216 protein-coding genes, 2 tRNA genes and 4 pseudogenes (2 of these 222 cut by a window edge) are annotated in these 223,227 nt (G+C 63.3%); 110 read left to right on the top strand and 112 right to left on the bottom strand.

Annotation, left to right across the window (positions count from 1 at the left end; translation table 11 throughout):
- A protein-coding gene (locus NKH70_RS01960; RefSeq protein ID WP_352716177.1) for an ABC transporter substrate-binding protein crosses the window boundary here: on the bottom strand, positions 1 to 242 show its 5' portion. 1,018 nt of this gene lie to the left of the window's left edge; 242 of the gene's 1,260 nt are visible here — the first part of the coding sequence; its start codon is at positions 240 to 242; its stop codon lies off the left edge, out of view.
- A 2-nt stretch (positions 243 to 244) separates the two neighbouring features.
- On the bottom strand, positions 245 to 1,204 hold the full coding sequence (locus tag NKH70_RS01965) for an N-acetylmuramic acid 6-phosphate etherase (protein WP_352716175.1): 960 nt from the start codon (positions 1,202 to 1,204) through the stop codon (positions 245 to 247).
- 199 nt (positions 1,205 to 1,403) lie between these two features.
- Here NKH70_RS01965 and NKH70_RS01970 point away from each other — a divergent pair, with 199 nt between their 5' ends.
- From NKH70_RS01970 to nagA, 4 genes are read left to right on the top strand one after another with little or no spacing between them, the layout of a single operon-like run.
- On the top strand, positions 1,404 to 2,285 hold the full coding sequence (locus tag NKH70_RS01970) for a glucosamine kinase nucleotide-binding domain-containing protein (protein ID WP_352912095.1): 882 nt from the start codon (positions 1,404 to 1,406) through the stop codon (positions 2,283 to 2,285).
- Positions 2,282 to 3,064, top strand: a complete 783-nt coding sequence (locus tag NKH70_RS01975; protein WP_352912097.1) for a GntR family transcriptional regulator — start codon at positions 2,282 to 2,284, stop codon at positions 3,062 to 3,064. The genes NKH70_RS01970 and NKH70_RS01975 overlap by 4 nt, the downstream gene beginning before the upstream one ends.
- Positions 3,061 to 4,092: an SIS domain-containing protein gene (locus NKH70_RS01980; protein ID WP_352912099.1), complete on the top strand. Its 1,032-nt coding sequence runs from the start codon at positions 3,061 to 3,063 to the stop codon at positions 4,090 to 4,092. The genes NKH70_RS01975 and NKH70_RS01980 overlap by 4 nt, the downstream gene beginning before the upstream one ends.
- On the top strand, positions 4,089 to 5,267 hold the full coding sequence (gene nagA, locus NKH70_RS01985) for an N-acetylglucosamine-6-phosphate deacetylase (protein WP_352979114.1): 1,179 nt from the start codon (positions 4,089 to 4,091) through the stop codon (positions 5,265 to 5,267). Before NKH70_RS01980 ends, nagA begins: the two co-directional genes overlap by 4 nt.
- Here the strand turns inward: nagA and NKH70_RS01990 are convergent.
- From NKH70_RS01990 to NKH70_RS02005, 4 genes are all read right to left on the bottom strand, one after another.
- The gene (locus NKH70_RS01990) at positions 5,264 to 6,787 is read right to left on the bottom strand and encodes a malonate--CoA ligase (protein ID WP_352979116.1); all 1,524 of its coding nucleotides are present in this window, start codon (positions 6,785 to 6,787) and stop codon (positions 5,264 to 5,266) included. The two genes, nagA and NKH70_RS01990, sit on opposite strands and share 4 nt — an antisense overlap.
- 39 nt (positions 6,788 to 6,826) lie before the next feature.
- Complete coding sequence (gene rpe / locus NKH70_RS01995; RefSeq protein ID WP_352912103.1) at positions 6,827 to 7,504, bottom strand: ribulose-phosphate 3-epimerase; 678 nt, start codon at positions 7,502 to 7,504, stop codon at positions 6,827 to 6,829.
- Positions 7,505 to 7,721: 217 nt separating this feature from the next.
- Positions 7,722 to 11,501: a DUF7929 domain-containing protein gene (locus NKH70_RS02000; RefSeq protein ID WP_353024782.1), complete on the bottom strand. Its 3,780-nt coding sequence runs from the start codon at positions 11,499 to 11,501 to the stop codon at positions 7,722 to 7,724.
- A 10-nt stretch (positions 11,502 to 11,511) separates the two neighbouring features.
- The gene (locus tag NKH70_RS02005; RefSeq protein ID WP_352716163.1) at positions 11,512 to 13,473 is read right to left on the bottom strand and encodes a hypothetical protein; all 1,962 of its coding nucleotides are present in this window, start codon (positions 13,471 to 13,473) and stop codon (positions 11,512 to 11,514) included.
- Positions 13,474 to 14,042: 569 nt separating this feature from the next.
- Here NKH70_RS02005 and dnaK point away from each other — a divergent pair.
- The 6 genes from dnaK (at position 14,043) to NKH70_RS02035 (ending at position 19,710) form a co-directional block, all read left to right on the top strand.
- Positions 14,043 to 15,959, top strand: a complete 1,917-nt coding sequence (dnaK, locus tag NKH70_RS02010; protein ID WP_352716162.1) for a molecular chaperone DnaK — start codon at positions 14,043 to 14,045, stop codon at positions 15,957 to 15,959.
- A gap of 213 nt (positions 15,960 to 16,172) precedes the next feature.
- Complete coding sequence (dnaJ, locus tag NKH70_RS02015; protein ID WP_023679852.1) at positions 16,173 to 17,303, top strand: molecular chaperone DnaJ; 1,131 nt, start codon at positions 16,173 to 16,175, stop codon at positions 17,301 to 17,303.
- A gap of 118 nt (positions 17,304 to 17,421) precedes the next feature.
- Positions 17,422 to 18,027 (top strand): phospholipid N-methyltransferase PmtA, encoded by a 606-nt coding sequence (pmtA, locus tag NKH70_RS02020; protein ID WP_352716159.1) that lies wholly within the window; start codon positions 17,422 to 17,424, stop codon positions 18,025 to 18,027.
- A 61-nt stretch (positions 18,028 to 18,088) separates the two neighbouring features.
- Positions 18,089 to 18,685 (top strand): NADPH-dependent FMN reductase, encoded by a 597-nt coding sequence (locus tag NKH70_RS02025; RefSeq protein WP_353024783.1) that lies wholly within the window; start codon positions 18,089 to 18,091, stop codon positions 18,683 to 18,685.
- Positions 18,682 to 19,395, top strand: coding sequence for an orotidine-5'-phosphate decarboxylase (gene pyrF / locus NKH70_RS02030; RefSeq protein ID WP_352716155.1), 714 nt, complete (start codon positions 18,682 to 18,684; stop codon positions 19,393 to 19,395). The genes NKH70_RS02025 and pyrF overlap by 4 nt, the downstream gene beginning before the upstream one ends.
- Before the next feature lie 27 nt (positions 19,396 to 19,422).
- Positions 19,423 to 19,710, top strand: a complete 288-nt coding sequence (locus tag NKH70_RS02035) for a DUF1330 domain-containing protein (protein ID WP_023718908.1) — start codon at positions 19,423 to 19,425, stop codon at positions 19,708 to 19,710.
- On the opposite strand, the gene NKH70_RS02040 is transcribed toward NKH70_RS02035, so the two are convergent.
- From NKH70_RS02040 to NKH70_RS02065, 6 genes are all read right to left on the bottom strand, one after another.
- Positions 19,707 to 20,765: a D-alanine--D-alanine ligase family protein gene (locus NKH70_RS02040; RefSeq protein WP_352979120.1), complete on the bottom strand. Its 1,059-nt coding sequence runs from the start codon at positions 20,763 to 20,765 to the stop codon at positions 19,707 to 19,709. The two genes, NKH70_RS02035 and NKH70_RS02040, sit on opposite strands and share 4 nt — an antisense overlap.
- Before the next feature lie 213 nt (positions 20,766 to 20,978).
- Entirely contained in the window at positions 20,979 to 21,860 is an 882-nt protein-coding gene (locus tag NKH70_RS02045; RefSeq protein ID WP_352912114.1) for an SMP-30/gluconolactonase/LRE family protein, read from the bottom strand.
- The gene (locus tag NKH70_RS02050) at positions 21,860 to 22,498 is read right to left on the bottom strand and encodes a 2-dehydro-3-deoxy-6-phosphogalactonate aldolase (RefSeq protein WP_352912116.1); all 639 of its coding nucleotides are present in this window, start codon (positions 22,496 to 22,498) and stop codon (positions 21,860 to 21,862) included. The genes NKH70_RS02045 and NKH70_RS02050 overlap by 1 nt, the downstream gene beginning before the upstream one ends.
- Positions 22,495 to 23,445: a 2-dehydro-3-deoxygalactonokinase gene (locus NKH70_RS02055; protein ID WP_352716399.1), complete on the bottom strand. Its 951-nt coding sequence runs from the start codon at positions 23,443 to 23,445 to the stop codon at positions 22,495 to 22,497. The genes NKH70_RS02050 and NKH70_RS02055 overlap by 4 nt, the downstream gene beginning before the upstream one ends.
- Entirely contained in the window at positions 23,445 to 24,212 is a 768-nt protein-coding gene (locus NKH70_RS02060) for an SDR family NAD(P)-dependent oxidoreductase (protein WP_352912118.1), read from the bottom strand. The genes NKH70_RS02055 and NKH70_RS02060 overlap by 1 nt, the downstream gene beginning before the upstream one ends.
- A gap of 131 nt (positions 24,213 to 24,343) precedes the next feature.
- A complete protein-coding gene (locus NKH70_RS02065; protein ID WP_352912120.1) occupies positions 24,344 to 26,143 on the bottom strand; it encodes a GtrA family protein in 1,800 nt (599 codons plus the stop codon).
- 129 nt (positions 26,144 to 26,272) lie between these two features.
- Between NKH70_RS02065 and NKH70_RS02070 the strand changes: the two genes are divergently transcribed.
- From NKH70_RS02070 to gshB, 3 genes are all read left to right on the top strand, one after another.
- Positions 26,273 to 27,280, top strand: coding sequence for a glycosyltransferase (locus NKH70_RS02070; RefSeq protein ID WP_352571550.1), 1,008 nt, complete (start codon positions 26,273 to 26,275; stop codon positions 27,278 to 27,280).
- Positions 27,281 to 27,287: 7 nt separating this feature from the next.
- Positions 27,288 to 27,662, top strand: coding sequence for a GtrA family protein (locus NKH70_RS02075; protein ID WP_353024784.1), 375 nt, complete (start codon positions 27,288 to 27,290; stop codon positions 27,660 to 27,662).
- Between the two features lie 218 nt (positions 27,663 to 27,880).
- Positions 27,881 to 28,822: a glutathione synthase gene (gshB, locus tag NKH70_RS02080; protein WP_352912124.1), complete on the top strand. Its 942-nt coding sequence runs from the start codon at positions 27,881 to 27,883 to the stop codon at positions 28,820 to 28,822.
- 223 nt (positions 28,823 to 29,045) lie between these two features.
- On the opposite strand, the gene NKH70_RS02085 is transcribed toward gshB, so the two are convergent.
- Together NKH70_RS02085 and NKH70_RS02090 are read right to left on the bottom strand one after the other, a co-directional pair.
- Positions 29,046 to 29,333: a hypothetical protein gene (locus NKH70_RS02085; protein ID WP_353024785.1), complete on the bottom strand. Its 288-nt coding sequence runs from the start codon at positions 29,331 to 29,333 to the stop codon at positions 29,046 to 29,048.
- Between the two features lie 248 nt (positions 29,334 to 29,581).
- Positions 29,582 to 29,737 carry a hypothetical protein gene (locus NKH70_RS02090; protein WP_353024786.1) on the bottom strand — a complete coding sequence of 52 codons (156 nt, stop codon included), beginning with the start codon at positions 29,735 to 29,737 and terminating at the stop codon, positions 29,582 to 29,584.
- Positions 29,738 to 29,751: 14 nt separating this feature from the next.
- On the opposite strand from NKH70_RS02090, the gene NKH70_RS02095 reads away from it, so the two are divergent.
- On the top strand, positions 29,752 to 30,498 hold the full coding sequence (locus tag NKH70_RS02095; RefSeq protein ID WP_353024787.1) for a DUF3800 domain-containing protein: 747 nt from the start codon (positions 29,752 to 29,754) through the stop codon (positions 30,496 to 30,498).
- A gap of 176 nt (positions 30,499 to 30,674) precedes the next feature.
- Here NKH70_RS02095 and NKH70_RS02100 read toward each other — a convergent pair whose 3' ends face one another.
- Positions 30,675 to 31,616 carry an IS1595 family transposase gene (locus NKH70_RS02100; RefSeq protein WP_353024788.1) on the bottom strand — a complete coding sequence of 314 codons (942 nt, stop codon included), beginning with the start codon at positions 31,614 to 31,616 and terminating at the stop codon, positions 30,675 to 30,677.
- A 152-nt stretch (positions 31,617 to 31,768) separates the two neighbouring features.
- Here NKH70_RS02100 and NKH70_RS02105 point away from each other — a divergent pair, with 152 nt between their 5' ends.
- A complete protein-coding gene (locus tag NKH70_RS02105) occupies positions 31,769 to 33,301 on the top strand; it encodes a YifB family Mg chelatase-like AAA ATPase (RefSeq protein ID WP_352468148.1) in 1,533 nt (510 codons plus the stop codon).
- 224 nt (positions 33,302 to 33,525) lie between these two features.
- Here NKH70_RS02105 and NKH70_RS02110 read toward each other — a convergent pair whose 3' ends face one another.
- The 6 genes from NKH70_RS02110 to NKH70_RS02135 all read right to left on the bottom strand — a co-directional run bounded on the left by NKH70_RS02110 (position 33,526) and on the right by NKH70_RS02135 (position 41,231).
- Positions 33,526 to 35,700, bottom strand: coding sequence for a malate synthase G (locus NKH70_RS02110; RefSeq protein ID WP_352976993.1), 2,175 nt, complete (start codon positions 35,698 to 35,700; stop codon positions 33,526 to 33,528).
- A 257-nt stretch (positions 35,701 to 35,957) separates the two neighbouring features.
- Positions 35,958 to 37,985, bottom strand: a complete 2,028-nt coding sequence (locus tag NKH70_RS02115) for a hydantoinase/oxoprolinase N-terminal domain-containing protein (protein ID WP_352976994.1) — start codon at positions 37,983 to 37,985, stop codon at positions 35,958 to 35,960.
- Positions 37,986 to 38,278: 293 nt separating this feature from the next.
- Positions 38,279 to 38,995, bottom strand: coding sequence for a hypothetical protein (locus tag NKH70_RS02120; protein ID WP_352912129.1), 717 nt, complete (start codon positions 38,993 to 38,995; stop codon positions 38,279 to 38,281).
- 121 nt (positions 38,996 to 39,116) lie between these two features.
- A complete protein-coding gene (locus tag NKH70_RS02125; protein WP_352976995.1) occupies positions 39,117 to 39,743 on the bottom strand; it encodes a CDGSH iron-sulfur domain-containing protein in 627 nt (208 codons plus the stop codon).
- Positions 39,744 to 40,062: 319 nt separating this feature from the next.
- The gene (locus NKH70_RS02130; protein WP_352977072.1) at positions 40,063 to 40,434 is read right to left on the bottom strand and encodes a hypothetical protein; all 372 of its coding nucleotides are present in this window, start codon (positions 40,432 to 40,434) and stop codon (positions 40,063 to 40,065) included.
- Positions 40,435 to 40,718: 284 nt separating this feature from the next.
- Positions 40,719 to 41,231, bottom strand: a complete 513-nt coding sequence (locus NKH70_RS02135) for a hypothetical protein (RefSeq protein ID WP_352976996.1) — start codon at positions 41,229 to 41,231, stop codon at positions 40,719 to 40,721.
- Between the two features lie 207 nt (positions 41,232 to 41,438).
- Between NKH70_RS02135 and NKH70_RS02140 the strand changes: the two genes are divergently transcribed.
- Positions 41,439 to 43,955, top strand: coding sequence for a DEAD/DEAH box helicase family protein (locus NKH70_RS02140; protein ID WP_353024789.1), 2,517 nt, complete (start codon positions 41,439 to 41,441; stop codon positions 43,953 to 43,955).
- A 102-nt stretch (positions 43,956 to 44,057) separates the two neighbouring features.
- On the opposite strand, the gene lepA is transcribed toward NKH70_RS02140, so the two are convergent.
- Complete coding sequence (lepA, locus tag NKH70_RS02145; RefSeq protein ID WP_352976998.1) at positions 44,058 to 45,863, bottom strand: translation elongation factor 4; 1,806 nt, start codon at positions 45,861 to 45,863, stop codon at positions 44,058 to 44,060.
- 159 nt (positions 45,864 to 46,022) lie between these two features.
- Between lepA and NKH70_RS02150 the strand changes: the two genes are divergently transcribed.
- The 4 genes from NKH70_RS02150 (at position 46,023) to msrA (ending at position 49,291) form a co-directional block, all read left to right on the top strand.
- The gene (locus NKH70_RS02150) at positions 46,023 to 47,075 is read left to right on the top strand and encodes a TadE/TadG family type IV pilus assembly protein (RefSeq protein ID WP_352976999.1); all 1,053 of its coding nucleotides are present in this window, start codon (positions 46,023 to 46,025) and stop codon (positions 47,073 to 47,075) included.
- Between the two features lie 336 nt (positions 47,076 to 47,411).
- Positions 47,412 to 48,122: a DUF1223 domain-containing protein gene (locus NKH70_RS02155; protein ID WP_352912145.1), complete on the top strand. Its 711-nt coding sequence runs from the start codon at positions 47,412 to 47,414 to the stop codon at positions 48,120 to 48,122.
- Positions 48,123 to 48,200: 78 nt separating this feature from the next.
- Entirely contained in the window at positions 48,201 to 48,485 is a 285-nt protein-coding gene (locus NKH70_RS02160; protein ID WP_352912147.1) for a hypothetical protein, read from the top strand.
- Between the two features lie 77 nt (positions 48,486 to 48,562).
- Positions 48,563 to 49,291 (top strand): peptide-methionine (S)-S-oxide reductase MsrA, encoded by a 729-nt coding sequence (gene msrA, locus NKH70_RS02165; RefSeq protein ID WP_352977000.1) that lies wholly within the window; start codon positions 48,563 to 48,565, stop codon positions 49,289 to 49,291.
- A gap of 152 nt (positions 49,292 to 49,443) precedes the next feature.
- On the opposite strand, the gene NKH70_RS02170 is transcribed toward msrA, so the two are convergent.
- The 3 genes from NKH70_RS02170 to NKH70_RS02180 form a co-directional block, all read right to left on the bottom strand.
- Positions 49,444 to 51,993 (bottom strand): mechanosensitive ion channel family protein, encoded by a 2,550-nt coding sequence (locus NKH70_RS02170; protein ID WP_352912151.1) that lies wholly within the window; start codon positions 51,991 to 51,993, stop codon positions 49,444 to 49,446.
- A gap of 101 nt (positions 51,994 to 52,094) precedes the next feature.
- Positions 52,095 to 53,099, bottom strand: coding sequence for a cytochrome d ubiquinol oxidase subunit II (locus NKH70_RS02175; protein ID WP_352716098.1), 1,005 nt, complete (start codon positions 53,097 to 53,099; stop codon positions 52,095 to 52,097).
- Positions 53,096 to 54,469: a cytochrome ubiquinol oxidase subunit I gene (locus tag NKH70_RS02180; RefSeq protein WP_352912153.1), complete on the bottom strand. Its 1,374-nt coding sequence runs from the start codon at positions 54,467 to 54,469 to the stop codon at positions 53,096 to 53,098. The genes NKH70_RS02175 and NKH70_RS02180 overlap by 4 nt, the downstream gene beginning before the upstream one ends.
- Positions 54,470 to 54,732: 263 nt before the next feature.
- Between NKH70_RS02180 and NKH70_RS02185 the strand changes: the two genes are divergently transcribed.
- The 4 genes from NKH70_RS02185 to NKH70_RS02200 all read left to right on the top strand — a co-directional run bounded on the left by NKH70_RS02185 (position 54,733) and on the right by NKH70_RS02200 (position 57,769).
- A complete protein-coding gene (locus NKH70_RS02185; RefSeq protein ID WP_352716093.1) occupies positions 54,733 to 55,659 on the top strand; it encodes an ABC transporter ATP-binding protein in 927 nt (308 codons plus the stop codon).
- 14 nt (positions 55,660 to 55,673) lie between these two features.
- A complete protein-coding gene (locus tag NKH70_RS02190; RefSeq protein WP_352912216.1) occupies positions 55,674 to 56,435 on the top strand; it encodes an ABC transporter permease in 762 nt (253 codons plus the stop codon).
- A gap of 165 nt (positions 56,436 to 56,600) precedes the next feature.
- A complete protein-coding gene (locus NKH70_RS02195; protein WP_352912154.1) occupies positions 56,601 to 57,092 on the top strand; it encodes a MarR family winged helix-turn-helix transcriptional regulator in 492 nt (163 codons plus the stop codon).
- The gene (locus NKH70_RS02200; protein WP_352912156.1) at positions 57,089 to 57,769 is read left to right on the top strand and encodes a GNAT family N-acetyltransferase; all 681 of its coding nucleotides are present in this window, start codon (positions 57,089 to 57,091) and stop codon (positions 57,767 to 57,769) included. Before NKH70_RS02195 ends, NKH70_RS02200 begins: the two co-directional genes overlap by 4 nt.
- 100 nt (positions 57,770 to 57,869) lie before the next feature.
- Here NKH70_RS02200 and NKH70_RS02205 read toward each other — a convergent pair whose 3' ends face one another.
- Positions 57,870 to 59,861, bottom strand: coding sequence for a PhoX family protein (locus NKH70_RS02205; protein WP_352912158.1), 1,992 nt, complete (start codon positions 59,859 to 59,861; stop codon positions 57,870 to 57,872).
- A 199-nt stretch (positions 59,862 to 60,060) separates the two neighbouring features.
- On the opposite strand from NKH70_RS02205, the gene NKH70_RS02210 reads away from it, so the two are divergent.
- The 4 genes from NKH70_RS02210 to NKH70_RS02225 all read left to right on the top strand — a co-directional run bounded on the left by NKH70_RS02210 (position 60,061) and on the right by NKH70_RS02225 (position 63,591).
- Positions 60,061 to 60,399, top strand: a complete 339-nt coding sequence (locus NKH70_RS02210; RefSeq protein ID WP_023679017.1) for a hypothetical protein — start codon at positions 60,061 to 60,063, stop codon at positions 60,397 to 60,399.
- A 14-nt stretch (positions 60,400 to 60,413) separates the two neighbouring features.
- Positions 60,414 to 61,115: a phosphatase PAP2 family protein gene (locus NKH70_RS02215; protein ID WP_352716085.1), complete on the top strand. Its 702-nt coding sequence runs from the start codon at positions 60,414 to 60,416 to the stop codon at positions 61,113 to 61,115.
- Between the two features lie 312 nt (positions 61,116 to 61,427).
- The gene (locus NKH70_RS02220; protein ID WP_353024790.1) at positions 61,428 to 61,697 is read left to right on the top strand and encodes a helix-turn-helix domain-containing protein; all 270 of its coding nucleotides are present in this window, start codon (positions 61,428 to 61,430) and stop codon (positions 61,695 to 61,697) included.
- A 181-nt stretch (positions 61,698 to 61,878) separates the two neighbouring features.
- On the top strand, positions 61,879 to 63,591 hold the full coding sequence (locus tag NKH70_RS02225; RefSeq protein ID WP_352716082.1) for a SulP family inorganic anion transporter: 1,713 nt from the start codon (positions 61,879 to 61,881) through the stop codon (positions 63,589 to 63,591).
- A 16-nt stretch (positions 63,592 to 63,607) separates the two neighbouring features.
- Here the strand turns inward: NKH70_RS02225 and NKH70_RS02230 are convergent, their stop codons facing one another.
- Positions 63,608 to 64,468 (bottom strand): SMP-30/gluconolactonase/LRE family protein, encoded by an 861-nt coding sequence (locus NKH70_RS02230; RefSeq protein ID WP_353024791.1) that lies wholly within the window; start codon positions 64,466 to 64,468, stop codon positions 63,608 to 63,610.
- A 115-nt stretch (positions 64,469 to 64,583) separates the two neighbouring features.
- Between NKH70_RS02230 and NKH70_RS02235 the strand changes: the two genes are divergently transcribed.
- Positions 64,584 to 65,387, top strand: a complete 804-nt coding sequence (locus tag NKH70_RS02235) for a helix-turn-helix domain-containing protein (protein WP_352977005.1) — start codon at positions 64,584 to 64,586, stop codon at positions 65,385 to 65,387.
- A gap of 132 nt (positions 65,388 to 65,519) precedes the next feature.
- On the opposite strand, the gene NKH70_RS02240 is transcribed toward NKH70_RS02235, so the two are convergent.
- From NKH70_RS02240 to NKH70_RS02250, 3 genes are read right to left on the bottom strand one after another with little or no spacing between them, the layout of a single operon-like run.
- Positions 65,520 to 66,320: a C40 family peptidase gene (locus tag NKH70_RS02240; protein WP_352912164.1), complete on the bottom strand. Its 801-nt coding sequence runs from the start codon at positions 66,318 to 66,320 to the stop codon at positions 65,520 to 65,522.
- A gap of 41 nt (positions 66,321 to 66,361) precedes the next feature.
- Positions 66,362 to 67,309, bottom strand: coding sequence for a CHAD domain-containing protein (locus NKH70_RS02245; protein WP_352912166.1), 948 nt, complete (start codon positions 67,307 to 67,309; stop codon positions 66,362 to 66,364).
- Positions 67,306 to 67,779: a CYTH domain-containing protein gene (locus NKH70_RS02250; RefSeq protein ID WP_352716072.1), complete on the bottom strand. Its 474-nt coding sequence runs from the start codon at positions 67,777 to 67,779 to the stop codon at positions 67,306 to 67,308. The genes NKH70_RS02245 and NKH70_RS02250 overlap by 4 nt, the downstream gene beginning before the upstream one ends.
- 88 nt (positions 67,780 to 67,867) lie before the next feature.
- Here NKH70_RS02250 and NKH70_RS02255 point away from each other — a divergent pair, with 88 nt between their 5' ends.
- The 4 genes from NKH70_RS02255 to NKH70_RS02270 are packed head-to-tail and all read left to right on the top strand — an operon-like array spanning position 67,868 to position 71,596.
- Positions 67,868 to 68,584, top strand: a complete 717-nt coding sequence (locus tag NKH70_RS02255) for a CerR family C-terminal domain-containing protein (protein WP_352716070.1) — start codon at positions 67,868 to 67,870, stop codon at positions 68,582 to 68,584.
- The gene (locus NKH70_RS02260; RefSeq protein ID WP_292656945.1) at positions 68,581 to 69,534 is read left to right on the top strand and encodes an HlyD family secretion protein; all 954 of its coding nucleotides are present in this window, start codon (positions 68,581 to 68,583) and stop codon (positions 69,532 to 69,534) included. The genes NKH70_RS02255 and NKH70_RS02260 overlap by 4 nt, the downstream gene beginning before the upstream one ends.
- Positions 69,531 to 70,451, top strand: coding sequence for an ABC transporter ATP-binding protein (locus tag NKH70_RS02265; RefSeq protein ID WP_352912169.1), 921 nt, complete (start codon positions 69,531 to 69,533; stop codon positions 70,449 to 70,451). The genes NKH70_RS02260 and NKH70_RS02265 overlap by 4 nt, the downstream gene beginning before the upstream one ends.
- 8 nt (positions 70,452 to 70,459) lie before the next feature.
- Positions 70,460 to 71,596, top strand: coding sequence for an ABC transporter permease (locus tag NKH70_RS02270; protein ID WP_292656995.1), 1,137 nt, complete (start codon positions 70,460 to 70,462; stop codon positions 71,594 to 71,596).
- A gap of 32 nt (positions 71,597 to 71,628) precedes the next feature.
- Here NKH70_RS02270 and NKH70_RS02275 read toward each other — a convergent pair whose 3' ends face one another.
- From NKH70_RS02275 to NKH70_RS02285, 3 genes are all read right to left on the bottom strand, one after another.
- Positions 71,629 to 72,267, bottom strand: a complete 639-nt coding sequence (locus tag NKH70_RS02275) for a glutathione S-transferase family protein (protein ID WP_352977006.1) — start codon at positions 72,265 to 72,267, stop codon at positions 71,629 to 71,631.
- Between the two features lie 92 nt (positions 72,268 to 72,359).
- Positions 72,360 to 73,337: a threonine/serine dehydratase family protein gene (locus tag NKH70_RS02280; RefSeq protein ID WP_352977007.1), complete on the bottom strand. Its 978-nt coding sequence runs from the start codon at positions 73,335 to 73,337 to the stop codon at positions 72,360 to 72,362.
- 204 nt (positions 73,338 to 73,541) lie between these two features.
- Positions 73,542 to 73,859, bottom strand: coding sequence for a hypothetical protein (locus tag NKH70_RS02285; protein WP_023718860.1), 318 nt, complete (start codon positions 73,857 to 73,859; stop codon positions 73,542 to 73,544).
- A 181-nt stretch (positions 73,860 to 74,040) separates the two neighbouring features.
- Here NKH70_RS02285 and mbfA point away from each other — a divergent pair, with 181 nt between their 5' ends.
- Positions 74,041 to 75,024: an iron exporter MbfA gene (gene mbfA, locus NKH70_RS02290; RefSeq protein ID WP_352468633.1), complete on the top strand. Its 984-nt coding sequence runs from the start codon at positions 74,041 to 74,043 to the stop codon at positions 75,022 to 75,024.
- 17 nt (positions 75,025 to 75,041) lie between these two features.
- Here mbfA and NKH70_RS02295 read toward each other — a convergent pair whose 3' ends face one another.
- The 3 genes from NKH70_RS02295 to NKH70_RS02305 form a co-directional block, all read right to left on the bottom strand.
- Positions 75,042 to 75,374, bottom strand: a complete 333-nt coding sequence (locus tag NKH70_RS02295) for an antibiotic biosynthesis monooxygenase family protein (protein WP_353024792.1) — start codon at positions 75,372 to 75,374, stop codon at positions 75,042 to 75,044.
- The gene (locus NKH70_RS02300) at positions 75,371 to 75,703 is read right to left on the bottom strand and encodes an NIPSNAP family protein (protein ID WP_023679000.1); all 333 of its coding nucleotides are present in this window, start codon (positions 75,701 to 75,703) and stop codon (positions 75,371 to 75,373) included. The genes NKH70_RS02295 and NKH70_RS02300 overlap by 4 nt, the downstream gene beginning before the upstream one ends.
- 97 nt (positions 75,704 to 75,800) lie before the next feature.
- Entirely contained in the window at positions 75,801 to 76,016 is a 216-nt protein-coding gene (locus tag NKH70_RS02305; protein ID WP_352977008.1) for a DUF1127 domain-containing protein, read from the bottom strand.
- Positions 76,017 to 76,084: 68 nt separating this feature from the next.
- On the opposite strand from NKH70_RS02305, the gene NKH70_RS02310 reads away from it, so the two are divergent.
- Complete coding sequence (locus NKH70_RS02310; protein WP_353024793.1) at positions 76,085 to 76,759, top strand: ArsR/SmtB family transcription factor; 675 nt, start codon at positions 76,085 to 76,087, stop codon at positions 76,757 to 76,759.
- A 225-nt stretch (positions 76,760 to 76,984) separates the two neighbouring features.
- Here the strand turns inward: NKH70_RS02310 and ligD are convergent.
- The 3 genes and pseudogenes from ligD to NKH70_RS02325 form a co-directional block, all read right to left on the bottom strand.
- A pseudogene (ligD, locus tag NKH70_RS02315) lies at positions 76,985 to 79,482 on the bottom strand (DNA ligase D).
- A 9-nt stretch (positions 79,483 to 79,491) separates the two neighbouring features.
- Positions 79,492 to 80,343, bottom strand: coding sequence for a non-homologous end joining protein Ku (gene ku, locus NKH70_RS02320; RefSeq protein WP_352716044.1), 852 nt, complete (start codon positions 80,341 to 80,343; stop codon positions 79,492 to 79,494).
- A gap of 126 nt (positions 80,344 to 80,469) precedes the next feature.
- Positions 80,470 to 80,976: a YciE/YciF ferroxidase family protein gene (locus NKH70_RS02325; RefSeq protein WP_352469066.1), complete on the bottom strand. Its 507-nt coding sequence runs from the start codon at positions 80,974 to 80,976 to the stop codon at positions 80,470 to 80,472.
- Positions 80,977 to 81,384: 408 nt separating this feature from the next.
- Between NKH70_RS02325 and NKH70_RS02330 the strand changes: the two genes are divergently transcribed.
- The 3 genes from NKH70_RS02330 (at position 81,385) to NKH70_RS02340 (ending at position 83,970) form a co-directional block, all read left to right on the top strand.
- Entirely contained in the window at positions 81,385 to 81,531 is a 147-nt protein-coding gene (locus NKH70_RS02330; protein ID WP_023718851.1) for a hypothetical protein, read from the top strand.
- A gap of 257 nt (positions 81,532 to 81,788) precedes the next feature.
- Positions 81,789 to 82,169: a thiol-disulfide oxidoreductase DCC family protein gene (locus NKH70_RS02335; RefSeq protein WP_352912221.1), complete on the top strand. Its 381-nt coding sequence runs from the start codon at positions 81,789 to 81,791 to the stop codon at positions 82,167 to 82,169.
- Positions 82,170 to 82,218: 49 nt separating this feature from the next.
- On the top strand, positions 82,219 to 83,970 hold the full coding sequence (locus tag NKH70_RS02340) for a saccharopine dehydrogenase family protein (protein WP_353016111.1): 1,752 nt from the start codon (positions 82,219 to 82,221) through the stop codon (positions 83,968 to 83,970).
- Here the strand turns inward: NKH70_RS02340 and NKH70_RS02345 are convergent.
- From NKH70_RS02345 to NKH70_RS02355, 3 genes are all read right to left on the bottom strand, one after another.
- Positions 83,859 to 84,242, bottom strand: a complete 384-nt coding sequence (locus tag NKH70_RS02345) for a DUF1850 domain-containing protein (RefSeq protein ID WP_352912179.1) — start codon at positions 84,240 to 84,242, stop codon at positions 83,859 to 83,861. The genes NKH70_RS02340 and NKH70_RS02345 overlap by 112 nt on opposite strands.
- Positions 84,239 to 86,335 carry a TRAP transporter permease gene (locus NKH70_RS02350; RefSeq protein WP_352977012.1) on the bottom strand — a complete coding sequence of 699 codons (2,097 nt, stop codon included), beginning with the start codon at positions 86,333 to 86,335 and terminating at the stop codon, positions 84,239 to 84,241. The genes NKH70_RS02345 and NKH70_RS02350 overlap by 4 nt, the downstream gene beginning before the upstream one ends.
- A 181-nt stretch (positions 86,336 to 86,516) precedes the next feature.
- Positions 86,517 to 87,476, bottom strand: coding sequence for a TAXI family TRAP transporter solute-binding subunit (locus NKH70_RS02355; RefSeq protein WP_352912183.1), 960 nt, complete (start codon positions 87,474 to 87,476; stop codon positions 86,517 to 86,519).
- Between the two features lie 255 nt (positions 87,477 to 87,731).
- Between NKH70_RS02355 and NKH70_RS02360 the strand changes: the two genes are divergently transcribed.
- Positions 87,732 to 88,085, top strand: a complete 354-nt coding sequence (locus NKH70_RS02360; RefSeq protein WP_023718846.1) for a YciI family protein — start codon at positions 87,732 to 87,734, stop codon at positions 88,083 to 88,085.
- Positions 88,085 to 89,341 carry an RNA polymerase sigma factor gene (locus tag NKH70_RS02365; RefSeq protein ID WP_352912185.1) on the top strand — a complete coding sequence of 419 codons (1,257 nt, stop codon included), beginning with the start codon at positions 88,085 to 88,087 and terminating at the stop codon, positions 89,339 to 89,341. The genes NKH70_RS02360 and NKH70_RS02365 overlap by 1 nt, the downstream gene beginning before the upstream one ends.
- Before the next feature lie 15 nt (positions 89,342 to 89,356).
- Here NKH70_RS02365 and NKH70_RS02370 read toward each other — a convergent pair whose 3' ends face one another.
- The 6 genes from NKH70_RS02370 to hrcA all read right to left on the bottom strand — a co-directional run bounded on the left by NKH70_RS02370 (position 89,357) and on the right by hrcA (position 95,062).
- The gene (locus tag NKH70_RS02370) at positions 89,357 to 89,980 is read right to left on the bottom strand and encodes a glutathione S-transferase family protein (RefSeq protein WP_352912187.1); all 624 of its coding nucleotides are present in this window, start codon (positions 89,978 to 89,980) and stop codon (positions 89,357 to 89,359) included.
- Between the two features lie 446 nt (positions 89,981 to 90,426).
- Entirely contained in the window at positions 90,427 to 91,407 is a 981-nt protein-coding gene (gene cysK, locus NKH70_RS02375; protein ID WP_023718844.1) for a cysteine synthase A, read from the bottom strand.
- Positions 91,408 to 91,558: 151 nt separating this feature from the next.
- Complete coding sequence (locus tag NKH70_RS02380; protein WP_352912189.1) at positions 91,559 to 92,176, bottom strand: LysE family translocator; 618 nt, start codon at positions 92,174 to 92,176, stop codon at positions 91,559 to 91,561.
- Between the two features lie 87 nt (positions 92,177 to 92,263).
- The gene (locus NKH70_RS02385; protein ID WP_352912190.1) at positions 92,264 to 93,619 is read right to left on the bottom strand and encodes a PQQ-dependent sugar dehydrogenase; all 1,356 of its coding nucleotides are present in this window, start codon (positions 93,617 to 93,619) and stop codon (positions 92,264 to 92,266) included.
- 99 nt (positions 93,620 to 93,718) lie between these two features.
- Entirely contained in the window at positions 93,719 to 93,916 is a 198-nt protein-coding gene (locus tag NKH70_RS02390; RefSeq protein WP_254818005.1) for a hypothetical protein, read from the bottom strand.
- Positions 93,917 to 93,949: 33 nt separating this feature from the next.
- On the bottom strand, positions 93,950 to 95,062 hold the full coding sequence (gene hrcA, locus NKH70_RS02395; RefSeq protein ID WP_352469078.1) for a heat-inducible transcriptional repressor HrcA: 1,113 nt from the start codon (positions 95,060 to 95,062) through the stop codon (positions 93,950 to 93,952).
- A gap of 132 nt (positions 95,063 to 95,194) precedes the next feature.
- Here hrcA and rph point away from each other — a divergent pair, with 132 nt between their 5' ends.
- From rph to NKH70_RS02420, 5 genes are read left to right on the top strand one after another with little or no spacing between them, the layout of a single operon-like run.
- Positions 95,195 to 95,911, top strand: a complete 717-nt coding sequence (gene rph / locus NKH70_RS02400; protein ID WP_292658263.1) for a ribonuclease PH — start codon at positions 95,195 to 95,197, stop codon at positions 95,909 to 95,911.
- 33 nt (positions 95,912 to 95,944) lie between these two features.
- A complete protein-coding gene (locus tag NKH70_RS02405) occupies positions 95,945 to 96,355 on the top strand; it encodes a VOC family protein (RefSeq protein WP_352469079.1) in 411 nt (136 codons plus the stop codon).
- Positions 96,355 to 97,017 (top strand): RdgB/HAM1 family non-canonical purine NTP pyrophosphatase, encoded by a 663-nt coding sequence (rdgB, locus tag NKH70_RS02410; RefSeq protein ID WP_352912192.1) that lies wholly within the window; start codon positions 96,355 to 96,357, stop codon positions 97,015 to 97,017. The genes NKH70_RS02405 and rdgB overlap by 1 nt, the downstream gene beginning before the upstream one ends.
- Positions 97,014 to 98,177, top strand: coding sequence for a radical SAM family heme chaperone HemW (gene hemW, locus NKH70_RS02415; protein ID WP_352912194.1), 1,164 nt, complete (start codon positions 97,014 to 97,016; stop codon positions 98,175 to 98,177). Before rdgB ends, hemW begins: the two co-directional genes overlap by 4 nt.
- Positions 98,178 to 98,181: 4 nt before the next feature.
- Complete coding sequence (locus tag NKH70_RS02420) at positions 98,182 to 98,505, top strand: low molecular weight protein tyrosine phosphatase family protein (RefSeq protein ID WP_352912196.1); 324 nt, start codon at positions 98,182 to 98,184, stop codon at positions 98,503 to 98,505.
- 72 nt (positions 98,506 to 98,577) lie between these two features.
- On the opposite strand, the gene NKH70_RS02425 is transcribed toward NKH70_RS02420, so the two are convergent.
- Both NKH70_RS02425 and NKH70_RS02430 read right to left on the bottom strand, forming a co-directional pair.
- Complete coding sequence (locus tag NKH70_RS02425) at positions 98,578 to 98,763, bottom strand: hypothetical protein (protein WP_352469082.1); 186 nt, start codon at positions 98,761 to 98,763, stop codon at positions 98,578 to 98,580.
- Between the two features lie 7 nt (positions 98,764 to 98,770).
- Positions 98,771 to 98,956: a hypothetical protein gene (locus NKH70_RS02430; protein ID WP_352912197.1), complete on the bottom strand. Its 186-nt coding sequence runs from the start codon at positions 98,954 to 98,956 to the stop codon at positions 98,771 to 98,773.
- Positions 98,957 to 99,132: 176 nt separating this feature from the next.
- On the opposite strand from NKH70_RS02430, the gene rsmI reads away from it, so the two are divergent.
- From rsmI to NKH70_RS35765, 5 genes and pseudogenes are all read left to right on the top strand, one after another.
- A complete protein-coding gene (rsmI, locus tag NKH70_RS02435; protein ID WP_352977014.1) occupies positions 99,133 to 100,041 on the top strand; it encodes a 16S rRNA (cytidine(1402)-2'-O)-methyltransferase in 909 nt (302 codons plus the stop codon).
- Positions 100,034 to 100,411 (top strand): YraN family protein, encoded by a 378-nt coding sequence (locus NKH70_RS02440; RefSeq protein WP_352469370.1) that lies wholly within the window; start codon positions 100,034 to 100,036, stop codon positions 100,409 to 100,411. The genes rsmI and NKH70_RS02440 overlap by 8 nt, the downstream gene beginning before the upstream one ends.
- Positions 100,363 to 101,712, top strand: a complete 1,350-nt coding sequence (locus tag NKH70_RS02445) for a complex I NDUFA9 subunit family protein (protein ID WP_353024794.1) — start codon at positions 100,363 to 100,365, stop codon at positions 101,710 to 101,712. The genes NKH70_RS02440 and NKH70_RS02445 overlap by 49 nt, the downstream gene beginning before the upstream one ends.
- An 83-nt stretch (positions 101,713 to 101,795) precedes the next feature.
- Positions 101,796 to 102,032: a metallothionein gene (locus tag NKH70_RS02450; protein WP_352913167.1), complete on the top strand. Its 237-nt coding sequence runs from the start codon at positions 101,796 to 101,798 to the stop codon at positions 102,030 to 102,032.
- 94 nt (positions 102,033 to 102,126) lie between these two features.
- Positions 102,127 to 102,273: pseudogene (locus tag NKH70_RS35765) on the top strand (PDDEXK family nuclease); the annotation flags it as partial.
- Between the two features lie 67 nt (positions 102,274 to 102,340).
- Here NKH70_RS35765 and NKH70_RS02455 read toward each other — a convergent pair.
- Complete coding sequence (locus NKH70_RS02455; protein ID WP_352977016.1) at positions 102,341 to 103,591, bottom strand: flavin-containing monooxygenase; 1,251 nt, start codon at positions 103,589 to 103,591, stop codon at positions 102,341 to 102,343.
- 94 nt (positions 103,592 to 103,685) lie between these two features.
- Entirely contained in the window at positions 103,686 to 104,492 is an 807-nt protein-coding gene (locus NKH70_RS02460) for an undecaprenyl-diphosphate phosphatase (RefSeq protein ID WP_352716003.1), read from the bottom strand.
- A gap of 160 nt (positions 104,493 to 104,652) precedes the next feature.
- Between NKH70_RS02460 and NKH70_RS02465 the strand changes: the two genes are divergently transcribed.
- The 9 genes from NKH70_RS02465 (at position 104,653) to NKH70_RS02505 (ending at position 113,336) form a co-directional block, all read left to right on the top strand.
- On the top strand, positions 104,653 to 105,345 hold the full coding sequence (locus NKH70_RS02465) for a glutathione S-transferase family protein (protein WP_352476844.1): 693 nt from the start codon (positions 104,653 to 104,655) through the stop codon (positions 105,343 to 105,345).
- Positions 105,326 to 106,486 carry a tRNA epoxyqueuosine(34) reductase QueG gene (gene queG / locus NKH70_RS02470; protein ID WP_352977017.1) on the top strand — a complete coding sequence of 387 codons (1,161 nt, stop codon included), beginning with the start codon at positions 105,326 to 105,328 and terminating at the stop codon, positions 106,484 to 106,486. Before NKH70_RS02465 ends, queG begins: the two co-directional genes overlap by 20 nt.
- Positions 106,483 to 107,391 carry an SDR family oxidoreductase gene (locus NKH70_RS02475; protein ID WP_352715997.1) on the top strand — a complete coding sequence of 303 codons (909 nt, stop codon included), beginning with the start codon at positions 106,483 to 106,485 and terminating at the stop codon, positions 107,389 to 107,391. The genes queG and NKH70_RS02475 overlap by 4 nt, the downstream gene beginning before the upstream one ends.
- A gap of 56 nt (positions 107,392 to 107,447) precedes the next feature.
- Positions 107,448 to 108,542 carry a penicillin-insensitive murein endopeptidase gene (gene mepA, locus NKH70_RS02480; RefSeq protein ID WP_352715994.1) on the top strand — a complete coding sequence of 365 codons (1,095 nt, stop codon included), beginning with the start codon at positions 107,448 to 107,450 and terminating at the stop codon, positions 108,540 to 108,542.
- Positions 108,543 to 108,663: 121 nt separating this feature from the next.
- The gene (locus tag NKH70_RS02485) at positions 108,664 to 109,689 is read left to right on the top strand and encodes a glucokinase (RefSeq protein WP_352466604.1); all 1,026 of its coding nucleotides are present in this window, start codon (positions 108,664 to 108,666) and stop codon (positions 109,687 to 109,689) included.
- Between the two features lie 119 nt (positions 109,690 to 109,808).
- Positions 109,809 to 111,668, top strand: coding sequence for an ABC transporter ATP-binding protein (locus NKH70_RS02490; protein ID WP_352913161.1), 1,860 nt, complete (start codon positions 109,809 to 109,811; stop codon positions 111,666 to 111,668).
- Positions 111,665 to 112,498, top strand: a complete 834-nt coding sequence (gene dapB / locus NKH70_RS02495; RefSeq protein WP_352913159.1) for a 4-hydroxy-tetrahydrodipicolinate reductase — start codon at positions 111,665 to 111,667, stop codon at positions 112,496 to 112,498. Before NKH70_RS02490 ends, dapB begins: the two co-directional genes overlap by 4 nt.
- A gap of 59 nt (positions 112,499 to 112,557) precedes the next feature.
- A complete protein-coding gene (locus tag NKH70_RS02500) occupies positions 112,558 to 113,178 on the top strand; it encodes a 2,3-bisphosphoglycerate-dependent phosphoglycerate mutase (RefSeq protein ID WP_352913157.1) in 621 nt (206 codons plus the stop codon).
- A 73-nt stretch (positions 113,179 to 113,251) separates the two neighbouring features.
- Positions 113,252 to 113,336, top strand: a tRNA-Leu gene (locus tag NKH70_RS02505).
- Positions 113,337 to 113,466: 130 nt separating this feature from the next.
- Here the strand turns inward: NKH70_RS02505 and NKH70_RS02510 are convergent.
- The 7 genes from NKH70_RS02510 to NKH70_RS02540 form a co-directional block, all read right to left on the bottom strand.
- A complete protein-coding gene (locus NKH70_RS02510; RefSeq protein ID WP_352913155.1) occupies positions 113,467 to 113,838 on the bottom strand; it encodes a DUF4087 domain-containing protein in 372 nt (123 codons plus the stop codon).
- Between the two features lie 90 nt (positions 113,839 to 113,928).
- Complete coding sequence (locus tag NKH70_RS02515; RefSeq protein WP_352913153.1) at positions 113,929 to 114,342, bottom strand: hypothetical protein; 414 nt, start codon at positions 114,340 to 114,342, stop codon at positions 113,929 to 113,931.
- Between the two features lie 174 nt (positions 114,343 to 114,516).
- The gene (locus tag NKH70_RS02520) at positions 114,517 to 116,388 is read right to left on the bottom strand and encodes a M60 family metallopeptidase (RefSeq protein ID WP_352913151.1); all 1,872 of its coding nucleotides are present in this window, start codon (positions 116,386 to 116,388) and stop codon (positions 114,517 to 114,519) included.
- 15 nt (positions 116,389 to 116,403) lie between these two features.
- Positions 116,404 to 116,817 (bottom strand): lysozyme inhibitor LprI family protein, encoded by a 414-nt coding sequence (locus tag NKH70_RS02525; RefSeq protein ID WP_352913150.1) that lies wholly within the window; start codon positions 116,815 to 116,817, stop codon positions 116,404 to 116,406.
- Positions 116,818 to 116,907: 90 nt separating this feature from the next.
- Complete coding sequence (locus NKH70_RS02530) at positions 116,908 to 117,789, bottom strand: PDZ domain-containing protein (RefSeq protein ID WP_353024795.1); 882 nt, start codon at positions 117,787 to 117,789, stop codon at positions 116,908 to 116,910.
- Positions 117,790 to 117,907: 118 nt separating this feature from the next.
- Positions 117,908 to 118,411 carry a hypothetical protein gene (locus tag NKH70_RS02535; RefSeq protein ID WP_353024796.1) on the bottom strand — a complete coding sequence of 168 codons (504 nt, stop codon included), beginning with the start codon at positions 118,409 to 118,411 and terminating at the stop codon, positions 117,908 to 117,910.
- On the bottom strand, positions 118,377 to 118,766 hold the full coding sequence (locus tag NKH70_RS02540; RefSeq protein ID WP_352913144.1) for a hypothetical protein: 390 nt from the start codon (positions 118,764 to 118,766) through the stop codon (positions 118,377 to 118,379). The genes NKH70_RS02535 and NKH70_RS02540 overlap by 35 nt, the downstream gene beginning before the upstream one ends.
- Positions 118,767 to 119,624: 858 nt before the next feature.
- Between NKH70_RS02540 and NKH70_RS02545 the strand changes: the two are divergent.
- A pseudogene (locus NKH70_RS02545) lies at positions 119,625 to 120,263 on the top strand (L,D-transpeptidase).
- A 135-nt stretch (positions 120,264 to 120,398) separates the two neighbouring features.
- Positions 120,399 to 120,617 carry a hypothetical protein gene (locus tag NKH70_RS02550; protein ID WP_352913142.1) on the top strand — a complete coding sequence of 73 codons (219 nt, stop codon included), beginning with the start codon at positions 120,399 to 120,401 and terminating at the stop codon, positions 120,615 to 120,617.
- Positions 120,618 to 120,736: 119 nt separating this feature from the next.
- Here the strand turns inward: NKH70_RS02550 and NKH70_RS02555 are convergent, their stop codons facing one another.
- Positions 120,737 to 122,734, bottom strand: a complete 1,998-nt coding sequence (locus NKH70_RS02555; RefSeq protein WP_352913191.1) for a transcriptional regulator — start codon at positions 122,732 to 122,734, stop codon at positions 120,737 to 120,739.
- A 247-nt stretch (positions 122,735 to 122,981) separates the two neighbouring features.
- On the opposite strand from NKH70_RS02555, the gene NKH70_RS02560 reads away from it, so the two are divergent.
- Positions 122,982 to 124,067, top strand: coding sequence for a PLP-dependent cysteine synthase family protein (locus NKH70_RS02560; protein ID WP_352913140.1), 1,086 nt, complete (start codon positions 122,982 to 122,984; stop codon positions 124,065 to 124,067).
- Positions 124,068 to 124,092: 25 nt separating this feature from the next.
- On the top strand, positions 124,093 to 125,580 hold the full coding sequence (locus tag NKH70_RS02565; protein ID WP_352977020.1) for a pyridoxal phosphate-dependent decarboxylase family protein: 1,488 nt from the start codon (positions 124,093 to 124,095) through the stop codon (positions 125,578 to 125,580).
- 87 nt (positions 125,581 to 125,667) lie between these two features.
- On the opposite strand, the gene NKH70_RS02570 is transcribed toward NKH70_RS02565, so the two are convergent.
- From NKH70_RS02570 to NKH70_RS02605, 8 genes and pseudogenes are all read right to left on the bottom strand, one after another.
- Positions 125,668 to 127,308 (bottom strand): ABC transporter substrate-binding protein, encoded by a 1,641-nt coding sequence (locus NKH70_RS02570; protein WP_352977021.1) that lies wholly within the window; start codon positions 127,306 to 127,308, stop codon positions 125,668 to 125,670.
- 148 nt (positions 127,309 to 127,456) lie between these two features.
- Positions 127,457 to 128,457: pseudogene (locus tag NKH70_RS02575) on the bottom strand (alpha/beta hydrolase).
- 16 nt (positions 128,458 to 128,473) lie between these two features.
- Positions 128,474 to 129,151, bottom strand: a complete 678-nt coding sequence (locus NKH70_RS02580) for an isochorismatase family protein (protein ID WP_352913134.1) — start codon at positions 129,149 to 129,151, stop codon at positions 128,474 to 128,476.
- A gap of 307 nt (positions 129,152 to 129,458) precedes the next feature.
- Positions 129,459 to 130,763, bottom strand: coding sequence for a M24 family metallopeptidase (locus NKH70_RS02585; protein ID WP_352466585.1), 1,305 nt, complete (start codon positions 130,761 to 130,763; stop codon positions 129,459 to 129,461).
- Positions 130,764 to 131,297: 534 nt separating this feature from the next.
- Entirely contained in the window at positions 131,298 to 132,275 is a 978-nt protein-coding gene (locus NKH70_RS02590; protein ID WP_352913190.1) for a GlxA family transcriptional regulator, read from the bottom strand.
- 291 nt (positions 132,276 to 132,566) lie between these two features.
- On the bottom strand, positions 132,567 to 133,748 hold the full coding sequence (locus tag NKH70_RS02595) for a cystathionine gamma-synthase (protein ID WP_352913133.1): 1,182 nt from the start codon (positions 133,746 to 133,748) through the stop codon (positions 132,567 to 132,569).
- The gene (locus NKH70_RS02600) at positions 133,745 to 135,169 is read right to left on the bottom strand and encodes a pyridoxal-phosphate dependent enzyme (protein WP_352715942.1); all 1,425 of its coding nucleotides are present in this window, start codon (positions 135,167 to 135,169) and stop codon (positions 133,745 to 133,747) included. Before NKH70_RS02600 ends, NKH70_RS02595 begins: the two co-directional genes overlap by 4 nt.
- Before the next feature lie 186 nt (positions 135,170 to 135,355).
- Positions 135,356 to 135,754 (bottom strand): RidA family protein, encoded by a 399-nt coding sequence (locus NKH70_RS02605; protein ID WP_352913131.1) that lies wholly within the window; start codon positions 135,752 to 135,754, stop codon positions 135,356 to 135,358.
- Positions 135,755 to 135,930: 176 nt separating this feature from the next.
- On the opposite strand from NKH70_RS02605, the gene NKH70_RS02610 reads away from it, so the two are divergent.
- Entirely contained in the window at positions 135,931 to 136,260 is a 330-nt protein-coding gene (locus tag NKH70_RS02610; protein WP_023675896.1) for a hypothetical protein, read from the top strand.
- The gene (locus NKH70_RS02615; RefSeq protein WP_352977022.1) at positions 136,257 to 136,904 is read left to right on the top strand and encodes a cysteine hydrolase family protein; all 648 of its coding nucleotides are present in this window, start codon (positions 136,257 to 136,259) and stop codon (positions 136,902 to 136,904) included. The genes NKH70_RS02610 and NKH70_RS02615 overlap by 4 nt, the downstream gene beginning before the upstream one ends.
- Positions 136,905 to 137,026: 122 nt before the next feature.
- On the opposite strand, the gene NKH70_RS02620 is transcribed toward NKH70_RS02615, so the two are convergent.
- The 4 genes from NKH70_RS02620 to NKH70_RS02635 form a co-directional block, all read right to left on the bottom strand.
- On the bottom strand, positions 137,027 to 137,380 hold the full coding sequence (locus tag NKH70_RS02620; protein WP_352869700.1) for a winged helix-turn-helix transcriptional regulator: 354 nt from the start codon (positions 137,378 to 137,380) through the stop codon (positions 137,027 to 137,029).
- A 339-nt stretch (positions 137,381 to 137,719) separates the two neighbouring features.
- Entirely contained in the window at positions 137,720 to 139,066 is a 1,347-nt protein-coding gene (locus NKH70_RS02625) for an FAD/NAD(P)-binding protein (RefSeq protein WP_352913126.1), read from the bottom strand.
- A 49-nt stretch (positions 139,067 to 139,115) separates the two neighbouring features.
- Positions 139,116 to 139,568 (bottom strand): RrF2 family transcriptional regulator, encoded by a 453-nt coding sequence (locus tag NKH70_RS02630; protein ID WP_352665233.1) that lies wholly within the window; start codon positions 139,566 to 139,568, stop codon positions 139,116 to 139,118.
- Positions 139,569 to 139,715: 147 nt separating this feature from the next.
- Positions 139,716 to 139,907: a hypothetical protein gene (locus NKH70_RS02635; RefSeq protein WP_352913124.1), complete on the bottom strand. Its 192-nt coding sequence runs from the start codon at positions 139,905 to 139,907 to the stop codon at positions 139,716 to 139,718.
- A gap of 339 nt (positions 139,908 to 140,246) precedes the next feature.
- Between NKH70_RS02635 and tauA the strand changes: the two genes are divergently transcribed.
- The 4 genes from tauA (at position 140,247) to NKH70_RS02655 (ending at position 143,204) form a co-directional block, all read left to right on the top strand.
- Positions 140,247 to 141,260, top strand: a complete 1,014-nt coding sequence (gene tauA / locus NKH70_RS02640) for a taurine ABC transporter substrate-binding protein (protein ID WP_352913122.1) — start codon at positions 140,247 to 140,249, stop codon at positions 141,258 to 141,260.
- A gap of 112 nt (positions 141,261 to 141,372) precedes the next feature.
- Positions 141,373 to 142,146: a taurine ABC transporter ATP-binding protein gene (locus NKH70_RS02645; RefSeq protein ID WP_353024797.1), complete on the top strand. Its 774-nt coding sequence runs from the start codon at positions 141,373 to 141,375 to the stop codon at positions 142,144 to 142,146.
- A complete protein-coding gene (locus NKH70_RS02650; RefSeq protein WP_353024798.1) occupies positions 142,143 to 143,009 on the top strand; it encodes an ABC transporter permease subunit in 867 nt (288 codons plus the stop codon). The genes NKH70_RS02645 and NKH70_RS02650 overlap by 4 nt, the downstream gene beginning before the upstream one ends.
- A 6-nt stretch (positions 143,010 to 143,015) precedes the next feature.
- Positions 143,016 to 143,204, top strand: coding sequence for a hypothetical protein (locus NKH70_RS02655; protein WP_352715916.1), 189 nt, complete (start codon positions 143,016 to 143,018; stop codon positions 143,202 to 143,204).
- A 58-nt stretch (positions 143,205 to 143,262) separates the two neighbouring features.
- On the opposite strand, the gene NKH70_RS02660 is transcribed toward NKH70_RS02655, so the two are convergent.
- The gene (locus NKH70_RS02660; protein ID WP_352715913.1) at positions 143,263 to 143,448 is read right to left on the bottom strand and encodes a hypothetical protein; all 186 of its coding nucleotides are present in this window, start codon (positions 143,446 to 143,448) and stop codon (positions 143,263 to 143,265) included.
- Positions 143,449 to 143,753: 305 nt separating this feature from the next.
- Here NKH70_RS02660 and NKH70_RS02665 point away from each other — a divergent pair, with 305 nt between their 5' ends.
- The 3 genes from NKH70_RS02665 (at position 143,754) to NKH70_RS02675 (ending at position 146,464) form a co-directional block, all read left to right on the top strand.
- Positions 143,754 to 144,113, top strand: coding sequence for a septal ring lytic transglycosylase RlpA family protein (locus tag NKH70_RS02665; protein ID WP_352529976.1), 360 nt, complete (start codon positions 143,754 to 143,756; stop codon positions 144,111 to 144,113).
- 245 nt (positions 144,114 to 144,358) lie between these two features.
- Complete coding sequence (locus NKH70_RS02670) at positions 144,359 to 145,636, top strand: polyhydroxyalkanoate depolymerase (RefSeq protein WP_352913116.1); 1,278 nt, start codon at positions 144,359 to 144,361, stop codon at positions 145,634 to 145,636.
- Between the two features lie 210 nt (positions 145,637 to 145,846).
- On the top strand, positions 145,847 to 146,464 hold the full coding sequence (locus NKH70_RS02675; protein WP_292659644.1) for a transglutaminase-like cysteine peptidase: 618 nt from the start codon (positions 145,847 to 145,849) through the stop codon (positions 146,462 to 146,464).
- Between the two features lie 9 nt (positions 146,465 to 146,473).
- On the opposite strand, the gene NKH70_RS02680 is transcribed toward NKH70_RS02675, so the two are convergent.
- From NKH70_RS02680 to NKH70_RS02695, 4 genes are read right to left on the bottom strand one after another with little or no spacing between them, the layout of a single operon-like run.
- Positions 146,474 to 146,842 carry a helix-turn-helix domain-containing protein gene (locus NKH70_RS02680; protein WP_292659646.1) on the bottom strand — a complete coding sequence of 123 codons (369 nt, stop codon included), beginning with the start codon at positions 146,840 to 146,842 and terminating at the stop codon, positions 146,474 to 146,476.
- A 24-nt stretch (positions 146,843 to 146,866) separates the two neighbouring features.
- Positions 146,867 to 147,400, bottom strand: coding sequence for a Smr/MutS family protein (locus NKH70_RS02685; RefSeq protein ID WP_352466565.1), 534 nt, complete (start codon positions 147,398 to 147,400; stop codon positions 146,867 to 146,869).
- Complete coding sequence (mltA, locus tag NKH70_RS02690) at positions 147,397 to 148,503, bottom strand: murein transglycosylase A (RefSeq protein WP_352913114.1); 1,107 nt, start codon at positions 148,501 to 148,503, stop codon at positions 147,397 to 147,399. Before mltA ends, NKH70_RS02685 begins: the two co-directional genes overlap by 4 nt.
- A 23-nt stretch (positions 148,504 to 148,526) precedes the next feature.
- Positions 148,527 to 149,234: a Tim44/TimA family putative adaptor protein gene (locus NKH70_RS02695; protein ID WP_292659652.1), complete on the bottom strand. Its 708-nt coding sequence runs from the start codon at positions 149,232 to 149,234 to the stop codon at positions 148,527 to 148,529.
- A 197-nt stretch (positions 149,235 to 149,431) separates the two neighbouring features.
- Between NKH70_RS02695 and NKH70_RS02700 the strand changes: the two genes are divergently transcribed.
- Both NKH70_RS02700 and secB read left to right on the top strand, forming a co-directional pair.
- The gene (locus tag NKH70_RS02700) at positions 149,432 to 149,923 is read left to right on the top strand and encodes an FxsA family protein (RefSeq protein ID WP_352913112.1); all 492 of its coding nucleotides are present in this window, start codon (positions 149,432 to 149,434) and stop codon (positions 149,921 to 149,923) included.
- 113 nt (positions 149,924 to 150,036) lie between these two features.
- The gene (gene secB, locus NKH70_RS02705) at positions 150,037 to 150,540 is read left to right on the top strand and encodes a protein-export chaperone SecB (protein WP_292659655.1); all 504 of its coding nucleotides are present in this window, start codon (positions 150,037 to 150,039) and stop codon (positions 150,538 to 150,540) included.
- Between the two features lie 258 nt (positions 150,541 to 150,798).
- Here secB and dnaQ read toward each other — a convergent pair whose 3' ends face one another.
- The 5 genes from dnaQ to NKH70_RS02730 all read right to left on the bottom strand — a co-directional run bounded on the left by dnaQ (position 150,799) and on the right by NKH70_RS02730 (position 154,627).
- A complete protein-coding gene (gene dnaQ / locus NKH70_RS02710) occupies positions 150,799 to 151,518 on the bottom strand; it encodes a DNA polymerase III subunit epsilon (RefSeq protein ID WP_352977025.1) in 720 nt (239 codons plus the stop codon).
- Between the two features lie 85 nt (positions 151,519 to 151,603).
- Positions 151,604 to 152,206 (bottom strand): dephospho-CoA kinase, encoded by a 603-nt coding sequence (coaE, locus tag NKH70_RS02715; protein WP_352715893.1) that lies wholly within the window; start codon positions 152,204 to 152,206, stop codon positions 151,604 to 151,606.
- Positions 152,203 to 153,045 (bottom strand): shikimate dehydrogenase, encoded by an 843-nt coding sequence (locus tag NKH70_RS02720; RefSeq protein WP_352977026.1) that lies wholly within the window; start codon positions 153,043 to 153,045, stop codon positions 152,203 to 152,205. Before NKH70_RS02720 ends, coaE begins: the two co-directional genes overlap by 4 nt.
- Positions 153,038 to 153,637, bottom strand: a complete 600-nt coding sequence (locus NKH70_RS02725; protein WP_352715887.1) for a Maf-like protein — start codon at positions 153,635 to 153,637, stop codon at positions 153,038 to 153,040. Before NKH70_RS02725 ends, NKH70_RS02720 begins: the two co-directional genes overlap by 8 nt.
- 171 nt (positions 153,638 to 153,808) lie before the next feature.
- A complete protein-coding gene (locus NKH70_RS02730) occupies positions 153,809 to 154,627 on the bottom strand; it encodes a pyruvate, water dikinase regulatory protein (protein ID WP_292659665.1) in 819 nt (272 codons plus the stop codon).
- Positions 154,628 to 155,028: 401 nt separating this feature from the next.
- Between NKH70_RS02730 and hemE the strand changes: the two genes are divergently transcribed.
- From hemE to rho, 3 genes are all read left to right on the top strand, one after another.
- Positions 155,029 to 156,057: a uroporphyrinogen decarboxylase gene (hemE, locus tag NKH70_RS02735; RefSeq protein WP_352913105.1), complete on the top strand. Its 1,029-nt coding sequence runs from the start codon at positions 155,029 to 155,031 to the stop codon at positions 156,055 to 156,057.
- 2 nt (positions 156,058 to 156,059) lie between these two features.
- Positions 156,060 to 156,605 (top strand): protoporphyrinogen oxidase HemJ, encoded by a 546-nt coding sequence (gene hemJ / locus NKH70_RS02740; protein WP_502908313.1) that lies wholly within the window; start codon positions 156,060 to 156,062, stop codon positions 156,603 to 156,605.
- A 166-nt stretch (positions 156,606 to 156,771) separates the two neighbouring features.
- Complete coding sequence (rho, locus tag NKH70_RS02745) at positions 156,772 to 158,037, top strand: transcription termination factor Rho (RefSeq protein WP_023675925.1); 1,266 nt, start codon at positions 156,772 to 156,774, stop codon at positions 158,035 to 158,037.
- Positions 158,038 to 158,220: 183 nt separating this feature from the next.
- Here rho and NKH70_RS02750 read toward each other — a convergent pair whose 3' ends face one another.
- The gene (locus NKH70_RS02750) at positions 158,221 to 160,239 is read right to left on the bottom strand and encodes a thioredoxin domain-containing protein (RefSeq protein ID WP_352913103.1); all 2,019 of its coding nucleotides are present in this window, start codon (positions 160,237 to 160,239) and stop codon (positions 158,221 to 158,223) included.
- Between the two features lie 60 nt (positions 160,240 to 160,299).
- Here NKH70_RS02750 and mnmE point away from each other — a divergent pair, with 60 nt between their 5' ends.
- From mnmE to NKH70_RS02775, 5 genes are all read left to right on the top strand, one after another.
- Positions 160,300 to 161,628 carry a tRNA uridine-5-carboxymethylaminomethyl(34) synthesis GTPase MnmE gene (gene mnmE, locus NKH70_RS02755; RefSeq protein WP_352977028.1) on the top strand — a complete coding sequence of 443 codons (1,329 nt, stop codon included), beginning with the start codon at positions 160,300 to 160,302 and terminating at the stop codon, positions 161,626 to 161,628.
- Between the two features lie 339 nt (positions 161,629 to 161,967).
- The gene (gene mnmG / locus NKH70_RS02760) at positions 161,968 to 163,857 is read left to right on the top strand and encodes a tRNA uridine-5-carboxymethylaminomethyl(34) synthesis enzyme MnmG (protein ID WP_352913100.1); all 1,890 of its coding nucleotides are present in this window, start codon (positions 161,968 to 161,970) and stop codon (positions 163,855 to 163,857) included.
- Positions 163,854 to 164,495 carry a 16S rRNA (guanine(527)-N(7))-methyltransferase RsmG gene (rsmG, locus tag NKH70_RS02765; RefSeq protein WP_352913098.1) on the top strand — a complete coding sequence of 214 codons (642 nt, stop codon included), beginning with the start codon at positions 163,854 to 163,856 and terminating at the stop codon, positions 164,493 to 164,495. The genes mnmG and rsmG overlap by 4 nt, the downstream gene beginning before the upstream one ends.
- A 33-nt stretch (positions 164,496 to 164,528) precedes the next feature.
- The gene (locus tag NKH70_RS02770; RefSeq protein ID WP_352913096.1) at positions 164,529 to 165,329 is read left to right on the top strand and encodes a ParA family protein; all 801 of its coding nucleotides are present in this window, start codon (positions 164,529 to 164,531) and stop codon (positions 165,327 to 165,329) included.
- A 41-nt stretch (positions 165,330 to 165,370) separates the two neighbouring features.
- Positions 165,371 to 166,252, top strand: coding sequence for a ParB/RepB/Spo0J family partition protein (locus NKH70_RS02775; RefSeq protein ID WP_352913094.1), 882 nt, complete (start codon positions 165,371 to 165,373; stop codon positions 166,250 to 166,252).
- 238 nt (positions 166,253 to 166,490) lie between these two features.
- Here NKH70_RS02775 and holA read toward each other — a convergent pair whose 3' ends face one another.
- Positions 166,491 to 167,537 carry a DNA polymerase III subunit delta gene (holA, locus tag NKH70_RS02780; protein WP_352913093.1) on the bottom strand — a complete coding sequence of 349 codons (1,047 nt, stop codon included), beginning with the start codon at positions 167,535 to 167,537 and terminating at the stop codon, positions 166,491 to 166,493.
- A gap of 52 nt (positions 167,538 to 167,589) precedes the next feature.
- The gene (locus NKH70_RS02785) at positions 167,590 to 168,684 is read right to left on the bottom strand and encodes a hypothetical protein (RefSeq protein WP_352977029.1); all 1,095 of its coding nucleotides are present in this window, start codon (positions 168,682 to 168,684) and stop codon (positions 167,590 to 167,592) included.
- Between the two features lie 149 nt (positions 168,685 to 168,833).
- Here NKH70_RS02785 and NKH70_RS02790 point away from each other — a divergent pair, with 149 nt between their 5' ends.
- From NKH70_RS02790 to lpdA, 4 genes are all read left to right on the top strand, one after another.
- Positions 168,834 to 170,066 (top strand): 3-methyl-2-oxobutanoate dehydrogenase (2-methylpropanoyl-transferring) subunit alpha, encoded by a 1,233-nt coding sequence (locus tag NKH70_RS02790; RefSeq protein WP_352466549.1) that lies wholly within the window; start codon positions 168,834 to 168,836, stop codon positions 170,064 to 170,066.
- Between the two features lie 2 nt (positions 170,067 to 170,068).
- Positions 170,069 to 171,082, top strand: coding sequence for an alpha-ketoacid dehydrogenase subunit beta (locus tag NKH70_RS02795; protein WP_292665092.1), 1,014 nt, complete (start codon positions 170,069 to 170,071; stop codon positions 171,080 to 171,082).
- 11 nt (positions 171,083 to 171,093) lie between these two features.
- Positions 171,094 to 172,461: a dihydrolipoamide acetyltransferase family protein gene (locus tag NKH70_RS02800; RefSeq protein WP_352977030.1), complete on the top strand. Its 1,368-nt coding sequence runs from the start codon at positions 171,094 to 171,096 to the stop codon at positions 172,459 to 172,461.
- Positions 172,462 to 172,700: 239 nt separating this feature from the next.
- Entirely contained in the window at positions 172,701 to 174,095 is a 1,395-nt protein-coding gene (gene lpdA / locus NKH70_RS02805) for a dihydrolipoyl dehydrogenase (protein ID WP_352977075.1), read from the top strand.
- 166 nt (positions 174,096 to 174,261) lie between these two features.
- On the opposite strand, the gene NKH70_RS02810 is transcribed toward lpdA, so the two are convergent.
- Positions 174,262 to 175,365, bottom strand: a complete 1,104-nt coding sequence (locus NKH70_RS02810; RefSeq protein ID WP_352913088.1) for a saccharopine dehydrogenase family protein — start codon at positions 175,363 to 175,365, stop codon at positions 174,262 to 174,264.
- A gap of 123 nt (positions 175,366 to 175,488) precedes the next feature.
- Between NKH70_RS02810 and NKH70_RS02815 the strand changes: the two genes are divergently transcribed.
- The 3 genes from NKH70_RS02815 (at position 175,489) to NKH70_RS02825 (ending at position 177,728) form a co-directional block, all read left to right on the top strand.
- On the top strand, positions 175,489 to 175,917 hold the full coding sequence (locus NKH70_RS02815) for an Lrp/AsnC family transcriptional regulator (RefSeq protein ID WP_352913086.1): 429 nt from the start codon (positions 175,489 to 175,491) through the stop codon (positions 175,915 to 175,917).
- Positions 175,918 to 176,110: 193 nt separating this feature from the next.
- Positions 176,111 to 176,476, top strand: a complete 366-nt coding sequence (locus NKH70_RS02820; protein ID WP_353024799.1) for a RidA family protein — start codon at positions 176,111 to 176,113, stop codon at positions 176,474 to 176,476.
- Between the two features lie 22 nt (positions 176,477 to 176,498).
- The gene (locus NKH70_RS02825; protein WP_352913084.1) at positions 176,499 to 177,728 is read left to right on the top strand and encodes an amidohydrolase/deacetylase family metallohydrolase; all 1,230 of its coding nucleotides are present in this window, start codon (positions 176,499 to 176,501) and stop codon (positions 177,726 to 177,728) included.
- A 134-nt stretch (positions 177,729 to 177,862) separates the two neighbouring features.
- Here the strand turns inward: NKH70_RS02825 and NKH70_RS02830 are convergent, their stop codons facing one another.
- From NKH70_RS02830 to NKH70_RS02855, 6 genes are all read right to left on the bottom strand, one after another.
- Complete coding sequence (locus NKH70_RS02830; RefSeq protein WP_352977032.1) at positions 177,863 to 179,662, bottom strand: NAD(P)-binding domain-containing protein; 1,800 nt, start codon at positions 179,660 to 179,662, stop codon at positions 177,863 to 177,865.
- Positions 179,663 to 179,799: 137 nt separating this feature from the next.
- Positions 179,800 to 181,833 carry an aldo/keto reductase gene (locus NKH70_RS02835; RefSeq protein WP_352977033.1) on the bottom strand — a complete coding sequence of 678 codons (2,034 nt, stop codon included), beginning with the start codon at positions 181,831 to 181,833 and terminating at the stop codon, positions 179,800 to 179,802.
- A 56-nt stretch (positions 181,834 to 181,889) separates the two neighbouring features.
- Positions 181,890 to 182,987: an ABC transporter ATP-binding protein gene (locus tag NKH70_RS02840; RefSeq protein ID WP_352913081.1), complete on the bottom strand. Its 1,098-nt coding sequence runs from the start codon at positions 182,985 to 182,987 to the stop codon at positions 181,890 to 181,892.
- 8 nt (positions 182,988 to 182,995) lie between these two features.
- Positions 182,996 to 183,862 (bottom strand): carbohydrate ABC transporter permease, encoded by an 867-nt coding sequence (locus NKH70_RS02845; RefSeq protein WP_353024800.1) that lies wholly within the window; start codon positions 183,860 to 183,862, stop codon positions 182,996 to 182,998.
- On the bottom strand, positions 183,859 to 184,719 hold the full coding sequence (locus NKH70_RS02850; protein WP_353024801.1) for a carbohydrate ABC transporter permease: 861 nt from the start codon (positions 184,717 to 184,719) through the stop codon (positions 183,859 to 183,861). The genes NKH70_RS02845 and NKH70_RS02850 overlap by 4 nt, the downstream gene beginning before the upstream one ends.
- Positions 184,720 to 184,926: 207 nt before the next feature.
- Positions 184,927 to 186,198: an extracellular solute-binding protein gene (locus NKH70_RS02855; RefSeq protein ID WP_023675947.1), complete on the bottom strand. Its 1,272-nt coding sequence runs from the start codon at positions 186,196 to 186,198 to the stop codon at positions 184,927 to 184,929.
- Positions 186,199 to 186,304: 106 nt separating this feature from the next.
- On the opposite strand from NKH70_RS02855, the gene NKH70_RS02860 reads away from it, so the two are divergent.
- Entirely contained in the window at positions 186,305 to 187,177 is an 873-nt protein-coding gene (locus NKH70_RS02860; protein WP_352913077.1) for a helix-turn-helix domain-containing protein, read from the top strand.
- A 9-nt stretch (positions 187,178 to 187,186) separates the two neighbouring features.
- On the opposite strand, the gene NKH70_RS02865 is transcribed toward NKH70_RS02860, so the two are convergent.
- The 3 genes from NKH70_RS02865 to NKH70_RS02875 all read right to left on the bottom strand — a co-directional run bounded on the left by NKH70_RS02865 (position 187,187) and on the right by NKH70_RS02875 (position 189,414).
- Positions 187,187 to 188,425, bottom strand: coding sequence for a M24 family metallopeptidase (locus tag NKH70_RS02865; protein ID WP_352977034.1), 1,239 nt, complete (start codon positions 188,423 to 188,425; stop codon positions 187,187 to 187,189).
- Positions 188,426 to 188,616: 191 nt separating this feature from the next.
- Entirely contained in the window at positions 188,617 to 188,955 is a 339-nt protein-coding gene (locus NKH70_RS02870; RefSeq protein WP_292665306.1) for a hypothetical protein, read from the bottom strand.
- A gap of 384 nt (positions 188,956 to 189,339) precedes the next feature.
- Positions 189,340 to 189,414, bottom strand: a tRNA-Gly gene (locus NKH70_RS02875).
- A 232-nt stretch (positions 189,415 to 189,646) separates the two neighbouring features.
- On the opposite strand from NKH70_RS02875, the gene NKH70_RS02880 reads away from it, so the two are divergent.
- The 4 genes from NKH70_RS02880 to NKH70_RS02895 all read left to right on the top strand — a co-directional run bounded on the left by NKH70_RS02880 (position 189,647) and on the right by NKH70_RS02895 (position 192,379).
- Positions 189,647 to 190,144, top strand: coding sequence for a prolyl-tRNA synthetase associated domain-containing protein (locus tag NKH70_RS02880; protein ID WP_352913075.1), 498 nt, complete (start codon positions 189,647 to 189,649; stop codon positions 190,142 to 190,144).
- A gap of 85 nt (positions 190,145 to 190,229) precedes the next feature.
- The gene (trxA, locus tag NKH70_RS02885; protein ID WP_352913073.1) at positions 190,230 to 191,222 is read left to right on the top strand and encodes a thioredoxin; all 993 of its coding nucleotides are present in this window, start codon (positions 190,230 to 190,232) and stop codon (positions 191,220 to 191,222) included.
- A gap of 163 nt (positions 191,223 to 191,385) precedes the next feature.
- Complete coding sequence (locus NKH70_RS02890; protein WP_352913071.1) at positions 191,386 to 192,057, top strand: LON peptidase substrate-binding domain-containing protein; 672 nt, start codon at positions 191,386 to 191,388, stop codon at positions 192,055 to 192,057.
- Between the two features lie 82 nt (positions 192,058 to 192,139).
- A complete protein-coding gene (locus NKH70_RS02895) occupies positions 192,140 to 192,379 on the top strand; it encodes a Trm112 family protein (protein WP_292665009.1) in 240 nt (79 codons plus the stop codon).
- Positions 192,380 to 192,468: 89 nt separating this feature from the next.
- Here the strand turns inward: NKH70_RS02895 and NKH70_RS02900 are convergent, their stop codons facing one another.
- Genes NKH70_RS02900 through NKH70_RS02910 form a run of 3 tightly spaced genes read right to left on the bottom strand, consistent with a single transcriptional unit; the run spans position 192,469 to position 198,267 of the window.
- Positions 192,469 to 195,777, bottom strand: coding sequence for an error-prone DNA polymerase (locus tag NKH70_RS02900; protein WP_352913070.1), 3,309 nt, complete (start codon positions 195,775 to 195,777; stop codon positions 192,469 to 192,471).
- Positions 195,774 to 197,252 carry a DUF6504 family protein gene (locus NKH70_RS02905; RefSeq protein ID WP_352913068.1) on the bottom strand — a complete coding sequence of 493 codons (1,479 nt, stop codon included), beginning with the start codon at positions 197,250 to 197,252 and terminating at the stop codon, positions 195,774 to 195,776. The genes NKH70_RS02900 and NKH70_RS02905 overlap by 4 nt, the downstream gene beginning before the upstream one ends.
- The gene (locus NKH70_RS02910; RefSeq protein ID WP_352913067.1) at positions 197,194 to 198,267 is read right to left on the bottom strand and encodes an ImuA family protein; all 1,074 of its coding nucleotides are present in this window, start codon (positions 198,265 to 198,267) and stop codon (positions 197,194 to 197,196) included. Before NKH70_RS02910 ends, NKH70_RS02905 begins: the two co-directional genes overlap by 59 nt.
- A gap of 184 nt (positions 198,268 to 198,451) precedes the next feature.
- On the opposite strand from NKH70_RS02910, the gene NKH70_RS02915 reads away from it, so the two are divergent.
- Entirely contained in the window at positions 198,452 to 198,874 is a 423-nt protein-coding gene (locus tag NKH70_RS02915) for a metallopeptidase family protein (protein ID WP_023721935.1), read from the top strand.
- A 263-nt stretch (positions 198,875 to 199,137) separates the two neighbouring features.
- Here NKH70_RS02915 and NKH70_RS02920 read toward each other — a convergent pair whose 3' ends face one another.
- Together NKH70_RS02920 and NKH70_RS02925 are read right to left on the bottom strand one after the other, a co-directional pair.
- Positions 199,138 to 199,344 (bottom strand): DUF1737 domain-containing protein, encoded by a 207-nt coding sequence (locus NKH70_RS02920; protein WP_352913065.1) that lies wholly within the window; start codon positions 199,342 to 199,344, stop codon positions 199,138 to 199,140.
- 27 nt (positions 199,345 to 199,371) lie between these two features.
- Positions 199,372 to 200,253 (bottom strand): HpcH/HpaI aldolase/citrate lyase family protein, encoded by an 882-nt coding sequence (locus tag NKH70_RS02925; RefSeq protein WP_352913063.1) that lies wholly within the window; start codon positions 200,251 to 200,253, stop codon positions 199,372 to 199,374.
- A 278-nt stretch (positions 200,254 to 200,531) separates the two neighbouring features.
- Here NKH70_RS02925 and NKH70_RS02930 point away from each other — a divergent pair, with 278 nt between their 5' ends.
- The 4 genes from NKH70_RS02930 to NKH70_RS02945 are packed head-to-tail and all read left to right on the top strand — an operon-like array spanning position 200,532 to position 205,530.
- Complete coding sequence (locus NKH70_RS02930; protein WP_352719405.1) at positions 200,532 to 202,076, top strand: DUF4153 domain-containing protein; 1,545 nt, start codon at positions 200,532 to 200,534, stop codon at positions 202,074 to 202,076.
- 4 nt (positions 202,077 to 202,080) lie between these two features.
- Entirely contained in the window at positions 202,081 to 202,773 is a 693-nt protein-coding gene (locus NKH70_RS02935) for a response regulator (RefSeq protein WP_352913059.1), read from the top strand.
- Positions 202,761 to 204,332 (top strand): ATP-binding protein, encoded by a 1,572-nt coding sequence (locus tag NKH70_RS02940; RefSeq protein ID WP_352913057.1) that lies wholly within the window; start codon positions 202,761 to 202,763, stop codon positions 204,330 to 204,332. The genes NKH70_RS02935 and NKH70_RS02940 overlap by 13 nt, the downstream gene beginning before the upstream one ends.
- A gap of 31 nt (positions 204,333 to 204,363) precedes the next feature.
- Positions 204,364 to 205,530, top strand: a complete 1,167-nt coding sequence (locus tag NKH70_RS02945) for an NAD(P)/FAD-dependent oxidoreductase (RefSeq protein ID WP_352913056.1) — start codon at positions 204,364 to 204,366, stop codon at positions 205,528 to 205,530.
- Between the two features lie 23 nt (positions 205,531 to 205,553).
- On the opposite strand, the gene NKH70_RS02950 is transcribed toward NKH70_RS02945, so the two are convergent.
- The 4 genes from NKH70_RS02950 to NKH70_RS02965 form a co-directional block, all read right to left on the bottom strand.
- The gene (locus NKH70_RS02950) at positions 205,554 to 206,042 is read right to left on the bottom strand and encodes an SRPBCC family protein (protein WP_352913054.1); all 489 of its coding nucleotides are present in this window, start codon (positions 206,040 to 206,042) and stop codon (positions 205,554 to 205,556) included.
- A gap of 38 nt (positions 206,043 to 206,080) precedes the next feature.
- A complete protein-coding gene (locus tag NKH70_RS02955) occupies positions 206,081 to 206,527 on the bottom strand; it encodes an SRPBCC family protein (protein WP_352470856.1) in 447 nt (148 codons plus the stop codon).
- Entirely contained in the window at positions 206,527 to 206,838 is a 312-nt protein-coding gene (locus NKH70_RS02960; protein ID WP_352491684.1) for an ArsR/SmtB family transcription factor, read from the bottom strand. Before NKH70_RS02960 ends, NKH70_RS02955 begins: the two co-directional genes overlap by 1 nt.
- Before the next feature lie 92 nt (positions 206,839 to 206,930).
- Positions 206,931 to 207,356, bottom strand: a complete 426-nt coding sequence (locus tag NKH70_RS02965) for a GNAT family N-acetyltransferase (RefSeq protein ID WP_352466522.1) — start codon at positions 207,354 to 207,356, stop codon at positions 206,931 to 206,933.
- Positions 207,357 to 207,523: 167 nt separating this feature from the next.
- On the opposite strand from NKH70_RS02965, the gene leuD reads away from it, so the two are divergent.
- The 6 genes from leuD to NKH70_RS02995 all read left to right on the top strand — a co-directional run bounded on the left by leuD (position 207,524) and on the right by NKH70_RS02995 (position 211,737).
- Entirely contained in the window at positions 207,524 to 208,129 is a 606-nt protein-coding gene (leuD, locus tag NKH70_RS02970) for a 3-isopropylmalate dehydratase small subunit (RefSeq protein WP_292663076.1), read from the top strand.
- 55 nt (positions 208,130 to 208,184) lie between these two features.
- On the top strand, positions 208,185 to 209,096 hold the full coding sequence (locus tag NKH70_RS02975; RefSeq protein ID WP_352719401.1) for an Ivy family c-type lysozyme inhibitor: 912 nt from the start codon (positions 208,185 to 208,187) through the stop codon (positions 209,094 to 209,096).
- Between the two features lie 124 nt (positions 209,097 to 209,220).
- The gene (locus NKH70_RS02980; protein ID WP_352719400.1) at positions 209,221 to 209,604 is read left to right on the top strand and encodes a RidA family protein; all 384 of its coding nucleotides are present in this window, start codon (positions 209,221 to 209,223) and stop codon (positions 209,602 to 209,604) included.
- Positions 209,605 to 209,655: 51 nt separating this feature from the next.
- Positions 209,656 to 210,006: a VOC family protein gene (locus NKH70_RS02985; RefSeq protein WP_352719430.1), complete on the top strand. Its 351-nt coding sequence runs from the start codon at positions 209,656 to 209,658 to the stop codon at positions 210,004 to 210,006.
- 137 nt (positions 210,007 to 210,143) lie between these two features.
- On the top strand, positions 210,144 to 211,247 hold the full coding sequence (gene leuB / locus NKH70_RS02990; RefSeq protein WP_352719399.1) for a 3-isopropylmalate dehydrogenase: 1,104 nt from the start codon (positions 210,144 to 210,146) through the stop codon (positions 211,245 to 211,247).
- Between the two features lie 4 nt (positions 211,248 to 211,251).
- Positions 211,252 to 211,737, top strand: coding sequence for a GNAT family N-acetyltransferase (locus tag NKH70_RS02995; RefSeq protein WP_352719398.1), 486 nt, complete (start codon positions 211,252 to 211,254; stop codon positions 211,735 to 211,737).
- Here the strand turns inward: NKH70_RS02995 and NKH70_RS03000 are convergent.
- From NKH70_RS03000 to NKH70_RS03010, 3 genes are all read right to left on the bottom strand, one after another.
- Positions 211,727 to 212,389, bottom strand: a complete 663-nt coding sequence (locus NKH70_RS03000; protein WP_352913049.1) for a DUF805 domain-containing protein — start codon at positions 212,387 to 212,389, stop codon at positions 211,727 to 211,729. The two genes, NKH70_RS02995 and NKH70_RS03000, sit on opposite strands and share 11 nt — an antisense overlap.
- 70 nt (positions 212,390 to 212,459) lie before the next feature.
- Entirely contained in the window at positions 212,460 to 213,173 is a 714-nt protein-coding gene (locus NKH70_RS03005) for a DUF805 domain-containing protein (protein ID WP_352719396.1), read from the bottom strand.
- Positions 213,174 to 213,256: 83 nt separating this feature from the next.
- Positions 213,257 to 215,089 carry a DEAD/DEAH box helicase gene (locus NKH70_RS03010; protein ID WP_352719395.1) on the bottom strand — a complete coding sequence of 611 codons (1,833 nt, stop codon included), beginning with the start codon at positions 215,087 to 215,089 and terminating at the stop codon, positions 213,257 to 213,259.
- A gap of 201 nt (positions 215,090 to 215,290) precedes the next feature.
- On the opposite strand from NKH70_RS03010, the gene NKH70_RS03015 reads away from it, so the two are divergent.
- The 3 genes from NKH70_RS03015 (at position 215,291) to NKH70_RS03025 (ending at position 217,769) form a co-directional block, all read left to right on the top strand.
- The gene (locus NKH70_RS03015) at positions 215,291 to 215,434 is read left to right on the top strand and encodes a hypothetical protein (protein WP_352719394.1); all 144 of its coding nucleotides are present in this window, start codon (positions 215,291 to 215,293) and stop codon (positions 215,432 to 215,434) included.
- Positions 215,435 to 215,540: 106 nt separating this feature from the next.
- A complete protein-coding gene (locus NKH70_RS03020; RefSeq protein WP_023680535.1) occupies positions 215,541 to 216,575 on the top strand; it encodes an aspartate-semialdehyde dehydrogenase in 1,035 nt (344 codons plus the stop codon).
- 516 nt (positions 216,576 to 217,091) lie between these two features.
- Positions 217,092 to 217,769, top strand: a complete 678-nt coding sequence (locus NKH70_RS03025) for a hypothetical protein (RefSeq protein WP_352913046.1) — start codon at positions 217,092 to 217,094, stop codon at positions 217,767 to 217,769.
- A 134-nt stretch (positions 217,770 to 217,903) separates the two neighbouring features.
- On the opposite strand, the gene NKH70_RS03030 is transcribed toward NKH70_RS03025, so the two are convergent.
- A complete protein-coding gene (locus tag NKH70_RS03030; protein WP_352913044.1) occupies positions 217,904 to 218,314 on the bottom strand; it encodes an ACT domain-containing protein in 411 nt (136 codons plus the stop codon).
- Between the two features lie 257 nt (positions 218,315 to 218,571).
- Between NKH70_RS03030 and NKH70_RS03035 the strand changes: the two genes are divergently transcribed.
- Together NKH70_RS03035 and NKH70_RS03040 are read left to right on the top strand one after the other, a co-directional pair.
- On the top strand, positions 218,572 to 218,982 hold the full coding sequence (locus tag NKH70_RS03035) for a DoxX family protein (RefSeq protein WP_352913042.1): 411 nt from the start codon (positions 218,572 to 218,574) through the stop codon (positions 218,980 to 218,982).
- 184 nt (positions 218,983 to 219,166) lie between these two features.
- The gene (locus NKH70_RS03040) at positions 219,167 to 219,430 is read left to right on the top strand and encodes a YMGG-like glycine zipper-containing protein (protein ID WP_352466510.1); all 264 of its coding nucleotides are present in this window, start codon (positions 219,167 to 219,169) and stop codon (positions 219,428 to 219,430) included.
- A gap of 72 nt (positions 219,431 to 219,502) precedes the next feature.
- On the opposite strand, the gene rpsP is transcribed toward NKH70_RS03040, so the two are convergent.
- From rpsP to NKH70_RS03060, 4 genes are all read right to left on the bottom strand, one after another.
- Complete coding sequence (gene rpsP / locus NKH70_RS03045; protein WP_352913040.1) at positions 219,503 to 219,904, bottom strand: 30S ribosomal protein S16; 402 nt, start codon at positions 219,902 to 219,904, stop codon at positions 219,503 to 219,505.
- A 50-nt stretch (positions 219,905 to 219,954) separates the two neighbouring features.
- Positions 219,955 to 220,281, bottom strand: a complete 327-nt coding sequence (locus NKH70_RS03050; protein ID WP_352913038.1) for a chorismate mutase — start codon at positions 220,279 to 220,281, stop codon at positions 219,955 to 219,957.
- 7 nt (positions 220,282 to 220,288) lie between these two features.
- A complete protein-coding gene (ffh, locus tag NKH70_RS03055; RefSeq protein ID WP_352719391.1) occupies positions 220,289 to 221,890 on the bottom strand; it encodes a signal recognition particle protein in 1,602 nt (533 codons plus the stop codon).
- 410 nt (positions 221,891 to 222,300) lie between these two features.
- Positions 222,301 to 223,227, bottom strand: partial view of a CPBP family intramembrane glutamic endopeptidase gene (locus tag NKH70_RS03060; protein WP_352913036.1) — the 3' portion only. It continues 36 nt past the right edge of the window; the window shows 927 of its 963 coding nt (coding positions 37-963); the start codon falls outside the window, past its right edge; its stop codon occupies positions 222,301 to 222,303.

A 223,227-nucleotide genomic window follows, 5' to 3' on the forward strand; every position in this document is an offset into this window, starting at 1 on the left:
GAGCCGGCGGCGAGCTTGGCGCCGAGGGCGGCGTCATACTCGGTTGGCGCCGACGGCGCGAACACCACCTTGATGCCCGGGTTCTTGGCTTCGAAGGCCGGGATCAGCTTGTCCTTCCAGATGGCAAGGTCGTCGCCGCGCCAGCTTTCGATGTTGAGCGTTACGTCGTCGGCATAAGCCACCCCGGCGGAGCCGAGAATGCTGGTGCCGAGAAGAAGTGCCGTCAGTAGCTTCGTTGTCATGCTCAGTCTCCCTGTTGACCTTTTTCAGGTTCGGTTTTGATGAGAACAGAGGCATTGCGCCCCTTGCTCCCCTCGATCGCGGAAAGGGCTGGCCGCAGCTTGTGGCCGGTCCCTTCCAATATCTTCTCGGCCGCATCGGCGCTGGCGGCGCCGGCGGCGAGCAGAATGGCGGTCTTGACGACGCCGCCGCTCCTTTCGAGCAGGCGCGCCGCCTCGTTCTTGTCGCGCCCGCTGATGGCGGCGACGATGCGAGCGGCGCGGTCGCGCAGCTTGATGTTGTCGGCCATGAGGTTGACCATGTAGCCGTCATGGACATGGCCGAGATGGATCGCGGCCAGCGTCGACAGCATGTTGAGCGCGATCTTCTGGGCGGTGCCGGCGCCCATGCGCGTCGAGCCGGCAATCAGCTCCGGCGGCGTTTCGAGCAGGATTGCGATGTCGGCCAGCCGCAGCAGCGGCGCATCCCGGTTGTTGGCGATGGCAATGGTCGCCGCGCCGCGGCGCCTGGCGTCCTCGATCGCCCTGACAGCATAAGGTGTCGAGCCACTGGCCGAGACGGCGATCAGGCAGTCGCCCTTGCCGATGCGGGCGGCAGCAACCGCTGCCGAAGCTTCCTCAGTGTCGTCCTCCGGCCCGCCGGCCAGTGTCTTGAAGGCCTCGTCGCCGCCGGCGATCAGGATGGCGATGCGATCGCGCTGGATGCCGAACGTGCCCGGCAACTCCAGCGCATCGGCCAGTGCCATCAGGCCCGAACTGCCGGCAGCCGCATAGGCGAGCTTGCCGCCGCTTTTCAGTCTGCTTGCGATGATTTCGGCTGCCGCGGCAATGGCAGGAATGGCGCCGTGCACGGCCTTGGCGGCCTCGATCTGTGCGTTGGCCAAACAGGAAAGGACGGCTTCCGGGGCCTGGATATCCAGTCCCTCGGCATTGTGGTGAAGCGCTTCGGTGCGCGTTTCGGCCATCCGCTTTCCTCCAATCGAGAAAACCATACCAAAAAAATACCACTTGTCCACACGCATTAATGAAATCGTTGCGCCGGCGCAGGCCTACGGACCAAATTGGCTTATTTTCTAGGTAGGTAGGGCTTAGCTTTTTTGAAACGGAAATTAACCCTTGGCTATTGGTATTTTATTGGTATTATCCGCCCGGAGGAGAAATCGCGTGAAATTCGTGCTCGGCATCGATGGCGGCGGCACCAGCTGCAGGGCGGCCCTTGCAACGGCCGACGGCATCGTCCTCGGCCGCGCCAAAAGCGGCGCCGCCAACATCCGAACCGATCTCACCGGCGCCAGGACAAACATCGTCGACGCAGCGCAGCAGGCCTTTGTCGCCGCGGGCAGAGATCCCGCACTGATCCCGCAAACTCCGGCCGTTCTCGGCCTTGCCGGCGCCAATGTCGGCACCTACAGGCAGCAGCTTGAAGCGATCCTGCCGTTCCGCATCAGCCGTGTCGAAACCGACGCGGAGATCGCGCTGGAAGGCGCGGTCGGCTCCGGCGACGGCGCCATGGCCATCCTCGGCACCGGCACCGCCTATATGGCACGCAAACAAGGCAAGTCGCGCGCCATCGGCGGCTGGGGTTTCCAGGTCGGCGACCAGGGCAGCGGCGCCCGCATCGGCCGCGACCTGCTCGAGCAAACGCTGCTCGCCTATGACGGCATCCGCCAGGGATCACCGCTGACAGAGGCCATGCTCGCCATCTTCCGCAACAATCCCGAGGATGTGGTCGAATTCACCACCAATGCCAAGCCCGGAGACTTCGGCGGCTTCGCGCCCAAGGTGTTCGAACATGCCGAAAAAGGCGACGTCGTCGCTATCTGGATCCTCGACAAGGCGGTCGCCGATGTCGAGGCAGCACTTGGCGTGCTCGACCTCGGTGACGACGATCCGCTCTGCCTGCTGGGCGGCCTGGCGCCGCTTTATGCGCCGCGCCTGTCGGCCCGCTACCGGGCGCTGCTGAACCCGCCGCTCGACGACGCGCTGGGCGGCGCGGTTCAGATGGCGGTTCGGATTTTCGCAAACACGGCGGAGGCAGCGCGATGAGCGAGGCGGCCGACCAGATATTCGCGGCGCTGAGACAATCGTCGCAGAGTGGCGCGCCACTCTATCTGCAGCTGAGGAAGAGCATCGAGGACGCCGTCAAACGCGGACTGATCGGACCGGGCGATGCGCTGCCTTCCGAGCGCGACATCGCCAGCAAGGCCGACATTTCGCGCGTCACCGTCCGCAAGGCGGTGCAGGACCTGGTCAAGGGCGGCATCCTCGTCCAGCGCCATGGTTCCGGCACCTTCGTTGCGCCGCGCATGGAGCGTGTCGAGCAGTCGCTGTCGATGCTGACCTCGTTTACCGAGGACATGGCGCGGCGCGGCATGGCGGTGCGTTCGGCCTGGCTCGACCGCGGCCTCTATCCGCCGTCGCCCGACGAGATGATGGTGCTCGGCCTGGCGTCGAACGAATTGGTGGCGCGCGTCGCGCGCCTTCGCATCGCCAACGACACGCCGCTGGCGATCGAGCGCGCCTCGCTATCGACAAGCGTGCTGCCCAATCCGGCGGCGATCGGTTCGTCGCTCTACGCGGCGCTGGAAAAGACCGGCAACAGGCCGGTTCGGGCGGTGCAGCGCATTTCCGCCACCAATCTCGGCGAAGGCGACGCACATCTGCTGGAAGTGCCGCCGGGCATTGCCGGCCTGCATATCGAGCGTATCTCCTATCTGGCGAGCGGCAAGGTGATCGAGTTCACCCGCTCCATCTACAGAGGCGACGCCTATGATTTTGTCGCCGAACTCCGGCTGAGCGGGCCGGGCGAAGAGGGCCGGCCATGACCGCAACAACGACCCATATGCGGCGCGAGATCGAGGAGATCCCGGAGGCCACCGCCCGCCTGCTCGACGGCTCGGCCGCGGTGCTGACGGAAGCCGGACGCGGCATTCGCGAGCGCGATCCGAATTTCATCGTCACAGTGGCGCGCGGCTCGTCCGATCATGCCGCGACCTTCATGAAATATGCCGTGGAGCTGACCGCCGGGCTGGCGGTCGCATCGGTCGGCCCGTCGATCGCCTCGATCTATGGCGCCAAGCTGAAGCTGGGCGGCTCGGCCTGCCTGGCTATCTCGCAATCCGGCAAGAGCCCGGACATAGTTGCCATGGCGCAAGCGGCGCGGGCCGGCGGTTCGCTTACCGTCGCCATCACCAACACCGCCGATTCGCCGCTGGCGCGCGCCTGCGACTACGCGATCGACATCCTGGCCGGACCGGAGCGCAGCGTCGCGGCGACGAAGACTTTCGTCAATTCGGCCGTCGCCGGGCTCGCCTTGATGGCGCATTGCACCGGCGACGACAAACTCCTGGCAGCACTCGCCAGCTTGCCGGAGCATTTTCGCAAGGCGATCGCCTGCGACTGGATGGCGCTGGCAGGGGCACTCGAGACGCAAAAATCGCTGTTCATCCTTGGCCGTGGCCCGTCGGCGGCGATCGCCAACGAGGCGGCGCTGAAATTCAAGGAAACCTGCGCCATGCATGCGGAAGCCTATAGTGCCGCCGAGGTCATGCACGGCCCGCTGGCGCTGGTCGGTCCCGGCTTCCCGGTGCTGGCTCTGGCTGCTCGCGATGCGTCCGAGCCGTCGGTGGCCGATGCCGCCGACAGCCTGGCCGGCAAGGGCGCTGCCGTCTTCGTGACGTCGGACAAGGCAAAGAGCGCTCAGCGCCTGCCGCATGTCGCCACCGGTCATCCGCTGACCGATCCACTGACGCTGATCGTGTCGTTCTATGGTTTCGTCGAGGCCTTTGCCCGCCATCGCGGCCTCGACCCTGACACGCCGCCCAATCTGCGCAAGGTGACGGAAACCCTATGACCGATCGCTTTGCCCTGACTGGCGCCCGGATATTCGATGGCGACGACTGGCACGACAATGCGGCGCTTGTCGTGCGCGACGGCCTCGTTGAGGCCATCGTTGCCGCCGGGGCCGTTCCACCCGGTGTTGCGCGTATCGAGACCGGCGGCGGCATGCTGGCGCCTGGCTTCGTCGATCTGCAGGTCAATGGCGGCGGCGGCGTCATGCTCAACGACCATCCCGACGTCGCCTCGATCGAGACCATCTGCCGGGCGCACGCGCCCTTCGGCACGGCGGCGCTGTTGCCGACGCTGATCACCGACACGTCCGAGATCACCGCCGCGGCGGTTGCGGCCGGAGCCGAGGCGGCACGGAGGAAGGTGCCGGGGTTCCTGGGCCTGCATCTCGAAGGGCCGCATCTGTCGATCGCCCGCAAGGGCGCGCATGACCCGGCGTTGATCCGGCCGATGCTAGACCCCGACCAGGCGATGCTGATCGCCGCACGGAAAAACCTGCCGGTACTGCTGACGACGGTGGCGCCCGAATCCGTCGAGCCCGGCCAGGTGTCGGCACTTAGCAAGGCCGGTATTGTCGTCAGCATCGGCCATTCCGATACCGGCTATGCCACGGCTCGCGCCTTTGCCGAGGCCGGCGCAACGGTGGTCACCCATCTGTTCAACGCAATGAGCCAGATCGGCAATCGCGAGCCGGGGCTGGCGGGCGCGGCAATCGATACAGCCACATTCCATGCCGGCATCATCGCCGACGGCATCCATGTCGATCCGGCCACCATGGCCATCGCCTTGCGCGCCAAGCAGGGGCCGGGCAAGATCCTGCTCGTCACCGACGCCATGGCGACGATCGGCACAGACATGACCTCGTTTACGCTGAACGGCCGCACCATCCACCGCAAGGATGGCAGGCTGACGCTTGCCGACGGCACGCTGGCGGGCGCGGATCTCGACATGATTTCCGCGGTGCGCTTCGTGCACCGCGTCGTCGGCCTCAGCCTCGACGAAGCCTTGCGCATGGCCTCGCTCTATCCGGCGCAAGCGATCGGCCAGTCGCACCGGCTCGGGCGCTTCGCCAAGGGAACTGCTGCCAACATCGTTTCGCTGTCGGACGATCTGGACATTAAAAGCGTCTGGATCGACGGTGCCAGGGTTTTTGCAGCCAACGCCATCCCTCCGGCTTAGCCGGCTTTGGACGTATAGAGGTCCTTGTAGGTTTCGCGCAGCAGGTTCTTCTGCACCTTGCCCATTGTGTTGCGCGGCAGTTCGTCCACGAAGATCACCCGTTTCGGATGCTTGTACCTGGCGAGGCGCCCGGCGATGGCCTCGACGATCCCTGCGGCGCTGATGGCCGAGCCCGGCGTCCTCACCACGATAGCGGTGACGCCTTCGCCGAAATCCGGATGGGCAACGCCGATGACAGCGCTTTCGGCGACGCCAGCCAGCGCGTCGATCTCGCTCTCGACTTCCTTTGGATAGATATTGTAGCCGCCGGAAATGATCAGGTCCTTGCCGCGGCCGACGATGTGGACATAGCCGTCGGGATCGATCAGCCCGAGATCGCCGGTGATGAAGAAACCGTCGTCACGGAATTCGGCCCTGGTCTTTTCCGGCATATGCCAGTAGCCGCAAAAGACGTTCGGGCCCTTGACCTCGATCATGCCGACCTCGCCCCGGGCAAGTGTTTCGCCGCCATCGGGATCGGCGATGCGCAGGGAAACGCCGGGCAGGGGAAACCCGACCGTGCCGGCACGCCGCTCGCCATCATAAGGGTTCGACGTGTTCATGTTGGTCTCGGTCATGCCGTAGCGCTCGAGGATGGCGTGGCCGGTGCGCTCTCGCCAGGCTCTGTGCGTCTCGGCCAAAAGCGGCGCCGAGCCGGAAATGAACAGGCGGATGTTTTTCGCCGCTTGCCGGTTCAAACCGTCCTGCTGCAGCAGGCGGACGTAGAATGTCGGCACGCCCATCAGGGCGGTGGCGCGCGGCAGCAGCGAGACGATGCGGGCCGGGTCGAATTTGGTTACGAACAGCATCGAGGCGCCGGCCATCAGGACGACATTGGTGGCGACGAAAAGGCCATGTGTGTGGAAAACCGGCAGCGCGTGAACCAGCACGTCTGCGGCAGTGAAGCGCCAGAGGTCGACCAGCACCCGCGCATTCGAGGCAAGGTTCTCGTGGCTGAGCATGGCGCCTTTCGAACGGCCGGTGGTGCCGGACGTGTAGAGGATTGCGGCAAGGTCGTCCGGTCCGCGCGCCACATCGTGGAAGTCCACGGCCGCCTCAGAGGCGCGGTCGGTCAACGAACCCTCACCCTTGCTGCCGAGTGTCGCGACCGCAGCGCCCGAGGCCTGCGCCAAAGCGCCGATCTCGGTCACTCGCGCCGGGTCGCAGACGACCAGTCGCGGCTCGGCATCCCTGAAGAAATAGTCGAGCTCGGTCAGCGTATAGGCGGTGTTGAGCGGCAGGAAGATCGCCCCGGCACGCAGGCAGGCGAGATAAAGGAAAATGGCCTCGGGGCTCTTCTCGACCTGAACGGCGACGCGGTCGCCGGCTTCGACGCCTAGCTGCGACAGCGCATGTGCCAGTTGAGCGGAGCGCGCCAGCATTTCGCCATAGCTGATCGAGCGCCCGTCCTCTGCCTCCATCAAAAGGCGTCCGGGCGCGGGCATCCGGGCACGGAAAGCATCGAACAGATGGTTGCTCATAAGTCCCCCGAGCAGCTGTCTCCGGCCGGACGGCGGCGGTCAGCCGGCCGCCTTGTCCGCCGCCGCCCTGATTGCCTCGATGTTTGCCCGGTAGGCCTCGACGCTGCCGCCCTTGAAGATGGCCGCGCCGGCGACCAGCACGCTGGCGCCGGCCGCGGTGACCAAGGGCGCAGTTTCAGGCGAAATGCCGCCGTCGATCTCGATCCGGATCGGCCTGTCACCGATCAGCGCCTTCACCCGCTTCACCTTGTCGACGATCGCTGGAATGAAGGCTTGGCCGCCGAAGCCTGGATTGACCGTCATGATCAGGACCAGATCAAGCCGGTCGAGCACGTATTCGATCATCGTCTCCGGTGTCGCCGGGTTGAGCGACACGCCGGCCTTCTTGCCAAGGTTTTTGATCGTCTGCAGCGAACGGTCGAGATGCGGCCCGGCTTCGGCGTGCACCGTGATGCCGTCGCAGCCGGCCTCGGCGAAGGCGGCCAGATAGGGATCGGCCGGGGCGATCATCAGATGGCAGTCGAAGAAAGCCTTGGTGCGGTTGCGGATCGCCTTGATCACCGGCGGCCCGAAGGTGATGTTGGGGACGAAATGCCCGTCCATGACGTCAAGGTGAATCCAGTCGGCGCCCGCGGCCGCCACGGCCTCGACCTCGTCGCCGAGCTTCGAGAAATCGGACGCCAGCACCGATGGCGCGATCAGGGTTTTTTTGCTCATGATGCGGCCTTCTCGAACGCCCCGGTTTATGCCCTATGTCTGCATCGACTGCCTAGACCATGAGTCCGGAAAGTGGAAGCTGGTTTGTCCTTCCGCCGACGCAGCGGCTTCAGGTTTGCGCTGCCTTCTCATCTGCCGCCGAAGAAAACCCCGCCGGATCGCTCCGGCGGGTTTTGGGTGACGCGAACCATCACCGTTTGAAGTTCCGCGCGCGATCCTATTGCTCGAGCTGCGGCTTGCGCCTTGGCACGACCTGCTGAAGAACCTTTGGATTCAGCAGCAGGGTCGGTTTGCGGATCGGCTGGCACTGGCCATTGATCGGCCGCGCGCCCGGTGCGCATTCCAGCCGTGGTTTGCGGCAGGCGCCGTCGCGCAGCTCTGTCCCACGCGGGCAGACGCAGACGCCGCGCTTGTTGTGGATCTGGCCTGGTATCGGGCACTCCACCACAACAGGCTTCTTGCGCCTGCAGGCATTGCCTTGCACTTCCGTGCCCCTCGGGCAGACGCAATCGCCGTCGGCGTCGTGGATCTGGCCACGGATGGTGCACTGCTCGGGCTTTGGCCGGATTGGCCGGCAGGCATTGGCTCTGACTTCCGTACCCCGCGGGCAGACGCAATCGCCAGCGGCGTCGTGGATCTGGCCACGGATGGTGCACTGCTCGGGCCTTGGCTGGATTGGCCGGCAGGCATTGCCTCTGACTTCGGTGCCCCGCGGGCAGACACAATCACCAACAGCGTCGTGGATCTGGCCACGAATGGTGCACTGCTCGGGTTCCGGCTGGATCGGCCTGCAGGCATTGCCTCTGACTTCGGTGCCCCGCGGGCAGACGCAATCGCCGGCAGCGTCGTGGATCTGGCCACGGATCGTGCACTGCTCGGGCTTCGGCTCTTTCCCCACGCAAGCGCCGTTCTCCAGCTCGGTTCCGCGCGGACAGACGCAACGTCCGTCTTCGGTGCGGATCTGGCCTTTGAGCAGAACGCAAGGTCTTGGCTTCGGCACGATGACCGTGCCGCCGCCGGACGAGCATTGGCCGTTACGGAAGGTCGTGCCTGGCGGGCAGACGCAGTTGCCGGCGTCGTTCATGACGAAGCCTTGCGAGCATTCCTTCTTCACCTCATTCCTGATGGTGAAGGGATGGCAGGCATAGGCTTTGCCGCGATCACCCTGCACGTTGGCCGCACCGCGGGACAACACGTCGCCACCGCCTTGCACCGGCGTGTTCGGAGACAGCACGCCGACGCAGTTCTGGCCGTTGACGGTGCCCTGCAGATTGGCCAGACGGCCATCGTCGGGAATGATCACGGTCACATTGTGCACGTGGCTTTCCCCGGCGCCGATCGTCAAATTGGCGACGCAGGACAGAGGCAAGGTTGCCGGCTCCGGCGAGCAGCCGAAGGGCGGATCGATCGAGGTGATCGCAACGCCTTCCAGCCGGCCGAGGCCTTCGACGCCGATGGCATCGCCGATGCGAACCGGACCGGAGAAGGCGCTCGTCCCATCGTTCGTGATGGTGATCTCGAACGAGCAGGGCTGGCCGGGCTTGCACTCGGCGTCGCCGGTCTTCTCGACGCGGATGGTCGAGGCGCCGCCCTTGGCGCAGGCCTGGCCGATCGGATAGACGATGTCGTCTCCCGGAGCCGGGCCGTAGGAGCCGCGTGCGCAGTTCTCGAATTCGCCATTCGTGGCAACCGTCACGTCGAAATGGCGACTGGTTCCGGGCGTCATAACGGCGCCGGGAATCTGGCAGGACAGTGTGTTGGCCGGAACCGGTCCGCAAGCCCATTCCGCGCCGTCTGGGGTGACGGTCTGGATCTGGACCGGCGCTCCGCCGGTTATCAGCGTCGCGGCATCGTTGACCCGCACCGGACCGGTCGGGGCAGCGGCGCCGAGGCTGATGACGGTGATGCGGCAGGAAACGATCGCAGCACCGGCCAGCGAGCCATTGCACACCTTGGTGATGCGCAGGGCCGGCTCGCCGCCATTGGGATGACGGATGCGTTCCTTGGCGCAGGCTCTGTTGTTGGTGATGTCGTTCTCACCGGGAATAGCCTTCACCTCGGCGCAGTTCTCGACGGTATCGGGCCGGTAGTTGGCCGGCATCACCGCCCTGACGAAGATCGGCGTCGAGGCGCCAGGCAACAGCACGATGCCGGCATTGTCGCAACGGAACTTGCCGGGACCGTTCGGCCCGCAGATCCATGGCGGCGTCGGGCCGAAGGTCGAGGATGCCGGCGCGCCGCCCGGATAGGTGTCGACGACCGTCAGCGGCCCGTTATAGGGGACGCTGCCATTGTTGATGATGTCGATCACGAAGGTGCAGACGCCATCGGCCGAACAGAATTCGGTTCGGGCGCGCTTCTTCAGGATCAGATCGAACTTCTTCTCCACCGGCGGCCGGCAGTCACGGTCACGATCGCCACGCCGGCAGATTGGGATCGAAGCACAGCCGCGATCGTTTTGCTGGCTGCCGAAAAGCAGCTTGCCGCTGGCGCCATAATTGTAGGTGGCGCAGTTGCGCAAGACGCTGCCTCGCCAGCCTGCGGCCGGCTTGAAGCCGAGCTTGAGGTCGACAGAGGCACCCGGACTGAGCGTGGTCACCGGATGGGTGCATGTCATCGGGGTGATTCCAGGCGCGCAGATCCAAGGCGGGTTCGGCCCTGAATCGAGGGTGGAGCTGGCCGGCAGGGTGACTTCGTCGAGCACGATCTTGCCGTGGTAGGGTGCATCGCCGACATTGGTGACCCTGATGGTGAAGTCGCAGCCGCCGCCCATCGTGCAACGTTGCACGTCGGCGCGCTTTTCGACTTTCAGATCCGGTTCCTTGTCCTTCGGCGGGCAGCGCTGATCACGCGGGATGACGATGTCGATGGTCTGCGTGCAGCACAGGCCCCAGCCCTCCTTCGGGCCGGCATAGGTTTCGATACCGGTGACGATGAGGTGGATGACTTCGCCAGGTGAAGCGCCGACGATCTTCCAATTGAGCACACCGCCGCCCGCCGGCACCAATTGCGTGTCGGGAATGATGGTGATGCCGGGTGTCGTCGTCGAAAGCTGCACCCATTTGCCAGCCATCTCTGGACCGACCGGCATGTGGTAGATGAAGGCGCCGCCGCCAGGCACGCAATCGACCGTGCCGCGCTCCACCTTGAAGCATTCCTTGCCGGGAGGTGGCGGTGGCGGATTACACTTGATGACGTCGATCCTGATTGAGGTCTTTTCGCCGGTCAGGAAATTACCGTCGTCCGGCTTGCCCGGATCCTGCGACGGGATTTCGACGCCAGCACCGCGTTCGCGGCTCACCTTGACTACGCCCTGGTTGTGAACGATCGTCGGTGACGGAAACGCCGAATGGTCGATCTTGGCGATGATCTGGAACGTAATGACGCGCTCGTTCCCAGCGCCGATGCCGTCGAGATCGCTGGCGGAAAGCCGGAAATCGGACACCGTCGCGGTATCGTCCGGGCCAGCCGAACTGCTGATCGTAGCGCCGGGCAGCGGTCCGCCGGACGCATCGGTGCCGTCGCCGGTCACATGCACGCCCACAATGCGCAGGCCGTGCGGGAGCTGGTCCCTGAAATCGAGCCGGACCTTTTTCAGCATGGCCGCGAGGCCGGGGCTGGCAAAACCCTGCGGATTGCCGCGCAAGCCAAAGCTCAGCGAATATACGACATAGTCGCAGCCTCTCTGGGTGCCTTTCTTGGTGAAGAAGGGCACGATCCGGCCCGGCTCCGGATTGACGATGCGAGGATTGTCGAAATCGAGCTTGGTATCTGGAATGACAGTGCCCGTATCGGCAGGCTTGGTCTTGGCCGGAGCAAGGTCTTCAGCGAAGCCTTGCAGCGGACTCAGCATGGCGACCGCGATACCGGCCGCCATCAGCCAGCGCGCGCCGCGCCTGGCGAGTGACAGGGGTTTCATGATGGTCTCCATGACAAATGATTGTTTGCCGGTTGATTGGCTGCTCGCCGCAGGCGGGAAAAGTGCAAGATTGCTCATCTTCCCCTCCTCACGGTTCGCAGCTGACGGCTGGGGTTCTGAGCGGCAAGGTCATCTTGCAGCAAGGGTAGTAGCCACCCTTGTCGCGGTCGGACTGCCGGTAGAAGCAGAGCCCGACATCGACCCTATCGCCAGGATAATGGCCGGTGATGCCGATCGTGAATGGCGCGCCGGGCGCATGCGACAGGGGTGAAGTCACCCCGACGCCAGGCGTCCTGGACAGAGCCTTGATCGAATCGCCGCCAAAGCCGGCATGGTCGCGGAGATAGAGATCGGCCTCGAGGCCGGAGGGCGTGCAGAAATACCTGACATCGTCGACATCGAGGCAAGGAGGCAGATTGCCGGGAGGCGGGAAGTCCGGCGGATAGAACGGTGGCAGATAGCCGCCCGGCACTTGTTCGTAATAGCCGGCGCGGCCTTCGCAGGGGCGCCAGACCTCGACGTCGCCGACATGGCCCTCGACTTCCGGGTCTTCGAAATAGGTGTCGAAGTCGACGAACCACGAGCCGAAAGGCGGCACGTTGGCCGGCTTGACCAGCGCCGTCGGCGTGATCTGCACGCCGTGCACGGCAAGCGGCCCGCCGGCTGCGAGTTGTTCAGCAAGCTCCGGGTTGTCGCGCAACTTGTCACCGGTATCGACCAGCGTGTCGGTGCAGACGCCGGTATCGAGATTGCCTTCGGCATCGTAGCCATATTGCAGGTCGAGGCCGCCGGCCGACTGCCGGTTGTCTTGCGGGAAGCCGACCGCATATGCCTGCGGCACTTCCACCCAGGCCGATTCCGTCGCCGGATCGTCCGGATTTTCGCGCCAGTAGCGGATGACCTCACCCTTGCCGGAATCGGCGAACTGGCTGTAGTCGTAGCGGTTCTCCACCGGGCCGCGCTGGGCCAGGTACATGAAGCCCTTGTTATCGAAGGCGATGTCGGTGACGGCGTAATCCTTGTCGGCCTTGACCGTCAGTTCCCAGCGCGGGTCGCCGGCGAAACTGCCGTCGCCGGCAATGCCCACCGACCAGATCTCCGCCTCATCACCGACCGAATAATAGAGCCGGCCGCCACGATAGGCGACCGACCAGACGCGGCGCTCGTCCTGCGTGTAGCCCCAGCTGTCGGGTTCCTCGCTGTCGAAGGCAGCACCCTGGATGTCCATCACCGACCCGTCGTCTGCAAGGGCGGCAAGCCCGTGCGCCGGGCGGCCGGCTATGCCGTGGTCGAACGTGTCGAGCAGCGCGCCATTGGCGTCGATGCGGTGGATGAGGCCGGTGTCGAGATCGCTGGCGAAGAACTGGCGGTGGATATTGTCGAAAGTGACGTCGCCGATGCCGGGACCACTATTGGCGTCGATATCGGCGAATTTCGAGACGGCGCCGGTGATGCCGTCGATCTTCCAGATCGTTCCGGGGCCGCCGCCGTTTTCGGTGCCGAACTGGCCATCCATGAAGACCGCGTCAGCCGTGCCGCGGCGCTGCCGCTCCGGCCGGCCGTCGGCGTCGCCGTCTGGTGTGACGATACGGATGCCGTGCAGCGACGTGGCGCCGGCATAGAGGTTTGGAATGGCCGAGGGAACACCGTCGCGCACGCCGTCGTCATAGGCGATGCCGAACACCTGGCCGATTTGCCCGGCCGTGACCTCGAACGGTGGCGGGGTGAAGACCAATTGGCCAGACGCCGGCCCGCCCAGCCTTGAGACGTCGAAGATGCGTAAGGTCGCGCGCGCCGTGTCGATGAAGGTTTCGTCGACGGGATCGACGCCCGGCGGCAGGCCTTCCTCGAAATTGGGGATGATGGTGCCGGAGAATCCGGTCACTGCCATCGAGCCGGGATAGATGATCTGGGTTTCCTGAGCCTGGGCCGAGCCACCGAGCCAGAGCCCAGCGGCGAGCGCCAAGATCGACAATCCGCTGGCAGCCTGGATGGCGCGGCGCAAACGGCCGGCACGAGAGCGCACCAACGCGCCGTGGTCGCAAGACATGGATCTCCCCCCACAGGTCATGGGAGAAACATCCGGTCCCGGCGCGCAAATCAGGGCAAGGCGCGGCGTTCCGGCACGTTCATCCCTGATCGAATTGTCTGCTTTCCTCGACGTCACGATACGCCTGCGTCCGCGCAGGGTCAACGGAACCAGCGAAAAGCCCAGCGCATCGACCCGGTCCCGAAGGCGATGGTCGCGCTGAGCTCCTGCTGTTCCCGGAGACCATGGAGCCTCTGGATCTGTGGTCATGGGGCTTTCCTTTCCGGGGCCGCACCACGCGGCACCTGAGCGTCAGTCGCGGGGTGAGGCGGAAAGGTTCAAGGGCCGGGCCGGGCCGGCTGGGTCATCGCCGGAAAATACGGGCCTGCCGGTCCCGAATCGGATCAACCGCGATGAATGGTGAACGCCTTGCGCAGAATGCTTGCGCGCCACGCAGCGTGTTCTTATATACGCGCCAAGCCGTCCAGCGCCGAATGCCGGTTGCCGGAGCGGAATTTCTTGTGAACAGGGGCTTTCGTCGGAACGCCTGTACGGGTCCTGAGAGCCTGCTTAGCGGAGAGATTAGAACAATGGCAAAAGTAATCGGTATCGATCTGGGAACAACCAACTCCTGTGTCGCCATCATGGATGGCAAGGAATCCAAGGTCATTGAGAATGCGGAAGGCGCGCGCACGACCCCTTCCATCGTCGCCATCAACAGCGACGGCGAGCGCCTCGTCGGCCAGCCGGCCAAGCGCCAGGCGGTTACCAATCCTGAAAACACCATTTTCGCGGTCAAGCGCCTGATCGGCCGCCGCTACGACGATCCGGTGACGGAGAAGGACAAGAAGCTTGTCCCCTACAAGATCGTCAAGGGCGACAATGGCGACGCCTGGGTCGAGGCCGGCGGCAAGAAGCAGTCGCCCAGCCAGATCTCGGCGATGATCCTGCAGAAGATGAAGGAAACGGCGGAGGCCTATCTCGGCGAGAAGGTCGAGAAGGCGGTCATCACCGTTCCCGCCTATTTCAACGACGCCCAGCGCCAGGCGACCAAGGATGCCGGCAAGATCGCCGGCCTCGAAGTGCTGCGCATCATCAACGAGCCGACGGCGGCCGCACTTGCCTATGGACTGGACAAGAAGGAAGGCAAGACGATTGCCGTCTATGACCTTGGCGGCGGCACGTTCGACATTTCAGTACTCGAAATCGGCGACGGCGTGTTCGAAGTGAAGTCGACCAATGGCGACACCTTCCTCGGCGGCGAGGATTTCGACATGCGTCTGGTCGAATATCTGGCGGCCGAGTTCAAGAAGGAACAGGGGATCGACCTGCGGAACGACAAGCTCGCCCTGCAGCGCCTCAAGGAAGCGGCTGAAAAGGCCAAGATCGAGCTGTCGTCCACCACGCAGACCGAAATCAACCTGCCCTTCATCACCGCCGATGCCACCGGCCCCAAGCACCTGACGCTGAAGCTGACGCGGGCGAAGTTCGAGAGCCTGGTCGAGGATCTCGTCCAGCGCACGATCGATCCCTGCAAGGCGGCGCTCAAGGATGCCGGCCTGAAGGCCGGCGAAATCGACGAGGTCGTCCTTGTCGGCGGTATGACCCGTATGCCCAAGATCCAGGAGATCGTGAAACAGTTCTTCGGCAAGGAGCCGCACAAGGGCGTCAACCCGGATGAGGTCGTCGCATTGGGCGCCGCCATCCAGGCCGGCGTGCTGCAGGGCGACGTCAAGGACGTGCTGCTGCTCGACGTGACGCCGCTGTCGCTCGGCATCGAGACGCTGGGCGGCGTGTTCACGCGGCTGATCGAACGCAACACGACGATTCCGACGAAGAAGAGCCAGGTGTTCTCCACGGCCGAGGATTCGCAGTCGGCGGTGACCATCCGCGTCTTCCAGGGCGAGCGTGAAATGGCCGCCGACAACAAGGCGCTCGGCCAGTTCGATCTGGTCGGCATCCCGCCTGCGCCGCGCGGCGTGCCGCAGATCGAGGTCACCTTCGACATCGACGCCAACGGCATTGTCAACGTCTCGGCCAAGGACAAGGGCACCGGCAAGGAGCACCAGATCCGCATCCAGGCGTCCGGCGGCCTTTCGGACACCGACATCGAGAAGATGGTCAAGGACGCCGAGGCCAATGCGGAAGCCGACAAGAAGCGGCGCGCGCTGGTCGAGGCCCGCAACCAGGCCGAGGCGCTGGTGCATTCCTCGGAGAAGTCGCTGAAGGAATATGGCGAGAAGGTTTCCGAGGCCGACCGCACGGCGATTGCCGATGCGATCGCGGCGCTGAAGACCGCTGCCGAAGGCGACGACGTGACCGAGATCGAGGCCAAGACGCAGACGCTCGCCGAAGTCTCGATGAAGCTCGGCCAGGCCATGTACGAGGCTTCGCAGAAGGAAGCCGCCGAGGCCGACGCCAAGGCTGATGCTGCCAAGGACAGCGACGTCGTCGATGCCGATTTCGAGGAAATCGACGAAGACGACGAGAAGAAGAAGTCGGCCTGAACCGCCTGACGGTACAGGTAAGGGAAAAAGCCCGGCGCACAGCCGGGCTTTTTTGCAACCCTTTGCCGGAAAAACGCTGAGCTGCCCGAAAAAATGCGGACAAAGCCTCGTAGACACTGGCATCGCGGCTCCATCACACCTAAATCGGAACAGCGTGCCGGCAAACGACGCAACGATGCTTCAAGACGTTGAATATCCGGACTGCGGGAAAACATGAAAGCTGATTTTTACGAAACGCTGGGCGTGCAAAAGGGCGCCGACGAGAAGGAGCTCAAGAGCGCTTTTCGCAAGCTCGCCATGCAGTTCCATCCCGACCGCAACCCAGGCGACCATGCCTGCGAGCACAAGTTCAAGGAAATCAACGAAGCCTACGAGACACTGAAGGACCCGCAGAAGCGCGCCGCCTATGATCGCTTCGGCCACGCCGCCTTCGAGCACGGCGGCATGAATGGCGGGGCGCAAGGCTTTGGCGCCGGCGGCTTCGCCGACATTTTCGAAGACATTTTCGGCGACATGATGGGCGGGCGCCAGCGCCGCTCATCCGGCGGCCGCGAGCGCGGCGCTGATCTGCGCTATAATATGGAAATCACGCTGGAAGAGGCATTTTCCGGCAAGACCGCGCAGATTCGGGTGCCGGCCTCGATCTCCTGCTCGGAATGCTCGGGCAGCGGCGCCAAGCCCGGCACCCAGCCCGTCACCTGCTCGATGTGCAACGGCCACGGCAAGGTGCGCGCCACGCAAGGCTTCTTCTCGATCGAGCGCACCTGCCCGCAATGCCAGGGGCGCGGCCAGACCATCAAGGATCCGTGCCCGAAATGCGCCGGCCAGGGCCGTGTCACCGAGGAGCGCTCGCTGTCGGTAAACATCCCTGCCGGCATCGAGGATGGCACCCGCATCCGGCTGGCCAATGAGGGCGAGGCCGGCCTGCGCGGCGGCCCGTCGGGCGATCTCTACATCTTCCTCGCGGTCAAGCCGCACGAATTCTTCCAGCGCGACGGCGCCGATCTTTATTGCAAGGTGCCGATCTCGATGACGACGGCAGCGCTTGGCGGCTCGTTCGAGGTGACGACACTGGACGGTACCCAGACGAAGGTGAAGGTGCCGGAAGGCACCCAGAACGGTCGCCAGTTCCGCCTCAAGGGCAAGGGCATGCCGGTGCTGCGCCAGCCCAATATCGGCGACCTCTACATCCAGACCGTGGTTGAGACGCCGCAGAACCTTTCGCGCCGCCAGCGCGAATTGCTGGAGGAATTCGAGCAGCTTTCCTCAAAGGACAATTCGCCCCAATCGAGCGGATTTTTCGCGCGCATGAAGGATTTTTTCGAAACGTTCGGCGAGCACTGAAGCTGATCCCTGGAAAACGCTTCCCGAGCGTCATCAACACCTTATCCGGGGATTCACCTTGTCTTGCACCTCGTAACTGCTAAGTAGCGTGCGAGGGAGCGTTGAGGAGGACTTTTCGATGACGCGTAGTCCAGGACTGCGAAAGACGCTGGCGGAAAAGTTCGACGACGAGTTGAAGTTCTTCAAGGGCTGGATCGACAAGCCGAAGGCGGTCGGTTCGATCGTCCCGACCAGTTCCATCACCGCAGGCAAGATGGCCTCGATCGTCGATCCGACATCCGGCCTGCCGGTGCTCGAGGTCGGGCCCGGTACAGGCGTCATCACGCGCGCCATCCTCGCCCAGGGCATAAAGCCTGAGAATCTCTACGCGGTCGAATATTCCTCTGATTTCGTGCGCCATCTGCGCCAGCTTTATCCAGGCGTCAACGTCATCGAGGGCGACGCCTTCAATCTCGACGCGACGCTTGGCGACAAGCGCGACCTGATCTTCGATTCTGTGATATCGGGCGTGCCGCTGCTCAATTTCCCTGTCGCCCAGCGCATCGCCTATGTCGAGAGCCTGCTCGACCGTATCCCGGCGGGCCGGCCGATCGTGCAGCTGACTTACGGGCCGCTGTCGCCGATCCCGCCGGGCCGCGGCGACTATACGGTCGAGCATTTCCATTTCGTTATCCGCAACATTCCGCCGACGCAGCTTTGGATCTATCGGCGCGGGGCCGCATGAATTGAAGCGTTGGGTTTGAATAGCACTTGTCTTAATACCCATCGGGTGACAAGGCAGACCCATGGCTGTGATCCCGAAAATTCTTGTCTTCGCCGGTTCGGTGCACAGCGGCGCCTATAGCGGCAGGACCGCCGACGTGGCACAGAAGGAACTTGCCATGCAGGGCGCCGAGGTGACCCGCATCTCGCTCGCCGACTATCCGTTGTCGATCCTCGACCAGGATTTGGAAAAGAACGAAGGCATTCCCGAAAACGCCGTCAAGCTCGGCCGGATGATCGCCGCCCATGACGGGCTGCTGATCGCGACGCCCGAATATAACGGCTCCATTCCGCCGCTGCTCAAGAACACCATCGACTGGGTGAGCCAGCTGCGCAAGGATGGCGGCCGGACGTTCAGGCCGCTTGCAGGCAGGGTCGCCGGCCTCTGCTCGTCTTCCAACGGACCCTTCGGCGGGATACGCTGCATCAACCATCTGCGCGCCGTGCTGGTGCGCTGCCGGATGGAAGTGGTGACACCGGAATGCTCGGTGCCGGAGGGCGGCAACGCCTTCGACGACGAGGGCAACTTCAGGGACGAGAGACTACACCAATCGATGGAGCACCTATGCCGCACGCTGATCGAGACCTCGCGCATGCTGTCGACGCGGATCGAGGCATGATCCCGGACGCCACGCATGCCGACACAATGCAGGAAAGGCTGATCGTCGGCCTCGACCTGCCGACGCTGAAGGAGGCCGAGAAGGCGGTGCGCGAGCTCGACGGACTCGTCTCCTTCTACAAGATCGGCTACCAGCTCGCCTTTGCCGGTGGGCTCGACTTCGCCCGCGAGCTGGCCAGCGGCGGCACCAGGATCTTCCTCGACATGAAGCTGCTCGACATCGACAACGCGGTAGCCAAGGGGGTCGACAACATCGTCAAAATGGGCGTGAGCATGCTGACCATCCATGCCTATCCGAAGACGATGAAGGCGGCGGTCGAGGCTGCGAAGGGCAGCGACCTTTGCCTGCTGGGGGTCACTGTGCTGACCTCGATGGACGAGCAGGACGTGATCGACGCCGGCTATGAGTATGATCCGCATACGCTGGTGCTGAGGCGCTCCGAGCAGGCGCTGCATGCCGGCATGGGCGGCATCGTCTGCTCGGCCGAGGAAGCGGAGGCAGTGCGCCGCATCGTCGGCCCCGACCTGGCCGTCGTGACGCCGGGAATCCGGCCGAAGGGCAGCGACCATGGCGACCAGAAACGCGTGGTGACGCCGGCGCAGGCGATCCGCAACGGCTCCAGCCACCTCGTGGTCGGCCGGCCGATCGTCGGCGCGGCCGACAGGCGGGCGGCAGCGGAAGCGATCCTCGATGAAATGCGCTCGGCCTGACGCCAGGAATTAACCCGGAGAAAAGCCATGCCCAAGGGATACTGGATCGCCCGCGTCGATGTACGCGATGCGGAAGGCTACAAGGACTATGTCGCAGCTGCCAAGCTGGCCTTCGACCGCTTCGGCGCCAAGTTCCTGGCGCGCGGCGGCGCGCATGAGAAGGCAGAGGGACCAGGCCGCGACCGCAATGTGATCATCGAATTTCCGTCGCTTGCGGCGGCGCATGACTGCTACCACTCGCCCGAATACCAGCGCGCCGTCGCGATCCGCCAGAAGGTGGCTGACGGCGAAATCGTGCTGGTCGAGGGGATTTAGGCGAGAAATCGGTTCATCGCGGTTTCAGCCATCGCATCGGCGAGGCTCAGGCCCCATTGTCGGCGACAGTAATCGCGGAAATCGAAGCAGGGCAGGCCGGGGCAGACCTCGAACTCGATGAGGTGCACGCTGTCGTCGGCTTCGACCCGGAAGTCGATGGAAAAGACGTCCCGCAGGCCAAGCCCGACCATCAGGTTTCCGGCTATTCGGCGAATAGTTGCATCCGCTCGAGGCTGGCTGTCGGCGACCGGCAGCAGCGCCGGCTCTGTGTATGTTCCCGACGCTTTCGCCACTGCGCCGGTATCGCCGTAAAGCGCCAGGCTGTCCTGCATGGTCTGGAAATCGCCGCCTGAATCGACAAAGGCGATGCCCAGCGCCTCGACGCCGGTATCGGGCCTCAACCCGAGAAAACTGGCCCGCGCGTTGCGCCCGGCGACATAGGGCTGGACCACGACATCGTCGCGATAGGCGGCGAAGACGCGCCGGCTAAGCTCCAGCGCATGGCCGAGATCATGGCAGCGCGAATCCGGCCAGATGCCGATCTTGGCGCCGAGCCGGTTCGGCTTGACGAACCAGCCGGCAGGCGAGGCCGGTGGCGCGACCAGCCAGGCGCCGTCACGGGCAAGGCCCGCCTGCGGCACCGGCAGGCCAAGCGCGCCAAGCACGGCGCCGGACCGGAACTTGTCCTGACAGAGCGCGAACAACGCATCGTCGGCGCCGATCGCCTTCAGGCCATTCAGCCGTGCCAGAGCTGGTGCCGCGCCGCCACGGAAATAGGCGATGCCGTCGGTCAGCGTCCAGACAAGCGTGGTCTTCGGAACTTCGCTAGCGAGAACGCTTGCGGCATCGTCGAGCGCCAGTGGGGCGAACGACAGGCCGCGCGTCTGGCAAGCGGCTGCAAGTGCGTCGAAATCAGCAGTGATGTCGGTCGATTGCGCCAGATAGGAGGCGATTTCGGCGGCACGCTTCGGCACGTGGTTATCGGCGACCAGCCGATCGAAGCAGGCCTTTTCCGGCTCGTAGACAAGGATCAGCTTCGGCTTGCGGCTTGACATGATCGAAACGATTTCCCGGCAGCACGATTGCCTAGAGCAATTCCAGGAAAAGTGTGGAACGGTTTTCCGTTCGGAACTGCGTCAAAACAAAGAGATAGAGCGGTTCAGCGTTTCCGCGAAACGATGAACCGTTCTAGCATCGCATGGCGACTGCATTCGGCTTTCGCGGAACCGACGTCAGCCGGACGCCCGCACGACAGTGCAGACATGGGTCTAGCCAATCAGCACGCGCGGCTCGAAGCGACCATTGACTGGAATGTCGAGCATAAATGTCATGCCGGCTTGCGGGTCGAGCAGGCGCTGCTTCTCGCTCTTGCCCGACCAGGCGGACGTGACCGCCAGCCGGTCGGCGTTCCTGCCGATGAAAGCCGGACAGGATGGCTGCGTCGCCGGCATCGCCACCGAACGGACAAGCTTGCCGTCGGGTCCATAGGCTTCGACGACGCTGCCGCCCCAGCAAGCGTTCCACAATATGCCGTCGCCGTCGAGCACCGAACCATCGATATAGCCCTTGGCGGAACGGTGGTCGACGAAGACCTTCGGTTCGCCAACCGGCAGTCCGGTCGCCGGATCGCAGCCGACGCGCATCAACAGGCCGGTGCTGGTGTCGGTGTAATAGGCAATGGTCCCATCCTCGGAAAAGCAGATCGAGTTGGGCACAGTAATGTCGGCATAAAGCCGGCGCAGCTCGCCCTTGAAGAACCAGTAGATCGAACCGGCGCCCTTCTCCTCGCCCTTGCCCATTGTGCCGACCCAGAGCGCGCCGCAAGGGTGAACGCGTGAATCGTTCGAGCGGGTGACCGCATTGTCGGCCTCGATCGGCGTGTGCAACGTCAGCTTGCCGGTCGCGACGTCGCGGACATGCAGGCCGGTCTCGGTGGCGATCAACTGGCGCCGGTCGTCGACGATGGCGACGGCGCTGGCCATCTGACCGAGCTCGTAGATCTTGACCGCACCGCCGGACAGACGTTTTTCCAGGAGCTGGCCATTGACGATGTCGAACCAGTAGAGCGTGTCGGTGGCAGGGTCATAGCTTGGCCCCTCCCCGAGTTGGCAGACATGGTCGGAAAAAACCGAAACGATGGTCTCGCTCATCATGCCACTCCTAACGCCGCGTCCCAGGCCACGACTGCGGCCTTCGCCCGTGCTGCCACTTCGTCGACGCTCATGCCCGGCTTGAACAGGCTGGAGCCAAGACCGAAGACGCTGACGCCGGCTGCCTTGTAGCCGGCAAAATCCTTGTCCGAAACGCCGCCGACGGCGCCGACCAGCACACTGGCCGGCAGCACCGCGCGCATCGCCGAAATGCCCGCCGCGCCAAGCACGCTCGCCGGGAAGAATTTCAGTGCCGAGGCGCCGAGCCGGATTGCCTGGAATGCCTCGGTCGGCGTGAACACGCCGGGCATCGTCACCATGCCGTACTGCATGGCACGGCCCATGACCTCGGCATCGATATTGGGGCTGACCAGCAGCCGCCCGCCGGCCTTGTGCAGACCGTCGACATCGGCGGCGGTGAGCACCGTGCCGGCGCCGACCAGCGCCGTCGGAGGAAGCGCTTCGACAATGCTGGCGATGGAGGCAAAGGGCTCGGGCGAGTTGAGCGGCACCTCGATTGCTTCGATGCCGGCGCCGAAGATCGCCTGGCCGATCGCCACCGCCTCGCTTGGCTTGAGGCCACGCAGGATCGCGACCAGACCCCGCTCGAGCTTTGGAAAAGGTGCGGTCTCTGTCATGCGGCAACTCCATTTTTGGCGATCATGCCATTTTCGCGCGCGGCTTCGGCAAGGCCGGCACGCACCGCCTCGTCGGCGTCGACCGCCCTGAAAGCGAGCCCGGCAAGGCCGAGCGCCTCGGCATAGAGCGTGCCGAGTGCGCCCGACGCGATCAGCACGACGGGCACAGCGCTTGCTCCATAACGGCGATTTGCCGAAGCGATCTCGCCGCCGATCAGCAGGCCGGACAGGCAGGCGGCGGCATCCTCGGGCTTCAGATCCTGCAACAGGCTGGCGGCGCGGATCGAGAACAGTCTTGAAACAATGTCACCGCCCTCGGCCAACGCCTTCAGGCACCAGTCCCGGAAAAACGGACTTTCGGCGGCAACCGGCTTCGGCGGCTCGCCCAGCGAATGGCGCAGGATCGAGTGCGCGGCCAGCACCGAAAACAGCTCGCCGGTCGGCCAGGTGCCGAAGCCGGCAACGGAGCCGTCCTCGACCAGCACCCATTTCGAATGGGTGCCGGGCATGCAGACGAGGTGGCGTCCCTTTGCCGGCAAACCGGCGCCGGCAAGCTGGGTTTCCTCGCCGCGCATGACGTCAGGTGCATCGGCGAGGCGTTGGGCGAGGCCAGGCACGATGCGGATATCACGGCGCTGGCCGGGGATGCGGGCAGCGCCGGCGAGGATAGCGCCGATCGGCGCCGGCACGCTGACATAGGGCGCCTCCAGCCAGCCCTGGCGCGAACCGGCCATGCCGCAAATGATGACCGGCAGCGCCTCTGGAGCGCCCATGGCGGCCAGATGCCCTTCGAGAACGGACGAAAATCCTTTGGCCTGGGCGGTGATCAGTCCGTCATCGCCGCGCCGCTCGGCGAGAACCTTGCCGGTGCCATCGAGCAGCCAGACCCTCATACGGGTGGTACCCCAGTCGACGGCCGCGACAGACGCTGCCTTGCTCGGTGAGATCACAGGAACCCCCCGTCGACGATCAGCATCTGCGCGGTCAGCATGCGTGAAGCATCCGACGCCAGGAACAGCACGGTGCCGACAATGTCTTCAGGTTGCATCACCTCTTTGATGCACTGCTTGGCGACGTGGGCGGCGAGCGCCTGTTCGGTGACCCAGAGCTTTCTCTGCCGCTCGGTGATCACCCAGCCGGGCGCGATCGCGTTGACACGGATGCCGTCGACGCCGAGCTTGCCGGCGAGACCCTTGGTGAGGCCGACGATGCCGGCCTTGGCGGCGGTGTAGGCCGGCATATCGGGATGGTTGATGAGAAACGAGGTCGAGGTGAAGTTGATGATCGAGCCGCCGCCGGCCCGCTTCATGCCCGGCGCCACCGCCTGTGCGCTAAAGAAATGCGGACGCAGGTTGATGGCATGGTTGTTGTCCCAGAACTCGACCGTGACGTCTTCGACGGCATGACGGTCATCCTGCGCGGCATTGTTGACCAGCACGGTGACGTCACCATGGGCCTCGGCGGCCTTGGCGACTGATAGCCGCAAGGCCTCGATGTCGCGTATGTCGGTCTTGAGATAGAGCGGCCGAAAGCCGAGCTCCTTGTCTAACCGATCGGCCAGCGCCAGGCTCGGACGGTCGGCGATATCGATGAAGGCGACCTTTGCCCCCTGGCGGACAAAACCTTCGGTCAAGGCAGCGCCAATGCCGGAGCCGCCGCCGGTGATCAGCACCGAAGCGCCTTCGAGGTCGGCAAAGCGTGCCGATGGCATCATGAATTCTCTCCCGGTCCAATGATCTCGGTCGGCCGGCGCGCATCCTATCCAGCCGTGTCGGGCGGGCAAGGGCGAAAGAGTGGATTGTCAGGACTTATGTCCGACAAAAGGCCGCACGGCCCGCCGATCGATCAACTGCCCAGCCGGACGCGGTACAATTCGACGGCGGCTCCGCTGGTCCCGGCAACCGGCTCAAGCCATTCCGGCACGCTTCCGCTCATCAACCCGGCAAGAAAGCCTGCCGGCGCCTTGGTTGCGAGGAGCTTGCTTTCGGCGCTGCCGGGGCAGAGCGCGACGAGGCCGACGTGATGATCGGTCAGGATCGTCCTGGCATCGGCATCGGACCCAAGGAAGGCATCGAGCGCCAGCAGGTTGCCGGCTACGTTGCGATGATAAGGCCCGGCGAAGACGCGATGTCCGGAATAGGCCAGGATCGGCGATCCGAGATTGGAAATTGCCAGCACCGTGGTGCCGGGCAGGCGGCCGAGTGCCGCAAAGGAGGCCATGCGCTGGCAAGCGACATCGGTGCCGTCGCCGTTATCGGCCGTCGTGTTGCTGTCGTCGAAGGCTACCGAGGTCGCCGCGGCAGCCCCAGTCCAGACCGCATTCACCGAAACCAGCCAGACGGCAGCCATACGCAGCGCCACACCACGCGACGGGCTGGCCTCAGCCCGTTGACGCCATTTGGCAATCCAGGCGGCAAGCGGGATGACGGCGAAGGCGATCGAGAATGTCGAACCGCGCACCTGCCAGGCGCTGACGATGAAGGCCACGACAAGCAGCGCGCCGACAAGGCTGTCCTGCCGTCGCCAGCCGTGGCCAAGGCGAAGCGCCATCAGCACGAGCGCAATGAGCGGCGTGGCATAGCGCGCCACCACCTCGGCCGGATCCTCGGCGAGCAGTTTGAACAGCGACTGCGCCTCGTCGATGTGATCAAGCCATAGCTCCTTGAGGCGCGGATCGAGGTTGGCGTAGGGCGCTGCCAGGCATTGTGGGAACAACAAGACGACGACAGCGCCCAATAGCAGGGCAAGCAGGCCAAGTGAGGCGATGCGCCGTTGGCGCGTGCGGCCTGCCGGCTCGATCGACGCTATGGCTGCAAGGCCGGTTCCGGCAATCGCTGCGACGACGAACTGCACGGTCGAAAAGGCGTCGCATTGCGCCTGACCCCAGGCGGATGGCGCAATGGTGGCGATAAAGACGAGGGCGGAGACGCCGGCAAAGCCGAGGCCGAAATCCCTGGCGATCGACCTCTCGCCATTGGCGTCGAGAGCAAACAGCATGGCGACAGAGGCGCCGATGGTGGCAACGTAAGGCGCGGTTTCCATACCGATGGCCAGCATCAGCCCGGCGCATAGGCCGGAGAGCAATGCCGCCGGCTTGCGCAATGGCGCTTCAAGCAACAGGCTCAGGCTGGCCATGCTCAGCATCAGCTGGATATTGTGGTGATCGAGCGCGCCAGGCGAAAAAATGCCGAGGAAATGCAGTGCGGCGGCGCCGACGACGACGGCCGGCAGCACGGCGCCGTCACCGGCAAAGCTACGCGCGGCGCGGGCGGTGAAAAATACGGTCAGGCAAAAGAGCAGCGCCGGCCACAGCACTTGCGCGACATGCTCGGCAAAGGCCGCGCTGCCGGTCAGGGCCGATACGGCCATGATGATGGCGGCGATCGGCGCATCGACCAGCCGCGACCAGTGCATGACGAAGCCGCCTTCCAGGCCCATCCTGTACTGGTGCAGATCGAACCAGCCCTGGCCGGCCAGCATGTCGCGAACTTCGACAAGGCGCAGCAGATTGTCGTTGTCGCCTCCGGCATTGGTCAATTCCGGGAAGCCGGCAAAGGCATTGACGGCAAGCGCCAGCAATGTGGCAAGCAGCGCCAGCGCGATATCGGACCTCCAACTGGAGGCGCCATCGTCGGCTGTGCTCATATCAGGACCTTTGGAAGGAATACGGTGCGGTTTAAACCTAGCCTTAACAGCTTCAATAAATAGTAAAGCCGCCCGAGCGAGGCCGGCGTTTGAGCGGTCAGGGGCCTCACAGGGCATCCGGAGACGAAAATGCCACAAGAAGTGCGCCATGAGCCGAGCATCGCCGTGCTGCTGCCTTGCTACAATGAGGAGCTGACGATCGGCGAAGTGGTGCGGCGCTTTCGCGAAACGCTGCCTGCCGCCGCGATCTATGTCTACGACAACAATTCGCGCGATCTGACGGCGCTCCGAGCCCGCGCCGCCGGCGCCATCGTGGTGCGCGAGCCGCGCCAGGGCAAAGGCAATGTCGTGCGCCGCATGTTCGCCGACATCGAGGCCGACATCTACCTGATGGCCGACGGCGACGGCACCTATGCGCCGGAGGACGCGCCGCAACTGATCAACACTCTGTTGACCGAGCGCTCCGACATGGTGGTGGGCACGAGGCGCGGGGTCGCCGACGATGCCGGCAGGACAGGCCACGCCTTCGGCAACCGCATCTTCAACAGCCTCTACAAGCGGCTGTTCGGCTCGGACTTTACCGATATCTTCTCCGGCTACCGGGCCTTCACCAGGCGCTTCGTCAAGAGTTTTCCCGCCGTTTCCGGCGGCTTCGAGATCGAGACCGAAATGTCGGTGCACGCCTCGCAGCTCAAATTGCCGGTCAGCGAGATCGGACTCGACTATGGCCGCCGGCCGGAAGGCTCCTCGTCGAAGCTGTCGACCTTTCGCGACGGCGCGAAGATCCTGTGGATGTTCGCCATGCTGATGAAGGAGACGCAGCCGCTGCGTTTCTTCGGCGCTTTTTCGGTGTTCTTCCTGGCATCAAGCCTGTTTCTGATGGCGCCGGTGCTGATCGAGTTCGCCGAAACCGGGCTTGTGCCGCGCATGCCGACCTGGGTGCTGTCGGTCGGGCTGCTGCTGCTGTCGATGTTAGCGGCAGTGACCGGGGTAATCCTCGATTCGGTGTCGCGCGGCCGGGCCGAGCAGAAGCGCATCTTCTATCTGTCGATGCCTTCCGGCCGCGTCGAACGTGAACGTGCAAGCGCGCTCGCGACTTTGAAGGCCGGACCGCGCAAGACCCCGCGGGCGGCTTAGAGCCTAAATGGGACGCCTTGCCCGCTTCATTGTCGCCGGCGGCATCGGCTTCGTCGCCGACGCGGCGGCGCTTTGGCTGGTGCTGACGACAGCGCCGGTCGGACCTTTCATGGCCCGCATCATTTCGATAGGTTTTGCCCTGTCCGTCACCTGGCTGATCAACCGCCATCTGACCTTCTCGCCTTCCAGCCGCGGCGTCGCGCAAGAGGGCGCACGCTACGGCGGCGTCGGTATTGCCACCAGCGTCGTCAATTATCTCGTCTATTGCGCCATGCTGTTCGCGCTGCCGATGGTGTCGCCGCTCATTGCCCTTGCGGTCGCCTCGCTGATTGCCATGGCGCTGTCCTTCCTCGGCTATTCCAAGCTGGTCTTCGATCGCTGAAGGCACACCGCATTGGGGTCTGCGCCAAGCGAAGCGCAGCCTCATCATGACCTTGGCCGATTGGCAGAAGCCGCCGATTTCCTTATATCGCTGTCGTCGATGCATCGGCCCGAAAAATCGGAATCGATTTTCGGGCAGTACGATGCATGGATTCAAAAGTGTTTGGAGCGCACTTTGTGCGTCCAAGTGGATCGCTCCAACTGCGCCGGAGAGCACCTATGCCCCTGAAAGTCGCCGTCCAGATGGACCATATCTCCACCGTGTCGATTGCCGGCGACACGTCGTTTGCGCTGTCGCTGGAAGCGCAGCGGCGCGGGCACCAGCTGTTCCACTACACGCCCGACCGGCTGTCGCTGCGCGACGGCAAGGTGTTTGCCCGTATCGAGGCGATGCAGGTCCGCGACGAGAAGGGCAACCATTATTCGCTGGGCGAAGAAGTCCGCACCGACCTTTCGGAAATGGACGTCATCCTTTTGCGGCAGGATCCGCCGTTCGACATGAACTACATCACCACCACGCATATCCTCGAGTGCATCCATCCGAAGACGCTGGTGGTCAACGATCCGGCCTGGGTGCGCAACAGCCCGGAAAAGATCTTCGTCACCGAATTTCCCGACCTGATGCCGGACACGCTGATCACCAAGGACCCGCTCGAGGTCGCAGCCTTCCGCAAGGAGTTCGGCGATATCATCGTCAAGCCTCTCTACGGCAATGGCGGCGCCGGCATCTTCCATCTGCATGAGGCCGACCGCAACCTCGCCTCGCTGCTCGAAATGTTCGGCCAGATGTTCCGCGAACCCTACATCGTGCAGCGCTACCTCAAGGAGGTGCGCGCCGGCGACAAGCGCATCATCCTGATCGACGGCGAGCCGGTCGGCGCCATCAACCGCGTGCCGGCCGAGCATGATTCGCGCTCCAACATGCATGTCGGCGGCCGCGCCGAAAAGACCGAGCTGACGGAACGCGAACGCGAGATCTGCGCCCGCATCGGCCCCTCGCTGAAGAAGCGCGGCTTCATCCTCGTCGGCATCGACGTCATCGGCGACTACATGACCGAGATCAACGTGACCTCACCGACCGGCATACGCGAAGTGCAGCGTTTTGGGGGCGCCGACATCGCCAGCCTGTTCTGGGATGCGGTGGAGGAGAAGCGTAACTAGTCTCGCTTCGGAGCGGCCGCGTTGCAAACCATTGCAGCCGCTGCGTTCAGCTGTTCCCCAAATGTTCTTGCCTTCGCCGGGCGATTATATATTTGACAAACCCGGCACCCTATAGGAATATAATCCTGACAGGCCGGCAATCCGAAGGAGCAAGAGCATGACTGGAAAAGAAAAAGCACCGGAGCCGTTCGGTCCCGGTGCCTTGATGTTTCCGCCGATAGGTTCAGGCGGCGTATTTGGTAGCGACGAACACGGCCTGAATCTGGGCCAAGTCGCCAACGGGTACCTGATTGACCCAAGCGTTTTCAGCCTCGATCACGGTCAACTTGTCGGTGTCGTCCATGACGCCACGAATGAAGATGTTGGCCTGCTCTAACGTCAGAGACGACTGGACGTAATAGAGCGAGTACTGAAGCTTGTACCACTGCCCGAGCTGTTTGATGCGGTCCTGAACCGCCTCGTAGTTCTGGCCGGGGACGATGAGATCGTAGGCGATAAAGAGGTTATGCACGGCTAGGTTCCTTTTAAAAAGGGCCGTGCAGGGCTTGACTTGCGCCGCGAACGCGACAATTGTCCCGCTCGTGGTCCACAAATTCCCGCCCCACACGGCGGCTTCTACCAGAACCCGATCTTCGCCCCGGCTAGGGGGTGACGGTCGGGTTTCCATTCCTGCCGAATCATTCAACAAGAACGACTCGAAGCATATTGGTCTGGGCTGGTACGGCAAACCCTAAATATAGTGTTATCGGAAAAGTTACTTTACTCGGACTTTTTGTCCTTCTTTTCACCCTTTGCCGGCGGCGACTTAGCGATTTTCTTGACCAAAAGGTCAAAATGCTCCTCTGACTGGTCGGTTTCCAGCTTGCGGGCAGCTTCTTTGAATTTCTGATATTGTTCGGATTTCGAATCGGTCATTTCAGAGTTCTCTCTTGCTTGGTCTTCCCACAGAAATCGTCGTCGGCGACTACACTAGCTTCACCGATGAATCCGATCTTACGGCCCAGTACATGGTGATCGGAGGCATCACATGTGGGACTGCTTTTGTGTCTGAACTTGAATCCATCTTAGCCAGGTTCAGGCAAAAGATGCCGCACAACGTTCGGCTCGAATGGAAGAATATCACAAAACACAACATCGGCGTATACGCCGATCTAATCGACACCTTTTGCGCAATGAACGCAGAACACGTTGTCGACTTCCACGCTCTGGTCGTGGACATGTTCGCCTTCGACCACCACACCCACAATGAAGGTGACCGTGAAGTGAGCTTCGACAAGATGCTCTTTCAGAGCCTTCACGCTATCCACAAACGCTATCCCTCTCCCGAGAGGATCAGGTGCTTCCACGGAAACCGCGATTGCCGATATCCAATTGAAAATTTGCGGACGATGCTGAACAACAAGGTGATGTTTCAAAGGATGGGTTACATCTGGCAACCCTATGTCCAGGTGCAGCATCTGTTCGTCAAAGACAGTCTGCACTTGCAATTAGCCGACTTATTAATCGGTTGTGTCGGAGCGAAATGGAACAAGAGGAAAGGATATGTTGCAGGCTCGCCGAAAGATCTGATCGCCTGCTATTTTGAGCGCGAATGCCCGGCAACTGTCCTTAGCGCTAAGACGCCGTCCTACATGACGCACTTTGACATTTGGAAGATGAAAAGCCTGCGGGCCTAGGCTAGGCCATCCAGACGAAGCTGGCACACCATTCGGTGAGACTTCGACCCGCAGGCACCGTTGAATATAGGGCATATTGGCAACGGAATCAACGTTTATTCCGCTTCCGAAACGGTTCCACCTTCCAAAGAGGAAGCTTTAGCTGCACCGGTTTGCGGTAGTGTTCCTTCTTTGCGTCAAGCAGGTTGCCGGTACGTGAGGCGCTTGCCCTTGGCACCTTTCAACGCAATGAGCGACCGAACGTTGTCCTCGATGCCCATGGCCGAACGGTTCGAATAGCGGAAGTCGAACTCTGCCAGATAGCGGTGCAGATGGTGTTCGGCGCAATGCTGGTAAACGCCTTTCATGCCGCGCTTGAAGATCGAATAGAAGCCTTCCACCGTGTTGGTGTGGACCATGCCGCGAACGTATTCCTCGCGACCGTGATTGATTTTGCCGTGGGCCGCGAACTCGGGACCGATGTTGTCGTAAACGCGCGCCTCATCCGACATGAAGACGCTTTCCTTGTGGATGTTGGCGTTGACGATCGGCAGGACGCGGGCAACCGAAGCGCTGTCGATATGGAACGAGCGGGCAATGCCGCCGCGCTCCACAAGGGTAAGCACGGTGTTCTTGTGGGCCGCGCCGGTCCTCTGTTTGGGGACGTTCGCGAGACGGCCAATGTAGGTTTCATCGACTTCAACGAACTTGCCGTTGCCGCCCATGGGCGTGAAGTCATCCGAGCGCATGGCCTCGCGAATGCGGTGCGACAGGAACCACGCGGTCTTGTAGGTGCATTCCAGAACGCGGTGGAGATGGTGCGAGGAAATGCCCTTCTTTGACGAGCACATGAGGTGGATGGCCTGCAACCACTTGTGCAGCGGCAAATGGCTTTCCTCGAAGATCGTACCCATGCGAACTGTGAACTGCGAACGGCAGGCGCTGCACTTGTAAAGGCCGTGACGCTCAACGCCGTTCGGGTTCTTCTTCGAAGCCTTGGAGCGCACGCCAGCCAGCTTGTAGTGCTTGTCCATTGATCCGCAGTGATGGCAGACCGGACCCTGCGGCCACAGCATACCCTCGACATGCTCAAATGCGGCGGCTTCGTTGTGGAAATAGGGGCGGGACAGAACGGACATGGCGATAACTCCTTGGATTCGTTATCGCTCATCCCGTTGGGTTTGTCAAATATATAATCGCCCTTCGCCGGAAATCTGTGGTTGTCTCCGGTGACGCCGTTCGCGGCATGATCGCAAAGGCTTGGGGCAAAGCCTGCATCCGGGGTGAAGACATGGTGGCGCGGGTTCGCACGGTTGCTTTCCAGGGCATCGAGGCCGTGCCGGTCGACGTGCAGGTGATGATCGCGCCGGGCAAGGTCAACATGCACATCGTCGGCCTGGCCGACAAGGCTGTGGCCGAAAGCCGCGAGCGGGTACAGGCAGCACTGCATGCATCCGGCCTGTCGATGCCGTCGAAGAAGGTCACAGTCAATCTGGCGCCCGCCGACCTGCCCAAGGAAGGCAGCCATTACGATCTGCCGATCGCGCTCGGGCTGATGGCTGCGCTCGGCGCCATTCCGGGCGACATGCTGGCCGGCTATGTCGTGCTTGGTGAATTATCGCTCGACGGCACCATTGCCGCGGTGGCCGGCGCGTTGCCGGCGGCGATCGGCGCCAATGCCGAAGGCAAGGGCCTGATCTGCCCGTTCGCCTGCGGGCCGGAAGCGGCCTGGGCCGGCAAGGATTTCGACATATTGGCGCCGCGCAGCCTGATTGCCATCGCCAACCATTTTCGCGGCACGCAGGTCCTGTCGCGGCCGGAAGCCGGCATCCATGCTTCGGCGCGCGACCTGCCCGACCTTGCCGACATCAAGGGTCAGGAGACCGCCAAGCGGGCGCTGGAGGTGGCGGCGGCCGGCGGCCACAATCTTTTGATGGTCGGTCCGCCGGGATCGGGAAAGTCGATGCTGGCGCAGCGGCTGCCGTCGATCCTGCCGCCGCTTGCGCCCAGGGAGTTGCTCGAAGTCTCGATGATCGCGTCGGTGGCCGGCGAACTCGGCGAAGGCAAGCTGACCGACCGGCGGCCGTTCCGTGCGCCACACCATTCGGCCTCGATGGCGGCGATGGTCGGCGGCGGCCTGCGCGTGCGGCCGGGCGAGGCCTCGCTTGCCCATCACGGCGTGCTGTTCCTCGACGAGTTTCCCGAATTCTCACCGCAGGCGCTCGATGCGCTGCGCCAGCCGCTCGAGACCGGCGACTGCATGATCGCGCGCGCCAACCACCGCGTCACCTATCCGGCGCGCATCCAGCTGGTTGCGGCGATGAACCCGTGCCGCTGCGGCATGGCCGGCGAGCCGGGCTATCGCTGCCTGCGCGGCGACCGCTGCCGCACCGACTACCAGGCGCGCATTTCCGGCCCGCTGCTCGATCGCATCGATCTCAGGATCGAGGTGCCGGCGGTCTCGGCCAGCGATTTGATCCGGCCGGACCGGGCGGAGAAGAGTGCAGCCGTGGCACTTCGCGTAGCACGGGCGCGGACGATCCAGCGTGAGCGTTTCGAACGGCTCGGCGCGACCTCCGCCACCACCAACGCGCATTGCTCACCGTCGGTCATCGAGGAGATCGCCATGCCCGATGCCGCCGGCCTGTCGCTGCTCAGGGACGCCAGCGAAAAGCTTGGCTTTTCCGCGCGGGCCTATCACCGCGTCTTGAAGGTGGCGCGGACACTGGCCGATCTCGAGGCCAGCGAGACGGTCGGCCGCATCCATCTGGCCGAAGCGATTTCCTACCGCATGAGCTCGGAACGGATGGCACAAGCGGCCTGAGGGACGCCCCCCTCCCCCTTGAGGGGAGGGTGGCCGCGAAGCGGCCGGGTGGGGTCGCCGGTGGGACCCTCGGCCTTGCTGTATTTCGAAACCGATCCGCGTGCGGAGCGTTGCGGTGCTCTTCCCGAGGCGCATCGTCAGAATGGGCGTCGGCGCACTGCACCCAGGACCCCACCCGGCCCTTCGGGCCACCCTCCCCTCGAGGGGGAGGGGGACGCCGGCGACTAGCGCGCCTGCTCGTTCGCCTTCAGCTCCAACCTCCGCGCGTGCAGCACTGGCTCGGTGTAGCCGTTGGGCTGGATGCGGCCCTTGAAGACCAGGTCGCAGGCGGCGAGGAAGGCGATGGAGTTGTCGAAATCCGGCGCCATCGGCCGGTAGAGCGGATCGCCTTGGTTTTGGCGGTCGACGATCGCCGCCATGCGTTTCATCGTTTCCGTGACCTGCTCGGGGGTGCAGACGCCGTGATGCAGCCAATTGGCGATGTGCTGCGAGGAGATGCGCAGCGTGGCGCGGTCCTCCATCAGGCCAACGTCGTTTATATCTGGCACTTTCGAGCAGCCGACGCCCTGGTCGATCCAGCGCACGACATAGCCCAGAATGCCTTGTGCGTTGTTGTCGAGCTCCCTCTGGATGTCTTCAGGCGACCAGTTCGGCCGCTTTGCTACCGGCACCGACAGGATGTCGTCGAGCCTGGCCTTGGGCCGACTTTTCAGCGCCTTCTGGACGGCGTGGACGTCGACCTTGTGGTAGTGCGTGGCGTGCAGCGTCGCCGCCGTCGGCGACGGCACCCAGGCGGTGTTGGCGCCGGCCTTGGGGTGCGCGATCTTCTCGGCCAGCATCGCCGCCATCAGGTCGGGCATCGCCCACATGCCCTTGCCGATCTGGGCGTGGCCGGCCAGCCCGCATTCGAGCCCGGTATCGACGTTCCAGGCTTCGTAGGCGGCAATCCAGGCGGCCTGCTTCATGTCGCCCTTGCGGATCATCGGGCCGGCTTCCATCGAGGTGTGTATCTCGTCGCCGGTGCGATCGAGGAAGCCGGTGTTGATGAAGACGACGCGGTCTTTCGCGGCGCGGATCGCCTCCTTGAGGTTGACGGTGGTGCGCCGCTCCTCGTCCATGATGCCCATCTTGATGGTGTTTTTGGCCATGCCGAGCAGCGCCTCGACGCGGTCGAAAATCTCGACGGCGAAGGCGACTTCGTCGGGCCCGTGCATCTTGGGCTTTACGATATACATCGAGCCGGTGCGTGAGTTGGCGCGGCGCGCGTTCGGGCCGATGTCATGCAGCGCGATCAGCGCCGTCAGCGCCGCATCCATAATGCCTTCCGGCACCTCGTTGCCCTCGCGGTCCGATATCGCCGGATTGGTCATGAGGTGGCCGACGTTCCTGACCAGCATCAGCGAGCGGCCGGGCAAGGTCAGCGTGCCGCCATCGGGCGCGGTATAGGTGCGGTCGGGGTTGAGCCTCCGGACAAAGCTCTTGCCGGCCTTGGTGATCTCCTCCGCCAAGTCGCCCTTCATCAGGCCGAGCCAGTTGCGGTAGACCAGCACCTTATCCTCGGCATCGACGGCCGCCACCGAATCCTCGCAGTCCTGGATGGTGGTCAGCGCCGATTCCAGCACGACATCGGCAATGCCGGCCGGATCGGTGCGGCCGATCTGGTTGTTGCGGTCGATGACCATTTCGATGTGCAGGCCGTTCTTGACCAGCAGCACGGCTTCGGGGTTGGCGGCATCGCCGCGATAGCCGGCAAACTGTTTGAGGTCGGCAAGCGTGGTGGCGCCGGCACCCTCGCCCAGCCGCAACATGCCATTGGCGACCGAAAGCCCGTTGACGCCGGCCCATTTGCCTGTCGTGAGCGGCACCGCCTCGTCGAAGAAGCTTTTCACCCAGGCGACGACCTTGGCGCCGCGCGCCGGATTGAATTTGTTGCCTCGCTCGGCGCCGTCCGTCTCCGGAATGGCGTCGGTGCCGTAGAGCGCATCGTAGAGCGAGCCCCAGCGCGCATTGGCGGCATTCAGCGCATAACGCGCATTCATCACCGGCACCACCAGCTGCGGCCCAGCAACCAGCGCGATTTCCGGGTCGACATTTTCGGTGGTCACGCTGAACGCCGGCCCCTCGGGCAGGAGATAGCCGATCTCGCGGAGAAAGCTCTTGTAGGCCTCCATGTCGACGGGCGCGCCATTGTCGCGGTACCAGCGGTCGAGCTTGTCCTGCATGGCATCGCGCTTTTCGAGCAGCGCCCGGTTTTTTGGCGAGAGATCATGGACGATCGTCGAAAAACCGTTCCAGAATGCGTCCACCTCGATGCCGGTGCCCGGCAGCGCCTCGTTGACGACGAAATCATGAAGCTCGCGGGCAATCCGCAATCCGGCGATCTCGACGCGATCGGTCATCAGGGCTTCTCCAGACGAAAGGCTAGGCCCGGCCTTTGGCATGTCACGGTGGCAGGGTCAATTCGGCATAGAGTGAAGGTAGGGCGTTTTCGCTGCCGATCTCCCCCCCTCGAGGGGGAGATGGCCGGCAGGCCAGAGGGGGTCGCCTCGCGTGGAGTGCGACCTCTTCTTTGCACCAAATCGCGTCGCGCTTCATGCGCGGCGACCCCTCTGTCGCCTTCGGCGACATCTCCCCCTCGAGGGGGGAGATTACGCGCTCACACCGCAATCCTTGGCCTTCCCGACGCCACCGCCACGACATGCGCCTCGATGAACATGCGCTGGCCCTCGACGGTGGAGACGCGGAATTCGCTGGCGATTTCGATCTCGGCGCTGTCGGTGCCGGCGTCCTTCGCCCGCCCGGCGGCAATCGCCCGCACGTCTTTCTCCGCCGCGGCGATCGCCGCGGCCTCGTCGTTGAAATCGCGTACACTTTCGCCGGAGGCAACGCGGAACAGCCCTTCCTTGGGCTGGCTGACCCGCGCCTCGGCCGATACCCGGACCTGGCCGACGACGGCGCCGAGCGCGTTGGCGACATCGGTATCCTCCGGCACCACGCAGTTATTGCCGACCAGCTCGGCCAGCCCGGCATAATGCAGTGGCGCCGAGGCGCCGAGGCCGATGACCGGACGGTCGAGCGCGACGCTGAGGCGGGCGATGCCGGGATGGGCGTCGACGGCGCGCTGGACCAGGGCATGGGCGACGGTCGCCGCGCCATCCAGCCCATCCTCGGCGAAGGCGGTTTCGAGGATGACTTCCGCCGACAGGCGGGTCAGCATGGTCAGCACCCGGTCCGAGATTGCCTCCGGCGAGGCCGCGATGAACTGGCCGCGGCCGTCGCGCCTGCGCGCGAACAGCTCGGCACCCAGACGCGCGGCGGCCGGATCCCAATTGGCCTGCCTGCCCAGCACATGGGCGGCATCCGACGGCGTGAAGCCGGCGACATGCACCAGCCCGCGCGACACCAGCCGGTTCAAGGTGGCGTTCTGGGCATTCGAGGTCAGCAACCTGTCGAGAGCCTGCGGCACGGCACCGATCAGCTCGTAAAGCTTGGCTTCAGCACCGGTCAGTCCGGCCGCCAGACGCTCCGGCACGCCGGTGCGCACCGCCAGCCGGCCATCCATGCGGCCGGGATTGGGCGCGCGCAGCTGGCGTTCGAGCTCTGATGTGACGGCGTCGCCATGCATCAAGCCGGCCAGCGCCAGCGGCACCAGGCGGCGCGGCCCGAGCAGGATCCTCGGGCTGAGCGCGCCGTCCTCCAGCGCCACTTCGGAATCGCCGCCGAGGCCAAAAGTGCGCATGGCGACGGCCTCAACCATGGTGCGGAAGCCGCCGACGGTGGCGCCTTCCGGATCGAGCCGCGGCCGGCCCTTGTCGAGCACGGCGACGTCGGTGGTGGTGCCGCCGATGTCGGAGACCACGGCATCGTCGAGGCCGGTCATGTGGCGGGCGCCGACCAGGCTGGCGGCCGGGCCGGACAGGATGGTCTCGATCGGCCGCTGGCGGGCAAAGGCGGCCGAGACCAAAGCGCCGTCGCCGCGCACCACCATCAGCGGGGCGGCAATGTTGCGCGCGGCCAAAAAGCCTTCGGTTGCCGCGACCAGCCGGTCGATCATCGAGATCAGCCTGGCGTTGAGCAAGGTCGTCAGCGCCCGGCGCGGGCCGCCGAGCTTGGCCGACAGTTCGTGGCTGGCGGTGACCGGCAGGTCTGTTATATCGCGGATCAGGTTCCGCGCGCTTAGCTCGTGCGCCGGATTGCGGGTGGCGAAATAGGCACAGATGGCAAAGCCGGACACCGACTTTTCCAGTTCCGGCAAAGCTGCCTCCAGCCCGGAAAGATCGAGCTTTGCCGCATTGCCATGGACATCGTGGCCGCCGGGGCAGAACACCACCGGGTCGGAGCCGAGCGCCGCCTTTAGTCCGTCGCGGGCCAGATCGCCCTCGGCAAAGCCGATCATCACAAGTGCTACGCGCCCGCCCTGGCCCTCGACCAGCGCATTGGTGGCAAGCGTTGTCGACATCGACACCAGTTTTATCGCAGTCGGGTCGGTGTCGGCTTTTTGCAGCACGGCATCGACTGCGCCCGATATGCCGACCGCCAGGTCGTGGCGCGTTGTCAGCGCCTTGGCCTTGGCCAGCACTTTTCCGCCGGGGCCGCCCGCTTCCGACCACAGCACGGCGTCAGTGTAGGTGCCGCCGGTGTCTATGCCGAGGAACAGGGGTGAGGGTTTGGTCTTGGCGGTCATATTTGGGTCCGGAGAATTCTCTTGCCCCGCCCCTTAGCGGATATGAACGGGCCGATAAAGCCGCGATGGCTGGGCCAAGGCAGCGTAATCTCCCCCCTCGAGGGGGAGATGTCGCCGAAGGCGACAGAGGGGGTCGGTACGTCCTGACGCGACGCCCTCTCTGCCAAGGAAAGAAGAAGCCGGCGCTCCACGCGAGACGACCCCCTCTGGCCTGCCGGCCATCTCCCCCTCGAGGGGGGAGATTCGCAGCTTGGCCGCCTACCCCACAAGAAAGGCTTGTTGGCCGAATAGGGCTACGCCCGGCTGCCCGGCGAGCCTTCTAGCGGCCTGCCGACAGAAGCGGTGGGCCGTTCGCGGCAGAAATACAAGATCGTCAGCATCACCGCGACAAGCAGGATGGCGTAGTAGATCGACAGTCGGGCATAGACCTCCGCCTTTTCCACCGGGAACGAGCGGCCCTGGCTGGCGGCGCGCGCCACCATCGAGGCAATCAGCGCGTCGCGGGAGAAGATCAGGTTTATCGCGGTCAATGGCAGGACCGAGGCGAACAGCAGGGCATTGCAGAGCTTCGCCTTGGGCTCGAACCGCAACAGCATCACGCCACACCAACTGTATAGGGCGCTGTAAAGCGCAACGGCCGCGGTCTTCAGCGGCGTGTCCTCCACCATGAAAAGGAACGGCGTGCCGTCGTCTGGTCCGGTGAGGCGCAGCAGGTACCAAATCCCGGACAGGACACCAAGCGTGCCAAGCAACAGATTGGCCCATTGTCGCTGGCCGGCCGGCTGCTCCATCTGCGCATAGGACAGCAGCCATTCCCCCACCGATATGTTTGCCACCCGTACAAGGCTGAACAGGATCAGCGAAAGGACCTGCCGAGCCGCCCATGACGCCGGCTGGCCAAGAACGGTCTCGGCAATGCCGGGAAACAGCCGGTCGGCCAGGACGACGGCCGCATTTACCCAGATGTAATCGATACAAAGGCTGAGAAACAGCAAGACATATTTGCGCAATTTGAAATCCCCCAAGCCCGACGAACCGCCACTCCGGCACATGCACGCACCGGTAGCAAAGATCTAACATCAACCGGGCGCAATTGTCGAAGGCCGAGATTGGCGGCGAGCGCTGGGCCGCCTACCCGGCAAATCCCACGCGCTTGTGGCTGCCATCGCAAAACGGCTTGTTGGCGGAGTGGCCGCAGCGGCAGAGGAAGGCGCGCTGCGTACGGTCTACAGTGTGGCCGGTGCCGGTGACGATTTCGAGATTGCCTTCGAGCTTGAGCGGGCCGTTGGTCGTCGGCGTCACGGCCAGCGGGCCATCCCGTACTTCCAGCGCCGGCGTATCCTTCAGCGCCGGTTCGCCGGTGGCGGTGAAGCCCGCCTTGGCGTGGCTGCCGTCGCAGAACGGCTTGTTTTCCGAAGCGCCGCAGCGGCACAGCGTGGCGCGGAAAAACGTTTCGCCGCCCAGCACTATCTCGGCATGGACGGCCAGCGGGCCGTTCTCCCTTATGCGCACGGTGTTGACCACCGGCGGCTGTTCCTGCGGCCCACCATCCTTGCGGACATAGGTGATGGCGCCGGACGGGCAGGCTTCGGCGAGCGCCACGACCTTCTCGACGCTGGCCGCCTCGGGATGGATCCACTGGCCGGGCGCATTGGGCACGAAGACACGCGGATCGCCAAGCACGCAATTGCGCGAATGGATGCAGCGGCGCCCGGAAAATCCGATATCGATCTTCTCGCCTTCGACCATGCCGGCCATAACTGTACTCCTTGCTGAAGCCGTCACGCTATGGCGGCGGCCCGGACGGCGTCAAGGCAGCATTCCCTTCGCCCTCTTGGGGGCCAAGCGCGGCGGGGGAAGGGAGTTCGCTTTTTTGCCCGCCGCACCACATTTTGTTCTTGCTTTGTGCCGGCAGCTATGCTACTAATCTCGGTATGGTGCTAATTGGCTCCAACGACCCGCCCGCCGAGGCGGGTTTTTTGTTGCCTTTTCGATCTAACATTCCTGCGAGCTGTCGACATCGATGCCGCTCGCCTGCCCTGCCGGGTACAATGGGTCCACACGAGAGACAGGCAGTTCACGGCACCAGATCGATTTCCTCGGTCTCGCCGCCGCTGCAGGTGTAGCAGCAATCGTCGCATTTTTCCGTGTTGGCGGGGCCGACGCCCCAATAGGTGTTCTCGTCGCCGTCGACCCAGGCGCCGTAGCAGATCGATTCGCCGTCATTGCAAGACAGCGGGATCGACTTGGTCTCGCCGTCGTTGAGATAATAATCCTGATTGTTGCCCGGCCAGACATGGTCGCGGTCCTGGCTGTAGAGTTCGACGCGCATAGCGTTGGGATGGCTGTTCTTGATCTCGAAAGTGACATCGCCGGCATGTGCGGCTGGCGCAAACAACGCGGCAATGAAAAGCGCCGCGGCAGCGCGGCGCGCGAAAGCGTAGGACAACATTTGCAATTCCCCCCGGAATGAAACGGCCTGTCCGGCCGCGCGGGGGAACATGGCATGGCGGCTAAACGGGTGGAAGAGGCGATTGCGGTATTTGCATCGTGAAAGGCGCAGCGTTGCTAAGCAAGACCCCTCTCCGATTTGCTTCGCAAACCACCTCTCCCCACTTTGTGGGGCGAGGAAATGCCAATCGCCGCAGCCTCACAAGACCTGGGTTCCTCGCCCCCACAAAGTGGGGGAGAGGTGGCCGGAAAGCGGCCGGAGCGGGGGCGGTCCGACCGGGCTCAACGGCCAGGCTTCAGCAGCGTCCAGATCCAGCCGATGAAAGTGAGCACCAGGAAGGGATATCCGGCAGCGGGCAGCGGCGCCGAGGTCGGCAGCAAAGGCGCGCCCCAGAGGATTAGGCCCACTGAGGCGACAAACAGCAAAGCGGCCACGACAGCCGTGAGCCGTATCCAAAGGGCAAAGGTTTTCGGCGCGCTGACCATGACCAGCGCCGCCGCCCAAAGCGAGATACCGCCGACATAGGAGGGCACGCTGGCCTCAAGCCCCGCCGCATTGCCGGAGAGCAGCAGGCTTTCGCCGGCGAGAAAGGTCAGAAATCCGGCCGCCACCCAGTCATTGCCCTGCCGCTGATATTTCATCGTCAACAGTGCGGCCGCCACCACGAGCGCCACGCCGTCGATTGTCCAGAGTGTTTCGCGGAGCGGCGCGCTCGCCACGAAGGTGCCGGCGAGGCCCAGAGCGCCGCCGATGGTGAGGCCTATCGCTGCGATGATGTCGAAGGTGGAGCGCACTGATATCTTCCCCGAAGCTGCGTGGAGGATACTCTAGGGCGGGGCGTGCTCAAAGGGCGGGCGATCCTCGGCAGGCCGCAACCACAGCTTTTCAAGCAAGAAGATACCACCGGTGACGGAGCAACCAAGCCATTCCTAATTCGAGTTATAATTGTGATACTCCCCTTCACTGCTATAGTGTCCCTTCTCGAATCACAAGAGTTAGTCATGGATAAATTTAAGTTCGGAGACCTGAAGAAATCGGCAAGCGGTGAGAAGCCAACCAAACCCAAAGATATTTTCGGTAGAAGGCCCTCTGGATTATCCGGGATCAAGGAACTCTGGCAAGGGCAGGCCTATGCCTTGGATGAGTGGTTCAAAGTTAAAGACAAATCGTCCCTAATTTCGATGTATACCGGTGCCGGCAAAACTCTCGTTGGAGTTTTGATTGCCCAAAGTTACGCGAATCAAGGATACGCCAACGTTGTTTATGCCTGCCCGACGATCGACCTAATTCACCAAACCGTGAAAGAAGCCAAGAGCATCGGGTCGAACCCCACTACCTATTTTGACAGGACATTTTCTGACGATAATTTCGAACAAGGGAAATCGTTTTGCGTCACCACGTACCAGGCTCTTCTGCCCGCGCGCACAAAATTCAAAGGTACAAAAGCACCGAGCGCTATTATATTTGATGACGCGCACGTTGGCGAACGACTTGTTCGAGACGCTTTCACTATAACGGCACATCGTAGCAAACACCCTGAGTTGTTCGCCGCTCTCGCCGCTGAAATTCGGCAGATATTTGATGAGGACGGGACTCTCTATAATTATCAGCACGCTATGGCAGAGGATAGCACGGGGGGCGGTGTTCAACTCGTGCCACCGGTGGGCGTCTTGCGTCACGCCGACCCTCTTCAACAAATATTGAAAGATAATATCAAAGATTCTGACACCTCGAATGTCCTGAGTGCCGACTATTTACGTGGTCGCCTATCTCTGTGCGCGATAACAATCTCCAAAACCACTATAGAGGTAACGCCGCCATTCTTGCCTGCATTATTCATGCCAATTCTTGAGGATAACTCCGTACCTAAGATTTTCTTGTCAGCCACTATACATTCAAAGGCGGACATAATTAGAGCGTTTGGCAGATCCTCGATAATAATAGAGCCAACGGTTGATGCCGGTCGAGGAGAGCGGGTTCTACTTTTCGGAAGTGCGATACCGGAATTCGCTAGGAATCCGACAAATATTGAGACTTTGAGCCAGAGGCACAAGGTACTCGTCGCGGTACCTAACGCAAAGAAGGCCTTGATCTGGCAAACCGTTGTCACGCAAGCGTCGAGCGATGCCGACTTCACTGCTCGACTTAACGCATTTAGACGGTCACATGCCGGCGCATTTATCCTAGTCGGTCGTTATGATGGTATCGATTTGCCGGATGACCAATGCCGCATAATGCTGGTCGATGGCTTGCCCGTTGGTACCACGCAGTTGGAGCGGTTTTCGTTTGACGTCCTAAAGCTCGATCGAGCTTTTATGTCTACTATCGCTAATCGAATTACGCAGCTATTTGGTCGCATCAACCGTGGAAAGACAGATTTTGGAGTCTACATTGTTCCGGACCGGGAAGTGGAGAATTGGCTGCGGAACGTTCGCAACATGACGAATTTTCCTCGTATTCTTCAAGAACAAATTAAACTTTCCGAATTTTTCAATGACAGCATAAAAGGAGTTTCTAACGAGCGCATTCTATCGATTGTAGACCAGATAATTGATAGGGATCCCGAATGGATTGACTATTATGAGTCGCACATTAACAATCAAACTCTCGACGACAATAAGATTGACGAACGCGAGGCTGAAAATAAGATCGATGACTTGTACGCAAAGAAAGAAACACGATTCATATTGAAGATGTGGCAAGGAGACGTTTCGGGCGCTCTGGCGGAATTTGAAGGAGACCGGGACGGCCTTTCTCAAATCAATCCTCGTCTCCATGGATGGTATTCGGTTTGGATTGGCATCGCACACCAAAAAAATGGCGACGAAGAAGCTAGCTATGACTGGTTTGACGAAGCCAGGCGAAAGCTGGGCGCGCGTGTCAGCCTACCCCGAAGGCCTCGCCTTTCAGAGCTAAACCCGGAGAAGGAAAAGACGTTTTTCGAGGAGGGGCTCCGTCGGCTACTGATTCTAGAGCGGCCAAAGATGACCAAGGAAATCGGGCGTATCACTGAGCTTGTCGCGCCTGCCTTTGTTCAGAGCGACCACAAGTTGGCAGAAGAAGGCATCCGGCAATTGGGCAGTACCCTTGGTTTCGATGCGAGGCGCCCCTGCACGGATCACGGCACAGGACCGGACGGAATTTGGATTGACCACTACACTAAAACGATCATCGGCTTCGAGCTAAAAAACGAAAAACTCGCCAACTCCGAAGTGTCGAAGACCGACGTCGGGCAGTGTCACGATCACATCGAGTGGATAAACACTCAGTTTAGCGGTTACGAGCTCGTCGGGTTGGTTATCTACACGGCTGCAACACGGATATCTGAGAAAGCGAATCCTTCGCCTAATATGCACCTCGTCAACTTCGATAAGGTGAAGCGACTCTGGAACGATTTTCCGGTGTTGCTTGGTGATATGAGCCGTCAAACGCTAGTGGAGAGTTTTGCAATGGCAAGCAAATTTGGGGAAAGTCCCGAGTGGACGACCAGAGGCATACTAACGCGTTTGATCTCCTAGACTTGTCGACCTGTTTTAGCTGCAGGATCGATGCATAGGACTGTAGCTGCCGATTGATCGGCTCCAGCCGGGAGTTTCTTCGGGGGTAAGCGCGCGGCCCGCTCAATCCCCCATCTTCAGCGCCTGGATAAACGCCTCCTGCGGGATATCCACCTTGCCGAACTGGCGCATCCGCTTCTTGCCCTCTTTCTGCTTGTCGAGCAGCTTGCGCTTGCGCGAGACGTCGCCGCCGTAGCATTTGGCGGTGACGTCCTTGCGCAGCGCCGAGATCGTTTCGCGGGCGATGACTTTGCCGCCGATCGCCGCCTGGATCGGGATCTTGAACAGATGGTGCGGGATCAGCTCCTTCAGCTTCTCGCACATCTGGCGGCCGCGCTTTTCCGCCGCCGTGCGGTGGACCAGCATCGACAGCGCGTCGACCGGCTCCTCATTGACCAGGATCGACATCTTGACCAGGTCGCCTTCGCGATAGTCGGTGAGGTGATAGTCGAAGGAGGCATAGCCCTTGGAGATCGACTTCAGCCGGTCGTAGAAGTCGAAGACGACCTCGTTGAGCGGCAAATCGTAGGTCAGCATGGCACGCTTGCCGACATAGGAGAGGTCGGCCTGGATGCCGCGCCGGTCCTGGCAGAGTTTCAGGATGCTGCCGAGATACTCGTCCGGCGTGAGGATGGTGGCGCGAATCCACGGCTCCTCGATGGCCGCAATCTTGACCACGTCGGGCATGTCGGCCGGGTTGTGCAGTTCCTTGACCGTGCCGTCGGTCAGCGCCAGGCGGTAGACGACGCTCGGCGCTGTGGCGATGAGGTCGAGGTTGAACTCGCGCTCCAGCCGCTCCTGGATGATTTCGAGATGCAGCAGGCCGAGGAAGCCGCAGCGATAGCCGAAGCCGAGCGCGGCACTGGTTTCCATTTCGAACGAGAAAGAGGCGTCGTTGAGGCGCAGCTTGCCGACCGCGGCGCGCAGATCTTCGAAATCGGCGGCGTCGACCGGGAACAGGCCGCAGAACACCACCGGCTGCGCCGGCTTGAAGCCGGGCAGCGCCTGTGCCGTCGGGCGCTTGTCCTCAGTGATGGTGTCGCCGACGCGGGTGTCGGCCACTTCCTTGATCGAACCGGTGAAGAAGCCGAACTCGCCGGGGCCGAGCTCGTCGACATTGATGCGGGCAGGCGTGAAGACGCCGGTGCGCTCGACCAGATGCCTGGCGCCGGTGCCCATCATGCGGATGGTCTGGCCCTTCTTCAGCACGCCGTCGATGATGCGGACCAGCACGATGACGCCGAGATAGGCGTCGTACCAAGAGTCGACCAGCATCGCCTTCAGCGGTGCGGCTATGTCGCCCTCGCGCGGCGGCGGCAGATCGTTGACGATCGCCTCCAGCACGTCGGGAATGCCTAGCCCGGTCTTGGCCGAGATCAGCACGGCGTTGGAGGCGTCGATGCCGATCACCTCCTCGACCTGCTCGCGGATGCGCTCGGGCTCGGCGGCGGGCAGGTCGACCTTGTTCAGCACCACGACGATCTCGTGGTTGTTGTCGATCGCCTGGTAGACATTGGCCAGCGTCTGCGCTTCGACCCCTTGCGAGGCATCGACGACCAGCAGCGAACCCTCGCAGGCGGCCAGCGAGCGCGACACTTCATAGGCGAAGTCGACATGGCCGGGCGTGTCGATCAGGTTGAGGATATAGTCCTGCCCATTGTTGGCGTGGTACTTCAGCCGCACCGTCTGCGCCTTGATGGTGATGCCGCGCTCGCGCTCGATGTCCATCGAGTCCAGCACCTGCTCCTTCATGTCGCGCAGCTCCAGCCCGCCGGTCGACTGGATCAGCCGGTCGGCAAGCGTGGATTTGCCATGGTCGATATGGGCAACGATGGAGAAGTTGCGGATGTTCTTGATCGGCGTGGTCATGCGGCGCGCTTTAGCAGGGGCACGGTACATCGGCAAGCGGCGGGGCGCGGGTGCGGCGGCGGCGCGGCGAAGTCGTTAAACTTTGATCCATGAGATTAGAGCATAGTTCGCGCCCGGCGTGATAGCCCCATTGGCCTATCGCCGTTTGGGGGGATCGGAATGCCGCTGTCAGCACGCAAATTTCTCAGATCGGTGAGCGGCTCGTTCGCGCCAATGCTCGCCATTTTGCTTATTCCGATGGTTGCCGCATTGGGCTTTTCCATCGACTATACCTCGGCGGTTTCAACCAAGGCCTCGATGCAGAACGCGCTCGATGCAGCATCGCTGTCGATCACGACGCTGGAGACGACCACGTCACTGGCAGACCGCCAGGTGAAGCTGCAGGAGGCATACCTGGCCAATGGCGGGGAAGGCACGGCAAAGCTCGACAGCTTCGTCGTCGCCACGGACGGCGCCGCCAGCATCAAGGCTTCGGCCGGCTTTGCCATGCCGACGAGTTTCATGCAGATCGCCAAGATCAACACGGTGCAGGTCGGCGTCGCGTCGGCAGTGACAAAGCGGCCGGCATTGGTGGAGGCGACCTTCAAGGTCGACAAGATCTCGGGCTATTGGAACAAGACGATGACGCTCTATGGCACCAAATTCGCTGAGACGACTGCCAACAAGCTGATGAAGATCGACTACACATACAACGGTTATGGCGATCCTAAGGGCTACGGCACGGCCAGCGTGTATACGGTCAACGGAACGACGACCACGCTCGTCCAGCAGCAAGTATGCACGACCACCACAGTGCTCAGCTTCTACGGCTTACCCAGCACCACGATCACCCAGACCGACTCATACGGCAGGAAATACGCAACCACCTGCGTCAGCACGATGTATCCCGCGACGAGTGCCGGTGCGGTGATCGACGTCAGCCAGATGGACCAGCTGTACCTGCGGATGGATGTGCCGTCCGGCAATCCATCCGTGCTCAAATCGAACGATCCGGCGACATCGAACCGGCTTTACGCCGACGGCGTCGAAATTGCGAACGGAGAAACCGTCGATATCTTCACGCTCGTGCCATGCGGCCAGAGCAGCAAACAGGCTTGGGAAGATGGCGGCAATCCCGTACCGGCAGCCATTTCGAATGCCGACTTCTTCTACACGGTGACCGGCAAGTGCGCCTTCAACAAGCGGCCTTCGGAAACTGTGCTTACACAATAGCCGGGCCGCGGCTGGGTGCCACCTGCCTGCCCCAGAACTCGTCACAACGCCGCCTGGTCACCACCCGGTGGCGTTTTTGGTTGCGAATGACCATCTTCCCTTCTCCCCTTGTGGGAGAAGGTGGCCGAGCGAAGCTCGGTCGGAAGAGGGGTGTTCCAGGGAACGCCAACGCCTCATTTCTTCCAGCACCCCTCAACCGTCTGGGCGCTACGCGCCGATCCACCTTCTCCCACAAGGGGAGAAGGGACAGCTGCGAACGATCACGAAGCGGTGATGCTGTAACGAACCGTGCGTCGGCGGCGAAGTGTGGACATGGAACCGCACAGGAGAACAGCGATGACCGGATCGAAACGCGGCACTGCCCTTATCGGGCTTGCCCTGGCTCTGTTTTCGCCAATTGGGTTTTCGGCAACCAGCGCGGCCGCCGGCCAGACGCTGACCGTCGTCGAGCTGTTCACCAGCCAGGGCTGCTCGTCCTGCCCGCCAGCCAACGCCAATCTGATCAAGGTCAAGGACCGGCCCGGCGTGCTGGCGCTGTCCTTCAACGTCACCTACTGGGACTATCTCGGTTGGAAGGACACATTCGGCAAAGAAGAATTCACGCAGCGCCAGGTCCGCTATGAACCGTCGCTCGGCCGTTCCGGCCCGTTCACGCCGCAAGTGGTGGTCAACGGCAAGGCCGATGCGGTCGGCGCCAGGCCGGGCGAGATAGAGCAGCTGATTTCGAGCGGCGGCCTCGCCGACGGACCATCGCTGTCGCTCGCCGGCGGGAAGGTCAGCATCGGCGCCGGTCCGGTGCCCGGCGGCAAGGCCGACGTCTGGCTGGTGCGTTACCGACAAGGCGTCGTCGAGGTGCCGGTGGCGCGCGGAGAAAACACCGGCCGCACGCTGCCGCACGCCAATGTCGTGCATTCGCTGACCAGGCTGGGCAGTTGGACCGGCGACGCCACCGCGCTGCCGCTGCCGGCGACGACGGGCGGCCTCAGCACGGCGGTGCTGGTGCAGGTGCCGGGCGGCGGGCCGATTCTGGCCGCCGCTACGAACTAGAAACCCTCGCGAAATTTCCCCAACGCGCAGCGGCGCCGCCGCGTGCCGTCAACCCCTGCCAAACCCAAGGAGATCATCATGACCAATCGCCCGACCCTGGCGGCACTCGCCTTCGCACTTTGCTCGACGGCGCTGTTCGCAGGAGGCGCGGCGCGGGCCGAAGATGCGATGAAGCCGGCGATGGCGACAAACGCCATGAAGCCGGCGACGGGCGCAATGGCGCCTGACGCGATGCCCACGACTGCGATGAAGGCGACAGATCCGATGAAGGCCGACTGCATGAACAAGGCAGCCGCCGAAACGAACGCCATGAAGAAAGCCGAAGCGACCAAGTCCTGCGATGCCATGGCTCCGGCCAAATAGGCGATGCGCACAGCAATGTGAGAGCCCGGCGGACCTATCCGTCGTATAATCCACACCAGCATCATGGGAGATCAGACATGACCGCAACCGTGAAACGATCGGCGATTTTCACAAAAGCCGCACTTGCCGCGCTCATCCTCGCGGCCGCCGCTGCCGTGTTCTGGCAGACGCCGGCAGTCTCGGCCGAAGACGCGGTGGTGATCCCGCCGCCGGCAATGGACGAGAAGGCCACCGCCGGCACCGAGAAGGCGGTCTTCGCCGGCGGCTGCTTCTGGGGTGTGCAAGGCGTGTTCCAGCACGTCCAGGGCGTCACCAGCGCCGTTTCCGGCTATGCCGGCGGCGACAAGGACACGGCCGTCTACGAAATGGTCGGCACCAGCCGGACGGGCCATGCCGAATCCGTCGAGATCACTTACGAGCCATCCAAGGTGACCTACGGCCAGCTGCTGCAGGTGTATTTCTCGGTGGCGCACAATCCGACGCAACTGAACTATCAGGGGCCAGACAGCGGCACCCAGTACCGTTCGACGATCTTTGCCGAAAACGACACGCAGAAAAAGATCGCCGAAAGCTACATCGCGCAGCTCGATAAGGCCAAGGTGTTTCCTAAGCCGATCGTTACGACGCTGGAGACCGGCAAGAGCTTCTATCCGGCCGAGGACTACCACCAGGACTTTCTGACGCTCAACCCGACCTATCCCTATATCGTCTACAACGATCTGCCCAAGGTCGAGAATTTGAAGCGGCTGTTCCCCAACCTCTACAGCGAAAAGCCGGTTCTGGTGCTGGCCGCCAACAAGAGCTGAGTTGTGGGGAGGTAATCTCCCCCCTCGAGGGGGAGATGTCGCCGAAGGCGACAGAGGGGGTCGCCGCGCGCTGAGCGCCAACTTCGTCTTCCTCGAAATGCCGCGTCGCGCCAACCGAACCGACCCCCTCTGGCCTGCCGGCCATCTCCCCCTCAAGGGGGGAGATTAATACCCCCCTTTTTCCAGGGCAGGCTCCAGCGCACTTTCTCCAGCGTCGCCTTTGCCTCGGCCGAGTCCGGGTCGGGCTCTGTCTCGCGATAATGCGCCGAGCCCTCAGGCGGGTAGGCAAGCGTGTTGTTGAGGGCGAATTTGTCGATCTGGCTGAAGTCCGGGAATGGCAGATTTTGCGCCTCGCGCCAATCGCTGACCCTTTTCTCCGCGGCGATGCGCTTTTCGTCGTCGACCGGAAGGTCGGTGGCTCTGTATTCCAGTGACGAAGGGAAGGCGAACTGCGCGCCGGCATCATCCATGATGTTGATCATGGATAATAGGATGTCCTCGCGGATGGCTTGAAATTCGGCCACGTCGGCGGTTTTGACATAAGTGAACACGTCGATGTCGAGCGAATAGGCGCCGAAGCCGGCAAAGCGCACGCGGCACGGCTCGTCGATGACGCGCGGATGGGCGATCAGCAGCTTGCGCAGCTCGGCCAGGACGTAGCGCAGCTGATCGGGCGTCGTCTCGTAGCGCAGCTGCAGCGTCGTCGCGAACCGGGTGCGGTCGCGATGCGCGTAGTTCTCGATCTGCATGCCGGCGAAATCCGAGTTCGGCACCGAGATGATCGTGCGGTCGAGCGACCTGATGCGCGTCGAGCGCATGCCGATATGCTCGATCGTGCCGGACTGGTCGCCGAACTTGCAGAAGTCGCCGACGCTGACTGGCCGATCGGCATAGAGCGTCAGGCCGGAGAGGAAGTTCTGCAGCGTCGGCTGCGCGGCCAGCGCCACCGCCAGACCGCCGATGCCGAGACCGGCAATGACGCCTTCGTAGGGGATGGCGAGCACTTCGGCCAACAGCAGGAAGGCGACGACCAGCACGGCGACGCGCGCGACACCGGTGGACAGCGAAATCAGCGTGTCGTGGTAGCCGGGCACCTGCCACAGTCCGCGATAGTGGTCGGCGACCTTGCCGATCAGACGCCAGACCACCGGCACGGCGCCGATCACGATCAGGCTCCAGGCGATTGCCTTGACCGGGGCGGCGACCACTTGCGGCAGACCGAGCGGGCGCAGCGTCAACAGCAGGAAGAAGCCAAGCACGATCGAGCGCACCGCCCATTCGACAATGCGGAAGAAGGCCGAGCTGTCCGTCCTTGGCACAAACAAGGAAATCAGCGCATTGGCGATGAAGCCGAAGACGATGCCGGCCAGTGCGGCAAGGCCGAGCATCCACCATTGCCAGTGCTCCATCGGGCCGGCGCGGGTGAGCAGGCTGGGGCCGATCTCGCGGGCGAGGCCACGGGCGATGAAGAACGGGTCGGTGCTGGCGAAGGCGGCGAATTCCGGCGCCACCGGCACGTCTTCGACGTCGGCGTAGAGCGCGCGGATGTGGGCGAGCGTCTCGGGCGTAAACTGCCAGATCTTGCCCTTCTCAGTCTCGACCGGGCCGATGACGATGTTGCCGGTGGGATGCTCGAAATAGACGAAAGGGGTGTTGCTCTTCGGATCGTCGGGGATCTCCTGCCAATAGACATAGCCGATGCGGTCGATGACCTTTTTGAGATAGCGCTCGAGCAGAAATGCCTCGTCGCCGCGCACCGCCTGACTGTAGTTGCGCAGATCGAGCGCCGCCTGTGCCGGATCGCCGGCTTCGGTGAGGCCGCTCAACAGTACCTTGAACGTATCGCGCGGCGAGGCCAGCTTGCTCGGATCGTCGACCATGTCGACAGCTTCGCCACGCGCTTCCTGGAATTCGGCGAGCTTGGCCTGGAGCTGGGCAAGTGGCGGCCCGACGATGAACCAGTCGCCATTCTTGCGGCGAAAAGTGACGTCGAAGGAGACCCTGGTGCCGTATTGCGGCAGCGTCGCCGTCACCTCGTCACCGGCAATCGTGTCATGCGGCAGGCTCCACAGACGGAACGTCGCGTTGTCGACGACGGTGAACAGAAGCTTGGTGTAATCGGGCATGTTGAGGCCGCCGCGGTCGGTCTCGGTGACGTCGACGAGACCCGCTGCCAGACCGGCAAGACCCATGCCGCCGCCGGTGGCGCGCGGCACGTTGTCGGCGCCGCTCTCGTTCATCGTTTGCAGGAACGAGCGCATGGTGCTCATCGGGCTCGACTGGTCGACACGGACGTCCTCGACGGCGCTGACGCGCACCCCTGTCCACCATTCGGCGGTGGCGGCATCGAAACGACCCATGAAGCTGCCGCCGTCGGGCGACTGGACGAAGGTGAAGGCGCCCTGGCGGTCGCCTTCGAACCAGTGGCCGACAAGCTTGTCGCCGTCGGCCTTGGCCTCGATGCGGCCGTTATAAAGCGGGTACACGCCCTTTACGTCAGCGCCGGTCTGCTCGAACTTGATCTGGGCGCCGCCGCCGCGCCACTTCGTGTCCCACACACCGGTCCAGTTGGCCGCGTCCTGGGCATGCGCCTGCGGTATGGCCGGCAGCAGGCCGGCAAGCGCGAATGCGCCGATCAGCGCGACCGTCCGGATCAGCATAAGCAACAGCCGATCCTGCCTTGCCGCAAAAAAGGGGGTCATTCTGTTGCCCTTCTTCTGCCGGCGATTCTGCTGGGCCGGCCAGAGAAGGTTATTCCGCTTGAAGATGAATATTCTGTTTCAGGCGGCGACGGCGATGCCGGTCAGTCATAGGTCAGATCCGTCGCCTTGCCGGCGAACACCCGGTAGGCAAAGAACGAATAGAAGATGATGATCGGCAGCACGACGACCGTCCCGACCAGGATGACGGCCAGGCTTTCGGGTGCCGAAGCAGCCTGCCAGATGGTCAGCCGGTCGGGCACCACGAAAGGGTAGAACGACCAGGCGAGGCCGGCAAAGCCGAGTGTGAAGATCGCGGCCAATGTCAGGAACGGGAGCAGCGCGTGGCGGTCGCCGGGCTTCGGCAGATGGAAGGTCTGGCGCCATAGCCACAGGAACAGCACTGCCGACAGGATCGGCAACGGCGACAAATAGAGCATGGCCGGCCAGACGAACCATTTGTCGAAGATGCGCGCGCTGGCAAAGGGCGTGGCCAGCGATACCGCGACCATGCCGAGCGCGGTCAGCACCAGTGCCGTGCGCAGCCACAGCACCGCCTTCCTCTGCAGGTCGCCTTCCGTCTTGTAGATGACCCACGCCGCTCCCATCGCCGCGTAGGCGGCGGCAAGGCAGAGCGCCACCAGCGCGCCGAAGGCGATGCCGCCAGCGCCGACGTCGAGGCCGAGCACATAGACGCCGAGCATATAGCCTTGCGCCAGCGATGCGATGACCGAACCGAGAAAGAAGATGCGGTTCCAGCGGTGCTTCCTGCCGGCAGGCACCTTGGCGCGGAAATCGAAGGCGACGCCGCGCAGGATCAAGCCGACCAGCAGCACGAAGACCGGAATGTAGAGCGCCGTCAGGATGGTGCCGTGCGCCAATGGGAAGGCGACCAGCAGCAGGCCGACCGCCAGCACCAGCCAGGTCTCGTTGGCGTCCCAGAACGGGCCGATGGCGGCGATCATCGTATCCTGCTCGGTATCTTCGGCTGCGGCGAACAGGATGCCGATGCCGAGATCGAAGCCGTCGAGGATGACGTAGATCAGGATGGCGAGGCCCATCAGGCCGGCGAAGATCAGAGGCAACAGGGTCGGCCAGTCGAAGCTCATGATGTTTCTCCCGGTTGCGCAACCGGCTGCGACAGCGGCCTGTTCATGACGCCCGGCAGCGGCGAGGTGTCACCATCCTTCGCCGCCTTCAATGCCAGATGCACCAGCACGCCGAGATAGGCGATCAGCAGCAGCGCGTAGAGGATGAGATAGACCGCGAGCGACAGCGCGACATGGCTGCCGGCGACCGGGCCGACAGCATCGGCGGTACGCAGCACGCCGGTGACCAACCAGGGCTGGCGGCCGATCTCGGTGGTGTACCAGCCGGCCAGCGTCGCCAGCCAGCCGGACAGCGCCATCGGCACCATGACAAGCGCCAGCGGCTTAGGCAGGCTGTGGCGGCGCTTGAGGAAGAAGGCCGCCGACCAGGAGACAGCGAGCATCAGGAGGCCGGTGCCGACCATGATGCGAAAGCCCCAGAACACCGGAAATACCGGGGGATGGTTGCCGGTATAGTCGTTCAGCCCCGGTACGATGCCGCCGGCGCTGTGCCTGAGGATAAGGCTGGCGCCATCGGGAATGGTGAGCTCGAACCTGTTCTCCTTGGCCGCTTCATCGGGAAGCGCAAACAGCACCAGCGGCACGTTGGGACCGGTGTTCCAGTTGGCCTCCATCGCAGCGATCTTCTGCGGCTGATGTTCAAGCGTGTTGAGGCCGTGCTGGTCGCCGGCAAAGATCTGGATCGGGATCAGGATCGCGGCGGTGAAGACGCCGGTGCGCAAGGCCTTCCACATCGATTCCGAGCGATCGCCGTAGAGATAGCGCAGCGCCGACAGGCCGGCGATCAGGAACGAGACGGTCAGCCCCGAAGCAAGCAGCATATGGACGAGCCGGTAGGGCATGGACGGATTGAAGACAACGGCCCACCAGTCGGTGGCGTGGGCGACACCATCGCGCATCTCGAAGCCGGCCGGCGTCTGCATCCACGAATTGAGCGCGATGATCCAGAAGGCGGACAATGTGGTGCCGCCGGCCACCAGCACCGTCGCCAGTGTATGGACGCGGTTTGAGACGCGACGGAAGCCGAACAGCATGATGCCGAGGAACGCTGCCTCGAGGAAGAAGGCGGTGAGTATCTCGTAGGCCAGCAGCGGGCCGGCAATGTTGCCGACCGTCTCCATATAGCCCGGCCAGTTGGTGCCGAACTGAAAACTCATGGTGACGCCGGAAACCACACCCATGGCGAAGGACAGCGCGAATACCTTAACCCAGGTGAAATAAGCGCGCATCCAGGCGGAATCGTTTGTCGCGTTGTAGCGGAGCTTGAAGAACAGCAGCACCCAGCCGAGCGCGATGGTGATCGCCGGGAACAGGATGTGGAACGAGATGTTCGCGCCGAACTGTATGCGCGACAGGATGAGCGGGTCCATGGCGGCTCCGGCTGCTGCTTGTTTGTACAAGGATAGGCTTGATGCGCCGGACGGTCAAAGCGGCGTCCCGCCGCGAGGCGGAACGCCGCAGTGCCGGTTAATCTGCTTTTGCGTGGAATTTTGCTGGACGACCAGGCGGGTGTTGCTTATTCCGGCGAACCTCGATGTCCAGAACTGTCAGGAGCGCCATTGACATACGGATTTGCGAACCGACATTCAGCGGATTAAATCAACAACTCTGTTTCAAGCAGCCGTTTTCAGCCATGCAGCCGATCATCTCGATTTCCGGGGTCACCAAGACCTACGCCACCGGCTTCCAGGCGCTGAAGGAGATAAATCTCGATATTGTGCGCGGCGAGATATTTGCGCTGCTCGGGCCGAACGGCGCCGGCAAGACGACGCTGATCTCGATCGTCTGCGGCATCGTCAACCGCTCGTCGGGCAGCGTCACAGTCGACGGCCATGACATCAACCGCGACTACCGCGCCGCGCGCAGTCTGATCGGGCTGGTGCCGCAGGAACTGACCATCGACGCCTTCGAGAGCGTGTGGGCGACGGTCAATTACAGCCGCGGGCTGTTCGGCAAGCCGGCGGACAAGGCGTTCGTCGAAAAAGTGCTGCGCGACCTGTCGCTCTGGGACAAGAAGGACGCCAAGGCGATCACGCTGTCCGGCGGCATGAAGCGCCGGCTGATGATCGCCAAGGCGCTGTCGCATGAGCCGCGCATCCTGTTCCTCGACGAACCGACCGCCGGCGTCGACGTCGAGCTGCGCCAGGACATGTGGGCGATGGTGCGCCGGCTGCGCGAAGACGGCGTCACCATCATCCTGACCACGCACTACATCGAAGAAGCCGAGGCGATGGCCGACCGCGTCGGCGTCATCAACCGCGGCGAGATCGTGCTGGTCGAGGACAAGGCCGAGCTGATGCGCAAGCTCGGCCGCAAGCGGCTTGTGCTGGAACTGCGCAGCCCGCTGGCCACCGTTCCCGACGCATTTTCGCGCTACGCGCTGGAACTTTCGCCGGATGGCGGGCAGCTGACCTATACCTATGACAACCAGAGCGAACGGCCGGGCGTCGCCTCGCTGATCCGCGAGCTCGAGGCGGCCGGCATCCAGTTCCGCGACATCGACACGGAAAACAGCTCGCTCGAGGAGATCTTCGTCAATCTGGTGAGGAAACAGGCATGAACCCGCGCGCGGTCATGAATCTTCATGCGGTATGGGCGATCTATCGGATGGAGATGGCGCGCGCTCTTCGCACCGTGCTGCAGAGCATCGTTTCGCCGGTCATTTCGACATCGCTCTATTTTGTCGTCTTCGGCTCGGCGATCGGCTCACGCATCACCGAGATCGACGGCATCAGCTACGGCGCCTTCATCGTGCCGGGGCTGATCATGCTGTCGCTGCTGACGCAGTCGATCTCCAATGCGTCTTTCGCCATATACTTTCCGAAATTCGTCGGCTCGATCTACGAATTGCTGTCGGCGCCGGTGTCCTATCTGGAGATCGTCATCGCCTATGTCGGGGGTGCGGCGACAAAGTCGATCGTGCTTGGCCTGATTATCCTGGCGACGGCCTCGCTGTTCGTGCCGCTGACGATCGAGCACCCGTTCTGGATGCTCGCCTTCCTGGTGCTGACGGCGGTGACCTTCAGCCTGTTCGGCTTTATCATCGGCATCTGGGCGAAGAGCTTCGAGCAGCTGCAGCTGGTGCCGCTGCTGATCATCACGCCGCTGACCTTTCTCGGCGGCAGCTTCTATTCGATCAATATGCTGCCCGGCATCTGGCGCACGGTGACGCTGTTCAACCCTGTGGTGTACCTGGTTAGCGGCTTCCGCTGGAGCTTCTACGGCAAATCCGACGTTTCGGTCGGCGTCAGCCTTGGCATGACGGTGGTCTTCCTGCTCGTCTGCATAGCAATCGTCGCCTGGATCTTCAGGACCGGCTACCGGCTGCGCAACTGATCGACTGGCCGTGCCAGGCAAAGCAGCCTTATCGGTCAACGTTTCCTTTCCGAAGGCGATATAGGCCTGCGCCCGTGCCTGGAGCCGGCGCTTGAACGCTCGATCTTGCTTTTTATGCATTGTTATATATCATGTTATCGATTTTCGCACGAGACGAAGTGACCTATGGAAGACGTCATACGATCGCTTGGTTTCCTGTGCCTGGGCAGCAGGATGAAGCGTATAGGCGAACAACTGCAAGCGGAGGCGCAGCGCCTGCTCGACCGGCTGGATGTCCCGGTTCAGGCGAGCCAGTACCCGCTGTTGGCCGCGCTCGACAGGCTGGGTCCGCTGTCTGTCGGGGAACTGGCGCAATCCCTTGGCATCGCGCAGCCAGGCGTAACGCGAAGCGTCTCGCTTCTGGCCGAATTGGGACTGCTCGAGGTCAGTCCGTCGACCGATGACCAGCGGCGCAGGATTGTCTCGCTTACTCGGGACGGCCGGCGGCTGGTCGATATCGCAAAGCGCGAGGTCTGGCCGCGCATCGAGAACGCCGTCGCGGATTTGTGCGCGGATCTTTCGGGGCCTCTTCTTGATCAGCTGGCTGCCATCGAGGACGGCCTCGCCGCGGCTCCCCTCGACCATCGAGTAAAAAAACCGAAGGATGCGGTACAATGAGGCACCTGCTTGACCGCCCTATCTGGAGCGCGCTTCAGACGCGACATCGGGCCTTCGCGGAGGGTGACAACCTCGCCATGCGATACCGGCCGTCAATCGTCCCTTTCGCCGCCACCGGGGCGGACGACGCGGATAACTTGCAGGCGCTCGGAAAGCTTGTTCCCCCAGGCGAGAGTGTCATTCTGCTTCAGTCGGACGCCATTGATCTGCCCGCGGGGCTTTCCGCGACTTCGACCGCAGCCGGGGTTCAGATGATTGCCGAGCAGCCGTTGCAAACCGTGTCTGACAAACGCGTGCAACGTCTGACGCGAGACGATGCCGCTGAGATGCTCGCCCTGGCATTGCTCACCAAGCCTGGCCCATTCACGCTCGAAGCCTTGAGCCTGGGCGATTTTTGGGGTGTGAAAATCGAGGGCAGGCTTGCGGCGATGGCCGGCGAGCGCATGAAGCAACCCGGCTATACCGAACTCAGCGGGGTATGCTCACATCCGGAATTTCGGGGCGGCGGCCTGGGCAAGCTGCTGTCCCTGTTCGTGGCAAACCGGATAGTGGCGCGCGGCGAAGTTCCCTATCTCCACGCCTATGCCAGCAACGCCACGGCCATAGGACTATACAAGTCCATTGGCTTCAGGTTGCGAAGCACAATGAATGTGGCCGTGGTTCAGCGCACCGAATAATTCGTCGGCGCATGATGGGCAGCATGGATGCGTGTATCAGGAAAGGAAGGATTTCGTATCGCCGAAATCCTTCCTTGAGACTGCAAGACCTGGCTGCGCGTCAGACCGCGATCTTGCCGCCACCTTGCCTGGTGATGGCAACGACCGCCGGGCGCACCGGGATGTCCGGCTTGAAGTCGGGCCAGCGGGTCGACAAATCCTCATAATAGGATGGACGGCCGAAAGCCTCCCAGTCCTCGCCGCCGTCGCCCGGATGCTGGACGGCAACGAAGGCGGTCTGGTCGTCCGGCGCAAACAACGGGCCGCACATTTCGGCGCCTATCGGCACACGGAAGAACAGCTTTGATGTGGCCCTTGCCGGCCCTTCCGTGTCGACCGCCCACAGACCGTCGGTGCGGCCAGTGGCCTTCGGGCCCTGGCCGTCGGTAGCAACCCAGAGGCGGCCGGCCGAATCGACCGCGCAATTGTCCGGCATGCCGAACCAGCCATTGGCCGTGGTTGCGGTCGAGAAGGTGGCGCCGACAGCGGCAACCGAGGGATCACCGCATTTCAAGAGCACCTCCCACTTGCCCTTGGTGGCAGTGAAATCGCCACCGTCCTCGACGATCTCGATGATGTGGCCAAAGGCATTTTCGGCACGCGGGTTGGCGGCGTCGACCTGATCGGCCTTGCGCTTCGAATTGTTGGTCAGCATGACATAGACCTTGCCGTTGGCGGCATTGGGCTGGATGTCTTCCGGACGGTCCATCTTGGTGGCGCCGAGCAGGTCGGCGGCGCGGCGCGTTTCGATCAGCACGTCGGCCTGGCTGGCAAAGCCGTTCTCCGCCGTCAGCGGCCCTTGGCCGAAGACGATCGGCAACCATTCGACCGAACCGTCCTCGGCAAACTTGCCGACATGCAAGGTGCCATCGTCGAGCAAATCCTTGTTTCCAGCGCGGTCGTCCGGATTGAATTTGCCTGTGGTGACGAACTTATAGACGTAGTCGAAGCGCTCATCGTCGCCGAGATAGAAGACGACACGGCCATCCTTGGCGACGATCGACTCGGCGCCCTCATGCTTGAAGCGGCCCATCGCGGTGCGCTTCCTCGGCACCGAAGTCGGATCCTGAACGTCGACCTCGACGATCCAGCCGAAGCGGTTCGGCTCGTTTGGCTCCTTGCCGATGTCGAAACGGTCGTAATGCGCTGCCCATTCATAGGCACCTTCGGGAATGCCGAGGCGCTTGTAATTGGCGGCTTCCTTATGGCTCTGCGGCAGCTCGCCCGAGAAATAGCCGTGGATGTTCTCCTCGGCCATGACATAGGTGCCCCATGGCGTGACGCCGCCGGCGCAGTTGTTGACAGTGCCGATGACTTTGGTGCCGCTCGGGTCGGCGCTGGTCTTGACGCGGTCGTGGCCGGCGACGGGGCCGGAGAGCTCGATCTCGGTGTTGGAGGTGATGCGGCGGTTGAGCTTGCCGTCGCGAACGACCTGCCATTTGCCTGATATCTTGCGGATCTCGACAATGGTGCCGCCATGCGCGGTCATCTCGACGTCGACTTGTTCCTTGCTGAGAGGCGCCTGCTTGGCTTTGCCGTCGACGATGGTGACGAGGCCCGAAAACATCAGGTGCGGATTGGTGTATTCGTGGTTGACCACCAGCAGACCGTGCTCGGCCGAGCCGTCGATCGGGATATAGCCGACATAGTCGTTGTTGTAGCCGAATTGTCTGGCCTGGGCCTCCGCCGACTGTTTTGTCGGATCGAATTCCGGCGAATCGGCGAACAGCGGATCGCCCCAGCGCAGCAGCACATCGGCGTCATAGCCGGGTGCGACGTGATGCTTGTCGTCGATGCCGGCCTCGAGCTCGTCGAAAGCGAAGGCGGAGCCTTCGGCGGCGCGGGCGTTGTCGGCGGTGATCAGCGCCAGCGGGCTGACGGTAGCGGCTATGGCCGAGACGGCAAGCGAGCCCTTGAGGAAGCCGCGGCGCGAGAACCGCGCGGCGATGATTTCACCCATGGTGCGGTTGTCGGTGGGATTGGCTCCTGGCCCGTCGTTTTCCTCGAGCAGGCTGGTGCGGAAATGGGCGTCAGGGGAGCGATGTTCGGTCATAGGGGCATGCCTCTGGCTGGATGGATTGCTGGAGCGTGTTGCCTGGCCAGTCCGGTATCGCCGGCAGGTCACAGTTTGATGACATGCCGGCTAATTACCACTGCGATTTTGTATCCAGCATCGGCCCCGCTTGACCGCGACCGGCGCTTCGGAAACAAGAGCTGCGGTGGGCGTAGGACCGCATCGGGAGGAACAAAAAGTGAGTTTCTGGGGACTTGGGCAGCTCTGCGTTTCGACGGTGATCTTCCTGCTGGCGGCGATGGCTGCCAAACAGTGGGGGCTGGCGCCGAGCCTCGGCAAGATCGTGCTGACGTTGGCGCTCTATTCGCTCGGCAATCTGATCATGCTGAGGCTGATCCGTGAATTCGGCATGTCGGTGTCGTTCAGCCTGTCAGCGGTGATCCAGCTGGTGTCGGTGAATGTGGTGGCGCTGGTCTTCTTCGGCGAGCGCGTCAATGCCTTGCAGGCGACCGGCATTGTGCTTGCCATCGCAGCTGTGGCGCTGATCACGCTCGGGCCCTATCTGCAAAGGCTGTAACTGCGATCGGGCCGATGAAGAAGACCGCAAGCAGACTGCGCAACTGGCTGGAGTTCCCGGTTCTGCTGGCCGGGCTGATCATTGCCGGCGGGCTGTGGGGGTTCGAGGAGCTGATGGAGATGGCGCGGGCCACCACGCCGCATGCCTTCGATACCGAAATCCTGCTCGCCTTCCGCAAGGCCGGCCAGCCCGACAATCCGATCGGACCGGCGTGGCTGGAAGGAGCGATGCGCGACATCACCAGCCTCGGCAGCGCCAGCGTGTTGGTCCTGATTACCGCGGCAATGATCGTCTATCTGCTCCTCATACGCAGGCCAGGCGCGGCGCTTCTCATGTTCGTCGCGGTAGCGGGTGGCCAGGTCCTGTCAAGCGTGCTCAAGTTCGATATAGACCGGCCGCGCCCCGATCTGGTCTCGCATCTCGCCGACGTGGCATCGCTTTCGTTTCCGAGCGGCCACGCCATGCTGTCGGCGGTGACATATTTGACGCTGGGCAGCATGGCGGCGCGGTTTTTGCCCGGGCGGACAACGAAGATCTATGTGCTCGGGCTGGCGGTGCTGACGACGGTGGTGGTCGGCATCAGCCGCATCTATCTCGGCGTCCACTGGCCGTCCGACGTATTGGCCGGCTGGTGCGCCGGCTTTGCCTGGGCGATGCTGTGCTGGCTTGCGGCCCGGTTCCTGCAGCGACGGCTCGGGCGGGCCGGCGGCACCTGACTCATGTCAGTCGATTTGCGGTCAAATCAGCCTGTTGATCAGGCCATGGCCGCAGCCTGCCAGCAGGAAAACCATCGACAGCAAGGCTGTCGAGGTCGCCAACGCTTTGAATATCTTCACCTGCTCATCCTTTTTGAGTCGTCGCCTGTGAAATCGGGATCGCAATGGATGTCCCGCCAAACGATGCCGTAGCATGCTAGCGCATCGGCTGGCAAAGAGTGCTGCATGTTTCACATATGCAAGATGATGCTTGAACCATCATAATGAAGGTATTATACGTGATACCGCAGATTCAGACGGGGGTTTTGGCCGATGATCACTGCCGCGCAGATGCGTGCCGCGAGGGCGCTGGCCGGCATCGATCAGAAGACGCTCGCCGAGCGCGCCGGGGTTTCGCTTCCAACCATTCAGCGCATGGAAGCGAGCGACGGCGTGGTCCGGGGCGTGGTCGATACGCTGATGAAGGTCATCCAGGCCCTTGAAGAGGCCGGGGTCGAGCTGATCGGCGAGAACCAGACGAGCGAGCGTGGCGGCAGGGGCGTTCGCCTCAAGCCTGTCACGCCGCAGAACCCGCAGGGCTGATGGTACTGCCGCATCGCCGAAAATCAAATTCGATTTTCGGATAGTCCGATGCGCCGTTCAAAAGTGTTGGAGCGTATCTGTGCGCCCATTTGGACGCACGCCGCTCCAAGTCGCGACGGCGACCGCCGACAGTCCTGCCGACGATCCCGCCGCCTCCTTGGTTTCATGGGGAAGGCACTCGATGGATCAGACCCGGCGGGCAGCGCATCAACCGGCACGCCCGACATTTTCCGAACTGTTCACGCCGAAGCTGGTGACGGTGCTGCGCGAGGGTTATACGCTCGCGCACTTCAAGGCCGATGCCATTGCCGGGCTGACTGTCGCCATCGTAGCGCTGCCGCTGTCGATGGCAATTGCCATTGCTTCAGGCGTGACGCCGGAACGCGGGCTCTACACCTCGATCATCGGCGGCTTCCTGGTCTCGGCGCTTGGCGGCAGCCGTTTCCAGATCGGCGGCCCGGCCGGCGCCTTCATTGTGCTGGTGGCTGCGACAGTGGCGCGGGTTGGCGTCGACGGCTTGCTGCTGGCGACGATGATGGCCGGCCTGTTCCTGCTTGCCATCGGCTATCTCAGGCTTGGCACCTACATCAAGTTCATCCCCTATCCAGTGACCGTCGGCTTCACCGCCGGCATCGCCGTCATCATCTTCTCCGGCCAGATCGTCGAACTGTTCGGGCTGAAGCTCGCCGGCAAGGAACCGGGGCCGCTGGTGCCGAAGCTGATGGCCATCGGCGAGGCGGCCGGAACGATCAACCTCGCCGCAACCGCGGTGGCGGCACTGACCATCATCACCATTGCGATGTTGAAGCGGTTTCGGCCGAAGTGGCCGGCCATGCTGATTGCCATCGGACTGGCATCCCTCGTCGTTGCATTGCTCGCCATGCCGGCCGAGACGATCGGCACGCGTTTCGGCGGCATCCCGCGCAGCCTGCAATGGCCGGCCTTCCCGCCGCTTAGCCTCGACAGGATAATCGACGTGCTGCCGGACGCCATCGCCTTTGCGCTGCTCGGGGCGATCGAATCGCTGCTGTCGGCCGTCGTCGCCGACGGCATGACCGGAAGGCGGCATCGCTCCAATTGCGAGTTGGTGGCGCAAGGCTTCGCCAATGTCGCCTCCGCTCTGTTCGGCGGCATCTGCACTACCGGAACCATTGCCCGCACCGCGACCAATGTGCGGGCCGGCGCGCATGGACCGGTTTCAGGCATGATGCACTCGGCCATCCTGCTTGCCCTGATGCTGGTGGCAGCACCGCTGGCCAGCTATATCCCGCTTGCAGCACTTGCCGGCGTGCTGGCGGTGGTGTGCTGGAACATGTTCGAGAAACAGGCCTTCGCCACGTTGCTGCGCGCCTCGCGCGGCGATGCGCTGGTGCTGATGGCGACGTTCCTGATCGTCATCTTCCGCGACCTGACCGAAGGCATCGTCGTCGGTTTTGCGCTGGGCTCGATCCTGTTCATCGACCGCATGGCCAAAAGCATCGCGGTGGAGGCGGACCATCAATCCTTGGTGCAGGAAGACGTCGCCGACCGCGCCAGCGCCTATGATTCCAGCGAGGCGAGCGATGCCGACACCGTTGTCTACCGGATATCGGGCGCCTTTTTCTTCGGCGCCGCCTCGACCGTCGGCACCGTGCTGGACCGCATCGCCGACCAGCGCAAGAACTTCATCCTCGACTGTTCGGCGGTGCCGTTCTTCGATTCGACGGCGGCCAATGTCATCGAGGGCGCGGCCCACAAGGCGAGCCGCGCCGGCGTTCGCTTCATTATATCAGGCGCTTCACCGCAGACACGCCGCATGCTGATCAACCACGGCGTCAAGCGGCCGCTGGTGACTTATGCCGCCTCGATCACGGATGCGCGGGCGCAGCTGAAGAAAGCCGCGCCCGCCGTCTGAGCTGGCAGTTGCCGGCTTAGTCGAGGCCCAACGCTGCGACTTCGCCGTCATTCATCAGCGGCACGAAGATTGTCGACCTGCCGTCGGTGCCGATGTCGGCGCTGCCCGGCTTGAACGTCGCAACCACTTGCGGCGTGCCGCCGGCTTTGTAGCGGTAGAGCGTGCCGGTCATATACGCGGTGGCGTAGATGCTGCCGCCGATGGCAACGACGCCATCGAGGTTGGCAAACTTTTCCGCGCCGGGCAGTGGCGAAACGGCCTTGGTAGCAAGATCGACCGAGAGCAGGCCGCCCGGCTCCGCGGTGCTGAAGTCGGGCTTGATGCCCTTGCCCCAGGAAGCGACGATCAGCCGACCGCCATCGGCGAAGATGCCATTCGGCGAAGCGAGCGAAGCATCCTTGACGAACAGTTCCGGCCGGTCGCCGTCGATGCGATAGATCGTATCCGCAAGCATATCGGTGACGTAGATCTTGCCGGATGCATCAGCGGTCATGTCGTTGAGGAAGACGGCGTTCGGCACGTCGATCGTCGACGCTAGCTTGCCGCTACCGAGATCGACGACGCGCACATGGGTGAGGTCGGCGACGTAGAGTTTGCCGCCGGCAATCGACATGCCCTTGGGCGCGTCCATGCCGTCGGTCCAGTGTTGCGTGAGTAGCTTGCCGTCCATCGACAGGATCGACAGATAGCCGTTGCCGTCGGCTTCGCCGGGATTTCCGACGATATTCGAGACGATAACGCGCTGGCCGGCGGCGTCGAACAGCGCCGATTCAGGTTGCTCGAGGCCGCCGGCGCGCCAGAGTTCAGCGGCCTGAACTGCCGGCGCAGTCGCGATGCCGACGATGGCGAGAAGTATCGGTGTGAAGAGGCTTTTCATGGCTAGTCTCCTGTAATGGACTGGCGGAGAGCTAGGCATTTCGATACTTTTCGGGAAGATCTATCTGGACTAGTACCGAAGGCTGATACCAAATCGTGCAAAAGAGGTGCATCCCATGAACGGCCTGATCTTCGAAGCGCTGAAGCGGACGCTTAAGGCAAAGGGCATCACCTACCGCGTCCTTGCCGAGCGCATGGGTGTTTCCGAGCCGACGGTGAAACGCATCTTTCATGAGCGCAACTGCAAGCTCGACCGGCTGATGGAGATCTGCACTGCCGCCGGCGTGGAGTTGGAGAACGTGCTCGGCTCTATGAACAGAGGACCAGGACCCGCCAACCAGATCGCGCCGGAGATCGAGCGCAAGCTCGCCGGGCGGCCGGCACTGCTGTTCGTCTTCGTCATGCTTTCCGAGAAATTTACGCCCGAAGGCATCATGCGCTCACAAGGACTGAGCGAGGCTTCGATGTTCCTCTATCTGCGCGACCTCGAGGAACTCGGCCTGATCGCGCTCGGTCGCGGCCTGTCGGCAAGGCTGCTGGTCGAGGCGCCGATCCAGTGGAATTTCGACGGGCCATTGCGGCCGCTGTTCGAGATGACCAACAAGAATTTCGTCGGCTGGGCCATCACCCATTTTGAGCGCGAGGCGACATTCGTCAGCTTCTCCAGGCGAATGCGGCCGGAAACGGCGGAAATGGTCAGGCGCGAGGCGGAGGAATTGGCGGAGCGCGCCAAATTGCTTGCTCATCACGACCAGCACACGACGCCCGAAGACGGACTGGTCGGCTACAAATGGACGTTTGCGTTCGGCGCAACGCCGTTCCCGGTGATCATGCCAATCGGGCCACATCCGCGCGACGCAGGCGCGCAGACGGACGATCGAGTTGCGGCCGCCGCAAACGGACGGCGTCTGCCGGCCTAGGTCAAAACACAATCACTGAACGACCGAGTTCGGACTCTTGGCGGCAGCCAGTCTGACTGAGCTTCTTACCCCTGAGTATCGGCCGGAAACCGGTTCTCAGAGCGTCCCTTGCCCAAACACAAGATCGAGCGGCTATTCGGCGGTCTTGTTCGCCGCCACCTTGTCATCCCAGACCATCTGCCGGTAGTCGAAGCCGTATTCCAGCGTCGGCTTGACGATGCGGAAATAGGGCGACAGGTCGAAGTCGCGCGGCGTGTAGAGCGAGTGGTGGCGGATGTGCAGGATTTCCTTGCGCGAATAGCTCGATTGGGCCGAAGCACGGCCGGGCGCCCGGGTAATCTCGGGTAGGATCGGGTAGCGGATCTGGCCGTAAGCCTCCGCGATCAGCGACGAGCAGATGGCGCGCGTCGGGTCGCCGGAACCGAAAGCCAGCATGCGGCGGCGCCAACGTACCGGTACCGGCGGCGTCGGCAAGAAGTAGCGCAGCATGTCGAATATGTTCTTGAGATCGTATCTGAGACCGAGCCTGCCGATCATGAAGGCGACGACCGCTTCGCGATCTTCGGGAGCCAGGCCGCTCGCCCGGCAGATGCGAGTGTTGTAGCTGCGGTAGCGCGACAACGGCACGGCGATGCAGCCATCGCCGAGCGTGACCTCGATCAGGCGCCGCCGTTCCGATCCGTCCTCCGGCTCAGGTAATGCATCGCCGACATAGAAGGCGGCATGCGACCAGGTCGACTGGGTGAGGTATTTGATCGCCGCCGAGATCTTCTGGTTGCCTTCGATGAGCAGGATGTCGCCGGGCTCGAGCGTGCGGCGCAGCGTTTCGGCGTCCGACGGCGTGTAAGGCTCGTAGCCGGACGATTCCTCCTGCAGCCGGCCGGCAAGCCAGCGGCCAAGTCGGTCCAGAAGCGTGTCGCCGGGCTCGGTCATGCCAGACGGCGATTACCACAGGGCGGCAAATTAGACCATGATCAGCCCACGCCAGGCGCGCCGGCGTCTTCGTGCTGCGGTACCGCTGTGAGATCGTCGCGCACCTTGCGGGCAAGCTTCCTCGTCGAGCGCTTCGGACTGTCGCCGAAAAGCCCGGCCGCCTCGGCGAGGCAGGTCTTTTTCAGGCTCTTTTCCGAGCGCTTCAGCAGCTTGGCAAGCAACCGCGTCTCCTCAGGGGGGCCAAGCGGCTGGTCCTCGGCATCGAGAAGCGCGCGCATGACGAACACATCGTGCAGTTCGCCGAGCCGCTCGCCCAATTCGTCGACGGCCTTGCGCCGGGCTTTGATCGGCGTCGGCCACAGCCGGCCGAGCAGCGACAGGTGCATGCCATGCGTCTTGGCCGCCTTGCGCAGATCGTGAAAGTCATCGGCTTCGCCGCGCGAAGCCGCCTTGTCCAGCGCTTTCCTGGCGCGGCGCAAAGTGGTGCGCGCGCCTTCGGCGAGCACGTCGGCAGCCTGCTCCGGCTGGTCGGGCAGAGCGAGCTTGTCGATCCTTGCGACACCTTCCTCGCATGCGGCGATCGCCGCGCCTATCGCGGCATCGAGGCCTGCTCCGCCATGCAGTTCATGCTGGCGCGCGACGAGCCTGTCACGCACGGCATCGAGGCCACCGCCGGCAATTTGCTCGGGAAAGCTTGCCGCCAGCCGGTCAATTGTTTCGACCAGCGCGGTCGCCTCGCGCGGACCAGCAAGCAGGGCCGCCACCTGGCGGTAGCACTGATTCTCGGTCACGCAGAATGTTTCGTCTCCGGAACGGACAAGGCGCAGCAACGCGCGGACGTTCTTCAGCCGTTTGCGGCATTTGTGCAGCCCCTGTTCGGGCCTGTCACGCGCCGCGTTCAGATGGTCGATCGCCTTGCCGATCTCATCGGCGAGGATGCGCCTGACCTCGCCGGTCAGCGACGTGCGCGGATCGATACGAAAGCTCATGCGACGATCTCCGGAATCCCCCCAAGGGCGAGCGACGCGTTGTAATATCTCGGCTCGCCGGTGACTTCACGGCCGAGCCAATCTGGCAGCATTTCGTCCGGTACATCCTCCGGCGTCTCGAGCTCGGCGATCACCAACCCCGCAAGCGTCCCGCCGAAGACATCGACTTCGTAGAGATAGCCGCGGTGTCTAACATGGTGGCGTGTCTTCTCGATGACACGTCCGATGGCAAAGGCTTGCATCTCCTGCGCCTCCGCCAAAGGCACCGGATATTCGAATTCATCGCGCTCGCGTGCCTGGCTGCCGAACTTGAGCGTCAGCTTGGCGGCGGCATCATTGCTGATGCGCACACGCACCGTACGGCTGGGTTCGGCGACAAGATAGAATTGACGGATATGAATGTCCGCCTCGACGATTGCCCGCCATTCCTCACCTGAGACCAGGAATTTACGCTCGATTTCCTTGCCCATGGTCAGGCACTAAAGCGCGCACGGCCAGAGTTGGCAAGCCGCTTGACCGCACTTGACTTTAATCATTCGATTGATTAAATTGCCGGCCATGATCAAATCGCCCAACGCCAGCGGCCTTCCTCATGAGGCGCCCAAGACCGCCGCAGATATGACGCGGACGGCACTCGTGCGCGCGGCGCTGAAGCTGTTCGGACGCCAGGGTTTCGACGGCACGTCGACGCGCCAGATCGCGGCTGAGGCCAAGGCCAATATCGGCTCGATCGCCTATCATTTCGGCGGCAAGGAAGGGCTCCGCAACGCGGCGGCCGACTACATCGTCGACACCATCCAGACCGTTGCCGGCCAGGCGATCGGCAATCTGCAGGCGCCGCCCGCGGCATTGGCGGATACCGAGGCCGCGCGGGCACATTTAGCCGTCGCGCTGGAGCGGATGGTCGCCTTCATCGCGGCAAGGCCGGAAGCCGGCGAGATTGTGCAGTTCGTCCTGCGTGAGCTGTCGCATCCAACCGCCGCGCTCGACCGTATCTATGATGGCGTGTTCGAACCGGCGCATCACCGGCTCTGCCTGATCTGGGAACAGGCGACGGGCGAGCCGGCCGAGAGCGAGCGCACAAAACTCACCGTATTCACGCTGATCGGCCAGGTCGTCTACTTCCGCATCGGTCGCGAGGCGGTTATGCGCCGGATGGGCTGGCGCGAGATCGGCGATGACGAGGCCGGCAAGATCGCGGCGACAGTAACCGACAATCTCAGCGCGATTTTAGCTCGGCGCGATTTGGTTGTACGGAAGGATCGTGGATCATGAGCCTGCTCTGTTCTTTGCCGCTTGCCGCCCAGCTTTTCAGCGCCTGCGCGCCGGCAGCACCGCTCGCCGTCGGCTACGTCGAGGGCGATTATGTGCTGCTGGCGCCGATCGAGGTGGCGCAGGTCGAGACGATTGCGGTCAAGCGCGGCGACCGCGTCGCGCCCGGCACGCCGGTGGTGACGCTGGAAAACGCCGACGCCAAGATCGCCATCGCACAAGCCGAGGCGGCCCTTGCGCAGGCCCAGGCGCAACTTGCCGACCTGCAGGTCGGCAAACGGCCGGAAGAGATCGCGGTGCTCAAGGCGCAGGTCGACATGGCCAAGGCGCAAGCCGCCGATGCCAAACGCCGATACATCCGCGCCAGCGATCTGTTCAAACGCGGCACCGGCACACAGGCCGACTATGATACGGCTTCCGCGACGCTGGAGACGGCCAACGCACAGGTCGGTCAGGCGGAGGCCAATCTCGCCGTCGGCGGCCTGCCGGCACGGCCGGAGACGATCAAGGCCGCCGACAATCAGGTCAGGCAGGCGCAATCGGCCCTGGAGCAAGCGCAATGGCGGCTGTCGAAGCGTGTGCTGACGGCGCCCTCGCCCGGCCGGGTCAACGATGTCATCCGCTATCCAGGCGACACGGCCGGTCCGACCGCGCCGGTCATCTCCATGCTGCCGGACGGCGCGGTGAAGCTTAGCGTCTATGTGCCGGAAAGCGCGTTCTCGTCGGTCGAGGTCGGCACGCTACTCAACGTCCATTGCGACGGTTGCGGATCGGGCGTGAAGGCTCGCGTCAGCTATGTGTCGCCGGATCCGGAATTCACGCCGCCGGTGATCTACTCGCTCGAGACCCGGCAAAAGCTGGTCTATCTGGTCGAAGCGCGGCCGGAGGGCGACGCCAGCGCATTGCAGCCCGGGCAGATCGTCGACGTCGATCTGGCGGACATCGGAAAATGAACGTCATCGACGTGCACGGCCTGGTCAAACGCTTCGGCGACAAGACCGTTGTCGACCATGTGACGATGACGGTGGCCGAGGGCGAGATCGTCGGCTTCCTCGGGCCGAACGGCTCAGGCAAGACGACGACCATCCGCATCATGTGCGGCTTGCTGACGCCGGATGAGGGTGAAGGCACGGTCCTGGGCTTCGACATCCGCACCGACAGCCTGCGGATCAAGCGCGAAGTCGGCTACATGACGCAGAGATTCTCGTTCTACGAAGACCTGACGATCGGCGAGAATCTCGAATTCGTGGCGCGGCTCTACCGGCTGAAGCCGCTCGACGAGCATGTGGCTAAGACGCTTGAGGAGCTCGGCCTGACATCGCGCAGGAACCAGCTGGCCGGCACCTTGTCCGGCGGCTGGAAGCAGCGGCTGGCGCTGGCCGCCTGCATCATGCACAAGCCGAAACTGCTGCTGCTCGACGAACCGACGGCTGGCGTCGATCCGAAGGCCAGGCGCGAATTCTGGGACGAGATCCACCGGCTGGCGAGCGGCGGGCTGACCGTGCTGGTCTCCACCCATTACATGGACGAGGCCGAGCGCTGCCATCGCATCAGCTACATCTCCTATGGCAAGATGCTGGCTACCGGCACGGTCGAGGACGTGGTGAGGAACGCTGGCCTGACCACCTTCGTCCTGCAAGGGCCGCGCCTCGACCAGGTCGCGACCGCACTCAGTGGCCGCCCCGGCGTCGATCAAGTGGCGCCGTTCGGCGCGACGCTGCATGTCGTCGGCTCCGACAGGAAGGCGCTTCAGGCAGCGCTCGCCGATGTCGAGAAAGAGCACAAGGGCGTCACGGTATCGCCTGGCGAGACCAGCCTGGAGGATGTGTTCATCCAGTTCATGTCCGGTTCGAAGGACAACATGGGATGAAAAATGGGATAAACAGCGTCTTTTCCTTTGCCAGGCTCGGCGCGCTGCTGATCAAGGAGTTCATCCAGATGCGGCGCGACCGCATCACCTTCGCCATGATGCTGGGGGTGCCGCTGATGCAGCTGGTGCTGTTCGGCTATGCCATCAACAACGACCCGAAGAGCCTGCCGGCAGCGCTGGTGGTGATGAGCAGCGATCCTTACACGCGGGCCATGGTTTCGGCGCTGCAGACCACCGGCTATTACCGCTTCGACCATGTCGCGCAAAGTGCCGCCGAAGCCGAATTCCTGATGGCGCGCGGCGACGTCGCCTTCGTCGTCACCATTCCCGCCGATTTTGCCCGACGGGTCGAGCGCGGCGATAGTCCGCAGATCCTGATCGAGGCGGATGCGACCGACCCGGCCGTCGCCAGCGGCGCCATCTCGACGCTCGGCACAGTTGCCAACCAGGCGCTGCTCAGGGCACGCGGCATGCAGGAGACGGCGGCCGAAGCTGCCCGGGGCCAGCTCCAGGTGGTGGTGCACCGGCGCTATAATCCGGAAGCCGTCTCGCAATACAACATCGTGCCCGGCCTGCTGGGCGTCATCCTGCAAATGACGATGGTGATGATGACCTCGATCGCGCTGACGCGCGAGACCGAGCGCGGCACAATGGAGAACCTTCTGGCGATGCCGTCCAGCCCGCTCGAGATCATGCTGGGCAAGGTGCTGCCCTATCTGGCGGTCGGCGCCGTGCAGGTGCTGGTGGTGCTGGCGGCCTCGAAGCTTCTGTTTGCCATCCCCTTCACCGGGTCGATGTCGCTGCTATTGACGGCGGTCCTGATCTTCGTCTTGGCGCTGGTGCTGCTCGGCTACACGATCTCGACGATCGCCCGCACGCAAATGCAGGCCCTGCAGCTCACCTTCTTCTTCTTCCTGCCGTCGATCATGCTGTCCGGCTTCATGTTCCCCTATCGCGGCATGCCGGACTGGGCGCAGGTCTTCGGCGAGGTGCTGCCGCTGACGCATTTCCTGCGCATCATCCGCGCAGTGATGCTGAAGGGCGCCGAGCTGCCGGCGGTGGCAACGGAAATCGGCTGGCTGGTGGTGTTCGTGGCGCTGTTCGCCGGCATTGCGCTGGTGCGATTCCGCCGGACGCTGGATTAGGGTCAAATGATCGAGATTCACACGGCCTTGGCCTAGCCCGGGACCGGTGTCAATTCAGGTGCATTGAGCCCTTCGAATGGATCGCGCCAGGCGTCGATTTCTTCAAGCTGCCGATACCAGCGGCCGACAGAAGGATAATCATCGAGAGGCAATCGGGCGACGTCGTTGAAGGGCAGAAACGTCGCCATTCGAAAGTCGGCGTAGGAGACCGAATTTCCGACCAGCCATTCTCGCTGGGAAAGCTCGGCATCAAGTATTACAGCGGCGGTACTGAAGTCCCTCAGGCCCTCCTCAACCCGCGCCTGATCGATCGGGCCGAGCCCATAGCGCTGTTTGGTCCCGCGCTCGAAATGCACGACATCGCAGGCTCTTGCGAAGTTCTCTTTCCCCCAACTCAGCCATCTGATCATCTCGGGCTCGTCGTCGCCAGCGCGCCAGAAATGCGAATGCGTGTCGCGTGAAAGCCGGCAGGCTATGGCGTCGGCCTCCCAGAGGCTTTTTCCCAGGCCTACAAGGATGGGCAATGAAAGATTTGGATTGAGCGGCCGAAAGCGCTTGGCCTGCCCCGGAGCGAAGGGAGAGGCGAATTCGAACTCTACCTTGGCTTTGAGATACCGTGCCACCGCGACCGCGAGGCGAGGATTGGGATTGCGGCTGAAGAACAGTTTCATCGATCTCAGTCTTTGGAGGGTACCGGTTCGACCGGGCGCAACGGACGCTCAAGCACCTCGAACCGGCACATAACCTGGAATTGGTTGCTATCTTAGCTCGCAGCAATGATCTCGGCATAGGTGCTAAGATCGACATTGCCGCCGGAGAGCACCACGGCAATGGATTTCCCGGCAAGGTCGATCTCGCCTGACGACAGCGCGGCCAAGCCGACGCAACCGCCAGGTTCGACCACCAGCTTCAGGCAAGCCATCGCATCGCGCATCGCCTGTGCCACCGCCTTGTCGGAAACGGCGATGGCGCCGGCGAGATTCTTGCGGTTGATCTCGAAAGTGATCGCGCCAGGCTCGGCGACGAGAAGGGCATCGCAGATCGAGGTGTGGCCGGGCGCGTTCGACACCCTGGCGCCTTTGATCAGCGAGCGGCGTGTGTCGTCGAAATGCTCGGGTTCCACGGCCCAGACGGCGGTGCCCGGCGAGGCGTCCTTGACCGCGATCGAAATGCCGCTGCTCAACCCGCCGCCGCCACAGGGAACCACTACCGCATCGAGGCTGACGCCAAGCGCGCTTGCTTGGCGCATCAATTCGAGGCCGATCGTGCCTTGGCCGGCGATGATGGCCGGATCGTCGTAGGGCGGCACCAGGACCATGCCCTTTTCCACGTAAAAACGGACGACGGCAGTGCGATCGTCGCGGACCCGGTCGAAGGTGATCACTTCTGCGCCCATCTTCCTGACATTGCCGACCTTCATCGCCGGCGCATCGGTGGGCATGGCGATGACGGCCTTGACGCCGAACATTGCCGCGGCGGCGGCGACGCCTTGCGCGTGATTACCCGACGAGAAGGCGACGACGCCGCGGGCGCGTTCTTCCGCCGAGAGCGAGGAGAGCTTGTTGTAAGCACCGCGGAACTTGAACGAGCCGGTGCGCTGCAACGTCTCCGGCTTGAACAGGATCCTGGCGCCGAAGCGCTTGTTCAACTCCGGCGATTCGATCAGCGGCGTTTCGACGATCAGCCCGGACAATCGCACTGCTGCGCTGTGAATATCGGCGATGCCGGGAGGGGTGGTCATGGCTGGGTCCTGCAAGAGATGAGACCGCCTATGGTGCACGGAAAGGAGGGCCGCGCACCAATGAAAAAATGTGACCGTTACAATTCGTCCTGGAGGCAGGGGGTAGGGCGTGCCTGTCATCTGCCGCGTCCTCGACCCTCCGCCATGCATTCGTCGCTTCAATCGACAAATCGTTGCCGATTGACCGGCTTGGCCGGCCGCTCCTCACCCCAACAGCGTCTTTTGCCGTTTGGGGCCGCCCATCTTGCGCCAGGTGTTGAAGCGGTGGGTGGCGGCGGCGAAGGAGATCTTCATCTGCTGGGCGACCGAATAGCGCGACTTGCCCTCGTCGAACAGCCGGTAGCAGCACTCGACGCCCTCCTCGGTCAACTTGCCGTCCGGAGCCTTGTTGTGCGGATTGGCGGGATCGAATTTTTCGACCTGCTGCTCGACCAGTCCTTTCAGGCGCTGCAGATCCGCCTCAATATTAGCGATCAGGTCGAGAACCGGTTTGGGATCAAACGGCTGCTGTTTTTCCGGCATCTGCGGGTTCCTTTCTCTTGGTTGAGATTCGGTTATATAAGTGAACGTTTGCCGATAGCAAACGGCAACCTGTTCGGGATTTTGAAGCCCGTACCTTTTGAGCATGAGTGGAGCGCACACGATTGACCGGCGACGTGCGAGGTCATAGTTTAGAACTATTCTAAACTAGGGTGAATTTCTCATGCTTTCCCGCGTTTTCGGCATCGGCCGCCGTCCCTTTGAATCCCTCTCGGAACAGGAGATCCTGGCGCTCGCCATCTCGTCCGAGGAGGATGACGGGCGCATCTATCGCGCCTATGCCGACGGGCTGGCGGAGAGCTTTCCGCAATCGGCCAAGGTGTTCGAGGAGATGGCGGAGGAGGAGGACGGCCATCGCGATTCGCTGATCGAGCTTTACCGCAAGCGTTTCGGCGAGCGCATACCGCTGATCCGGCGCGAACATGTGAAGGGCTATTACGAGCGCAAGCCGGACTGGCTGGTGAGGCCGCTCGGCGTCGATCATGTGCGCAGCCAAGCCGAGGCCATGGAGCGGCAGGCCTACCTGTTCTATATCGAGGCGGCCAAACGCACAGGCGATGCGTCGACGCGAAAGCTGCTCGACGACCTGGCGATCGCAGAACAGGGCCACGAGACACTGGCGCAGCGGCTGGAGCAAAAGCATGTGCCGGGCGCGGTCAAGGACGAAGAGGCGGCAGCCGAGCAGCGCCAGTTCATCCTGACCTATGTGCAACCGGGGCTGGCCGGGCTGATGGATGGGTCGGTGTCGACGCTGGCGCCGATCTTTGCCGCCGCCTTTGCCACGCATGATACGTTCCAGACCTTTCTGGTCGGGCTTGCCGCCTCGATTGGCGCTGGCATCTCGATGGGTTTCACCGAGGTGGCTTCCGACGACGGCAAATTATCTGGCCGCGGCTCGCCGGCAAAACGCGGGCTGACCGTCGGCGTCATGACGACGCTGGGCGGGCTCGGCCATGCGCTGCCCTATCTCATCCCGCTTTTCTGGACGGCGACCATTGTCGCCGCCGTGGTGGTTTTCTTCGAGCTGTGGGCGATCGCCTTCGTGCAGAACCGCTATATGCAGACGCCGTTCTGGCGCGCCGCCTTCCAGGTGGTGCTGGGTGGCGCACTGGTGTTTGCGGCAGGGGTGCTGATCGGGAATGCATAGCAGTCCCTATCCGATCACTACCCGGCATCTGCTGGCGCCTCGGCGCGTTCGGTCAGGCCGTAATCGCGCACGACATGGGCGATGCGCAAACGATAGTCCGCAAAGATACCGCCGCGCCCGGCCTTCTGCGCCTGCCGATGTTCCTGCGTGTTGCGCCAGGCCTTCACCGCGTCCTCGTCGCGCCAGAAGGACAGCGACAGGATGCGGTTCGGATCGGCAAGGCTCTGGAAGCGCTCGATCGACAGGAAACCGTCGATGCCGTCGAGCAGCGGCCGCAGGTCGGCGGCGATGCTGAGATAGGCATCGCGCATGCCCGCCGCCGGCTCAACCTCGAAGATGACGGCGATCATGGCTTCACCAAAGGAGCATGCGGCCCAGAGGCTAGCTTGAGGAAGATGCGGTCCTCCTTCAGGATGAATTTTTCCCGCCGGGCGAACTCGTAATTCGCCTTGCCGGCGGGATCGGCGGCGAGCCGGGCGCGGTAGGCTTCGTAGGCCGCAAGACTGTCGATGTTGTAGGCGGCATAAGCTGTGGTGGCCGAGCCTTCGTGCGGCGCGAAATAGCCGATCAGATCGGCGCCGCAGCGCGGGATCGCCTGCCCCCAATTGCGGGCATATTCCTCGAACGCAGCCTTGCCGAACGGATCGATCTCGTAGCGGATGAAGCAGGTGATGGTCATTTTTCGCCTCCTTGGCGGTAGATGTTTTCTTGCGGTCACAGTTCGAGCCAGGTCGAAACGTTCCGAAGATCGATATGCTAGGCAAATCCCTCGCTGATCATGCCTGCCAGAACGATTTCGCGCATTCGCGGTGGACGTCTTCGAGTGTCAGACCAAGGTCACGCAGCAGATGATCGTCGATCTCGGCGAGGTCGAGACGCTGCGAATAGCGGTCGTACCACCGCTTCAGGAGCCGCAGCCGCAAGCGGCGCAAGACAAAGAACGGGAACGGCCGGCGAGCAGGCACGGCGCTGAGAATGGTCCTTGCAGGCATCGTCGTCTCCTTGATTTGCATCGAGATTAATGCTTATCTGACGAGGATGCTTCGATGAGGAACGAACTATGCGCGAAGGACCTGACATAGCCCGCATTGCCAGCCTGGTGGGCGATCCGGCGCGGGCAAACATGCTGTCCGCACTGATGGGCGGCACGGCACTGACGGCGAGCGAATTGGCACTCGAAGCCGGCGTGTCGCTGCCGACAGCGAGCTCGCATCTGTCGAAGCTGATGGAAGGCGGGCTGCTGACGCTGGCGAGCCAGGGACGGCACCGCTATTACGGCCTCGCCGGCCCGCAGGTGGCTGGAATGATCGAGGCGATCACCGGCGTCGCTGCTGCTGTCGGGCCACAGAGGGTGCGACCCGGCCCTCGCGACGCAGCCATGCGCGTGGCGCGGGTCTGCTACGACCACCTCGCCGGCGAGCAGGCGGTGGCGATGCTGGACCGTCTTGTCGCTCGACAAGTGCTCCTGCGCGACGACGAGGAGATTCAGCTTGGGCCGTCGGCCGACTCGCATTTCGCCGCGATCGGCATCGACGTCCATACCAAAGCGCGGCGACCGGTGTGCCGGGCCTGCCTCGACTGGAGCGTGCGGCGTTCGCACCTTGCCGGCACGCTGGGCGCCGCCATTCTAGACAAGATCCTCGCCGAGAAATGGGCGCGGCGCGAGAAGGACAGCCGTGCTGTGATCTTTTCACCGGTAGGCAAGCAGGCCTTCGAGAAGACGTTTCTCGCCTGACGGCGCCCTTCGATGCGCTAGAACGCGTTCGTCGTTTCAAGGAAACGCCGAACCGCTCTAGCTTTTTTGTTTTGGCGCAATTCCGGACGGAAAACCGTTTCACACTTTTCCTGGAATTGCTCTAAAGCGCGTCGCGTTCGACCGGCCTCATGCGATGCGCTTTAGGTTCTTGTTTTGATGCATGTCGTTATCGCAAAACCGCTGCACACTTTTGCGCGACATGCATTAGCCGCGCTTGAGCGGCTTGGCCTGCCTGAAAAAATCAGCCCAGGGATCGGCTTGCCCGAGCCGCTTCAGCGTCGTCTTGTCGCCGATCGGAAAGGCGTTCGGCGGCAATCCAGCCTCGATTTCCGCCCACGTCACCGGCATCGAAACCGTGGCGCCTTTCTTGGCGCGCGACGAATAAGGCGCAACCGTGGTGGCGCCGCGGCCATTGCGTAGATAATCGACGAAAATCTTGCCCGTGCGCGCCTTCTTCGACAGCGTCGCCGTGTAGCGGTCGGGTGCGCCCTGTTCGAGCGCTCGGGCGAACTCATGGGCGAAGCCTTTGACCTCGTCCCAGTCCGCCGACGGCTTCAGCGGCACGAGGACATGATAGCCCTTGCCGCCCGAGGTCTTGACGAAATTAGGCAGGGACAGTTCGTCGAGCCGGCTGCGGATATCGAGCGCCGCGGCACGCACCGCCTTCACGTCGACACCCTCGTCGGGATCGAGATCGAAGATGATCTGGTCGGGTTTTTCCAGCTCGTCCGTGGTCGAGCCCCAGATGTGGATCTCGACGACGCCGAGCTGCACCAGGGCCACGACACCGTCGAAATCGCGGATGAACAATATCTCCTCGCCGTCGGTGGGATCCTTCATCACGGCGATCTTGTCGTGCATGCCGGCCGAGGCATGTTTTTGGAAGAACCGTTGGCCGCCGACCCCGTCCGGCGCCCGCACGAGGCTGAGCGGCCGGTTGATGACGAATTGCTTCATGCGCGGCCAGACCAGCGCGTAGTGATCGACCAGATGCTGCTTCGAGACGTTCTCCTCGGGCCACAGAAGCTTGTCGGGGCGGGACAGTGTAACCGAGGTTTTCGCCGCGCCTGCGGGTTTGGCGGGCTTTGGCTTCGGCTCTGCCGCGGCTGAGCGTGCTTTCGGTTTCTCCTGCACGACTTCCTCCGCCGGCTTGTCCTCGCGCAATCCCTGGAACGAGGCGTGGCGTATTATACGGTCCGACGTCCAACTGCGAAACTCCACTTCGCCGACAAGTTCGGGCTTGACCCAGACCAGCCCCTTGCCCCTTGGCACCGCCCTGTCGAAGGGCGAGGTTGTCGTCTTCAGCGCATCAAGCCTCTTCTTCAGTTCGTTGGTGCTTTTGGCCGTGAAGCCGGTGCCGACGCGGCCGGCATAGCGCAGCTTGCCGCCCTCGTGATAGCCGACCAGCAGCGAGCGCAGGCCGCGCCCGGTCTTGTCCGACGGCATGTAGCCGCCGATGACGAATTCCTGGCGTGCCGTGCATTTCGACTTCACCCACGAGGGAACACGGCCGCTGCGGTAGGGCGCATCGGCGCGCTTGGAGACGACGCCTTCGAGGCCCAGGCGGCAAGCGTGCTCCAGCATGATCTTGCCGGGCTCGGCAAAGTGGTCGCTGAAGCGCACGGCCTGATCCTCGGCCTGTCCGGCGAGCAAGGTGCGCAGCCTTTCCTTGCGCTCGACCAGCGGCTCGGAACGGATATCCTCACCGTTGAGACGCAACAGGTCGAAGACATAGTAGATGAAACGGTCCGTACGGCCCGCCGACAGATCTTGCTGCAGCAGCGAGAATGACGAGACACCGTTATCCGCCAGCACGACGATTTCGCCGTCGATGATCGCATCGGTGCATTTCAGGCCGCCAAGTGCCGCGACAATTGCGCCACCGAATTTGTCGGTCCAGTCGAGGCCGGTGCGTGTCAAAAGCCGCACCTCGGTGCCGGCAAGCTGCGCCTGCATGCGATAGCCGTCGAACTTCACCTCATGCAGCCAGTCCTTGCCGGGCGGAGCGTCCCGCTCCAGCGTTGCGAGCGCCGGTTCGATGAATTCGAGCCGCCTTGCCGCGACTGCCTTCTTGCCGGTAGCCGGCCTGTCGGACTGCCAGACCCTTGGCTTCTTGCCGTCGGCGGTCTTGCCTTCGCCGACCTCCTCGATGGTCAGGCCGGATTTCACCGATTGCGGCGCCTCCTGCAAAATGTCCTCGCCCGGACGCGCGGCGGCATCGTCGGATTTGATCAGCAACCAGTTGTCACGCTTTTCGCCCGGACGCGGCTTCAGCCGCACCAGATGCCAGGCGCCATGCAATTTGTGGCCGTGCAATTCGAAGTTGATGTGGCCTTTCTTCATTGCCTTTGCCGGGTCGCCATCGGGGACCCAAGTTCCCTCGTCCCAGACGATGACCGAGCCGCCGCCATATTGGCCCTTGGGGATAGTGCCTTCAAACGGCGCATAGTCGATCGGGTGGTCCTCGACGTGGACGGCGAGCCGCTTTTCGTGCGGGTCGAGGCTCGGGCCTCGCGTCACCGCCCAGCTCCACAGCACACCGCCATGCTCAAGGCGCAGGTCGTAGTGGAGCCGGGTGGCGGCATGCTTGTGGATGACGAAAATGCCACCCGGCTCGCTTTCTTGCCGCGCGAGAGCTTGCCGGCCGGTTCGGCGGTCTTCTTGAAATTGCGCTTGGCGTGATACTGCTCGAGGCTGGCCATGGTCTGATCCTAAGCAGATTTGCGCCGAGCGGCTTTGGGCTTGGCGCCTTTTGCCGGGCGTCCGGTCTTTGTCGGCGCACCGGCTTCCGACGAAAGGCTCTTCTTCAGTGCATCGAAGAGATTGACGACGTTGGAGGGCCGTGGTTCTGCCTTTGTCTTCGGTGCCTTCTTGCCGGCCTTCTTGGCGCGGACCAGCTCGATCAGCGCGTTTTCGTATTTGTCCTCGAATTCGGAAGGATCGAACTTCGCCTGTTTCTCATTGACGATGTGTTCGGCCAGCCTGATCATCTCGGCGTCGGTCTTCACCGGCTTGATGTCGCCGAACACCATCTCGGGCCTGCGAACCGTATCGCCATAGCGTAGGGTCGTCAGCAGCAGACCCTTGCCCAACGGCTCGATGACCACCGGACGTTCGCGGCGATAGAGCACGATGCGGGCTAGCCCCGCCGTCTTCTTGGCGGCCATGGCCTCGCGGATGACTGCGAAGGCCTCTTCCGAGACCTCGTCCGCAGGCGTCAAATAATAGGGGGTATCGAGATAGATCTGCTGAATCGAGGATTTTTCGATGAAACCATCGAGGCTCATCGTATGCGAGGATTCGATCTGCACGGCTTCGATCTCCTCCTCCTCGATTTGGACGAAGTCGCCGTCGCCGATCTCGTAGCCTTTGATCTCGTCGCCTTCATCGAGCGGCTTGCCGCTTGCCGAATCGACATAGACGCGCTTGACGGTATTGCCGGTCTTGCGGTTGAGCACGCGGAACGAGACTTTCTCGGCCTGGGTGACGACATTGGTCAGTTCGACGGCGCAAGTGACCAGCGAAAGCTTGAGATACCCTCTCCAGGCGGGGCGCGGCGCCATGACAAACTCCCTGCGCGACAATGTTCAACCGAGAACGGGCAAAGCCCGTTCCGGTTCCGGCGGCGCAAAAGGCAAGTCCGGGGTTTCGGCCCAGCCTTGCCTTGAACTCAATTCTCTATCGCTGCCCTACTCGGCGGCTTGCAGGTTGATCTTGCTTTCCGCCATCTCGGTAAGCTTGCGGTCGGTTGCCTGCTCCTCCTTGAGATTGTTGGCCAACACATTGGCGCAGTCACTGCGGCCCAGTTGCTTGGCCCAGGCAATCAAGGTGCCGTAACGGGTCATCTCATAATGCTCGACCGCCTGGGCGGACGCGATCAGCGCAGCGTCGAGGACCTCCTTGTCGGCGATGTCGCCGCTGACGTCGTCGGCCTCTTCGAGAATGCCGTCGATGGCCGGGCAGTCGACCTGCTTGGCCTTCACGCCGTGCAGTTCGAACACCTGCTCGACACGCTGGATATGACCCTTGGTCTGGGCGAGATGTTTCTCAAAGCCGGCTTTCAGCTGCGGATCACTCGCCTTGTCGATCATCTTCGGCAGCGATTTCTCGATCTGTTTTTCCGCGTAGTAAATGTCGCGCAGCGTGTGCACGAAGAGGTCGTCGAGTGTTTTGATATCCTTCGAAAAGAAGCCCATGGCCTTTGCCTTTCCATTGCTCTTGCGGTTTTCAGATTTTTGGCTGCGGCTCAACCGAGCACCACAGCTTGCGGAACCGGTTCGTCCCGGCACTGGGAAATCAACGTGCGGCTGACGGGCCGGTTCCTGGTTTTTCGACCACGTGCACGGAAATTTCGCGGTCCAGCAAGAACCTGAAACAAAACCGCGCTTCTGCGACATTCAGGCGAAACATATGTGATGCAAAAGTCACACTGGACGAAATGCCGACGGACTGCATGGAAACACCGCGAATCAGCCGCATTCCAGCCATGAACAAAGGCATTTTCGACCAGAGATTAACATCGCGTTCACCGACTATTCACGCCTGGACGCTATGATCCCCGCAATTCGGAAGGGACATCCGAAACGGGACAGGGACCGAGTAAAATGAGCTTCTGGAATCAAATCGCCGGCTATGCCGCCGCCATCCGCGAATTCGTCGCGCCGACCTATCGACCCGAGCGCTATTACATGCGCGGCCCAGGCCCCGCCTGCGCGCGCCGTGGCAACACGCTTGGGATCAGCGTGCACTGATGATGAGCATGGAGAGCCGTCACGACAGCCGTATCTGCCGGCCCGACGCCGACAATCGGTCAACGACCTATCGCGCCGAGCGCCCTGCGCTGACCGACAGACGGCGTGCGACACCGCCAAGCTTCTAACATTCCGGGCTTTGATCCAGCCGCCGGCAGGCTTAGTGTCGCCTGACACCAGCTGCCGGGCGCCACGTGATCGTCAAGCCGAACCATTCTCCTGAGCCGCCAGAATTCGAATCGAGTCGCCCGTTGATCGTGTTCGACGGTATTTGCGTATTGTGCTCGGGCTTTGTGCGCATGGTGGTGAAGCTCGACCGCAAGGGCCGCTTCCATTTCGTAACGGCGCAGTCGCCCTTCGGCGAGATGCTGTTCAAGAAATACGGGCTGCGGACGGATCGCTACGAGACCAATCTCGTCATCGTCGATGGCGCCGCTTTCACCCGCCTGGACAGTTTCGTTGCCGTCATGGCCGAACTCGGCTGGCCGTGGCGGGCGGCGCAGATCCTGCTGCTGTTGCCGCGCCCGCTTCGCGACTGGCTCTACGACCGCATCGCAAAGAACCGCTACGCCCTGTTCGGCAAGAAGGACAATTGTGAAATCCCTTCCGCCGAGGTGAGGACAAGATTGATCGGCTAGGCTCATTGCCGTGGCCGGAGCGGCGCTGGGCATTTTGGGGGAACTGCGGATGAAGGTTCTTGTCGTCGGCGGCTATGGCACCTTTGGCGGTCGCACCGTCGAGCTTTTGGAGGGCGAGCCGCGTCTGATCCTGTTCGTCGCCGGGCGCTCGCTCGCCAAGGCTGACGCGTATTGCAAGAGGCGCGCCCCGACAGCAGCCCGGCTGGTGCCGGCACTGTTCGACCGTGACGGCGATCTCGCCGCGCAACTCGCTGCATTTGAGCCTGATATTGTGGTCGACGCGAGCGGTCCGTTCCAGGCCTATGGCGAGGGACGCTATCGCCTGATCGAGGCATGCATCGCCCGGCGCGTCAACTATCTCGATCTTGCCGACGGCTCGGATTTCGTCGCCGGTGTCTCTGCGTTCGACGAGGCGGCGCGAAACGCCGGCGTCTTCGTGCTGTCCGGCGTCTCGAGCTTTCCGGTGCTGACGGCGGCGGTGGTGCGTCGCCTGTCTTCGGACCTGACGCGGGTTGACGGCATTCGCGACGGCATCGCGCCGTCGCCCTTCGCCGGTGTCGGCGGAAACGTCATTCGCGCCATCGCCGGTTACGCCGGTCAGCCGGTGCGCCTTGTTCGTAATGGCCGTCCCGAACAAGGCCGTCTGTTTATCGAGCAGCTGCGCTACACGATCGCGCCGCCGGGCCGGCTGCCGCTTCGAAACACGCTGTTTTCGCTGGTCGACGTTCCAGACCTGCGCGCCTTGGCCGCGCTTTGGCCGGAGGCGAGGACCATCTGGATGGGAGCCGGGCCGGTACCCGAGGTGCTGCACCGCGCCCTGATCTGCCTCGCCTGGCTGGTGCGCGCCGGATTGATCAGTTCGCTTTCGCCACTGGCGCCGCTGATGCATCAGGCAACGAACCGGCTGCGCTGGGGCGAGCATCGCGGCGGCATGTTCGTCGAGGTGGAGGGATCGGACCGCACGGGCGCCATCGTCAAGCGCTCGTGGCATCTCTTGGCCGAGGGCAATGATGGGCCGCTGATCCCGTCTATGGCGGTCGAAGCGCTGGTCCGCAAAGTGCTGGCCGGACATCAGCCGGCGCCGGGCGCACGGGCGGCGGTGCGCGATTTGGAGCTCCGGGATTATGAGGCCCTGTTCGCCGGGCGGACGATCTACACCGGCTTCGGGAACGGGGCCGCGGACGAGGACAAGCCGCTTTATGCCGAGCTGCTCGGTGCCGCCTGGCAAGGCCTTCCCGAGGCAATTCGGTCAATGCATGACCGTACGATCACCGCCGCAGGCCGCGCGCGCGTCGAACGCGGGCGCAATGTTCTTGGCCGGCTAATGGCCTGGATGGTCGGCTTCCCCGGGGCAAGCGAGGACATCCCGGTTCATGTCCGCTTCGACACCGACAAGGACGGCGAGACCTGGACGCGGACATTCGGCAAGCACAGTTTTTCGAGCCTACAGTTCGCAGGCCGGGGTCGATCGCAACGCCTGCTGTGCGAACGCTTCGGCCCGCTGACCTTCGCGATGGCACTGGTTGCCGAGGACGGCCGGCTGGCACTGGTCTTGCGCCGCTGGAGCTTTTTTGGCCTGCCGCTGCCGATGTGGCTCGGTCCACGCTCGACTTCCCACGAAACGGTGGAGGATGGCCGCTTCCGCTTCCATGTCGATATCTCGCATCCGCTTGCCGGCATGATCGCTCGCTACCGCGGTTGGCTGGAGCCCTCCGGTGCGCACGGCTCCAGCGAGATCGTGTCGCCTGCCACCTTGGCCAATTCGCGGCAGTCCTGCGCCGTGCACAGTGTCCAGCCCTGACCCGTAGCGCCCGAGGCGGCGAGCACGAGGCGCCGCTTTGGCCCGACCTTGGGCGCATAGACCCACCAGCCGTCGCGCAGCGCCGAGCCCTGCGGCGGCTCCATCCCGGCGCCCGATCCCTTGATGCGGGCCTCGACCAGCTCCAGGCCGAACGGCAGCACCTTCCAGTCTTCCTGCCACTGGGTCTTCTCCACCGAATGCACCCAGGAGAGCGTGAAGGCAGCGACCGCGAGCGTCACCGTCTTGCCGGCCGCGACGATGCAGAGGCTCATGCTGAATTGGCCAGCGAAGCCTGCCGCGCGCGCCAGCAGTGCCAGCCGATCCAGGCAACGGACAGCGCCCAGCCCGCCTCGTCGGTGAGCGGCAGCGCCGCAACCAGCAGCACGCCGGCGGCGAACGCGACGAGGCGTTCCCACCAGGCCATGCGCCGGGCGAGAAATCCGACGGCCGCGGCGCCCCACAGGACGATACCCATGCAGGCTTTGATGACGATATAAGCGACCTCGACGGGATAGCCGAACTGGGCGGCGATCGGGCCGGGATCCTGCAGCATCAGCGCCGGGGTATAGACCGCCATGAACGGCACCACGAAGCCGGCAATGGCAAGCTTGGTTGCCTGGATGCCGATCTTGAGGCCGCTTTCCTTGGCCATGGGTGCGGCGGCGAAGGCGGCCAGCGCCACAGGCGGGGTGAGATCGGCCATGATGCCGAAATAGAAGACGAACATATGGCTGACCACCAACGGCACGCCGAGCGACAGCAGCGCTGGCCCGGCCAGCGACGAAGTGATGATGTAGTTGGGAATGGTCGGTATGCCCATGCCGAGCACCAGGCAGGTGAGCATGGTCAAAAGCAGCGACAGGAACAGATTGTTCTCGCCGATCGAGATGATCCAGCCGATGAAGGTCGAGGCGATGCCGGTAAGCGTCAACGTGCCAATGACGATGCCGACGATGGCGCAGGCAATGCCGACCGGCAGCGCGTTCTTTGCTCCCTCGGCAAGGGAATCCACGCATATGCGCAGCGTCTCGCGCCCGCCCTTGAAGGTGAGGCAGGCTGCGACCAGCACGGCGATGACCACGCTGAGGATGTTGACGCCAAACTTCATGAAGGAGGCGGCGGCAAGCCCGAGCGCCAGCCAGAAGACGACGCGGAAGGCGAGCGGCCCGATCGATGCTGCCAGCGGCGTGCCGAGGATGAGCACAATGGTCAACGCCAGGCCCATGGTGCCGGCGAAGACCGGTGTGTAGCCGGCAAACAGCAGGTAGATCAGTGCGGCGAGAGGCAGTACCAGCGGCCAATGTTGTCTCACTGCATCCCACGGATTCGGCAGGTCGGCCTTGGCCATGCCGTGCAGCCCGGCCTTGCCGGCTTCCAGGTGCACCTGCCAGAAACACGCGCCGAAATAGAGCAGCGCCGGAATGATCGCCGCCTTGACCACCGCGGCATAGGGGATGTTCAGGGTCTCGGCCATGATGAAGGCAACCGCTCCCATCACCGGCGGCATGATCTGGCCGCCCATCGACGAGGTCGCCTCGACAGCTCCGGCGAAGGCCGAGCGGAAGCCGAAGCGCTTCATCAGCGGGATGGTGAACTGGCCGCTGGCCACCACATTGGCGACGCCGGAACCCGAAATGGTGCCCATCAGCGCCGAGGACAGCACGCAGACCTGCGCCGGGCCGCCGCGCCATGAGCCGACCAGGCCAAGCGCAAAATCGTTGAACAGCGCGATCATGCCGGCGCGCTCAAGAAAGGCGGCGAAGACGACGAAGATGAAGATGTAGGCGGCCGAGACATAGATCGGCGTGCCGTAGATGCCTTCGGTGCCATAGGCGAAGGTGTCGACGAGCTGGGCGAAATCATAGCCGCGATGGATGAAAGGCGGCGGCAGATGATTGCCGGCAAATGCGTAGGCGAGAAAGATGAAGGCAATGACGGCGAGCGGCAGCCCCATCAATCGCCGCGCCGCCTCGAAGACCAGCACGACCAGCACCGCGCCGACGATCAGGTCAGGCGTGGTGAGAAAGCCGGAGCGGCGGATGAGGTCGGCATAGAACACCCAATTGTACAGACCGGTGGCGAAGCCAAGCAGGCCGAGCGTCCAGAACACTGCTTTCGCCGGGACGCCTTTGGCGCGCAGATTGGCGATTAGGGCAAAGCCGAGCAGCAGCAGGAAGCCGACATGCATGGCGCGTACGACCTGGCTCGGCAGGCTGCCATAGGCGGCGATGTAGATCTGGAAGATAGAGAACGCGATGGCGATAAAAAACGCCGCCTTGCCGGCGATGCCTTCGCCGAAGCCAGGCGGCAATCCTTCGACAGGGATTTCGGCGGTGGGGGAAAGAATCGTCGGGGTTTCGGTCATTAGCGGGGTTCCTGGCGGGGCGCTCCCCTCCCCCTTGGGGGGAGGGTGGACAGCCGCCGAAGGCGGATGGACGTGTGGGATAACCTCAACTGCCTCGACCTTTGCCTGAACGAGGGAGCGCGTCGCCGAGGACCCCTCCCGGCCCTGCGGGCCACCCTCCCCTCAAGGGGGAGGGGACGCTTTACTTGATGAGCCCCTTTTCCTTGTAATACCTCTCGGCGCCTGGATGCAGCGGCACCGGCATGCCGTCGAGCGCCTTGGCCGGGTCGATCGCCTTGGCGGCGGCGTGGGCAGCGGTGAGCTGGTCGAGATGCTCGAACAGCAGTTTGGTCATCTGGTAGGCGGTCTCGTCGGAGACATCGGCGCTGGTGATCAGGAAATTGCCGACGGCGGCGGTCGCGACATCCTCGGTCTGGCCCTCATAGGTGCCCTTGGGGATGACCACGGAAAGATAGGGCGAGCCGATCTTGGCGACGTCCTCCGCCGGCACGGCAACGATGTTTACCGGCACTGAGGTGGCGAGGTCACGGATCGACGCGACCCCAAGGCCAGCCGATTGCAGCGTGGCGTCGAGCTGGCGGTTCTTGATCAGTTCCACCGATTCGGCGAAGGGCAGATATTCGATCCGCCCGAGGTCTTCGTATTTCAGCCCGGCAGCGGCAAATATCGTGCGGGCGTTGAGCTCGGTGCCCGAGGCCGGCGCGCCGACAGATAAGCTCTTGCCCTTGAGATCGGCGAGCGTCTTGATGCCGGATTCCTTGCTGACGACGATCTGGATGTAGTTGGGATAGATGGCGGCGATGCCGCGCAGCTTATCGAGCTTGCCTGGGAAGCCGGCTTCGGTATTGCCTTCGGCGGCCAGCTTGACAGAATCGCCCAGCGCGAAAGCGATCTCGCCCTTGCCCTGCTGCAAGAGATTGAGGTTTTCGACCGAGGCCTTCGTCGCCTGCACCTGGGTGCGCGCGCCTTCGATGCCCTTGCCGTAGATTTCCGACAGCGCGACGCCGAGCGGATAGTAGACGCCGGACGTGCCGCCGGTCAGCACGTTGATGAATTCCTGTGCCTTGACTGATACCGCGCCAAGGCCAAGCGACAGCGCCAGCACGCCCGCCGCAATAAATTTCGTCCTGAAATTGGGCATGCGATTTCCTCCCTGAAAATTCGGCCCGTGCCCTCCTCTGCGGCACGAAGCGAGGCGAGTTTAGACAGCGGGCGGGAAATGCCAACCCGCAATAGCAGCGATTAGACGAACGGCTAAGCAGTGCCCCAGCACATCGGCGCTTGCGCGAGGTCGCATCGCGGCCGAAAGATTTTTCCAGCGCCTGTCGAAATCGGGCAGGGCCGCGCGACATACGTCCGGCTCGCAACGATGCGGCCTTAGAAACGGGAGAAGACCATGCGATATATGCTTTTGATCTACGGAAACGAAGCGGGGATGGCAGCCGCGCCGGCAGACGCGGTGACACAGATGTCGAGCGCCTATGTCGCCTATACCGAAGCGTTGAAGAAATCTGGCGCCTGGCTCGCCGGCGACCGGCTGAAGCCGACGCAATCCGCTACCTCGGTGCGGATGGCCAATGGCAAGACCAACGTGCTCGACGGCCCCTATGCCGACACCAAGGAGCAGCTTGCCGGCTTCTATATGATCGAAGCGGAGGACGTCGACGCGGCCATTGCCTGGGCGGCGCGCTGCCCGGGCGCCAGCACCGGCACCGTAGAGGTGCGGCCGATCTGGGAACTCACCATGTGATGCCGGAACTGCCCGATACCGCGCGGGCGGCGGCGGAAGCGGCCGCCCGGCAAAGCTACGGCAAGCTGGTCGCCTATCTCGCCGCACGCACGCGCGACGTGGCCGCTGCCGAGGACGCATTGGCTGATGCCTTTGCAGCGGCGCTCGAGCGTTGGCCAAAGGCGGGGGTGCCCGACAAGCCGGAAGCCTGGCTGCTGGCGGTGGCGCGCAGGCGCCGCGTCGATGCGGTCAGACGGCGGCTGACAAGCGAGGCGGGCCGCGACCACCTCAGGCTGATCGCCGAGGAGATGGAGGCACGCATGGCCGAGGAAGACCTGCCGGACGAGCGGCTCAGGCTGATGTTTGCCTGCGCCCATCCGGCGATCGAGGCCGGCGTCCGCGCGCCACTGATCCTGCAGACGGTCCTGGGCTTCGACGCAGCGACGATCGCCTCGGCTTTTCTTATATCGCCAGCCACGATGAGCCAGCGCCTGGTGCGCGCCAAGACGCGAATTCGCGAGACAGGCATTCCGTTCCGCGTGCCGGAGCGGGCCGAGCTCGGTGAGCGGCTGGGCACCGTTCTGGAAGCAATCTACGCGGCGTTTGCCGAAGGCTGGTCCGACCCGGCCGGCACCGAAACGCGGCGCCGCAATCTCGCGACCGAAGCCATCTGGCTAGGCCGTCTGATGGCCACGCTGATGCCGGACGAGCCGGAGGCGCTCGGCCTGCTGGCGCTGATGCTGTTCGCCGAGGCGCGGCGTGCAGCCCGGCGCAATGCGGCGGGTGATTACGTACCGCTGGCCGAGCAGGATCTTGCACTATGGGACGACGCAATGATCGATGAAGCGGAGACGCTGCTCAGGCGCGCCGCAGCCGAAGGCGTTGTCGGCCGCTACCAGCTCGAGGCCGCGGTGCAGTCCGCCCATACGACACGGCGGCTGACCGGTTCTACCGACTGGGTCGCGATCAAGGAGCTCTATGACGCGCTGTCGGTAATCGCCGGCTCGCCGGTGGTGTCGATCAATCGCGCGGTGGCCATTGCCGAGGCCGAAGGTGCTTCGGCAGGATTGAGCGCGCTTGATCAATTCAGCGGCGACAAACGGCTGTACGACTATCAACCTTACTGGGCCGCCCGCGCGGGCCTGCTGGCCAGACTCGGCAACATTCGGGAGGCGAGCGAGGCCTATGACCGGGCTATCGGCCTCGAACGCGATCCGGCCGTGCGCCGGTTCCTGCAGGAACGACGGGCAGGGCTCGGCCGCGCGGAAAGACACTGAGACAAGGCGGAGTGCTTAGGCCGGCCACATGTCGTGGGCAGCATTCAGCCTCTTCATCACCCGATGTTCCCGCAAATTGGCCCACAGGCGTTCGATGTTCGGCCAAGCGGTTGGAACCTTCGCGACCTCCGGATGCCAGGCCACCAACATGACGAGATAGACGTCGGCCAGCGAGAGCCGGTCGCCGGCCAGCCAGTCACGGCCTTCGAGGGCGGCATCGAGAATGGCGAAGCTGCGATCCATTTCCGAGACCGCCGCCTGTTTGACAGCGTCCACGCCGCGGGGATCGGTCGTGTAGCGATGCGCGTAGAAGAACCGCAGGTCAGCCGAATAGATGACGGAGGACATGAAAAACATCCAGCGCAGGAAGTCGGCACGGTCCGGCGAACTTGCTGCGGGCGCCAGTCCTGCTTCCGGGTGGCGCTCGGCCAGCAGGATGCAGATCGCCGCCGATTCGGTCATCGAGCGTCCGTCCGGCATGATCAGGACCGGCACCTGGTTCAAGGGGCTGATGTCTAAAAAGGCCTGATCGAGTCGGCCCTTCGGAACGTCGATCTGGTCGAAAGGCACACCCACCAAAGCGAGCGCCGCCTCGACGACAAAGCCGCCGGTATTGGCACGCGTATAGAGCTTGTACATGAAGTCCTCCGCCAGCCGGTGCAAGGCCGGCGACGATCTGAACCGAAGCGCCGCTTTACTCAAGCGAGCGGGAGCCGCCACAGGTGTTTTTTCAGCGGGCCAGTGCTGTTATCTGGGTCCTCGGCGCACGGGTTGGAGCCTGTTGCCCTAGGTGAACTAGTCTAGCGCAAACCTTCGAGATTGGCTGAAGCCCACCTACCTTCGTCATGTATGGGGCGGAGCAGGAGCGAAGCGACGTCGCCGAGACCCTGGTCCATGCCGTAACTTCTGAGCGTCGCGACGGTGCAGAGCCTTTAGATGTCGGAGGACAGCGTGCATGCTGCCGATGTTGCAACGGCTTTCACATCTGCACCGCGGTATTCGTTGGCCACGCTCACGGAATGGATCCCAGGGTCTGCGCTCCGCTTCGCGTTCGCTCCGCCCTGGGATGACGAGGTGTCCAGACTCTACGCGCCCAATCCCTCGAACAGGATCGTCGAGAGATAGCGCTCGGCGAAGGAGGGGATGACGACGACGAGGTTCTTGCCCTTGTTCTCGGGCCGCGAGCCGACGACGATTGCCGCTTGCAGGGCGGCACCCGACGAGATGCCGACCGGCACACCTTCGAGCCGAGCGACGAGCCGTGCATTGGCAACCGAATCCTCGTTCGAGACCTTGACGATCTCGTCATAGATCGTCGTGTCGAGGATTTTTGGCGCGAAGCCGGCGCCAATGCCCTGGATCTTGTGCGGGCCTGGCTGGCCGCCCGACAGCACCGGCGAGGCTTCCGGTTCGACGGCGACGACATGCACCGAGGGCTTGCGCTTCTTCAGCACCTGGCCGACGCCGGTGATGGTGCCGCCGGTTCCGATGCCGGCAACGAAGATATCGACTTCGCCATGGGTGTCGTTCCAGATTTCCTCGGCCGTAGTGCGGCGATGGATTTCCGGATTGGCCGGATTCTCGAATTGCTGCGGAATGACGGCGTCGGGCAGCGTTGCCGCCAGCTCGTCCGCCTTGGCGATGGCGCCCTTCATGCCTTTCGGCCCTTCGGTCAGCACCAGTTCGGCACCGAGCAGCGCCAGCATCTTGCGGCGTTCGACGGACATGGTTTCCGGCATGGTCAGGATCAGCTTGTAGCCCTTGGCGGCGGCGGCAAAGGCGAGCGCGATGCCGGTATTGCCCGAGGTCGGCTCGATCAGCGTGGTCTTGCCGGGCGTAATCCTGCCCGAAGCCTCCAATGCCTCGATCATCGACACGCCGATGCGGTCCTTGACCGAGGCGATCGGGTTGAAGAATTCGAGTTTGGCCAGCAGATTGGCGACGACACCCTTCTCCCTGGCGAATTTATCAAGCCGCACCAGCGGCGTGTCGCCGATCGTCTCGGTGATCGAATTGTAGATGCGGCCGCGGCCGGGCACGTGTGTGGGGGTGGCGGGCTTGTTCATTGATTTTCCTCCCAGAGGTCAAGCGGCATAGGATAGAGCCATCCACCGCGCAAGATAGGCTGTCGATCGAAAAATATCCGAGTGAAGTTCGTGCTGAATACCCCCGCCCTTGCAAGGCGTGACAATCCCTGGGCGGATTGGCGAAAGAGGTCTATTGGCGGGCGGCAATTGCCGCCGCCGCACCGACCATGAATCCGGCGGCGGTGCGGTTGAGTGCCCTCAGCGCCCGCGGCGACTTCAGGAACCAGCGCGCCTTGGCCGCCAGCGCCAGATAGGGCACCAGCACCACGAGCAGGACGACGATGGTGAGCGCGACAAGGATCCCGTAGTCGACCAGCGTGATCGCCTTCAGATCGACGATGGTCGGGGTGATGGCGAGATAGAAGATCATCGTCTTCGGATTGCCGAGCGTGACGGCAAGGCCGGCTACAAAGCTGGATGCCAAGCCGCCCTTGCCTTTCTTTGCCTCCACCGTTTCGGGCGTGATGCCGCTCGTCCAGAAACGCCAGCCAAGAAAAGCGAGGTAAGCGACGCCCAGCCATTTGATGGCCAGGAAGACCATGCCGAAAGTTTGTGCGACGAAAGCGAGGCCGAGCACCACGGCAGTCAAATAGGTCAGGTCGCCGAGCATCAGCCCGAACGACATGGCCAGCGACGAGCGGAAGCCGGAGCCCAGTGCACGCGCAACGAGCGCGGTGACGCCTGGGCCGGGGATGGCTGCGGCGATGCCGAGGGCGGCGCTGTAGGCGAGGAACCCGGTGAGCGTCATGATTCGCGCTTGTCGCACAATGTTGAAGTTGGGTGAATTCCCTCGGGCCGGATTCGATTGCGCCAGCGCAGCAGGCGACACCGCCGTTCAGGAGCGGCCGTCTTCGTAGGTAACGCGCCAGATGGTGCCGTTACCGTCCTCTGTGACGATCAGCGAGCCGTCCTTGGCCATCGCGACACCGACCGGGCGGCCCCAGACGGCGTCGTTCGAGATGACGAAGCCGGTCATGAAGTCCTCATACTCGCCGGTCGGCTTGCCATCCCTGAATTTGAGCCTCACCACCTTGTAGCCGGTCCTGGCGCCACGGTTCCACGAACCATGCATGGTGACGAAGGCGTCACCCTGATAATCCGCCGGGAAGTTCTTGCCGTCGTAGAAGGCTATGTTCATCGGCGCCGAATGCGCCTGCATCAATACATCGGGGACAGTGGCCTTGCCGGCCAGGTCTGCCCGCTCGCCCTGATGGCGCGGATCCTCGTTATTGCCGATGTAGTACCAAGGCCAACCATAGAATCCGCCGTCCTTGACCGCAGTTGCAAATTCGAACGGCACGTTGTCGCCGAGTTCGTCCCGCTCGTTGACGACGCACCACAATGCGCCGGTGGCGGGCTGCACCGTCATGCCCGTGCAGTTGCGCAGGCCGGTGGCGACAGTTCGGGGATTTTTCCCATCCGGGTCAAAGGCGAGCACATCTGCACGGCCTTCCTCGGAGCCCCACGTTGCGCCGAGCGGCTTTGATTTCGCCCACGCGTCGACGCCGCCATCGGGTTGCTTGTCCATGTCCTCGGCGACATTCGAGTCCGAGCCAACCGATAAAAAAAGCGTCTTGCCGTCAGGCGAGAAGGCGATGTCACGGGTCGAGTGACCGCCCGACGGGATTTTGGCGACAATGGTTTCTGGTTTAGCGGACGCCTTTAGGTCACCGTCGCGATAGGGGAAGCGGACGATGCTGTCGCTGCTTGCGACATAGACCCATTGCGGCTTGTCCCCTGGCGGATAGAAGGCGATGCCATATGGATAGTTGAGGCCCTTGGCGAAAATCGCTTTCTCGATGGGTTTGGCGCGGCCCTCGGCCAGACGGTAGACACGTATTTGGTCGGCATGGCCGTTGGCGATGAACAGGTCGCCGTTCGGAGCGACGCGAACGACGCGCGGATTATAGAGTCCGGAGGCGATTATTTCGGCCGAAAAGCCCGGCGGCAATTCTGGCTTGGCGCTTTCGGGCCGCTCCGTCACGCCGGCGCCGTTCGAAGCGGATTGGGCGGGATCGGCTGGCGGCATGTCTTGCGGCCCGATCAGGCGGCGGACGCCAGGCCTGTCGGCGTGCCAATCGCCAAAAGCGGCTTCGCCTTTGAGCACCTTCTGATCCGACTGCCGGGCGGATGCCGGTGTCGCGACAAGGAGAGCCGCGGCAATGGCCGCAAAGCCGCCAGATCGGGTCATCAACGTCCTCCGGGATTCGCCTCGAAGAGGACAAACGGGATCAGGCATTGGTCGTTCCAAGCGGTCGTCCGGAACACGAGGATTTGAAGCCGAACCCCTTCAGTTGCCAGAGGCGTAGAAATCGTCATCAAGGCGCTTTTCCAGCGCGACCAGATCGGCCGGCAGCGGCAGGCCCATGGCCCGCATCTCTTGCAGCTTCTCACGCAACTGCTCTTGCACCTCGTGCTGATCCTCAGGCTGATTGACCATTTCCTCGAGCAGCAGGCTAATCTGGGCCTTGAACGATTCCAGCGCCATTCTTTTTCTCCTTGCGGCAGGCCGCGGCGGCTCCTAGCGCAGCATGCGCGAAATCAGCTGCGCGGTATAGTCGACCATCGGTACTATGCGGGCATAGTTCAGCCGCGTCGGCCCGATGACGCCGAGCGCACCGACGACGCGCGCGTCCTTGTCGCGATAGGGTGCCACCACCAGCGAGGAGCCAGACAGCGAAAACAGCTTGTTTTCCGAACCGATGAAGATGCGCACCCCCGGACCTTCCTCGGCGAGGTCGAGGAGCTGGATCAGCCCATCCTGCGTCTCCAGATCCTCGAACAGATGCCGCAGCAATTCTATGTCGGCCTGGGCAGTGACGTTTTCCAGGAGATTGGCGCGGCCGCGCACGATAAGCCGCCCAGGCACGCCGCTTTCGGCGCCTGCCCAGACCGCCAGGCCCTTCTCGACCAGATCCTGCGACAGCGTGTCGAGGGCTGCCCTGGTCTCTTCCTTGATGCGTGCGATCTCGACCCGCGCCTCGGCCAGGGTGCGGCCGCGGATATGGGCGTTGAGGAAGTTGGAGGCTTCGTGCAATTGCGAGACGGTGATGCCGGCGGGCAGATCGATGACGCGATTTTCGACGTCGCCGTTCTGCGAGACGAGCACGGCCAGCGCCTTGGTCGGCTCGAGCTGGATGAATTCGATGTGCTTCAGCGCCACCTCGTTCTTGGCGGCGAGCACGAGGCCGGCGCCGCGCGACATGCCGGACAGCATCTGGCTGGCCTCGGTCAGCATATGCTCCAGCGTCGCGCCCGAGCCGGAGGCGCGCACCTGCGCCTCGATGGTGCGGCGCTCCTCGTCGGAGAGGTCACCGAGTTCCATGAAAGCATCGACGAAGAAACGCAGGCCTGCCTGGGTCGGCAGCCGGCCAGCCGAAATGTGCGGCGCATAGATCAGGCCGAGATGCTCAAGGTCGCTCATCACGTTGCGGATGGTGGCCGGCGACAGCGACGACGGCAGGATGCGCGACAGGCTGCGCGAACCGACCGGCTCGCCATCCTTCAAATAGGAATCGACGATGCGCCGAAAGATGTCGCGCGAACGCATGTCGAGCGATTGAAGCGCGGGCGATTGCAGCGCGTGCGACGGAAGCACGTGCGATTGCGAACCGGGATCGACTGCCTTGGTCATTCGAGCCAAAAACCTCCGGCCCGAAGATATAGACTTCCGCGGCGGCGGCGCAACCGGTCCATTTTCCTTTGCGCCTAGCGCCCCGTGCGGCTACAAGCCCGGCCAAGATTCCGAAGAAAGAAAGAAGCCTGAATGCGCCCTTCCAAACGCCAATTCGACGAAATGCGCCCCATCTCCTTCGAGCGCGGCGTCTCCAAGCATGCGGAAGGCTCGTGCCTGGTGAAGTTTGGCGACACGCATGTGCTGTGTACGGCCAGCCTGGAGGAAAAGGTGCCGGGCTGGATGCGCAATTCCGGCAAGGGCTGGGTGACGGCGGAATATGGCATGCTGCCGCGCTCGACCGGCGAGCGCATGCGCCGCGAGGCTTCGGCCGGCAAACAAGGCGGCCGCACGCTGGAAATCCAGCGGCTGATCGGCCGCTCCCTGCGCGCCGTGGTCGATCTGCAGGCGCTCGGCGAGCAGCAGATCACCGTCGACTGCGACGTGATCCAGGCCGACGGCGGCACGCGCACCGCTTCGATCACCGGCGGCTGGGTGGCGCTTTACGATTGCCTGCGCTGGATGGAAGTCCGCCAGATGGCGAGCCTTGGCAAGGTGCTGAAGGATCACGTTGCGGCGATCTCCTGCGGCATCCATGATGGCCAGCCGGTCATCGATCTCGACTACATCGAGGATTCCTCGGCCGGCACCGACGCCAATTTCGTCATGACCGGCAAGGGCGGTATCGTCGAGATCCAGGGCACGGCCGAGGGCGAGCCGTTCTCGGAAGAGCAGTTCGCGGCGCTGATGGTATTGGCCAAGAAGGGCATTCAGCGCCTGGTCAGCCTGCAGCAGATGGCCGTGGACTGATCTTCAGTTTATGACGATGAGGTTGACGATCCTGTGACCCCTTCCGCAATCCTGGAATCAGCACTCTACGTGACGGATCTTGCTGCCGCGGAACGGTTCTATTCGGGCGTGCTCGGGCTCGATCCGCTCGGCAAAGTCGACGGCAGGCATCTCTTCTTCCGCTGCGGCGACGGCGTGCTGCTCATCTTCAATGCCGAGGCGACCAAGGTGCCGCCGGCGTCCGATGCCAAGCTCAAAGTGCCGCCGCATGGCGCCGTCGGCGAGGGGCATCTTTGCTTCGCCGCAAGCGCGGATGAAATCCCGCGCTGGAAAGCCCATCTTGAGGCGAAGAAAATCGCCATCGAAAGCGAGTTCGAATGGCCGCAGGGCGGCCGCTCGATCTATATTCGCGACCCCTCGGGCAATTCGATCGAATTCGCCGAGCCAAGAATCTGGGGCATCTGATGCATTCGCCAACTGTTCACTCGCTTGACGGGCATAAGATCGTCGTCGCCAGCCATAACGCCGGCAAATTGCGGGAATTCGCCGATCTGATGGCGCCGTTCGGCATAGAAGCGAAGTCCGCCAAGGAATACGGCTTGCCGGAACCGGACGAGACCGGCAGCACTTTCGAGGAGAACGCCCTCATAAAAGCCTTGGCCGCCGCCAAGGCCACTGGATTGCCGGCGCTGTCGGACGATTCCGGCCTATGTGTCGATGCGCTTGACGGCGCACCCGGCGTCTACACCGCCAACTGGGCCGAGACGCCGGACGGCTCCCGCGACTTCGGCATGGCCATGCAGCGCACGGAAGTGGCTTTGCAGGAAGTTGGCGCGATCACGCCTGCCCAGCGCAAGGGCCGCTTTGTCGCGGTGATCTGCCTGGCCTTTCCCGACGGCCAGGCGGAATATTTTCGCGGCGAGGTCGAGGGCATGCTGGTATGGCCGCCGCGCGGCGAGCTCGGCTTCGGCTACGATCCGGTGTTCTTGCCCAACGGATTCGAAAAGACCTTCGGCGAGATGAGCGCGGAGGAAAAGCATGGCTGGAAGCCCGGCCAGCCAACCGCATTGTCACACCGTGCCCGCGCCTTTCAGAAATTCGCCCAAGCCCGATTGGCCGCCGCATGACCATGCTGCTCGACCGCAGCCCTGGTTTCGGCGTCTACGTCCACTGGCCGTTCTGCGCGGCCAAATGCCCCTATTGCGACTTCAACAGCCATGTCCGCCACCAGCCGGTCGACCAGGAGCGTTTTGCCCGCGCCTTCGAGACCGAGCTGGCGACCATGCGCGGCCGCACGGGACCGCGCGAGGTGACAAGCATCTTTCTTGGCGGCGGCACGCCGTCGCTGATGAAGCCGCAGACCGTGGCGGCGGTGCTGGATGCAGTGGCGAAGAACTGGACGGTGCCTGGTGGCATCGAGGTGACGCTGGAGGCCAATCCTTCCTCCGTCGAGGCCGAGCGCTTTCGCGGCTATCGCGCGGCGGGCGTCAACCGGGTGTCGCTTGGCGTGCAGGCGCTGAACGACAAGGATCTGCGCTTTCTCGGCCGTTTGCACAATGTCGATGAGGCCCTGCATGCGATCGGCCTGGCGCGCGAGATTTTCCCACGGTTGTCCTTCGACCTGATCTACGCGCGGCCGGACCAGACGCCTGAAGCGTGGCAGACGGAACTCGAGCAGGCGATCGGCCACGCCGCAGACCATCTGTCTCTCTATCAGCTGACCATCGAGGAAGGCACGCCGTTCCATGCACTGCATGCGGCAAGGAAATTCATCATTCCAGACAATGAGGTTGCCGCCGATCTCTACGCGTTGACGCAAGAGATCACCGCCGCACGCGGACTGCCGGCCTACGAAATTTCTAACCACGCCAGGCCCGGCGCCGAAAGCCGGCACAATCTCACCTATTGGCGCTATGGCGAATATGTCGGCGTCGGTCCCGGTGCGCATGGCCGCTTCGTCGAGAGCGGGCGGCGCGTGGTGACGATCGCCGAGAAAATGCCGGAGACCTGGGCCAATCTGGTCGAGGCCAAGGGCCATGGCGTTACCGGCGGCGAGATCCTCACGCGGTCGGAAGAGGCCGACGAGTTCCTGCTGATGGGGCTGAGGCTGGCGGAAGGCATCGACCTTTCCCGCTACGAGGCATTTTCAGGGCGCGGCCTGTCGACGGCACGGCTGTCGGTGCTGCAGGACGAAGGCCTGGTGGCGCCGATCGGCAATGCCCGCCTGCGCGCCACGCCGGCCGGCATGATCGTGCTCGATGCGGTCGTGGCGGATCTGGCCAGATAGCACGTTGAAGAACGTTCTCTTCGTCTGCAGCCAGAATCGCTTGCGCAGCCCGACGGCGGAGCAGCTGTTTTCCAAGCGGCGGGACATCGAGGTCGCATCAGCGGGCACCAATCACGATGCCGACACTCCGTTGACGCATGAACTCGTTGCCTGGGCCGACATCATCTTCGTGATGGAAAAACCGCACCGCGCCAAACTGCAGCAGAAATTCAAGACAAGCCTGAAAAAGGCTCGAGTAATCTGCCTCGATATTCCCGACGACTATGAATTCATGGACCCGGCTCTGGTGGGCCTGCTGGAGGCGCGCGTCTCGAAGTATCTGGGTTGAATGATACATCGCGGAGCATGCGCAACCGCGCTTTCGAGAGCTGTCTCGACCAATCGCGAAGGTCTGCGGTGGTCAAGCCTCGTGCTTGTGGCGGTGTTTGGCGCGATCTTTTTCGCTGGTCTCTCCGGAGCGCGCCGGCTTGATCTCGCTTTTGTCGCGCGAGGCACGGTGCTGGTCGGCTGTGGGATGTGATGCTGCGCCATCGCGGGCGCTTTTTGTTTCGAGGCGGGTGATGAAAATGTCGAAGCGATTGGGCATCGTCCGGTCAGTGCTCCATCGTGCGGTCGGTTTCGTTTGCGGGCTTACTCTCTGCCGATCGCTGGCGTGCAAGCGGCTTCTTGGCTCTGCCATCTGCGGCTTCGGCAGGCAGGCCTTTGTCGCATGGCGCAGCGAAGCGTTTGCGGCCGGCATAATAGGGTTCGAAAACGTCCTGTATCGTCAGGCTGTCCATCCTGCTCCTCCCGAGATCAGGTGTAAAATTCGCCGGCAACGGTTTCGTTCCCTACTATGGCGAAGGCATGGCGGCTGGTTCACGTCGGCATCCCTTCTGGAACCCGGGCCGTTGCAACCCAGGCTTTTGCAACCAAGCGTGAGCCGTGCCAAACAGGGTCGAACGGAGTTGTGCAGGTGACCGGCGAATCGGCCAAACGCAGTTATGTGGTCGGGCAGACCGAGATTGCCGCCCGGCCGCTCGAGCCGGCGCTCTATCTGGTGGCGACGCCTATCGGCAATCTCGCCGACATCACGCTGCGCGCGCTGGAAACGCTCGCCGCCGCCGATATCGTCGCCTGCGAGGACACACGTGTCAGCCGCGTGCTGCTCGACCGCTACGGCATCCGCCGCCGCACCACCGCCTACCACGAACACAATGCCGGCGAGGCCGGGCCGAAGCTGATCGCGGCACTCGAGGCCGGGCAGAGCGTCGCGCTGATCTCGGATGCCGGCACGCCGCTCATCTCCGACCCCGGATACCGGCTGGTCGGTGAGGCGCTGGAACGCGGCATTCGTGTCGTGCCGATCCCCGGACCGTCGGCGCCACTTGCCGCTCTGACGGCATCCGGCCTGCCCTCGGACGCCTTTCTGTTTGCCGGCTTCCTGCCGGTGAAGACCGGGCAGCGGCTGACGCGGCTGGAAGCTTTGAAGGCGGTGCCGGCAACGTTGATCTTCTTCGAATCGCCGCGCCGGCTGGCCGAGACGCTCAATGCCATGGTCGAGGCACTGGGCGGTGACCGCAAGGCGGCGATCGGCCGCGAGCTGACCAAGACTTTCGAGGAGATGCGGACCGGCACCCTCCAGTCGCTCGCCAGCCATTACGCCGCAGCCGATACGCCGAAAGGCGAAATCGTCATCTGCGTCGGCCCGGCGGATGTGGTCGCTGATGAGCCTGAAGACATCGACCGGCTTCTGCTTTCGCTCGCCGCCGAGATGCCGGCCTCCAAGGCAGCGGCGGAAGCCGCCAAGATGACGGGTGGCCAGAAACAGGCGCTCTACCGGCGGCTGCTTGACCTCAGGGCCGGCGGAGACGGCGATGGCTGAACGGCCGAGCGCCAGCCGGCAAAAGGCCTACCGGCGCGGCCATCACGGCGAATGGCTGGCGGCGGCGGCGCTGATGCTGAAGGGTTACCGGATTTTGGCTCGCCGACACCGTACCAGGTTCGGCGAGATCGACCTGATCGCGCGGCGCGGCGATCTGGTGCTGATCGTCGAGGTCAAGGCGCGCCGCACCCTGATGGAGGCAATGGAAGCAGTCGGCCGCGAATCGGAGCGCCGCATCGAAGGCGCCGCCGATTTCTGGCTGTCGCGCCAATCCGACTACGGAAAATTATCGGTGCGCTTCGACATGGTGGCGGTACTGCCGTGGCGCTGGCCGGTGCATGTCGAGAACGTTTTCTACGGGCGGAGCTAGGCTATTCCCGAAGTGGGGTCGGTTTTGCTGCGATCTCCGGTTCAGATTATGTTGCCTGTCGTCTCGTCGATGGGAACAAGGAAGTCGCGCCATTTGCTGACCTTCGATGCGCCGCGCAAAAGCGGACGTCCGGTAGGAGGCATTCGGGGTTTTTCGTCGGCAGCCTCGATCATGTGCCGGCGCTCACCTGCGTTCGCTCAATCGTTCGGTTTGTCTATCTGACTGGAACAAAAGCGTTCCTGCGTTGTTCTCCAATCGTCCTGATGTTCGACGGGCTGGTTCAAATGCCAGCCAGGGCAGTCCTCGTCGCAGCTACGCGAGGACTAGGGATGGCGAGGCAAATGGATCCTGACGATCTCAACCCGGAACGGATCGTCACCGTGTTCGGCGGAACCGGCTTTCTCGGGCGCAGGATCGTGAAGCGGCTCCTGGAAAGGGGTTTCACGGTCCGTGCCGCATCTCGCCATCCGGCTCGCGTGGCCCTGGTCTTTTCCTCGAGTACAAGGATGCCCGAAGCAGTCGAGGCGGATATATTGGATGCGTCCTCGATCGGGTCGGCCATTACCGGATCACAGGTGATCGTGAATGCTGTCAGTCTTTACGTCGAGCAGGGCGTCCAGACCTTTGAACGCGTCCATGTGAAAGCCGCGGCCGATCTCGCTGCCGCGTCGCGCAACGGCGAGATCGATCAGTTCGTCCAGATTTCAGGGATCGGCTCCGATCCTCAATCGGATTCGAATTATATAAGGGCACGTGGACGCGGAGAAGTTGCCGTGGAAAGCGCATTTCCCGGCGCTTTCATTGTGCGTCCCGCCGTCATGACAGGACCTGACGACGCTTTCCTCACGACCATTGTGAGGATGATACGCCTCCTGCCGGTTTATCCGCTGTTCGGCGATGGTGGCACACGGCTTCAGCCGGTCTATGTGGCAGACGTCGCGGAAGCAGTGAGCCGGCTGATCGACGGGCGGAGCCACATGGGTTCATCCATATTCGAATTCGGTGGCCCGCGTATCTATACCTATAAGGAACTGCTTCGGGAGATCGCCCGACAGCTCGATACGCACGTCAAGCTGATGCCGGTGCCGTTTGCGGTATGGAACGCCTTGGCTGGCGTCGCGGAACTCCTCCCGGCTGCCCCCATAACGCGCAACCAGATCGATCTTATGCGTCAGGATAATGTGGCAGCAAATGACGCGCCGGGCCTGAAGGAACTCGACATCGAGCCGCGGGATATCGACGAGGTGATCCGCGTGATCGAACAGCGCCGTGGCGTAGGCTCGCGCTCGTCTCCGCCTTAGGACGGCCCCCTGATCCCGGCGGGAACCTATCGCCGCGCGACAGGTTGGTCGAGCTTGAAGCCAATGAAAGAAGGAAAAGAACTATGGCCAGATGCGATCAATGCGGGAATGACTACGACAAGGCTTTCAAAGTGACGATGGCCGACGAGACCTACACGTTCGACAGCTTCGAATGCGCGGTCCAGAAACTTGCTCCGACGTGTCCGCATTGCGGATGCCGGATCATCGGACATGGCGTCGAACAGGATGACATCATCTACTGCTGCGCACATTGCGCCGCGGAGGAAGGTGCGAGCGCGCTGACCGATCGCGCGCCTTGATGCACCTCCTTTGGCGTCTCCAGGGCGACCATTCCGAATGACTGCGCCGGCTCACCCCAGATGGCCAGTGCTGTCAGCCCGAAGACGACCAGCCGAGGTCAAGGCGCACCGCACGCTGATGGAGGCAATGGATGCAGTCGGCCGCGAATCGGAGCGCCGCATCGAAGGCGCCGCCGATTTCTGGCTGTCGCGCCAATCCGATTGCGGAAAATTATCGGTGCGCTTCGACAAAGGCAGCGTGCGTCGTCTTGATCGCGCCAGAGCTGTCATGTTCTTGCACGTTCAACAACCCGCGCTCGACGGATCGGTTAGACGTCGTTCCGTGGCAAGTCGGCTCCACCTTGGACAAGTCGCTCCACAACGGCGGCCGCCTCCTCTGGAATGGCTGGTATGGTGCCCGACTTCCGCGTCGATCCGAAATCGAGGCCGGCGAAAAAGAGGCCTTTAACAGCGCTGACGCCATCCTCGTGGACGGGCTGGCCGGCTGCATCGAGCGCGCCGGGAAGCCGAACCCATGAGAAATCGCCGGTGAAGCCCGTGCACCAGACCACCGATCTGATGCCGCTCGCCGTCCAGTCGAGGGAGCGGATCGGCGGATCGGGCAGGCGCGGTTCGATCGTCTCATCCTGATCGTCCTCGGCCAGTGGCGCATCGAGGCCGGCGCGCTCTATGTACTCGTCAACCAGGCGCTTGGCATCCGCCGAAACCTCGTCGGCAAATCGCATATGGTCGTCGAGCTCGTCGCCGAAGACGAGGTTGCCATTCTCCACACCCCTGAAGCGGCCTAGCAGCACCACGCCCTGCGCGCTCAGCGATTGCAGGCTGATCGTGTGGGTCGCGCCGACCAGCGCGCGGGCCTGCAGCTTGCCGGAGGGAAGGACGAGTTCCTTGCGCGGGACGTCGAGAAACCCGGATAGCGTCAGCCATTTAAGTATGTTGCCCCCGCGGTATCGCCGCACCCAACGGCCGTTGCGGCTGGTCGCCAAAAAGACCACACGTCCGGCCAGCGCCAGATCCTCGGCGATCTGGCCGCCCGACTGGCCGCTGCCGACCACCAGCACCGCGCCACTCTCGAACTCGGCCGGGTTGCGATAAGCCGAGGAATCGACTTGGCGAATTGCGGTTGGCAAGTCAGTCGATCCTGGTGGCCGAACCTGCCGATTTTGGTCGCCAGTGGCGATCACCACATTGCGCGCCAGAAACGCCCCGTCCGTCGTGGTGATACGAAAGATCCCATCGTCTCTCGTCAGCTCATGTACTGGATTTTGGGTGCTTACCGGCAGACGGTGCCGCTCGGCATAGCCTTCGAGATACGCGACAAACTCGTGGTGGGTTATCGCGCCCCACGGCTCGGGCCCCTCGTAGGAATCACCGGGTAAGATGGAGCGAATGGTCGGCGAATTCAGTCGAAACGAGTTCCATCGCTGCGTTCGCCACGTTTCGCCGATCCGGCCTCGATCGAGCACACGGTGGTTGCGGCCCCGCCGTTTCAAGAAATAGCTGACGCCGAGCCCCGCCGGCCCGGCGCCAATAACGAGGGCGTCAAGAACTTCGCTCATGCATTCCCCCTGCCAACCATACGTCCACAAGATCGTATGGCTCGGCGTGGGGCAAGAATAGAGTTCCGGCTGGGATTGCGCTATCCGCGCCGGCTCACCCCCAGATGGCCAGCCCCGTCAGGCCGACGATGCCGACGACCAGCCGCCACCAGCCGAACAGCGCATAGCCGTGGCGCGAGACGTAGTCGAGCAGGAAGCGCACGACGATTAGCGCGGTGACGAAGGCGGCGACGAAGCCGACGGCGATTATGGGCAGGTCGGCGCTGCTCAGTACATTGCGGTTCTTGAACAGGTCGAAGGCGAAAGCGCCGACCATCGTCGGGATGGCAAGGAAGAAGGAGAATTCCGCCGCCGCCCGTTTGTCGACGCCGAGCAGCAGCGCGCCGACGATCGTCGAGCCCGAGCGCGACGTGCCGGGGATCAGCGACAAGCACTGAAACAGCCCGATCTGCAGATAAAGCCTGGTCGGAAACCGCTCGACATCGTGGTAATACGGCTTCGGCTTCATGCGATCGACCAGCAACAGGATGACACCGCCGATGATCAGCATGATGCAGATCAGCCGCGGCGATTCGAACAGCACCGTCTTGATGAAATCATGCGCCAGCGCGCCTATGATTGCCGCCGGCAGGAATGCGATGAGGATGCCAAGGACGAAATGCCGCGTCAGCCGGTCGTAGGGCAGCTCGAGCAGCATCTTCCAGAGACGGCGGAAGTAGACGCTGAGGATCGCCAATATGGCGCCGAGCTGGATCAGGATTTCGAAGGCCTTTCCGGTCGAATGAAAGCCGAGGAAATGGCCGGCGAGCAGGATATGACCGGTCGAAGACACCGGAATAAACTCGGTCAGGCCCTCGAGCATGCCGAGCAGCAGCGCTTCGACGACGGTCTGGCTTTCCATGGCTACCTCGGCGTTGGAGTGAGGTCTTGAGAAACGGCTTGCTTGTCACGGCGCGGAACTCCCCCTATAGGTCCCAGCACCCTGACAGCCCCTGAATCGGGCGGCCAAGACTTACCGGCGCAGCCGGCGATTTGCCAGTGCGCTTTATTATCGCGGGACCATGCTGACGCTTTTCCACCATCCGATGTTCGCCAGCTGCCGCTTCGTCCGCCTCGCCTTTGGCGAGTATGGCGAGGAACTGGCGCTGATCGAAGAGAAGCCGTGGACGCGGCGCAAGGAGTTCCTGGCACTGAACCCGGCCGGCACGCTGCCGATCCTGCTCGCCGAAGGCGACGTGCCGATCGTCGGCGCGATGGTCATTGCCGAATATCTCGACGAGACGCGCGGCGTACTCAAGCGCGACAAGCGGCTGTTCGCCGAGGATCCGATGGAGCGCGCCGAAATCCGCCGGCTGACCGACTGGTACCTCAACAAGGCGGAAAGCGAGGTTACCCGGCATCTGGTGCGCGAGCGCGTTCTGAAGCCGGTCATGCCGGAAACGGCAGGCGGCGGCTCGCCCGATTCGGCGGCGATCCGCGCCGCCCGCGCCAATATCCGCCAGCACATGAAATACACCAACTGGCTGGCCGGAACCCGTCATTGGCTGGCCGGCAACAAGGTCACCTATGCCGATCTCGCGGCGGCAGCAGCACTGTCGGTGCTCGACTATCTCGGCGAGATCGACTGGCGCGAACACAGCGCCGCGCGCGAATGGTATACAAGGGTGAAATCACGGCCTTCGTTCCGGCCGCTTCTGTCCGACCGGGTGCGTGGCCTGTCGCCGGTGTCACACTATGCGGACCTCGATTTCTGATACGGCAAAGCTGCGCGCGCTGATCGACCGCGAGGCGCGGAACGCCGGCTTTGACGCCGTTGCCGTCACAACGCCCGATGCGATTCCGCAGGCGCCGAAACGGCTGGCCGAATTCGTTGCCGACGGCTTTCACGGCTCGATGGGCTGGATTGCCGAAACACTCGAGCGGCGAGGCAAACCGACGACGCTTTGGCCGGAGGTCCGCTCGATCATCGTGCTGGCGATGAATTACGGCCCCGACCACGATCCACGCGAGGTGCTGGCGAAGCGCGACCGCGGCGCGATCTCGGCCTATGCGCAGAACCGCGACTACCATGACGTGATGAAAGGCCGACTGAAGGAGATCGCCGGCAAGATCGTGGCGCGCGCCGGCGGTGACGTGAAAGTGTTTGTCGACACCGCGCCGGTGATGGAAAAGCCGCTGGCCGAGGCGGCCGGCCTCGGCTGGCAAGGCAAGCACACCAACCTGGTCAGCCGCGCGCATGGCTCCTGGCTGTTCCTCGGCACCATCTTCACGACGGCCGAACTGGTGCCGGACGCGGCGGAGGACGATCATTGCGGCTCCTGCCGGGCCTGCCTCGACGCCTGCCCGACCGATGCCTTTCCGGCGCCCTATCGGCTCGATGCGCGGCGCTGCATTTCCTACCTCACCATCGAGAACAAAGGGCCGATCCCACATGAGTTCCGGGAAAAGATCGGCAATCGCATCTATGGCTGCGACGACTGCCTGGCCGCCTGTCCGTGGAACAAGTTCGCCCAAGCTGCTTCGGAGGCAAAGCTTGCCGCCCGCGCGGACTTGCGCGAACCGTCGCTCGCCGAGTTGCTGCGCCTCGACGACGCTGCCTTCCGCGCGCTTTTTTCGGGCTCGCCGATCAAGCGCATCGGTCGCGATCGTTTCATCCGCAACGTGCTGATCGCCGCCGGCAATTCTCAGGATTTGTCGCTTGCCGGCGCCGTCCGCGCGCTGCTCGACGACGCCTCGCCCCTGGTTCGCGGAGCCGCGGTATGGGCGCTATCGCGGCTGGTGCCGGGTCGGGAGTTTGCCGAACGTGCCGCAACCGCTTTGCAAGCAGAAGATGACGAGGCTGTGAGAGGCGAATGGCTTCTGGCCCTGCCAAAGCCGATCGAGGCGCATACATGACCAAAAAGCAGGTTTTCATCTTCGGCGCCGGTTATTCGGGCAAGGCCTTCGCCCGCGCCAACAGGGATGCCGACACAACGATCTTCGGTACAACACGGTCGCCGGAAAAATTCGCGGCGCTGCGGCAAGCCGGTATCGTGCCGCTGCGTTTCGATGGCACGCTGACCTCCGAAATCGGCGATGCGCTTGGGAAGACAACCCATCTCGTCGTTTCGGTCGCGCCGGACGAGGCCGGCGACCCGGTGCTGGGCGCGGCTCGCGAGGTGATCGCAGCCAACATGCCGGAGCTCGAATGGATCGCCTATCTCTCCACCGTCGGCGTCTATGGCGACCATGGCGGCAATTGGGTGGACGAGGCCGCCGAATGCCGGCCAGTATCGAAGCGATCAGTGATGAGGGTTGCCGCCGAGCAGGATTGGCTGAAACTGGGCCACGACGTCGGCCGGCCGGTGGCGATCCTGCGGCTTTCCGGCATTTATGGGCCAGGCCGCAACGCCCTGGTCAATCTGGAAAACGGCACCGCCCGGCGGTTGGTCAAGCCGGGCCAGGTGTTCAACCGCATCCATTGCGACGATATTGCCGGCACGCTCTGGCATCTCGCCGAAGGCAATCGCGGCGGCATCTTCAACGTCACCGACGACCTGCCGGCGCCGCCGCAGAACGTCGTCGCCTATGCCGCCAGGTTGATGGGCATCGAGCCGCCACCCGAAATTCCGTTCGAGACCGCCCAACTTTCGCCCATGGCGCGGTCCTTCTATGGCGAAAATAAGCGTGTCGCCAATGCAGCGATCAAGGCGGCCGGCTATGGCTTTCGCTTCCCCGACTACCGCTCGGCTCTCGACGCCATGTGGGCGAGCGGCGACTGGCGCGACGGCGAGGCGCGCAGCCCGATGAAACGGTCGTGATCGATATGTTGCGCGGGGCGTAGTATGATGCGGTTCAAATCGCGGAGGGGTCCAGCTTGGGGAAGACGTTAAAGCGAGCGTTGCCCGGCAAAACGCTGCTGCTTTCGGCAGCACTGGCCGTCGCCGGCTTGACGGCGCTTGCAGCGCAGACGACGAGCGCCGAGGAACGAGCAAAAGACCTGTTCGGCGCCAAAAAGCTGCCGGCACTCGCAGCAGCGCAATCGATCGGCTTTTATTCCAAAGGCTGTTTTTCCGGCGGCGTCGCCCTGCCCCTGGACGGCCGGCATTGGGAGGTGATGCGGCCGTCGCGCAATCGCCGCTGGGGCCATCCGGCAATGATCGCGCTGATCGAGAAACTGTCGCGCGATGCCGCGGCCGACGGCTGGCCGGGCCTGCTGATCGGCGACATCTCGCAACCGCGCGGCGGTCCGATGCTGACCGGCCATGCCTCGCACCAGATCGGCCTCGACGCCGACATCTGGCTGACGCCGATGCCCGACCGCAAGCTTTCTACCGAAGAGCGCGAAAACATCAGCGCTACCTTGATGGTCGATGAAAAGACCCATCTGGTGAAGGACGGGCTGTGGACGCCGATGCATACGCGGCTGTTGAAGCGCGCTGCGAGCTATCCTGAAGTAGAGCGCATCCTGGTCAATCCAGGGATCAAGAAGAAGCTCTGCGACACGGTCAAAGGCGACCGCAGCTGGTTGCGCAAGGTCAGGCCGTTCTGGGGCCACGACTACCACTTCCACATTCGCATCGGCTGCCAGGCTGGATCACCCGACTGCAAGGCGCAGGAAGCGACGGTGCCGGGCGATGGCTGCGACCAGGCGCTGGCGTGGTGGTTCACCGAGGAGCCGTGGCGCCCCAACAAGAACCCGGACAAGCCGAAGGCACGCGACGTGATGACGATGGCGAACCTGCCCAGGCAATGCCAGTTCGTGCTCGACGCGCCGGCTCCGGCCTCGGCGGAAGCAGTCACCTACCATGGCGACGGCGTGCCGATCGCGGCCGTACCTGCTCCCGCGACAGAGCCTTCGCCGCCGCCGACGGTCGCAGCCGGCGCGGCAGCGCTTCCGGCCTCGGCGAACGCCTTTGTGGCGACTCCCGAGATCCGCATTCCACTGCCGCGTCCACGACCGGGGCACTGATGGGGGCGGCGTGCTCGCTGTCTGCATCCGTGCATCTCCACTTCGAAAACCGATTTCCCTTTTTGCGGTCATGCGCTAGTCAACGAGAGAACGGCGATACGCGTCGGGAACGGACGAGAGCATGCCAGGCGTAAGCGACGACGACACTCTGTTGCGATTTCCGATCCTGATCGGCGACATAGGCGGCACCAATGCGCGCTTCTCGATCGTGCTTGACGCGAATTCCGAAGCCGGCGAGCCGACGATCGTCCAGACCGCCAACTTCAATACGATAGACGAGGCGATCCAGTCGGCCGTGCTCGACCGCTCGTCGGTCCGGCCGAATTCGGCTGTGCTGGCGGTAGCCGGTCCTGTCGAAAGCGACGAGATCCCGCTTACCAATTGCCCATGGATCGTCAAGCCGAGACAGATGTTCGCCAGTCTCGGTCTCAGCGACGTCGTCGTGCTCAACGACTTCGAGGCACAGGCGCTGGCTGTCGTCGCGCTCGGCGAAGAGCATATGGAAAAGATCGGCGGTGACGCGCCGGAACCGAATTCCGGGCGGGTGGTGCTCGGCCCGGGAACGGGGCTCGGCGTCGCCGGGCTGGTCTATGCGCTGCATCACTGGATCCCGGTGCCCGGCGAGGGGGGCCATATGGATATTGGGCCGCGCTCGCCGCGCGATTTCCAGGTGTTTCCGCATATCGAGAAGCTCGAGGGCCGCATCTCCGGCGAACAGATCCTGTCCGGGCGCGGCCTGGTCAATGCCTACCGGGCGGTGGCCAAGGCGGACGGCAAGCCGTCGCCCTTTACCACGCCTGCCGAGGTAACCGCCGCGGCGCTGGCAAAGAACGATCCGGTGGCCGAAGAGGCGCTGTCGATCTTCGTCACTTGCCTGGGGCGCACCGCCGGCGACCTAGCTCTGGTGTTCATGAGCCGCGGCGGCGTGTTTCTCACCGGCGGCATCGCGCAAAAAATCCTGCCGGCACTGCGCACCGGCAATTTTCGCGCCGCCTTCGAGGACAAGGCGCCGCACAGCGCCCTGATGCGCAGCATGCCGGTCTATGTCATCACCCATCCGCTGGCGGCGCTTTTAGGACTGGCCGCCTATGCCAGAAATCCGTCGCTGTTCGGCGTGCAGACGGCGGGGCGGCGCTGGCGGGTCTAGGACACAAGCTGCGCCGCGACGAAGTTTCGCCGTCCCCAGCCATAGGCAAGCCGCCATTGGGGCGGTAAGAGGTTGCCGAATTGCAGCCCGGCCGAACCGAAACCACAAAGCGCTCCAACTTGACACTTCCAGCACCAACCAAAGGGAAAGTCCGTCCCAGCGAGATCGTGGCGGTGATCCGCCGCATCATCGCCGAGAACAGCCGCGATTATCGCTGGTACTATGCTCTTGCCGTGCTGTGCCTGGTGACGATCGCGGTGACGACCGCCTTCACAGCCTGGATCATGAAGGATGTCATCGATCAGATCTTCTACCAACAGCGCGGCGATCTTATCGCGCTGATCAGCGTGTCGATCCTGGCCGCCTTCATGCTTCGCGGGCTGGCCAGCTACGGCCAGGCAGTGACGCTGGCCAAAATCGGCAACAATCTGGTGGCGCGCTATCAACGCCGCATCTTCGACCATCTGATGAAGCTCGGCGTCAGCTTCTTCAACGACACCCGTTCGGGCCGGCTCGCCGCGCAGATCAACGAGAACGTCAACGGCATCCGCGATCTCCTGTCGATGACGCTGACATCGCTGGCGCGCGATGCCGTGTCGCTTGTCGCGCTGGTCGGCGTCATGATCTGGCAGGACCCGATGCTCTCGGCGATGTCGCTGCTGATCGGCCCGCCCTTGATCTACAGTGTCACCTATCTGATGCGCCGGGTGCGTCGCATCACCCGTGAATCGGTGCAGATCAACTCGCGGCTGATCGGCGCCATGCAGGAAGCAACCCAGGGCATCGCCATCGTCAAGGCCTTCACCCTGGAAGACGAGCTGTCGCGCCGCATCGGCGGCCTCGTCGCGGGCGCCGAGCAGCGGGCAAACAAGATCGCCCGCGTCTCGGAACGGCTGACGCCGATCTCCGAGATGCTGGCCGGCTTCGCCGTCGCCGGCGTCATCGCCTATTCCGGCTACCGGGCGACCGTCGGCGGCCAGCCGCCGGGCGCGGTGTTTGCCTTCATCACCGCCCTGCTGCTTGCCTATGACCCCGCCAGGCGGCTGGCGCGCATGCAGGTCGGCATGGAAAAGTCGCTGGTCAATGCGCGCATGATTTACGAGCTTCTCGACCTCGAGCCGCAGCAGGGTGACGTGCCGGCAGCCGCCGAGGCGAAATTCACCTCTGGCGAAGTGCGCTTCAACAATGTGTCCTTCCGCTACGTCGAGGAGGCGCCGGTCCTGCAGGATCTGAGCTTTGTCGCCGCCGCCGGCAAGGTGACCGCCATCGTCGGCGCCTCGGGCGCCGGCAAGACGACGCTGGTTGCGCTGCTGCAGCGCTTCTACGACGTCGAGTCGGGGAGCATCGAAATCGACGGCCAGGACATTTCAAAGGTCACCAAGCATTCGCTGCGCGGCTCGATTGCCTATGTATCGCAGCAGCCTTATCTGTTCGAAGGCACCATCCGCGACAACATCCGCTACGGGCGACTGAGCGCCACCGACGCCGAGATTGAACGCGCCGCGCAACAGGCCGCGGCAGACGATTTCATCCGCCAGCAGCCGCAAGGCTATGACACGCCCGTCGGCGAGAACGGCGTGACGCTGTCGGGCGGCCAGCGCCAGCGCGTATCGATTGCCCGCGCCATCGTGCGGCAGGCGCCGATCCTGCTGCTCGATGAAGCCACCTCGGCGCTCGACAACGAGGCCGAGGCCCGCGTCCAGCAGGCGCTGACCCATGTCATGGAAGGGCGCACCACCATCGTCATCGCGCACCGGTTGTCGACGGTGGTCAATGCCGACCATATCATCGTGCTGGAGCAGGGCCGGCTGGTCGAACAGGGCACGCATGCCTCGCTGATGGCCGACCCGCACAGCGTCTATGCGCGGTTCCACCGGGTGCAGGGCAGGAAAGGGCTGGGGCTTGTCGATGACGGCAAGCCAATCCAGACTGCGGCGCAACATGGTCACGCGAAAAAGGCGGCCGGGAGACATTCATGAGTGACACTTCGACCGTTAGTGAAATGGGCCTGGTGGTGGTGGGCGCGGCCGGCCGCATGGGCCAGGCGCTGATCCGCGCCATCCACACGATACCGGGCGCCCGCGTTGCCGGCGCGATCGAGCGGGCCGGTTCGCCCCATATCGGCAAGGATGCCGGCGAGCTGGCCGGCGTCGGCAGGCTCGAGGTGGCGATCGGCGACGATCCGCTGCCGGCCTTCGCCAAGGCCGACGGCGTGCTCGATTTCACCACGCCGGCAGCAACTGTCGAATTCGCCGGCTATGCCGCGCAGGCGCGCATCGTCCATGTCATCGGCACCACCGGCTGCTCGGCCGAAGACAATGCCAGGATCGCGGCGGCGGCGCGCCACGCGACGGTGGTCAAGTCAGGCAATATGAGCCTCGGCGTCAATCTGCTGGCGGTGCTGGTTGAGCAGGCGGCGCGCGCGCTCGATGCTGACGATTTCGACATCGAGATCCTGGAAATGCACCACCGGCACAAGGTCGATGCGCCGTCGGGCACGGCGCTGCTGCTCGGCGAGGCCGCCGCCGCTGGGCGCGGCGTAGCACTTGCCGGCAACGATGTTCGCGTGCGCGACGGCCATACCGGCGTGCGCAAGGCAGGCTCGATCGGTTTCGCCAGCTTGCGTGGCGGCTCGGTGGTCGGCGATCACAGTGTGGTGCTGGCCGGTACCGGCGAGCGCATCACGCTCGCCCATCATGCCGAGGACCGGGCGATCTTTGCCCGCGGCGCGGTCAAGGCAGCCCTGTGGGCGCGCGGCCGCAAGCCGGGCCTATATTCGATGCGGGACGTGCTCGGCCTGACAAGCTGATCCACAGATTTGGCTGATCCACAAAATTTGGCCGATCCACAAAATTTGAAGGAGCAAATATGTCGAGAACTCTCGTGCTCGTGCGCCATGGCCAGAGCGAATGGAACCTGAAGAACCTTTTTACCGGCTGGCGCGACGTCGACCTGACCGAACTGGGTCATGCCGAGGCCAAGGCGGCCGGCGCCAAGCTCAGGGCGCGTGGCATGAAATTCGACATCGCGTTCACGTCGTCGCTGATCCGGGCGCAGAAGACCTGCCAGCATATTCTCGATGCCCTCGGCCAGAGCGAGCTCGAAACCGTACGCGACCAGGCGCTGAACGAGCGCGACTATGGCGATCTGTCCGGCCTCAACAAGGATGATGCGCGCAAGAAATGGGGCGAGGAGCAGGTGCATGTCTGGCGCCGCTCCTATGACGTGCCGCCGCCCGGCGGGGAAAGCCTGAAGGACACCGGCGCGCGCGTCTGGCCCTATTACCTGCACGATCTGCAGCCGCATGTTCTGCGCGGCGGCACCGTGCTGGTGGCGGCACACGGCAATTCGCTGCGCGCGCTGATCATGGCGCTGGACGGCAAATCGGGCGAGGAGATCGTCAAGCTCGAACTCGGCACCGGCGTGCCGGTCATCTACACGCTCAACGCCGATTCCACGGTGGCGTCGAAGGAAGTGCTGGAGCATTGAGCCGGAGAAGGAACGCGGCTTTCAAAAAAGCGCGTTGACACTCATCCCTCGCCCGCTTAATGAGCGCGCACCAGCCCAGATGGCGGAATTGGTAGACGCGCACGGTTCAGGTCCGTGTTCCGCAAGGAGTGGAGGTTCGAGTCCTCTTCTGGGCACCAAATTCCCGTTTCGAACTTTTTGATAGGGTTCAGAAACCCCAAGAAAAAGCCCGGTTTTGCCGGGCTTTTTTTCTGGAGCTGATGCCTAGGCGTCCGCCGTCGTCCATGGCATCCACAAGATATCTAACAATTATCCGTCCGGGTTAGGCAGCGACCTGTCGTTGCGACAGCGCAGCAGCGGAAGGATTTGGCCCGAGATCACTCTGGTGATCTTCTGTTGCTTGGCGTTGGTTACGACGGTCATGCACGCGCATCCGTAGCCGTGGCCCGAACCAGGCACATTGGTCTCGACGAATTGTCGCTCGTTAAAGGCCGGCACATTGTCGATGCCTTTGGGATCCGGCCGTCCCTGCATCTGGATCCACCAATCCCCGTCACTGTCGGTCAGGACGAGGTTGCCGAGTGTCGGGCTGGAGTACCAGCCACAACGACGCTCGGCATAGGCGGCGGCAGGCAAGGACATGATGGCCAGGCAGAAACAGATAGCGAACAATGGGCGCATGAGAACCTTCACCTCCCTTGAGCAAAGCAGGTCATGCCGCCGATAATCTGCGTTGGCGCCGGTAACGAGGCGGCATGATTTTTGTAAGCCTTATGGCCTCAACTTCGTGTCCACATTTTCTTCGATCAATCCGCAATGAAGCGTCACAGGCTTCCTTTGAACATCGCTTAGTGGACCGTCGATGAAATCGCAGCTGAGCAGATTGTCCGGACTGCTCTTGCGCGCCGACGCAACGTTGACGTTGACCTCGGGAGGGCCGGCAAGCCAGTCGAGACGCTTCGTGTCGACCTTTGTGCCGCTGATGTGAGCGTGGCCCGCTGTGCCCGCTATCTCGACCTCTTCGTCCTGCGGCGTGAGATCGATCTGGCCGACTTCGTTGGCGTGCTTCTCGGCGCTCCGCTTCGGGTCACCGTAATAGGAGGCGAGGACAACGATCCCTTCCTTTTTAGCCACGAGCCTGGCGGCTGCCTTTTTGGAAAGCGTGACGTTGACGTCGAAGCCCATATCGCCCTGGGCTGTTGCCGACGCAACACATGCCAACAGCGCAGATGCTGCAATCGTCCCTGCGGGCAGTGATCTATAGCGTTTCACAATCCACCTCCTTTAAGGCCCCTCACGCAATGCCGATGCCCCCGCATCCTTTCGTGTCTGGCGCCGGCATGACGCTCGCCGCCGGCTTCACCGTGAAGCGACATTCAGACCAACGCGCGACAGTTGAGAATCTGCTGGAGGCAGGTTCAAACGCTTCAATCTGTCGGCGGTTTCCTGCTCGATGTGCAGCCCCCAATCGGAAAAGAACTGGGTCAGGTCCTGATTTGCGACCGTACTGGCACGCAGGATGAAGGTTTGTACCTTGACCGCATCCTGCTCATTGGCATCATCCAGTGGATGCTCGCGATAATATCGGTGAAGCTTCGGATAGAAATCCTCGCCGAGACCCCGGCGCAATTGATCGAACATGACCAGCCGCGCCCAAAGCTCATCGTCGTCATCCGCGCTGACACGCATCTGTTTTTCATTGTCGAAATCGCGCGTCTTCCGCGCCAGATATCGCGCCGCCAGATCCAGCGGCGTCTTGCCAGTAGAGTCATCGCGCTCTTTCAAGCGGGACGGATGGCCAAAATGTGCCTGGGCGTTGAGCGAGTAGATATTGACCGTAGTTTCTACAATCTCGCCCCAGGTCCAATCTTGCTGCTGGTACATATGGCCGGTTTCATGCCAGATCGACCACGCTTGCCGCAGCTTCTTCACGTTCAGCAAATCACCCATGTTGCTGCCGGGGACACCTATGAAATAGTTGCCTGCGTACATGTATATGCCGTCTTCGAAGACCTTCGCCGGTGTCACCGTGTCCTGCTGATAGTGCATGCGCAAATGGGATGCCCGATGAAGTTTGGACGAACCGTCGAGACCAGATAGTGCATCGTACCAGCCTAGAATTTGCTCGAGGGTGTCGAGAATTTCCGCAGGGTCGTCCTGAGGCGCCCTCATATAGACTTTGCGGGTCGCGGTAATGGCAACACGCTCGCTTATCATCTCGACGAATGGCGCACCGGGCATGTCGGTGAGCATTTTACGCCAGTCTTCGAAGCTTGTTTTTCCCTTGACGTAGAGGGGGATCGAACTGCCGCCACGCGCAATTGCCACGTCGATCGGAGGCAGAGCCGCACTGAAGCCGCTCTCGGCGTAGCGGAAATAGATCAGCCCGTCGCGCTTCGCCGTGAAGTCGGTGCGCCCTTCCTTGGCAATGACCAATTGCGGGTCATCCTGGGGTCTTTCGTCATAGAAGCTGTTCATCGGGCCGATCATGATCATCAAGCCGTCGGGGGAAGGCGGCAGGCCTTCGGCCGTAACCGATACCGCTTCTCCCTTTTTCACGAACACACCGCTTGGCTGATCGTCCATCAGCTTCGTGCGTCTCAGCCTATTGGCGTCGGGTGTGGCTGCAGGCATCGGAGCAAGGCGATAGCGCTTGTTCAGATTGTCGAATTCCGACACCACTGCCGACGCCGCTGCCGGTCGGTCGCCATTGCCGGCCGGATAAAGCAACCACTGGGCATTGTCGTCCAGGCTGGCGTCATAGACGATGATCCGAGCGTCGTCCGCACGTTCATTGGCCCTGACGTTGAGCGTCGTGCCGCTGTCATCCAGCTCGATGCCATAGCCGTTCAGATGCGGCTTGAAGCGCCACCCTCCAGCGGACTGCTCATCCTCGAGGACGACACTCGTATCCCCGTTTTCGTCTTCGTCGCCGCCGGCGAGATACGTTCCGTATCGTAGAGACCGGATCTGATAGGTTGCGCCGTTCGTTTCCCCGGTCGCCCTGGTGATGGTCCACAGCTGCGCGGGACCATCCTTGGGTTTGCGAGCGGACTGACCAAGCACGATCTCGCCATGCCTGCCTTCAAAGGCGGTGAGCGCTTTGTAGGAATGCTTCGCGACGATGTAATAGTCCCCTTCGGGGATCTCAGCGGCACTTGCGACCGTAACAATTGCCGCCAGCAAGAGCCCAGCTATCAAGTGCACTGCAGATACGATGAAGGTCCTCATCCCGGCACCGACGTGTCAATTCGCGGCCGGAACGGGGCAACTCATCGGATCGCCCTGCTTGCCGCATTTCAGGTAACCCTCGAAGGCTTTGACACGGGATTGCGCCAGGCTGTCCATGCACTGCGCGGTGAGCATCGGCATTACGCTTCCTCCGGCCGCTCCTGAAGTCTGGAAACTGCACTCGGCGTCGCGAAATTTGTCCCAATCCCGTTGTGCTTGGACAAGAAGCTTCCTGGTATCCGCGTCGTCCTTCAGGCGGGCTTCGATCTGCTTGTAAAGCTCATTGAGCTTCTTGTCGGATTTCTTGAACGCGGCATCGGCGCACGCATTCAGCGAGGCCTGATCCTTGGCGGCGTCGTAGCACTTGTCCTGGGCAGAGGCGAACGTCGGCATGGCCAGAACCACGGCAGTCAGTATTGCGGTTTTCATCGATTGTCCTCCGTTTAGATTCCACCGATTGACGGGCGGTGGTTTATCCCGCCGTTCACTTCAGATATCCGTCGCCGCCAGGGCCAGCCACTAGTTGGAATCGTCATCATCCGATCCATTACTGTCGTCGCTACTGTCATCCGACGCATCGCCATCCGTGCTGTCATCGTCGGTGTCGGTGCTGTTTTGGTCATCGTCACCGCCCGCTGAATCTTCATCGTCATTCTGATCGCTTGAATCGTCCTGATCATTTGAACTGTCATCGGTGCTCTCGTCCGAGCTATCGCCATCGGTGTCCGCGCTGGTGTCGTTGGAATCGTCGTCAGCATCGGCAGAAGGCGCGTTGGCGTCTGGACTGGCGTCGCCGGGCAGCGAGTCGTCTTCGCGATAGCTGGTGTCTTCGAGGCTTGTCTCCATCTCGTCGTCGTACTGATCGACGATCTGCGTCCACTCCTCATGGTTATCGACGCTCGTCCATTGCGAGATATTGTTGACCGAGATGTTGGTATTGAAGTTGTTGACGGTGATGTTGGTATTGACCTCGACGACATCTGCGACTTCTGTTCCGCGGTTCACGCCAAACAGAAAACTGGTAGCGCTCACGGCAAGAGCGGCCCAAACGAGTCGGTCGACATCGGTCGGCGTCGAAATCGGTTGATGCCGCACTGTGGCAAGCACGTCACCCGGCCGGATGCCTTGCCGCGCGGCAACGCCATGGGGTGCAACGGCCAAGACATACACCCCGCGAAGCTTGGGCGGGATCTGGTAGCGGTGCCGAGAGGCGTGGTTGATGGGTATCAAAACCGCGTTAAGAGCCCGGGAAACATAGGGTTTCGGCAGATCATATTTGCTGGCATACGCAACATTGATCGTGTGCGGGATGGCTACACTCACAACAGCCGTCATTTTCACTGAAGTTGCCAATGCATGGGCGAACTGAATTATCAGTCTGGATTTTCGAACAGTTTGCATTTTGCACATCCTGCAGCTGATGATTGGAACCGATCTCAGAGGCCCGGCGCCCCGGGTGCTCCCAAATCATTCTCCCCCTGCACCAACGGTCAGCGGCAATTTCCAGCGATCATCACCGTCATTCCGTAACTTCCTCGGCAAAACACTTTGCCAGATCTTGCGGCGCTCCGAGCTTCTTCGCCCAGGATACCAGTTCAGGTTTTTCCGACGGGTCGGCATAGCCGCCCCACACGTCGCGAAATTGCTTTTTTCCGTCGACTGTCTGGAAGAACATCACGCCGTCGTCGCTCACCGGCGTGGAGACGTAGGCAGCGCTCCAGTTGCCGTTCTCCATGATCGTGATGAACTTCACCCGAGCGGGCTTGACCTTGTTGTCCAACGCCGAGGCAACGAGGGGGGCATATTCCTGCTTGCGCGCCTTCGTCACATCGACCTTTACGCCGTCGCAGGCACCATTCGCGGCGAAAGCGAAGGTCAGCGTCGTTGCCAGCCCCATGAGGCCGATCATCACGATTTTGGCACATCGCGGGATAAGACCGTTGGATTCAGACATGAGGGCATCCTCTTCGTTCGTGTTGGAGGGTCCACTAATCGGAATCGTCGTCGTCCGATGAATTGTCATCGTCCGGTGTATCGACCTCGCAGCCGATGCCGCGGCAGCCTTGGTAGTTGCCTTGCGTATCGAAGTTCGGATTGCCTTCCTTATCGTACTGCGGCCTGTCGTCGATGCTTTGATCCCCGTCATCAGGATCGTCGACCTTACATCCGAGCCCATGGCAGCCGATGTAACGGCCCCTGGTATCGAAGTTGGGATTGCCGTTCCTGTCGAACTGCGGCCGGTCGTCTATCTTCCGGCTCCCTTTATGGAACCGATCAACCAGGCAGGTCCTTCCGCGGCAACCATCGTAGTCGTCGATGGTACAACCGGAGATCGCCATCAAAGCAGTGGCCAAGGCCGCACAGATTACGAATTTCATGACTCATTCCTCCGACTGGTTGGCGGCGGACATCGTCCATATCGGAAGGCCATTGCAGGCGGCGATCCCCGCTCTTGCCGCGAAGTCTGGCGCCAATCGGAGGACGGCAAAGCTTCGCCGGCCATCGAACGAGAGCCGGGCTGTGGGCGATGCATTCGACGACTTAGCCGACGGTTGCCGTAATCTCTTACGTAGGAGGAAACGCTCCCGGCGGGGGCCGCCGCATTAGCGAATGTCAATATTCCTCTCCATGCTTAGTGCCCCATCCGCCCAAGCATGTTTCAACAATCCGCTGACGCGGCTGTGCTTCCAAGAAATTGCGTCCGAGTCAGCCTATGACAAGGACAAATCCCAATATCGCAGGATTGAATTTTGCAAATGCTTAATAATTCGGAATCAGCACTGGCTATCTTAGCAGATACTGAAATGTGACCAGTAGCAAGATTCCGGAATACTCCCTTAGTTCTGTTCTCATTAATCCGAGTTAGTACAAGTAATATTCTACGTTGCTGTGAATTTTGCGCCAGCTTTACAAAAAAGGCGCGACGAGACTGCATCTTATATGATCGCCCCAATCGCGATCTATTGTGGTATTTTTTCGAACCCAGCCAGCAGTTGCGCAGGCCGAAAGAAACGCCGCCCGTTTACCGGACTTTCAACGCTGCGGCGTGCCGCATAGAGGCGCAGTGGAGGGCGCCGCGGCCGCGTTGTGAGCATCTTCCCAGTCGGATTGTCATCGGGTAGCCTGCAGGGGCGGCACGTGAAGGCGCTCTCTTTGGCGGACGCACTGCTGCACCTTCAGCCGTTGCCCGTCGGAAGATGGGGCTGGTGTCACAACCCGGTGCTTGCCGCGACAGATTGTTCCCGTCCCGGTTCATTTCAGCACCGAAGCGAGGGGGAAGAGCGCTGGCTGCGGGAACACAGGTTTTCGACCCGAAAACCCACAAATGGGTGGACTACGATCGCACCAAGGCGCAAATACTACGCCGCGCATAATGAGGTGCCCGAGGCATTTCGTCCGCAGATGGTCAAATTCCGCACCGCGGAAGCGCCAGGCACGATCATTATCGATGGCAACCAGCACTTTCTCTACCTTGTGCAGCCGGGTCAGCAGGCCATGCGCTACGGCATCGGCGTGGGCCGGGAGGGGTTTGGCTGGGCCGGCATCGTGCGCGTCGGCCGCATGGCGGAGTGGCCGACCTGGACGCCTCCGGCCGAAATGGTCGCTCGCGATCCGAAGGCGGTGAAATACGCCGGAGGCATGAAGGGAGGGCCCGACAACCCGCTCGGCGCGAGGGCGTTCTACCTCTATGAGCGCGACCAGGACACGATCTACCGGATACACGGGACCCCGGAGCCATGGACGATCGGGCTCGACGTGTCATCGGGATGCATCCGTATGAGAACGACGACATCGTCGATCTCGCATCCCGCGTCAAAGTTGGGGCCAAGGTCATCGTTCTCATGCAAGGGGCGGCACTTTACAAGGGTGTGTGAGCGGCATTCGGAGAGGGACAAGCAATGTCGGCAAAAAATGCAGTGAGAACTTCAATCCGGGCGACAGCAATCGCACTCCTGGCTGGAGCCCTCAGCGCTTGCGTCAGCGCGCCACCGCCGCCGCCTCAGGACCAGATGTCCAGGACCAAGGTCGAGACGGCCCCGGCGGACCTTCAGCTGCTTTGCGCCAATGCGGTCGCCAAGGCGAGCGGCGTCGACAGCACGAAGATACTTCCGGTTTCATCGAGCAAGCTCGATTCCAAGACCTATCAGGTCGAACTCGATGCCAGTGGCAAGAAGACAAGCTGCCTCGTGGACACCGACGGCAAAGTCAAATCGGTTGAGCCTGTCTGATCCGCTCTGGTCGATGAATTCGCAACCAATCTGACGATGCGCCTTGGCTGCGGATATGACGATGTTTGGGGCGGCCAGCAGCGATGAGCGGTTTGGAGAACCTGGCTAACGGCGCGGCCTCACCCCAGCCCGATCCGCTTGGCGCCTTGCCGGAACAGCGCCTCGGCGTCCGGCTCGAAGCGGAAGGTGCCGATGAAATCGTCGGCGCAGTAGTTCGGCAGCATCTTGCGCAGCGCAGCGGCGAAACTTCGTGCCTCCTCCAGCCGTCCTGCCAGCGCAAGGCAATGCGCGGCAATCGCCAGGATGATGGCATGGGCGTTAGGACGCGCGGCTGCTTTCAGCGCCCATTCGGCGGCCTCGTCGAACTGGCCGAGCCGGACATGCGACATCGCCCTGGCGCCCAGCATGCCGAACAGCAGCGGATCGAAGGGACTCAGATGCCTGGAATGGTCGGACGAGCCGATCGCGGCCTGCGGATCGCCGGACTGCGAATGGACGAACGAGAGCGCATAGTGGCCGAGCGCGAAATTCGGGCTGAGGTCTACGGCGCGTTCCAGCTCGATGAGGGAGCCGTCCTGCTCGCCGCGCAGCCACAGCGCCCGCCCCATGGCCCAGTGAGCGGCCGGATTGTGATCGTCGACGAGCAGGCTCTGGCCGGCTGCCTCGAAGGCCAGGGCGCTTTCCTGGTCGCGGTCGCCCCAGCGCTGGAAGGCATTTTGCCAATGGGTGAAGGAGAGCCCGGCATAGGCGCGGGCGAAGGTCGGATCGAGCTTCAAGGCTATGTCGAAGAAATGCCGGGCCTGCTCGTTTTCCGTGCGGGTGAAGCGATACATGTGCCAGAGGCCGCGGTGGTAGGCTTCCCAGGCGTTCAGCGAATTGGGCGCCTTCAGCACGGCGCGATTGCGCTCGACGGTCTCGATCTCGGTCGAGATCGACGAGACGATGCTGTTGCCGATGTCGTCGAGCACGGCAAAGATGTCGTCCGGCTTGCGCTCGAACGTCTCGGCCCAGACGATCCTGGCCGTGCGCACTTCGACCAGCTCGACCGCGACGATGACGCGGCCCGCCTGGCCGCGCACCGTGCCGGCGGCGACATAGTCGACGTTGAGCCGCCGGCCGGCATCTTCCGGCGCAATGTTTCTTTCGGCGAGCGCAAACACCGAACCGCGCGCGATGACGAAGAAATCCCTGAGCTTGGCCAGGCGGGTGATGATGTCGTGGGTGAGGCCGTCGGCCAATCCACCGCGCGGGCCGCCGACAGCCGCCTCTTCGGCAAACGGCATCACCGCGAGCGAAGCCTTCTGTGACGCAGCGGTATCGGAACGGGAAAGCATAATTGACGCGTGCGGTGCCGCGGGTACGACTGAAGGTCGGGCCCAGAGCGTTGCTGCAGGTCGTTCGCCGCGGATCGTCCGCCATGCCTCACGAACGGCTCCGAAATCCAGATCCTCCGAAGCAAACAGCTGCGCCGCGGAAGCGAGATGTTCCTCGCCCGCGTCAAACTGGCCGCGCTGCGCCAGCCTGGTCAGAAGAGCCACATGTGCGCGCCCGTCGAACGGAGCGAGTTCCAGCCATTTGTCCAGATGCGAAGACATTTCGTCGGCATCCGCCGGAAGCTTGTTGACGAGGCGTTCCAGGATGGCGGCGTGCCAAGAGCTGAAGCGGCGGCGCTGAGCGTTCAGCCAGCTGTTGAAATGCGGGCTGCGGTCGATCTCCAGCCCATCGAGAAAGTCGCCGGCAAACATTCCGGAAAGAGCCCGCAGCCGCTCTAGATCGAGCGTCTCAACGCCCTTGGCGGCGGCCGAGGCTATGTCGACAGCGTCGACGGAAGCACCTCTCAGATCAAGCGCGATCGTGTCGCCTGGTGTCTCGACCCTGCGATGATGCGGTTCATCGAGGATGCCTCTAAGCTTGCTCAGGCACCAGCGAAGCTCGCCGCGCGGGTCGTTCGGCACATCCCACAAAAGCTCGCAGAGGCGGCTGCGGCCGACCGGATGCGGCGCCAGCGCCAGATAGGCGAGCAGCGCACACAGTTTGCGCGACTTCGGAAGCTCGACGAAGGTGCCGTTGCGGATAATCGTCAGCAGTCCGAGCAGACGCACGGAAAGACCGGCCATCTCGCCGCCGAGGCTCGATCGGGCGGATTCCACGTACGTTTCCACGCCTGCTCCCACGCTGGCCAGTCGGCCTTTGTTTTATCACCAAACGCGACACGGTGCATCCGGCAGCGAATTCCCGCGCCGGATGCTGGCATTGCCGGGAGGCAAATGTAGCGCGGCAAGGTCTCGAAACCTCGCCGCCCAAGCCACCGGTCTGTAACCGGCCCGTGACCACAAGAGACAACGACAAAGCGAGGAGATCGACGTGTTGCATCAACAGAAAATCAGAACCACCGCCGGGCGCGGCCGTCTGTTCGACAGCATTCTCGACACGGTCGGCGATACGCCGGCGATCCGCATCAATAATCTCGGACCGGACCATGCCACGATCTATGTGAAGGCCGAGTTCTTCAATCCCGCCGCCTCGGTAAAGGACAGGCTGGCGCTCAACATCATCGAGGAGGGCGAGCGCAGCGGCGCCTTGAAGCCGGGCCAGACCGTCGTCGAGGCGACCAGCGGCAACACCGGCATCGGCCTTGCCATGGTCTGCGCCCAGAAGGGCTATCCGCTGGTGGTGACGATGGCCGACAGTTTTTCCATCGAACGCCGCAGGCTGATGCGCATGCTGGGCGCCAAGGTGGTGCTGACGCCGCGCGCACAGAAGGGTTTTGGCATGTACAAGAAGGCAGTGGAGCTCGCCGAAGCCAATGGCTGGTTCCTTGCCCGCCAGTTCGAGACCAAGGCCAATGCCGCCATTCACGAAGCGACGACGGCGCGCGAGATCATCAACGATTTCGCCGGCTCGCGGCTCGACTGCTTCGTCACCGGGTACGGCACGGGCGGCACCGTCGCCGGCGTCGGACGCGTGCTGCGCCGCGAGCGGCCGGAGACCCGGATCGTGCTCGCCGAACCGGCCAATGCGCAGCTGATCGGCAGCGGCAAGCCGCAGCAGCGCGGCACCGGCGGCGCGCCTGCCGCAAGCCATCCGGCGTTCGAGCCGCATCCGATCCAGGGCTGGACGCCCGACTTCATTCCGGACGTGCTGCAGGAGGCGATCGACGCCGGCCTCTATGACGAGGTGGTGCCTATTGCCGGGCCCGAAGGCACGAAATGGGCCAAGGCGCTGGCGCAGAAGGAAGGCATTTTCACCGGCATCTCCGGCGGAGCGACATTTGCTGTCGCGCGGCAGATCGCGGAAAAGGCGGCGCCCGGGTCGGTGATCCTGTGCATGCTGCCCGACACCGGCGAGCGCTACATGACGACGCCGCTGTTCGACGGCATCGAAGCGGAGATGGACGCCGAGGAGACTGCGCTTTCGCAGTCGACGCCCGGCTGCCAGTTTCCGGCGTGACGGCGGCGCATCGGGAGCGGCCTGCATGGACACGAAGCCTGGACTGGCCGTCACGGCCACCGAGGAAACGCTTGACCCCTCGAACTGGGCCGACGTGCAGGTCTTGTCGCATCGGATCGTCGACGATGCCGTCGCTTACCTGCGCGATGTCAGAGAGCGTCCGGTGTGGCAGGAGATGCCGGTTGATGTGAGGACCTTCTTCACATCGCCGCTGCCGCGTTCGCCGGCGCCCCTAGCAGAAATCTATGGCGACGTCACCAGGAGCTTGATGCCCTATGCGATGGGCAACATCCATCCGCGCTTCTGGTCCTGGTATATGGGCTCGAGCAATTTCACCGGCGCGCTCGGCGATTTCCTGGCAGCGATCCAAGGCTCCAACCTCGGCGGCGGCAACCATGCCGCCGCGTTGATGGACAACCAGGTCGTCGACTGGTGCAAGGAAATGATGGGCTTTCCGCAATCGGCCAGCGGTACGCTGGTCAGCGGCGGCTCGATGGCCAACATCATCGGGCTGACCGTGGCGCGCAACGCCACAGCGGGTATCGACATACGCGAGCATGGCGTTGCCGGCATCGACAAGCCGCTGCGCTTCTACGGCTCCGACCAACTTCATTCCTGTCACCGCAAGGCGATGGAGGCGCTCGGCCTCGGCAACCGGGCGCTGCGTCGCATCCCGAGCGATGCCGGGCTGCGGATCGATATCGCTGCATTGCGGGAGGCGATCGCCGAGGATCGCGACGCCGGCTTCAAGCCGGCCTGCGTAATCGGTACGGCCGGCACGGTGAACACCGGCGCAATCGACGATCTGCAAGCGCTGGCTGACCTGGCGGCAAAAGAAGATCTGTGGTTTCACGTCGACGGCTGCATCGGCGCTCTGCTTGCGATTGCGCCGGACAATTCGCATCGCGTTGCCGGCATCGAGCACGCCCACTCGATCGCGCTCGATCCGCATAAATGGCTGCACGCGCCCTTCGAGGTCGGCTGCGCGCTGATCCGGGATGCCTCCGCGCATCGCGGCACGTTCGCGGTGACGCCGGAATATCTGGAATCGACGCCGCGCGGCCTGGCCTCCGGCCAATGGCTGCACGATTACGGCCTGCAGACGTCACGCGGTTTTCGCGCGCTGAAGGTGTGGATGGCACTGCGGGAGCACGGCATCGAAAAATTCGGCCGGCTGATCGACCAGAACATCGCGCAAGGGCATTATCTCGGTGCGCTGATCGAGGCCGAACCGGCGCTCGAACTGGTGGCGCCGGTGAACATCAACATCGTCTGCTTTCGCTACCGCGCCGATGGGTTGGACGCTGAGCGCCTGAAAGCGCTCAATACCGAGATCATGCTGAGGCTGCAGGAAGAAGGCATCGCCGCCATTTCCGACACGACGGTGCATGGCCAGCATTGCCTCAGGGTGGCGATCAACAACCACCGCACCCGGCGCAACGATCTGGACCTGCTGATTCAGGAAACAGTGCGGCTCGGAGGAGAGATTTCGAAGGCTGGCGTCGCCGGCTGATCCGTGTGGCGCGAAGATCGACGACGCGGCTTCATTCCAGCGTGGGTTCCTCGCCCCGATGCCGACCGATCGAACCTGCGACAAAGCTCACGCGTCAAGCCAGACCTTCTCGAAATGCTGCTCGAGCGACTGGTGTTGCTCGCAGCCATGCACGCCCTTGCGATAGGTGCGATAGACCGAGCGCCAGTAGGGCTGGATGATGACGCCGGAATCGCGCAAATTCTGTTCGATCTTGGCCATGAGCTCTTTGCGGGCGCCGGGGTCGGGCATCGCCAGCGCCTTGTCGAGCAGACTGTCGAATTCCGGATCGGCATAGGCGCTCTCGTTCCAGGCGGCGCCAGACTTATAAGCGAGCGCCAGCACCTGCACGCCCAGCGGCCGGCCGAGCCATTCCGTGCAGGAGAAGGGATATTTGCTCCAATCGTTCCAGAAGGTCGCGGCCGGCAGCACTGTGCGCTTGATCTTCAGCCCTGCCTCGCGCATCTGCGCGGCGATGGCGTCGCCGGTGCTCTTCTGCCAGTCGACGTCGACCGAGATGAGTTCGTATTCGTGGTCGGCCTTGCCGGCCTCGGCGAGCAGGGCCTTGGCTTGATCGGTGTTGCGGACGGCCGGGCCGATATCGGCATATTCGGGATGCATCGGCCCGACATGATGGTTCTCGGCAGGCTTGCCGCGGTTGTCCATGCCGATCTTCAGCACCGCGGCGTTGTCGACAGCCAGTTGTGCGGCGCGCCGCACCTTGATGTCGTCATAGGGCGGGTTGCCGATGTTGAAACGCGCGACGATGGTCGAGCCGGTGGCGATTTCCGAATTGCTCAGGCCCATGGAGTCGGTCTGCGCAACCGTGTCGGAGGCGGTTTCGTGGTCGGTGTCGACCTCGCCCGATTCGAATGCCGACAGCATGGCGTTGGGATCGGAGCCGTAGTCGACCCATTTGATGCCGTCGAGATAGAACTCGCCCTTCCACCATGGCTTGTCCTTGCGGCGGACTTCGGCGCCGACCTCGGCGTCCCATGCGACGAGTTCGCAAGGCCCGGTAGTGATCGCCAATGCCTTCAGCGGATCGCCGTCGCCTTCATAGCTGCGGTGCATGATCAGCGCCGGATAGTCGGCCATGCCGGCGATCAGCGAAATGTCGGGCTTAGGCAAATTGAGCCGGACGGTGAAATCGTCGACGCGCTCGATGCCGCCGTCGACGGCCTTCTTGGTATCGGCGTTGACCAGTGCGCCCATGCGCGCGGCGACCGAATTGCCGGCGACGGACGCATCGCACCAGCGCGTCAGATTGTGAATGACATCGTCGGCATTGAAGGTGTCGCCGTTCGACCAGGTGATGCCCTTGCGGACATGCAGCGTGATCACGCGGGCGTCGTCGCTGGTCTCCCAGCTCTCGAGCAGCCAGGGCTCGAAGGTGAAGTCGCGGCTCCAGCGCACCAGATATTCGTTGCACTGGCGGGCGACGTTGGACATCTCGACGCCGTCGAAGGTGCGCGGATCCTTCCAGCCCTTGACGTTCATGGCGACGCGCAGAACGCCGCCGCGCTTCGGCTCCTCGGCCCTGGCCGGCGACGGCGCAAGCCCGCCAAGCGCCAGCGCGCCGGCCGCACTGACGCCGAACGCGGCCATGGTGGCGAGATATTCGCGCCGGTTCATCTGGCCTTTCTTGAAGCCGTCGGCGACGGGCTCGGCCTGCGGATGCAATTTCCGGTCGGTCAGCATGAACTTCATCGTAAATCCTCCCTGTCGGGCCGGCGCATCGCGGATGCGGGCTCCTTACGTGGTGTGATGATAGGGCTGGCCTGACCGAAGCAGTGTTCGGGTTTCCGCAGTTGTTGTGCGCTGTTCCGCGACAGTGGAGCTTGGAGGACGCTCCGCGTCACTCCGGCCAGTCACCCCGCCCAGCGCGGCTATTGCCGCGATTATGCGCTCGAAGGCCTCGCCGGCGCGCGGCACGGTCTTGCGGGCGCGCAGGAAGCTGTGCACCAGGCGCGGTTCTTCGCGCCACCATGCCATGCCGCCGGCGGCAAGGATGCGGTCGCGATAGCCCTGGCCGTCCGACGACAGCGGGTCGCATTCGGCAGTGATGATGGCCGTCGGCGGCAGGCCGGAGAAGTCGCTATCGCCGAGCGGCGAAAATGTCGGGTCGTCCGGCGACTGCGCCGGGCCTGCGCGGACATGGCGATAGAATTCGACGTCGCGCAATGTCAGCAGTGGCGCCTCGGCGTGCTCGATATAGGAGCCGGTGCGCGCTTTGCCATCCAGCTCTGGGCCGTCTAGCTCGTCACCGCCGAGCTCGGGATAGATCAGCACCTGGCCGATCGCATGGCGAGGATGGCGGCGTGTCGCCTGTGCCACCGCAGCGGCCAGGTTGCCGCCGGCGCTTTCGCCGCAGAGCACGATGGGCAGTTCCGTCGTCGCCGCAGCCCATTCGAATACCGCCAGCGCATCGTCGAAAGCCGCCGGATGCAGATGCTCGGGCGCCAGCCGGTAATCGGCGGACAGCACGGCAAATCCGGTGCCGGCGCATATCTCGGCGCAGATGTCGTCATGGCTGTCGAGCCCGCCAAGGACGAAGCCGCCGCCGTGATAATAGACGACCGCTGCCTGCGGCGCCGTTCCCGCCAACTGGTAGCGCCGCACGGGGATCGCACGGTCGCCGACGCTGCTGTCGTTTGCCTTGACACGGGGCGGATATTGCTCGCGAAACGCCCGGCACATGGCATCATAGACCGCCCGCTGCCTGTCGATTGGCATGTAGACGATCTCGGGCGGATACCACTCGTTGACCCGGTCGATATGGGCCCACAGCTCCAAATCGAGCAGCGTTTGGTATTTTCCGCGCTCTCTCGTTTCGGGTCGATCGGCCTCGGTGATCATCGCTGCGCGATCCCGCTCAGAGCTCGCCGTAGAGCCGGGCAGCATTTTCATAGCTGAAGCGCAGCGGCACCGAGCCCTCGACCTGCCAGGCTTCGACCGTCTCGCCGGCCAGCAGCCGGCAGGCGCCGTCGGTGGTGGTGACGGCGCCGCCATAGAGCCGGTTGGCGAGATTGAGAATGGCCGTCTGGTGCATCGCCGTGCTGCCGCTGCCGCAGGCATCCTTGACCAAGAGCACGCGAAACCCGAGCGCCACCGCATCCTTGACGGTGGCGTCGATGCAGGCCTCGGTCCAGACGCCGGCAACGACCAGCCACTCGATGCCCTCGGCCTTCAGCCGCTGGGCGGCAGGCCCTGCGCGGAAGGCGCTGGCGTCGGTCTTGACCAGCATCGTCTCGCCCGGCGCCGGGCCCACTTCCGCGCAGATTGCAGTCAGCGGATCGTCCTTGTCGGAAAACGCCGACTTGCCGTTGGCCTCGACCGGGTGGAACGGCCGCGCCGTGGCGAGATCGACGATATAGGCCCAGTGGTAAAGGGGCACATTGTTGGCCCGCGCCGCCTCCTGCAGCCGCTGGACGTTGGCGAGGATGTCGCCATAGCCTTCGACCAGATAGCGCTTGTCCCGCCGATGCTCCTCCTGGAGATCGATGAACACCGCCGCCACCTTGCCGCGCTTGATCGAGATCGGGCTTTTCATGCGGATACGCCTGCCTTCCCGGCCAACGCTGTTCCTTTCCGTGGGCTACCGCAAGCCGTGGAGATTGGCTGACTCCTAGCCAGCTTCGTCATCCCAGGGCGAAGCAGGAGCGAAGCTCCGTCGCGGAGACCCTGGGATCCATGCCGTGACCTTAGCCGAAGAGTGCAGCGGAGCAGAATTCTGCACGGCAGCAGCGCTCTGAAGTCACGGCATGGATCCTGGGGTCTGCGCCGCGTCGCTGCGCTCCTTGCTCCGCCCCAGGATGACGAAGCGAACGGTGTTTCCGACAGTCGCCAAAGTACGAGCGTCAAACCTGCTTCTCCAGGAAATCGTCCTCATAGGGAAAGCGCGACAGGAGCTCGGTGCCGGTCTCGGTGATCAGGATCTCGTCCTCCAGCTTGACGCCCTCGCGGCCGCCCTTCTCGCCTATATAGCTTTCGACGCTGACCACCATGCCGGGCACGATGACACCGTCGCGGCCATAGGTTTCATAATCCATGGCATGTGCGATGAACGGCGTCTCGCCATGCATGCCGACGCCGTGCATGACCGAGGTATAGCGCTGGTCGACGAAGCGGTCCGGGATCTTCCAGGCCTTTTCGGCAATCTCGCGAAACGCCATGCCGGGTCTGACGATCGAGATATTGTGCTGAACCTGGTCGTGCGCCATGCGGTAGAGCGATTTCTGGTAATCCGTCGGCTTGCCCGGGCCGCAACGGAAGGTGCGCGAAAAGTCCGAATAGTAGCCGTAGCAGCCGATCGTGTCGGTATCGAGCGCCAAGAGTTCGCCCGGCCTGATCTTGCGGCCGCTCGCCTCGTTGAACCACGGATTGGTGCGCTGGCCCGAGGTCAGCAGCCGGGTTTCGATGAACTCGCCGCCTTGCCGGATCACCTCACCATACATGATGGCGAACAGCTCGTTTTCGGAAACGCCGGGCTTGATCGCCTCGCGCACCGCATAGACCGCAGCCTCGGCGCCAGCCATCGACACCTGCAGGCATTTTACTTCCTCAGGCGTCTTAACCGCGCGCACCGCCAAAACCTCGCCCTGGCAATCGCGGACGTCGCAGCCGCGCTTTTCCAGCGCCAGTGCCTGCAGATGGCTGCAGCGGTCGAGCCCGAGTTTCATCGAGCCGCCGCCATGCGCCTTGAGCAATTCGGCGATCTCATCGGCGAACGGGCCGGCGGTTTCGTCGTCACGGCCCGACACTGAAGACCAGACCAGCTTGGACGGCCGCGCCTCGTCGATCGTGTCGAGCACCATCGAGACATGGTAGCTCTGCGGATATTCGAACAACACGATCGGCCCTTCTGTCGGGATGAAGAAGTAGCGGGTCGAGTTGCGCAGGAAATAGCCGAACATGTTGCGGGAGCCGGTGGCGTAGCGCTGGTTGTAGGGGTCGAACAAAACCACGCCGCCATAGCCGGCCTCGCGCATCCAGGCGCGCAGCCTGGCCAGCCGGCCCTTGCGCAGCGCGTCGGCGTCGATGAAGGACGGCTCGGTATCCGACAACCACATGCCGCCGGCCGGATCGGCCGCAGCCGGATGGCGCATGCGGTCCTTGAAGTCGACATCCTCGGTGCTGTCGGGGTCAAAAACGACGATGCTCATGGGTGCCTCCTGGAAGGCCCTGAACATAGCGGCGCGGCGCCAAGAGCTTATGCGGAATCCCGCAGATGTCGTGCTGAATGCCGCAGGAGCTTGTCGGCAGCCTCGGTGATTAGCCGTAAGCCACCACACTTTCGTCATCCCAGGGCGGAGCAGGAGCGAAGCGACGTCGCGGAGACCCTGGGATCCATGCCGTTACATCAGCCGAGGAATGCAGCGGCTCAGAAGGGGCGCTTGTATCCGCAACGGCGCCAGCTACCCTTCCACCATGGATCGGCTATGCCTACATGACTGCAAGCCAGAAGCGCGGCCCGATCTGCATCGGTGCCACCAATGATCTTGGCCTCCGCATCATCCCAGGCTCGGCCCATCGGTGCGAAGAAGAACTCGGTTCTGGTCCCGCTGGAGCACTGCCGCGAGGGAACGGCATGGATCCCAGGGTCTGCGCCGCGTCGCTTCGCTCCTTGCTCCGCCCTGGGATGACGAAGCGGAAGGGTGGTTCGGCTAATCTCCGAGGTTTGCGCCTTGCAGACGCCCCTAATGCCGCCGCAACACCTTCGGCGCGTGGCCGTGCTCCTCCCGGAACGCCCGGGCAAAGCTCGACATCGAAGCAAAGCCACAGGCCAGCGCGACGTCGCGCACCATCAGCGTCGAATGCGCCAGGAGGTCGGCGGCGCGCTTCAACCGCAGGCGGCGGTAATAGCCGTTGGGCGAGATGCTGAGTTCGGAGCGGAAATTGCGTTCGAGCTTGTCGGAGGAGACACCAAGCCGCCCCGCCAGTTCCGCCATGCCGAGCCGCTCCTCCACCGCATCCTCCATGATGGCGATGGCCGACAGCACCAATTCGTTCTGCACGCCGGTGCGTAGGCGCAGCGGCATCAGCTTGCGGTCGACGCTGGAGCGCAGCGGGCTGTGCACGAACCATTCGGCGACGCCGGCGGCAAGTTCGGCGCCATAATCGCTGGTGATGATCTCCAGCATCATGTCGAGGCTGCCGACGCCACCGGCCGAAGTGAAGCGCTTGCGGTCGATGACATAGAGATCGCGCCTCAGCTCGATATCCGGAAACGCTTCGATGAAAGCCGCCTGGCTGGTCCAGTGCAAGGTGCAGGCATGACCGTCGAGCAGGCCCGCGCGGGCGAGAAAGAACGCCGCGTCAGCCACCGCACCGATATGGGCGCCGCCGCGCAGGCTCTTGCGGATCCAGCTCACGGCATCTTGCGCGACGAGATGATCGGCATCGCCGCCCGAGCAGACGACGACGCGATCGACCTTCGGCGCGTCATGGGCGGCAAAGCCGGGCTGGATGACGACGCCGTTCGAGGCCTCCACCGGACCTTCGGTGGCGCCGACGATGATCCAGCGATAGCAGTCCCGCTTGGCCAGCACGTTGGCGGCGCGCAGCGGCTCGATCACCGAGCTGAACGCCATCATCGGAAAGCCGGGGAAGACCAGGATGGCGAAGGTGAGCGGGGTGTCGTTTGCCGTCGGTTGGTTGCGTTGTCGGTTGTTCATGGTGTGCATTACAATTCTGCCAGATGCCACTTAGTCAATTACATTGCGGGACGGATGGCACCGCCCCTCATTGCCCTGCCGGGCATTTCTCCCCGTATAGTGACGGGGAGAAAGGGGCCGTCGCGACCTCGGCGCTAGTTCTGCTGCGCAGAAGACTTGCGAAACCACAGGCAAAGGCGTCCCTCTCCCCGTCGCTATACGGGGAGAGGATGCCGGCAGGCAGGTGAGGGGCGGCGCCGACATTGGCAATTGTCCGTCTCAGCACGAGTCCTCCGACACGACTGCTCCCCCTCAACTCGCCAACGCCTGATCCAGATCCGCGATCAGATCGTCGCCGTCCTCGATCCCGGCCGACAACCGCACCAGCGAATCGGATATCCCGATCTCGGCGCGTTTTTTCGCCGGGATCGAGCCGTGCGTCATCAGTGCCGGGTGCTCGATCAGGCTTTCGACGCCGCCGAGGCTTTCGGCCAGCGTGAACAGCTGCGTGTGTTCGAGGAAGCGTTTGGTGCCGGCGAGGTCGCGGTCGAGCTCGACCGTGATCATGCCGCCGAAGGCGTGCATCTGCCGCCTGGCGATGGCGTGCTGCGGGTGGCTGGGCAGGCCGGGATAGATAACACGGCGGATGTCGGGGCGGCTTTCCAGCCAGTGCGCAATCTTCTGGCCGTTCGACGAATGACGCTCCATCCTCAGCGCCAGCGTCTTCAGTCCGCGCAGCGCCAGGAAACTGTCGAACGGCCCTGAAATGGCGCCGATGGCGTTCTGCAGGAATTTTAGCCGCTCAGTGAGATCCTTATTGTCGCCGACCACGGCGACGCCGCCGACCATGTCGGAATGGCCGTTGAGGTATTTCGTCGTCGAGTGAACAACGATATCGATGCCGAGCTCCAGCGGCCGCTGCAGATAGGGGCTGCAAAAAGTGTTGTCGGCCACCGACATCACGCCCTTCCGTCTGGCCAGTGCGGCGACGCCTTCGAGATCGACGACGCGCAGCAGCGGATTGGTCGGCGTCTCGACCCAAAGCAGCTTGGTCTCCGGGCGGATCGCCGCCTCGACCGCGGCAAGATCGGTGAAGTCGACGAAGTCGACCTGGAGGTTGGCCGAGCGCTTGCGCACCCGTTCCAGCAATCGGAACGTGCCGCCATAGATGTCGTCGGTGGCGACGATATGCGCGCCTGAATCGAGCAGTTCGAAAATGGTTGCGATCGCTGCCAGCCCCGAAGCGAAGGCGAAGGCGGCTGCGCCGCTTTCGAGGTCGGCCACCGCGCGCTCGAAGGCGAAGCGGGTCGGGTTCTGGCTGCGGGCATATTCAAAACCCTTGTGCACGCCCGGGCTCTGCTGGCCGTAGGTCGAGGTGGCATAGATCGGTACCATCACCGCGCCCGTCGTCGGGTCGTGGCTCTGGCCGCCATGGATGGTGCGGGTCGAGAAGGCGAGGCGGTTTTTGCCCGATACGGTGGCTTTGACGGTCATCGGGCGCGCCTCAGATGGTTGATCAGGTCGATGCGGGTTATCAGGCCAATAAATTCGTCGCCATCGAAGACGATGGCAACCTCGTTGCGGTCGAACACCGGCAGCAGCGCGTCCAGCGTCTGGCTGGCCTGCAGCGTGTGCAGGTTAGAGGTCATGGCCGTCCTGACCGGGGCCTTGAAGCGGTCCCAGCGGCTGTCATAGGGGCCTTCGACCTTGGCGAGGATATCGCTTTCGTCGATGATGCCGACGAGCTTGCCGTCGTCCAGCACCGGCAGTTGCGAGACATCCGAGCGGCGCATGCGGCCATAGGCGTTGAGCAGGCTTTCGTCGGGGCCGACCGACACGACATCGCCGGTGCGAAGCGTGCGCATGACCAGGTCGCGCAGATCGCCATGCTGCTCCTGCTCGGCCAGGCCCTGCTCGACCAGCCAGAAATCGTCGAAGACTTTCGACAGGTACTTGTTGCCGCTGTCGCAGACGAAGGTAACGACGCGCTTCGGCACGGTCTGCTCGCGGCAATAGCGGAGTGCCGCCGAAAGCAGCGTGCCGGACGACGAGCCGGCGAGAATGCCTTCCTTGGAAAGCAGGTCGCGTACCGCAAGCATGCTCTGCTTGTCGGGAATGGAATAGGCCTTCCTGACCAGCGACAGATCGGCATTGGGCGGCACGAAATCCTCGCCGATGCCTTCGACGGTCCAGCTTCCGGCCTCTACCATCTTGCCGGTCTTGATCAGCGGCGCCAGCACCGAGCCGACCGGATCGGCCAAAATCATCTCGGTCTTCGGCGAGACTTTCGCAAAGTAGCGGCCGAGCCCGGTCAGCGTGCCGCCGGAGCCGACGCCGACGACCACCGCATCGACATCGCCTCCGAGCTGTTGAAAGATTTCCGGCCCGGTCGTGGTTTCGTGGGCGTGCGGATTGGCCGGGTTGGCAAACTGGTTGGCATAGAAGGCGCCGGGCAGCTCGGCGGCGATCTTTTCGGCCATGTCCTGGTAATATTCGGCGTGGCCCTTGCCGACGTCGGAACGCGTCATGCGCACTTCCGCGCCGAGCGCGCGCAGATGCTGGATTTTTTCGCGCGACATCTTGTCGGGCACGACGAGGATGATGCGGTAGCCCTTCGGGATACCGACCTGGGCGAGGCCAAGACCGGTATTGCCGGCGGTCGCCTCGACGATGGTGCCGCCGGGCTTCAGTCTGCCCTGTTTTTCGGCGGCGGCAATCATCGACAGCGCGATGCGGTCCTTGATCGAGCCGCCGGGATTCTGGCTTTCGAGCTTGATGAACAGCCGGCACTTGCCGATGTCGAATTTGGTCAGCTCGACGACCGGCGTCTGCCCGATCAGGTCGAGAACCGAGGCATAGGGCGGGCGCAGGCGGGACGATGCATCGTCCGGTGCCACGATCTTGTGCTTGCTCATGTCAGATGCTCCGTTGCCAGAATGAGCAACCGCCCTGGAAGACGGCAACCTACCGTCTTTTCCAGCCGTTTGCAGTTGGAAAGAAGATAGATCGTGCCAATCCGGCCGCCAGCAGGGGAATGGAATTTCGCAAAAGCTTCGCCGGCCTCCAGGCAGGGCAAAAGATTTGCAGAACCTGTTTAGGGCTCAGGCGATCGCCGCCTGGGCTTCCATCTCGATCAGAAAATCCGGATTGCCGAGGCCAGCGACGCGCAGCACCTTGATGATCGGCGGCGCGCCACGGTTTGCCCAGAAGGCCATCCAGGCGCCGAAGGCCGGCCCTATGTCCAGGTCGCCGGCGATATAGACCGAGAGGCTGATGAGGTCTTCAGGCTTTGCCCTACCGGCTTCGAGCACCTTTGCCAGGTTGGAAAGCGCCTGAGCGGTCTGTGCAGCGAGATCGTCCCTGGCGACGATCCGCCCTTGCGCGTCGACGCCATTCTGGCCGCCGACCAGCACGATGCGCGCGGATGCCGGTAGCGACACGCCTTGCGAATAGGCCGGATTGCTGTGCATGCCCTCGGGGTTCAGCCTTTCGATGGTCACCGCGCTTTTCCTCCTCTTCAGCAAAAATTATCCCGCGGCCGCCCGGCCGCCCATAGGGATCGCGCGGCACAGAACGGCAATCGTGCGGCCGTTTCAACGCACCATCTCGTTCGTTGCCGCCGCCGATTCAGCCATGCTACCCGGCGCTGGGCGAACAGCAATGCAAGGAACGGCCGATGAAGATTCTTGCCTATGACAATTTCAGGCCCGGCGTCACGCTCGACGACCTGCGGCCTTATCTGCGCGACGAAGTGTCGAACGTCTGGCGGCTCTGGAAGGCGGGGATCGTGCGCGAGAATTATGCGCGCGGCGATATTGGCGGCGTCATCATCGTCTTCGAGCTCGACAGCGTTGCGGAAGCGCGGCGCTACACCGAGGACTTCCCGCTGTCCAAGGCCGGGCTGCTGGAATGGCACTTCATCGCCTTCGACGCGCCATTGCCGCTGGAATTCCTGTTCGACCCGACCGTCGACATCGCCAAGCCGTGGGACCGGACTGCAGCATGATCCGGTCGAGCGACGGGATCGAAATCCCGGCCAGCCTGGCTGAGTGGTGCGATCCGCGCCGTACCGCGCTGGTGGTCTACGACATGCAGATCGGCATCTGCCGCCAGGTGGCCGGCGCCGCCACCATCATCGAGCGCACCGGCACGGTGCTGGAAGCGGCGCGCGTGGCCGGAATGCGGGTGGCGTTCACGCGCCATCTGTCGCTGCCGCGCAAATGGATGGGCGCGACGCAGCTGCGCACCGCCATGGCCTGGCAGCGGCGCGACAGCCCCGACATGGTTGAGCCGTGGTTCCCGCGCGACGCCGAAGCGACGCGGATCGTGCCCGAGCTGGAACCCCGCGCGGACGAGGCGGTGTTCGACAAGCTCACGATGTCGGCCTTCGATTCCACCGCGCTCGGCTTTGCCTTGCGCGATTGCGGCGTGCGCACGATAGCGCTCGCAGGCATTGCCATGGAGATCGGCATCGAGCCGACCGTTCGCCAGGCGACCGACAATGGCTTTGTCGCCATGGTAATCGAGGATGCCTGTGGCTTCGGCAACCGCGAAGCGCGCGACCGCTCGACGGCGACGCTGCGCTTCCTCGGCGAAGCCGTTGTCACCGATGTCGCAAGCTTCTGCAGCGCGCTTGCCGGTGCGGGTTGAGGACAATCGGCTTGCCAGAGCGATCCACCGTTTCACGGAAACGCCGAACCGCTCCATCGCTTTGTCTTCACGCAATACGCAATTGCGGACGGAAAACCGCTTCGCGCTTTCCCGGAATTGATCTAGGTGGTGGCTGCGCTGTCGGTACGAAAACGCACACCTTCGGCGCGGCCATGCACGCTGCCCCAGTCGTAGAGCGCCTGGAGCGCGGCGGCGAGATCTTCACCGCGCCCGGTCAAGGCGTAGCGTCCCTTGCCGTCCGGCGACGTCTCGAGCGTGACGAAGCCGATCTCGACAAGCTCGGCCAGGCGTTGCGTCAGCATCTTGTCGGAGAGCGAGGGGATCAGCCGGCGCAGTTCGGAATAGCGCATCGGCTGTTCCTTGATGCGCGCCAGGATCACTGTCTTCCATTTGCCGCCGAGCGCGTCGAGCGCGAACTCGACCGGGCAGCCGTAGAGTCTTCCGCGTTGGGTCATGCGCCATGGTAGGCAAGGCACGGTGGCGACGGAAGCAGAATTTGCCCGGTCATCTGGCCAGGGTCGCGGCCTGCTGTCTGGCCGGCTATAAAATTCATGGAGGAGAACGGAGATGAGCGTACGCGACGCCAATCCGGTCAACGCGAAACAGCCGAAACGGGTGGCGATCGTCATCGCCAACCCGGCTGTCTCGACCACCAGAGGCTGGCCGGTCGGCTTTTGGTGGAGCGAGCTCACGCATCCCTGGTTCGCCTTCACCGAGCGAGGTTATGCGGTCGAGATCTTTTCACCCAACGGCGGCGGTGTTGCATCCGGAATTGCGTCAAGACAAAGAGATTCTCATCCGAGCCATCGCTTGCTGAGCCGTGCGCACTGTACGCGAATATCGGGAATGGCGTCGATTTCGAAGAAAGTGCCGCGCGTCAGTGGCCCGACGGCGAGGATCTTGGCCGATACAGTGCCGTCGCTGGCGATGACCTCGCAGTTGGCGGTTACATCGAGGCCGAGCCGCAGCGGATCCGGCCTTGCCAGCCCACGGTCGACCAGCGACCGTACCACGCTGTTCGAGGTGGTCGAGATGTCCCTGGCTATGCCTGTGCAATCATAGATGCGCACGACGTCGAACCTTTCGAGCTGCTGCGTGTGACGCGACTGGACCTGGACGCTGAAGCCGTCGCCGGCGGCGATGTCAACGACGCGCCCGGCGACAAGGCGGATGCGGCCCGCTTGCACCGCCTCGGCAACGCGGGCGTAGACTTCAGGCGCCATGCGATGGCGGTGGATGTCCCACCACGCCTTGGTGTGTTCGACGAAGCGGCGCTTGGCCGAGGACGGCCAGTTCTGCCAGATCTTCTGGTTGAAGGGTCTCAGACCGTCGACCACGTCGCGCCAGTCGATGCCGGCCTTCTGGTTTTCCCGGATCAGGTCGCGGAACCAGCCGACGAAATAGGAAAGCTGGGTGCCGAGCGGAATGTCGGCGACGTCGAGCTTGATCGGATTGCCCTTGCGATGCGGTGACGGCAGCAGGCCGCGCCGCGACACCGCGACGATCGCGCCGCGATGACCGCGCTGCTCGAGCGACAGGAAGGCATCGACCATGCTCAGACCGGTGCCCAGCACCAGGACTGGGGCTTCGGGGTCGAGCGCGGTGTCGGCCTCCGAGCCCATCCTGATCGCGTGGCCCTGACCGGCGCCCGGCTCCTCGTCATGGCCGGTGGCGAGCACGGCAAGGTGCGCAACCACGCTGGTGCCGTTGGCCAGCGCCACTTCGACGCCTGACGCGGTCGGCGAGATCGACAGGCTCTCCTCGCGGATCAGGCGTAGCCGGCCCGTCTGCTGCTCACGCGCCTCGAGCTCGTCGAGCAGCTCCTTGAGATAGCGGGCGTAGACGCTGCGCGGCGCGTAGACCGGCGCCTGCTCTGGCGTCGCCAGGCCGCGTCCAAGCAGCCAGCGCGAGAAATTGCCGGGATCGTCCGCATAAGCGCTCATGCCGGCCGCGCTGACATTCAGCACATGCGCCGACAGCAGCGTTGAATAGGCCATGCCTTGCCCGAAATGCGGGCGTTTTTCGATCAGGCTGACGCGGAGATCGGGATTGGGCGACTTCAGCAGATGCGCGGCAAGCACGACGCCGCTGGCGCCGCCACCGACAATGATGATGGAACTTGGCGTAGCGCGCCCGGTCATGCGCACACCAGCTGTCCTGGCGATCGTCGCCGGCTCAAGGGAGCGTGGTTCAGGCCTGCACTTTCAACGCCGCCGAAAGGTCCTCGTCGCCGGCGATGTCGCGCATCTCGGCGAGGCTGCGCTGGTCCAGCACCTCGGCGATGGCCTGCCGGACCTCCAGCATCAGATGTCGGACTTGGCATGTCGCCTCGTTGCAATCTTCGCAGCGCTGATACTGGGTGCGGCTGGCGCAGGGAATGGGGGCAAGCGGCCCGTCGAGCACGCGCACGACGTGGCCGACCTTGATCTCGTCCGCCGGGCGTGCCAGCCGGTAGCCGCCCTCCTTGCCCTTGCGGCTCTGGACGAAACCGGCATTGCGCAATTCGCCAAGAATGGCATCGAGGAACTTCTTCGGAATATTGTTTCCTGTGGCGATGTCGTTGACGAAGGCGAGCTGTCCAACCGGCAGGCGCGCCAGATGGACGAGCGCCTTGAGGCCGTATTTACCTTTTTTCGTGAGCATAACCCGAACGTTTCTCTGTCATGCGATGGCGCATGGCCACCGGTTGCGAAACGCCTGGCGTGCCTCCCCGCCGCGTCCAAGCTGTCACTACAGATAAATTCTAGTGACATGATATACAAGCCGAGAAACGTTGATTTTGCTTCGTTTTCAAGCCGCAATGGCCATTTTGGCCGGGGCTTGTGCCCTCGGGGGCACAGAAGCCGCCGCCAATGGCACACCGCCAAACTGGCCGGGGACAGAAATGTCCCGACCGGCGAGAATGCCGACAGCAGCTTCTGCCCCTGAATTTGAAGGCCAAAGCATGCCGCGCGCCGCAACAAGGAGGGTGGCGTCGTTCATCGTCCTCTCCAATCCTTCATGTCGATAAGGATACTAGACTTAACGGCGAACACAGGGAACTTGTTTCCAATTTCTTGCCTATCCACAGCATGGGGTTGCCGGTGCAGGGGCGAAAACGGGAAATTGTTGTTGAGCGTGGGAACGTGAAAGAGGTTCCGGGGCACTGACGATGGTTCTTACCCAGGCCATCGCAGAAGCGTGCGAATGGGCAACCGCCATAGCCAGATGACTTTTTCTAACAAGACCGAATCGATTGGAAGGATTTAACTCTACAAGAACGATAGAGTTAGGTGACTATGAAACGCAATCCGGGTTTTTCTCGTTTCCAAGGAGCCTTTCATGTCCACCATTTCGCGACGTATCGTTCTCTTGTCCTCGGCGGCCTTGGCTGGTGCCGCCTTTCTCGGCCCAGCCGATGCGCAGGACCTCAAGATCACTATCGGCTACCAGACGGTCGTCGAACCCTCGAAGGTGCCGCAGGCCGACGGCGCCTATGAGAGCGCGACCAAGGCAGCAATCGACTGGCGGAAATTCGATTCCGGCGCCGACGTGATCGCCGCCATCGCTTCCGGTTCGGTCGACATCGGTTATGTCGGCTCGAGCCCGCTGGCGGCGGCGGCGAGCCGCGAGCTTCCCATCCAGACAATCTTCATTGTCGGGCTGATCGGCGAATCCGAGGCCCTTGTCGCCCGCAGCGGCGCCGGCATCGAGAAGGTCGCCGACCTTGCCGGCAAGAAGGTGGCGGTGCCCTTCGTCTCGACGACGCATTACAGCCTGCTTGCGGCGCTGAAGCATGAGGGTGTCGACCCGAAGTCGGTCGATATTCTCAATCTGCGTCCACCGGAGATCGCGGCGGCATGGGCGCGCGGCGACATCGACGCCGCCTATGTCTGGGATCCGGCACTCGGCCAGATCAAGACGACGGGCAAGGTCGTGCTGGATTCCTCCCAAGTCGCCGCCTGGGGCGCGCCGACCTTCGACGCCTGGATCGTGCGAACCGACTTCGCTGAAAGGAACCCGGAAGCGGTGCGCGACTTCGTCAAAGTGACGGGCGCTGCCTATGCCGACTTCCTGGCCAAGCCGGACCAATGGTCGGTGTCCTCGTCACAAGCGGCCAAGATCGCCAGGATCACCGGGGCCAAGCTCGAAGACGTGCCGCAACTGCTGAGGGGCTATGTCTTCCCGACGCTCGAGGAGCAGGCCTCGGACAAGTTCCTCGGTGGCGGCACGGTCAAGGCGGTCGAGGCGACATCGGCCTTCCTCAAGGAGCAGGGCAAGATTGACGCCGTGTTGCCGGATTATTCGAAATACGTGTCGTCGAAATATGTCGGCGAGGCGCTGGCCTCGAATTAGCGGCTGCTCAATGCGCGCTTCCTCCCTTCCCTGACGCGCGCGTTGCCTGCCCCGGAGCCGCTGACGAGGAACGACTTCGGGGCAGGCAGATTCAGAATATCGGCGACCCCACATGACGCATCTCGTGCTCGACCAAGTCTCGATTCATTATGACGGCCAGCCGGCGCCGGCCGTAGAACGCGTGTCGATTGACATCGCCAAGGATGACTTCGTTGTCCTGGTCGGCCGCTCCGGCTGCGGCAAGACCTCGTTGCTCAATGTCGCTGCGGGCCTGGTCGAGCCTGTGCGCGGACGCGCCACGATTGGCGGCAGGCCGATCTCGGCGCCAGGCTCGGACCGCGCCGTCGTGTTCCAGAACGACGCGCTGTTTCCGTGGCTGACCGCGCGGGAAAATGTCGCCTTTGCTCTCAGGCTGCGCGGTGTCGGGCCAAGTGAACGGGCGCGGCGCGCCGACGACCTTCTGGCGCTGGTGACGCTCGACGGCGCCGGCGACAAGCGCATCTGGGAGCTTTCCGGCGGCATGCGCCAGCGCGTCGGCCTGGCCCGGGCGCTGGCGGCCGAGCCGCAATTCCTGCTGCTCGACGAACCGCTGGGCGCACTCGATGCGCTGACACGCGAACGCATGCAGACAACGCTGCTCGATCTGTGGACGGCAAGCCAGGTCGGCGTGCTGATGGTCACGCACAGCATCGAGGAAGCGCTGGTGCTGGCAACCCGTATCATTGTGCTCGCTCCGGGGCCGGGGCGGGTGGTGCGGAGTTTCGAGGCCGGCTTCAGCCGGCGCTATGCAGCCGGCGAGGCCATTCGCAGCATCAAGGCCGATCCCGCCTTCGCCGCGGCGCGCGGCGAGCTGACCGATGCGATCTTCGAAGGGGAGGCAGCATGACCGTTACCTCCTATACCGAGCGGCCGCAGCGCTCCAAGGTCGACGATGGAGCCGACGCGCTGTCGGTGCCATGGTCGCGGCCGCGGCCGAGACGCAGCCGCGTTTCGGCCCGCGTGGTTAGCGCGATCACCATTCTGATGGTGCTGGCAGTGTGGACGGTATCGGCCCGCCTGCAACTGGTGTGGCCGGTTTTCCTGCCGTCGCCTGTGGCAGTCTGGAACAAATTTGTCGTCGTCGCCCGTGACGGCTTTGTCGACGCGACGCTGCTCCAGCATATTGCCGCCAGCCTGTGGCGCGTGTTTGCGGCGTTGATCGTCGCCCTTGTCCTCGGCGTTCCCATCGGGCTGGCGATCGGCGTCAGCACGATCGGGCGGGGCATCTTCGATCCGCTGCTCGAATTCCTGCGGCCGATCCCGCCGCTCGCCTATCTGCCACTGATCATTATCTGGTTCGGCATTGGCGAGCCGTCCAAGATCCTGGTGATTGCCATCGCCATGCTGGCGCCGGTCGCGCTGTCGACGGCATCGGGTGTTCGCGGCGTCTCGCAGGAACGCATCAATGCAGCGCGCTCGCTTGGCGCCACGCAGCGCCAAGTGATCAGGCACGTTATCCTGCCCAGCGCGCTGCCCTCGATCCTGACCGGTCTGCGCATCGCGCTTGGCGCCGGCTGGTCGACGCTGGTTGCCGCCGAGCTGGTGGCAGCGACGCGCGGGCTCGGATTCATGATCCAGTCCGCTGCCCAGTTCCTCGTCACCGACGTGGTGGTGATGGGCATACTGGTGATCGCGGCCATTGCCTTCGTGCTTGAATTCATCATCCGCAGGATCGAGCGGGTGCTCGTCCCGTGGGCAGGGCGGGAGTGACCGACAATGCCCCATTCCATCGCTGTATTGTTTGCGCATTTCGGCCATTGGCTCCGCCTGATCAAGGCCGGAGACAAACTGCTGCCTGGGGACGAACGCAAAACGCCGACGCCGGTGCAGCTGGACGCGGAGCGCAACCGCCTGCCGCCGCGCGACGAAAGTTTCTACTGGGGCTGGCAATACTGGTCGCGGTGACCGACCGCCACGGTCCGCTGTGCGCTGCTCTGGAGGGAACTTGACGATGAACGCCTGCTCAAACGCGTGAACGGTTCGCCCAAGCCAAGCCGACCAGGCCGACCAGCACCGTCACGATGCCGACATAGAGCCATTGCGACTGGCCGGTCATGAAGCTGCCCCCGATGAAGCCGATGCCTTGCAACGTCCACAGCATGCCGATGGCGAGCACAATCAAGGCCAGCAGATTTTTGATCAATCTCATTTCTAAAACTCCGTTCCAAGTCGATCATCAGCCCGGCTCCGGCCGGAATGGAACAGCGAAAAGAAGCCGCTCGAATACACCAACTTCTACTTAGATGCTAACCTCTGATCTTGCGCAAGACATGCGGAGATCGGCGCAAATATCATCAAGGAAGCTGCGCTGCGCTGCGGAAAGTCTCTGACAAATTGTTTCGCGCCGACTCCAAACGTGTAACATTGCCATGGAACCGACAGATCATTGCCGCATTTGCTGCCTCATTCGTCCCTAACCGCTGCGGGTCTGTCAACGGAGCCAGTCCCCAACACATGAACAAAAGCAACCAGACCGCGCTTGTCGCGGCCACGATCGCGGCTGGCCTGATGGTCGGCGCATCGACTGCCAGCGCCGCCGCGCAGTGTGGCCGTGCCTCCTGGTATTCACTGCATTCCAGAACCGCTTCCGGCGAGCGCATGAACCCGTCGGCGCTGACCGCCGCGCACCGCAGCCTGCCGTTCGGCACCAAGCTGAAGGTGACCAACCGCAACAATGGCCGCAGCGTCGTCGTGCGCATCAATGACCGCGGCCCGTTTATCAGGGGCCGCATGCTCGATCTGTCGAAGGGCGCCGCCAGCCAGCTTGGCTTCATCAGCTCGGGCCATACCGCTGTCTGCATGGCACGGGTCTAACTGCTCGGCCCGTCGCCGCGGCCGGACACCTCGTCCAACGATCGTCCCAATAGCCTTCGCAGATGCACATTGAGCCGGCTGTTGCCGTTCTAGGCGGATTCTCAACGCCTTGGACGAAAGAACGAGCATAAATCACGCAAGTTGACGTATTGCATCGCAGCAGATTGTTGCTAACTTCCCGCAAGGCATTCAAGGCTCGGCGCTGCTCGTCGGCCCTTCGATCGCAGTCGGCAGCGGGGTTCTCGATGTTCTACCAGCTCTACGAACTGAACCACGCCGCCTTGCAGCCGGCGCGCCTCTATGCCGATGCGGTGCGCCTGTTCTACTCCAATCCGCTCAATCCGGTCTCACACACGTCCTGGGGCCGCTCGGTTGCGGCAACGGCCGAACTGTTCGAGCGCACGACGCGCCGCTACGGCAAGCCGCAATTCGGCCTGACCAAGACCGTGGTCGACTGGAAAAACGTCGAGGTCAGCGAACGCACCGTCTGGTCGCGGCCATTCTGCAACCTGGTTCACTTCGAGCGCGCAGTTCCGGCCGGGCGCCGGCCCGATCCGAAGCTGTTGATCGTCGCGCCGATGTCGGGCCACTACGCGACGCTGCTGCGCGGCACGGTGGAGGCGATGCTGCCCTATGCCGACGTGCATATCACCGACTGGGTCGACGCGCGCATGGTGCCGCTGGCCGACGGCAGCTTCGATCTCGACGACTATATCGACTACATCGTCGACATGCTGCATGCGCTAGGCCCCGACACCCATGTGATGGCGGTGTGCCAGCCTTCGGTGCCGGTGCTGGCGGCGGTGGCACTGATGGAAGCCAAGGGTGATCCGTTCGTGCCCTCGACGATGACGCTGATGGGCGGCCCGATCGACACCCGCCGCAGCCCGACGGCGGTCAATCTACTGGCCCAGGAAAAGGGCATCGACTGGTTCCGCGACAACGTCATCATGCGCGCGCCCTGGCCGGTGCCGGGCTTCGGCCGCGAGGTCTATCCCGGCTTCCTGCAGCTTTCGGGGTTCATGAGCATGAACCTCGACCGCCACATCATCGCCCACAAGGACTTCTTCATGCATCTGGTGAAGCATGACGGCGACAATGCCGAGAAGCACCGCGAGTTCTACGACGAATATCTGGCGGTGATGGATCTGACGGCGGAATTCTACCTGCAGACCGTCGACACCGTGTTTGTCCGCCAGGCCTTGCCCAAGGGCACGATGACGCACCGCGGCGTGGCGGTCGACCCTTTGGCGATCAGCAATGTCGCCCTGTTCACGGTCGAGGGCGAGAACGACGACATCTCCGGCCTCGGCCAGACCAAGGCCGCGCACGACCTTTGCATCAACATCCCGGCCGACAGGCACGCCCATTACATGCAGCCGGCGGTCGGCCATTATGGTGTGTTCAACGGCTCGCGCTTCCGCTCCGAAATCGTGCCGCGCATCGTCGATTTCATTACCAGCTACGGCCGTCAGAACCGGGTTGCGGTGAAGCCCAAGCTGGTGAGGACCGGCAAGAAATAGGCGACCAGTGATGATGCCCGCCAATCCGCATCAGGTCGGTCAATGCCAAGATCATCGGTTGGCGGCCGTGCGGCCGGTCAACCTGTTGCACAATAGTCGCGTTGGCGCCACGCGGGTAACCATGCCGCAAAAATCAATCCATCCTCATAATTGACACGGACTGTAAATACCCCTTAACGTTTCGTTAATAACAAGGGACAAGCGGGGACAATGATTTCCTCACCAATGGCGAGAACGCTGCGCCTGTGCGCGCTGGCTGGACTTACTGTGGCGGCAGGTTGGGCCAGTTCGGCCTCGGCAGCCAGCCCGATGATAACAGGTGGCCCGACCTCGCAGCCGATCGGCCATTATGATTTCTGCAAGAGCTACGCGTCCGAATGCTCGATCCGCCCGAAGGATCTGTCGCCCGCCAGCCTGACCGGCTCGCTGTGGCGCAAGCTGCTCAGCGTCACGACAAAGGTCAACGCCGCCGTCAAGCCGGAGAGCGACTTCGACATCTACGGCAAGGACGAGGTCTGGGCCTATCCCGACAAGGGCGTCGGCGATTGCGAGGACTATGTCCTGGAAAAGCGCCGTGAGCTGAACCGGCTGGGCGTCTCGTTTGCCGATCTGCTGATGACCGTCGTCCGCAAGCCGGATGGCGAAGGCCACGCTGTGCTGACGGTGCGCACCGACAAGGGCGACTACATCCTCGACAATCTGACCGACCAGGTCCGTTCCTGGGACCAGACCGGCTATCGTTTCCTCAAGCGGCAGGCGATCGACAATACCGGCCGCTGGGTCTCGATCCGCGGCGGCCAGCAGGTTCTGGTCGGCTCGGTCCAGTAACAAAGCAACTCATTTCGGCCGGTTCAGCGCGGCGCGGATCGACGCAATGATGCGGCGAAGCTCCACTTCGTCGAGCTTTTCGATGTTGTCGGCCAGGAGATTCGCAAGTTCGGTCGCCGCCGGACTAAGGCCCGACGTGTCGAGCTTGACACGCGGATGCGAGGTTTCGGCCAATCGCGCCAGTTCCTCGGCGTCGTCCCAAATGATGTTGAAATAGCCGATGATCTTCTGGATCAGCGTCCAGCTCGGCGCACCGCGGCGGCCGTGCTCCAGCGCCGAGAGATAGGCTGCGCTGACGCCGATCGCCTTGGCCATGTCCTTCTGGCTGACGCCGCGCTCGTTTCGCAGCACCCTGAGCCTTTCGCCGAACGGAGTCACAAGCACATCCTCATGGGCACATCCTCATGAGCGCGCACGCCGCAAGCGGACATAGAGCGCGCCCGAGCCGCCATGGTTGCGGGCGGCATGGTCGTGGCTGGAGACGAGGGGCCGGAAGGCGGGTGTCGACAGCCATGACGGCACGGCGCGCCGCAAGACGCCATCGCCGCCCGACGAGGAACCCTTGCCGGTGATCACCAGGACATAGCGGATGCCGCCGGCATGCGCCCGGCGCAGGAAGGAAAACAGCAGCGAATAGGCTTCGTCCTGGGTCAGGCCATGCAGGTCGACACGGCCCTCGATCGGCAGCCGGCCCTTCGACAGCTTGTCCAGCGTCGGTTCGTCGAGTGCGTGGGAAACATGCTGCGCCTTCGGCTTTGCGGCCGTGGCAGGATTGCCCGCGACCTGTGCCGGCGGCGGCTGCCTGGTTTGGTCGATCTCCGGCCCAATGTCAGGAATGTCGACGGCGATTTTGCCCTTCAGCGGCTTTGCCGTGCGCGCCACCAGGTTCCACAGCACCCGGTCGTCCTCGCTCAGCCTGTCGATGCGCCGGGTCATCGGCCTGCTCCTGAAACCAGCGACCGGGGGATCAGCGCATAAAAATCGGCGGCGTTGCGGATAACGCCGGCGATCTCGCCGGCCGCATCGCCCGACCCGGCAAACAGATCACCGCGGGCCGGCCCGGTGATCGCCGAGCCGGTGTCCTGCGCGATCATCAGCCGCCGGAACGGTTTTCCGTCGAAGGCGGTCAGCGACGGCGCATCGATATGGAAGGGCGTGCCGAAAGTGTGCAGCAGCCGGTCGACGGCGATCGAGCGGCCGGGTGTCAGCGGTACCTTGGCGGCAGCGATCGGGCCGAGCTCTGGGTCGTCGACGCCCATCTCGCGGAAGAAGATATAGGAGCGGTTGCGCCAAAGGATCTCGTCGACGCGCTCCGGATGCGCCTTGAACCAGGCACGGATCGACTGCATCGTCACTTTCTCCAGCGGGATCTCGCCTTCGTCGCTCAGGATCGTGCCCGGTCCGGTAAAGCGCTGGCCGGATTTGGCGGCGTAGGTGATGCGGCGAAGCCTGCCGTCGGTCATGTTGAGCCGTGCCGCGCCCTGCACGTGGATGAAGAAGGCATCGACCTTGTCGGCGAGCCAGGCGATTTCCAGCCCTTTTCCGGCAAGCACGCCGCGTTCGATCTCGCCGCGGTCGAAATATTCGACCGGGCCGTTCGGCGCCGCACGAGCGAAGGCGACATAAGGATCCAAGCCGAAAGGACGATTGCCGTCGTCGATGTCGACAAGGTCGGCCGGGCGCGACAGCAACGGCACCGAAAATCGTTGCGTGCGCACGGGCGAGGCTTCGACCTCCGGTTCATAAAAGCCGGTGACCAGGCCGGGACCACCATCTTCGGCATCGATACGAGCCGGAACGAAATGGCGCTCGAAAAAGCTTCGGGCCTCCAACCGATTCGCCGGCGAAACGGTACGCGCTTCGGTATAGGCATCGGCAAAGCCATTGTAATCGACGCCGAGTGCGCCGGAGCGGTAGGGTTTGGTCAGGATATGAAAGGCCGAGCGGCGAAAGGCGTCAAAGGCAGGGAGATGGTCGTCCTCGCCCCAGCCCGGCAATTCGCCAAAGGATTTTTCGCTGAAGGCTCTAGAGAGCGACACGACAGCCCCCGCCGCCGTCCAGTTCAGTCTTCTTCTTCGGTGGCGACGAGCTTCCAGTTCGGATCGCGCGAGCGCGCGTCGCGGGCGAAGGTCCAGACGTCCTTGACCTCGGCGACGGTCTCCGGATCGCCGTCGATGACGGCGCCGGCCTTGTCGCGGGTCGCCGAGATCAGTTCGCTGACGATGCGCAGCGTGATGTGCGCCTCGCTGCCCTTCATTTCGGCCGAAACGATGTCGGCCTTGTCGATGCCGACGAAGGAGGACTGGATCTTCTCGGCTTTCGCCTCACGGTCGCCGATGGCCGCGACGAAGCCGTCATAGACCTCGCGCGACAAAAGGTTCTTCAAGGTTTTGCGGTCGCCATCGGCGTAGGCCATGACGATCATCTCATAAGCCATCTTGGCGCCGTCGACGAAGGTCTTCGGGTCGAAGGTCGGATCATTGTCCTTGATCGCCCGCAGACCCCGGTTGAGATCGGTGTCGGGCTTGGCAAAGGCATCGATCGCCACATAGGTGTCGGCCGCCGGCTCTCCCGCCAGCCGCTTGCGCGGCAGCGAAACCACGTTCTCGGGTTTCTGGGCGGCATCCTTGTCGTTCTTGCGCGCTGCCGTATATGGATCGAAGGGCGGGCGCTCGTTGCCCGTGCGTCGGCCAAGCACGTTGCGCAGCTGAAAGAAGATCACCACCGCCGCAATCAGAAAGAAAATCGTGCCGAAGTCGAAGAAGCCCATATCTTGCGCCAATCAATCCCTGCTTTGGCCGGACCGCGGCCAAGCAAGGGCCGCGATCACATAGCGTTCAGTATCCAAAGCATATAGAACGCATGGCGCAATCATTCAAATCAAAGGCAGCCATACCTATCTAACAGCTCTGGTGCCAGCGGCGATTGCTCGCCGGCCGGCAAAACATCGAAACGATCGGTCAAGATTTGCGTATCTCGCTGCTTCCCCTGTTCATTCTCGCGCTTCCGCTGCTGGAGATAGCCGGTTTCGTCATTGTCGGCCGCCAGGTCGGCGCGCTGGCGACGGTCGGGCTGGTGCTGGCCTCAAGCGTCGCCGGCGCCCTGCTGCTGCGGCACCAGGGTTTTGGCGTCATGGCCAGGGTGCGTGCCGAAATGGATGCCGGGCGTGACCCGAGCGGCCAGCTTGCGCATGGCGCCATGATCGTGCTGGCCGCGATCCTTTTGATCATCCCCGGCTTCATCTCGGATATTTTCGGCATTCTGCTGTTCCTGCCGCCAGTGCGCGATCTTGCCTGGCGGATGCTGAAAGGCCGCATCGTGCTGGCAACCGATTTCAGCAGTGGTTTGCGGGCAAGGCAACGCGGCAAGACCATCGATCTCGACGACGGCGACTATTCGCGCGCCGACGACCATACGCGCGGACCGGATTCTCCCTGGCGCCGCCTCAAGGACGAGTAGCCGCAAGGCAACCAGCGTCTTTTGCAAACCTTGTCTTGTCGGGCCGGCCATGATAGCGAACCCCGAATTTCAATCCGGTCAGCAACGCTGCCCAGGCAAAAGGACCACAGCTTATGGCCAGCAACGACGACGCGCCGACCGGCGCAGCCAACGGTAATGGAAATGCGGCGCAGCCTTCGCTCAACGTGCTTGCGCAATATGTGAAGGACCTTTCCTTCGAAAGCCCCGGCGCACCGAACTCGTTGCGCGGCCGCGACAAGGCCCCCGGCATCGCCATTAATGTCAACGTCAACGCCAACCCGCTTTCGGACAAGCAGTTCGACGTCAATTTGACGCTGAACGCAAAAGCGTCGTTCGACCAGGAAGTGCTGTTCAACGTCGAGCTGGTCTATGGCGGCGTCTTTGCCATCAGCGGCTTCCCGCAGGAGCACATGCTGCCGATCCTGTTCATCGAATGCCCACGGCTGCTGTTCCCGTTCGCCCGGCAGATCATTGCCGAGGCAACACGCAATGGCGGCTTCCCGCCGCTGATGCTAGACCCGATCGATTTCGCGCAGATGTTCCAGCAGAAGCTGGCCGAGGACCAGGCTGCCGCCGCCAAGGTCAAGGTGAGCTGAACGCGGCTGTCTCGCTAGCGTTTGAAAAACCCGGCCTTGCGCCGGGTTTTTTGTATACCCGCTGGCGGGACAGTACCCCCCTCTGGCCTGCCAGCCATCTCCCCCTCAAGTGGGGAGATCGGACTTCACGTCAGCCTTCGCCAATCCTTCATCGTCGCAGGAATGAGCCAAGCGCTGGGACTGCCCAATCTCCCCCCTTGAGGGGGAGATGTCCGGCAGGACAGAGGGGGGTGCGACGGATCACTCCGCTCAAAATCACTATGCCGCGGAACTCGCTTCCGGGGCGACGCGCAGCCAGAGCGCCTTTTCGCCCAATGTACCAACCATGCTTGCGTGTGCTGTGCGCTCGGCATCGGTCAGGCGCGGGGGCAACGCGATCGGCCGCACACCGATCGAAATGTCGATGTCGTCGACATTCTGCCTCCCGCCCGCCGGAGTCAGGATGCTGTCGAGGATAAGGCTTGCCTGCTTGCCGCCGATAAGCTCGATATAGACCTCGGCTAGCAATTCCGAATCGAGCAGCGCGCCGTGCTTGGTGCGGCGGCCGTTGTCGATGCCGTAGCGGCGGCAAAGCGCGTCGAGCGAATTGGGGCCCATCGGATGCTTGCGGCGCGCCAGCGCCAGCGTGTCGACGATCCGTCCAGGATCGATGGCCGGATGACCAAGCCGGCCGAATTCGAGATTGAGGAAGCCGATGTCGAAGCCGGCATTGTGCGCGACCAGCTTGGCGCCGTCGATGAAGGCCAGAAACTCCTCGGCGATCTCCATGAAAGTCGGCTTGCCCTGAAGATCGGCGGCGCTGATGCCGTGCACGGCCTGCGCCTCGTGATGGATCTGGCGGCCTTGCGGGTTGATGTATTTGTGGAAGGTTCGGCCGGTCGGGAAGCGGTTGACCAACTCGACGCCGCCAAGCTCGATGACGCGGTCCTCGCGCGTGTCGAGCCCGGTGGTTTCCGTATCGAAGATGATCTCACGCATCGAATCAGTCCATTGGTTCCGGTGTCATTCTAGCCGAATCACACCCGGAACAAAATGGCAACGAGTAATGTGGGCTGCAAGCCTCTTAACCAGGCCTGGCTGCCTTATCCCCGACTAGTTCGGCGATGATGGCCTTGACGGCAGCGCGAGCGGCGTCAAAGCCCTGGCCGGTGTCGATGACGAAGTCGGCGCGCCGGCGCTTTTCGGCGTCGGGAACCTGCCTGGCCAGGATCGACGCAAACTTTTCCTCGCTCATGCCCGGGCGTGCCAGCACGCGGGCGCGCTGGACTTCAGGCGGCGCGGTGACGACCACGACCTTGTCGACACGGTTCCGGCCGCCGGTCTCGAACAGCAGCGGTATATCGAGCACGGCAAGCGGTGCGCCGGCGGCACGATTTTCAGCCAGGAACGCATCGGCATCGGCACGGACCAGCGGATGGATGATCGCTTCGAGCCGTTTCAGCGCGGCGGCGTCGCCGAGCACCCGCTCCGCCAGTGCCGCGCGGTCGACCGCACCGGATCTGGTGGTCCCGGGAAAGGCCGCCTCGACCAAGGGCGCGGCCTTGCCGGCATAAAGCCGATGCACCGCCTCGTCGGAATCATGGACCGGCACGCCGGCCTCGGCAAACATCTTGGCTGTGGTCGACTTGCCCATGCCGATCGATCCGGTGAGGCCGAGTACAATCATTTTATCGCGCCGATATCGGCAATGATCATTTGCCGCAGCTCGGCGGAGACCTGCGGCCTGATGCCGAACCAGCGCTCGAAGCCGGGCACCGCCTGGTGTAGCAGCATGCCGAGCCCATCGACGGTTCTCAGGCCGCGCGCCTTGGCTGCGGCAAGCAGCGGCGTCTCCAGCGGCACGTAGACGATGTCGGTGACGATGGCGCGGTCCGGCAGTCTGCCCGGATCGGCGGACAGGCCTTCATTGCCATGCATGCCGAGCGCTGAGGTGTTGACCAGCAGGCCGGCATCCTCGAGCAATTCGCCGGTTGCCGCGATGTTGTGGGCGGAGACGCCGGCACCGAAGCGGTCGCGCAGCTCCTGCGCCCTCGCAAGCGTCCGGTTGACGATGCGGATGTCGCTGACGCCGCGCTGCTTCAGCGCATGGATGACCGCGCGAGCGGCGCCGCCGGCACCGAGCACCACGGCGGGGCCGTTGGCCGCCCAGCCCGGTGCATACTCGTCCAGATTGGCGGCAAAGCCATGGGCATCGGTATTGCCGCCCCACAATTCGCGATCCTCGAACCACAGTGTGTTGACCGCACCGATCTGTTCGGCGTCGGCGTCCCGCCGCTTGGCCAGAGCGAAGGCGGCTTCCTTGTGCGGGATGGTGACGTTGCCGCCACGATAGTCTTGTGCCTGCAGCGTTCGCAGGAATTCCGCAAACGCTTCCGGTGCAACGTCGATGGCCTGATAGAGGCCGTCGATGCCGTAGTTCGCCAGCCAGTAGCCGTGGATCTTCGGGGACCTGGAATGTGCGATCGGGTGGCCGGTGACGAAGGCTTTTTTCGGGGCCTCAGCCATCGATCGCCCCGAACTCACGCAGCTTGGCCAGCACCGGCAAAAGCGGCAGGCCGACAATGGTAAAATAGTCGCCTTCGATTTTTTCGAACAGCTGGATGCCCTCGCCTTCGATCTGGTAGGCGCCGACGCTGGACGACGCCTTGGCGCCGACGCGCGCCAGATGGCGGCCGATGAAGGCCGGATCGAGCTTGCGCATGGTCAGGTTGGCGATGCCAACATGCCGCCACAGAACCTGGCCGTCACGGGCCAGCACGACGGCGCTGTTGAGCTGATGCGTCTTGCCCGACAGTGCCAGCAGATGACGGCGCGCGTCTTCCATAGTGGCCGGCTTGTGGAACAGTTCGTCGCCGAGCGACAGCGTCTGGTCGCAGCCGAGCACCAGGGCGCCGGGCTTGCGCTCGCTGACTTCGGTGGCCTTGGCTTCGGCAAGCACCAGGGCGACATCCTCCGGCGACACGCCACTATTTTGCAGCGGCGCCTCGAGCGCGCGTTCGTCGACAGAAGCCGGAACCGCTTCGACCGTAACGCCGGCATTGACGAGCAGCGCCTTGCGGAACGGACTGCCCGAGGCAAGGATGATTTTTTCGGCCATTTTTTTCGCCCGTTTCCTGGCGCTCGCTAGGGTGTGTCGAGATTCAGGTCAGGCCGAGTCGAGAATGGTGGGTTCCGAGAACCGGAACGGAGCGGACATTTGGGTCCGTGAGTACCGGAAGCGCAGGAAACCGCCGTTCGCAGGCCGGCATCACCTGAATATCGACATGCCCTACCGCGTCTTGCCGCGCAGGGCAACGATCGCCGCCGCCGTCTCCTCAATCGAACGGCGGCTGACGTCGATCATCGGCCAGCCATGCCGCGTGCATATCTGGCGGGCATAGGCGAGCTCTTCGGCGATCGCAGCGCGGTCGACATAATCGGTCGGCTCATAGGCGCTGGTGCCGAGAATGCGGTTCTGCCGGACTTGCGATATGCGTTCGGCGGTGGCGACCAGGCCGACGATCAGCGGCCTCCTGGCATCGACCAGGCTTTCGGGCACCGGCACGCCGAGCACGATCGGAATGTTGGCGGTCTTGATGCCGCGATTGGCGAGATAGATGCTGGTCGGCGTCTTTGAGGTGCGGGAGATGCCGACAAGCACGATGTCGGCATCGTCCATATTGGCCGGCAGCTGGCCGTCATCATGCTCCATGGTGAAATTGAGCGCGTCGATGCGGCGAAAATATTCAGCGTCCAGCACATGCTGGGCTCCGACGCGGCGGCCGGCCGGCGTGCCGAGATAGGACTGGAACACCGTCAGCACCGGCTCGAGCACCGAGACGCAAGGTAGGCCCATCGCCGCGCAGCGTTCGTCGATGCCACGGGCAAGCTTCTGGTCGACCACCGTGTAGAGGATGATGCCCGGCTCCTCCTCGATGTCCTCGAACACCTTCGTCACCTGCTTTTCGGTGCGGATGAGCGGGTAGATATGTTCGATGGCGCGCGCGTCCTTGTACTGCGCGGAAGCCGCGCGGCCGGCGGCCAGCAGCGTTTCGCCGGTGGCGTCGGAAATCAGATGAAGGTGAAAGAAGCTCTGCGGTTTGTTCACAGGATACATTCCAGGCTGTGGGCCGATGTGGATAAGCCGGGCGGAAAACTCGGCCACCGCGAAGCGACTGTATCAGATGCCGGTTTGTCCACAATTCGATGTGCTGTCCGCTTCTCAGGGCGGTTGGGGACAAGTCCGGGGACGGAGCTTTTTACCTTCGCGTCATCCACAGGGGCAATTTCCCTGGCCTGGCGGCAACGCATTGATTCCAGTCGTAAATTCCCGACTTTCCACAAAGTCCTGCAATCCCGTTGGAGAAGCGCGCGACAATATGCTGGCTGGTCTTTTCGAGGGCAAAGCGGGACAGGAGACAACCACCACAACCAACAGACTCTTAGAATCATAAGATTCCTAAAAATAGAATATTTAATTATAGGGAAGCCTGGAAAGGCGAGCGCTCAATGCCTCAAGACCGGATCGTGCTGGACGTGTTGAGAGGCAAGGCGGCGTTTCCGCCGCCGCTCTGGATGATGCGCCAGGCTGGCCGCTATCTGCCGGAATACCGGGAGACGAGGAGACGGGCAGGATCGTTCCTCGATCTTTGCTACGACCCGGATCTCGCCGTCGAAGTGACGTTGCAGCCGATCGAACGCTTCGGCTTCGACGCATCGATCCTGTTTTCCGATATCCTTGTGGTGCCGCATGCGCTCGGCCGCGACGTGCGCTTCGAGGAAGGACGCGGCCCGCTGCTGACGCCGATCACGGCTGCGGAAATTGCTGCTCTCGAAGGCGAAACGTTTCACGTGAATCTCGAGCCGGTCTACGAGACGGTGCGGCGATTGCGCGCCAGACTGCCTGATGAAACGACGCTGATCGGCTTCTGCGGTGCGCCCTGGACGGTGGCGACCTATATGATTGCCGGCCACGGCACGCCCGACCAGGCGCCGGCCAGGCTGTTCGCCTATCGCGAGCCGGCGGCCTTCCTTAGGCTGCTGAAGGTGCTCGCCGATCATTCGGCTGCCTATCTGATCCGCCAGATCGATGCCGGCGCCGACGCGGTGCAGATCTTTGATTCGTGGTCCGGCGTGCTCGACGAAGCGTCGTTCGAGTTGTTCTGTGTCCAGCCGGTGGCCGAGATCGTCCGGCAAGTGAAGGCTGCCCATCCCGACGTTCCGATCATCGGCTTTCCCAAGGGTGCCGGAGATCACTATCGAAGCTATCGCCAGAAGACCGGCGTGGCGGGGCTGGGCCTCGACTGGACCGTGCCCTTGTCGACGGCAAAGGAATTGCAGCGTGACGGCGCCGTGCAGGGCAATCTCGATCCGCTGCGGCTCGTAGCCGGCGGCAAGGCACTTGGCGACGGCGTAGCGGCGATCCTGAAGGCGCTGGGCGACGGGCCGCTGATCTTCAACCTCGGCCACGGCATCACACCGGAGACGCCGCTCGCGCATGTCGAGCAGATGGTCAAGCTGGTGCGGAGCGCGTCGTGACGATGATGGGCGCAGACAATGCGAACGGCACCAACACCGGCAAGGGCGCGATGCGCCGCGCGGCAATTGCGATCGCCATTTTTCTCGTGCTGGCCGGGCTGCTGTTTCTCTTCGGGCCCGATGATTTCTATCCCTGGGCGAAGGCGATCCATGTGATTGCCGTCATCTCCTGGGTGGCGGGCATGCTCTATCTGCCGCGCTTGCTGGTCTATCATGCCGATGCCGAAAAAGGCTCCGTCCAGTCGGAGACTTTCAAGGTGATGGAGCGCCGCGTGCTGCGCGGCATCATCAATCCGGCAATGGTGATCACCTGGGCGTTCGGCCTGTGGCTTGCCTGGAAAGGCTTTGGTTTTCAGGGCGGCTGGCTGCATGCCAAGATCGCTGCGGTGGTTGGCCTGTCGGCCGTGCATGGCTATCTCGCCGGCGCCGTCCGGAAATTTTCCGAAGACCGCAATGAAAAACCGGCAAGGCACTGGCGGATCGTCAATGAGATCCCTACATTGCTGATGATCGTCATCGTCGTCCTGGTTATCGTGAAACCGTTCTGACGTCTTCGGTTGCCCGCAAAAGGCGGCTTGCTCTTTCAACCGACCGACGATAAAAGACGGGTCTTCCTTCCCGTCATGCGCCGCCCATTTATCGCTTCGGCCGCGCCCGGCATTTGTCGCATCCCGCCGATATTTTTCCCAAAGCTTACTCAGAGTCCGTCTAATGATGCAAGAAATGAAACTCACAGAGTTCAAGAACAAGAAGCCACCAGAGCTGATCGCTTATGCGGAATCGCTCGAGGTCGAGAACGCCAGCGTCATGCGCAAGCAGGAGCTGATGTTCGCGATCCTGAAGAGGCTGGCGACCCAGGATATCGAGATCATCGGCGACGGCGTCGTCGAAGTGCTGCAGGACGGTTTTGGTTTCCTGCGCTCTGCCAATGCCAACTATTTGCCAGGTCCCGACGACATCTATATTTCACCCTCGCAGATCCGGCGGTTCTCGCTGAAGACCGGCGATACGGTCGAAGGCCCGATCCGCAGCCCGAAAGAGGGCGAGCGCTATTTCGCGCTGCTCAAGGTCAACACGATCAATTTCGACGACCCGGAAAAAATCCGCCACAAGATCCATTTCGACAATCTGACGCCGCTTTATCCGACCTCGCGGCTGAAGATGGAAATGGAGGTTCCGACCTCCAAGGACATTTCGGCGCGCGTCATCGACCTGGTGGCGCCGCTCGGCAAGGGCCAGCGCGCGCTGATCGTGGCGCAGCCGCGCACCGGCAAGACGGTGCTGCTGCAGAACATCGCCCATTCGATTACCACCAACCATCCGGAATGCTACCTGATCGTGCTTCTGATCGACGAGCGGCCGGAGGAAGTCACCGACATGCAGCGCTCGGTGAAGGGCGAGGTTGTCTCCTCGACCTTCGACGAGCCGGCGGTGCGCCACGTCCAGGTTGCCGAAATGGTCATCGAAAAAGCCAAGCGCCTGGTCGAGCACGGCCGCGACGTCGTCATCCTGCTGGATTCGATCACCCGCCTAGGCCGCGCCTACAACACCGTCGTGCCGTCATCCGGCAAGGTGCTGACCGGTGGTGTCGACGCCAACGCGCTGCAGCGGCCGAAGCGCTTCTTCGGTGCTGCCCGCAATATCGAGGAAGGCGGTTCACTGACCATCATCGCCACGGCGCTAATCGATACCGGCAGCCGCATGGACGAGGTCATCTTCGAAGAGTTCAAAGGCACCGGCAATTCGGAAATCGTGCTCGACCGCAAGGTGGCGGACAAGCGCATCTATCCGGCCATGGACATCCTCAAGTCCGGCACCCGCAAGGAAGACCTGCTGGTTCCGCGCCAGGACCTGCAGAAGATCTTCGTGCTGCGCCGCATCCTGGCGCCTATGGGAACGACCGACGCCATCGAGTTCCTCATCGACAAGCTCAAGCAGACCAAGACCAACGCGGATTTCTTCGATTCGATGAATACGTAAGGTTGCGGGCTGGCCGTTGCCTTCGTCATCCTCGGGCTTGACCCGAGGATCCATGCCGTGAGGTCTACCGGAGAAAGCAGCGGGGCAGAATCTGCGCCGTTGCAGCGCGCGAAAGTCACGGCATGGATCCTATGGTCTGCGCTGCGTCGCTTCGCTCCTTGCTTCGCCATAGGATGACGAATTCTATCTTCGCCGCAATAACCCTTCCAGCTCTTCAGCTTCCATTATCACCGGCAGGCAAACCTGCCCGGTGCACAGCCAGGCGCCGGGCTCGGCCGTTGGCGGCAGGACGCCACCTGGCAAGGCCGGCAGATTTGTCGCCGAGCCAACAGGCACGACGATGTCCACCCGACGGGGGTCTGGATTTCGATTCGCAACCGGAACAAGCCTTGGATTCTCCGGTCTATCCACGATCACCAGTTTCAGCGGCTCCAGCGCCAGGGCACAGGCATTGACTATTCCCGCCTGGCCGTAGCCCTGGTGCTCCGCCCGCCCGCCCGCGTGCTCTGCGACTGTCCAGGCTTTCTCCCAGAGTTCGAGATCGCCCGAAAGCGACGACAATCGGACCAGGGCTTCGATGATCTGGCCGGTAGCGGAAGGAATGGCTTCGTCGACATCGCCGCGGATGCGGATCGGCACATCCCCGCTGTCGGACGCGGTCAGATAGTAGCCGGTCTTGTCGCTGTCGCGGTGCCAGAGATCGAGTTGCTCAATGAATTTCCTGCCTTGGGCGATGTAATCCGGACTGCCTGTCGCCTCGAACAGCGAGAAGGCGGCATTGGCCATGGCGGCATAGTCGCTCGATAGAGCCGGGAACAGCCTCTTTGCGCCGAGCATCGAATGCGGCAGGCGATTATCACGTCCGGCGCCCGCAATTGCGGCAAAGGCCGCTGCCGCCACTTCGATCCAGTCGGATCGGCCAAGCGACCGCCCGGCCTCGGCAAGGACTGCGATCATCAAGCCGTTCCAGTCGGTCAGGGCCTTGCCGTCACGCCCGGGCCGAACGCGCTGTTCCCTTGCCGCCAGCAGCCTTTGCTTGAGCGGAACCAGAAGGGCACGATCGACGACGCTTTGCGCCTGTTGAGCATCAGTCTGGCAAATGATCGGCTTGCCCTCCCAGCCATGCGGACCGGCAAGCGTGAAGTATTTGAAAAACAAGGCTGAATCGTCGCGGAGGGCGGCTTCGAGCTCATCCCTGCTCCAGGTGTAGAACAACCCCTCCTCGCCCTCGCTATCGGCATCGAGGCTGGCGGCAAAAGCGCCGCCCTCGACCCGCATTTCGCGCAACAGCCAGGCAATCGTCTCTTCGATTCGCAGCCGGAACAATTCCTTGCCGGTTGACGCATAGGCCCAATTGCACAAGCGGATGAGCTGGGCATTGTCGTAGAGCATTTTTTCGAAATGCGGCACCAGCCATTCGGCGTCGGTCGAGTAGCGGCTGAGACCGCCGCCAATATGGTCGTAGATGCCGCCGGCCAGCATCTTTTCGAGGCTGAGGAGAACGGCGTCGCGGTGGGAAGCTGCGCCGTCGCGCAGCCAGGACAGCCAGAGGCTCTGCATGAACGGCGCGTTGGGGAATTTCGGCGCGCCGCGCAGGCCGCCCAAATCGCGGTCGATCATGCCGTCAATGCCGTTGGCGAGCTTTGCCAGCATGCCGCGGTCGAGCACGGCCTTGCCATGGCTGCCCGCCAGCCGCGTCTCGACATGCGTAGTCAAACCGTCGGCACTTTGGTTAAGGCTTTCTTTCTTCTCCCGCCAAGCCTTGTCTACCGCCTCCAGCACCTGGACGAAGCCCGGCCGGCCGTAGCGGGCCTCGCGCGGAAAGTAAGTGCCGCCCCAGAACGGCTTGCCGTCCGGGGTCAGGAACATGGTCAGCGGCCAGCCGCCCTGCTCGCCCATCGAGGACAGCGCCGCCATGTAGATCTGGTCGATGTCGGGGCGCTCCTCGCGGTCGACCTTGATATTGACGAAGAGACGGTTCATGACGGCGGCGACGTCGTCGTTCTCGAAGCTCTCATGCGCCATGACGTGGCACCAGTGGCAGGCGGCGTAGCCGACAGAGAGCAGGATCGGACGCTGCAGCGCCTTTGCTTCGGCCAAAGCGGCGGGCGACCATGGCCGCCAGTGCACCGGATTGCCGCTGTGCTGCTGCAGATAGGGGCTGGCCTCTTCGGCGAGCAGGTTTTGTGCAGGCAATGTCAACGGCGCTACTCGATGGCGGATTGAACAGGCATAGCTAGGGCGCTTCGGCAGAGCGGGCAAATGATTTCAAAAGACTCCATCGTGGCGCTGTCGAGCGGGCGCCTGCCGGCCGGCATTGCAGTGATCCGGATTTCAGGATCGCAGAGTCGATTCGCTATCGAAACGATTGCCGGATCGACGGTGCCGAACCGCGTTGCCACCTATCGCAAGCTCCGGGCGCCCGACGGATCGGTGCTGGACAGCGGCCTGGTCGTCTTCTTTGCCGGTCCCGACAGTTTTACCGGCGAGGACGTTGCAGAGTTCCATGTGCATGGCGGGCGCGCTGTCGTGGCGAGGATGCTGGAAACCATCGCCTCCTTCGATGGCGTCAGGCATGCCGAGCCTGGCGAATTCACCCGCCGCGCCTTTCTCAACGGCAAGCTCGACCTGGTCGAGACCGAGGCGCTGGCCGATCTCATCAACGCCGAGACAGAGGCGCAGCGGCGCTTTGCCGTGCACAACGCCGAAGGCGTGCAGAGCGACCTCTATCTGGGCTGGCGCCGACGGCTGATCCACGCCCGCGCGATGATCGAGGCCGAGATCGACTTTGCCGACGAGGATGACGTGCCGGGCTCGGTCGCCGATACGGTCTGGTCGGATGTCCGGGCGATGATCGAGGAAATAGAGCGCCATGTCGCCGGCTTCCGCGCAGCCGAAATCATTCGCGACGGGTTCGAAGTCGTGATCCTCGGCGCGCCGAATGCCGGCAAATCCAGCCTGTTCAACGCCTTGGCGCGGCGCGAAGCGGCGATCGTGACCGACGAGCCGGGCACGACCCGCGACCTGCTCGAGGTGGTACTGGACCTTGAAGGGATGCGGGTCAGGGTAACCGACACCGCCGGTCTGCGCGAAGCGCCAGGCATGATCGAGGCGATCGGCATCGAGAAGGCCAGGACCAAGGCGCACAGTGCGGATCTGCTGTTGCTGCTGGAGGATCTGGCGGAGCCAGTCGCGATCGGTGTGCTGCCGGGCGACATGCCGGCGCTGAGGGTCGGAACAAAAATTGACCTGTTTGGGACCAAATCGCCCTCGCCCTCGGCGCACTATGATTTCGCTATCTCGACGCGGGACGGCACGGGTTTGGCCGAACTGCTGGACGAGATCGGGCGTCGTGCCGCAGCGCAGATCGGCAAGGCCGGCGATATCCTGCCGTCTCGGCTGCGGCACGTCGAGCTGCTCAATGAGACGAAACGGTTCCTGGTTGCGGCTGTCACGGGGGGCGAGCGCGGGCAGGAGCTGCGGGCCGAGGAACTGCGCCTGGCGGCGGATCGGCTCGGACGAATCGTTGGGGCGGTCGATGTGGAGGATATGCTCGATGTGATTTTTTCGCAGTTCTGTATTGGGAAATGACTCACGTGAAACATTGGGGAAGGAGCACACAGCGATGGAGACGGAACGCTGGCGCTGTCCCCTCCAACGTCTGCTAGGTTCCTCGCGCTGCAGATCGCAGGGACTGTGGTCCGCTTCGCTTCGGTGAAGTAAAGCTGGCAACCAACGCGGACATTCTTCTAATCTAAAGTGTCGGACAAAATCAGATCCTCTGGCGAAGGAACCGGGGCCGTGATTCACGTGAAACAACTCCCAACCCACGCAGATGGGATTGTTTCACGTGAAACGAACAGTCCCCTGTCCTTGACAGCGCGTGCCTCCGGGGACATGTGTCGGTCCACTTGAATTCGGGATTCTGAAATGACCAATCACTATGATGTGGTTGTGGTGGGCGGCGGCCATGCTGGGTGCGAGGCGGCCAGTGCTGCCGCGCGGGCTGGCGCCAGAACGGCGCTGGTGACGCTGCGCTTCGACACGATCGGTGTGATGTCCTGCAATCCGGCGATTGGCGGCCTCGGCAAGGGCCATCTTGTTCGCGAGATCGATGCCATGGACGGGCTGATGGGGCGCGTCGCCGATGCGGCCGGCATCCAGTTCCGGCTGCTCAACCGCCGCAAAGGGCCGGCGGTGCGTGGTCCCCGCACGCAAGCCGACAGAAAGCTCTATCGGCTCGCCATGCAAGCGGCGATTCGCCAACAGACCGGTCTCGAGGTTGTCGAAGGCGAGGTGCTGGATTTCGAAATCTATGACGGGGAAATCGACGATGGGCGCATCGCGGCGGTGCTGTTGGCGGACGGAAGCCGGCTCGCCTGCGGCGCTGTGGTGCTGACGACCGGCACTTTTTTGCGCGGGCTGATCCATATCGGCGAAAAGAAGATCGTCGCCGGCCGCATGAACGAGCAGGCGAGCATCGGTCTGTCGGCGACGATGAGCCGCGCCGGCTTCAAGCTCGGGCGGCTGAAGACCGGCACGCCGCCGCGGCTGGACGGCAGGACGATCGATTGGGCGTCACTGGAGAGCCAGGCGGCGGACGAAGACCCCGTGCCGTTCTCGCTGCTCACCGAGCGCATTCAAAACCCGCAGATCCATTGCGGCATTACCCGAACGACCAATGCCACGCATGAGCTGATTCGCGCCAATCTCGGCCGCTCGGCCATGTATTCGGGGTCAATCGAAGGCGTCGGGCCGCGTTATTGCCCGTCGATCGAAGACAAGATCGTCAAGTTCGGCGACCGCGAGGGCCACCAGATTTTTCTGGAGCCGGAAGGGCTGGACGACGACACGGTCTACCCGAACGGCATCTCGACCTCGCTGCCGGAAGATGTGCAACTGGACATCCTGAAGACCATTCCGGGGCTGGAGCGGGCAACCATGCTGCAGCCGGGCTATGCCATCGAATATGACCATGTCGACCCGCGCGAGCTCAAGCCAACGTTGGAAACCAGGCGGATAGGCGGGCTTTTCCTCGCCGGCCAGATCAACGGCACAACCGGCTATGAGGAGGCCGGCGCGCAAGGGTTGCTTGCCGGCTTGAATGCAGCGCGCAAGGCGTCGGCGAGCGATGAAATCGTGCTGAGCCGCACCGAAGCCTATATCGGCGTGATGGTCGACGATTTGACCAGCCGCGGCATCGCCGAACCGTACCGCATGTTCACCTCGCGGGCCGAGTTCCGGCTGTCGTTGCGGGCCGACAATGCCGATGAGCGGCTGACGCCGCTGGCGATGAGACTGGGGATCGCCTCGCCCGAGCGAATGCAGCGGTTCAGCAATGTCATGCAAGACCTTGAGAAAGTGCGACAGCTCGCCCTCGGCATCACGATGACCCCCAATGAGGCGGCGCGCCATGGGCTCGAGATCAATCGGGACGGCGTCCGTCGCTCGGCATATGAGTTGCTGGCCCATCCCGGTGTCGATATCGCCTGGCTGGCCCGCATCGAACCAGCGTTCGCGGCGATCGACGTCAAAACGGCCGAACGTCTTGAAACGGAAGCCAAATATTCTGTCTATCTCGACCGCCAGCAGGCCGACGTAGCGCAGATCAGGCATGAGGAGAGCCGGCTTATTCCCGAGTCGCTCGACTTTGCTTCTGTTCCCGGCCTGTCGAACGAGTTGAAGCAGAAGATGCTGGCACGCCAGCCTCGCTCCATTGCCGACGCGCAACGCATGGAAGGCATGACGCCGGCGGCGCTGGCGATTATTGTCGCGCATGTGCGCAATGCCGAGGCGGCCGCGCGAAAGCAGGTCGCGTGAGCGCTGCGTCCTGGGCAAACCTGCAAGCGGCAGCGGGCCCGGTTTCACGTGAAACATTCGATCGTCTGGTCGAGTTCGAGGCCGTCTTTCAGAAATGGAATCGCCGGATCAATCTGGCCGCGCAATCGACGCAGGACGATGTCTGGGGCCGCCACATCCTCGACAGCGCGCAGCTGGCGCGAATCAAACCAGAGGCGAAGCGCTGGGTCGATCTCGGCTCCGGCGGCGGGTTTCCCGGCCTCGTGCTGGCCTTTCTGCTGGTCGAGCGGGAAGGCGCCGGCATCGACCTGGTTGAAAGCAACCGCAAAAAAGCATCGTTCCAGCAAGCGGTCGTCGGCCAGTTCAGCCTGCCCGCCAAGGTCATCGCGCGACGCATAGACGACAGCTATCGTCTTGTTCCTGCACCGCAAATCGTCACGGCCAGGGCGCTTGCTTCGCTGCCGGCCTTGCTCGACCTGGCTGCCCCATGGCTGACGAAGGGCGCACGCGGCCTGTTTCACAAAGGCCGGGATTACCGCGCCGAAGTGGCAGAAAGCGCTCAACGATGGTCTTTCGATCTGGTAGAACATGCCAGTGCAACCGACGCGCAGGGCGTCATTCTCGAAGTATCCGACTTGCGACAGCTCCCTGGCTTGTGACCGGCGACCCAAATGAATTTCTGGCATAGACCCATGATGAAGAACGGCCCCCGAATCATCACCGTCGCCAACCAGAAGGGCGGCGTCGGCAAGACGACAACCGCCATCAATCTGGCCACCGCGCTGGCAGCCATAGGCGAACAGGTGCTGATCGTCGATCTCGACCCGCAGGGCAATGCCAGCACCGGGCTTGGCATCGACCGGCGCGACCGCACCGTATCCTCCTATGATGTGCTGACCGGCGAGCTCGATCTCGAAGCAGCCGCGATCCCGACGGCGGTGCCAGGCCTGTCGATCGTGCCGTCGACGCTCGACCTGCTCGGCATCGAGATGGAAATCGCCTCGGCGCCGGATCGGGTTCTGCGGCTGCGCAACGCGCTACGGGCTTCGGCCGAGCGCTCGGCCAAATTCGGCTATGTGCTGATCGACTGCCCGCCCTCGCTCAACCTGTTGACACTGAATTCGATGGCTGCGGCCGATTCGGTGCTGGTGCCGCTGCAGTGCGAGTTTTTCGCGCTGGAGGGCCTGAGCCAGCTTTTGGAGACGGTCGAGCAGGTGCGCCGTTCGATCAACCCCGACCTGACGATCCAGGGCATCGTGCTGACCATGTTCGACGGGCGCAACAATCTCGCCAACCAGGTGGTGCAGGATGTCCGGGCGCATATGGGCGACAAGGTCTACCAGACCGTCATCCCGCGCAATGTCCGTGTTTCCGAGGCGCCGTCCTATGGCAAGCCGGCGATTCTCTACGACCTCAAATGCTCGGGCAGCCAGGCCTATCTGCAGCTTGCTTCGGAAGTGATCCGTCGCGAGCGCAAATTGCGGGCCGCCTGAACGATAAGCCGAATTCGATACCGAAACGATCTGGACGGACGATGAACGAAGACCCTTCGAGAAAAAGATTGGGACGGGGACTGGCGGCGCTGATCGGCGAAATCGATCGCCCGGCGGCTCCGGAAAAGCCCGGGCTGACGGCCGACGGCAAGGTGCCGATCGAGTTCCTCAGCCCCAACCCGAAGAACCCGCGCCGGCATTTTGGCGACGCCGACCTGACCGACCTCGCCCAGTCGATCCGCGAGCATGGCGTGGTGCAGCCGGTGGTGGCGCGGCCGTCGAAAACCCAAACAGGCCGCTACGAGATCATCGCCGGCGAGCGTCGCTGGCGTGCGGCGCAACGCGCCGGGCTGACCGAAATCCCGATCATCGTACGCGACGTCAACGATCGCACGGCGCTAGAGCTTGCGATCATCGAAAACGTCCAGCGCACCGACCTCAACCCGGTCGAGGAAGCATTGGGCTACCAGCAGCTGATCGACGACCACGGCTATACGCAGGCCGATCTCGGCCAGGTGATCGGCAAGAGCCGCAGCCATGTCGCCAATACACTGAGACTGCTCAAGCTGCCCGACGTCATTCGCGACATGCTGGTCGACGGCGCGCTCTCGGCCGGCCATGCCCGCACCCTGGTGACGGCCGACGACCCGGCCGGGCTTGCCAAGCGGATCATCGACGAGGGGCTTTCGGTGCGCCAGGCCGAAGCTTTGGCGCAGATGCCGGTCGGCGCGCCGACGGCAAAGCGCCAGCCTGCGCCCCCGCCGCAAAAGGATGCCGACACGCTGGCGCTGGAAAAGCTGATGACCAATACTATCGGCATGATCGTCACGATCGAGCACAACCAGCGCGGCGGCGTGATCAGCGTCGCCTATCGGACGCTGGAGCAGCTCGACGAGCTTTGCCGAAGGCTGAAGCGGGAGTAGGGTTGCCAAAACGTCGAGGTCTTTAGCCGGCAAGTAACGTTTTTTCTAAGGCGCCGGTCATTGGCGAAATCGTCGAAGTAATTAATCTCCCCCCTTGAGGGGGAGATGGCCGGCAGGCCAGAAGGGGTCGTCTCACATCAAGCGCCCACGTCGTCTGTCGTCGCGGAAGGGGCTGGTGTTCCACGCGCTGCGACCCCCTCTGTCGCCTTCGGCGACATCTCCCCCTCAAGGGGGGAGATCAGGTGCGCTGCGCCAGCCTTGCGCTCTCCACGGCAATGCCGAGCAGCGCCTGGCGTGCCAGCGCGACCGACAGATCCGGCCGCCGGCGTGTCTGCAGGATCGCCGTCTGCAGACGGTTGAGTGCGCGGCCGAGCCCTTCGCTGCTCCACCGTTCGAGGGCTTTCTCCACCAGCTTGCGCCGCGAGAAAAAAACCGGCGGGCGCGCCGCGGCAACGACCGAAGCGGCATTGCGGCCGCCGGCGTCCATCTGGCCGCGCATGGCCTGGATCGCCTGCAACTGCCGCATCGCCGATGAAAGCACCAGGAAGGGCTGGCCGCCAGACTGGCAATGGCGGGTGAAGGCGCTGTCGAAGTCGGCGATCCTGCCTTCGAGCAGGGCGTCGACCGCCGCGTCGAAGGAGAGGCCGGAGACATCGCCAGACGTCGCCTTGACGTCATCGAGGCCGATTTCGGGCTGGCCATGCGCATAAAGCACCAGCTTTTCGATCTCGCCGCGCGAGGCCAGCCGGTCGCCGCCGAGATTGCGGCGCAGCGCCTGCCGCGCCTCCAGTGTCATCGACATGCCGGCCTTGCGCAATTCGTCGTCGATGACCGTATCGATATCCCTGGCTTCATCGGCATAGCAAGGCAATGCCATGGCATTGTCCGCCGCCTCCACCACGGCGCGCAGGCCGACGCCCTTCTTCAGGTCGCCGGCCTCGATGAGGATGATGGCATCCCGCGCGGGCTCCGACGTCAGCGCCTTGACGTCGTCAGCAAGCGCCTTCTGGGCGCCGGCATTGCGCACCCATAGCAGGCGCCGCTCCGAAAACATCGGCACGGTGCGGGCCTCGTCGAGCAGGCGGCCCTCGTCGCGTTCGACCTCCGAACCGTCCAGCCTGACCACCGAGAACGGATCGTCAAGCGGCAGGCCGGTCTTGCCGGCAAAGGCCTTTGCCCGCTCGGCAACCAGCCCGCGATCGGGACCGTAAAGCAACACGATCGAGACGCGCGGATCCGGCTTCGCGAGCCATGAATCGACCTCGTATGCTTTCTTCTGTGCCATTGGCGCTGATTAGCATGACGCGGGCGCGAGGTGAACCACGGGCGCCGGCCTGCTAGTTCTTGTTCTCGGGACTATCAGGCTTGAACGAGCTATCGGCATCACCGAGGCGTTCGTAGTCCGTCATTGCCGCGTCAAGCGATTTGTCTTTCTCGACTGACCACAAAGTCACTGAGGCCAGATAATTTGTGAAGGCGTTCTGCTCTCTTGCGAAAATGGCGGCCAAACGCGAGTCGTTTTGGAAAAAGCGATCGAGTTCCTGTTTGATTGCAACGTCATTCTTCGCCAGCGACCGTATAGCCCATACAGCCGATGCCACCGTCATCACACGCATCATATCTTTTGATGCCTGGCTCTTGGGACACCCATATTTCCGGCACGCAGCGACAATCATGATATTCTCGGGGCGACCTGGAGCCACCACACCCCCGAATTTCCCCATAACAAGGCCGATACGGATTGCGTCCGCCGCGATGCCGTCACGGCTGGTTCGAAGATTTTCCAGAATATGATCTATGTAGGACAAGTCTCCTGTCGCCATATAGGCGCCAAGCAGCAGATCATTGTCCAACGGGACAAAGAGAGGTGTCAACGTTTTCAAAGGGATGGCACCGGCGGATGCTGCATCATCCAGCTTTCGGCTCGACGCGAAACGCCGCGCTTCGTCCGTGAGACCAGCCTTGTGCAGAGCGGCCAGATAAAGGTCAGCCGCGCGATCGGAGGGCACGCCATCCAGCAGTTTTCGTCGCATCTCCGGCGAGCCGTCGAACAATGCAGCGAAAAAACCGGTTATCGTTCCGTTTTCAGCGCCGGACGGAGCTTGATCCAAGGTTGTGATGAGCCGGTCAATGCAGGCAGCATCCCTCGTGCGATGGTACGTGCCGATGCAATCGTCCGACTGAGCGAAAGTTGGTCGACCGGATCCAACCAGAAAAGCTACAATCGCCAAAGCGACGACGGCCCTCGATCTGCCTTGCATTCCCACCTCTCTCAAAACGATCCTGTCAGGATAGGGTCCTGGATGGTGGGCGCAACTTGAATCGCTGGAAGCGGGCTCGTCAAAGGCAAGCTCACCCCGGGACATATCGTCTGTTGCGGCAATCGTCGGCAAATTTCTGCTAAGTTGCGTGCTGCCGTCCAACATCGACAAGAAATTTCGCAGACATATCTTCATCTTGTGCGCGGGAGGCTGCATCGGCCGGGTCCGAAGGACCGAAGGCTTCCCCGACGAATTCGCACTGGTCTGGCGGCGTGGATGTGCAAATATCCTGGCCAGGCAACAGTGGAGGAACCGAGATCATGGCCGATGCCGGAATGTTGCGTTTCCATGTTCCGGAGCCGGAGGTGCGGCCGGGCGGAACGCCGGATTTTTCAGACGTGACCATCCCCAAGGCCGGCTCAGTGCCGCGTCCCGAGATCGACGTCGATCCGCGTACCATCCGCGATCTGGCGTTCTCGATCATTCGCGTGCTGAACCGCGCTGGCGAGGCCGTCGGGCCATGGGCCGGCCTGCTTTCCGATGAAGAGCTGCTGGAGGGGCTACGTCATATGGTGACGCTGCGCAGCTTCGATGCGCGCATGCAGATGGCGCAGCGCCAGGGCAAGACCTCTTTCTACATGCAGCATCTCGGCGAAGAGGCGGTGAGCTGCGCCTTCCGCAAGGCGCTGTCGCGGGGCGACATGAATTTTCCGACCTATCGGCAGGCCGGCCTGCTCATCGCCGACGGCTACCCGATGGTCACGATGATGAACCAGATCTATTCGAACGAGGCCGATCCGCTGAAAGGGCGGCAATTGCCGATCATGTATTCGTCGAAGGAGCACGGCTTCTTCTCGATCTCCGGCAATCTGGCGACGCAGTATATCCAGGCGGTCGGCTGGGCGATGGCCTCGGCAATCAGCAACGATTCAAAGATCGCCGCCGCCTGGATCGGCGACGGCTCGACCGCCGAGTCCGACTTCCATTCGGCGCTGGTCTTCGCCTCGACCTACAAGGCGCCGGTCGTGCTCAATGTCGTCAACAACCAGTGGGCGATTTCGACGTTCCAGGGCATCGCCCGCGGCGGCTCCGGCACGTTCGCCGCGCGCGGGCTCGGCTTCGGCATTCCGTCGCTGCGCGTCGACGGCAACGACTATCTCGCCGTCCACGCGGTGGCCAAATGGGCCGCGGAACGGGCGCGCAGCAATCTCGGGCCGACGCTGATCGAATACGTCACCTACCGCGTCGGCGCCCATTCGAGCTCCGACGACCCGTCCGCTTACCGGCCGAAGGCAGAGTCCGATGCCTGGCCGCTCGGCGACCCGATCGTCAGGCTGAAGAACCATCTCATCCAGCGCGGCGTCTGGTCGGATGAACGCCACGCCCAGGCCGAGGCGGAAATCCTCGACACGGTGATTTCGGCGCAGCGGGAGGCCGAGCGCCATGGCACGCTGCATGCCGGCGGCAAGCCCTCGGCCCGCGACATGTTCGAGGGCGTCTATGCCGAGATGCCGCCGCATCTCCGGCGCCAGCGCCAACAGGCCGGGGTCTGACCATGCCGCGGCGGACCATGATCGAGGCGATCCGCGACGCCATGGACGTGTCGATGGCGCGCGACGAACGCGTCATCGTGTTCGGCGAGGATGTCGGTTTCTTCGGCGGCGTTTTCCGCTGCACGCAAGGCCTGCAGGCGAAATACGGCAAGAGCCGCTGCTTCGATGCGCCGATCAGCGAATCCGGGATTGTCGGCGCGGCGATCGGCATGGCGGCCTACGGGCTGAAGCCTTGCGTCGAGGTGCAGTTTGCCGACTATGTTTATCCGGCCTATGACCAGATCGTCTCGGAAGCGGCGCGGCTGCGCTACCGGTCGAACGGTGATTTCACCTGCCCGATCGTCGTGAGAATGCCGACCGGCGGCGGTATCTTCGGCGGCCAGACCCACAGCCAGAGCCCGGAGGCGCTGTTCACCCACGTCTCTGGGCTGAAAGTCGTGGTTCCGTCCAATCCGCACGACGCCAAGGGCCTGCTGATCGCGGCGATCGAGGATCCCGACCCGGTGATCTTCCTGGAACCGAAGCGGCTCTACAACGGCCCCTTCGATGGTCATCACGAGCGGCCGGTAACGCCATGGTCGAAACATGAGCTCGGCGAAGTCGCCGATGGCCATTACACCGTGCCGCTCGGCAAGGCCGTGATCCGGCGGCCGGGCGCTGCGGTCACCGTGCTTGCCTATGGCACGATGGTCTATGTCGCCCAGGCGGCCGCCGAGGAGACCGGCATCGATGCCGAGATCATCGATCTGAGGACGCTGCTGCCGCTGGATCTCGAGACGATCGTCGCCTCGGTCAACAAGACCGGGCGCTGTGTGATCGTGCATGAGGCGACGCTGACATCCGGCTTCGGCGCCGAACTTTCGGCGCTGGTGCAGGAGAACTGCTTCTACCATCTGGAAGCGCCGGTGGCGCGGGTCACCGGCTGGGACACGCCCTATCCGCATGCGCAGGAGTGGGACTATTTTCCCGGTCCGGCCCGGCTAGGCCGCGCGCTCGTCGAAACGATGGAAGCCTAAGGGGGAAGACGATGGGCGAATATGTCATCAAGCTGCCCGATGTCGGCGAAGGCGTCGCCGAGGCCGAGCTCGTCGAATGGCAGGTCAAGGTCGGCGATCTCGTGCGCGAGGATGCCGTGCTTGCCGCTGTCATGACCGACAAGGCGACGGTCGAGATTCCTTCGCCCGTCGATGGCGAAATCGTCTGGTTGGGCGCCGAGATCGGCGACACGGTGGCGATCGGCTCACCGATTGTCAGGTTGAAGGTGGCGGGCGAGGGTAACGTCAAGCCGCCACGGGACGTTGAGGCGGGCGCCAAGCGTACCCCCACCCCTGACTCCACCCCACAAGGGGGAGGGGGACGCGTCACGGCCGCCAAAGCCGATGCCCCGCGCCCCTCGCTCTCGCCTGAGCTTGCTCCAAGAAACGGGAACGCAGGTGTGGCGCGGACAGAATCCCCCTCCCCCTTGTGGGGAGGGGTTAGGGGTGGGGGTACTGCGACGTCCGGAGCGGCGCGCCCAGAGGGCGAAAAGCCACTGGCCTCGCCGGCCGTCCGCCTCAGGGCGAAAGAGGCCGGCATCGACCTTCGGCAGGTCCCGGGAACCGGCCCGGCCGGCCGTATCCAGCACGAGGACATCGACGCGTTCCTGGCACGCGGACCGCAGCTCGCGAAGGCCCTTGGCCTCGCCCGCAACGAGGCGGTCGAGGACATCAAGATAGTCGGGCTCAGGCGAAAGATCGCCGAAAAGATGACGCTGGCCAAGTCGCGCATCCCGCACATCACCTATGTCGAGGAGATCGACGTCACCGCGCTCGAGGATTTGCGCGCCGCGCTCAACAAGGAGAAGCGGCCGGGCGGGGACAGGCCGAAGCTGACGCTGCTGCCGTTCCTGATGCGGGCGATGGTCAAGGCAATCGCCGACCAGCCCAATGTCAACGCGCTGTTCGACGACGAAGCCGGCATCGTCCACCAGCATGGCGGCGTCCATATCGGCATCGCCGCGCAGACGGCTTCGGGGCTGATGGTGCCGGTGGTCAAGCACGCCGAGGCGCGCGACATCTGGGATTGCGCAGCCGAGGTTGTCAGGCTGGCCGAAGCGGCAAAGTCCGGAACGGCGACGCGCGACGAGCTCTCGGGCTCGACCATCACCATCACCTCGCTCGGCGCCATGGGCGGCGTGGCGACGACACCCGTGATCAACCACCCGGAAGTGGCGATCGTCGGCGTCAACAAGATGATGGTGCGGCCGGTATGGGATGGCACCCAGTTCATCCCGCGCAAGATGATGAACCTGTCCTCCAGCTTCGACCACCGCGTCGTCGACGGCTGGGACGCGGCGGTGTTCATCCAGCGGATCAAGGCGTTGCTGGAGACGCCGGCGCTGATTTTTGTGGATTGAGGTAATGGGCAGCAGCGCAGAATGAGAACAGTAGCGATCCTTCCCACCCCCCTCTGCCCTACCGGGCATCTCCCCCGCAAGGGGGGAGATTGGCTGCCTTCCCGGCCTTCGCCAATCTCCAATGTCGCAGGAGTAAGCGGGGCGTCGAAGCTGCTGATCTCCCCCCTTGCGGGGGAGATGCCCGGCAGGGCAGAGGGGGGTGCTGTCCCTCCAGCTTGCCGAGGAGCTAGAGCGACATGATGAAGGAAATCTCCTGCAAGCTGCTCGTCATCGGCGCCGGTCCCGGCGGCTATGTCTGCGCCATCCGCGCCGGGCAACTTGGCATCGACACGGTGATTGTCGAGGCCGGCAAGCCCGGCGGCACTTGCCTCAATGTCGGCTGCATCCCGTCCAAGGCGCTGATCCATGCGGCCGAAGAGTTCGAGAAGCTCTCGCACATGGCCGGCGGCAAAAGTCCACTCGGCATAACGGTCGCAGCACCATCGCTTGATCTCGCCGCGACCATTGCCTGGAAAGATGGCATCGTTAGCCGGCTGAACAACGGTGTCGCCGGTCTGCTGAAGAAAGCGGGCGTGAAGACGGTGCATGGCTGGACGACATTTCGCGACGGCAAGACCGTTGCCGTCGAGACCGAGATCGGCATGCAGGTGATCCGCGCCGAAACGGTGGTGATCGCGACCGGCTCGGCGCCGGTCGAACTGCCATCGCTGCCATTCGGTGGGCCGGTGATTTCGTCGACCGAGGCGCTGGCGCTGAGCGAAGTTCCGGAGAGGCTGGCGGTGGTCGGCGGCGGCTATATCGGGCTGGAACTCGGCATCGCCTTTGCCAAGCTGGGCGCCAAGGTGACCGTGGTCGAGGCGTTGCCGCGCGTGCTGGCGCAATACGATGCGGAACTGACCCGGCCGGTGGTGAAGCGGCTGGCCGAACTCGGCATCGAGGTGCTCGTGAACGCCAAGGCCAAGGGGCTGTCCACTAAGCGCGACGCGCTGCTGGTCGAGACGAATGGCGGCAAGAACGGCAAGATTGCTGCCGACAAGGTCCTGGTCACGGTCGGTCGGAAGCCGGTGACCGAAGGCTGGGGGTTGGAGCAGATCGACCTCGACATGGCCGGACCCTTCATCCGCATCGATGACCAGTGCCGCAGCTCGATGCGTGGCATCTTTGCCATTGGCGACGTCACCGGCGAGCCGATGCTGGCGCACCGGGCGATGGCGCAGGGTGAAATGGTCGCCGAGATCGTCGCCGGCCACAAGCGCAGCTGGGACAGACGAGCGATCCCGGCTGTCTGCTTCACCGATCCGGAGCTGGTCACCGCAGGCCTGTCGCCGGAGGAGGCCAAGACCAGTGGCGAGATCAAGGTCGGACTGTTTCCCTTCACCGCCAATGGCCGGGCGATGACGAAGTTGGGCGAGGACGGATTCGTCCGGGTCGTTGCCCGCGCCGACAACCATCTGGTGCTCGGCATCCAGGCGGTCGGCCAGGGCGTGTCGGAACTGTCGACGGCGTTTGGGCTGGCGCTGGAGATGGGCGCGACGCTGGAGGACATTGCGGGCACCATCCATGCCCATCCGACACAGGGCGAGGGTTTTCAGGAGGCGGCGCTGAAGGCGCTGGGGCGGGCGGTGCACGTCTGAGGGCAGGTGATCTCCCCCCTTGAGGGGGAGATGGCCGGCAGGCCAGAGGGGGTCGGTTCGACTGGATGCGACGTCCCTTGCGACAGATGGAGGTTAGCGCTTTACGCGAGGCGACCCCCTCTGTCGCCTTCGGCGACATCTCCCCCTCAAGGGGAGATTACGCAGCTCACCCCGCAAGCCGGCTAACCATCTCGTGCTGCGCATAGGCGCGGCCGAATCGGTTGGCTAGAAACGCGTCGAGCGCGATGTCCTCCTGCTTGATGAAGCCCTTTGCCGGCAAGGTGCCGTCGGCGAGCATGTCGAGCACGGCGCAGATGGCGGACGCCGTGGTGATTTGGATGGCGCTGCGCACCGTTTCGCCGACACGCCTGGCGTAGATCTTGTTGGCGTAGGTTTCCTGCAGCAGACGGCCGTTCTTGCGGCCGCTGACGGTGACGAAGACGATGACCACGTCCTGCAGCGTCGCCGGCAGGGCGCTTTCGAAAATGTCCTTCAGCACGTCGCGGCGGTGGCGCAGGCCGAGATCGTTGAGCAGCGCCTTCATGATCGCGGCATGGCCGGGATAGCGGATGGTGCGGTAGTTCAGCGTCCGCACCTTGCCTTTCAGCGTTTCGGCCAGCGTGCCCAGCCCGCCCGAGGTGTTGAACGCCTCGTAGGTGACGCCGTCGAGCGAGAACTCCTCGCGCTCCTCGAGCGGCGGCACTTCGACCAGCTCGCCTTCGACGATCGCCTCGCAAGGCTCGCAATATTCGTTGATGACGCCGTCGGTGCTCCAGGTCAGGTTGTAGTTCAGCGCATTCGACGGGTATTGCGGCAGAGCGCCGACCCGCATGCGCACGCTTTCCAGCGTGTCGAAGCGGCTGGCGAGATCGTTGGCGACGATCGAGATGAAGCCCGGCGCCAGCCCGCATTGCGGGATGAAGGCGCTGCTGCCGGAACGCGCCAGCTCCTTGACCCGCCTGGTGCTGACGACGTCCTCGGTCAGATCGAGATAGTGCACCCCGGCGCTGGCCGCCGCCTCGGCGATGCGCGTCGTCAGATGGAAGGGCGCGGCGCTGAGCACGGCGAACTTGCCGGCCAAGGCCGCTTCGAGGGTGCCGGCGGCCTCGATGTCGAGTTCCAGCGTCTCGACCGTTTCAGGCAGTTCGGCCGCGCCAAGCTGCGCCGCCGAGCGGTCGACGAGCGTGACATGGTAGTTGCCCGTGGAAGCCAGCATCTCGGCAATGGTCGAGCCGATCTTGCCGGCGCCGACGACAATGATTTCCTTCATGACCGGTCCCTCGCACCAATGCTAAATTCACGGTTAGAATCGCAGCTTGCCTGTCGAAAGGAAGCGTAGGATTGTACTAAACGCAGTCTCTCTTTACACAATATGCCGACAAGGTTCGTCGAAATGCTCAGCGATGCCGACCAGGCGCTGCTTTCCCTGCTGCGCATCAATGCGCGCGCCTCGACCGCCGAACTGGCGCGGCGGCTCGGCGTCTCACGAACGACGGTGCAAAGCCGGATCGAGCGGCTGGAACAGCGCGGCATCATCGCCGGCTACGGCGTCAGGCTTTCGCCGGATTACGAACAGGGGCTGGTCAGGGCGCATGTCCTGCTCACCGTCACCCCCAAGCTTGCCGACAAGGTGGTGCGCAGCCTGCAGGCGCTGGCGCCGGTTCGCAGGCTGCACTCGGTCAGCGGCAATTTCGACATGATCGTCATCGTCGAGGCGCCGTCGATCAGGGATCTCGACACTCTTCTCGACCAGATCGGCGCCATGGACGGGGTCGAGCGCACGTCGTCGTCGATCATCCTGTCGACGCGGATCGACCGCTGAGCCGGCTGGTGTCGCGGGTCCAGACGCTGGCGGGACAGAGGGGGGCGCGAAGGATCACCAAGGGCGGTGATCGTTCTGGCGTTACCGCAGCAAAGCGATATAGGCTTTCAAAATGTGGATCGATGGCGTGCAACCGCCCCCTATCTCTCGCAGCATCGCGCGTTCATCCAAAGAACCTAGACAGGAGGCCTTCTTGCCCAAGCAGTGTTTTGGAAAATCCCATGTGCCGTTGTCTCCGGCGGTCAGGGTCGGCGATTTCGTCTATGTCTCAGGCCAGGTACCGGTCGGCAGCGACGGGCTGGTGGTCAAGGGCGGCATCGCCGAACAGACCGAGCAGGTGCTGTCGAACGTCAAGGGGGCACTGGCGCTGGCCGGCTGTACCCTCGACGACGTGGTCAAGACGACGGTCTGGCTGGAGGACGCGCGCGATTTCGGCATTTTCAACACCGTCTATGCCAGGCATTTCCCGAAAGACCCGCCGGCGCGCACGACAGTGGAGTCGCGGCTGATGATCGACATCAAGATCGAGGTCGAGGCCGTTGCCTACAGGCCGGCCTGACGGGCAAGCGGAGACAGGCGCGATGCAATTCGATCTGCTGATAAAAGGCGGCCGCCTCATCGATCCGGCGTCCGGCCTCGACGCGCAACGCGATCTGGCGATTGCCGACGGCCGTATCGCCGCGATCGACGCCGAAATCCCCTTCGAACGTGCCGCGCGCGTCATCGACGCCACGGGCTCCATCGTCGCGCCGGGCCTGATCGACCTGCACAGCCATGTCTATTGGGGCGGCACCTCGCTCGGCGTCGATGCCGACCAGCTCGCCGCAAAGAGCGGCACCACCACCTTCATCGATGCCGGAAGTGCCGGCGCCGGCAATTTCCTCGGCTTTCGCCGCCACGTCATCGAGCGCTCGAAGGTCCGCATCCTGGCCTATGTGAACATTTCCTTTGCCGGCATTTTCGGCTTCTCGCAGACCGTGGCGGTCGGCGAGTGTAGCGACCTCCGGCTCTGCGAACCGCGGGAAACGGTGGCGGCGGCGCGCGAGCACGCGGACGTGGTTGTCGGCGTCAAGGTTCGCTCGGGTCGCCACGCCGGTGGCACCAGCGGCATCGCGCCGGTCGATCTCGCGCTCGAGGCCGCCGACAAAGCCGGCCTGCCGCTGATGGCGCATATAGACGAGCCGCCGCCCGGCCGCTCGGAAGTGCTGCCGCGGCTGCGCAAGGGCGACATCCTCACCCACTGCTTCCGGCCGTTTCCCAACGCGCCGGTCTTCGCCTCGGGGGCGGTGCGGCCGGACATGCGGCTGGCGCGCGAGCGCGGCGTCATCTTCGATATCGGCCACGGCATGGGCTCGTTCGATTTCGAAGTGGCCAAAGCGATGCTGAGCGAAGGATTGGCGCCGGACGTGATCAGCAGTGACGTGCATCTCTATTGTGTCGATGGTCCCGCCTTCGACATTCTGGTCTGCATGTCGAAGCTGCTGGCGCTCGCCATGCCGCTGGTCGAAGTGCTGCGCGCCGCAACACAGCGGCCGGCCGAGGCGATCGCCAGGCCCGATCTCGGCAGGCTTGCGGTTGGTGCGGTCGGGGACATCGCGGTGCTGCGGCTGCGTCCGGGCCGCTTCACCTTTGTCGATTCGGTCGGCGCCACGCTGGTCGCCGAGCAAAGGTTGGTCTCGGACGGCATCGTGGTCGGCGGCAGCTGGTGGCCGAACGAGGCGGTGGACGATCTCGGCGAAACCGAGCGCTTCGAAGCGCATGCGCACGACACGCATGTCGATGTTGTGAGCCGGCATTTCGGGCGTGGGTGATCTCCCCCCTCGAGGGGGAGATGTCGCCGAAGGCGACAGAGGGGGTCGGTTCGACCGGGCTCGCCTTCCTGCAACGGATGGAGGTTGGCGCTCGACGCGCGGCGACCCCCTCTGGCCTGCCGGCCATCTCCCCCTCAAGGGGGGAGATCACAGCTTCGCCCCGGCGCTCCATAGACCGGCGTCGCAACGCCTTCCATGCGCGCCTTGATCTGCAGCGCCACGTACTTCGAATAGAAGCGGGACAGCGCCAGATTGCCGCCGTGGAACCACAGCGCTTGCTGCGCCGTCGTCTTCCACATGTTGCGCAATTCGCCTTGCCACGGACCCGGGTCGCCTTCCACGCCTGAGCCAATCCCCCAGCACGGCCCGACCTTGTCGGCGACTTCGCGCGAAACGATCGCCGCCACGGTTTCGTTCATCGAGAGATAGCCGGTGCAGGCGATGATTGCGTCGGCCGCCAGTTCGGTGCCGTCGTCGAAGAGGATGCCTGTCGGCGTCAGCGACTTGATCCCGACGCCGCTACGGATGCCGATCTCGCCGTCGATGATCAGATCGCAGGCGCCGACGTCGATGTAGAAGCCCGAGCCGGTGCGGTAGGCCTTCATCAGGAGCCCGGTCTCGTCGTCGCCGAAATCGATGGCGAAGCCGGCGCTGCGCAAGCGGTCGTAGAAGGCCGCGTCTCGCGCCTTGATGATGTCGTAAAGCGCCCGCTGGCCTTGCGGCAGTAGCGCGAACGGCGTCGAGGCGACGATCATGTCGGCCTTCTCAGTGGTGATGCCGCGGGCCAGCGCCTTTTCCGAAAAGATCTCGAAACCGATCTCCATCAGCGTGTCCGACTTGACCACCGTCGTCGGCGAGCGCTGGACCATGGTCACCTCGGCGCCGCTCTCCCAGAGGTCGACGCTGACGTCATGGCCGGAACTTGCCGCGCCGATGACGGCGACCTTTTTGCAGCGGAATTTCTCGCCGCTGGAATACTGGCTGGAATGCAGGATCTCGCCCTGGAAGACCTCGGCGCCCGGCAAGTCGATGCTCCTGGGCGGGCCATAAGCACCGGTTGCAAAGACGATGTGCTTCGGGTTCAGTGAGATGCGCTCGCCGGCGCGGTCGAGCTCGACCGTCCAGACCTTTTCGGTCTCGTCGTAGGAGGCGCTCACGCATGTCGTGGAGGTCCAGTAGTTGAGCTCCATGACGCGCGTATACATCTCCAGCCAGTCGCCCATCTTGTCCTTGGGCGTGAACACCGGCCAGTTCTCGGGAAACGGGATGTAGGGCAGGTGATCGTACCAGACCGGGTCGTGCAGCACGAGCGAGCGGTAGCGATTGCGCCAGGAATCGCCGGCCTGGGCGTTCTTCTCGATGACGATGGCCGGCACGCCCAATTGCCTGAGCCGCGCCCCCAGCATGATGCCGCCCTGGCCGCCGCCGATGACCAGGCAGTAGGGCTGCTGGCTGGCGCCGAGGTCACGTGCCTCGCGGCGCCTCGCCTCCAGCCAGGTTTCGCGTTCCGGATCCGCCTTGTGGCGGACGCCCAGTGGTCGCGCCGGGCCCTTGCGCTCCTCAAACCCCTTGAGATCGGTCATTGCCGTAAACAGCGTCCGGCATTTGCCGTCCCTGAGGCGCATGATGCCTTGCCCCCATGCCGATGACGTCTCGAAAGAAAACCAGGCCTCGATGGTGCCTTCGTCCGAAGTCGCTTCGCCGCTGAGCTGCCACTGAGTAGGCCTCGTGTTTGCCAGCGTCGCCTCAAGCATGTCGCGGATTGCCGCGCGGCCTTCCATCGTCTTGATGTTCCAGGTGAAGGTCAAAAGATCGCGCCAGTAGCAGTCCTCGACGAACAGGCTGGTTGCGGCCTCGACGTCGCCCGCTTCGAGCGCCCTGGCAAAGGAACCGAGCCAGCTGGTAGCCTGTTTCGATGGTGCGATGTCGAGCATCTGTCTTCCCTAACTTCCAGAGACGGTGGCGCTGCCCTCATTCTTAGCCTTTCCCGGTTCTTTGCGGGAGAGGGTGAGGGCAGCGCAAACAGTCCGGAAGCTAAGGGCGCAGCGTAAGGAAGCGACTGCCGCTGCTGTCAGGCCCGCGCGCGGGCCTGATCCGAACCGCTATCCAGCCATGCAAGATCGTCCGGCGAAAGTGAGATGTCGAGCGCCTGGAGGCTGTCTTCCAATTCGTCGAGGGAGCGCGGCCCGATCAGCGGGACGGACGGGAAGGGCTGCGCCAGGACGTAGGCGAGCGCGACGTGGATCGGGCTTTTGCCCAGCCGCTTGGCGAGCTCGATGGCACGGTCGCGACGGCCGAAATTCTTGTCCGAGTACCAGACCCGGACCAACTCCTCGTTGTCGCGCCGGTCGCGGCCGGCGCGGTCGGTGAAGAAGCCGCGGCCCTGGCTCGACCAGGCGAAGTTCGGCATCTGCCGGGCGGTGAGCCAGGCCTTCCACGCGTCGCTGGAGGAGGTGACGCAGCCTGCCCAGATCGGCTCCAGCATCTCGGCCAATGAGAAATTGTTGGAAAGCGCGCCGGGCTTCTGCTTGCCGGTGCGCTCGGCATAGGCAATCGCCTCGTCCATGCGTTCCATCGTCCAGTTCGAGCCGCCGAACGGACCGCGAATGCGGCCGGCCTTGACCTCGCGGTCCATCGCATCGACGAATTCGTCGACCGGCACATCCGGATTGTCGCGATGCATGAAATAGACGTCGATATGGTCTGTTTGCAGCCGCTCGAGCGACTGGGTGAGCTGCTTGCCGATGACGTCGGGATAGCAGAGCGGCGAGTGCGCACCCTTGCCGATGACCACCGATTGCTCGCGCACGCCGCGGTTCTTCAGCCACTGGCCGAGCAGCGTCTCGGTATAGCCGGAACCGTAGACGAAGGCGGTGTCGAACAGATTGCCGCCGGCCTCGAAATAGGCGTCGAGCAGGATGGCGCCCGACGAAAAGGTGCGAAAATCCTCGAAGCCGAGCGCCAGGCACGAGGCGGGCCGCGGCAGGCCCGGAATGCTGCGCTTGGAAATGGCGGTCCCGCCGGAGCGCATCTTCCGTCCGGAGATCGTGTTGACGCGCTTTGCCGGTTTCTCGATGTCGTATTCGAGCCCGATTGCGGCTCGCCATTTGTCGAGCACGCGCAGATTGCCGAGACTGTCGGCCCAGCCCATGCCGGGCCACGCGAACTCCTGCTTCCCGCCGAGAATGGCCTCGCCGGCGGCGTCGACCTCGAACGCGTAAAGCCAGCCGTCCTCCTTGACCTCGACCACCTCGGTATCACCCGGACGGATGATGCGAATTTCGCCGGTGCCGCCTTGGTGGCCGCCGGCATACCAGAAATCCGCCACCTCGATACGGCCTTTGCTGCCAAGAATGCGCAACACATTGTCTTGAGCGAGGGAGATGCTGCAGGACACTTCCGCGACGATGCCGCCCGGAAAATGCAACAGCGCCGACGCCCATTCGTCGACGCCGGATTGGCCGAGATGCGCAGTGCCCACCACTTTGTCCGGCTCGGCGAAGGGCTTTCCGGCCTCGGCGCCGGCAATCAGCCGCGCCATCGAGACGGGATAGCCGCCGACATCGAGAATGCCGCCGCCGGCGAGATCCTTGGCGTAAAGCCGGTGCTCCGGCATGAAGCCCGGCATGGCGAAGCCGAAGCTGGATTTGATCATCTTGATGTCGCCGATCGCGCCGGCCCTGATCAGCTCGACCAGCTTGGCCGTCTGCGGATGCAGCCGGTACATGAAGGCTTCGCCGAGAAAGGTGCCGGCCTTGCGCGCGGCATGGATCATGGCGTCGGCCTCGAAGGCGGTCAGGCCAAGCGGCTTTTCGCAAAGCACATGCTTTCCGGCCTCGGCCGCCTTGATCGCCCATTCGGCATGACTTGGATGCGGCGTCGAAATATAGATCGCGTCGACATCCGGGTCGCCAAGCAAAGCCTCGTAGCCGTCGAGAATGCGGGCGCCGGGGAAAGCCTCGGTGAGCCCGGCCTTGCCCGGATTGCGCGCCCCTAAGGCGACCAATGTGCCGGTGCGCGAATGGGCGACGCCGCCGGCAAAAGCCTTGGCGATGTTGCCGGGCCCGAGAATGCCCCAGCGAACTTTTTCTGGTTTGGAAGTCATGTCAAATCTCCGTGGGGTGGCCGCGAGCAATCGCGATCGGACAAAAGAAAGATGGGTTAGCGAATGCGTGCGCCAGTGGCGTCGAAGAGAAGCGAGCGGTCGGCCTTGATCGACACCACCAGGTCGTCGCCATTCGCGCGATGCCGCGAGGCCTCGCGCTCGATGATCAGTTCCTCGCGCCCGCCCCCGGTCCCGGAATTGGCATAGACATAGCTCACCGATCCCAAGTGCTCGGCGACGTCGGCCTTGAGGGTAAGGTCGCAATCGCCCTGGCCGGCGTCGAAGAAATGCTCCGGCCGCACGCCGAGCACGACATCGCCGCCTATCGCAGGCAAGGCATCCGAAAGCGGCTTGCGCAGTCGCGCGCCGCGATGGTTGACCAGTTCGACGACCGCAGCGCCGTTTTCGGCGCCAACCATTTTCGCCGCCAGAAAGTTCATCTTCGGCGAGCCGACGAAGCCGGCAACGAAGCGGTTGGCCGGGTCGTCGTAGAGATCGAGCGGCGCGCCGATCTGCTCGATATTGCCGGCGTTGAGCACGACGATCCTGTCGGCCAGCGTCATCGCCTCGGTCTGGTCGTGCGTCACATAGACCATGGTAACGCCAAGCTCCTTGTGAAGGCGCGATATCTCGACGCGCATCTGCACCCGGAGCTCGGCATCGAGATTGCTGAGCGGTTCGTCGAACAGGAACACTTGCGGCTCGCGCACGATGGCGCGGCCGATGGCGACGCGCTGGCGCTGGCCGCCCGACAATTGCCGCGGCCGCCGCTTCATCAGCTCGGCAATGCGCAGGATCTCGGAAGCCCGCTTCACCCGCCGCTCGGTATCTGCCTTGGGGTTGCCGGTCATTCTCAGGCCGAAGCTTAGATTCTGCTCGACCGTCATATGCGGATAGAGCGCGTAGGACTGGAACACCATGGCGATGCCGCGATCGGCCGCCTCGACGTCGTTCACCACCTTGCCGCCAATGGCGATCTCGCCGTCGCTGATGTCCTCGAGCCCGGCGATCATCCGGAGCAGCGTGGACTTGCCGCAGCCGGAAGGGCCGACGAAGACGACGAATTCGCCGTCGTCGATGTCGATGTTGGCGCCGTGGACGATCTCGAAGACGCCGAAGCGCTTGATGACGTTTTTGAGTGTGACTGCCGCCATGCTGATCCTTACTTGATGGCGCCGGCGGCGATGCCGGCGACGAAATGGCGCTGCAGAAGCACGAACACGACGAGCATTGGCGCCGTCAGCATCACCGCGCCCGCCATGATGCCGCCCCAGGACACCTTGGTGAGACCGATCAGTGTGCCGAGCGCCACCGGCGCGGTCATTGCGCCCGGCTTGGAATTGATCAGCAGCGGCCAGAGATAGTTGTTCCAGGAGGCGAGGAACAGGATGATGGCGAGCGCTGCCAGCATCGGCCGTGCCAGAGGCATGGCGACGAACAGGAATATCCGCCATTCCTTGACGCCCTCGACCTTGGCGGCGTCGAACAGCTCGTGCGGCATCATCGAAAAACTCTGCCGCATGAACAGCACGCCCAGCGAGTTGAACAGCGGCGGTACGATCAGCGCCACCCAGGTGTTGGCGAGCTTGAAGTCGCGCGCCACCATGATGAATTGCGGGATCAGCACGACCGCATAGGGCAGCGTGATGGTGCCGAATATGATGGCGACGACCATGCCCTTGCCGAAGAAGTTGTAACGCGCCAGCGCCCAGCCGGCCATCGAGGTCAGCATCACCGACAGGAAGGTATAGGTCACCGCCACCGAGACGGAGATGCCGATGGCGCCGATGAAATTGGTGCCGCGCTGCAGATTGCTGACATTGTCGAGGAAATTGCCATGCGGCAAAAGCTCGATGTCGGGGCTGAAGATGCCGTTGTCGGGCATCGTCGAAAAAACCACCATCATCCACAGCGGAAACAGCCAGACTAGCGCCAGCGGCGTCAGGAAGAGATGCAGCGCGATGCTGCGGCCCAATCTGGCCTGGGAACGGCTGACCCGGGAATGGCCAATTGGGGAGCGCGAGGTCATTTCGGTTCCCTCGTCAGCCATATCTGCACCAGCGAAATGGCAATCGCCAGCCCGGCCATGGTGTAGGCGATGGCCGAAGCGTAGCCGAAATTGAGCGACCGGAAGCCCTGGCGGTAAAGCAGCAGCCCGAGCGTTTCGGTGCCGCCGCCCGGCCCGCCGCGCTCGGTGATCAGGAAGGGCTCGGTGAACAGCTGCATGGTGCCGATGATCGACAGCACGGCGCAGAACACGATGATCGGCTTGAGCAGCGGCAGCGTGATGTAGAAGAACTGTTTGACCTTGCTGACCCGGTCCAGGGTCGCCGCCTCGTAGACATCCTCGGGAATCGACTGCAGGCCGGCGAGCAGGATGATGGCGTTGTAGCCGGCCCAGCGCCACGTCACCGCCATCATGATCACCGCCATCGCCGGGGTGACGTTGGTAAACCAGTCGACACTGGGCAGGCCGATGCTGTTCAGCAATTTGTTGATGATGCCGTAGTTGAGATTGAACATCAGCCGGAAAACCGCCGAATAGGCGACCTCGCCGACCACGACCGGCGCGAAGAAGGCAAAGCGGAACAGGCCACGGGCCTTGAGCAGCGGCGAATTCAAAAGCACCGCCATCACAATCGCCAGCGAAATCATCACCGGCACCTGGATGACAAGGATCAGCAATGTGTTCTTCAAGGCATTGAAGAAGGCCGGATCGCCGATCAGCCGGCCCCAGTTGAAGGTCGGCGCGAAACGCCATGGCACGGTGCGCGTCGCCTGGAACGAGATCAGGAAGGAATCGATGATCGGCCACAGCCAGAAGATCGAAAAGATCAGCAGATAAGGCGCGAGAAAGCGATACGCCGTGGCGTTCTGGTAGCGCATCGTTTTCCTCCTTTCTGCTTTTCAAGTCTCTTGCCTTCTCCCCTTGTGGGAGAAGGTGGATCGGCGCGTAGCGCCGAGACGGTTGAGGGGTGATGGCCGGAGTGCCGCCGGCGCCAAGCTGGAGCGCCCCTCATCAGTCGCCTTCGGCGACACCTTCTCCCACAAGGGGAGAAGGGGAGCCGTGCGCTCGGAGCCGCCTCGTTCAGATCACGACTTGACCGGCAGGCCGGTCGCCGCGGCGATCTGGCTTGCGGCATCGTCGAGCGCTGCCTTGGCGTCGGGATAGCCGCCGGCCAGATATTTGGTCTGCACCGCGCGGATGATGATTTCGGCGTCGCTCTGGAACGGCGTGCCGCGGCTGGGTACGACCTTGGGCAAGGTGCCGAGGATGTCCTTCCACACCGCTTGGCCACCCCAATAGGGCAGGCCTTCGGAGACATAAGGGTCGTTGAGCGCCGAAATCAGCGATGGCACCAGGCCGAAGCCTTTCAGCATGGTGATCTGGCCCTCATTCGTCGCAAGCGTGTATTTCAGATAGGCGTAGGCGGCTTCCTTGTTCTTCGACACCGAGGTGATGGCGAGCGAGGAGCCGCCGAGATTGGCGGCGCGCGGACCGTCGGCGGTCAGGCTCGGCATCAAATAGACGCCCCATTTGCCTGCCCCATCGGGCGATTCGGTGCGCACGGTGCCTTCATACCAGCCGCCATACATCTGCGTGGCGACCTTGCCGGCGGTGTTGTTGGTGATCTTGGTGCTCCAGTCGGCCGAGGAAATGATGCCGGCGTCCTTCATCTCCTTGATCTTGGTCATGGCATCGACGCATTTGGGCTGGTTGACGGTGATGGATTGACCATCGGCCGAGAAATAGGCGCAGCCCTGCTCGTTGGAGATCATGCGGAAGAATTCGGAATCGCCGTTGAAATCGGCGTTGGTCATCGTGACGCCGGGATTGGCGGCCTGGATCTTCTTGGCGGCGGCGATGAAATCGTCCCAGGTCTTGATCGAGGACGGGTCGACGCCGGCCTTCTCGTAGAAATCACGGCGGTAGAACATCGCCACCGGGCCCGAATCCCACGGCATCGCATAGGCCTTGTCGTCAACCTCGAGCTCGGTGCGCTTGAAGTCGGGGAATTTTGCCTGGTCTTCCGCGGTGTAGCCGAGCGTGTGCAGGTCGACGAAGCAATCCGGGAACTGGCTCCAGTAGTTTTCCGCTTCCCCGTTCTCGATCGTAACGATGTCAGGCAGCCCCTCGCCGCCGGCGGCACAGCCGGCGATCGATTTGTCGTAAGTCGGCTGGTTGCCGAGGTCCTCGACCGTGACCTTGATGTCGGGATACTGCTTGTTGAAGCCCGCTATGGTGGCCTTCAGCGACGAAGCCGCGATATTCCAGCTCCAGATCGTGATTTCACCGGACTGCGCAAAGGCCGGGCTGGAGCCCAAGGCAAGCGCGAGCGCGGCGCAGGTCAATTTTATGCGCATTGAAATCCTCCCATTTCAGTTGCTCTCTGTTTGCGAGCGTGGCTAGACTAGGCCTCGGGAACGCCTTGTCCGCGACAAAGGGAATAAGAAATGAGCGGAAAGTAAGATGCCGGAAAGGCCGTTTTACCAGCCCGGCGCCAGCAGCGTGGAGGGCCTGCCGCTGCTGCTGCAGATGTTCCACACCCAGCCCCTGGTGATGCTCAAGCCGCATTGGCATGCCCAGGTCGAGGTGAATTTCATCGTGCGCGGCGCCGTGCATTACCGCATGGATGGACACGGGCTTTCGCTCTCTGCCGGCGACATGTGCCTGTTCTGGGGCGGCCTGCCGCACCAGATGGACGAAGCCTCCGACGATGCCATCTATGCCGGCGCGCATCTGCCGCTGGTGCATTTCTTCCGGCTGCATTTGCCCGTCGATGTCCGCAACAGGCTGATGACGGGGGCGACGCTGGTGACCGACGCCACCGACCGGTCGGACGACCACAATTTCGAACGCTGGAACCGCTATGCCCGCTCCGGCGACCCGGTCAAGGCCGAGCATGCCGTCAACGAGCTTTTGCTGCGGCTGGAGCGGGTGCGCTTCGAGCCTTACCGGCTCGTGCCCGAAACCCTGGTCGAACAGGAGATAGGCAGTCCCTTCGATCAGCAATCGTTGCGCAATGTCGGGCGCATGTGCGACTTCATCGCCGAGAATTTCCTCTACGAGATCGATTGCGTCGATATCGCCGCGGCGGCCGATATCCATCCCAAATACGCCATGAGCATCTTCAAGAAATCGACCGGCATGACGCTCAACGAATATGTGAATTTGCTGCGCCTCAGCTACGCGCAGGCGCTGCTGATGCATCAGGATGCCAATGTGCTGCGCGTCGCCATGGAATCGGGCTTCGGTTCGCTCAGCGCCTTCAACAAGTCGTTCCGCAAGCTTGCCGGCATGTCGCCGTCGGATTTCCGCAGGGGCGTGGCGGGCGCCAGGTGACGGCTGGATTCAGCCGAAAGTAGCCAGGCTTCTCGGCAGGCGGTTCATTGGCAGCGGCCCGTTGGCGGTGATCAGGAACTGGTCCTCGAGATTGAAGCTGGCGAGACCGTCGATGTAGAGCGGGATCTCGAATGCCAGCACCATGCCGGCTTCGATCACGACATCGCTGTCGGCCGAAATGAACGGCCATTGCTCGGAAAACACGGAATGGCCGACGCTGTGGCCGAAATGGCCGCGGCGATAGGAATGCAGGCCCTGGCGCGCCAGGCTTTCGCTGGCGGCGTGATGCACGCCGGCGAACGGCTTTCCGGGCATAAGCGCGGCAAGCCCGTCGGCGAAGGCGCGTTCGGCTATCGCATGCAATTCGGCCTGTTCGGGCGACGGTGGCCCGAAGGTGAAATTCCGCGACATGTCCGAGGCATAGCCGTTCACGCTGCACACCATGTCGGCCTTGAGCGGATCGCCGGCGGCGGCGACCGCATCGGCCCTTTTGGGGCGAGCGCCCAGCGTGACGTATTCCGCCGTCGAGATTTGCTGCGATGACCCGGCGGCTGCATCGGCGACGCCTTGCCGGTAGAGCGCGATCAGCTCCGACTGACGCATGCCGGTCGCCGCATGCTGCTGCAGCCGCGACAGGCCGGCTTCCGACAGGACGATGCCTTGCTGCAGGAGGTCGATCTCGCTCTGCGATTTGACTGCCCGCAGCCTGTCGAGGATCTGCGAGCCGTTGACCAGGGCAGTCCCCGTCAACATCGCCTGCATTGCGGACAAATCGCTGGCCGGGACAAAATCCAGCTCGATGCCGAGCGTTGCACGCTCCAGCCCGAATTCGGCAAGCATCCTCTTCAGCTCGCGGACGGAGCGGGCAAGCTCGAAGGTCGCCGGGCGGGAAAAACCGGGCGCGCGGCCAACCAGGCCGGCCTCGATTCGCTGCGCAACGGGCCGGTCGGCCGTCGCCGGCTCAAACGACGCCGATTCGATCCAGATCGGATGCGTGCGCACCACGGCGCCGGCCATCGCCGCCCGGAGCTGGGCAGCCTGGAAATCCGCCACCACGATGCCGATCGGCAGGTCGTTTCGCTTGGGGATGACCACGAAACCGGCGCCGGCGCGGCGGAACAGGCCGGCCGGGCCGATCCAGGCGCCGGTGGCGTACTGGAACGCCTCGGGCTCGCAAAGCACCAGCGCCTCGATGCCGGCGCGCTGCATCAGGTCTGTTGCGCGCTCGCGGTCGACAAAGCCGGTCATGGGTTCCCTCCAGTGCGATCGAATTCGATGCCGACGCGGCGGCATTTGGCCTTAGCGTAGCTTCAGTGCCGCGGTGGAGCAGCTTTTTTCTGGAAGCGCTGTTCACCTTGAGAGTTCGACGCCAGGACGGGAAACGAAAAAGCCGCGGCGAACCGCGGCTTTTCAACGCGACAATTGTCGGCTTCGAAAGCTTATTCGGTTTCGTCGGAAGTGTCGTCGGCAGTGTCTGCCGCGTCTTTCGCGGCCTTCCTATCCAGCGCTGCCTGCAAGGCCAGCGTAGCCCGCGGTGAGGCCGGTGTCGTTGCAACGACCGCCATTGCATGAGCAACTCCGGTCGTCGACTTGTCCTTGGCTGCGGCGGAGGTGGCGGCTCCGTGTCCCTGCGAGCCGGCCCCGGCCGAGTTTCCGCCGTTACCGTTGCTGCCGCCATTGCCGTTGCCATTGCCATTGCCGCCGGGAGCAGCGAGGACCGGAGACGCGACAAGGGTGAGAGCGGCTACAGTCGCGAATAGACAGGTGCGCGTTTTCATAGTTCCTCCTTCGAGTCGCCCTCCCGCCAGGATGGGTTCCAGATGAAAAACGTCAGGACTTTCCAAAGTGGAAGCCCGCTATCTAACAAGCTTTGTTCAAACACAGCATTCTGCAAGACGGACCTTGGTCCGGGATCGACGCGCAAAAGTCTGAAATCCCAGGAGCTTACTTCCCGCAAGGAGACGCCTGCTGGTCAAAGGTGGCAAAGCGACAGACTCGCTTCGCCTAAGCAGCCAAAGCTGGCGTACGATCCCACAGGGGCGAGGTGATCGGGCTATGTCGGCCATTTTAGCAGGCTTGAAATCGCCGCGACCTCAACCGCCTGAAACGAAAAAGCCGCGGCGGACCGCGGCTTTTCGATGCTTGATTTCCCTTGAGAGAAATGGAGCGGGTGAAGCGATTCGAACGCTCGACCCCAACCTTGGCAAGGTTGTGCTCTACCCCTGAGCTACACCCGCTCGCGCGGCTTTTGGGCCGCAAGCCGCGCCTATATGGCTGAAGAGCGCGGCGATTGCAACAGGGAATTCGCAGGCTTTTTGCTTCGCCGGCGATGCGGACAAGCCATGCTTGCGAGACGTCGCAAGGCAATCGCCCCCGCGTTGCGCGACGGGCTTGTCTTGGCCGCATCATTGGCCGTAAACGGCGTTAGCCGAACAAGCCGTTGAAAGCGGGCCATCAGAAGAAAGACCGATGCCGAAGACCAAAGCCGAACTTTTCGCCTTTCTTGCCGGACTCGGGATCGAGGTATCGACGCGGCGGCATCCGCCGCTGTTCACGGTTGCCGATTCGCAGGCGCTGCGCGGCGAGATTGCCGGCGGCCACACCAAGAACCTGTTCCTCAAGGACAAGAAGGACAATTTCTTCCTGGTCAGCGTCGACGAGGAGGCGGTGGTCGATCTCAAGCAGATCCACCATCTGATCGGCGCTGCGGGGCGCGTGTCTTTCGGCCGGCCGGAGATGCTGATGGAGCTTCTCGGCGTCGTCCCGGGCGCGGTCACGGTGTTCGGGCTGATCAACGATACCGAGCGAAGGGTCAAGGTCGTTTTGGACGAGGAGCTGATGGGCCATGCGGTGGTCAATGCCCACCCGCTGACCAACGAAGCGACGACGTCCATCGCTGCCGCGGACCTGGTCAAATTCGTCGAGGCAACCGGACATGATGCTGTTATCTTGAAAGTCTCGGCATGATCGCCACATGGGTGACTGAAACCGGGTTCTAAAGACGGATGTTGCGCCCGTCCCTTGGCCGGCGGCGCGACTGAAAGGCGATGAGATGAGCGATAGCAACCCCTTTGGCGGCCCATTTGGCAGCAATGGCGGCCAGTATGCCACCACCGTGCAATATGGCGGCACCGATGCCGCGCGTGAGAAGGTCGCGCTTGCGGAGGCGCCGGCCGACGTCATCAAGGACACAACGACCGCTGGATTTGCCGCCGACGTGATCCAGGAATCGCGCCGCCAACCGGTGCTGGTCGATTTCTGGGCGCCATGGTGCGGCCCCTGCAAGCAATTGACGCCGCTGCTGGAGAAGGCGGTGAAAGCCGCCGGCGGCAAGGTCAAGCTGGTCAAGATGAATATCGACGACCATCCATCGATCGCAGGCCAGCTTGGCATCCAGTCGATACCGGCGGTCATTGCCTTCAAGGACGGCCAGCCGGTCGACGGCTTCATGGGCGCCATTCCCGAGAGCCAGATCACGCAATTCATCCAGAAGGTTGGCGGCAAGAACGGTGGCGCGCCGCAAGTGGCCGAAGCGCTGGCCGCGGCTGCCGAGGCGCGCGACGCCGGGGATGTGCAGACGGCGGCCGACATTTACGATGCCATCCTGGAACAGGCGCCGGCGACGATCGAGGCGATCGCCGGCTTGGGCGATCTGCTGTTCGAGGCCGGCGATGCCGAAGGTGCCGAGGCGGTGCTGGCGCGGGCGCCGGAAGCGAAGAAGGATGCGCCCCAGCTCGCCGCGCTGCGGGCCAAGATGGCGCTCGCAGCGCAAGCCGCGGCACTCGGCAATCCGGCGGAACTGGAACGGCGACTGGCCGAAAATCCCGGGGATCACCAGGCACGGTTCGAGCTTGCCATGATCCAGAACGCCAAGGGTGATCGCATGGCGGCGGCCGACAATCTGCTGGCGATCATCAAGGCCGACCGCTCGTGGAACGACGACGGCGCCAGAACCCAGTTGCTGCAGCTCTTCGAGGCATGGGGCATGACCGACGAAGCAACGCTGTCGGCACGGCGCAAACTGTCGTCGCTGCTCTTTTCCTGAGCCGGCGCAGACTGTTTTGTCGCGCGGCCTTGCGGTGGGCGGCGGCTGCGCCAGATTAGGTTTTCGGACGGCGTTCGATTTCAGGTTTCCGGTGTTGCGCCTTGTGCCGGCCGGGAGGAGACGGATTTGGTGCGCTTCCTGACAAAGCGATCGGAGGATTGAGGTGCAGGCGGGAAACGCGCATTACCGGCTCGCTGCGGACTTACCGTCGACCATGCCGATCTTTCCGCTTGAGGGCGCATTGCTGCTGCCGGGAGGCCGCATGCCGCTCAACATCTTCGAGCCGCGCTATCTGCAGATGGTCGACGAGGCGATCGCCGGGCCGCGGCTGATCGGCATGATCCAGCCCAGCCTTGACGGTGCGCTGCGTCCCGGCGGCGAGCCGGAGCTCTGCAATGTCGGCTGTGCCGGGCGCATCATTGCGCTGTCCGAGAGCGGCGACGGCCGTTACCTGATTTCGCTGCAGGGCGTGTGCCGGTTCCGCATTGTCCAGGAACTCACGGTCAAGACGCCGTTCCGCCAGTGCCGGTTGGCACCCTTTCTCACCGATCTCGACGACGACCAGGCAGAAGCCGAGATCGATCGGCCGGCGCTGCTCAAAGCTTTTCGCGCCTATCTGCAGGCCAACGATCTGGAGGCCGACTGGGAAAGCGTCAGCCGCGCCGAAAACGCCATGCTGGTCAACGCGCTGTCGATGATGGCGCCTTACGGGCCGGCCGAGAAACAGGCGCTGCTCGAAGCGGCCGATCTGAAGACACGCGCCGAAACGCTGATCGCCATCACAGAAATGGCGCTGGCGCGCGACAATGAGGATTTCGGTTCGAGTTTGCAGTAGGTTGGCCCTCCTTCTCCCACAAGGGGAGAAGGACGTCCGCGCTCGAAACCTTAACCGATTGCCTTGTGGAAGGATGGATCGAATGGCGGATGGACGTGACGGGAACAGGACTGTCGATCCCAAGCTGCTGGAACTGCTGGCCTGCCCGCTGACCAAGGGGCCGCTTGCCTGGGATCCGGAGCGCGGCGAGCTTATCTCGCGGGTGGCAAAGCTTGCCTATCCGGTGCGGGACGGCATTCCGATCATGCTGCCCTCGGAGGCGCGTGTCATCGCCATAGATGATGCCATGCCACCGCCGCCGCGCCTGGGTGGCTCGGGATAAGGCCGGTCTATAGCGATCTTTCGCACCCCCCTCTGTCCCGCCGGCATCAAAGTTCAGCACCGCAGCAGCGCTCCGACGAAGGATGAGGCCTATTGAAAATTGCGCCCCTTGGGCATGACCTTCTCTGCCTTTCCCAATAGTTCCGTTTGCGCGATGCTGCCCGGCCGAACCTCGTCTGCACTGCTCGAAGGCTCATCCGCAGGTCTTGCCTCTTCCAGCAGCACCGACAGCCACGGCGTCAGATCCTCGACCTTCTCGGCGACGATATGGATGACGTCCGATTCCGATTGCAGCTTGCCGGTGACGCGGATGAGACGCGCGCCCATGACGATGGGGCGGAAGCGGTCGAAGGTCCTTTCCCAGAAAATGATGTTGGCGACCGCATTCTCGTCTTCCAGCGTCAGGAAAATCGCCTTGCCATTGCCCGGCCGCTGCCGCACCAGCACGAGGCCGGCGACCGAAACGCGCCGGCCGTCCCGCACCTGGCCGAGGCGCGCATTGGGCGTGACGCCGGACCGATCCAGCCTTTCACGCAGGAAGGCGACCGGGTGCGCCTTCAGCGACAGGCCGAGCGAGCGGTAATCGTGGACGACGTGCTCGCCGAGCGGCATTGTCGGGAGCCTGGTTTCGGGCTCCAGATCGCGCAAGCGGATCGCCGGCTGGTCGAACAGCGGCAGCTTTTCGGCGGCACTCTTGCCGTCGAGCGCGCGGACCGCCCATAGAGCGTCGCGACGGTTCAACCCAAGCGAGCGGAAAGCATCGGCCTGTGCCAGTTTCTCGATCTCGTCGACGTTGAGGCCCGAGCGCAGCCAGACGTCGCGCACGGATGCATAGCCGGCGCCTCGCCTCGACACAAACGCTTCCATGCGCTCCTTCGACAGGCCCTTGACCTGGCGAAAGCCAAGCAGGACGGCATGGCTGGTCCGGATGACGCCGCGCATCTGGGCATGGCGGTCAAGGATACGATCCGGATCGAAAGGCGATTTCTCCAAGGCGCAATCCCAGCCGGAAAAATTGACGTCGACCTCGCGGATCTCGACGCCGTGGTCACGCGCGTCGCGGACAAGCTGGGCAGGCTGGTAAAAACCCATCGGCTGGGAATTCAGGATCGCGGCGCAGAACACGTCGGGATAGAAGGTCTTGAACCAGCAGGAGGCATAGACCAGCAGGGCGAAGGAGGCGGCGTGGCTTTCGGGAAAGCCGTATTCGCCAAAACCCTCGATCTGCTTGAAGCAGCGCTCGGCGAAGTCTCTTTCGTAACCCTTGGCGACCATGCCGTCGACCATTCTCTTGCGATAATTGCCGATCGTACCGGTGCGCTTGAATGTCGCCATGGCGCGGCGCAGTTCATCGGCCTCGCCCGGCCTGAAGCCGCCGGCGACGATGGCGATCTTCATCGCCTGCTCCTGGAACAGCGGCACGCCCAGCGTCCTGCCGAGTATTTTTTCCAGTTCCGGCTTGGGATATTCGGGTTTTTCCTTGCCTTGCCGGCGGCGCAGATAGGGGTGGACCATGTCGCCCTGGATCGGGCCGGGCCGCACGATCGCCACCTCGATGACGAGGTCGTAAAAGCTTTTCGGCCGCAGCCGCGGCAGCATCGACATCTGCGCGCGGGATTCGATCTGGAAGACGCCGATCGTGTCGGCGCGGCAGATCATGTCGTAGACATGTTTGTCCTCGGCCGGGAGGGTGGCCAGCACATAAGGCCGGCCGTACTCGTCCCGCGCGTTCGGATAGTGATCCTGAAGCAGGGTGAAGGCGCGCTGCAGGCAGGTCAGCATGCCGAGCGCCAGCACGTCCACTTTAAGGATTTTCACCGCGTCGAGGTCGTCCTTGTCCCACTCGACCATCTTGCGCTCGTCCATCGCCGTCTTGACGATGGGCACGATCTCGTCGAGTCGGTCCCTGGTGATGACGAAACCGCCGACATGTTGCGACAAATGACGGGGAAAGCCCATGATCTCGTTGGCGCATTCGATCACATGCCTTGTCGATGGATCGGTCTGATCGAGGCCGCCGGCCTTTGTCTCCTTTTCGCCGAGCTCTGAGGTCGACCAGCCCCAGATCGAGCTGGACAGCGCGCTCCGGACGTCGTCCGACAGGCCCATCGCCTTGGCCACTTCGCGCATTGCCGAGCGGCTCCGGTAGCTGACGACGGCGGCGGCCAGCGCGGTGCGCTTGGTGCTGTATTTGGAATAGATGTACTGGATGACCTCCTCGCGCTTTTCATGCTCGAAATCGACGTCGATGTCGGGCGGTTCGTTTCTTTCCTCGGAAATGAAGCGCTCGAAAAGCGTGTCGATCTTGTCCGGGCCAACTTCGGTGATGCCGATGCAGAAGCAGACGATCGAGTTGGCGGCGGAGCCGCGCCCCTGGCAGAGAATGTTCTGGCTGCGGGCGAATTTGACGATGTCGTAGACGGTCAGGAAATAGCGCGCGTAGTTCAGGCGCTCGATCAGAGCGAGTTCCTCCTCGATGCGCTGCGTCACAAAAGCGGGCACGCCCGAGGGGTAGCGGATGGCGGCTCCCTCCTTGGCCAGCCTTTCCAGCTCGGCCTGCGGCCCGAGGCCCGATTCCGTCGGCTCATCGGGATAGTTGTATTGCAGGTCACTGAGCGAGAAGGTCAGCTCGCCGGCAAAACGCAGCGTTTCCGCCAGCGCTTGCGGGTGCCTGCGGAAAAGCCGTGCCATCTCCAGCGGCAGCTTTAAGTGACGCTCGGCATTGGCCGCCAGTTCCAGCCCCACCTCGGCGACGGGCACATTGAGGCGGATCGCCGTCAGCACGTCCTGCAGCGGGCGCCGTTCCGCCGTATGGTAGAGCACATCGTTGGTCGCCATCAGCGGGATGCCGGCCAGTTCGGCCATCGCCGCCGCCTGCTCGATCCGGAAGCGGTCGTTGCCGCGGTAATCCGGCGAAACAGCCAGCCGCAGCCTTTCGCCGAAGCGATCCCTGAGCCGGCTAAGCAAAGCGAGGCTATCGTTCGCGTCCGCCGACAGATCCGGCAGGATGGCCAGCGACAGGCGATCGCCCCATTCGAGAAGGTCGTTCTGTTTGAGAAGCGTTGCCCCTTTTTCGTTTTCGTCACGCAGATTGGCCTGCGTCAGCATGCGGCAGAGATGACCCCAGCCCTTGCGGTCCCGCGGGTAGGCGAGGATGTCCGGCGTGCCGTCGCAAAACACCAGGCGGCAGCCGGGATGATAGGAAACACCTTCCACTTTGGCCTGCTGCCAGGCGCGCACAACGCCCGCCACCGTGTTGCGGTCGGCGAGCCCGATCGCCGAAAATCCCATGAATTTTGCCGCGACCACCAGCTCCTCCGGTTTCGAGGCGCCGCGCAGGAACGAGAAGTTCGACTGGATGCCGAATTCGGCATAGGGGATGGCCGTCAGCGCATTCATGCGAAGACCCCATGCATGAACCAGCGCGGCGAAGGCTGCGAGGCGCCGTAGAGGCCCTGGCGATAGAGCCAGTAACGGCGGCCATCGGCATCCTCGATGCGGAAATAATCCCGGGTCGGCTCATCTTCTCGTCCCGCCGCCCCTCGCCACCATTCCGGCGCGATGCGCTCCGGCCCTTCGGCGCGCGCGACCCGATAGAGCGCGCGCCGCCAGCGGAAGTTCAAAGGCGGGCCTTCCGGCATTTCGGTGGCCGGCACCTCGATCGGCTCGGGCGAACGGAAAAGCCGGATCGGCCGTTCCGGCTGGAAGACGGTCGTGGGAGCGTCCTTCGCCTTGTCGGGCTGCTTCGGCGGCGAGCTTCTCTGCGGCGCCTCCGTGAAGGGAAGGGTGGCGACGGCGCGCTCCGGCAAATGGCTCTCGACGGCGACCGGCTTCAAGACCGCGCCTTCGCCGAGCCGGGCGCGAATGCGGTCGGCAAAAAGCGCGATATCGGCACCGTCGTCGCTCGTCTCGCCGGCAAGGTCTGCCTGCTGCATGTCGAAGGCGGCGGCGGTCAGCACCGAAAGGCGCACGAGGTCGAAGCCATAGCCGGCGTCGATATCCTGTTCGAGCGCGGCAAGCCTTTCGTGGAACAATTTCTGGATCAGCCGCGGCTCGCGCAGAGGCCGCGAGGTGCCGACGGCGATGCGGCTGACGCCGCCATCGACGCGGAAAAGCAGCAGCGCCAGCCGCCTCGCGCCCTCGCCGCGACGCTCGAGGTCGCTCTTCAAGGTGGTTGCCAGCATGCCTGTCAGCCGCTCGATGTCCTCGGTCAGCATGATCGGCTCGGCAAGGTGACGCTCGACCGAAAGCGGTGCCACCGGCAGGCGCGGCGACACGGCCTCCTCGAGGCGGCCAAGCGCCTGGTCGAGGCGCAAGAGCAGCGATGCGCCGAAGCGGCGGGCCAGCGGCGCGCGCGGTGCCGCCATGACGGCGCCCGCCGTGCGCAGGCCGACGCTTTCGAGGCTGGCGCGGACCTCCGGGCCGATGCGCAGCGCCGCCAACGGCAAGGGCGCGAGAAGCGCTTCCTCCTCACCATCGGGAACGATGCGGTCGCCGGCAAACCGCGCCGCCGCCCAGGCAGCACCAGGCGTGGCGGCAAGCCCGGCGCGGACATCGAAGCCCTGATGGAAAAAACGCGACAGGATATCGTCCAGCATCGAGCGTTCGCCGCCGAAAAGATGGGTGCAGCCGGTGACGTCGAGATAGAGGCCGTCGGTCCCGTCGAGCGCCACCAGCGGGGTATAGCGGTCGCACCAGTCGGCGAGGCCTTCGAGAAGGCGCCGGTCGGCCTCCGGATCGGCCTCCACGATGTCGATCGAGGGATGCATGGCGCGCGCATCGGCTATGCCCATGCCGCGCTTCAGATTAAGTGTCTCAGCCCGTTCGTCGAGGGCGGCGATGCGCTGGGTGTTCCCTTGGCGATGGCTGATCACCAGCGGCAGGTGATCCGACGGCCGGGAACGCCAGGACCGCCCCAGACGCTGCCGCAGGATCCTCTCGGCGGCGAGATGCGGAAACCACAGGGATAGGATTCTTTGGCCGTTCTGGGGCCCATTCCTGAGACCTTCCTTGCTCGCCCCGTCTTTCTTCGAATATGCGTTCGTCGGGGTTCCACTCCAGTGTGAATTTTCCGGGCAAGGCCGTGCGGCTCTTGCCGATGGCGACGGTGAAGGCGGGCCGGCCGATCGAGCCGGCGAGCGGCCCGGCAAGCGTCTTACGCGTTGCCGCCGGTGCCGCCGACAGGATGAGGCGGACGGGCGCTGCCGTCGGCTCGGGCTCGCCGGCCTGGCGCAGCAGGAACAGCGGCCGGCCGGCACTCTGCGCCCGGGCGTGCAGCCGCCGCGTCGCGGTGAGGTCAAGCCGCTGCGGGCTGCCGCGGATTTCGAGGATGACGGCGGCCAGCGCCGTCATCCTGGCAGCCTCCTCGGCGACCCACAGCGCATCGAGCAGCCTTGGCGCCTCGGAAAACAGCAATTGCTCCGGCTCGATGCCGAAGAAGGCATGAAGCCCCCTGGCATAGGGAAAGCCGGCCTCGCGGAAAACCTCGGATGTGCCGATCCACAGCACCGGCAGTCGCGGCCCCTGGCTGAGGATCAGGCTGACGAGCGACAAGACAAAACCGGCGACGGCCCCGGCATCGCGGGTCGCGGCGCCATGAAACTCGCTCAGCGCCGCTTTCGGCAGGCCGCCGCTCAGCGCAGCATCGAGGCGCTCGGCGCCGGTGCGCAAAAACGCATCGGGCGGCGCCACGGCAAGACCGCGCCGGACAATCGTCAGATTCCGAGCGGGTGTCGGATGCCGAGAGGGTGTCAGACTCTGACGAGGGACATCCGCGTCAAACGACGAACCGGCCGGCGCCTCCAGGCGCTCGGGCAAGGTCCCTTCGATTTTCGCGATCTGGCGGCGCAGGGCAAAAACAGTCTCCCGCGCCACGGCGCTTGTCGCCATGACGGTCAGCTTCCACTCACAATTGTTCCTGTTATGTTCCCTATAGATTCCAGAGGCCGCCCGAAGAGTCAAGCGGAGTCATGGGGAATTTATTCCTGTAGTGGGGGCATGACACGGGCACTCCAGCCCGGCCATTTGCCGAGTCCGGCCCGAAAGCCTATATGCCGGGATCAAAGGACAAAGCATGGCTCGCATCTACCAAACACGCATCTGGCACGACCAGCTTTCGCCAACGATGGAGGAAATCGAGCTCCTGGCGCTGGAGGCCTATGCCCATCTGCCGGAGGAGTTTCGCAAGCTGACCGGCGAGATCGTCATTCAGATCGCCGAATTCCCGACCGACGAGATCATGGACGACCTTTCTCTGGAAACGCCCTTCGACCTGCTCGGCCTGTTCGAGGGGCGCGGCATCGCCGAGCGCTGGAATCCGCAGACCGGCGAAGGCCCGAACCGCATCACGCTCTACCGCCGCGCCATCCTCGACTACTGGGCCGAGAACGAGGAAACGCTGGGCGACATCGTCACCCACGTGCTGATCCACGAGATCGGCCACCATTTCGGCCTGTCGGACGACGATATGGAGAAGATCGAAGAGGCAGCGGAGTAGGATGTGCTGATATTCAGGTGATGCCGGCCTGCGAACGGCGGCTTCCTGCGCTTACCTACAGCGCCGCGCGCCCTATTGGGCGCGCAAAGGACGCTGTAGAACTTTGATTTTGCGCATGACCTTTCCGAAATCGATCTCGATTTCGGAATCATGCGCGGGCTCACGTACCCAAAAGTACGCTCCGCTCCGGTTCTCGGAAACCACCCAGTCTGGTCGCTTCGCGCCCGTCTTCGACTCCGGCGCGGCCTGACCTGAATCTAAGTCTACCAGTCGCTGAGCTTGGTGTCGGGGCCGTATTCCTGGCCCTCGACGTCCTTCACCACCGCCTGGCCGCAGCGCATGGTCTTGGCCTCCTTGTCATAGGCATAGGTCGGCGAACCGAACAGATGCCAGCCCGTGTTGAGCGCCGCCGTCACCTTGTGGCAGAAGCTGGCGTCGTCCGGGCCGGACAAAAAGCGGTAGAGTTTCATTTTCAATCCTGTCGTCAGTTACGATAATCATGCGCGAACAGCGGCGGCCTTCGCCAGCAGTTTTTCGGCCTGCGCCAGATGCAGCCGCTCGACCATCTTGCCGTTCAGCGCAACTACCGCCTTGCCGGTATTTTCGGCGAGCGCGAAGGCTTCCTTGACTGTGCGCGCCTCGGCCAATGCTTCAGGCGTCGGCGCAAAGGCGCGGTTCGCGGCTTCGATCTGCGCCGGATGGATCAGCGACTTGCCGTCAAAACCCATCGCGGCCGCTTCCGTGCACTGGCGCGCAAAGCCGTCCATATCGCGAAAATCATTGAAGACGCCATCGAGCAGGTCGAGGCCGCCGGCACGCGCCGCGAGCACCATTTGCATCAGCCACGGCACAAGATAGCGCCGGTCGGGCGTGGCGAGAATGCCCGTGTCCTTGACCAGGTCGTTCGTTCCGGCAACGAAACAAACCAGTCGAGAGGCCGGGTCGCGGCCGAGCTCGGCGATCGGCCCGATGTTGAGCAGCGCCTTGGGCGTCTCGATCATCGCCCACAGCTTGACTTCGTCGGGGATAAAATTGTCGTCGAGCACGTCGCCTGCCTCGAGAATGTCGCGCGGCGTGTCGACCTTGGGCAGCAGGATGGCGCCGGGCGTGCATCTTGCCGCGGCCAGCAGATCGTCGGCGCCCCATTCGCTCGACAGCGCGTTGATGCGCACGACCATCTCGCAGCGCCGGTCGGAACGGCCGGCGAAAATCCCCGCCAGCTTTTCGCGCGCGGAAGGCTTGTCGGCCGGGGCGACGGCGTCCTCAAGATCGATGACGACGGCATCGCAGGCCAGCGACGGGATTTTGGCCAGTGCCTTGTCGTTCGAAGCCGGGACGTAAAGCACCGAGCGGCGCGGGCGGGAGGGTTCGGCAGTCATCTCCGATCTATGCCGCCTGCAACCGGCCGAGGCAAGCCGTGCATAAAAACTGCACGCAATTTCGGAAAATCTCCTCGTCTCCGCCCCGCTTGCCACCCGACAGAATGCGACAGGGGCGGCATGCAAGAGCAAACGAACTCCCGTTGGTCCCTGCCGTACCGGCTTCGCCGCGAAAGCTGGTGGCTCGTCGATCCGCCCCAGACTTCGGCAAACCTCCTCCCTTTCGTCCGCAAATCCCTGCCCACCGGCCGCATCAAAGCCGCCGAGAAAGCCCGATCATGACAGTATTCCTCTCGGCGGCGCCGAGCTATTGCAGCCGCTTCGGCGTTGCCGTCCTGCTCGTCGCGTTGGCTGATTTCTTCTTCTATGGCCAACCGGCCGGCATCACACTTTTCCTGTTCGGCGTTGCGATTGCCGCGGCGAGCATGGCTCTCCATCCTCTCGGCATCTTCAACGATGGCAGGTTCTGGTTCAAGCCGGTTGCGCTGATTATGGCGCTGCTGCCGCTTGTGGAAAATGTCAGCGCACTGTCCGTCTCGATCGCGCTGGCGGCGACGGCCATCTTCGCGCTTTCACTGGCCGGACGGTTGCGGTCCGGCCTTGCCCGCATTGCCGGCCAACTTTCGCTGTTCCTGCTAGCAACGCCATTTCGGCTGGTCCTGGATTTCTTCCGCTGCCGCAAGGCGGCGCGGCGGCTTGGCCGGCGGCGCGTGCGCCTTGCGGCGATCGCCGTCTGGGTCATGCCGCTGAGCCTCGGCGCGGTGTTCCTCGCCTTGTTCGGCGCCGCCAATCCGGTCATCGAATATTGGTTCTCGCTGATCGACCTGATGGCACTGCTCGACCTCATCCAGCTGCCACGTCTCGCCTTCTGGCTGTTCGTGCTTGCCGGCGTCTGGGCCCTTCTGCGGCCGCGCCTGCCGCGCTTTCTCCGCCGCCGCAGCGTGTCCCCAGCAAGCGCACCGGCGACGCCGGCCACCAGGACCACCATCGAGGACATCATCTTCGGCAAGGCCGCTATTCTCCGCGCGCTTGTCGTCTTCAACATCCTGTTCGCGGTGCAGAGCGCACTCGACGCCACCTATCTGTGGGGCGGTATCGCGCTTCCCGACGGGCTGACCTATGCCGCCTACGCGCATCGCGGCGCCTATCCGCTGATCGTCACGGCGCTATTGGCGGCCGGCTTCGTGCTGGCGGCGCTGAGGCCGGGAAGTGCGACCTCCGGCGATCCGCTCATCCGCCGGCTGGTTTATGTCTGGGTGGCGCAGAACGTGGTCCTGGTCATCTCGTCGATCCTGCGGCTCGATCTCTATGTCGGCATCTATGCGCTGACCTATTGGCGTGTCGCCGCCTTCGTCTGGATGGGGCTGGTGGCGGCGGGCCTTGTCCTGATCATAGCCCGCATTGCGCGCGAAAAGTCCAACGAATGGCTGCTTTCCGCCAATCTTCTGACGCTATCGGCGACGCTTTATGCCTGCTCGTTCATCAACTTTGCCGCGCTGATCGCCAACTACAATGTCGAGCATTCCCTCGAAATGACCGGCCAAGGCACCCAGCTCGACGTCTGGTACCTGCGCTCGCTCGGGCCCGGCGCCTTGCCGGCGCTCGATCGCTTCGTCCAGCACCAGAGCAGGACGGTTTCCGCGGAGGATGCCTCCACCCGCGAACTCGCCGGCTGGTACGCGCAGGACGAAGCACGCTTCCGCGCCGGCCAGGAAAACTGGCGCGGCTGGAGCTTTCGTGACTGGCGGCTCAACCGCGCCCTCGACAGGCGTGGCCCGTTCGTGGTTCCTCCGATGTCCGAACCCTTCATGCCGGGCCGCTGATTTGATGCCGCACCACATACTGGTCGCCGACGACGATCCGCACATTCGCGAAATCATCTGCTTCGCGCTCGAAAAGGCCGGCATGAAAACGCTGACGGTGCCGAACGGCGCGGCTGCCTTGCAGGCGATCGAACGCCGTGCTCCCGATCTTGTCGTGCTCGACATCGGCATGCCGGAAATGGACGGGCTGGAAGTGTGCCGGCGGCTGCGCCACACATCCGACGTGCCGGTGCTGTTCCTGTCCGCGCGGGATGAAGAGATCGACCGCATCCTCGGGCTGGAAATGGGCGGCGACGATTATGTCACCAAGCCGTTCAGCCCGCGCGAGCTGGTCGCCCGCGTCAACGTCATTCTGCGCCGCGCCCGGCCCACGCCGAAACCAGCCGACGACCGGCAATTCTCGCATGGCAGACTGTTGCTGGTTCCGGCAAGCCATACAGCCAGCTTCGACGGCAAGCCACTGGTTCTGACCTCGATCGAATTCGCGATCCTGCAAGGATTTCTGGCAAGGCCGGCGCATGTGCTTGGCCGCGACATGGTGATGGCCAATGCCTATGCGGCCAACATCCATGTCGCAGACCGCACCGTCGACAGCCATATCCGCAACATCCGCGCCAAACTGGCGGCGGTCGGCTGCCTTGATGCAATCGAGACCGTGCACGGCGTCGGCTTCCGGCTGGGTAAATGCGGCGCGTGACCGCGCAGAAATGGCGGCCACGGCTTGCCACGGTCGTCATTGCCATCCTGATCATGGTGATGGCACTGCCGCTGGCCGGCCTGTTCTTCTTCCGGCTCTACGAGAACCAGCTGATCCGCCAGACCGAGGCCGAGCTGATCGCACAAGGTGCCGCCCTTGCCGCGATCTACGCGCAAGAGGTCCGTGAGGCCGGCCTTGCCCCGGAAAAGCTCGGCACACCCATGCCTCCGCCCGATACCGGCGATCGGGCTTCTCGCTACCTGCCGATCGAACCGCGCCTCGATCTTGCGTCCGACAGGATCCTGCCGACCCGGCCCGCAGCCACCGCGGCCAGCGTCGATCCTGCCTTCGCGGCGATCGGCGCGCGGCTGTCGGGCATACTTGCCGAGACGCAGAAGACCACGCTAGCCGGCTTCCGGCTGCTCGATCCGAGAGGCGTGGTCATCGCCGGGCGTGAGGAAGCCGGCCTGTCGCTCGGCGCTGTCGAAGAAGTTCGCGCAGCACTTGCCGGCCGCTACGCCAGCGCGCTTAGGCTGCGGGTTCCCGACCAGCCGTCGCCGCCGCTCTATTCGGTCAGCCGCGGCACCAAGGTTCGCGTCTTTGTCGCCATGCCGGTTGCGGTCTCCGGCAAGGTCGCCGGCGTGGTCTATCTGTCGCGGACGCCGAACAACATCGTCAAGCATCTCTATGGCGAGCGCGGCAAGGTGGCGCTGGCGGCAATCGCCATCCTCGGCGGCACGCTGCTGATCGGGCTGGTCTTCCTGCGCACCGTCAGCCGGCCGATTTATGCGCTGATGGAACGCACGAAACGCATCGCCGCCGGCGACCGCGCGGCGATCAGGCCGCTCGATCACCACGGCACGCGCGAAATGGCAGCGCTTTCCGCCGCCTTCCTCGACATGGCCGAAAAGCTGCACGCACGCTCCGACGGCATCCAGACCTTTGCCACCCACGTCTCGCACGAGCTCAAATCGCCGCTGACGGCGATCCAGGGGGCGGCCGAACTGCTGCGCGATTCGGGCAGCGCGATGGACGAGGCCAAGCGGCGGCGCTTCTCGGACAATATCGTCACCGATGCCGGCCGGCTCAATCTGCTGGTGCGCCGCCTGCTCGATCTGGCGCGCGCCGAAAATCTCGAGCCGAGCGGCGAAAGCACATCGCTCGGTGCGGCACTGGCGCTGCTGCCGGCCGATGACAGGCTGGCGGTACGCCTCGAGGCGGGCGCCGAGATCGGGCTGCGCATATCGGCTGAAAACGCCACGATCGTGCTGGCCAACCTTATCGACAATTCGGCGCGGCACGGCGCGACGCTGGTTTCGGTCACGGCAGCAAGCGCGGACGGCAAGGCCACCATCGTGGTGGACGATGACGGCGCCGGCATTTCGCCCAGCAACCGAGGCCGCATCTTCGAGCCGTTCTTCACCACGCGCCGCGATTGCGGTGGCACCGGCATGGGCCTCGGCATCGTGCTGGCCCTCCTGAAAGCGCATGATGGCACGATCCGGCTGGTTGACTCGGCGAGCGGCACGCGCTTCGAGATCATCCTGCCGGCGGCGTGACTCGGCGGTTCAGATCGGAAGGGCGAAAAAGGTGCATTACGACATCGTCATCATCGGCGGAGCCATCGTCGGCTCCTCTGTCGCCTATTATCTGCGCGAGGAAGGGTTTTCGGGCTCGATCGCGCTTGTCGAGCGCGACCCGCAATTTTCCCGCGCCGCGACCACGCTGTCCTGCGCCTCCATCCGCCAGCAGTTCTCGATCCCGGAAAACATCCGGCTGTCGCAGTTCACGCTGAAACTGTTCCGGCGGCTCAGGGAAGAGTTTGGCGCGGACGCCGATATCGGCTTTCGCGAAGGCGGCTACCTCATCCTTGCCGGCGAGAACGGCCTGCCTATCCTGCGGGCCAACCACGAGGCGCAGATGGCCGAGGGCGCCGACATCGTGCTCGAGGATGCCGAGGCGCTCGTCCACCGCTTTCCGTGGCTGTCGGTCGAGGGCATTTCCGCCGGCGCCTATGGCCGCAGCGGCGAAGGCTGGTTCGACGCGCATGCGATGCTGATGCTGTTCCGCAAGGCACTGCGAAGCAAAAACATCGATTTCATCACGGCGTCGGTGACCGGTATCAAGCGGCAGGGGAAGCGCGTCGCCGGTGTGACCCTCGACAATGGCGAGCGGCTCGAGGCTGGCACCGTCGTCAACGCCGCCGGGCCGAATGCCGGCAAGGTGGCAGCGATGGCCGGGCTGGCGCTGCCCGTGGAGCCGCGCAAGCGCAACGTCTTCGTCTTCGAGGCGCGAGAGAAATATGAGGACATGCCGCTGCTGGTCGACCCAAGCGGCATCTATGTCCGGCCGGAAGGCTCGGTCTACATCACCGGCGGCGCCGAGCCAGAAGAGGGCGAAGGACCGGCCGACCCCGCCGACTTCGACCCCGACTGGCCGCTGTTCGAAGAGGTGATCTGGCCGGTGCTGGCGACCCGCATTCCGGCCTTCGAGGCGATCAAGCCGACGCGCGCCTGGGTCGGCCATTACGACTACAACACGCTCGACCAGAACGCGGTGATCGGCCCGCATCCCGAGGTCGGTAATTTCCTCTTCGCCAACGGTTTTTCCGGTCACGGCTTGCAGCAGGCGCCGGCGGTCGGCAAGGCGCTGGCGGAACTGATCGTGCATGGCGGCTATCGCACGGTGGATTGCTCGGCGTTCGGGTACAGCCGTATCGCCGACGGGCGGCCGTTTCGGGAATTGAATGTAATTTAACGCTTGTGCGAAGGGCCGTTGGGCTAAGCCGCCACCAAGCCGCCTGCACCAAGATACGCCTGAAGCCAGCTCAGAACCCTACCCCAGCCTTCCGCATGCTCGGTTGCGGCGTCAGCGAGGCCGGCAAAGCCGCCATGACAGATGGTGACGCGCGTGCCGCCGGCGATCGGCTCCAGCAGCCAGGCGACTTTGGTTTCGCGGCGGCCAAGCGTCGGATGGTCCCAGTCGTATCTGCGCGTCTGCACGATCCGGCGCGGCCCCTCGATCTCCAGGAATTCACCGCTGGCGGGCAGGTGTCTGCCAGCCGCCGTCTCGACGGTGACGCTCCAGCGGCCGCCAACGTGGAGGTCGGCCGTCCATCCGGTCATCCGGTAGGTCTTGGCGGACCCCCACCAGCGCTCGACCTCGCGTGTAACGAGCGCGTCAAAGATCCGCTCGGGCGGCGCGCAAACATCGGCGCTCGCCATGACGGTCTCGCCATTGGTCATGCTGTGCACCGCGGAACCGTGCATCACCTGTCCTCCAGAAACGTTTCGCTATCGAAACGACCTCAAGCCTTCGACGCCGGGCGCGACAGCCCTTTGCCGGTTTCGAGCAGGCTCTTCAGGCTGGACAGGATGAGCGGCCAGCCGTTCGCCACATGGCCGAGCAGCTTATGCGGCCCATCGGCTTCGTGTGTGATGGCGAGCTTCATCATCTCGCCCTCCTGCTCGATGGCGAAGGTGCAGCGTGTGTAGCCGTCCGCCTTGACCTCGGGCATGAATTCGTTGCGCCATTTGAGCACGATGCGCTTGGGTGGATCGATCTCGAGGACCTCGCCGCTGTCGGTGACGCGGCCGTCGGTGTAAACCATCTTCCACGCCGAACCTTGTTTCCAATCGCTCAGCATCTGGGCGCCGAGGAAATATTGCCGCTGGAACTCCGGTTCGGTCAGTGCTTGCCAGAGTTTTTCGGGCGAGGTGCGGATGTAGGTGACATAAACGAAAATGTTGCTCATCAGTCTTCCCTTTCGAGACGTTTCTTCAAATCGCTGAGGGCGCCCAGTCGCCCCCGCTCGAATTTGCCGATCCAGCGTTCGGCGATCTCGTTGATGGGAACGGGATTCAGATAGTGTTGCTTCTCGCGTCCCTTGCGGATGGTGGTGACGAGGTTTGCTTCTTCCAAAATCGCCAGATGCTTGGTCACCGCCTGGCGCGTCATGTCCATCTCACCGCACAGCGCGTTCAGCGTCTGCCCGTTCCTGGCATGAAGGCTGTCCAGCAATCGCCGGCGTGTCGGGTCGGCCAAGGCGCGAAAGACATCATCCATGCTCATGACTCTAATATGCAACCATTTGGTTGCATGTCAAGAGGCAGAACCTTGGCCGAGGATGCGCAGGTTGAGGTCGCTGGAAGTGGATTTCAGCGCTTGCGGCCGAACCAGAACGCGTCGGACACGCGCTCCATGCCGATCCGTTCGTAGAAGCCGACCGCGTCGGGCATGGAGATCAGGCTGATGGCGACGGACGGCCCGAGTTGTCGCCGCGCTTCATCGAGAAGGCCCTTGCCGATGCCGAGCCCTTGCGCCGCTTTGCAAACGGCGAGCTCGGAAACGTAACAGACCCACGAGAAATCGGTGACACCGCGGGCAACGCCGACCAGCGGCTTGCCTTCTGTGTCGAGACGCGCGGTGAGCACCAAATTGGCCGCTGACAACATCGCCTTTAATCGGGTGTCGTCATCGACGGGGCGGTTGGCGCCGAGGCCGGATTCCACCAACACGCGGCGGAACTCGGCGGTGCCGAGGCCCGGTTCGCTGGCGTAGAGGACCTTGGATCGCGTTGTCATGTCGATAAAAGTGCACCATGGGCCGGTGATTTTGAAGCTGTTTTGTACCGATCTTGTGTTTCGATCGACGACGGAAGTCCAAAAACAGCCGCCTTTTATTTGCCCGCGGCTTTGTGTAAACCGGGCGCCAGCAATTCCCCGCAACGAGAAGAAGACGGGCAAGAACCATGGAAAAATTCACCAAGCTCACCGGCGTCGCCGCGCCGATGCCGATCGTCAATGTCGACACCGACATGATCATCCCCAAGGATTATCTCAAGACGATCAAGCGCACCGGGCTCGGCACCGGCTTGTTTGCCGAAATGCGCTACAAGGACGACGGTTCTGAAAATCCGGACTTCGTGCTCAACAAGCCGGCCTACCGCAAGGCGCAGATCCTGGTCGCCGGCGACAATTTCGGCTGCGGCTCGAGCCGGGAACATGCGCCGTGGGCGCTGCTCGATTTCGGCATCCGCTGCGTCATCTCGACCTCGTTCGCCGACATTTTCTACAACAACTGCTTCAAGAACGGCATCCTGCCGATCACCGTCAGCCCGGAAGACCTGGAGAAGCTGATGGACGATGCCTCGCGTGGTTCCAACGCGACGCTGTCGGTCGATCTCGAAGCCAAGGAAATCCGCGGGCCGGACGGCGGCGTGGTCAAGTTCGACCTCGACGAATTCAAGCGCCACTGCCTCTTGAACGGCCTCGACGATATCGGCCTGACCATGGAGAAGGCCGGCGCCATCGCTTCGTTCGAGAAGAAGAACGCCGAGCTGCGGCCCTGGGCATAGGCTCTAAAGCCGCGCCGACGGTCGGCCTCTACGCCAAGTGTCCGGGAGGGATGTGATGACACGCTTGCTTGTTGCCGCTGCCTGCGGACTGCCGCTGATGCTGCTGCCCCCGGCGAGCGTCTATGCCCAGACGCAGACGCCCGCCACGGAAGCGCCAGCGACAGATCAAGGCGCCAGCGACACAGCCGCCGCCGACGATGACAAGCAGGCGCCGATCCCGTTCGAGGGCGGCCAGCTGACCATCACCCAGGAGGAAGAGTACGGGGAACGGGTGCTCGCCTTCGACGGCAAGGAACTGGCGCGCAATTACGACGTCTTCTTCGACAAGATCGTCGAGGTCGGCGGCGTCAAGGTGGCGCTGGTCGATGTCGGCGACGGCGGCAATCAATGCGGCCCGGCCAAGGTGATCGTGTGGAAGCCGGAAGGCGGCGCGATCCAGACGACCACGGTCGAGCAGGACGAATGCGGCGCACCGCCGGCTGCGATCTCCGACAGCGCGATCTATTTCGTGCCCTATCTGCTGCCGGGCGATTCCAAGCCGGCGCTGCAATGGTCGCCGACGGACGGACTGACGACGTCCGGCAATCTGACCTACATGCCGGAGCCGGGCACCGACTGGAAAGACGTCGATCCGTCGAAATACGACAACATCATCGACGCCTTCCACAATGAAGCGGTCTACAAGGAAGCCGAGACGCTGCTCGGCAAGGACATGCCCGACATGGCGACCAGCCTGCTGGTCGGCGGCGGCACCGAGAAAACCGCGTCGGGCGCCTTTTTTGCCAGCGGCTGCGTGCCGCATGATTGCGGCGGCAATGACGGCTTCATGGCGGTCGACCCCGTCGACCACAAGCTCTATTTCGCCCGGCGCGGCGACAAGCCCGAGCCGGACGCGTGGCCGGCGGTGAATAGCTGGCCGGCCGAGATCAAGGAAGCGCTGGACAAGGCGCTGGGGTCACCGAATTAGAAATCGTTCTGCCGCGATCCTTCCCGCCCCCCTCTGTCCTGCCGGACATCTCCCCCACTTGGGGGGAGATCGGCCGTCACCGCCGCTTTCACCAAACGGCCTACGCTGAAAAAAGGAGGACACCATGCGAAAACTGATCTCCACCGGTTCGCCCTTCGAGAAGACCGCCGGCTATTCGCGCGCCGTGGTGCAGGGCGACTGGTGTTTCGTGTCCGGAACGACCGGCTACGATTATGCGACCATGTCGATGCCGGAGACCGTCGAGGCACAAACGCGCAATTGCCTGGCGACGATCACCAAGGCGTTGCGAGATGGCGGCTTCGAAATGGCTGACGTGGTGCAGGCACATCACTATATCACCGATGCGGCTTTCGTGGACGTGGTGTTCCCGATCCTCGGCGAGGCATTTGGCGAGATCAGGCCGGCAGCAACGATGATCGTGTGCCAGCTCAACAAGCCGGAAATGAAGATCGAGATCGAGGTGACGGCGCTGCGGCGCACAGCCTGATGCCTGTCACGGTTGCGACAACGACACGGTTAGAACGAGGATCGGCCCATGGTGAAGGTCAGACGCATCGTTGCAAACATAGACACGCAGGACATCGCGGCGGCAAAACCCTTCTATCAGGATGTGCTCGGTCTCCATCTCAAGATGGATATGGGCTGGATCGCTACCTATGGCTCGCAAGAGACGATGTCCGTGCAGGTCAGTTTCATGGCCGAAGGGGGATCAGGAACGCCGGTGCCTGACCTGTCGATCGAGGTCGACGACGTCGATGCCGCGCTTGAAAGCATGAGGACGGCCGGCTTTGCCATCGAATACGGTCCGGCGGACGAACCCTGGGGCGTGCGGCGCTTCTTCGTACGCGACCCGTTCGGCAGGCTGGTCAATATCCTCTCGCATCTGTAGGCGTTTTGGCTTGAGCATCGGATTCTCCCAAAACCCGGTTTCCACTTTTGGGTCCGATGCTCTGAACCGCAGGCTTGCGCGCCGGCCGCTTGGCGTTTAGCAAGGCCGCGGCTCACGACACAATCAGGACGGTTCTCATGGCTTCGAAAAATCTTCTCCTGCTTGCCGGCGACGGCATCGGCCCCGAGGCGATGGCCGAGGTGAAGAAGCTGATCGCCGCCATGAACGACAAGCTCGGCAGCGATTTCGTCACCGATGAGGGCCTTGTCGGCGGTTGCGCTTACGACGCACATGGCGCGGCGATTTCCGATGCCGACATGGCCAAGGCAATGGCGGCGGACGCGGTGCTGTTCGGCGCCGTCGGCGGACCGAAATGGGATGCGGTGCCTTACGAGGTGCGCCCGGAGGCGGGTCTGCTGCGGCTGCGCAAGGACATGGAACTGTTCGCCAATCTTCGACCCGCCATTTGCTATCCGGCGCTGGCGGCGTCCTCCTCGCTCAAGCAGGAGGTGGTCGAGGGGCTCGATATCCTCATCGTGCGCGAGCTCACCGGCGGCGTCTATTTCGGCGAGCCGAAGCAGATCATCGATCTCGGCAACGGCCAGAAGCGCGGCATCGACACCCAAGTCTACGATACGTTCGAGATCGAGCGCATTTCGGGTGTTGCCTTCGAATTGGCACGCACGCGCAAGAACCACGTCACCTCGATGGAAAAGCGCAATGTGATGAAATCAGGCGTGCTGTGGAACGAGGTCGTCACCCAGACGCACAAGGCCAGGTATGCCGACGTCAAGCTCGATCACATGTTGGCCGATGCCGGCGGCATGCAGTTGGTGCGCTGGCCGAAGCAGTTCGACGTCATCGTCACCGACAATCTGTTCGGCGACATGCTGTCCGACATCGCCGCCATGCTGACCGGCTCGATCGGCATGCTGCCGTCGGCCTCGCTCGGCGCGCCGGATGCGAAGACAAAAAAGCGCAAGGCGCTCTACGAGCCGGTGCACGGCTCGGCGCCCGACATCGCCGGCAAGGGCATCGCCAATCCGATCGCCATGATCGCCTCCTTCGCCATGTGCATGCGCTATTCCTTCGGCATGGTTGAACAGGCCGACCGGCTGGAAGGCGCGATCGCCGCCATTCTCGATCAGGGCTTGCGCACCAGGGATATTCATTCACCGGGGATGACCGAGGTCGGCACCGCTGAGATGGGCGACGCGATCATCGCCAAGTTCCTGGGCTGATCCCATGTCGGTCGACGTCCGCTGGGCGACGACCGGGGATGCCGCGGCACTCGCCACCATGCTTTGCGAAATGGCGGTGCATTACCGGCAGCCGCCACTCGACGCCAGCCAGACTTTGTCGGCGGCGCAGAAATGGCTTGGCGACGAAAGCCCGGCCTATCCGCATTTTGCGCTCGCCTTCGTCGATGGCGAAGTTTGCGGGCTGGCCTCGGTTGCGATCGCGCATCCCGGCATCGATCTCGAGCGGCTGCTGTTCCTCAAGGACCTGTTCGTGCGCGATACCGCCCGCGATGGCGGTGTCGGTCGAGCGCTGATGGTATTCCTCGCCGGCCATTGCCTGCGCGAGGGCATCGGCCGCATCGACCTGACCACCGAGGACTGGAACGAGGGTGCGCTGCGCTTCTACGACGGGCTCGGCGCGGAGCGCCACGGCCAGAAAGTCTTCCTCAGGCTTTCGAGCGAGGCGCTGAAGGCGGTCGCTAAGCCGTGACGCCGGCCGGCATCGCGCCCCAGCGATTTTCGCCAAATTGAGACGGAACCAATCCGAGGATGAGAAAGGTCACGCCAGCCGGAGTGAAGCAAAGCAAGGCAAGCCATCCGGTTAGCCCAATGTCGTGCAGACGGCGCACGATAAGCGCGATTAACGGCAGCATCATTGCCAGTACGAAAAACAAAGCAGGAAGGTAGCCGATCGACGTCCTTGGGCCGTCACCGAAACCGCCTATCGCCAGGTTGAGGAGAATGCCGAATCCGGACAGCGCGACGAGCACGACGATCGAGCAGATATAGAACCCCCAGAACTCCTTGCGGCGAGCGCGGCCGGTGAAATTGCGATAGTCGTAGACTAGCGCGCGCCGGAAATAGGCCCATAAGCCCATGGATCGGGCCGGCTGATTTTCGGCGGCACGGCCAGGCCGTTGCGGTTGTGCCGCGCGTGACGGCGAGGTATCGCTCGCTGCTGCCGTTATGGCGACGATATCGTGCGCCGTCCTGTCGTCCGCTCGGAACTCGACAAGCGCGCCCCTAGCAAGCGACACTCCCTGGCTCACATCCTCACGCGCGAAGATATAGCGCTTGCCGTCCGCTCCGTTGATGTAGCCGTAGTCCTGATCCTCGTCGTAGTGAAACACTGCGCCGCGCATTGCCTGCCCCTGGATTGCGTCGCAGCTATGCTATTTAAAGTTGCATACAATTGCAAGATGCGCGTTAAAGTTAAACCCCGACACCCGCCGGCACCGAACCCCATTGGTTTTCGCGCGACTGGGTCGGGATCAGCGCAAAGATCAGGATGATCAGGCCGCCGAAGGTCGGGATCAGGAAAAGCAGGAAGAGCCAGCCGGTCAGGCCGATATCGTGCAGGCGACGCACGTTGAGCCCGAACCACGGCAGGGCTGTCGCCAGCAGGAAGAGGCCGCAGAGGCCGACCGTCACTGCCGGCAATTCACTGTTGTCGAGATTGCCCATGGCGTCGTCGATGAAGACGCCGAGCCCTATGACCACGATCAGCGCAATCGTCCAGAACAAACAATAACCCCAATATTCCTTGCGGCGTGCACGGCCGGCGAAGTTGAAATAATTTTCGGTCAGGCCCAGCAAGAAGTAGCTCCACAGGCCGGTGGATTCGGCGGTATGGTTTTCAGCGGACCGGCCGAAATGTTGCGGCTGACGTACCCCGGGCGCATTTCCGGCCTGAGATGGCGCGGCGGTTGCAGTGGGGGCTTCGGCGGGCGCGCCGGCAGGTTGGGCGCGGATCAAAAAAACATCGCGTGCCCGTCCGCCAGCCGGCTGGAATTCGACGGTCGTGCCTCCGGCAACCGATGCTTCGCGGCGCAAATCTTCGCGCGCCAAAGTGTAGCGGTTGCCGTCGGCTCCGGTGATGAAACCGAAGCCCTCGTCTTCATCATAGTGAAGCACTTCGCCGCGCATGTGCTGCTCCCTTGCCCGCTGCCAGACTGGGCAAAGTTCCGGCAGACCGCAAGGGGCGTGCACGAAATGGAAGGGCCGGCTATTTACCCCGGCCGTTTCTTCGATTTCTTGTGTTTCGCCGGTCCGCCTTCGAACTTCGCCTTGGCCGGCTTGCCGGCCCAGGGCTTTGCCTCGAATGCCGGGCGCTTGTCAGCCGGTGCGCGCTTCTCGAATTTGGGCGCGTTTTGATCGAATGTCCGCTTGCCGCGGTGCGGCTTCTTGTCGGGCCGTGGCTCCTGATAGCCGGCCCGCGACAGATCGGGCGTGCCGTCCAACCGCTTGACCGCGATGTTGCCCTGCAGCTTGCGGTCGGGACCGATCGCCGCCAGAAAACGCTCGGCCCAGTCCGCTGCGATCTGCACGAAGGTTTCTTCCGGCTGCATCTTGATGGCGCCGATCTCGCGCTTGGAGATGCCGCCTGTCCGGCACAGCATCGGTATCAGCCAGCGCGGCTCGGCATTCTGCCGGCGTCCAACCGACAGCGAAAACCAGACGCTGTCGCCGAAATCGTCGCGGCGGCTCGGTGCCTCTTCCCGGCGCGCAAATTTTTCGCCCGACGGCGTGAACGGTGCCACGTCGAGAAGGTCCTCCGGCGCCGAGCGGCTGGAGCGGCACGTCCGTACGAAGGCGGCGGCGACCTGTTCGGGCCCGTGCTGATCGAGAAGCGCCTCGACGAAGCCGCGCTCCTCATCCTTCATAGGCTCGCTGAAGACCGGGTCGGCGAGAATGCGCTCGTCATCGCGCCGTATCACGTCGTCGGCGGAGGGCGGGCTCGCCCAGGTCGCCGCAAGGCCGGCACTTTGCAGCAGCCGCTCGGTGCGCTTGCGGGCATTATTGGGCACGATCAGCGCGCTGACGCCCTTGCGGCCCGCCCGTCCCGTCCGCCCGCTTCGGTGCAGGAGCGTCTCCGGGTTGGTCGGCAGGTCGGCATGGATCACCAACTCGAGATTGGGCAGGTCGATGCCGCGTGCCGCCACGTCGGTGGCGATGCAGACCTTGGCGCGGCCGTCGCGCATCGCCTGCAGCGCGTGGCTGCGCTCGTTCTGGCTAAGCTCGCCGGACAGCGCCACGACGGAAAAGTTGCGGTTGTTGAAGCGCGCCGTCAAATGGTTGACGGCGGCGCGCGTGTTGCAGAACACCAGCGCGTTCTTGGCCTCGTAAAAGCGCAGCACGTTGATGATGGCGTTTTCGCGGTCCGCCTGGGCGACGCTCAGCGCCCGGTATTCGATGTCGAGATGCTGCTTTTCCTCGCCGGAGGCCGAGATGCGCACGGCATCGCGCTGGTAGCCCTTGGCCAGAGTGGCGATAGAGCGTGGCACAGTGGCGGAAAACATAAGCGTGCGGCGCTCGGCAGGGGCAGCATCGAGGATGAATTCCAGATCCTCGCGAAAGCCGAGATCGAGCATCTCATCGGCCTCGTCGAGTACGACTGCCTTGAGCTCAGACATGTCGAGCGAGTTGCGGGTGATGTGGTCGCGCAGGCGGCCGGGCGTGCCGACGACGATATGGGCGCCACGCTCCAGCGCGCGCCGTTCGGTGCGCATGTCCATGCCGCCGACGCAGGACGCTATCGCTGCCCCGGTCAGCTCATAGAGCCATTCCAGCTCGCGCGTCACCTGCAAGGCCAGTTCCCGCGTCGGCGCCACGACCAGCGCCAAAGGTGCCGCGGCATGGGAAAAGCGCTCCGCGCCATCGAGCAGCGTCGGCGCCAAAGCCAGACCGAAGGCGACGGTCTTGCCGGAGCCGGTCTGGGCCGAAACCAGCGCATCGGCCTGGCCAAGCTCGAGAACCGCCTTCTGCACCGGCGTCAGCTCGACATAGCCGCGTTTTTCCAGCGCCTTTGCCAGCGCGGGAACAATAGCTTCGAAATTGGACATCTTGCTCTTTCGAAATTCGGATTCTGAATACCCGGCGACGGGTCAAATGTCGGCAAGCGCCACGGACGGGCGCCACGAGCCAGACGATGCTCGTTCGTACTTGGTGCCGCCGTCATTGTACAGGGCGGGCGGGTCGGCCTGGTTGCGATTGACTCTGGACGCAAACCGCGTAAAAGCCGGCACCGAACGGGATAGTTTTCGATGCGCGGCCTTCTGATGGCGCCCCTTGCATTCGACATCCCCGGCCCCAATGCGAACCATTGGGCCGGACGCTTCGGCGCGTCTTTCCGTTCCAGCAAAATCACGTTCAAAAAAACCGGCAAAACGACCACCAAAACGGTCTGATTCCCTTGGCCTAACCACCCTCTCCCGGGTCCGGCCCGGGGGTTGAAACCCGCATCGGCCGGCGGGTTTTCTCCAGAAACCGAGCGGAGAGGGACAGGAGATTTCGATGAGTTTCAAGGTTGCGATCGTCGGCGCCACGGGCAATGTGGGCCGGGAAATGCTCAACATACTGGAAGAGCGCGGCTTTCCGGTGAGCGAGGTGGTGGCGTTGGCCTCGCGGCGCAGCCAGGGCACGGAAGTGTCGTTCGGTGACCGCACGCTGAAGGTCAGGGCGCTCGACCAATATGATTTTTCCGACACCGACATCTGCATCATGTCGGCCGGCGGCAACGTCTCCAAGGAATGGTCGCCGAAGATCGGCAAGCAGGGCTGCGTCGTCATCGATAATTCGTCGGCCTTCCGTTACGACCAGGACGTGCCGCTGATCGTTCCGGAAGTGAACCCGGATGCGATTTCGCTGTTCACGCGCAAGAACATCATTGCCAACCCGAACTGCTCGACGGCGCAGCTGGTCGTGGCGCTGAAGCCGCTGCATGACGCCGCCACCATCAAGCGCGTCGTCGTCGCCACCTACCAGTCGGTCTCCGGCGCCGGCAAGGAAGGCATGGACGAATTGTTCACGCAGACGCGCGCGGTGTTCGTGGCCGACCAGGTCGACGTCAAGAAGTTCACCAAGCGTATCGCCTTCAACGTCATCCCGCATATCGACGTCTTCCTCGACGACGGCTTCACCAAGGAAGAGTGGAAGATGGTGGCCGAGACCAAGAAAATGCTCGACCCCAAGATCAAGCTGACGGCGACCTGCGTGCGCGTGCCGGTGTTCATCGGCCATTCAGAAGCGGTCAACATCGAGTTCGAAAAGCCGATCACCGCCGATGAGGCGCGCGAGATCCTGCGCGAGGCGCCGGGCTGTCAGGTCATCGACAAGCGCGAGGACGGCGGCTACATCACGCCGCTGGAATCGGCAGGCGAGGACGCCACCTTCATCTCGCGCATCCGCGAGGATTCGACCATCGACAACGGCCTGTCGATGTGGATCGTCTCCGACAATCTGCGCAAGGGCGCGGCACTGAATGCGGTTCAGATCGCGGAGCTGCTGGTCGAGCGCGGGCTGATCCAGCCGAAGAAGAAGGCGGCATAGTTTCGCTCACGGGCCGTATCGCCGCTACGCGGCTGGCCCCCGCGGGGGCGCCGGATAACCGGCGGCCCGCAGTCGCGGGCTCGGCCTTCGGCCGTTAGCTCCCTTCTCCCCGTTCACGGGGAGAAGGTGCCGGCAGGCGGATGAGGGGCAGCACCGGCGTCTCAAATAGGCAGCAAGGCGCCGGCGTCACAGCCGGTTCTCCTCCGCCAGGTCCAATAGCAACTCCAGCGCCTCCTCCGACCCCTCGTCAGGTTCTCCGCTCGCAGGCCTGAAATCCTTAAGCTGTGCACTTTGGCAGATAACCGCCCCAGACTGGCCTGTCGCCCTGCTTGACATGGCTCATAGACTGAGGCTGAACCGTTTGAATTGTCTTTGGGCCAATTGCCCAAGTCAGCTATTTGGCAGCGGCATCAATTCAAACCGTATGGCAAACCGTTGACAAACAATTTGGCATACCATATATACAGCCCAATCGAGCGGCCCATAACGAGCACGCCGTAAACGGAGACGACTACAATGGCTAATTTGTTGAGCGGATTTTCTGAAACGGTTAAGTGGCGTTTGCTGGTGGAAGCGGCGAAGAGGGCAGCGGAGGCGCAGGGCTACTCCCTGACTCGGGTACCGGGACGGGGCCTGTCAAACATTTGGAACATCACCAAGGACGGCAAGACGACGACGGCGTCTATCCGCACCACACGCGACCGTTACATCGCTTTCCCTCCCTTGGAGGGAGGCACCAAGTGGAAGACCCTCGATGATGTCGAGACGGTCATCGTTGCAACGGTGGACTCGAAGGACGACCCGGAAAATGTCGAGGTCTATATTTTCCCCGCCGAGGACGTGCGCAGGCGGTTCAATGCCCACTACGCCGCCCGCTCAAAGGAAGGCCAGATGATCAAAGACAATTTTGGCATGTGGGTTGGGCTCGACCGAGACAATCGCGGTCTGGCCGCCAGCGTCGGGACCGGCATTCTTGACCACTACAAGAGTGTAGCGATCTACTCCATTCCCGAGCTACTAGCCGCCAATCCTCAAGAAGAGGCGGATAGCGAAGAGCCGGAGCACTCCCCTGAGGCGGTCGCGCCCGGTCTGTCAACCATCGCTGAAGTGATGGCATGGGCAAGAGACCGCGTGGCCCAGCTTGCAGGGGTGCGGACAGAGGCGGTCAAGCTCGATTTGAAGATCGAATATTAAAATGCGCCAGATGCGAACATAAATTGGCTGGCCAGATCGCCTCGCAAACGGTCCGGCCGGACTTTCTAATTGCTCCCTCTGTATCCACCTAGTCTGCTTTGGTGGCGACGCCTGCGCCAATGCAGGCGTTGACATCATGCTGATCGGCTGTCGGCGGTGAGGTTCCTCAGCAACTCCAGCGCCTCCTCCGCCCGGTCGGCGGGCACGAACAGGTGATCGTGGTAGAAGGCCGAGACCGGATTGACGCCGATGCCGGCGGTGGCCAGTCGCGCGGTGATGGCGGCGAGGAAGCCGACCGCTTCCAGCGACGAATGGATGTTCAGCGTCAGCATCCGGCAGCGGAACACGGTTTTCAGTCCAGCGGCCTTGGCATGGTCTTCAAGCACGATCAGCGTCATGCCCTCGCGCTCGCGAAACAGCATCACCGGGTGGAGCCTGTCGGGAACGGGCGCATCGGGTGGCAACGTGGTGAAGACATGAACGCCGGCAAGTAATTCCGGCGTCATTGCCGCCAGCAACTTTTTCAGGTCGGTCTCTCCGGCCATCGGTTGCTTTCGTTGTGCGATTAGGCGGCTGCTGCCGTCGAGCGCTCGGAAGACACTCCTACGGATTTTCAATAACGCCCTCCACCTCACCCCGCAAGGTGGACTTGGCCAGGTTCGTTGCTGACTGAACGTACACACCCAAGGTTCGCCCCCGGAGTGAAAAAGAACTGGAGGCATGTCGGGTCGCCGTCATGGGCCGCGTCCTTGGTTCGAGCTGGCGAAGGAGCCAGTGCTCACAACGACCGGAGGGAACATCAATGACCATGTCTCAGGCAGCACCCGTCTCATCGCGTGCCCTGTGGGCCGGCCGCGTGCTCAGCGCCGTCATCGTGCTGTTCATGATCTTCGACGGCGTCATCAAGCTACCGCCGCTCGAAATCGTCACCCAAACCATGGTGCAGCTCGGCTGGCCGGCCGATGCCAATATCTCGCGCATGCTCGGCATCATTGGATTGGTCTCGACAGCGCTTTACGCGCTGCCGCGCACCTCGGTGCTCGGCGCCATCCTGCTCACCGCCTATCTCGGCGGCGCCATCGCCACGCATGTGCGTATCGGCAGCCCTTTGTTCTCGCACATACTGTTCGGCGTCTATCTCGGCGCCATCCTCTGGGGCGGCCTGTATCTGCGCGATCCAAGGGTGCGCGCGTTATTCCCGTTCAGCCAATAGCAGCGGCTTCGAAGCCGTTCGATGGCGGCCACGCCGCCAGAGCGGCCGCGGTCCGCCTTTCTACTCTTTGGATCAAATTGAGCGCCGCCGGGCGGCAGCCGATCTTCTTCTTTGGATCAAATCGCCTGGTTGCGAGTTAGGGGGTGCAGCGGCGAGGACGGCACCCTGTTGGAGAGGAACGACAATGAAAAAGGTGATGATTTTGATGGCCTTGCTGGTGCCGCTCGGCGCCTGCTCCCGTACTGAGCAAGGCGCGGCAGTTGGTGGCCTGGGCGGTGCGGCGGTCGGCGCTGCGGTGGCCGGCAACCCGACCCAGGGCGCGGTGATCGGCGGTGCGGCCGGCGCCTTGGCCGGTGCGCTGATTGGCCGTGCCAGCGAAAGCGGCCAATGCCGCTATCGCGATCGCAACGGTCGTGTCTACGTTGCGAGCTGCCCGGAAGGCTATTGATCGGGCCGCATCATATGGATGCAATAGCGAAACGGCGGGCAAGGCCCGCCGTTTCGTGGTTGTGGAGATGATTTATTCGGCGCTGGCGGCTTCCCCCTCGGCCGGCGCGGCTGCAGCGGCGGCAACGGCCGCGGCGGCATCTTCCTGAGCCTTCTTCAGCAAGGCTGCGCGCTCCTGCGCCTTCTTGCCGGGCTCGGCCTTCTTCGGGTTGGAGCGGGCTTCGCGCTTGGCGATGCCGGCTTCATCGAGGAAGCGCAGCACGCGGTCGGTCGGCTGGGCGCCATGCGACAGCCAATGCTTGACGCGCTCGGCGTCGACCTTGACGCGTTCGCCGTCCTTGGGCAGCAGCGGATTCCACGAGCCGAGCGACTCGATGAAACGACCGTCGCGCGGCGAACGCGCGTCGGCGACGACGACATGGTAATAGGGACGCTTCTTCGAGCCCGCACGGGCCAATCGGATTTTCAGTGGCATTTCTTTTCTCCTAAAAGCTCTGATTTGGTTGATCGGTTGGTGGCTGGTCCTCAGCCGGTTTTCGTCACGCCGTTGGATGCGGCGATCTGCTCGTGATGGCGGATCACTTCGCGGACGACGAAGTTCAGGAATTTCTCCGCGAAATCCGGGTCGAGATAGGCGTCCTTGGCCAGTTGGCGAAGACGGGCGATCTGCTCCTGCTCGCGCGCCGGGTCGGCAGGCGGCAGGCCATGTTCCGCCTTCAGCACGCCGACCGCCTTGGTGCAGCGGAAGCGCTCGGCCAGCATGTGGATCAGCGCCGCGTCGATATTGTCGATCGAGGCGCGATAATTGGCCAGCGCCGCACGCGCGTCCGCCATGTCCTTCTCTTCGTTCATGGCGCCCTCACTTCTTCTTGCCGAGGCCAGGCAGCCCGCCACCGCCCGGCAGGCCGGGAAGTTTCATGCCACCGGGCAGCCCAGGCAGGCCACCGCCGGCGGGAAGACCACCGGGCAGGCCCTTCATGCCGCCGAGCCCGGCCGCCTGCGCCTGCTTCTGCAAGGCTTCGAGCTGCCTGGGGTCCATCTTGGAGAGGTCCGGCATGCCGCCGCCCATCATGCCGCCTGCGCCGCCAGGCATCATGCCGCCAAGCCCCATCTTGGAAGCGAGGCCGCCCATCATGCCGCGCATCAGGCCGCCGCCTTTGCCCTTGCCGCCCATCGCCTTCATCATGTCGGCCATGCCGCGATGCATCTTCAACAGCTTGTTGATTTCGGCCGCGTCGGTACCCGAGCCGGCGGCGATGCGCTTCTTGCGCGAGTGCTTCAGAATATCGGGGTTGGCGCGCTCGGCCTTGGTCATCGACGAGATGATGGCGAGCTGGCGGCCGAACATCTTGTCGTCGAGACCGGCGGCGGCCATCTGGTCCTTCATCTTGCCCATACCGGGCATCATGCCCATGATGCCGCCCATGCCGCCCATTTTCGACATTTGCTGAAGCTGGCCGGCGAGGTCGTTCAGGTCGAACTTGCCCGACTGCATCTTCCTGGCCATCGCCGCCGCCTGTTCGGCGTCGATGTTCTCGGCTGCTTTTTCGACGAGGCTGACGATGTCGCCCATGCCGAGAATGCGGTCGGCGATGCGCTTGGGGTGGAATTCCTCCAGCGCGTCCATTTTTTCGCCGGTGCCGATCAGCTTGATCGGCTTGCCGGTGACGGCACGCATCGAGAGCGCCGCACCACCGCGCCCGTCGCCGTCCATGCGGGTCAGCACGAGGCCGGTGATGCCGACGCGCTCGTCGAAGCTTTTTGCCAGATTGACGGCGTCCTGGCCGGTCAGCGAATCGGCGACCAGCAGGATCTCGTGCGGCGACGACATCTTCTTGATGTCGGCCATCTCGACCATCAACGGCTCGTCGATATGGGTGCGGCCGGCAGTGTCGAGGATGACGATGTCATGGCCGCCGAGCTTGGCAGCCTGCACGGCGCGGCGGGCGATATCGACCGGCGTCTGGCCGGCGACGATCGGCAATGTGGCGACCTTGACCTGCTCGCCGAGCTGGCGGAGCTGCTCTTGCGCGGCGGGACGCCGCGTGTCGAGCGAGGCCATCAAGACCTTCTTGTTTTGACGGTCGGTGAGGCGCCTGGCGATCTTGGCCGAGGTCGTCGTTTTGCCGGAACCCTGCAAGCCGACCATCATGATGACGACCGGAGCCGGTGCATTGAGGTCGATGGCGACGCCCTCGGCGCCGAGCATCTCGACCAGCTCGTCATGGACGATCTTGACGACCATCTGGCCGGGCTTGATCGACTTGACCACGGCGGCGCCGACGGCCTTCTCGCGCACCTTGTCGGTGAACGAACGCACCACTTCCAGCGCCACGTCGGCCTCGAGCAACGCACGGCGAACCTCGCGCAGCGCCGCCGAGACATCAGCCTCCGACAAGGCGCCGCGGCCGGTGAGGCCGTTCAGGATGGAGCCAAGGCGCTCTTGTAGGGACTCAAACATTGGTCAACCCGCCGCGCGACAGCGCCTTGGATTCATTTTGATCCCTGTCGGGCCGATGGCCCTCCACGCCTCTTGTGCGTTCCTGTAGCGATTCAAACATTCTTTTTCCTTTTCCCTGGCACCCGGATGATGCCCGAGAGGTAATGCGTTCGCGCCAACTGTCCAAGCAAAAGCCGGTCCGGGCAAAGCCCAAAGCCAAAAAGCACCCGGGGGCGCACAGCGCTGCCGGGTGTTGGCCTCCGGGATCGATTTACAGCACTTCACCTCAAAGAGGTTTCGGCGTCCCGGTCGGTTTGCTCGGAGGAATACTCGTCGCGGAATTCGCGGCGTGTAGACAGGAAATCACCCGCAGAGTCAAGCTTTGGTCAAGCTTTGCGCCAGATATGCTCAGAACGACCAGGCAAGGCGCATCAGCGCACGCTGCTGGCGCGGGCCATATCCGGCTCGACCTTCAGCGGCGAGCGCGGATGCAAAAGCAGCAAAACGGTCAACAGGCTGCTGACGATGCCGATCGCAGCGATGAGGGCGGCATCTAAAGTCGTCCAACCGGCGGCTTCGAGCGGCTTGGCGTTGAACAGGGCGAAAGAATTATAGCTTTGCTGATGCGAAATCAGCAGGAAGCCGGTCAGATTGTTGCCGAGATGGGCGCCAAAGCCGGCACCGAGATTGCCGGTTGCGTAGACCAGAAGCGTCAGCAACAGCGCAAAGGCGGCGATCGAGGCCAGCACGCAGGCATTAATCGCGGGGCTCGAACCTGGGCTCCAATGTAGCGAGGTGAACAGCAATCCCGGCAGCAGCGCCCAGATGAATGGGTTCTGGAACCGGCTGGCCAGACCCCTGAGCAGATAACCGCGAAACAGCATCTCCTCCGACGAGGTCTGCAGAAAGGTCAGGGCGGCGATCGGGATCAGGAACAAAAGCCACGAGGACAGGCCGATCGCGCCGCGCGCGATGTCGGGCTGCAAACCATAAAGCAGGATCTCGGAAAGCAGCGAGGTGATCAGCACCGCGGCCAACCCTTTCAGGAACCCCGACCATGAAATGCGCCGGCTGACGCCGATCAGGACCGTCAGCTTCTCGCGATGGATCCAGCGCATGGCAGCCCAAAGGCCGAGCCAGATTCCGGCAAATGAAGCCAGCGCCGCGAGGATGCCCGCGGGAGAGGCCATGAAATCCTGCACCACCCCTGGCGGCGCGGTGCCTGACGACGCCTGCCACACGGCAAAGGCATAGGTGCCGCCGAACAGCACGGCGGCAGTGGTTCCGAGCCAGAACAGGACGACGACCACCGTTCCAAGCACAAGGCGCGGCAAGGTGGTCTTGTTGTTGGCGGTGTG

Origin of the sequence: Mesorhizobium sp. M0991, from assembly GCF_040318915.1 — a bacterium.
Taxonomy (GTDB): Bacteria; Pseudomonadota; Alphaproteobacteria; order Rhizobiales; family Rhizobiaceae; genus Mesorhizobium.

What these genes read in the sequence shown, in the direction of transcription:
- NKH70_RS01965 (WP_352716175.1), bottom strand. Translation starts at nt 1,204, where the DNA reads ATGGCCGAAACGCGCACCGAAGCGCTTCACCACAATGCCGAGGGACTG.
- NKH70_RS01975 (WP_352912097.1), top strand. Translation starts at nt 2,282, where the DNA reads ATGAGCGAGGCGGCCGACCAGATATTCGCGGCGCTGAGACAATCGTCG.
- NKH70_RS01980 (WP_352912099.1), top strand. Translation starts at nt 3,061, where the DNA reads ATGACCGCAACAACGACCCATATGCGGCGCGAGATCGAGGAGATCCCG.
- nagA (WP_352979114.1), top strand. Translation starts at nt 4,089, where the DNA reads ATGACCGATCGCTTTGCCCTGACTGGCGCCCGGATATTCGATGGCGAC.
- NKH70_RS01990 (WP_352979116.1), bottom strand. Translation starts at nt 6,787, where the DNA reads ATGAGCAACCATCTGTTCGATGCTTTCCGTGCCCGGATGCCCGCGCCC.
- rpe (WP_352912103.1), bottom strand. Translation starts at nt 7,504, where the DNA reads ATGAGCAAAAAAACCCTGATCGCGCCATCGGTGCTGGCGTCCGATTTC.
- NKH70_RS02000 (WP_353024782.1), bottom strand. Translation starts at nt 11,501, where the DNA reads ATGAGCAATCTTGCACTTTTCCCGCCTGCGGCGAGCAGCCAATCAACC.
- NKH70_RS02005 (WP_352716163.1), bottom strand. Translation starts at nt 13,473, where the DNA reads ATGTCTTGCGACCACGGCGCGTTGGTGCGCTCTCGTGCCGGCCGTTTG.
- dnaK (WP_352716162.1), top strand. Translation starts at nt 14,043, where the DNA reads ATGGCAAAAGTAATCGGTATCGATCTGGGAACAACCAACTCCTGTGTC.
- dnaJ (WP_023679852.1), top strand. Translation starts at nt 16,173, where the DNA reads ATGAAAGCTGATTTTTACGAAACGCTGGGCGTGCAAAAGGGCGCCGAC.
- pmtA (WP_352716159.1), top strand. Translation starts at nt 17,422, where the DNA reads ATGACGCGTAGTCCAGGACTGCGAAAGACGCTGGCGGAAAAGTTCGAC.
- NKH70_RS02025 (WP_353024783.1), top strand. Translation starts at nt 18,089, where the DNA reads ATGGCTGTGATCCCGAAAATTCTTGTCTTCGCCGGTTCGGTGCACAGC.
- pyrF (WP_352716155.1), top strand. Translation starts at nt 18,682, where the DNA reads ATGATCCCGGACGCCACGCATGCCGACACAATGCAGGAAAGGCTGATC.
- NKH70_RS02035 (WP_023718908.1), top strand. Translation starts at nt 19,423, where the DNA reads ATGCCCAAGGGATACTGGATCGCCCGCGTCGATGTACGCGATGCGGAA.
- NKH70_RS02040 (WP_352979120.1), bottom strand. Translation starts at nt 20,765, where the DNA reads ATGTCAAGCCGCAAGCCGAAGCTGATCCTTGTCTACGAGCCGGAAAAG.
- NKH70_RS02045 (WP_352912114.1), bottom strand. Translation starts at nt 21,860, where the DNA reads ATGAGCGAGACCATCGTTTCGGTTTTTTCCGACCATGTCTGCCAACTC.
- NKH70_RS02050 (WP_352912116.1), bottom strand. Translation starts at nt 22,498, where the DNA reads ATGACAGAGACCGCACCTTTTCCAAAGCTCGAGCGGGGTCTGGTCGCG.
- NKH70_RS02060 (WP_352912118.1), bottom strand. Translation starts at nt 24,212, where the DNA reads ATGATGCCATCGGCACGCTTTGCCGACCTCGAAGGCGCTTCGGTGCTG.
- NKH70_RS02065 (WP_352912120.1), bottom strand. Translation starts at nt 26,143, where the DNA reads ATGAGCACAGCCGACGATGGCGCCTCCAGTTGGAGGTCCGATATCGCG.
- NKH70_RS02070 (WP_352571550.1), top strand. Translation starts at nt 26,273, where the DNA reads ATGCCACAAGAAGTGCGCCATGAGCCGAGCATCGCCGTGCTGCTGCCT.
- NKH70_RS02075 (WP_353024784.1), top strand. Translation starts at nt 27,288, where the DNA reads ATGGGACGCCTTGCCCGCTTCATTGTCGCCGGCGGCATCGGCTTCGTC.
- gshB (WP_352912124.1), top strand. Translation starts at nt 27,881, where the DNA reads ATGCCCCTGAAAGTCGCCGTCCAGATGGACCATATCTCCACCGTGTCG.
- NKH70_RS02090 (WP_353024786.1), bottom strand. Translation starts at nt 29,737, where the DNA reads ATGACCGATTCGAAATCCGAACAATATCAGAAATTCAAAGAAGCTGCC.
- NKH70_RS02100 (WP_353024788.1), bottom strand. Translation starts at nt 31,616, where the DNA reads ATGTCCGTTCTGTCCCGCCCCTATTTCCACAACGAAGCCGCCGCATTT.
- NKH70_RS02105 (WP_352468148.1), top strand. Translation starts at nt 31,769, where the DNA reads ATGGTGGCGCGGGTTCGCACGGTTGCTTTCCAGGGCATCGAGGCCGTG.
- NKH70_RS02110 (WP_352976993.1), bottom strand. Translation starts at nt 35,700, where the DNA reads ATGACCGATCGCGTCGAGATCGCCGGATTGCGGATTGCCCGCGAGCTT.
- NKH70_RS02115 (WP_352976994.1), bottom strand. Translation starts at nt 37,985, where the DNA reads ATGACCGCCAAGACCAAACCCTCACCCCTGTTCCTCGGCATAGACACC.
- NKH70_RS02125 (WP_352976995.1), bottom strand. Translation starts at nt 39,743, where the DNA reads ATGGCCGGCATGGTCGAAGGCGAGAAGATCGATATCGGATTTTCCGGG.
- NKH70_RS02140 (WP_353024789.1), top strand. Translation starts at nt 41,439, where the DNA reads ATGGATAAATTTAAGTTCGGAGACCTGAAGAAATCGGCAAGCGGTGAG.
- lepA (WP_352976998.1), bottom strand. Translation starts at nt 45,863, where the DNA reads ATGACCACGCCGATCAAGAACATCCGCAACTTCTCCATCGTTGCCCAT.
- NKH70_RS02150 (WP_352976999.1), top strand. Translation starts at nt 46,023, where the DNA reads ATGCCGCTGTCAGCACGCAAATTTCTCAGATCGGTGAGCGGCTCGTTC.
- NKH70_RS02155 (WP_352912145.1), top strand. Translation starts at nt 47,412, where the DNA reads ATGACCGGATCGAAACGCGGCACTGCCCTTATCGGGCTTGCCCTGGCT.
- NKH70_RS02160 (WP_352912147.1), top strand. Translation starts at nt 48,201, where the DNA reads ATGACCAATCGCCCGACCCTGGCGGCACTCGCCTTCGCACTTTGCTCG.
- msrA (WP_352977000.1), top strand. Translation starts at nt 48,563, where the DNA reads ATGACCGCAACCGTGAAACGATCGGCGATTTTCACAAAAGCCGCACTT.
- NKH70_RS02170 (WP_352912151.1), bottom strand. Translation starts at nt 51,993, where the DNA reads ATGACCCCCTTTTTTGCGGCAAGGCAGGATCGGCTGTTGCTTATGCTG.
- NKH70_RS02175 (WP_352716098.1), bottom strand. Translation starts at nt 53,099, where the DNA reads ATGAGCTTCGACTGGCCGACCCTGTTGCCTCTGATCTTCGCCGGCCTG.
- NKH70_RS02180 (WP_352912153.1), bottom strand. Translation starts at nt 54,469, where the DNA reads ATGGACCCGCTCATCCTGTCGCGCATACAGTTCGGCGCGAACATCTCG.
- NKH70_RS02185 (WP_352716093.1), top strand. Translation starts at nt 54,733, where the DNA reads ATGCAGCCGATCATCTCGATTTCCGGGGTCACCAAGACCTACGCCACC.
- NKH70_RS02190 (WP_352912216.1), top strand. Translation starts at nt 55,674, where the DNA reads ATGAATCTTCATGCGGTATGGGCGATCTATCGGATGGAGATGGCGCGC.
- NKH70_RS02195 (WP_352912154.1), top strand. Translation starts at nt 56,601, where the DNA reads ATGGAAGACGTCATACGATCGCTTGGTTTCCTGTGCCTGGGCAGCAGG.
- NKH70_RS02200 (WP_352912156.1), top strand. Translation starts at nt 57,089, where the DNA reads ATGAGGCACCTGCTTGACCGCCCTATCTGGAGCGCGCTTCAGACGCGA.
- NKH70_RS02205 (WP_352912158.1), bottom strand. Translation starts at nt 59,861, where the DNA reads ATGACCGAACATCGCTCCCCTGACGCCCATTTCCGCACCAGCCTGCTC.
- NKH70_RS02215 (WP_352716085.1), top strand. Translation starts at nt 60,414, where the DNA reads ATGAAGAAGACCGCAAGCAGACTGCGCAACTGGCTGGAGTTCCCGGTT.
- NKH70_RS02220 (WP_353024790.1), top strand. Translation starts at nt 61,428, where the DNA reads ATGATCACTGCCGCGCAGATGCGTGCCGCGAGGGCGCTGGCCGGCATC.
- NKH70_RS02225 (WP_352716082.1), top strand. Translation starts at nt 61,879, where the DNA reads ATGGATCAGACCCGGCGGGCAGCGCATCAACCGGCACGCCCGACATTT.
- NKH70_RS02230 (WP_353024791.1), bottom strand. Translation starts at nt 64,468, where the DNA reads ATGAAAAGCCTCTTCACACCGATACTTCTCGCCATCGTCGGCATCGCG.
- NKH70_RS02235 (WP_352977005.1), top strand. Translation starts at nt 64,584, where the DNA reads ATGAACGGCCTGATCTTCGAAGCGCTGAAGCGGACGCTTAAGGCAAAG.
- NKH70_RS02240 (WP_352912164.1), bottom strand. Translation starts at nt 66,320, where the DNA reads ATGACCGAGCCCGGCGACACGCTTCTGGACCGACTTGGCCGCTGGCTT.
- NKH70_RS02245 (WP_352912166.1), bottom strand. Translation starts at nt 67,309, where the DNA reads ATGAGCTTTCGTATCGATCCGCGCACGTCGCTGACCGGCGAGGTCAGG.
- NKH70_RS02250 (WP_352716072.1), bottom strand. Translation starts at nt 67,779, where the DNA reads ATGGGCAAGGAAATCGAGCGTAAATTCCTGGTCTCAGGTGAGGAATGG.
- NKH70_RS02255 (WP_352716070.1), top strand. Translation starts at nt 67,868, where the DNA reads ATGATCAAATCGCCCAACGCCAGCGGCCTTCCTCATGAGGCGCCCAAG.
- NKH70_RS02260 (WP_292656945.1), top strand. Translation starts at nt 68,581, where the DNA reads ATGAGCCTGCTCTGTTCTTTGCCGCTTGCCGCCCAGCTTTTCAGCGCC.
- NKH70_RS02265 (WP_352912169.1), top strand. Translation starts at nt 69,531, where the DNA reads ATGAACGTCATCGACGTGCACGGCCTGGTCAAACGCTTCGGCGACAAG.
- NKH70_RS02275 (WP_352977006.1), bottom strand. Translation starts at nt 72,267, where the DNA reads ATGAAACTGTTCTTCAGCCGCAATCCCAATCCTCGCCTCGCGGTCGCG.
- NKH70_RS02280 (WP_352977007.1), bottom strand. Translation starts at nt 73,337, where the DNA reads ATGACCACCCCTCCCGGCATCGCCGATATTCACAGCGCAGCAGTGCGA.
- NKH70_RS02285 (WP_023718860.1), bottom strand. Translation starts at nt 73,859, where the DNA reads ATGCCGGAAAAACAGCAGCCGTTTGATCCCAAACCGGTTCTCGACCTG.
- mbfA (WP_352468633.1), top strand. Translation starts at nt 74,041, where the DNA reads ATGCTTTCCCGCGTTTTCGGCATCGGCCGCCGTCCCTTTGAATCCCTC.
- NKH70_RS02295 (WP_353024792.1), bottom strand. Translation starts at nt 75,374, where the DNA reads ATGATCGCCGTCATCTTCGAGGTTGAGCCGGCGGCGGGCATGCGCGAT.
- NKH70_RS02300 (WP_023679000.1), bottom strand. Translation starts at nt 75,703, where the DNA reads ATGACCATCACCTGCTTCATCCGCTACGAGATCGATCCGTTCGGCAAG.
- NKH70_RS02305 (WP_352977008.1), bottom strand. Translation starts at nt 76,016, where the DNA reads ATGCCTGCAAGGACCATTCTCAGCGCCGTGCCTGCTCGCCGGCCGTTC.
- NKH70_RS02310 (WP_353024793.1), top strand. Translation starts at nt 76,085, where the DNA reads ATGCGCGAAGGACCTGACATAGCCCGCATTGCCAGCCTGGTGGGCGAT.
- ku (WP_352716044.1), bottom strand. Translation starts at nt 80,343, where the DNA reads ATGGCGCCGCGCCCCGCCTGGAGAGGGTATCTCAAGCTTTCGCTGGTC.
- NKH70_RS02325 (WP_352469066.1), bottom strand. Translation starts at nt 80,976, where the DNA reads ATGGGCTTCTTTTCGAAGGATATCAAAACACTCGACGACCTCTTCGTG.
- NKH70_RS02330 (WP_023718851.1), top strand. Translation starts at nt 81,385, where the DNA reads ATGAGCTTCTGGAATCAAATCGCCGGCTATGCCGCCGCCATCCGCGAA.
- NKH70_RS02340 (WP_353016111.1), top strand. Translation starts at nt 82,219, where the DNA reads ATGAAGGTTCTTGTCGTCGGCGGCTATGGCACCTTTGGCGGTCGCACC.
- NKH70_RS02345 (WP_352912179.1), bottom strand. Translation starts at nt 84,242, where the DNA reads ATGAGCCTCTGCATCGTCGCGGCCGGCAAGACGGTGACGCTCGCGGTC.
- NKH70_RS02350 (WP_352977012.1), bottom strand. Translation starts at nt 86,335, where the DNA reads ATGACCGAAACCCCGACGATTCTTTCCCCCACCGCCGAAATCCCTGTC.
- NKH70_RS02355 (WP_352912183.1), bottom strand. Translation starts at nt 87,476, where the DNA reads ATGCCCAATTTCAGGACGAAATTTATTGCGGCGGGCGTGCTGGCGCTG.
- NKH70_RS02360 (WP_023718846.1), top strand. Translation starts at nt 87,732, where the DNA reads ATGCGATATATGCTTTTGATCTACGGAAACGAAGCGGGGATGGCAGCC.
- NKH70_RS02365 (WP_352912185.1), top strand. Translation starts at nt 88,085, where the DNA reads ATGCCGGAACTGCCCGATACCGCGCGGGCGGCGGCGGAAGCGGCCGCC.
- NKH70_RS02370 (WP_352912187.1), bottom strand. Translation starts at nt 89,980, where the DNA reads ATGTACAAGCTCTATACGCGTGCCAATACCGGCGGCTTTGTCGTCGAG.
- cysK (WP_023718844.1), bottom strand. Translation starts at nt 91,407, where the DNA reads ATGAACAAGCCCGCCACCCCCACACACGTGCCCGGCCGCGGCCGCATC.
- NKH70_RS02380 (WP_352912189.1), bottom strand. Translation starts at nt 92,176, where the DNA reads ATGACGCTCACCGGGTTCCTCGCCTACAGCGCCGCCCTCGGCATCGCC.
- NKH70_RS02385 (WP_352912190.1), bottom strand. Translation starts at nt 93,619, where the DNA reads ATGACCCGATCTGGCGGCTTTGCGGCCATTGCCGCGGCTCTCCTTGTC.
- NKH70_RS02390 (WP_254818005.1), bottom strand. Translation starts at nt 93,916, where the DNA reads ATGGCGCTGGAATCGTTCAAGGCCCAGATTAGCCTGCTGCTCGAGGAA.
- hrcA (WP_352469078.1), bottom strand. Translation starts at nt 95,062, where the DNA reads ATGACCAAGGCAGTCGATCCCGGTTCGCAATCGCACGTGCTTCCGTCG.
- rph (WP_292658263.1), top strand. Translation starts at nt 95,195, where the DNA reads ATGCGCCCTTCCAAACGCCAATTCGACGAAATGCGCCCCATCTCCTTC.
- rdgB (WP_352912192.1), top strand. Translation starts at nt 96,355, where the DNA reads ATGCATTCGCCAACTGTTCACTCGCTTGACGGGCATAAGATCGTCGTC.
- hemW (WP_352912194.1), top strand. Translation starts at nt 97,014, where the DNA reads ATGACCATGCTGCTCGACCGCAGCCCTGGTTTCGGCGTCTACGTCCAC.
- NKH70_RS02425 (WP_352469082.1), bottom strand. Translation starts at nt 98,763, where the DNA reads ATGCCCAATCGCTTCGACATTTTCATCACCCGCCTCGAAACAAAAAGC.
- NKH70_RS02430 (WP_352912197.1), bottom strand. Translation starts at nt 98,956, where the DNA reads ATGGACAGCCTGACGATACAGGACGTTTTCGAACCCTATTATGCCGGC.
- NKH70_RS02440 (WP_352469370.1), top strand. Translation starts at nt 100,034, where the DNA reads ATGGCTGAACGGCCGAGCGCCAGCCGGCAAAAGGCCTACCGGCGCGGC.
- NKH70_RS02450 (WP_352913167.1), top strand. Translation starts at nt 101,796, where the DNA reads ATGGCCAGATGCGATCAATGCGGGAATGACTACGACAAGGCTTTCAAA.
- NKH70_RS02455 (WP_352977016.1), bottom strand. Translation starts at nt 103,591, where the DNA reads ATGAGCGAAGTTCTTGACGCCCTCGTTATTGGCGCCGGGCCGGCGGGG.
- NKH70_RS02460 (WP_352716003.1), bottom strand. Translation starts at nt 104,492, where the DNA reads ATGGAAAGCCAGACCGTCGTCGAAGCGCTGCTGCTCGGCATGCTCGAG.
- NKH70_RS02465 (WP_352476844.1), top strand. Translation starts at nt 104,653, where the DNA reads ATGCTGACGCTTTTCCACCATCCGATGTTCGCCAGCTGCCGCTTCGTC.
- queG (WP_352977017.1), top strand. Translation starts at nt 105,326, where the DNA reads ATGCGGACCTCGATTTCTGATACGGCAAAGCTGCGCGCGCTGATCGAC.
- NKH70_RS02475 (WP_352715997.1), top strand. Translation starts at nt 106,483, where the DNA reads ATGACCAAAAAGCAGGTTTTCATCTTCGGCGCCGGTTATTCGGGCAAG.
- NKH70_RS02485 (WP_352466604.1), top strand. Translation starts at nt 108,664, where the DNA reads ATGCCAGGCGTAAGCGACGACGACACTCTGTTGCGATTTCCGATCCTG.
- dapB (WP_352913159.1), top strand. Translation starts at nt 111,665, where the DNA reads ATGAGTGACACTTCGACCGTTAGTGAAATGGGCCTGGTGGTGGTGGGC.
- NKH70_RS02500 (WP_352913157.1), top strand. Translation starts at nt 112,558, where the DNA reads ATGTCGAGAACTCTCGTGCTCGTGCGCCATGGCCAGAGCGAATGGAAC.
- NKH70_RS02510 (WP_352913155.1), bottom strand. Translation starts at nt 113,838, where the DNA reads ATGCGCCCATTGTTCGCTATCTGTTTCTGCCTGGCCATCATGTCCTTG.
- NKH70_RS02515 (WP_352913153.1), bottom strand. Translation starts at nt 114,342, where the DNA reads ATGGGCTTCGACGTCAACGTCACGCTTTCCAAAAAGGCAGCCGCCAGG.
- NKH70_RS02520 (WP_352913151.1), bottom strand. Translation starts at nt 116,388, where the DNA reads ATGAGGACCTTCATCGTATCTGCAGTGCACTTGATAGCTGGGCTCTTG.
- NKH70_RS02525 (WP_352913150.1), bottom strand. Translation starts at nt 116,817, where the DNA reads ATGAAAACCGCAATACTGACTGCCGTGGTTCTGGCCATGCCGACGTTC.
- NKH70_RS02530 (WP_353024795.1), bottom strand. Translation starts at nt 117,789, where the DNA reads ATGCAAACTGTTCGAAAATCCAGACTGATAATTCAGTTCGCCCATGCA.
- NKH70_RS02535 (WP_353024796.1), bottom strand. Translation starts at nt 118,411, where the DNA reads ATGACAATTCATCGGACGACGACGATTCCGATTAGTGGACCCTCCAAC.
- NKH70_RS02540 (WP_352913144.1), bottom strand. Translation starts at nt 118,766, where the DNA reads ATGAAATTCGTAATCTGTGCGGCCTTGGCCACTGCTTTGATGGCGATC.
- NKH70_RS02550 (WP_352913142.1), top strand. Translation starts at nt 120,399, where the DNA reads ATGTCCAGGACCAAGGTCGAGACGGCCCCGGCGGACCTTCAGCTGCTT.
- NKH70_RS02555 (WP_352913191.1), bottom strand. Translation starts at nt 122,734, where the DNA reads ATGGCCGGTCTTTCCGTGCGTCTGCTCGGACTGCTGACGATTATCCGC.
- NKH70_RS02565 (WP_352977020.1), top strand. Translation starts at nt 124,093, where the DNA reads ATGGACACGAAGCCTGGACTGGCCGTCACGGCCACCGAGGAAACGCTT.
- NKH70_RS02570 (WP_352977021.1), bottom strand. Translation starts at nt 127,308, where the DNA reads ATGAAGTTCATGCTGACCGACCGGAAATTGCATCCGCAGGCCGAGCCC.
- NKH70_RS02580 (WP_352913134.1), bottom strand. Translation starts at nt 129,151, where the DNA reads ATGAAAAGCCCGATCTCGATCAAGCGCGGCAAGGTGGCGGCGGTGTTC.
- NKH70_RS02585 (WP_352466585.1), bottom strand. Translation starts at nt 130,763, where the DNA reads ATGAGCATCGTCGTTTTTGACCCCGACAGCACCGAGGATGTCGACTTC.
- NKH70_RS02590 (WP_352913190.1), bottom strand. Translation starts at nt 132,275, where the DNA reads ATGAACAACCGACAACGCAACCAACCGACGGCAAACGACACCCCGCTC.
- NKH70_RS02595 (WP_352913133.1), bottom strand. Translation starts at nt 133,748, where the DNA reads ATGACCGTCAAAGCCACCGTATCGGGCAAAAACCGCCTCGCCTTCTCG.
- NKH70_RS02600 (WP_352715942.1), bottom strand. Translation starts at nt 135,169, where the DNA reads ATGAGCAAGCACAAGATCGTGGCACCGGACGATGCATCGTCCCGCCTG.
- NKH70_RS02610 (WP_023675896.1), top strand. Translation starts at nt 135,931, where the DNA reads ATGAAGATTCTTGCCTATGACAATTTCAGGCCCGGCGTCACGCTCGAC.
- NKH70_RS02615 (WP_352977022.1), top strand. Translation starts at nt 136,257, where the DNA reads ATGATCCGGTCGAGCGACGGGATCGAAATCCCGGCCAGCCTGGCTGAG.
- NKH70_RS02620 (WP_352869700.1), bottom strand. Translation starts at nt 137,380, where the DNA reads ATGACCCAACGCGGAAGACTCTACGGCTGCCCGGTCGAGTTCGCGCTC.
- NKH70_RS02625 (WP_352913126.1), bottom strand. Translation starts at nt 139,066, where the DNA reads ATGACCGGGCGCGCTACGCCAAGTTCCATCATCATTGTCGGTGGCGGC.
- NKH70_RS02630 (WP_352665233.1), bottom strand. Translation starts at nt 139,568, where the DNA reads ATGCTCACGAAAAAAGGTAAATACGGCCTCAAGGCGCTCGTCCATCTG.
- NKH70_RS02635 (WP_352913124.1), bottom strand. Translation starts at nt 139,907, where the DNA reads ATGAACGACGCCACCCTCCTTGTTGCGGCGCGCGGCATGCTTTGGCCT.
- tauA (WP_352913122.1), top strand. Translation starts at nt 140,247, where the DNA reads ATGTCCACCATTTCGCGACGTATCGTTCTCTTGTCCTCGGCGGCCTTG.
- NKH70_RS02645 (WP_353024797.1), top strand. Translation starts at nt 141,373, where the DNA reads ATGACGCATCTCGTGCTCGACCAAGTCTCGATTCATTATGACGGCCAG.
- NKH70_RS02650 (WP_353024798.1), top strand. Translation starts at nt 142,143, where the DNA reads ATGACCGTTACCTCCTATACCGAGCGGCCGCAGCGCTCCAAGGTCGAC.
- NKH70_RS02655 (WP_352715916.1), top strand. Translation starts at nt 143,016, where the DNA reads ATGCCCCATTCCATCGCTGTATTGTTTGCGCATTTCGGCCATTGGCTC.
- NKH70_RS02660 (WP_352715913.1), bottom strand. Translation starts at nt 143,448, where the DNA reads ATGAGATTGATCAAAAATCTGCTGGCCTTGATTGTGCTCGCCATCGGC.
- NKH70_RS02665 (WP_352529976.1), top strand. Translation starts at nt 143,754, where the DNA reads ATGAACAAAAGCAACCAGACCGCGCTTGTCGCGGCCACGATCGCGGCT.
- NKH70_RS02670 (WP_352913116.1), top strand. Translation starts at nt 144,359, where the DNA reads ATGTTCTACCAGCTCTACGAACTGAACCACGCCGCCTTGCAGCCGGCG.
- NKH70_RS02675 (WP_292659644.1), top strand. Translation starts at nt 145,847, where the DNA reads ATGATTTCCTCACCAATGGCGAGAACGCTGCGCCTGTGCGCGCTGGCT.
- NKH70_RS02685 (WP_352466565.1), bottom strand. Translation starts at nt 147,400, where the DNA reads ATGACCCGGCGCATCGACAGGCTGAGCGAGGACGACCGGGTGCTGTGG.
- NKH70_RS02695 (WP_292659652.1), bottom strand. Translation starts at nt 149,234, where the DNA reads ATGGGCTTCTTCGACTTCGGCACGATTTTCTTTCTGATTGCGGCGGTG.
- secB (WP_292659655.1), top strand. Translation starts at nt 150,037, where the DNA reads ATGGCCAGCAACGACGACGCGCCGACCGGCGCAGCCAACGGTAATGGA.
- dnaQ (WP_352977025.1), bottom strand. Translation starts at nt 151,518, where the DNA reads ATGCGTGAGATCATCTTCGATACGGAAACCACCGGGCTCGACACGCGC.
- coaE (WP_352715893.1), bottom strand. Translation starts at nt 152,206, where the DNA reads ATGATTGTACTCGGCCTCACCGGATCGATCGGCATGGGCAAGTCGACC.
- NKH70_RS02720 (WP_352977026.1), bottom strand. Translation starts at nt 153,045, where the DNA reads ATGGCTGAGGCCCCGAAAAAAGCCTTCGTCACCGGCCACCCGATCGCA.
- NKH70_RS02725 (WP_352715887.1), bottom strand. Translation starts at nt 153,637, where the DNA reads ATGGCCGAAAAAATCATCCTTGCCTCGGGCAGTCCGTTCCGCAAGGCG.
- hemE (WP_352913105.1), top strand. Translation starts at nt 155,029, where the DNA reads ATGCCTCAAGACCGGATCGTGCTGGACGTGTTGAGAGGCAAGGCGGCG.
- hemJ (WP_502908313.1), top strand. Translation starts at nt 156,060, where the DNA reads ATGATGGGCGCAGACAATGCGAACGGCACCAACACCGGCAAGGGCGCG.
- rho (WP_023675925.1), top strand. Translation starts at nt 156,772, where the DNA reads ATGCAAGAAATGAAACTCACAGAGTTCAAGAACAAGAAGCCACCAGAG.
- mnmE (WP_352977028.1), top strand. Translation starts at nt 160,300, where the DNA reads ATGATTTCAAAAGACTCCATCGTGGCGCTGTCGAGCGGGCGCCTGCCG.
- mnmG (WP_352913100.1), top strand. Translation starts at nt 161,968, where the DNA reads ATGACCAATCACTATGATGTGGTTGTGGTGGGCGGCGGCCATGCTGGG.
- NKH70_RS02770 (WP_352913096.1), top strand. Translation starts at nt 164,529, where the DNA reads ATGATGAAGAACGGCCCCCGAATCATCACCGTCGCCAACCAGAAGGGC.
- NKH70_RS02775 (WP_352913094.1), top strand. Translation starts at nt 165,371, where the DNA reads ATGAACGAAGACCCTTCGAGAAAAAGATTGGGACGGGGACTGGCGGCG.
- holA (WP_352913093.1), bottom strand. Translation starts at nt 167,537, where the DNA reads ATGGCACAGAAGAAAGCATACGAGGTCGATTCATGGCTCGCGAAGCCG.
- NKH70_RS02790 (WP_352466549.1), top strand. Translation starts at nt 168,834, where the DNA reads ATGGCCGATGCCGGAATGTTGCGTTTCCATGTTCCGGAGCCGGAGGTG.
- NKH70_RS02795 (WP_292665092.1), top strand. Translation starts at nt 170,069, where the DNA reads ATGCCGCGGCGGACCATGATCGAGGCGATCCGCGACGCCATGGACGTG.
- NKH70_RS02800 (WP_352977030.1), top strand. Translation starts at nt 171,094, where the DNA reads ATGGGCGAATATGTCATCAAGCTGCCCGATGTCGGCGAAGGCGTCGCC.
- lpdA (WP_352977075.1), top strand. Translation starts at nt 172,701, where the DNA reads ATGAAGGAAATCTCCTGCAAGCTGCTCGTCATCGGCGCCGGTCCCGGC.
- NKH70_RS02810 (WP_352913088.1), bottom strand. Translation starts at nt 175,365, where the DNA reads ATGAAGGAAATCATTGTCGTCGGCGCCGGCAAGATCGGCTCGACCATT.
- NKH70_RS02815 (WP_352913086.1), top strand. Translation starts at nt 175,489, where the DNA reads ATGCTCAGCGATGCCGACCAGGCGCTGCTTTCCCTGCTGCGCATCAAT.
- NKH70_RS02825 (WP_352913084.1), top strand. Translation starts at nt 176,499, where the DNA reads ATGCAATTCGATCTGCTGATAAAAGGCGGCCGCCTCATCGATCCGGCG.
- NKH70_RS02830 (WP_352977032.1), bottom strand. Translation starts at nt 179,662, where the DNA reads ATGCTCGACATCGCACCATCGAAACAGGCTACCAGCTGGCTCGGTTCC.
- NKH70_RS02835 (WP_352977033.1), bottom strand. Translation starts at nt 181,833, where the DNA reads ATGACTTCCAAACCAGAAAAAGTTCGCTGGGGCATTCTCGGGCCCGGC.
- NKH70_RS02840 (WP_352913081.1), bottom strand. Translation starts at nt 182,987, where the DNA reads ATGGCGGCAGTCACACTCAAAAACGTCATCAAGCGCTTCGGCGTCTTC.
- NKH70_RS02845 (WP_353024800.1), bottom strand. Translation starts at nt 183,862, where the DNA reads ATGACCTCGCGCTCCCCAATTGGCCATTCCCGGGTCAGCCGTTCCCAG.
- NKH70_RS02850 (WP_353024801.1), bottom strand. Translation starts at nt 184,719, where the DNA reads ATGCGCTACCAGAACGCCACGGCGTATCGCTTTCTCGCGCCTTATCTG.
- NKH70_RS02855 (WP_023675947.1), bottom strand. Translation starts at nt 186,198, where the DNA reads ATGCGCATAAAATTGACCTGCGCCGCGCTCGCGCTTGCCTTGGGCTCC.
- NKH70_RS02860 (WP_352913077.1), top strand. Translation starts at nt 186,305, where the DNA reads ATGCCGGAAAGGCCGTTTTACCAGCCCGGCGCCAGCAGCGTGGAGGGC.
- NKH70_RS02865 (WP_352977034.1), bottom strand. Translation starts at nt 188,425, where the DNA reads ATGACCGGCTTTGTCGACCGCGAGCGCGCAACAGACCTGATGCAGCGC.
- NKH70_RS02870 (WP_292665306.1), bottom strand. Translation starts at nt 188,955, where the DNA reads ATGAAAACGCGCACCTGTCTATTCGCGACTGTAGCCGCTCTCACCCTT.
- NKH70_RS02880 (WP_352913075.1), top strand. Translation starts at nt 189,647, where the DNA reads ATGCCGAAGACCAAAGCCGAACTTTTCGCCTTTCTTGCCGGACTCGGG.
- trxA (WP_352913073.1), top strand. Translation starts at nt 190,230, where the DNA reads ATGAGCGATAGCAACCCCTTTGGCGGCCCATTTGGCAGCAATGGCGGC.
- NKH70_RS02895 (WP_292665009.1), top strand. Translation starts at nt 192,140, where the DNA reads ATGGCGGATGGACGTGACGGGAACAGGACTGTCGATCCCAAGCTGCTG.
- NKH70_RS02900 (WP_352913070.1), bottom strand. Translation starts at nt 195,777, where the DNA reads ATGAATGCGCTGACGGCCATCCCCTATGCCGAATTCGGCATCCAGTCG.
- NKH70_RS02910 (WP_352913067.1), bottom strand. Translation starts at nt 198,267, where the DNA reads ATGGCGACAAGCGCCGTGGCGCGGGAGACTGTTTTTGCCCTGCGCCGC.
- NKH70_RS02915 (WP_023721935.1), top strand. Translation starts at nt 198,452, where the DNA reads ATGGCTCGCATCTACCAAACACGCATCTGGCACGACCAGCTTTCGCCA.
- NKH70_RS02920 (WP_352913065.1), bottom strand. Translation starts at nt 199,344, where the DNA reads ATGAAACTCTACCGCTTTTTGTCCGGCCCGGACGACGCCAGCTTCTGC.
- NKH70_RS02925 (WP_352913063.1), bottom strand. Translation starts at nt 200,253, where the DNA reads ATGACTGCCGAACCCTCCCGCCCGCGCCGCTCGGTGCTTTACGTCCCG.
- NKH70_RS02930 (WP_352719405.1), top strand. Translation starts at nt 200,532, where the DNA reads ATGACAGTATTCCTCTCGGCGGCGCCGAGCTATTGCAGCCGCTTCGGC.
- NKH70_RS02935 (WP_352913059.1), top strand. Translation starts at nt 202,081, where the DNA reads ATGCCGCACCACATACTGGTCGCCGACGACGATCCGCACATTCGCGAA.
- NKH70_RS02940 (WP_352913057.1), top strand. Translation starts at nt 202,761, where the DNA reads ATGCGGCGCGTGACCGCGCAGAAATGGCGGCCACGGCTTGCCACGGTC.
- NKH70_RS02950 (WP_352913054.1), bottom strand. Translation starts at nt 206,042, where the DNA reads ATGCACGGTTCCGCGGTGCACAGCATGACCAATGGCGAGACCGTCATG.
- NKH70_RS02955 (WP_352470856.1), bottom strand. Translation starts at nt 206,527, where the DNA reads ATGAGCAACATTTTCGTTTATGTCACCTACATCCGCACCTCGCCCGAA.
- NKH70_RS02960 (WP_352491684.1), bottom strand. Translation starts at nt 206,838, where the DNA reads ATGGATGATGTCTTTCGCGCCTTGGCCGACCCGACACGCCGGCGATTG.
- NKH70_RS02965 (WP_352466522.1), bottom strand. Translation starts at nt 207,356, where the DNA reads ATGACAACGCGATCCAAGGTCCTCTACGCCAGCGAACCGGGCCTCGGC.
- leuD (WP_292663076.1), top strand. Translation starts at nt 207,524, where the DNA reads ATGGAAAAATTCACCAAGCTCACCGGCGTCGCCGCGCCGATGCCGATC.
- NKH70_RS02975 (WP_352719401.1), top strand. Translation starts at nt 208,185, where the DNA reads ATGACACGCTTGCTTGTTGCCGCTGCCTGCGGACTGCCGCTGATGCTG.
- NKH70_RS02980 (WP_352719400.1), top strand. Translation starts at nt 209,221, where the DNA reads ATGCGAAAACTGATCTCCACCGGTTCGCCCTTCGAGAAGACCGCCGGC.
- leuB (WP_352719399.1), top strand. Translation starts at nt 210,144, where the DNA reads ATGGCTTCGAAAAATCTTCTCCTGCTTGCCGGCGACGGCATCGGCCCC.
- NKH70_RS02995 (WP_352719398.1), top strand. Translation starts at nt 211,252, where the DNA reads ATGTCGGTCGACGTCCGCTGGGCGACGACCGGGGATGCCGCGGCACTC.
- NKH70_RS03000 (WP_352913049.1), bottom strand. Translation starts at nt 212,389, where the DNA reads ATGCGCGGCGCAGTGTTTCACTACGACGAGGATCAGGACTACGGCTAC.
- NKH70_RS03005 (WP_352719396.1), bottom strand. Translation starts at nt 213,173, where the DNA reads ATGCGCGGCGAAGTGCTTCACTATGATGAAGACGAGGGCTTCGGTTTC.
- NKH70_RS03010 (WP_352719395.1), bottom strand. Translation starts at nt 215,089, where the DNA reads ATGTCCAATTTCGAAGCTATTGTTCCCGCGCTGGCAAAGGCGCTGGAA.
- NKH70_RS03015 (WP_352719394.1), top strand. Translation starts at nt 215,291, where the DNA reads ATGCGCGGCCTTCTGATGGCGCCCCTTGCATTCGACATCCCCGGCCCC.
- NKH70_RS03020 (WP_023680535.1), top strand. Translation starts at nt 215,541, where the DNA reads ATGAGTTTCAAGGTTGCGATCGTCGGCGCCACGGGCAATGTGGGCCGG.
- NKH70_RS03025 (WP_352913046.1), top strand. Translation starts at nt 217,092, where the DNA reads ATGGCTAATTTGTTGAGCGGATTTTCTGAAACGGTTAAGTGGCGTTTG.
- NKH70_RS03030 (WP_352913044.1), bottom strand. Translation starts at nt 218,314, where the DNA reads ATGGCCGGAGAGACCGACCTGAAAAAGTTGCTGGCGGCAATGACGCCG.
- NKH70_RS03035 (WP_352913042.1), top strand. Translation starts at nt 218,572, where the DNA reads ATGACCATGTCTCAGGCAGCACCCGTCTCATCGCGTGCCCTGTGGGCC.
- NKH70_RS03040 (WP_352466510.1), top strand. Translation starts at nt 219,167, where the DNA reads ATGAAAAAGGTGATGATTTTGATGGCCTTGCTGGTGCCGCTCGGCGCC.
- rpsP (WP_352913040.1), bottom strand. Translation starts at nt 219,904, where the DNA reads ATGCCACTGAAAATCCGATTGGCCCGTGCGGGCTCGAAGAAGCGTCCC.
- NKH70_RS03050 (WP_352913038.1), bottom strand. Translation starts at nt 220,281, where the DNA reads ATGAACGAAGAGAAGGACATGGCGGACGCGCGTGCGGCGCTGGCCAAT.
- ffh (WP_352719391.1), bottom strand. Translation starts at nt 221,890, where the DNA reads ATGTTTGAGTCCCTACAAGAGCGCCTTGGCTCCATCCTGAACGGCCTC.